Consider the following 230686-nt stretch of genomic DNA (forward strand, 5'->3'; position numbering starts at 1 on the left):
GGCACGTTCCCCTGGCAGACGTTGCCCGCGCCGCTCCAGGCCATCCACCACGTCGTCCCGATGACGTACGCGATCGACGGGCTCCGCCGGCTCATGTACGGCGCCGACCTCGGTCCGGTGCCGGGCAGCATCGCGGTGCTCGCGGCATACCTCGTCGGTGCCCTCGCCGTGTCGACGGTCGCTGCCCGGCGCTCGCGGATGTGGACGCCGTCGCGGATCAAGCCCGAGCTGAGCCTCTGAGCGGTCCGGGCTGACAACGCGGCCGGTCCGGAGCATGCTCGGAGTCATGAGCAGCGCCTCGAGAGAGAAGACCCTCATCCTCATGCGTCACGCCAAGGCCGAGGAGGGGCCCGGCAAGGTCGACCACGACCGCGAGCTGGCGGCCCGTGGTCGACGGGACGCCAAGGCGGCCGGGAAGTGGCTCCATGCCGAAGGCCTCGTGCCCGACCTCGTCATCTGCTCGACGGCGCAGCGCACGCGGCAGACGTGGGAGGAGGCGTGCCGCGGTGGCGCGCACACGGAGTTCGTCGAGTTCCGGCGCAGCGTCTACCTCGGCGGCTCCGAGCAGACGCTCGAGACCGTGCGCGAGGACGCCGGTGACACCTCGACCGTCCTCGTCGTCGGCCACAACCCGACGATGGCGCAGCTGACGAGTCTGCTCACCGACGGCGAGGGCTCGCGCGAGGCGCACGAGGCCCTCGGCGAGGGCTTCGTCACGAGCGGGCTCGCGGTCCTGCGCTACGCGGGGGACTGGGCCGACCTCGACCTCGGCACGTGCGAGCTGGCGCGCTTCCACGTCAGCCGCGGTCACGACGACTGACCGGCCGACGCCCGGTCGGCACGGGCTCAGGCTGTGAGATGCGGTGTCCACCCAGCGGACACGGTTCTATGCTGCTCGCATGACGCAGACGCCTGACATCAAGCCCCGCAGCCGCGACGTCACCGACGGTCTCGAGAAGACCGCCGCGCGGGGGATGCTCCGGGCCGTGGGCCTCGGCGACGACGACTGGGTCAAGCCGCAGATCGGCGTCGCGAGCTCGTGGAACGAGATCACGCCGTGCAACCTGTCGCTCGACCGGCTCGCCAAGGCGGTCAAGGACGGCGTGCACGCCGCTGGTGGCTACCCGCTCGAGTTCGGCACGATCTCCGTCTCCGACGGCATCTCGATGGGCCACGAGGGCATGCACTTCAGCCTCGTCTCCCGCGAGATCATCGCCGACTCCGTCGAGACGGTCATGAATGCCGAGCGCCTCGACGGGTCAGTGCTGCTCGCGGGTTGCGACAAGTCGCTCCCGGGCATGCTCATGGCTGCCGCCCGTCTCGACCTCGCGTCGGTCTTCCTCTACGCCGGCACGATCCTGCCGGGCATCGCCAAGCTCTCCGACGGCACCGAGAAGGAGGTCACGATCATCGACGCCTTCGAGGCCGTCGGTGCGTGCAACGCCGGGAAGATGTCGCTCGAGGACGTCGACGCGATCGAGCGCGCCATCTGCCCGGGGGAGGGCGCCTGCGGCGGCTTCTACACCGCCAACACGATGGCCGCCGTGGCCGAGGCCATCGGCATGTCGATCCCCGGCTCGGCCGCGCCGCCCGCCACCGACCGGCGCCGCGACATGTACGCCCGCAAGTCGGGCGAGGCCGTCGTCGAGCTGCTCCGCAAGGGCATCACCGCGCGCGACATCATGACGAAGCCGGCCTTCGAGAACGCCATCGCCGTCGTCATGGCCTTCGGCGGCTCGACCAACGCCGTGCTCCACCTGCTGGCCATCGCGCACGAGGCCGAGGTGGACCTGACGATCGAGGACTTCCGGCGCATCGGTGCGAAGGTGCCGCACCTGGCCGACGTCAAGCCGTTCGGCAGCTTCGTCATGAAGGACATCGACCACATCGGCGGCATCCCCGTCGTCATGAAGACGCTGCTCGAGGCCGGGCTGCTCGACGGCGACTGCCTCACGGTGACGGGCAAGACGATGGCCGAGAACCTCGACGACATCAACCCGCCGCACATCGACGGCCGGGTCATCCGCGAGATGGCGACGCCGATCCACAAGACCGGTGGCCTGACGATCCTCACCGGCTCGCTGGCGCCCGAGGGCGCCGTCGTGAAGTCGGCCGGCTTCGACGAGTCCGTCTTCGAGGGCACCGCCCGCGTCTTCGACGGCGAGCGCGCCGCGATGGACGCCGTCGAGCAGGGCTCGCTGCAGAAGAACGACGTCGTCGTCATCCGCTACGAGGGCCCCAAGGGTGGTCCCGGGATGCGCGAGATGCTCGCCGTCACGGGCGCCATCAAGGGCGCGGGCCTGGGCAAGGACGTCCTCCTGCTCACCGACGGTCGCTTCTCCGGCGGCACGACCGGCCTCTGCGTCGGCCACGTCGCCCCCGAGGCCGTCGACGACGGGCCCATCGCCTTCGTGCACGACGGCGACACGATCCGCCTCGACGTCGCCAACGGCACGCTCGACGTGCTCGTCGACGACGACGAGATGGAGCGTCGCCGAGCTGAAGGCGTCACGCACCCCGAGCCGAAGTACACCCGCGGTGTGCTCGCGAAGTACCGCAAGCTCGTCGGCAGCGCCAGCCGCGGCGCCGTCTGCGGCTGACCCTCGCTCGGGTTCGAGGTGATGGCGACGCCCGGCTCGGTGTCGCCATCACCTCGACCCAGGCTGGGCGGTCGATGGCGTATGCCGTGTGGCCGGTTCAGCGTTCCGTGTCGCGGAAGGCGCGGGGCGTCATCCCGGTGTGCTCGCGGAACCGGCGGATGAGGTGCCGCTCGTCGCTGAATCCGGTTGTCGCAGCGATGTCCCGGACGCCGAGCCCGGTGTGCACGAGCAGGTCGGTGGCAGCCTCGAGCCGTCGTGAGGCGCGGTGGGCGTAGGGGCTCGTGCCGGTCTCGGACCGGAACCGTCGGCGCCATGTCTCGTAGGCCATCCCGACCTCCGCGGCCACGGACGGCAGGTCCAGCGACTCGGCGAGGTCGCGGTCGAGCAGCTCGAGGGACCGATCGAGCCAGCCGAGCCCCGCGGGTCCGCGAGGATCCCTGCCCGCACCTGCGGTCGCGATCGCCTCGAGCAGGGCCGTGAGCAGGTCGAGGGCCTCGGCGTCCCGGCCCGCGACGGTCGTCGGGCGGGTCCGCTCGCCGAAGGCCGCGAACCGGTGGCGCCACCTGGCGACCGGCAGACCGTGCGCGAGGGGGTGGTCGGGCGTGAGCGCACCACGTCGCCGGGCCAGCTCGAACGCGACCCCGTCGAAGACGACGAAGACCTCGTCCCAGCCGTCGCGGTCGGCGCCGTACCAGTGCGGATGGCCGGGGTGCACGACGACGAGGGAGCCCGCGCCGAGGGACTCGTCGCGCCCCGCGTCGCGGTAGCGGCCCGTGCCCGCGGTGACGAAGGTCAGGCCCCACGTCGGGTGTCGCCGGGTCGTCCCCACCGGTAGGCCGCTGCCGCCGGTGAGGCGTCCGGCCACGAGCACCTCGCCGAGCCGGCCTGACGGCACGCGTCGAGCGCTCTCGCCGTGCGCCGCCCGCTCGTCCATGAGGTCATCGAACCAGATCGTTCCCCTGTGACCACGCCGTTCCGGGTCGGGTCCGAGCACGACTGGTGTGCTGGGACCTGCGACGACCGCTCGGGTCGTTCACGATCCACGGAGGACGAGCCACCACATGCCCACCGACCTGCTGCCCGCGCTCACCACGGCATACCCCGTGTCAGACGTCGACGTCGCGGCCTACCGCTCGAACGGCCACGTGCGCCTGGCCCAGGTGGCCACGCAGGAGGAGGTGGCGGCGTACCGCGTGCCCGTCGCGGCGGCCGTCGAGCGCCTCAGCACCGAGACCCGGCCCCTCGCCGAGCGCGACAGCTACGGCATGGCGTTCCTCCAGGTGATGAACCTCTGGCGGCACGACGAGGACGTGGCGCGCTTCGTCATGGCCTCCCGCTTCGCCGACGTGGCGGCCCACCTGCTCGGCGTCCCGCGGGTGCGGCTCTACCACGACCAGGCGCTCTTCAAAGAGCCCGGCGGGGGCTACACGCCGTGGCACCAGGACGCGATGTACTGGCCGCTGGACGGCTCCCGGTGCCTGACCATGTGGATGCCGCTCGTCGACATCACCCCCGCCCACGGCGGGCTCGCCTTCGCCTCCGGCAGCCACGTCGACGGGCCGCTCAGCGACATCGGCATCTCCGACGCGTCGGAGGAGCACTTCGACCGGCTGCTCACGGAGCGCGGCCTCGTCGTCGACGAACCGGTCGCGATGCGTGCCGGCGACGCGTCCTTCCACTCGGGCTGGACGGTGCACAAGGCCCTCGGCAACTCCTCGGACCGGATGCGCGAGGTCATGACCGTCATCTGGTTCGCCGACGGACTGACGGTGCTCGAACCGGCCAACTCGGCGCAGGCCAACGACCTCACCTCATGGCTGCCCGGGCTCGCACCGGGCGACGTCGCGGCCTCGGACGCGAACCCTGCGCTGCCCCGCTGACCCGGGACGCGTCGCCGCGAGGCTAGGAGCTCTCGCCGGGTGTCGGCGACTCCGTCCGCTCCGGCGACTCGGCGCGCGCCTTGAGACCTGCGGCCTCCATCACGAGGTAGCGGTCGGTGAGCGAACGGTAACCACGCCCGACGACCGAGCCGAGCAGGCCCGACTGGGTGATCGAGAGCGTCGCCCGGCACGTGCCGCGGCCCGTCCCCTCGACGCCGTGGCGACCCGTCGTCAACGTGCCGGGCCCGCTCGCCTCCCACGTGAAGTCGTGCCCCTCGGTGAGGCCGGTGACGGTCCAGACCGTCGTCGGGATCCGCGGCTGGTCGATGCGGGCCCGCGCCCCGACCCGCAGCCCGTCGTCGAGCAGCGTCACCGACCGCACCGACGCGGTCCACTCGGGCCAGCGCTCGACGTCGCGCATCACCGCCCAGACGCGGGCGACCGGCGCGTCGATGTCGATGCTCGTGTGCTGCTCCACGGCGTCTCCTCAGGCTGGTGCGGCCCCCGGGTCCGGTGCCACGTCGGCCGCCCAGTGGCGCCACACCGACGTGACCTGCATGCCGACCTTCTCATAGAGACCGAGGGCGCCGGTGCGGGAATCGGTCGACAGCTCGGACCGCTCGCCGCCGTGCGCGCGGGCGGCCTCGAAGGCGTCGACGAGCAGCGCCCTGGCCAGACCCCTGCCGCGCTCGTCGCGGCGCACCGCGAGCTTGTCGACGTAGGCGCAGCCGCTCGACACGACGACGAAGGCCATGCCGACGACGGTGTCGGACGCGTCGACCATGAGCCGCAGCTGCCACGGTTCGTAGCCCGGTCGTCGCGAGACGGTGGCCGTCCACTCCTCGAAGGTCGAGCGCTCGCGTTCGGACCACTCGAGGAAGGCGTCCTCGTTGACCGTCCACGTCGCGCGGAGGTCGTCCTCGTCGCGCGGCTCGCGGACGGCATACCCCTCCGGGACGGGCTGTGGCTCGATCGCCTGCCCGGCCGGCAGCTCGAGCACCCACGACGTCCACAGGGTGCGGTAGCCGAGAGCCGAGAGGAGGCGCTCACCGGCCGAGTCGCCGGGCACCGGCTGGCCGACGACGGTGCCGCCGTCACGCGCGCCGACGGCTCGCGTCCAGCGAGACAGGGCCGTCCCGAGGCCCAGACCGCGGTGGGTCGGTGCGACGGCCGCGTCGGCCCAGCGACCCTTGTAGACCTCCGCGTACGCGACGAGCCGGTCTCCGTCGAGCACGCCCACGGACTGCGTGGCGAGGTCGAAGGCGGGACGCTGCCAGTCGCCGACGATGTCGGCCTCCTCGATGAGCACCTCTCCGACGTCGTGCAGCTCGCAGGCCGCCATGAGGGCGGTGACGGCAGCCGCGTCGTCCCGCGACAGCGGTCGGTCGGCGAGGTGGGCCGCAGCAGGCGGCAGCTGGAGGGGCACGGCGCTCGTCATGCCGGTCAGTGTCCCGAGCCGGTCGCGCCGGCGACAACCGACTTTCGCGGACCGGGGACAGCGCCGGCGCCCCGACCGCCGGTGTGACAGTGGGTGAGATCACGAGGTCACATGTTGAGACGCCCGAGATGGTCGATTGACACCGCTGGGGCTTGGTAGGACGGTTGTCACGTGGCCCGACTCCTCGTACTTCCCTAGCGCGCCGACCAGCTCGAACGGTCAGCGCGCCCCCTTCCGTCCCACCGCGGGACCGAAGGGTTTTTTTGTGGCTGGAGTCAGCCCGAACCGGCATCACCACGCAGTGCTCGAGACAAGGAAGAGATCGTGAGCGACACGACGAAGCAGGCGCCCTCGCCCGCCGACGTGGCCTCCCTGGCCCGTCCCCGACCCGCGGCGGAGGCCAAGCCCGTCGAGCCCGTCGGGCCCGTCACGCCGGCCCGTGAGGTCACCGGGGCGCAGGCGCTCGTACTCTCCCTCGAGGCCATCGGCTGCGACACCGTCTTCGGCATCCCCGGCGGCGCGATCCTGCCCGCCTACGACCCGATGCTCGACTCCAAGAAGGTCCGTCACATCCTCGTGCGCCACGAGCAGGGTGCCGGCCACGCGGCCGAGGGGTATGCGTCGGCGACCGGCAAGGTCGGCGTCTGCATGGCGACGTCGGGCCCCGGCGCGACGAACCTCGTGACGCCGCTCGCCGACGCGCACATGGACTCCGTGCCCATCGTCGCGATCACCGGTCAGGTCGCGAGCGCCGCCATCGGTACGGACGCCTTCCAGGAGGCCGACATCCGCGGCATCACGATGCCGATCACGAAGCACAACTACCTCGTGACCGACCCGGCGAAGATCCCGCAGGCGATCGCTGAGGCGTTCCACGTCGCGAGCACGGGCCGGCCGGGTCCGGTCCTCGTCGACATCAGCAAGGACGCGCTCCAGGCGACGACGACCTTCAGCTGGCCGCCGCAGATCGACCTGCCGGGCTACCGCCCGGTGCTCCGTCCGCACGGCAAGCAGATCCGCGAGGCGTCGCGCCTCATGGCTGCGGCCAAGCGGCCCGTCCTCTACGTCGGGGGCGGTGTCGTGCGAGCCCGCGCGAGCGAGGCGCTGCGCCGGCTCGTCGAGCTGACCGGCATCCCCGTCGTCACGACCCTCATGGCGCGTGGCACGGTGCCCGACAGCGAGCCGCTCAACCTCGGCATGCCCGGCATGCACGGCACGGTCGCCGCGGTGACGGGCCTGCAGAAGTCCGACCTGCTCATCACGCTCGGCGCGCGTTTCGACGACCGGGTCACCGGCCAGCTCTCGACGTTCGCCCCGCACGCCAAGGTGATCCACGCCGACATCGACCCCGCCGAGATCTCCAAGAACCGCATCGCCGACGTGCCGATCGTCGGTGACGTGGGCGAGGTCATCAAGGACCTCATCGAGCAGATCACGCTCGACCGGGCGACGGCGGACGACGACACCGACGCCTGGGACTACGCCGAGTGGCGCGAGCGCGTCGCCGACTGGAAGCGGACCTTCCCCCTCGGCTGGACCGACAGCGAGGACGGCACGCTCTCGCCGCAGTACGTCATCGAGCGCATCGGGGCCCTCACCGGACCGGAGGCGACCTACGTCGCGGGTGTCGGCCAGCACCAGATGTGGGCCGCGCAGTTCGTCAAGTACGAACGCCCCAACGCGTGGATCAACTCCGGTGGCCTCGGCACGATGGGCTTCTCGGTCCCGGCAGCCATGGGCGCCAAGGTCGCCGAGCCCGAGCGCACGGTCTGGGCCATCGACGGTGACGGCTGTTTCCAGATGACGAACCAGGAGCTCGCCACCTGCGTCATCAACAACATCCCGATCAAGGTCGCGATCATCAACAACAGCTCGCTCGGCATGGTCCGCCAGTGGCAGACGCTCTTCTACAACGAGCGCTACTCCAACACCGACCTGCAGCCGACGACCCAGAGGGTGCCCGACTTCGTCAAGCTCGCCGACGCGTACGGCTGCCTCGGCCTGCGGGCCGAGACGCCCGAGGAGGTCGACGCCGTCATCAAGCTGGCGCTCGAGACCAACGACCGCCCGGTCGTCATCGACTTCATCGTGCACCGCGACGCCATGGTGTGGCCGATGGTGCCGGCCGGCGTCAGCAACGACATGATCCAGGCCGCGCGCCACGAGGCGCCGGTCTGGGAGCGGGAGGACTGAGCATGAGCAAGCACACCCTGTCGGTCCTCGTCGAGGACAAGCCCGGCGTCCTGACCCGCGTGGCGGCGCTCTTCTCCCGACGCGGCTTCAACATCAACTCCCTCGCCGTCGGCCCGACCGAGCTGCCCGACATCTCCCGCATCACGGTCGTCGTCGAGGTCGAGGGCGCGGCGCTCGAGCAGGTGACGAAGCAGCTCAACAAGCTCATCGAGGTGCTCAAGGTCGTCGAGCTCGACCCGCACGCCTCGGTGCAGCGCGAGATCCTGCTCGTCAAGGTCCGAGCCGACCCGGCGACCCGCAGCCAGGTCATCGACACGATCCAGCTCTTCAAGGCCAAGGTCGTCGACGTGACGACCGACGCGATCGTCATCGAGGCCACCGGCACCTCCGACAAGCTCCGAGCCCTGCTCGACGTCCTCGAGCCGTTCGGCATCAAGGAGCTCGTCCAGTCCGGCATGGTCGCCGTCGGTCGCGGCTCCCGATCGATCACCGACCGCAGCCTGCGTAGCGCCTGACCCCGGCTCCACCCGGCCGGGCTCCACCCACCGCACCACCAGACCCACTGCACACCGCAACCGAAGGAGAAGGCCACCATGGCCGAGATGTTCTACGACGACGACGCCGACCTGTCGATCATCCAGGGCAAGAAGGTCGCCGTCATCGGCTACGGCAGCCAGGGCCACGCCCACGCACTCAACCTTCGCGACTCCGGCGTCGACGTGCGCGTCGGCCTCGCCGAGGGCAGCAAGAGCAAGGCCAAGGCCGAGGCCGAGGGCCTGACGGTCACGTCGGTCGCCGACGCGGTCAAGGAGGCCGACCTCGTCGTCATCCTCACGCCCGACCAGGTGCAGCGGACGGTCTACGCCAACGACATCCAGCCCAACCTCAAGGACGGCGCTGCGCTCCTCTTCGGCCACGGCTTCAACATCCGCTTCGGCTACATCAAGCCCGAGGCCGACGCCGACGTGCTCATGGTCGCCCCCAAGGGACCGGGCCACATCGTGCGCCGCGAGTTCGCCGACGGCCGTGGGGTGCCCGTGCTCCTCGCCGTCGAGCAGGACGCGTCGGGCACCGCCTGGGACCTCGCCAAGGCCTACGGCAAGGCGATCGGCGGCCTGCGTGCCGGCGGCATCAAGACGACGTTCACCGAGGAGACCGAGACCGACCTGTTCGGCGAGCAGGCCGTCCTGTGCGGTGGCGCGAGCCAGCTCGTCATGTACGGCTTCGAGACCCTCGTCGAGGCCGGCTACCAGCCCGAGGTCGCCTACTTCGAGTGCCTCCACGAGCTCAAGCTCATCGTCGACCTCATGATCGAGGGCGGCATCGCCAAGCAGCGCTGGTCGGTCTCCGACACCGCCGAGTACGGCGACTACGTGTCGGGTCCGCGCGTCATCGACCCGAGCGTCAAGGAGAACATGAAGGCGGTGCTCGGCGACATCCAGAACGGCACCTTCGCCAAGCGCTTCATCGACGACCAGGACGCCGGCGCACCGGAGTTCAAGGCGCTGCGAGAGAAGGGTGCCCAGCACCCGATCGAGGGCACGGGCCGCGAGCTGCGCAAGCTCATGGCGTGGGTCAAGCAGACCGACTCCGACTACGTCGAGGGCAGCGCCGCGCGCTGACCCGTCCGCACGGCTCGGCGGCCGGTGTCCCGTTCGTGGGGATGCCGGCCGTTCGCGTGCCGCGACCTGTCAGCGGCCGCTGAGCCGCTGCGGCTGGAGGGCGAGCCAGTCGGCGAAGGCCTGGCCGCCGGTGTCCGCGTCGCCGGGGAACGGGACGTTGCGTCGCTCGGCGAACGCCTTGAGGAGCCCGCCGACGGGCGGTACGCGCACGACCTTCGGGGCGGAGGCGCCCCGGTGCGCACGCAGCAGGGTGGCGACCTCACCGACCGTGAGCACGTCGGGACCCGCGACGTCCGTCGCCCTGGCGTATGCCGTGGGGCGCGCTCCCAGCGCAAGGTCGGCCAGGCGCGTGGCCACGAAGTCCGTGTCGACGGGCTGGAGGGCCATGTCGCCGATGGTCACCGCGATCGGCCCTGCACTCAGCTTGCGGGCGAAGAATGCTGCGAGGGAATGGAACTGGGTGGCGCGCAACACCGAGGCGGCACCACCCGCAGCTTCGATGCCCTGCTCGGCGCGCAGCTTGCGGCGGTAGTAGGCCAAGGGGTGCTCGTCGATGCCGACGATCGAGATGTGCACGAGGTGCACGCCGTGCTCGGCAGCCGCATCGGCCAGCCGGCGCGTCCCGTAGACCGTGACGGTGTCACCGCGGGACGTGTCGTCGGCGCAGTGGACGACGGCGTCGGCGCCCGCCAGGACGGCCTCGAGACCCTCGCCGGTCGTCAGGTCCACGCCGGTCCTCCGACTGGCCGGCACCGCCTGGTGTCCGCGGGCCACGACCTCGCGGACGACCCGCGAGCCGAGGTCCCCGGCGCCACCTGTCACGACGATGCGCATGACCCCACCCTGTCGTGCCCGCCCGTGCCGGCGCAATGCCTCGCGCGTGGTGCGTGGTGTCGAAGCGTCCGGCATACGGGATCGGTGTTCCATGAACTGATACCCCGAACACCCCTCGGACCCGTGTTCACATTGTGGTTACATCCCGTGATTCTGCGCGAACGACGGCCTAGACTCGACGACGGCACATCGCGGTGCCGCCGACGGCCCGCGCCCCCTGTCGTGCGTAGGGTCCCGCCCGTCCGGAAGGGTTCCTCTGTGACCAAACCCGTTGTCCTCATCGCCGAAGAGCTGTCGCCCGCCACGATCGAGGCACTGGGACCGGACTTCGAGGTGCGTTCGGTCGACGGGGCCGACCGCGAGGCACTCCTCCCGGCGCTTGCCGACGTCGACGCGATCCTCATCCGCTCGGCCACGAGGATGGACGCCGAGGCCATCGCTGCCGCGAAGCAGCTCAAGGTCATCGCCCGAGCCGGTGTCGGCCTCGACAACGTCGACGTCCAGTCGGCGACGCAGGCCGGGGTCATGGTCGTCAACGCGCCGACGTCCAACATCACGTCCGCCGCCGAGCTCGCCGTGGCCCTGCTCCTTGCGACGGCCCGCAACATCGCGCCGGCCAACCAGGCTCTCAAGGCGGGGGCGTGGAAGCGCAGCAAGTACTCCGGTGTGGAGCTGCTCGACAAGACCGTCGGGGTCGTCGGCCTCGGCCGCATCGGCGCCCTCGTCGCCGAGCGCCTCAAGGGCTTCGGCATGAGGATCCTCGCCTACGACCCCTACGCGTCGCCGGCCAAGGCCGGACAGCTCGGGGCCCAGCTCGTGGGCCTCGACGAGCTGCTCGCCCAGTCCGACTTCATCACCATCCACCTGCCCAAGACGCCCGAGACGCTCGGCCTCATCGGGGAGGAGGCTCTTGCGAAGGTCAAGCCCTCGGTTCGCATCGTCAACGCTGCCCGTGGCGGCATCGTCGACGAGGCCGCCCTGGCACGCGCGATCGCCGAGGGCCGCGTCGCCGGCGCCGGCATCGACGTCTTCGCCACCGAACCGACCACCGAGTCACCGCTCTTCGAGCACGAGTCCGTCGTCGTCACGCCGCACCTCGGCGCCTCGACCGAGGAGGCCCAGGAGAAGGCCGGCATCGCCGTCGCCCGGTCGGTGCGTCTCGCGCTCGGGGGAGAGCTCGTCCCGGACGCCGTCAACGTCAGCAGCGGCTTCATCGCCGAGGAGGTCCGCCCGGGCATCCCGCTCGTCGAGAAGCTCGGCCGCATCTTCACCGCGGTGTCCGGCAGCGTGCCGGCCCAGCTCGACGTGGACGTCCGCGGCGAGATCACCGCCCACGACGTCAGCGTGTGGAAGCTGGTCGCCCTCAAGGGACTGTTCACCGACGTCGTCGAGGACGCCGTCACCTACGTCAACGCCCCTGTCCTCGCCGAGCAGCGCGGCTGCGTCGTGCGGCTCGTCACGGACCCCGACTCCGGTGACTTCCGCAACGTCACGACGCTGCGCGGGACCCTCGCCGACGGGTCGGTCGTCTCGGTCTCGGGCACGCTGACCGGCCCGAAGATGGTCGAGAAGCTCGTCGGCGTCAACGGCTACGACCTCGAGGTCCCGCTCTCGGACCACATGCTCGTCTTCGAGTACTCCGACCGTCCGGGTGTCATCGGCGCGGTCGGTCGGATCCTCGGCGACGCGGGCATCAACATCGGCGGCATGCAGGTCTCACGCCAGGACGACCGGGCCATCGGGGTGCTCAACGTCGACAGCGCCGTGCCCGCAGCCATGGCCGCCGAGCTCTCCGAGGTCATCGAGGCCAAGACCTTCTCGGTCATCGGCTTGCAGGACTGAGCCGCGGCCGGACAGGTCTGCCGGACACGTCGCCCGGTCAGCTCCGCCGGTCAGGTCCGCCGGCCGGCGTCCGTCTCGACGCGCTGGGGACTCTCGGCGTCCCGCTCGTCCTCGCTGTCCTCGTCCTCGCCGTCCTCGTCGTCCTTGTCGTCGGCCGGCTCGAGGCCGGCGAGCTCAGGGACGAGCTCGTGCCGCTTGCTGAACGTGTCGACGATCGCGAGGGCGACCGCCGCGATGGGGATGCCGATGAGGGCACCGATCGGGCCGAAGAGCGCGGCGCCGGCGATGACCGAACCGAGGGCGACGGCCGGGTGCACGTCCATGGTGCGGCGGCTGATGCGCGGCGTGAAGACGTAGTTCTCGAGCTGCTGGTAGACGGTCGCGAACACCGCGATCCACAGGGCGTTGATCGGCTTGTCGAGGAGGGCGAAGAGGGCTGGCAGGGCCACGCCGATGTACGTGCCGATCGTCGGGATGAACTGGCCGACGATGCCGGCGAAGATGCCGAGGGGCAGCCAGAACGGCACGTCGATGAACCAGAAGAAGGCGACGTGGAAGACGGCCGAGAGCGAGGCCAGGACGAGCTTGGACACGACGTAGCCGCCGGTCTTCTCGACCGAGATCGTCCAGACCGTGATGAAGACGCGCTGGTAGCGCTGGGGGAGCCACGAGCCGATCGTCTGGCGCAGCCGCGGGCTGTCTGCCGAGAAGTAGTAGGCGAAGACGAGGATCGTCAGGGCGTCGAAGAGGAAGGTGATGACGGAGCCGAAGACCCCGATGATGCCGCCGCCGTACTTGCCCGCGAGCTCACCGAGCTTGTCGGGCGTCAGGCTCAGGGCAGTCTGGATCTGCTCGATGTCGAACTGGGTGCCGAAGGTGGAGTTGACCCAGTCGATCGCCGAGGTGATCGCGCCGGGCAGCTGCGACCCGAGCTGTGAGAGCTGCGACACGAAGACCTGTCCGAAGAGCTCGGCGAGCCCGGCGAAGAGCAGGAGCATCCCGAGCATCGTCATCCCCGTGGCGAGGCCCCGCTTCATGCCGCGCTGGCTCAGCCACAGCACGACCGGCTCCATCGCGATCGACAGCAGCCACGCGAGCAGCAGCAGGAAGAGGAAGCTGCCCATCGCGTGGAAGGCCCACGTCGCCACGGAGAGCAGGACGACGGCGACGAACACCGTGACGATGATGCGACGGGCGTTGCCCGGCGTGATGGCGATCCATCGCGCCTCGTCGTCGAACGGCACGCCCGGGACGGCGTGGCTGGTGTGCCGGGTGCGAGTGGCAGCGGCCCGGTGGTCCGGGTGGTCGGCGTGGTGGCGAGCGGTGCCGGTGGAGGGGTCGGCAGGCGCGTCGGGGTGGTCGGCGCTCACGCGGCGAGCCTACGGCTCCGAGCAGGGGGAGCGGGGGATGCGCGGCACCGCGCCGCGGCCCCCAGCCCTGACGAATGGCGGACACCGCGTCTCATCCAGTGGAAACCCCCTTTACCCATGGGTAGCCCGGCGTACCGTGAAATGCATGACGCGGCAGGTCGTACTTATTCCCCGCCGCGGCGAGTCCAGGTAGTCAGCACCTCGCCGCGGAGATCCCGCGCACCCCTCTGCTGACCGGTTCGCCCACCCGGGCTGGAGCCACCTGAGACCACCACACCGCACGCAACTCGAAAGACGTGATCACCATGAGCGAAGACGCCAAGGCTGCCCGTCAGGCCCTGCAGGAGTCTATGGACCTGCGCGACCAGGGTCACACCGAAGACTGAGCCAGACCCGACGACGTCCGCGGCCGAGCCGCGACACCGTGACGACGGCCCCTGCCCTCCCGGGCGGGGGCCGTCGTCGGTTCAATAACTGAGACGCAGATTCCACATCACAAGACGGGTTCTAGGCTGACGACATGGCACAGACGCAGGTCAAGGACGCCTACTCCATCGCCGTGATCGGCGGTGACGGCATCGGGCCCGAGGTGGTCGCGGAGGGACTCAAGGTCCTCGACGCGGTCACCGGCGAGAGCGGTCCGAAGTTCGCGACGACCGAGTACGACCTCGGCGCCCGCCGCTGGCACGACACCGGCGAGACGCTGCCCGACTCCGTCCTCGAGGAGCTGCGCGGCCACGACGCGATCCTCCTCGGTGCGATCGGCGACCCGAGCGTCCCGAGCGGCGTCCTCGAGCGCGGCGTGCTGCTGCCGCTGCGCTTCGCCCTCGACCACTACGTCAACCTGCGCCCCGCCAAGCTCTTTCCCGGAGTGGCGAGCCCGCTCGACGTCGCGCGCGTCGCCCCCGACGGCATCGACTTCGTCGTCGTCCGCGAGGGCACCGAGGGGCCCTACACCGGCAACGGCGGCGCGCTGCGCGTCGGGACCCCGGCCGAGATCGCGACCGAGGTCAGCGTCAACACCCGCTTCGGGGTCGAGCGTGTCGTCCGCGACGCCTTCTCCCGCGCCCAGGCGCGCCCGCGTCGCCACCTGACCCTCGTGCACAAGCACAACGTCCTCACGTATGCCGGCCACCTCTGGCGCCGCACCGTCGAGGAGGTCGGAGCCGAGTTCCCCGACGTCGAGACCGCCTACCAGCACGTCGACGCCGCGACGATCTTCATGGCGACCGACCCCGGCCGCTTCGACGTCATCGTCACCGACAACCTCTTCGGCGACATCCTCACCGACATCGCCGCGGCGATCGCCGGCGGCATCGGGCTCGCCGCGTCGGGCAACATCAACCCCGCGCGCACGACCCCGAGCATGTTCGAGCCCGTCCACGGCTCGGCCCCCGACATCGCCGGTCAGTCCAAGGCCGACCCGACCGCCGCCATCCTCTCGGTCGGCATGCTCCTCGCGCACCTCGGCCTCGATGCCGAGGCGGGCCGGGTGGACGCGGCCGTCGCCGCCGACCTTGCTGAGCGTGGTGACGCCGTACGCAGCACGACGGCCGTGGGCGACGCCGTGGTCGCGCGCCTCTGACAGCGACGCCACACGGCATACGCCCGACTGGGCCTCGCCCGCGGGTGGCGGTGTCGGGCGCGTGGTGCGCCGCGCGGTCCGGACCGGAGCCCGTGGGCGGTGCCCGACTTCGTCGTCTCACGATGTGGGCGATAGCCTGACAACCGGATCACCGTTGATTTTGCTCCTGGAGGTTTGTCATGTCCCAGCTGTCCTTCGAGGTCAGGCGCCGCGACGACGTCACGTCGCCCGAGCGCATCGCCGAGGTCCTCGAGAACCCCGGCTTCGGCAAGACCTTCACCGACCACATGGTCGTCGCGACGTGGACCGCCGAGGGCGGCTGGGGCGACGCGCAGGTCAAGCCGTACGGTCCCTTCCAGCTCGACCCGGCGGCGGCGGTGCTGCACTACGCCCAGGAGATCTTCGAGGGCATGAAGGCCTACCGTCACGCCGACGGGTCGATCTGGACGTTCCGCCCCGAGGCCAACGCCGCCCGCTTCGCCCGCTCGGCCCGCCGCCTCGCGCTGCCGGAGCTGCCCGAGGCCGACTTCATCGAGTCGCTCCGCCAGCTCGTCGGCGTCGACCAGGCGTGGGTCCCCGCCGGAGACGCCGGAGAGAAGAGCCTCTACCTGCGCCCGTTCATGTTCGCCTCCGAGGCCTTCCTCGGCGTGCGTCCGGCCCAGCAGGTCACCTACTCCGTCATCGCCTCCCCGGCCGGCGCCTACTTCTCCGGCGGTCTCAAGCCCGTCACGCTGTGGATCTCCACCGACTACGCCCGTGCGGGCGAGGGCGGCACCGGCGCGGCGAAGTGCGGCGGCAACTACGCCAGCTCGCTCGCCGGCCAGCTCGAGGGCATCGAGCACGGCTGCGACCAGGCCGTCTTCCTCGACTCCTCGACGCACACGTACATCGAGGAGCTCGGGGGCATGAACCTCTTCCTCGTGACCCGGGACGGCCGCATCATCACGCCGGAGCTGACCGGCACGATCCTCGAGGGCGTGACCCGCAGCTCGATCCTCGAGATCGCCAAGGAGCTCGACCTCGAGCCCGAGGAGCGGCGCATCCCGATCGAGGAGTGGAAGGAGGGCGCGGCCAGCGGCGACATCGTCGAGATCTTCGCGTGCGGCACCGCGGCCGTCGTCACTCCCGTCGGCGAGCTGCGCTGGGACGGCGGCTCCGTCGACCACCGTCGTGAGGGCCACGAGGACCGCTACGCCGAGGCCATCCGCGCCAAGCTCCTCGACATCCAGTACGGCCGCGCGGAGGACTCGCACGGCTGGCTGACCCGGCTCGTCTGAGTCGGGGGAGTGGCGTCCGTGGTTGACGCGCCGTTGCGGCGGCCGCGCCTCGTCGCCACCGACCTCGACGGGACGCTGCTGCGCTCCGACGGGCTGATCTCCCCACGCACGAGCGCTGCGCTGCGCGCGGCCGAGTCCGCCGGCATCGGCGTCGTCTTCGTGACGGCGCGTCCGCCCCGGTGGCTCGACCCGCTCGCCGACGCCGTCGGCGGGGACGGCACGGTCATCAGCGCCAACGGCGCCTTCGACTACGACGTGCGCACGCGGACCGTCGTCGCGTCCTACCCGCTCGACCGTGCACTGCTGCTCGAGATCGTCGCGGACCTGCGGGCCGCGGTGCCGGGCATCGGCTTCAGCGCCGAGCTGAGCGGCGGTGTGCACACCGAGCCGAACTACCCCGAGCTGCACCCCCGCTGGGTGCCGAGGGACCTCGTGCCGGCCCCCATCGAGGATCTCCCGCCCGACGCCGTCGTGGGCAAGCTGCTCGCTCGCACCGAGCACCTGCCCGAGGACGAGGTCATCCCGCGCGTGGCCGAGGTGCTCGGCGACCGCGCCCTCGTGCAGCACTCGGGCACCGGGGGGCTCGCCGAGATCTCGGCCCCGGGCGTGACGAAGGCAGCGGGCCTCGTGCGGTGGTGCGCCCGCGCCGGCATCCACCCCGCTGACGTGTGGGCCTTCGGTGACATGCCCAACGACATCCCGATGCTCGAGTGGGCCGGAGTCGGGTGGGCCGTCGCGAACGCCCACCCGGATGCCCGCGCCGCTGCGACCCGCACGTGCGCGTCCAACGACGAGGACGGCGTCGCGCGCACCCTGGAGTGGGCGCTCGGGCTCTGACCCCGGCGGCACGCCGGCTTCGAATGCCCGGTGATGCTGTCCGAATGGTCTGTTGTGGCTCCATTGGCCCGGTAACCGCACCGAAACGCGTCGGAAAACGGCCTGTCCCAGCACAGAAGAGGTCCCTCCGAGGTCTGTTCGGCTGCGATGTGCGGCGCTAGCATCGGTCCAACTTCATACCGAAGATGGGAGTGCAGGGCATGGCTCAGGCAACTGGTCTCTCCGACGACGAACGCCGTCTGGCGGAACTCGGCTACAAGCAGGAGCTCGACCGCTCGTGGTCGGGTTTCTCGAACTTCGCGATCTCCTTCTCCATCATCTCGATCCTCGCCGGCTGCTTCACGACGTTCGGCCAGGGCTTCAACAACGGCGGCCCGATCGCGATCTCGTGGGGCTGGCCGATCGTGGCCGCCTTCATCCTCGTCATCGGTCTGACGATGTCCGAGCTCGTCTCGGCCTACCCCACGTCCGGCGGGATCTACTGGTGGGCCAACAAGATGGGCGGCGCCCGTGCCGGCTTCTTCACCGGCTGGCTCAACCTCATCGGCCTCGTCGCCGTCACCGCGTCCGTCGCCTACGGCTGCGCCACCTTCATCGACCTGGCCCTCAGCACGTGGTCCAAGGGCTACGCCGACGGCTACTCGCTGACGCGCGTCTTCTGGATCTTCCTCGTCGTGCTCGTCGCGGCCGCGGTGCTCAACATCTTCAGCGGCCACCTCATGGCCGTCATGAACAACGTCTCCGTGTGGTGGCACGTCGTCGGGGCCTCCGTCATCATCCTCATCCTCATCGTCGTGCCCGACAACCACCAGAGCTTCTCCTACGTCTTCACGGAGAGGTTCAACAACTCCGGCTACGCAGACGGCTCGACGAGCTCGCCCACCTACTGGCTCCTCATCGTCCCGTTCGGCCTGCTGCTGACGCAGTACACGATCACCGGCTTCGACGCCTCCGCGCACCTGTCGGAGGAGACCTCGGCCGCGTCCAAGGCTGCGGCACAAGGGATCTGGCGCTCGATCTTCTACTCCGCCATCGGCGGCTGGATCCTGCTCCTCTGCTTCCTCTTCGCGATCCCCAACGGTGCCGACGGCAAGCCGGACAACGCCGGCGTCGGCGGCGGCGGCGTGGCCTACATCTTCACGCACGCCATGGACTCGAAGTGGGCGGCCGCGATCCTCACGATCTCGGCGGTCGGGCAGTTCTTCTGCACGACCTCGTGCATGACGAGCGCCTCGCGCATGACGTTCGCCTTCAGCCGCGACGGTGCCGTGCCCGGCTCGCGCCTGTGGTCGACGCTGACGGGGGCGAAGGTGCCGGCCAACGCCGTCATGCTCGTCGGCGTCGTCAGCGCGATGATCACGCTGCCCGCCCTCGTCGAGGTCAACATCGGCACCGAGGAGGCGCCGCTCATCGTGCCGACCGCCTTCTACGCGGTCGTCTCGGTCGCCGTCATCGGCCTCTACCTGGCCTTCCTCATCCCGATCTGGCTCCGCTGGAAGATGGGCGACGCGTTCGTGCCCGGCTCGTGGACCAATGGGCCGAAGTACAAGTGGATGAACCTCGTGGCCGTCATCGAGATCGCGATCATCTCGATCTACTTCATCCTGCCGTTCGTGCCCGGCGGTGTGCCCTTCACCGACGGCTTCGAGTGGAAGTTCGTCAACTACGCCCCGATCCTCACGCTCGGTTCCCTGCTCGTGCTCGCCATCTGGTGGCGGGTCTCGGCACGTCACTGGTTCAAGGGCCCGAAGACCAACATCGACCCCGAGGTCGTCGACGCGTTCAGCGAGTGACCACGGAGCCGCGGGCCCGGCCGGACCCTGCTCCCGGTCCGGCCGACCAGCTCGCCACCGCCCTCGCTCGGCTGTCCCGCGCCGGACAGCCGAGCGAGGTGACGGAGCTCCCGGGTGGCCTGACGAACCACAACTACCGCGTGCGGACCGGCGACCTCGACGTCGTCGTGCGGGTGTCGTCGCCGACGAGCGCCCTGCTCGCCGTCGACCACGAGCACGAGTGGCTCAACTCGATCGCCGCGGCCGAGGCCGGGGTGGGTGCCCCGGTCGTCGACTACGTGCCCGGGGCCGGCATCCTCGTCGTCGAGTTTCTCCCGGGGCGCACGTATGCCGCCGCGGACGTGGGTGCCAACCTGCCCCGCATCGCAGCGTCCCTGCGCCGCCTGCACGCCGGGCCGCCGTTCGCCTCGCGGTTCGACATGTTCGACATCCAGAGGTCGTATGCCGCCATCGTCCGGGAGCGCGGCCTGCGGGTCCCCGAGGGCTACTGGCGGCTCGAGGCCGCAGCGGCCCGCGTCGAGCAGGCGCTGCGGGTCCACCCCGACCCGCTCGTGCCGTGCCACAACGACCTGCTCGCCGCGAACTTCCTCGACGACGGCGGGGAGGTGCGGATCATCGACTACGAGTACTCCGGCATCAACGAGGCGGCGTTCGAGCTCGGCAACCTCGTCAACGAGTCGCGGCTGGGCCACGACCTCCTCGTCGAGCTGGTCGACGCCTACCACGGCAGGGTCAGCGACCGACTGCTGGCGCGGGCCGAGCTCTGGGGACTGGCCGGGCAGTACGCGTGGACCCTCTGGGGCGCGATCCAGCACGGCGTCTCCGACCTCGACGCCGACTTCTGGGCCTTCACGACCGAGCGCTTCGAGCCGGCGGCGTCCCTGCTGACGAGTCTGCGTCTCGACACGCTCGTCGCCGCCGCCGTCGGTGACGATCCCGAAGGAGCCTCATGACCGAACTTCCCTCTCGCGCAGAGATCGTCGTCATCGGGGGCGGCGTCATCGGCGCCAGCGTGGCCTACCACCTGGCCCATCTCGGCCGCACCGACGTGCTCCTCGTCGAGCAGGGCAGCCTCTCGTGCGGGACGACGTGGCACGCCGCCGGACTCGTCGGGCAGCTGCGGGCGAGCGAGGCCGGGACCCGGCTCGTGCAGTACTCGACCGACCTCTACTCGCGCCTCGAGGCCGAGACCGGCCTCGGCACCGGCTACCGGGTCTGCGGCGGCCTGACCGTGGCCCGCACCCCGGAGCGTCTGGTCGCGCTGCGGCGCACGGCGGCCAGCGCGGCGGCATACGACCTCGACTGCGAGCTGCTGACGCCCGACCAGGCGCGCGAGCGCTACCCGCTCATCCGGGTCGACGACGTCGTCGGCGCCATCTGGCTCCCCGGTGACGGCAAGACCAACCCGACCGACCTCACCCAGGCCCTCGCCAAGGGGGCCCGGCAGCTCGGGGTGCGCATCGCCGAGCGGGTCCGCGTCACGGACGTGCTGACGCGTGACGGACGGGCCGCAGGGGTGCGCACCGACCACGGAGACGTCGAGGCCGACGTCGTCGTCAACTGCGCCGGTCAGTGGGCGCGGGCCGTCGGCGCGATGGCCGGGGTCAACGTCCCGCTCCACTCGGCCGAGCACTTCTATGTCGTGACCGAGCCGATCGAGGGCGTGCACCGGGACCTGCCCGTGCTGCGCGACCCCGACGGCTGGACCTACGTCAAGGAGGAGGTCGGGGGCCTCCTCGTCGGCGGCTTCGAGCCCGAGGCCAAGCCGTGGGTGTCGCCCGACCGGATCCCGTACCCCTTCGAGTTCGCGCTCCTCGACGAGGACTGGGAGCACTTCGAGGTGCTCATGGAGAGCGCGATCCACCGCCTGCCGGTGCTCGCCGAGACCGGGATCCGCAAGTTCTACAACGGCCCCGAGAGCTTCACGCCCGACAACCAGTTCATCGTCGGTGAGGCGCCCGAGCTGCCGGGCTTCTTCGTCGGGGCGGGTTTCAACTCGGTGGGGATCGCGAGCGCGGGTGGTGCCGGACGCGCGCTCGCCGAGTGGGTGGTCGAGGGCGGTCCGACACTCGACCTGGTGAGCGCCGACATCCGTCGCTTCTCGCCGCTCGCCGGCAACCATGCCTGGCTCCGTGAGCGCGTCGTCGAGGTGCTGGGCCTGCACTACGCCGTGCCGTGGCCCAACCGCGAGCCCGAGACGGGCCGCGCGCAGCGACTCTCGCCGGTGCACGACCGGCTCGTCGCCCAGGGGGCGGTGCTCGGGACGCGTAACCACTGGGAGCGCGCCAATGTCTTTGCGCCACAAAGCCAGTCGCCACGTCTCGACTACTCGTGGGATAGGCCGACCTGGGTCGACTGGTGCGTCGAGGAGCAGCGGGCGACGCGCGACGCCGTGGCCGTCTTCGACCAGACGTCCTTCTCGAAGTACCTCGTCGTCGGCGCGGACGCCGAGCGAGCGCTGCAGTGGATCTGCACCGCCGACGTCGCCGTCCCCTTGGGTCGCACCGTCTACACGGGCATCCTCAACGGTGCGGGCACCTACGAGTCCGACGTGACCGTGACCCGGACCTCCGACCGCGAGTTCCTCGTCGTCAGCAGCGCGGCCACCACCGTGCGCGACCTCGACTGGCTCAGGCGGCACCTGCCCGTCGGTGCCGACGCAAACGTCGTCGACGTCACGAGTGCGTATGCCGTCCTCGGCGTCATGGGACCGCGCTCGGCCGACCTGCTGTCGGCGCTGTCGGACGACTCCTTCGACGACGCCTCCTTCCCGTTCGGCACGAGCCGCGAGGTGCGTCTCGGGTCGGCCGTCGTGCGGGCGACGCGGATCACGTACGTCGGTGAGCTCGGGTGGGAGCTCTACGTGCCGACCGAGCTCGCCGTCGGCGTCTACGACGACCTCTTCCGTGCGGGCGCCGACGTCGGCGTGCGGCCTGCCGGCTACTACGCCATCGAGGCGCTGCGGCTCGAGAAGGGCTACCGCGCGTTCGGGCGCGAGCTGACGACCGAGACCGGGCCCGTGGCGGCGGGGTTGACCTTCGCCTGCAAGCTCGGCACGGACGTCGACTTCCTCGGGCGGCGGGCCGTCGAGGCCGCGAAGGCCGTGACCCCGCCGCGACGGGTCGTGTCGTTCGTCCTGGGGAACCCGGCGGCCTACCCGTGGGGCGGTGAGCTCGTCCTGAGGGACGGTCGACCCGTCGGTCAGGTGACGAGCGCGGCGTGGGGGGCGACCGTGGGGGCCGGCGTCGGCCTGGCGCTCGTGGGGGACCGTGGGACGGGCGGGGCCACGGCGGAATGGGTACGCACGGGGGAGTGGGTGATCGACCTGGCCGGCGAGCGGCACCCGCTCTCGGTCGGGCTGCGGGCGCCGCTCGACCCGCAGGGGTTGCGACTCCGGCAGGCTGGGTCCGACACGCCCTAATGGTTCTTTCTCAGACCATTGACGAGGTGGAGGTGACGGTATTGGATCGACACGTGAGCGCAGCCGAACGACAGCCGTCCCTGCCGGACGTCGTGCTGCGCCCCGCCACCGGCAACGTCTTCGAGGGCACCGTCGAACAGCTCGCGACGGCCATCCGGCTCGGCGTCTTCGCCCGCGGCGAGCAGCTCCCGCCCGAGCGCGAGCTCGCCGAACGGCTCGGTGTCAGCCGCAACACGCTGCGCGAGGCAATCGCCGCCCTGCGCGACTCGGGCCTCGTGACGACCCGACGCGGACGTGGCGGGGGCACCTGGGTCACCGAGTCGGCCGAGCTGCCCTCGAGCACCTCCGGCGCCTTCGTGCGCAGCGGCGCGGCCATGCGCGACGCCCTGACCTTCCGCCGCGTCGTCGAGCCCGGCGCCGCCTGGCTCGCAGCCACCCAGTCCCTCGCCGGCGACCAACGGGCGTGGCTCGCCGACAGCCTCGTCGAGGTCGACGACGCTCCCGACCCTGCCGCACACCGGGTTGCCGACTCGCGGCTGCACCTGGCCGTCGCGACCCTCTCCGGGTCGCCGATGCTCATCGACGCCGTGACGCGGTCGCAGGCGGCCCTGCACGACATGCTCATGGCGATCCCCGTGCTCCGGCGCAACATCGAGCACTCGAACGCCCAGCACCACCAGATCGTCGGGGCCATCCTCGGCGGGAACGCGGAACGAGCCCGGGCGGTCATGGAGGAGCACTGCGACGCCACCTCCGCGCTGCTCCGTGGCCTCATCGGCTGAGACGACAGGAAGGCACGACATGGCGCCCACACCCACGCTCACGCTCGACCGGCTCCGCGAGGAGATCGAGTCCGGAGACATCGACACCGTCGTCGTCGCCTTCACCGACATGCAGGGGCGGCTGCAGGGCAAGCGTCTGCACGGCCACTACTTCCTCGACCACGTGCTCGAGGACGGCACCGAGGGCTGCAACTACCTCCTGGCCGTCGATGTCGACATGAACACCGTCGACGGCTACGCCATCTCCTCGTGGGAGCGCGGCTACGGCGACATGTTCTTCGACCTCGACCTCGACACCCTGCGGCGCACGCCCGGCAGCCGTCACTCGGCAACCGTGCAGTGCGACCTGACGTGGCTCGACGGCAGCGGCGCAGTGGCGCAGTCGCCCCGGTCGGTGCTCAAGGCCCAGGTCGACCGGGCCGCCGGGCTCGGCATGGCCGCGCACTGCGGCACCGAGCTCGAGTTCATCGTCTTCCAGGAGTCCTACGAGCAGGCCTGGGACGCGAACTACACGGGCCTGACCCCGGCGAACCGCTACAACGTCGACTACTCGATCCTCGGCGGTGACCGCGTCGAGCCGCTGCTGCGCGAGATCCGCAACGAGATGTATGCCGCCGGCGCCGTCGTCGAGAGCGCCAAGGGCGAGTGCAACTACGGCCAGCACGAGATCGGCTTCCTCTTCGACGAAGCCGTGCGCACGTGCGACAACCACGTCGTCTACCGCAACGCCGCCAAGGAGATCGCGGCCCACCACGGCCAGTCGCTGACGTTCATGGCCAAGTTCGACCAGCGCGAGGGCAGCTCGTGCCACATCCACCTGTCGCTGCGCGGCCTCGACGGAGAGACCGTCTTCGTCGACGAGGAGCGCGAGCACGGGCACAGCGCGATGTTCGAGCACTTCCTCGCCGGCATCCTCGCGACCCAGCAGGAGCTGACCTACTTCTACGCACCGAACATCAACTCCTACAAGCGATTCGCGTCGGCAAGCTTCGCCCCGACGACGGTGGCGTGGGGCCGCGACAACCGCACGTGCGCACTGCGCGTCGTCGGCCACGGCGCCGGCCTCCGCGTCGAGAACCGCATCGGTGGCGGCGACCTCAACCCCTACCTCGCCGTCGCGGCCATGCTCGCCGGTGGTCTCCACGGCATCGAGCACGAGCTCGAGCTCGAGCCGGCGCTCGAGGGCAACGCCTACACGTCGGACAAGCCACGCGTGCCCTCGACGCTCCAGGAGGCCCGTGACCTGCTCGCCGGGTCGACCATGGCCCGAGCGGCCTTCGGGGACGAGGTCGTCGACCACTACGTCAACGCCGCCGACGTCGAGATCACGGCCTTCAACGCCGCCGTCACCGACTGGGAGCGCAGGAGAGGATTCGAGCGACTGTGACCACCACGCACGACGTCATCAACCCGGCCACCGAGGAGGTGGTCCGCACCGTCGAGCTCGCCTCGCTCGAGCAGACCGACGCCGCGATCGCCCGCGCCTCGGCCGCGAGCCCCGCGTGGCGCGCGGTGAGCCCCGCCGACCGGTCGCTGCTCCTGCGCCGCTTCTCGGACCTCGTCGGCGAGCACCAGGAGGAGCTCGCCCTGCTCGAGGTCGAGAACGCCGGCCACACCATCGGCAACGCACGCTGGGAGGCGGGCAACGTCCGCGACGTCCTCGCGTACTACTCGGGGGCGCCTGAGCGGCACTTCGGTCGGCAGATCCCCGTCGCCGGCGGCATCGACGTCACGTTCCGCGAGCCGCTCGGTGTCGTCGGCATCATCGTCCCGTGGAACTTCCCCATGCCGATCGCCGGCTGGGGCTTCGCACCGGCTCTCGCCGCCGGCAACACGGTCGTGCTCAAGCCCGCCGAGCTGACCCCGCTGACCGCCGTCCGCCTCGGTGAGCTGGCCCTCGAGGCCGGGATCCCCGAGGGGGTCTTCACCGTCGTCCCCGGCAAGGGCACGGTCGTGGGGGAGCGCTTCGTCACGCACCCCGACGTGCGCAAGGTCTGCTTCACCGGCTCCACGGTCGTGGGCCAGCGGATCATGCGCGGGGCCGCCGACCAGGTCAAGCGCGTGACCCTCGAGCTCGGCGGCAAGAGCGCCAACATCGTCTTCGCCGACTCCGACCTCGAGCTCGCCGCGGCGCGAGCCCCCTACGGCGTCTTCGACAACGCCGGCCAGGACTGCTGCGCGCGCAGCCGCATCCTCGTCGAGCGCAGCGCCTTCGACACCTTCATGGAGCACTTCGAGACGGCGGTGCGGGGCGTCGTCGTCACCGACCCTCGCGACGAGGCAGCGGAGATGGGCCCGCTCATCAGCTCCGGGCAGCGCGACACGGTGCGCTCCTACGTCGAGGAGGCCACCGAGGACGTCGACGTCGCCTTCCGCGGGGAGGCCCCCGAGGGCAGCGGCTACTGGTACCCCGCGACGGTCGTCCTGCCGCGCTCGACGACCGACCGGGTCTGGCAGGAGGAGGTCTTCGGGCCCGTCGTCGCGGTCATGCCGTTCGACGACGAGGCCGACGCGGTCGCCAAGGCCAACGACACGGCATACGGCCTCTCGGGGTCCATCTGGACCCGCGACATCGGTCGTGGCCTGCGGGTCGCGCGTGGCGTCGAGGCCGGCAACCTCTCCGTCAACTCGCACAGCAGCGTCCGCTACTCGACGCCGTTCGGCGGCTTCAAGCAGAGCGGGATCGGGCGTGAGCTCGGCCCCGACGCGCTTGACGCGTTCTCCGAGGTCAAGAACGTCTTCATCTCGACCGACTGACGGTCGACATACCAACACGCAGATCCACTGGGCTGGAAGGGAATCCACATGGCAGGCAGGCTCGACGGCAAGGTCGCGGTCATCACGGGCGGGTGCTCGGGCATCGGTCTCGCGACCGTGCGGCGGTTCGCCGAGGAGGGCGCGAAGGTCGTCATCGGCGACCTCGACGAGGCGAACGGCACCCGCATCGCCGAGGAGGTCGGCGGCACCTTCGTGCGGGTCGACGTCGTGAGCAAGGAGGACGTCGACGCGCTCTTCCGCACGGCCAAGGAGACGTACGGCTCGGTCGACATCGCGTTCAACAACGCCGGCATCAGCCCGCCCGAGGACGACTCCATCCTCGACACCGACCTCGACGCCTGGCGCAAGGTGCAGGAGGTCAACCTCACGTCGGTCTACCTCTGCTGCAAGGCAGCCCTGCCCTACATGCTCGAGCAGGGCAAGGGCTCGATCATCAACACGGCCTCTTTCGTCGCCGTCATGGGCGCGGCGACGTCGCAGATCTCCTACAGCGCGAGCAAGGGCGGCGTGCTCTCGATGTCCCGTGAGCTCGGCGTGCAGTTCGCCCGGGAAGGGGTCCGCGTCAACGCGCTGTGCCCCGGTCCGGTCAACACCCCCCTCCTCCAAGAGCTCTTCGCCAAGGACGAGGAGCGTGCCGCACGGCGGCTCGTCCACGTCCCGATGGGCCGTTTCGGCGAGCCGGAGGAGATGGCCAACGCCGTGCTCTTCCTCGCCTCCGACGAGTCCAGCTTCATCACGGCGTCGACCTTCCTCGTCGACGGCGGCATCTCGGGCGCATACGTCACGCCGCTCTGAGGCGAGTGGGAGGCTGGAGCAGGAGGTCGTCATGGGTCGTCCGGTCATCGGGATCACCGCCTACGTCGAACGCGCGTCGTGGGGTCGCTGGGTCGACGTGCCCGGAGCCCTCGTGCCGCACCGCTACGTCCGACAGGTCGAGGAGGCGGGCGGGATCGCGATCGTCATCCCGCCGCGCCCGGACTTCGACGACGGGACGGCGCTCGAGATCGTCGCGCGCCTCGACGGCGTCATCCTCGCCGGTGGGGTCGACGTGGCGCCCGAGCTCTACGCGGACGAACGGCACGCCTCCGTCCAGGCCTCACGTCCCGACCGTGACTCGACGGAGCTCGCCATCGCCCGGGCGACGGCAGGAACCGACGTGCCGCTCCTCGGCATCTGCCGGGGGATGCAGGTCATGGCGGTCGCGGCCGGTGGGCTGCTCGAGCAGCACGTGCCCGACCGCGTCGGCCACGACGAGCACTCACCGGCGCCGGCGACGTACGGCAACCACGCAGTGCGCACCGTCGCGGGGACCCGGCTGGCCGAGATCCTCGGCGAGGAGGCCGACGTGCCGAGCTACCACCACCAGTCCGTCCTGACCCATCCGGGCTACGAGGCCTCGGCGTGGGCCGACGACGGCACGCTGGAGGCGATGGAGGACCCGGACGCCTTCTTCCGGCTCGCGGTCCAGTGGCACCCGGAGGTCGGCACGGACCCGCGCCTCTTCCGGGCCCTCGTCGAGGCCGCCGCCACCAGCCGATGACGGATGCCGTCCCGCCCGGTCGAGGTGAGGTCGGACCCCGGGCGGGTGGCGGGATCACCTCGAACCGCGGAGTGGGACAGCGGTCCCACGATCCGGACGCGGTGTTTCGCGGATGTTTCGCGAGCCCTACCGTGAGCGTGTGATGAAGCGACCCGTGCCCACCGGCACCCTCATTATCGAATAGCGCGACGAGCACCCCTCGTCGCGCAGACCTCCCAACCCTGGGGGGTCTTTTTGTTTCCCGAACCACCCCGAGGGAGACACCGCGTAGGCCGCCACCCCGGCCGCCGCGACCACGAGAAGAGACCGGGACGCCTCCCACACCCGCGTCGCCCGCCCCTGGACAGGCGGTCGGCCGAACCCCCGAGATCGAGGACAATGAAGGCCATGGAAGCGCTGCACGTCTACGACACCACCCTGCGCGACGGCGCCCAGCAGGAGGGGCTCAACCTCTCGGTGTCGGACAAGCTGGCCATCGCCGGGCTGCTCGACGATCTCGGGGTCGACTTCATCGAGGGCGGCTGGCCCGGAGCCAACCCGAAGGACACGGAGTTCTTCGAGCGGGCCCGCACCGAGCTCGACCTGCGTCACGCGACCCTCGCCGCCTTCGGGGCCACCCGTCGCGCCGGCGGGGTCGCGGCGGAGGACCCCCTCGTGCGCGCCCTCGTCGACTCCGAGGCTTCGGTCGTGTGCCTCGTCGCCAAGTCCCACACCGGCCACGTCGAGCGGGCCCTGCGCACGACGCTCGAGGAGAACCTCGAGATGGTCCGCGACACGGTCGGCCACCTCGTCGGCCAGGGTCGCCGCGTCTTCCTCGACTGCGAGCACTTCTTCGACGGCTGGCACCTCGACCGCGACTACGCCCTCTCGGTCGTGCGCACCGCGCACGAGGCCGGCGCCGAGGTCGTCGTGCTCTGCGACACCAACGGGGGCATGCTCCCGCACCAGGTCGAGGAGGTCGTCGCCGACGTCATCGCCTCGACCGGCGCCCGCGTCGGCGCCCACTGCCACAACGACACCGGCTGCGCGGCCGCCAACTCCGTCGCGGCCGTCCGGGCCGGGGCGACCCACGTCCAGGGCACCGTCAACGGCTACGGCGAGCGCACCGGCAACGCCGACCTGCTCACGGTCGCCGCCAACCTCCAGTTCAAGCTGGGGCTCGACGCCATGGAGCCCGACGCGTTCCGCCGGGCCATGCACATCGCGCACGCCATCAGCGAGGTGACCAACGTCCCCGCCTACAGCCGCCAGCCCTACGTGGGCGCCAGCGCCTTCGCGCACAAGGCCGGTCTCCACGCGAGCGCGCTCAAGGTCGACCCCGACCTCTACCAGCACATGGACCCGTCGCTCGTCGGCAACGGCATGCGCACCCTCGTCTCCGACATGGCCGGGCGGGCGAGCATCGAGCTCAAGGCCCGTGAGGCCGGCCTCGACCTGTCCGACCGCCCCGACGTCGTCGCCGCCGTGCTCGCCGAGGTCAAGGACCTCGAGCTGCGCGGCTGGACCTTCGACGCCGCAGACGCGACCGTCGAGCTGATGCTCCGCGAGGCGCTCGAGCCGGGCTGCACCGACTACTTCGAGGTCGAGTCGTGGCGGGTCATCACCGACTCCTCGGGCGAGGGGGACGCGACGTCCGAGGCGACCGTCAAGCTGCGCGCCGACGGTGCCCGCCTCATCGCGACGGGCGAGGGCAACGGTCCCGTCAACGCGCTCGACCACGCCCTGCGGGAGGCCCTGGCTCGCGCCTACCCGGAGATCGAGAAGATCGAGCTCATCGACTTCAAGGTGCGCATCCTCGACGCCTCGCACGGCACCGACGCCGTGACGCGCGTGCTCATCGAGACCTCCGACGGAGAGACGTCGTGGGACACCATCGGTGTGGCCGGCTCGATCCTCGCCGCGTCGTGGCGTGCCCTCACCGACGGCATCGTGCACGGTCTGCTGCGTCAGGGTGTCCCGAGGCGCTGAGCAAGCCCCGGCAGCCAGCCGGGAGCGTCGGCGGCGAAGGTCGCCGCGTCGTGGCGCGGGGCACCGAGCGGCACGGCGCCGACCAGGCCCTCGGGGAGCGCGCCGAGGTAGTCGCGGTTCGTCGTCTCGATGAGGTCGGGGTGCTCGGGCCACGCGCCGATGACGATGCCGAGTGGCCGGACTCCTCTGTGGAACAAGGCTTCTCGCGTCAACATGGTGTGGTTGAGGGTGCCCAGCGCACTGCGGGCCACGACGAGCACGCCGCTGTCGGGCAGGACCTTCGCGAGGTCGGCCAACGTCTCCCCGGCGTCGGTGAGCTCGACGAGCAGACCGCCCGCGCCCTCGACGACGACGAGGTCGCGGCGTACGGCCAGGTCCGCGACGCGGGCCACGTGGTCGGCCAGGGTGGGCAGGTCGGCGCCCTCGAGCGCGGCCGCCGGCCTCGGCGCCATGGGCGCCCGAAGGCGTACGCCCTCGACGACCGCCACGCCCGTCAGGCGCTCCACCTCGGCCATGTCTCCCGGCTCGCCGGGTGCCACCCCGGTCTGCGTGGGTTTGTAGGCCGTGACGCTGAGCCCCGCGGCTCGTGCCGTGGCGACGACGGCCGCCGTGACGACGGTCTTGCCCACGTCGGTGTCGGTGCCCGTGACGAGGACGACGCGGGGAAGGTGCGCCTCAGTCATCGTCGCCGTGCGGTGGGATGGACCCGAGTGGCGAGGGTGGTGCCGGTGGTTGCACACCCTCGACGGCCGCGACCGACGGGAGGCCACGGACGGGGGAGGGAGCGTCCCCTGCCCGTGGCCCCTCGACGGTAGCGGGGTCGGGAGCCCCGCCGTGAATCGCGGCCGCCCGGGCCACGAGTCGGGCGGCCGCGTAGAGGTCGTCGCCGGACAGGTCGGCACGGGCCGTGACACGGAGGCGGGACACGCCGTCGGGCACGCTCGGTGGCCGGAAGCAGCCGACGAGGACACCCTGGGCGCGCAGGTCGAGGGCCGCGGCGACGGCGCTCTCGGGCGACGGCATCGGCAGCGACTGGACGGCTCCGGCCGCCTGATGGATGCCACAGATCGCCGCGATGGTGCCGGCGTTGGCGCGGACCGCGGCCGCCAGGCTCGGGTCGTCCGCGACGAGGCCCGCGGCGGCGCAGGCTGCGGCCGCCGACGCGGGCGCGAGCCCGGTGTCGAAGATGAAGCTGCGCGCGGTGTTGACGAGGTGGTGGCGCACCGTGGTCGGGCCGAGCACCGCACCGCCCTGGGATCCCAGCGCCTTCGAGAGGGTCAGGGTCACGACGACGTCGCGGGCCCCGTCGAGGCCGAGCTCGTGGACGAGGCCGCGGCCGTGACCGGCCACCCCGATGCCGTGCGCCTCGTCGACGACGAGCAGGGCGCCGTGACGGTGGCAGACCTCCACGAGCGCGCGCAGGGGCGCGGCATCGCCGAGGACGGAGTAGATCGACTCGACGGCGACGAGGACCCGCCGATCGGGCCGCGCTGCGAGCTCGCGGTCGAGGGCTGCGGCGTCGTTGTGGGCGAACGTGGCGTAGGGGACCCGGGACATCCGGGCGGCGTCGTGGAGGGAGGCGTGCGCGTGGGCGTCGAGAAGGATCTCGGCACCCCGCCCACTCAGCGCGGTCAGCACCCCGAGGTTGGCGGCATACCCCGTCGAGAAGGCGAGCGCGCTCGCCTGGCCCGTGAGGCGGCACAGGGCGGCCTCGAGATCACGGTGGACGGGAAGGGTGCCGCTGACGAGCCGGCTCGCCGTCGCCGAGGCTCCGTAGCGCTCCAGCGCCTCGTGGGCGGCCGCCACGACACGGTCGTCGCGGGACAGGCCGAGGTAGTCGTTGGAGGCGAGGTCGAGCGGGTCACGCGACCCGCGCCGCGGACCGCCCAGACGCAGGACGGGGTCGAAGCGCTCGGTGCTGCGCTCGGCCCGCAGGTCGGAGCGCTCCGCCAGCCACGCGTCCCAGGTGCTCATCCGTGGACCTCTGCAACGGCGCCGACGACCCCTTCGGCGATGACACGGACGTCGTCATCCGTGCAGACGTAGGGCGGCATCGTGTAGACGAGGTCCCGGAAGGGGCGCACCCAGACACCACGCCGCAGTGCTGCGCGGGTGACGCGGGCGACGTCGACGGGCGACGTCAGCTGAACGACGCCGACGGCTCCGAGGGTGCGCACGTCGGCGACGTGGGGGAGTGACGCCGCGGGAGAGAGGTGCTCGGCGAGAAGGCGTCCGACGCGGGGGACCTGGTCCTTCCACGTCGCCTCGACGAGCTCGACGGAGGCATTGGCCACGGCGCAGGCGAGCGGGTTGGCCATGAAGGTCGGGCCGTGTAGGAGGGCTCGGAACGCCGATCTGGTGATCGCGTCTCCGACCTCGCGCGTCATGAGCACCGCTGCGAGAGAGAGGTATCCACCGGTCAGAGCCTTGCCGACGCAGATCACGTCGGGGGCGACGTCGGCCCACTCCGAGGCGAAGAGGCGACCGGTGCGACCGAAGCCGGTCGCGATCTCGTCGACGACGAGGAGCAGACCGTGGTCGTCGGCGACCTCGCGCAGCACCCGCAGGCAGTCGGGGTGGTAGACGTGCATGCCGCCGGCGCCCTGGAGGACCGGTTCGACGACGACGGCGGCGAGCTCGTCGGTGTGGGTCTGCGCGAGGAGGCGCACCTCGGCCGTCCAGAGGTCGAGAGCGGAGCGGTCCGTCTCCCAACGGTCCTCGCCGGTGGGCGTGGTGACGAGGCGTGCGGCCGGGGGCCTCGGGGCGAAGACCTGCCGGGCCAGGGCGCCCGGGAAGGCCGAGTGCATGCCGTCGACGGGGTCGCACACGCTCATCGCGGCGAAGGTGTCACCGTGGTAGCCACCGCGCACGGTGAGGAAACGCTGGCGGTCGGGGCGTCCGCGCGCGGCCTGGTACTGCAGGGCCAGCTTGAGGGCGACCTCGACCGAGACCGAGCCGGAGTCGGCGAAGAAGACGTGGGCCATCGGGCCGGGGGCCATCGTCGTGAGGCGTTCGGCGAGCCGGACCGCGGGCTCGTGCGTCAGTCCGCCGAACATGACGTGGCTGAAACGGTCGACCTGCTCGTGGGCCGCGGCGTCCAGGACCGGGTTGCGGTACCCGTGGACGGCGCACCACCAGGAGGCCATCGCGTCGACGGCCTCGAACTGCTCGCCGTCGGGGGCCGTGAGGGACAGCCGCACGCCCGAGGCGCCCTCGACGGCATACGGCTCGGGTCCGTCGAGCGGGGCATAGGGGTGCCAGACGAGCCCGCGGTCACGGGCGGCGAGCGGCGATCCCGGGGCTTCAGGCATTGGCGGGAAGGTCCGTGCCGGCCCCCCGACGCCGCTTCGCCGGGTCGTGCGTGGCGATGGGGACGCCGCTCGGGACGGAGGTGTGCTCGTCGGCGCCGAGGACGACGAAGCCGTGGTCGCGGATCAGCTCGAGGTCGGCCTCGGCGGCCTGGCCCTCGGACGTCAGGTAGTCGCCGAGGAAGATCGAGTTGGCGACGTGGAGGGCCAGGCCCTGGAGTGAGCGGAGATGCATCTCGCGACCTCCGGCGATGCGGATCTCCTTGTCCGGGTTCACGATCCGCGCCATCGCGAGGATGCGCAGGCAGCGTCCGGGGGTGAGATCCCACGTGCCCTCGAGCGGCGTGCCGTCGAAGGGCATGAGGAAGTTGACGGGGATCGAGTCCGACCCGAGGTCGCGGAGGGCGAAGAGGGCCTCGACGAGCTGGTCGTCGGTCTCGCCGAGGCCGGCGATGAGGCCCGAGCACGGTGACAGACCGGCGTCCTTGGCCTTGGTCACCGTGTCGACGCGGTCCGCGTACGTGTGGCTCGTGACGATGTCGTCGTGGTGCGACTCGGCCGTGTTGATGTTGTGGTTGTAGGCGTCGACGCCGGCCTCTCGCAGCCGCTCGGCCTGCCCGTCCTTGAGCAGCCCGAGGCAGGCGCAGACCTCGACGTCAGGGTGCTCCTGCTTGAGCGCGCCGACCATCCCGGCCACGCGCTCGACGTCGCGGTCGGTGGGGCCGCGTCCGCTGGAGACCATGCAGATCCGGGTCGCGCCGCCGCGCAGTCCGGCGGCCGCCTGCTCGATGGCCTCGTCGGGCTTCAGCCAGGTGTACTTGAGGATGTCCGCCTGCGAGCCGAGTCGCTGGGAGCAGTAGTGGCAGTCCTCGGGGCAGAGGCCCGACTTGAGGTTGACGAGGTAGTTGACCTTGACGGTGTTGCCGAAGTGCTTGCGGCGCAGGCGTGCCGCGGCCGCGACGACGGCCAGCAGCTCCTCGTCGGTGGCGCGCAGGACGTCGAGGGCGTCGTCGGTGCTCGCGGGGGTGCCGGCGAGGACGGCATCGGCGAGATCGTCGAATCGGCGGGTCATGCGGGCTCCTTGCGCGCGGCGTTGAACGGTGTTCAACTTGAACGGTGTTCAGTATGCCGAGTCGCTAGGCTCGGCTGTCAACGCGGGTCCGCCGGACCCGCATGCCGAGGGCAGGGGAGCGTGTGGCACTCAGTCGGGAGCAGGTCGTGGCGACCGCCGTCGACCTGCTGCGGCGCTACGGGCTCGGTGACCTGTCGATGCGTCGTCTCGCCCGCGAGCTCGGCGTCGCGCCCGGCGCCCTCTACTGGCACGTGGCGAACAAGCAGGAGCTGCTCGTCGAGGTGGCCGACGTGCTCCTCGCCGAGATCCCACTGCCGACGGGCGACCGCCCGCCGGCCGAGGCGCTCGCGGGCCTGGCCGTCGACGTCCGCGACGCGCTCGTGCAGGTGCCGGATGCTGCCGACGTGGTCGGGCTCGCGTATGCCGTCGAGCCGGGTGCCGCGCGGGCGCTCCGCGAGCTCGCCCGGCTCGTCCACGACACCGGCGCACCGGCGTCCGAGCGCGACGAGGTGGCGGCACTCGTCGTGCACCACATCCTGGGATCCGTTGCGGGGCAGCAGGATCGAGCACTCGCGGCATCGGTCGATCCCGACCTGCCGGCGCCGGACGCGACGACCGAAGCCAAAGCCTTCGAGGTCGGACTCGCCGTCATCGTCCGGGGTCTCGCGGGCTCAGGCCAGGCGCTCGGGACATCGTAAGTGCTGGGCGGTCCAGGCCCCGCCCAGCACCACCCCCTGAAAGGGTGGAGATCGTCGACGCGCGTGCCTGGACCTTCGCCGACACCCTTCAGAGCACGCGGGGTAGCGCCTGATACGCCGCACATGACTTTTTCTCCACGCCCCTGCCCGACACCCGGTCTTGGCATGCTGGTGCGATGCCGCTACGTACGACGAAGCACTGGTTCGGCGTCGTGCTCGACGCTCCCGACGCGTCCGCCCTGGCGCACTTCTACGAGCGCCTGCTCGGCTGGACGCTCTACAAGGACACCCCGGGCTGGGCGACGCTCGCACCCTCGGAGACCCACGGCTACAACCTCTCGTTCCAGACCGAGCCGAACTACGTGCGACCGGTCTGGCCCAGTGAGCCGGGGAAGCCGATCATGATGCTCCACCTCGACCTCGAGGTGGACGATCTCGACGCGGCCGTGGCATACGCCGTCGAGGTCGGGGCGGAGCTCGCTGAGCTCCAGCCCCAGCAGGACGTGCGGGTGCTGCTCGACCCTGCCGGCCATCCGTTCTGCCTCTACGTCGACGACTCCGACTGACGCGGATTTCGCTCTGCGCGAGCCGAATCGGCTGTGGACAGGTCTAGTCGGGAACGTGCGACGCGGGTAGAATCGAACACGTGTTCTGCATATCTGCTTGGGTGAAGTAGGATCTGTGGATGACCGCGAATCCGGTTCGGGAAGTGGACTACCCGTCCACCTACCAGCAGCTGCTGGAGTGGTTCCCGGACGACCAGTCCTGCCTGGACTACCTGGCCGGACTGCGCTGGCCCGACGGATTCGTGTGCCCGAAGTGCGAAGCCACTGAGTTCTGGCGCACCGGTGCCGGGCTGTGGATGTGCCGGGCCTGCGGGCGGCGCACGTCGGTCACCGCGGGAACGATCTTCGACCGGACGCGGACGCCGTTGTCGACCTGGTTCGCGGCGATCTGGTTCCTGACCTCGCAGAAGAACGGGATGTCCGCACTCGGCCTGCAACGGCTCCTCGGGTTCGGCTCCTACGAGACGGCGTGGGCCTGGATGCACAAGCTGCGCCGGGCGATGGTCCGCCCGGAGCGGGACAAGCTGTCCGGGATCGTGGAGCTCGACGAGACGATGATCGGCGGCGTCACCCGCGGCCGGACGGGCGGCTACGGCGACAAGGTCGCGGTCATGATCGCCATAGAACACAACGAAACCCGCCGCCTGGGCCGAGTCCGGCTCGGCGTCGCCACCCAGCCCGGAACCACCGAGCTGGTCGACTTCGCCACCCGGGTCATCGAGCCCGGATCAACGATCCGCACCGACGGCGCCCGCACCCTGCGCCGGCTCGCCGACCTCGGCTACACCCACGAGTTCACCCTCGGCTACTCCGCGCCCGACAAGGCCAGCGTGCTGCCCGGAGTGCACCTGGTGGCCTCACTGCTCAAGCGCTGGCTGATCGGCACCCTGCACTTCCGCGTCGAGGAGGCACACCTGCCCTACTACCTCGACGAGTACACCTTCCGGTTCAACCGCCGCAACGCGAAGTCACGAGGACTGCTCTTCTATCGGCTGCTCGAGCAAGCCGTCGACACCGACCCGCACCCGCTGAAGGGCCTGCTCAAGCCAGAAACCGGCATACCGGACTTCACCTAAGCAGATATGCAGAACACGTGTTCGAAGGTGTGGCGATGGTGACGGCGGAGGGCCTGGAGGCTCTCGTGTCGGCGCTGTCGCGAGTCGGGTCCGACGGTGACTCGGACCAGGAGCGGGTCGACCAGCTCGCGGTCCTCGAGCGTGTCAAGTCCGCGGTGGGGGCGGCCCAGGTGCGGGTGACAGCGGCCCTCGTCGAGTCCCAGGCGCAGGTCGCACAGGCCTGGCTCGACCGGGCGCGGGAGTGCTCCGACGCCGGGCACTTCGACGGGTGGCGCGCCGCGCGGGGGCAGGCCCGCGCCGCGTCGGTCGACGACGAGGGTGCGGCGACCGGGCAGCCATCGACCCGGTCGCGCAGGCGAGGTTCGTCGGGTCTGACGGGGGTCGCGGCGCAGGTCGCCCTGGCCCGGCGCGAGTCACCCGTCCGCGACGCGCAGCACGTGCGGCTGGCGCTCGCCCTGACCACGGAGATGCCGCACACGCTGGCCGCGCTTGAGGCGGGTGAGGTCAGCGAGTGGCGCGCGCAGATCATCATCACCGAGACCGCGACCCTGACGAGCGAGCAGCGCACCCTCGTCGACGCCGAGGTCGTCGGGCCAGTGGGTGACGCCGGTGACGCCCGGGACGTCGGCGAGCAGGTCGGTGCCCTGGGCGACCGCGAGCTCGCCCGTCGGGTCCGCGCCGCCGCGTACCGCGTCGACGCTGCCTCGGTCGTGGCCCGGGCGGCGAAGGCGAAGGCCGAGCGGCGGGTCACGATCCGCCCCGCCCCTGACACGATGGCCTACGTCACCGCTCTGCTCCCCGTCGCGCAGGCCGTTGCCGCGCACGCCGCCCTCACTGCGGCCGCCGATACCGCCCGCGCCGGCGGCGACGAGCGGGGCAAGGGCCAGGTCATGGCCGACACGTTCGTCACCCGGCTCACCGGGCAGACTGCCGCCGACGCGGTCCCCGTCGAGGTCCAGCTCGTCATGACCGACCGGGCCCTGCTCGCCGGCGACACCACGCCCGCGCAGATCCCCGGCTACGGCACCGTCCCTGCCGTCTGGGCCCGCACGCTGCTCACCCGATCCAGTGACCCGGGGAACGAACGCTCGGCCCCCGCGACGGTGTGGCTGCGGCGGCTCTACACGCACCCGGCCACCGGCACCCTCGTCGCGATGGACTCCACCCGCCGCACCTTCGAGGGCGGACTGCGGCGCTACCTCCTGACCCGCGACACCGGCATCTGCCGCACCCCTTGGTGCGATGCCCCTGCCCGACACCTCGACCACATCCACGACCATGCGGACGGCGGACCCACCACGGACACCAACGGCCAGGGCCTCTGCGTGCGCTGCAACCACACCAAACAGCTCCCCGGCTTCACCGCCGCGACCATCCTCACCCGACAACCCGGCGCACCCCACACGGTGCGCATCACCACCCCGACCGGGCACACCTACACCTCCCACGCGCCACCCCTGCTCCCCGGTCAGGGCCGGCGCGCGGTCTCGGCTGAGGTGACGACGTCGATGGCGTCGACGAGGCGGGTGCGCAGCGCCTGACCGCGGACCGAGAAGCCGCGCTGCGCGGCGGCATACTCCGCCTTTCCCTCGGCGGTCTCGATCCGCACCGGCTCGTAGCCGTGCTCCCGCAGGTCGTACGGCGCCGCCCGCATGTCGAGGGTGCGGATGTCGCGGGCCAGCTCGAAGCAGTCCATCACGAGGTCGCTCGACACGGCCGGCACGAGCTTGTGGGCCCACGTGTAGGCGTCCATCTATGCGCGAGGATCGGATCAACAGCTGTGGGTAGGTCCCGTCCGCATGCCGAAGAGCGGACGTCCAAGCCGTGGACTCGCGGGTGCTCCGACATCTCTCATGATTGCCAAGCGAGAGGCTAGAGCGTTCGCGGCTAGCCCTTCGGCGAGGCCGCTACAGCGCTTGCGTGCGGAGCCGGAGGGCGTTGCTGATGACGCTGACGGAGGACAGGGCCATCGCCGCTGCGGCGATCATCGGGGAGAGAAGGAGCCCGAAGCTCGGGTAGAGGACGCCGGCGGCGAGGGGGATGCCGGCGGCGTTGTAGATGAAGGCGAACACGAGGTTCTGGCGGATGTTCGACATGGTGGCCTTGGACAACGCCCGGGAGCGGACGATGCCGGTGAGGTCGCCCTTGAGAAGGGTCACTCCGGCGCTCTCGATGGCGACGTCGGTGCCGGTGCTCATGGCGATGCCGACATCGGCCGCGGTCAGGGCGGGTGCGTCGTTGACGCCGTCACCAGCCATCGCGACGACGCGCCCTTCGGCGCGCAGTGCCTGGACGACGTCGCTCTTGTGGTCGGGTAGGACCTCGGCCTCGACGCGGTCGATGCCGAGGCTGCGGGCGACGGCGTTCGCGGTGACCTTGTTGTCGCCGGTGAGCATGACGACGTCAATGCCGTCCGCGCGTAGCTCCTTCAACGCAGCGGCGGTGGTGTCCTTGACCGGGTCGGCGATGGCGAGCACGCCAGCCACGCGACTGTCGATCGCGACGTAGACGGCGCTGGCGCCATCGGCGCGCAGCCGGTCCGCGTCGGCGTCCTTGGTGGCTGTGTCGACGTCATGCCCGGCGAGGAACCGTTGACTGCCCACGAGGACGCGTCTTCCGTCGACGGTGCCGGTGACGCCCTTGCCGACGGGCGCGTCGAAGTCGGCTACGTCAGGAATGCTCAGCCCGGCGTCGGTGGCGGCGCGGACGATGGCCATCCCGAGGGGGTGCTCGCTGGCGCGTTCGACGCCGGCGGCGAGCCGGAGGAGCTCGTCCTGGTCCGTGCCGTCGGCGGCGGCGACGCGGGTGACCGAGGGGCGGCCCTGGGTCAGGGTGCCGGTCTTGTCAACGACCAGGGTGTCGACCTTCTCCATCCGCTCGAGTGCTTCGGCGTTCTTGATGAGGACGCCGAGGGAGGCGCCGCGGCCGACGCCGACCATGATCGAGACTGGCGTCGCGAGCCCCAGGGCGCAGGGGCAGGCGATGATGAGCACGCTGACGGCGATGACGAGGGCGTGCGCCAGGCGGGGCTCAGGCCCGACGGTCGCCCACACGATGAACGCGACCAGTGCCGCGGCGATGACGACGGGCACGAACACGGCCGACACCCTGTCGGCGAGCCGCTGGATGGGGGCGCGGGAGCGTTGCGCGTCGGCGACCATCTGGACGATGCGGGCGAGCATCGTGTCCCGGCCGACGTTGTCGGCACGCATGACGATGGACCCGGTCTGGTTGACGGTGCCGCCGATGACGGAGTCACCGGCCCGCTTGGTGACGGGCATGGACTCGCCGGTGACCATGGACTCGTCCAGGGTCGAGCGGCCGTCCTGAACGGCTCCGTCGACGGGGACGGACTCGCCGGGCCGGACGCGCAGCAGGTCTCCGACCTGGACCTGCTCGAGGCTGACGTCGGCCTCGGTCCCGTCGGGGTCGATCCGGTGTGCGGTCTTGGGGGTGAGGTCGAGCAGGGCGCGGATGGCGCCGGAGGTGCTCTCTCGGGCGCGTAGCTCGAGGACCTGCCCGAGCAGGACGAGGGTGGTGATGACGGCGGCGGCCTCGAAGTAGACGGCGACCGTCCCGTCCATCCGGAAGGACTCGGGGAACAGCTGCGGTGCGACGGTGGCGACCACGCTGAACAGCCACGCGACGCCGGTGCCCATCGCGATGAGGGTGAACATGTTCAGCTTCATCGTCCGGACGGAGGTCCAGCCGCGCTCGAAGAACGGCCATCCGGCCCAGAGCACGACGGGTGTCGCAAGGACGAGCTGCCCCCAGGTGGCCACGGAAGCGGGGATGGCGTCGTGCAGGGCTGGGATGAGCTCGCGCCCCATCGAGAGGACGAGCACCGGGATGGTGAGGGCGACGGCGACCTTGAACCGGCGGGTCATGTCGGCGAGCTCGGGGTTGGGGCCGCTGTCCGCGGTCACGGTGACGGGCTCGAGGGCCATCCCGCAGATCGGGCAGGTGCCCGGGCCGGGCCGGCGGATCTCGGGGTGCATCGGGCAGGTCCACTCGGTGACGTCGCTGGGGGCCGCTGCGGTGCCGGCGGGGTCCTCACGGTCGTGATGGTCGTGCTCTCGATGGTCGTGACCGGAGCCTGCATGTCCTGCCGGGCCGGTCAGGTAGGCGTCCGGGCGCGCCTCGAACCTCGCGCGGCAGCCGGGGGAGCAGAAGTAGTAGTCGTGGCCGTCCCGCTCGAGGTGGTGCTCGCTGGTAGCGGGGTCGACGTCCATGCCGCAGACGGGGTCCTGCACCAACGAGCCCGTCGGGGAGATCGAGTGCTCGCTGTGCGTGTCCATGCCTCCATGATACCCCCATGGGGTATATGCGCAAGGGTGTGATGAGCCTTGGGGCGCCCAGCGGTCCCCTCGCCGGAGTCGAGACGGGCGGGCCCGACACCGGAGCGGGCGACGGCCGTACGAGCCACCGCCCCGATGGAGCGAACAGTTCTGGCCCCGACGAGGCGCCGAATCCGTTGTGACGCCCTGTTCGCCGATGGGCACGTACAACAAGACCTCGATGTGGACGCAGCACTCGACGGACGGCGCTACCCAGCCGACGCGTGGGCACTTGCCAAGCGGCCGGAGCTACACGTCCCGAAGTCGGCCGCGGCCAATGGGTGGAGTACGCCACGGGTCGAGTTCTCGAAGGCCGCCCGCGGACTGAATGAAACGTCCTGACTTGCCGCGCTTGCGGTCAGCTCGAGGTTCGGGAGATCTGAAGCGTGAGCTCGATGGCGTCGACGAGCCGGGCGCGCAGCGCCTGACCGCGGACCGAGAAGCCGCGCTGCGCGGCGGCATACTCCGCCTTTCCCTCGGCGGTCTCGATCCGCACCGGCTCGTAGCCGAGCTCCCGCAGGTCGTACGGCGCCGCCCGCATGTCGAGGGTGCGGATGTCGCGGGCCAGCTCGAAGCAGTCCATGACGAGGTCGCTCGACACGGCCGGCACGAGCTTGTGGGCCCACTTGTAGAGGTCCATCCCGGCGTGGAGGCACCCCGGCTGCTCGAGGGCCGTCTGGCTCTCACGGGTCGGCGTCAACACGTTGAGTGGAGCGGCCTCGGGGGTGAAGAAGCGGTACGCGTCGAAGTGCGAGCAGGCGACCTGGTGGCTCTCGACCACGGCGTCGGTCCCGGCGCCGCCGAGCCGCAGCGGCCATCCCGCGTGCCGCACGTCGGTCGGGTCGAGCCGGTAGACCATGGCCCACTCGTGCAGCCCGAAGCAGCCGAACCGCGCCGGTCGACCTGCCGTGCCCACAAGCAGCTCGCGGACGAAGCGCAGCGTGTCGCCGCGGGCGGCCGTGAAGGCCTCCACGTCCACCCCGACGACGTCGCCGTCGACCTCGTAGAAGCGCCAGTCGACCTGCGGCGCGCGCGCTGCCCCCACGAGGGACGTGCCGGCCCCGGGGTGCCAGCGGCGCAGCTGTGCTGGCTTGAACGCGTAGTAGGTGAAGAGGAAGTCCTCGACCGGGTGCTTGCGGTGGTCGCGTCGGCGAGCCAGGTGCGCTGAGGTCGCTGTGTCGACACGCGCCTCGTGCGCCGCCGTCCGCTCGCGCCACTCCGGCTCGCTCATCACCTGCACCCCACGAGGGTAGGCGAGTCGCGGCCCCGAACCCCACCGCGCACCCGCGACCCGAGGGCAGGATGGCCTCATGGCACCGGACGCGGAGCGACCCACCCACCTGCTGCACCGGCTGACCTCCTACACCCCGGAGCGGGAGTGGACCGAGGTCCCCGATGACGATCGGCTCGTGCAGGACCTCGTGCCCAACGACGTGACGCGGCGGCCCCGGTCCTACAAGCGTTACGACGACGACCTGCGACGAGTCCTCCTGCCGCCCGACCTCCCCGCGTCGTCGGCGGCGGCCACCGCTGTGCTCGCCGGCACGGCGACGGTTGCGCCGAGCCGTCTCGACCTCCCCGGCCTGGCCCGTCTGCTCTTCCTGTCGTCGGGCGTCACCCGGCGCACGACGCGCCCCGACGGCGGGGTCATGCTCTTCCGCGCGGCCGGCTCGGCCGGGGCGCGCTTCCCGCTCGAGCTCTACGTCGCCGTGCCGCGCGGGGCGGGCGTCGAGGGGCTCGAGCCGGGCCTGCACTGGTACGACCCCGAGGCCCACGCCCTCGTCGTCCTCGGCCCCGCGCCGTCGGGCGACGCCGTGACCGTCGTCGTGACGGGGGTGCCGTGGCGCACCGGCTGGCGCTACCGCGAGCGCGGCTTCCGCCACATCTACTGGGACGCCGGCACCATGCTGGCCCAGACGCTCGCCCTCGCCGACGCGGCAGGCCTGACAGCACGGCTCTTCACGACCTTCCCCGATGCCGAGGTGGCCGCCCTCGTCGGCGCCGACCGCGTGCACGAGTTCCCGGTCGCCCTCGTGGCCCTCGGTCCCGGCGACCCGGCCGTGCACCTGACGGGCGACCCGATGTCGGGCCACCACGACGCCGACGGTCTCGAGTTCCCGCTCGTGACGGCCGCCCAACGTGCGGGGGAGCAGCGCCGCCTCGGCGCCGAGCTCGAGCGCGGGGCTCCGGTCGCGCTCACCGCCGAGGGCGGACCCAGCACCGATGCCGTCGTCGTCAGCAAGGGGTCGATCCGCCGGCTCCACCCCGACCGGTCGCTTCCGCGCCACGTGCTCGTCGACGCCATGAGCGCCTCGCTGCGCGGCATCGACGTCCCGCACTGGCTCGGCGTCAGCGGCGTCGACGACGTGCCCACCGGCATCCACCGGTGGCCCGACCTCGCGTCGCCGGTGCGCCCTCTCGACGAGCGGTCCGTCCGCGACGAGCTCTTCGCGGCCGCCCTCGAGCAGGGCCTCGCCCGCGACGCCGCCTTCGTCGCCATGAGCGGCGCGCCACTGGACGACCTCGACGACCACGCCTATCGCGAGGCGCAGCTGCTTGCCGGCGTCGCCGAGGGCCGCCTGCACCTCATGGCGTACGCGTTGGGCGCGGCCGCGTCGGGCATGACCTTCCGCGACTCCGACCTCGCACACCTCCTCGGGACGGACGTGGCCGGTCTGCTCTGGACGTGCGTCGGCGTGCCGGAGTACCGGACCCGGCCCAGCGGGCAGCCCGGGTCGCCGGCGGACGTCACGATCGTCTGGCCGCGCTGACCGCCCTCCGCGGGGGAGTGCCACCCGTCGTAGGGTGGGCGCGTGCGCATCGCGAGGTTCACGACCGGGGACGACCCGGCATACGGCATCGTCCAGGGCGACCCCGGCAGCGAGGTGATCACGCCGCTGTCCGGCGACCCGCTCTACATCGGCCTCCAGCCGAGCGGACAGCCGCCCGTCATGCTCGACGACGTGCGCCTGCTCGCACCCGTCATCCCGCGCTCCAAGATCGTCGCGATCGGCAAGAACTACGCCGACCACGCCAAGGAGATGGGCGGCGAGGCGCCGGCCGAGCCGATGATGTTCTTCAAGCCCAACACCGCCGTCGTCGGTCCGTTCGACCCCGTCGTGCTCCCGGCCGGCAGCAGCGAGATCTCCTACGAGGGCGAGCTCGCGGTCGTCATCAAGACCATCACCAAGGGCGTCAAGGCAAAGGACGCGGCCGAGTGCATCTACGGCTACACCATCGCCAACGACGTCACGGCCCGGGACTGGCAGCGCAGCGACGGCCAGTGGGCCCGCGCCAAGGGCTTCGACACGAGCTGCCCCCTCGGCCCGTGGGTCGAGACCGAGCTCGACCCCGCCGACCTCTCGATCGTCACGACGCTCGACGGCGACGTGAAGCAGGACGGCACGACCGCCGACATGATCCACGACATCGCGACGATCATCGAGTACGCCTCGGCGGCCTTCACGCTGCTGCCCGGTGACGTCATCCTCACCGGCACGCCGGCCGGCGTCGGGCTCGTCGAGGCGGGTCAGCAGGTCACCGTCGAGATTGCGGGCATCGGGTCGCTGACCAACACCTTCGTGCGTCGCTGACCCTTTCGGGCTCCCACTAGGCTGGGTCGCACCATGAGCGACAACACCACCAGCACAGGTATGCCGTCTTCCCCCGCCAGCGACGCCGGCGAGCACGTCGAGATCCGCACCGAGGAGCGCGTCCGCGTCTCGACCTCGGACGGCTCCGGTCCGGTGCGCACTCGCGTCGCCCCGAGCCCGACCGGTGACCCGCACGTCGGCACGGCCTACATGTCGCTCTTCAACCTCGCCTTCACCCGGCAGCAGGGCGGCCAGTTCGTCCTGCGCGTCGAGGACACCGACCGCGCGCGCTTCCGTGAGGACTCCGAGGCCCAGCTCTACGACACCCTCGCGTGGCTCGGGCTGCACTGGGACGAGGGCCCCGACATCGGTGGGCCCTTCGCGCCGTACCGCCAGTCCGAGCGTCTCGAGACGTACCGGCCCTACGTCGAGCGCCTCCTCGAGGACGGCCACGCGTACTACTGCTGGTGCTCCAAGGAGCGTCTCGACCAGATGCGCGAGATCCAGCAGAAGACGAAGCAGCCGACCGGCTACGACCGTCTGTGTGTCGGCAAGACGCGTGAGGAGCGCGCCGCGCTGCCCGGCTTCAGCGAGACGCCGGTCGTGCGCATGCTCGTGCCCGACGACGTGCCGCTCGTCTTCGACGACGTCATCCGCGGCAAGGTGTCGGCGCCGCGCCCCGACGACCAGGTGATCCTCAAGGCCGACGGGTTCCCGACCTACCACCTCGCTGTCGTCGTCGACGACCATCTCATGGGCATCACCCACGTCGTGCGCGGCGAGGAGTGGATCAGCTCGACGCCGAAGCACGTCCTGCTCTACCGCTGGCTCGGGCTCGAGCCGCCGACGTTCGCGCACATGCCGTTGCTGCGCAACACCGACAAGTCCAAGATCTCCAAGCGCAAGAACCCCGCCGCCCGTCTCACGTGGTTCCGGGAGCAGGGCTACCTGCCCGAGGCGCTCGTGAACTTCCTTGCGCTGCTGGCCTACCCGCCGCAGCAGGACGCCGAGGGTGCCGACGTCGAGGTCTTCACCTTCGACGAGTTCAGCCGCACGTTCGACTGGGCCAAGGTCAACCCGATCGGCCCGATCTTCGACCTCAAGAAGCTCGACTGGCTCAACGGCGTCTACATCCGGTCGCTCGAGGTGGGCGAGTTCGCGAGCCGGCTGCTGCCCTACCTCGTCGCCGACGGCGTGCTCGGCGAGACGCAGTCGCTCGGTGAGCTGGCGCGCCTCAAGTCCGTCGCGGAGCTGATCCAGACCCGCATGGCCCTGCTCACCGAGGCGCCGGCGCTCGTGCGTCCGTTCTTCGTCGCCGACGACCAGCTCGTCATCGACGAGGACGCGCGTGCCCAGCTCAAGGACGACGCGCCGGCCGTGCTCGACGCGGCGCTCAAGGTGCTCGGCGACATCGACGACCACGGCATCGGCGTCCTCGGCACGGGCAGCCCGTGGAACGCCGCGGGCATCGAGGAGGCGCTGCGCGCCGCGATCGTCGACGGGCTCGGCATCAAGCCGCGCCTCGCCTTCGGCCCGCTGCGCACGGCCGTCTCGGGCGCCCGCATCTCGCCGCCGCTCTTCGAGTCGATGGAGATCCTCGGCAAGACCTCGACCCTGAGCCGCCTCCGGTCGCTGCGCGACTCGCTCTGAGGACATCGGGGTGGAGGGCGTGGGGGGCTGGTCCTGGCCGCTGCACGGCATCCGCCTGCACACGGCCGACCTCGACCTGACGGTCATGACCGAGGCGGACCTGCCGACGTTGTGGGCCCTGCTGCCCGACGACCTCGAGCTCAACCCGCACGCGACGACGTATGCCGGCCTCGACGTCCCGGCGAACCGTCGGGCCGTCCTCGCGCAGGGTTACTGGCGCGCCCTCGGGATGTGGTCGCCCGACGACTGGGCGCTGCCCTTCGTCGTCCGTTCGGCGGGCGCCGTCGTGGGCGCCCAGTGGCTCGAGGGGCCCGACTGGCGCTCCGACCGCACCGTCGACTCCTCGTCCTGGCTCGTCGCCGGAGCGCGGGGGAGGGGGCTCGGACGGCAGATGCGGGCCGCGGTGCTCGCTCTCGCCTTCGGCCCGTTGAGGGCCGAGGCGGCGATCAGCTCGGCCGTGGTCGACAACGCGCCGTCGCTCGGCGTCTCACGCTCCCTCGGCTACCACGACACCCACCGTTCGGTGCTCGAGCACTCGGGGCAGACGCTGCAGCACGTGCGCCTCGACCGGAAGACGTGGGACGCCTCGGGCCGGTCGCGGCACGTCGTCGTCGAGGGTGTCGACCCGGCCCTGCCCCTCTTCGGCCTCGACCCGTGACAGGAGTCCACTCGTGAACCCGCCCAGCCTCGCCGCCGTCCTCGACGGCGTGCGCGCCGTGCTGCTCGACGTCGACGACACCATCGTCGACACGGAGGAGGCGATGGTCGCCGCCGGGACCGAGGCGGCCGCCGCGATCTGGCCGCACCGCTCGGGCCTCGACCACCGTGCCATGGCGCAGCGCTACTACGACGACCCGGAGCGCTGGTTCCCGCGCTACGCCTCCGGCGACGTCCCGTTCGACACGATGCGGTCGGGTCGGCTCGCCGAGGTGGCCGTGGCGTTCGGCCTCGAGGTTCCCGACGGCGCCCACCGGTCCTTCGAGGACGCGTACGCCCCGGCCTTCCGCAGCGCCCAGCGGCTCTTCCCCGACGTGCCGGGACTGCTGTCCGCCGCCGAGCAGGAGGGACTTCCCGTCGCGCTGCTGACGAACTCCGCGCACGCGCCGACCCGCGTCAAGCTCGAGGCCCTCGACCTCGCCGAGCGCTTCGAGGTCGTCGTGACGACCGACACCCTCGGCTTCGGCAAGCCCGACCCGCGCGTCTACCTCGAGGCGTGCCGGCTCGTCGGTGCCGAGCCCCGCCGGGTGGTCTGCATCGGCGACAGCATCGAGTGGGACGTGCTCGGGGCCCAGGCTGCCGGCCTGCGTGCCGTCTGGCTCGATCGAGGGGGTCTCGGGACGACCGAGCTGGTCGCCACCGTGCGCGGTCTGGACGAGGTCGCGGCCGCGCTCGACCGCCGATTTGGGCCACCGCTCACGGACCGGTAGTATTCCCATTCGGTTCACCCCGTACCGGCCGCGAGGCAGGCTCGGAGTGAAACCCCTTGGGGTATGGTGTAATTGGCAACACTACGGTTTCTGGTTCCGTCATTCTAGGTTCGAGTCCTGGTACCCCAGCTCTGGTTCACGGCAACGTGAGCCGATTCGGAGAAATCCAGCCTTCACGGTAAGGTTTCTTCTCGTGCCGAGTCCGCTCGGCACCGCTCACGGCCCCGTTGTGTAGCGGCCTAGCACGCCGCCCTCTCAAGGCGGTAGCGCGGGTTCGAATCCCGTCGGGGCTACGTGATGCTCGAGAGGGCACAAGAAGACCCCGGTCCACATGGACCGGGGTCTTCTTGCATGTCAGGGTGGCCCACGGTCGAGGCACCCTATGCTGACGCTCGTCATAGGCACGCCGAGCAAGGAGCCGCCGCATGACCGCGACGACCGCCGTCGCCCCTCCGGAGGTCACCGCCCGCCGCCGTTCCTGGCGCCCGGCGCTGGGCACTCCCCGCCGGGTCTTCGACACGACGTTCTCCGGCGTCGGCCTCACCGTGGCGGCGTGGTTCTTTGCGCTGTCGCTGCTGCCCTCGCTCCTGCCTCGTGGCGCGATGGTGCAAGGCATCGCCTCGGGTGTCACCGTGATGATCGGCTACGGCATCGGTGCGGGCACCCATGCGCTCTGGCGCTACCTCGGGATCCCGAGCGTGCCTGGCCGGGCGCGACGCATCCTCGTGGCGATCTTCGTGGGCCTCGGCCTCTGGGCTGCGGTCTTCACCGGCTGGCGCCAGGTCGGCTGGCAGAACGAGATCCGCACGCTCTACGGGATGGAGCCGGCGTCGCCGACCCAGTGGCCCGTCGTCATCGGCCTCACGGTGCTCCTCGCCGTCCTCATCCTCGTCGTCGCCCGGAGCCTGCGCCTGCTCTTCCGCACCGTCTTCCGCTGGCTCGGGCGCCGCCTGCCCCGCCGTGTGGCGGTCGTCGTCGGCTCGGCGGTCCTGCTCGCCCTGATCTGGTCGCTGCTCACCGGCGTCCTCGTCAACGGCTTCTTCGCCGTGGCCAACAACACCTTCGCGCCACGTGACACGCTCATCGCCGAGGACATGAACCGTCCGCAGGTCCCCGAGCGCTCCGGCAGCCCGCAGTCGCTCTCCAGCTGGGACCTGCTCGGGCGCCAGGGACGCTACTTCGTCGGTGGTGGACCGACCGTCGCCGAGCTCGACGCCGCGAACGGCGGCGGCGCGAAGGAGCCGATCCGGGTCTATGCCGGTCTCCGCTCCGCCGAGACCGTGCAGGGGCGCGCCGACGTCGTCCTCGCCGAGCTGAAGCGAACCGGCGCCTTCGACCGCAAGATCCTCGTCGTCGCCACGACGACCGGCACCGGCTTCCTCGACCAGAACGGCACCGACCCCCTCGAGTTCCTCTGGAACGGTGACACCGCCATCGCGGGCGTCCAGTACTCCTACCTGCCGTCGTGGATCTCGCTCCTCGCCGACCAGGACGCCGTCCGCGAGACCTCCCGCGTCGTCTTCGACACCATCCACCAGTACTGGTCGACGCTGCCCGAGGCGAGCCGGCCGAAGCTCTACCTCTACGGGCTCTCCCTCGGCTCGTTCGGCGTCGAGAGCATCCTGTCCTCGATCAACGTCATCAACGAGCCGATCGACGGCGCCCTGATGTCGGGGCCGCCGTTCGTCAACGACCTCCACGCCCGGCTCACGGCCCAGCGTCAGCCCGACAGCCCGGCATACCTGCCGGTCTACGAGCAGGGCCGTACGGTGCGTTTCACCGCGGAGCAGAACGGCCTGGACCGCGGGGGCTCGACCTGGGGTCCGACGCGGCTCGTCTACCTCCAGCACGCGAGCGACCCCATCGTCTTCTTCTCGCCGAGCATGGCCTTCAGCTCGCCCGAGTGGCTCAAGGACGGCGAGCGTGGGCCGGACGTGTCGGCGCGGATGGGCTGGTTCCCCCTCGTGACGATGTGGCAGGTGCTGCTCGACCTGCCGGGCGCGGGCAGCATCCCGATGGGCTACGGGCACCTCTACTCGGCCACGTCCAACCTCGAGTCGTGGGTCGCCGTGACGAACCCGCCCGGCTGGACACCCGACAGGACGGCGGCGCTGGCGTCCGTCCTCGAGAAGCGGCCCTACAAGGACACCTGAGCCTCGTCCCTGCGTGACTGGAGCCCGGCGCGGGCGAGGTCACGCAGGGAGGCGCCGGGGAGGTACGCCGAGGTCAGGGCGAGTCCGATGCGCGGCAGGGCGGCCTCGTCGGCGAAGACGAGGTAGACCGGCTCGTGCCGGGGGCGGAACTTCTGCTTGAAGCTGTCGAGCGACCGGAAGCCGTACAGGGGTTCCATGGCCTCTCCGAGCTGGTCGAGCAGTCGCTCGAGCGCGGCCCGCTCGGCCGTCCCGTCGCCGGAGTGCGCGAGCGGCGCTCCTGAGAGCGACACGAACGACGCACCCTGCTCACGGAAGGACAGGCAGGCGCTCGCGATGAGGAACTCGGTCACCGGCCGGAAGCCGTCCGGGAGGCGCCGCATGACGTCGAGCGTCCACCCGCGGACCTCGCCGCCGGCGGAGTGGACGGGCAGCCACGAGGTCACGCCGTGGACCGTCAGGTCGGCGTCGACGGCCAGGCCTACGCGCGTGTCGGGGTCGAGGGCCTCGTCGACGCCCCCGAGCGTGAAGCCCATCTCGGGCAGCCCCTTGTCCGAGACCCAGAGCTCGGAGATGGCGCGCACCTGGGTCAGCAGGCCGCGGGGCATCTCGGCGAGCTGCCCCTCGCGGTAGGTGATCCCGTCCTTCGTCGCGCGGTTGAGGGCCGTGCGGACGCTCTGCCAGGACTTGCCCTTGAACTCGAGGTCGGGCAGGTCGATGATCGCCTCCTCGGCCACGAGCACGTCGCGCCGGCCGTGGGCACGCCCCCAGTCGGCCACCTCCTGTGTGACGGAGAAGAAGCACACCATGAGCCCGTGCGTCTCCTGCTCGTCGACGTAACCCTGGAGCACGTCAGCGCGCGTCGCGGCGTCCGCACCGACGGGGTCGCCGAGGGCGATGGCCGTGCCCCGGTGCACCTGGAAGGCGACGTAGCCGACCGGTGCACCCGACGGGTCGCGGTGGACGTACCAGTGGTTGTCGGGCCAGGTGCCCATCCACGCCATCGTCGACCCACCGTGCTCCTTGAGGAGTGCCACTGCGGTCTCCCGGTCGCTCGCCCCGGTCGCGAGCTCCCTGCGCCGCTTCCGTCGTGACCGCGCCTGGAAGGCCGACCGCCCGAGCACGAGGACGGCGAGCTGGAGCAGCGTGATGACCACGGTGACGACGAGCTCGGGGATGGAGGTCGCGACCTGTCCGTCGCCGTTGAGCTGGTCGGGCGCCACGACCTCGACGACGATGAGCAGGGACTGGGCCAGCAGGGAGAGGGTCGCGAGCCCGCCGGCGAGGAACCACACCCGACGCGAGCCGCGCCGCAGGCCGTCGGCGAGCAGGAGCGAGATGGCTGCGCTGATGAGGACGCTGAAGGCGTCCGTGTCGTCGGAGGTCGCCCCGAGCGGCCCGTCCGACGGCGTGAAGTAGAGCAGGATCTGGACCAGCGCGCTGACGAGGTAGAAGGCTGACGACACGACCCGCCACTCGTGCCGGCTGAAGCGAGGCAGCGCGAGCGACGGTCGGCGGCCGAGCAGGACCGGCCCGAGCGCGAGCCCGACCGAGATGCCGATGGCGTGCTCGAGGTCCCAGAGACGTCCGACGTAGAGGAGTGCGACGACGGCGTAGAGGGACAGGACCGCTCTGAGCCGCCCGCGCCACGGCGGGGTGAGGGTTGCGCTCGCCGCGGCCACCGCTCCGAGGGCACCGGCGCTGAACCCTGCGTCCAGCTCTGCCGCGAGCCGGGCGGCCCACTCCCAGCCGGTGCCGTCGACGACGAGCAGGAACAGCGAGGCCAGCAGGACGCCGGCCAGGTGCGTCGACGTCGCGGCGACCGCGACCCGACGGGTGCCCAGACGCCACTCCGACCAGCCGACCATGAGCAGGGCTCCGCCGGCCACGGGGAGGTACTGCGACGGGGTGAGGGCGAAGAAGGCGCCGGTGACCGGTGTCCACCAACGGCCGTCCTGGAGAGCCGGGAGACCGTACGCGACGTGGTTGACGAGGTCCCGGTCCTCGAGCGCGTTCCACAGCGTGCCGGTCGCCAGTGCCAGCACGAGCATGGTGCCGACGACCACGATCGTGAAGGGCAGGCGGCGGGCGAGGGCGGTCGCCCGGGCCGTCGGACCGGGGTCCGGTGCGTCGTCGGGGTCGTTCGAAGCTGTCGTCACGCGCGCGGCCCCTTCCCGGGTCTCCGGTCCGCGGTGGACCTGTTGCGATGCTAGTGCGCGGTGCTCGCGGACGGGGTGGCCGTCGTCCCGGGGCCGCCGAGCCGTCGGGCACTGACCGACTCCTGCCCCACACGTCTCAGGGCGAGCAGCACCGGGTCGGTCAGGACGGTGCCGACGATGGCGTAGCGCATGGCCTCCTCGGGCGGGGCGGTGGCCAGAGCAGGCGCGACGTCGGTCTCGGCGACCGAGAGCATGGCCCGGTGCCACGTGTCGAGCGTCGCGTCGTCGACGCTCCACCCTCCGGCAGCAGCGGCCGTGAGCGCCTGGGCGAGCTGGAGACCGGCCGGCGAGTGCTCACAGCCCGGCGGCCCGAGGGCGCGCACCCGCTCGAGCGACTCGGGCGTGACGTCCCCTGCGGCCCCCGGGGTGACGTGGGGGCGCAGGGCCTCGTGCGCGGCCCCGAGGAGCTCGTGCCGGCTTGCGGGTGGCTCGTCGAGGGCATGGACGACCTCGCGTACCCGGTCGATCGAGAGCCGGCCGACGTCGACGAGGGTGCGCACGAGGCGGACCCGCTCGACGTGGCTCTCGTCGTAGGAGGCGCGGGTGACGCCCTGGGCCACGCCGGCATGGAGCAGCCCTTCCCGCAGGTAGTACTTGAGCGTGGGGATGCTGACGCCGGTGGCTTCGGCCAGCTCGGAGATGCGCATGAAGTCCTCCCTTGACTTTGGATAGTATGACTGTCCAAACTTGGATAGCACCACTATCCGAGAGGCGTGTCATGAGCGGTTTCGTCCACACGAGCCACACCCACGACGGCGAGCTCGCCGTCTTCCTCATCGGCATGCGGGTCAACCACCCGTGGCGCCCCGATCTCTGGGGTCCGGTGTTCGCCGCGATGCCGGGCATGATCAGCGAGCTGTATGCCGCCAAGGCCGCCGCCGCACGCGGGGACGGGCCCGACCTCGGTTTCCTCGAGGCCCGCACGCTTCTCGGCGCGGGAGGGCCCACCCTCGTGCAGTACTGGCGGGACGTCGAGTCGGTGTATGCCTACGCCAACGACCCCGAGCGACGCCACCGTCCGGCCTGGACGGCCTTCTACCGTCGGAGCCGAAGGGCGACCGGCGCCGTCGGCATCTGGCACGAGACGTATGCCGTCCCGGCCGGTGGGCACGAGAGCCTCTACGTCGGGATGCCGCCGACCGGGCTCGGCAAGGCCTTCGGCCTGACCGAGGACCGCAGCCGTCGACGGCACGCCCGGATCGGCCGGAGCGAGGTCGCCGCCGGCAGCGCCGCCCCGGAGGGCGCCGTCAGCTGAGCTCGCGCAGGCCGGGCAGCACGTCGGCCGAGAACTGCTCGAGGAACCGGCCCTGGTCGTGGCCGGGCGCGTGGAAGACGACGTGGTTGAAACCCCAGTCGACGTACTGGCGCACCGCGTCGACGGCCTCGGCCGGGTCGCTCGTGACGATCCAGCGCTTGGCGATCTCCTCGTCGGACAGCTCGTCGGCCAGGCGTTCCATCTCGACCGGGTCGTCGACGCCGTGCTTCTGCTCGGCGCTGAGCGACAGGGGCGCCCAGAAGCGCACGTTGTGCAGCGCCTGGTCGGGGTCACGGTCGTAGGAGAGCTTGATCTCGATCATCCGGTCGATGTCGTGACGCGTGCGCCCGGACTTGGCCAGACCCTCGTCGACGGCGGGCAGCAGCTTGTCCTCGTAGAGCTCGCGGCCCTTCCCGGAGGTGCAGATGAACCCGTCACCCGACCGGCCGGCATACCTCGCGACGAGCGGACCGCCGGCCGCGACGTAGACGGGGATGGGCTGCTCGGGGCGGTCGTAGACCGTCGCCGCGTGCGTCCGGTAGTAGTCGCCCTCGAAGTCGACACGCTCCTCGGTCCACAGCTTGCGCATGAGCGTCACGGCCTCTCGCAGCCGCGCGAAGCGCTCCTTGAACTCCGGCCACGGCGAGCCCGCGGCGCCGACGGCCACCTCGTTGAGGGCTTCGCCGGTGCCGATGCCGAGGACGATGCGTCCGGGGTTGAGGGCTCCCAGCGTGCCGAAGGCCTGCGCCACGACGGCCGGGTTGTAGCGGAACGTCGGGGTCATGACCGACGTGCCGAGCTGGATCCGCTCGGTGCGCTCGCCCGCGGCCGCGAGCCAGCTCATCGCGAAGGGGGCGTGGCCCTGCTGGTGCCGCCAGGGCTGGAAGTGGTCGGAGATGAAGGCCGAGTCGAGCCCGACCTGCTCGGCCTGCGTGGCCAACGTGACGAGGCCGCGCGGACCGAACTGCTCCGCGGACGCCTTCCAACCAACCTTGAGCACACCGACTCCTTCGGGCCGTGGGGGAGTGACCTCCGTCAGCCTACGTCGGGGTGCACAGGGGCCGTCGGGCCGTCACCAGTGGACGACGACCTGGTCGCCGATCCGCACCTCTCCGTAGAGCTGGATGAGCAGCGGCTTGTTGCGGACGTTGACGCAGCCGTGCGAGGCGCCGGCGTAGCCGAGGCGAGCGAAGTTCGAGGAGTAGTGCACGGCCTGGCCGCCGGAGAAGAACATCGAGTACGGCATGGGCGTGTGGTAGAGGTTCGAGATGACGTCGACCTTCTTCTTGTAGACGGAGAAGACGCCCTCGCGGGTGGGCAGCTCGTCGCTGCCGAACCGCACGTCGAAGCCGTACTGCGGCACGCCGTCGACGACCCAGGTGAGGCGCTTCGTCGACTTGCTGACGCACATGACTCGACCGGTCATGCAGCGCTCGTCGACGTCCCACGAGACGGACGAGGGGCTGGGCTCGACGGGCTTCGGCTTGACGTTGGCGAGCTCGTCGGTCGTCGGTCGGTGCGTCATCGACACGAGGCGGTCCCACGTGCGCTCGTCGAGCGTGCCGGTCGCGTCGAAGCCGCGCTTGGCCTGGAATCCACGGACTGCGGCGGTCGTCTTGCTGCCGTAGCGGTCGCTGACGTCGCCGTCGAACCAGCTCAGCTGTCGCAGCCGGGCCTGCAGGGAGCGCACCTTCGGGCCGGTGTCGCCGGCGCGGAGCATGATGACCGGTGCCGGCTCGGGCTCGGCCGTCGCGGAGGGAGTGGGTTTCGAGGGCTGCGTCGGCCGCGCCGGCGTCTGCTGCGTGGGCGTCGGCAGAGCGCTGGTCGGCGGCGTGACCGTGGACGGGGCGGCCGGCGGCGTCTCGACGGCGGTGCGAGTGGGGGTCTCGGTCGTGGGTGCCGGTGTGCCGGACGATCCGGACGTCGCGGTCTGGCCGACGCGCGTGGCGGCAGCCCCGATCGTCTGGTCCGGGCTGCAGGCCGTCGTCGCGGAGACGAGGGCCGCGAGGCCGACGAGCACGAGCGTGCGGCGCAGGCCGCCCGTGGCCTGGAGCGGTGAGGTGGCTGTCTGCATCGTGACCCCTTGTCTGAACGCGACGTGCCGTGCGTCGGTGCACTGCACTGAGGGTGACGCGACGACGCCCGGAATGGTTGTCCGGGTCGGGGTGTCGATCCGGATCGTGACCGATCCGTTGTGCACGGCCTGCCGTCCCCGACGCCGTTGTCGGGAGGCGGCCGGGAGCCGATGGGGTCAGGCGTTGTGCTGCTGCTGTTGCTGCTGCTGCATGGCGTGGTGGCGCCGCAGCACCTCGGTCAGCTTGTTGGCCCCGGCGACAACCGTGGCAGCGTGCAGCCGACCGGGCTGGCGCGAGAGGCGCTCGATGGGCCCGGAGATGGACACCGCGGCGACGACGCGACCCGACGGCCCGCGTACCGGGGCCGAGACCGACGCGACGCCCGCCTCGCGCTCGGCGACGCTCTGGGCCCACCCGCGACGGCGCACGCCGGACAGCGCGGTGGCCGTGAAGGCTGCACCCTGCAGGCCGCGGTGGAGCCGGTCGGGCTCCTCCCAGGCGAGCAGGACCTGCGCGGCCGAGCCGGCGAGCATCGAGAGCGTCGCGCCGACCGGGATCGAGTCGCGCAGTCCGACGGGCCGCTCGGCCGCGGCGACGCAGATGCGCTGGTCGCCCTGGCGGCGGAAGAGCTGCGCGCTCTCGTTCGTGTGGTCGCGCAGGGCGCCGAGCACCGGACCGGCTGCCGCGAGCAGACGGTCCTCGCCCGCGGCCGAGGCGAGCTCGCCGAGCCGCGGACCGAGCACGAAGCGTCCCTGCATGTCCCGCGACACGAGACGGTGGTGCTCGAGCGCGACGGCCAGACGGTGGGCCGTCGGACGCGCGAGCCCGGTGGCTCCGACGAGCTGGGCGAGGGTGGCCGGACCTGCCTCGAGAGCGCCGAGCACCGTGGCGGCCTTGTCGAGAACACCGACCCCTGAAGAGTTGTCCATGCACTGATACTGACGTCTCAGGCACTGAGACGTCAATCCACCAGGCCCACAAAAGGTTCAGGCTGGCCGAAGAGCGATGTCGCGACCAGGTCCTCGATGGCGCACGCGCTCGAGCACCGGAACGCCGCCGCGGAGGGAAGTCAGAGGGAAGTCATGGCAGGGACACTGGCCGAGAAGGTCTGGGACGCACACGTCGTACGTCGCGCCGACGGGGAGCCCGACCTCCTCTACATCGACCTCCACCTCCTCCATGAGGTGACCAGCCCCCAGGCCTTCGACGGGCTGCGGCTCGCCGGCCGGCCCGTGCGCCGCCCCGACCTGACGCTCGCGACCGAGGACCACAACGTCCCCACGACGCCCGGCCCGATCACCGACCCGGTGTCGAAGATCCAGGTCGAGACCCTCCGCCGCAACTGCGAGGAGTTCGGTGTCCGCCTCTATCCGATGGGTGACGCCGACCAGGGCATCGTCCACGTCGTCGGCCCGCAGCTCGGCCTGACGCAGCCGGGCATGACCGTCGTCTGCGGCGACAGCCACACCTCGACGCACGGCGCCTTCGGTGCGCTCGCCTTCGGCATCGGCACCTCCGAGGTCGAGCACGTGCTCGCCACGCAGACGCTGCCCCTCAAGCCCTTCCGCACCCTTGCCGTGAACGTGCGCGGCGAGCTGCCCGACGGCGTCACCGCCAAGGACATCGTCCTGGCCGTCATCGCCAAGATCGGCACCGGCGGTGGCCAGGGCTACGTCATCGAGTACCGCGGCGAGGCCATCGAGGCCCTGTCGATGGAGGCCCGGATGACGGTCTGCAACATGTCCATCGAGGCCGGCGCGCGCGCCGGCATGATCGCGCCCGACCAGACGACGTTCGACTACCTCGAGGGTCGCCCGCACGCCCCGACCGGCGCGGACTGGGACGCCGCGGTCGCGGAGTGGACCTCGCTGCGCACCGACGACGATGCCGTCTTCGACGCCGAGGTCGACCTCGACGCCGCCGAGCTGACCCCCTTCGTCACGTGGGGCACCAACCCCGGCCAGGGTCTGCCGCTCTCGGCGTCGGTGCCCGACCCCGAGGAGTTCGCCGACGAGAGCGACCGCCTCGCGGCCGCCAACGCCCTCGCCTACATGGGCCTCGAGCCCGGCACGCCGCTGCGCGACATCAAGGTCGACACGGTCTTCGTCGGCTCGTGCACCAACGGTCGCATCGAGGACCTGCGCGCGGCGGCCGCCGTCGTCCAGGGTCACCGGGTCGCCGACGGCGTCCGCATGCTCGTCGTCCCCGGGTCGGCCAAGGTGCGCCTCCAGGCCGAGTCCGAGGGGCTCGACAAGGTCTTCACCGAGGCCGGTGCCGAGTGGCGCCTGCCCGGCTGCTCGATGTGCCTCGGCATGAACCCCGACACCCTCGCCCCCGGCGAGCGCAGCGCGTCGACGTCCAACCGCAACTTCGAGGGCCGGCAGGGCAAGGGTGGCCGCACCCACCTCGTCAGCCCGCTCGTGGCGGCGGCGACCGCCGTCCGGGGCACGCTGTCGAGCCCCTCCGACCTCGACAGTGCCAGCCGGGCGCACGGCCAGCTGGCGTCCGCGACGACCGGGGAGGCCTGAGCCATGGATGCGTTCACGACCCACACGGGTATCGGAGTCCCGCTGCGCCGCAGCAACGTCGACACCGACCAGATCATCCCGGCCGAGTACCTCAAGCGCGTGACGCGCACCGGCTTCGAGGACGGCCTCTTCGCCGCCTGGCGCAAGGACGAGTCGTTCGTCCTCAACAACCCGGTGTATGCCAACGGCTCGGTCCTCGTGGCCGGCCCCGACTTCGGCACGGGGTCGAGTCGCGAGCACGCCGTCTGGGCGCTGATGAACTGGGGTTTCCGGGTCGTCATCAGCTCCCGCTTCGCCGACATCTTCCGCGGGAACAGCGGCAAGCAGGGCCTGCTCACGGCGATCGTGTCCCAGGACGACGTCGAGCTGATCTGGAAGTACCTCGAGAACAACCCCGGTGCCGAGATCTCGGTCGACCTCGTGGGTCGCGCGGTCCACGCCGGGGAGATCGTCGCACCCTTCGAGATCGACGACTACACGCGCTGGCGCCTCCTCGAGGGCCTCGACGACATCGGGCTGACCCTGCGACACGAGGATTTCGTCGCAGATTTCGAGTCGCACCGGGCGAGCCACAAGCCGGTGACGACTCCCGGCTGACGGCACCTTCCTGCGGCGCCCAGATTGTGCCTGAGAGTGAACGGATCCCCTTGTCAGACAGGGGGATCCGTTCTCGTTTCAGGGCGAATCGGACACGGCTCAGACGTCCCCGTGCCGTCCGAGAAGCCGCTCAGAACCCGTCAAACTCCTTGCGACACAACGAAAAACCCACCGACCGGTGATGGACGTGCCTGCCGTGGCGGCCTAACGTCAGGAGGTAGCCGGACCGGTTCCGGACGCACATCGTCGGGTCGCCTGACACCGACAGTCCTCTGGAGGGGAAGACGTGAACAAGGCAGAACTGATCGACGCGCTCGAGGTCAAGCTCGGCAGCAAGAAGGTCGCATCCGACGCGCTGGAGGCGTTCCTCGACGTCGTCATCCGCGAGGTCGCCAAGGGTGGCAAGGTCGGCATCACCGGCTTCGGCACCTTCGAGCGGGCCGACCGGGCCGCACGCACCGGCCGCAACCCCAAGACGGGGGCGACCGTGAGGATCAAGAAGACCCGCGTCCCCAAGTTCCGTTCGGGCACGAACTTCAAGGAGGTCGTGTCGGGCGCCAAGAAGCTCTCCAAGACCGAGTCGGCCGCCTCGCGCGCCTCCGCCGGCACCTCGGTGGCCGCGGCCCCGGCCACGCGGACGACGGCGAAGAAGACCGCCACCAAGGCCGCCCCGGCCAAGGCCGCGGCAAAGAAGACGACGACGAAGGCCGCTGCGACGAAGGCTGCGCCGGCCAAGCGCGCCACGGCGACCAAGGCCGCCCCGGCGAAGGCCGCGGCGAAGAAGACGACGACGAAGGCCGCTGCGACGAAGGCTGCGCCGGCCAAGCGCGCCACGGCGACCAAGGCCGCCCCGGCCAGGGCGGCGGCGAAGAAGACGACGACGAAGGCCGCTGCGACGAAGGCTGCGCCGGCCAAGCGCGCCACGGCGACCAAGGCCGCCCCGGTCAGGGCGGCGGCGAAGAAGACGACCACGAAGGCCGCTGCCACGAAGACCACGGCGGCCAAGAAGACGACGACGGCGCGCAAGGCGACGGCCAGGAAGACCGCCTCGAGGTGATGCCACGCGGCGCCCGGCACGGGCGTCGCCGGACGTGACGTGGGCCCGACCGGCGACGGTCGGGCCCACGCGTGCGTCAGCGGATGGGCTGGCCCGGCCCGACGCCCACGATGTGCAGCGCGATGACGAGGTCGTCGACGACCTCGACCGTGAGGCGCTGGCCGAGGCGCAGCAGGCGCAGGCCGCTCGCCTCGAACGCCGGTGCCTCGAAGCGCAGCTCGACGCCGTCGTCGCGCAGCACGCTCCCGGTGTGGGTCTCGGGGTCGAAGCGGTGGACGGTGGCCTGCATGCTCCTGATCCAACCAGATGCCCGGTGCTCGAGGACGGTGCGTGTCGCGGGGCCGAGCCCGAGCCGGCGCGCCCGCGCGAGGCTCCGTGCGTCGTCGACGTCGGTGCGCAATCGGGGGAGCGGCAGGTCCAGGCGCACCGCCCCGTCGGCCTCGTGACGCGCGGCGCTGTCGGTGCCGAACCGCGGCGTGAAGCCGCGGCCGCAGCGCAGGACCGTGCCCGTGCCGTCGGCGTCGGGCACGAACGACTCCTCGACGGACGCAGCGGCCTCGAGAGCCGACCGCAGCGAGGCGGCGTCGAGCGAGGGCACGTCACCGAGCAGGGCGGCCACGCGGGCGCCCGGCCCGGCGTGCCGCATACCGGCGGAGACGGCCTCGTTGAGCCCGGTGCCCGGGTCGGCCACGACGTGCACCCCACGCGTACGCCACCTGGCCGCCAGGCCCGCGTCGCTCGTCACGAGCACGAGGTGGTCCGGCCCGACGGCCGCGGCGGCCGCGGCGAGCGTGTCGGTCGCGATCGCGGCACTGAGCTCGGTGCGGTCCGAGCCGACGGCGCGGGCGAGGCGCGACTTGCCGTGGCTCGTGTCCTTGACGGGGACGACGACGTGCCAGCCGGCGGACGGCTCTGCCGGGGGGTGCGCGTGCGAGGAGGTCGTCATGCTGGCGATATCGTCCCACTCGCCGCCCTGCTGCTCGACACCGCGCCGTGAGGTGGACAAGATGAAGCCCAGCCACGTCGACCGGCGTGCGCACGACGAGGAGGACGTGACACCGTGACTGCCGGCGCACCCAAGAGGCGGTTGCCGTGGGCCTACCGGCTCGTGGCCCTCCTGCTCCGGCCGCTGCTGATGCGGGTCACCAAGCGCGACTGGCGCGGGCTCGAGAACATCCCGGTCGAGGGCGGCTTCGTCGTCTCGACGAACCACATCTCCTACGCCGACCCGCTCGTCTTCGCGCACTTCATGTTCGACAGCGGGCGCGAGGCCTACTTCCTCGGCAAGGACAGCCTCTTCGCGATCCCGTTCGTCGGCTGGCTCCTCAAGAAGTGCGGACAGATCCCCGTCTACCGCAACTCCGCCGCAGCGACCGACTCCTACCGGGCCGCGGTCGAGGGCGTGCGCGCCGGCAAGGCGCTCGGGATCTTCCCCGAGGGCACCATCACGCGCGACCCCGACCTGTGGCCGATGCGGGGCAAGACGGGCGCCGCCAGGGTCGCCCTCGAGACGCGCTGTCCCCTGATCCCGGTGGCGCAGTGGGGTGCTCAGGAGATCCTGTCCCCCTACGGCCACAAGCCCTCGCTCTTCCCGCGCAAGACGATGATGATGTACGCCGGTCCGCCGGTCGACCTGACCGACCTCTACGACCGCCCGATCGACACCAAGGTGCTGCGCGAGGCCACCGACCGGCTCATGGACCGCATCACCGGGCTGCTCGAGGTGCTCCGGGACGAGAAGCGTCCGACCGAGCGCTTCGACCCGCGCAGCCACGGCGTCCCCGAGATCGGTGACCCCCTCAAGCATCACGAGATCGGGCGCGCCAAGCGTCACCGCGGTCGGGACGGGAGTCCGTCGTGACGGCTCGCGTCGCCGTCATGGGCAGTGGCAACTGGGGCACGGCCTTCGGGATGATCCTGGCCGACGCCGGGTGCGACGTGACGATGTGGGCCCGTCGACCAGAGGTCGCCGACGCGATCAACGCCGGGCGCAACGACGCCTACCTGCCCGAGCTCGAGCTGCCGTCGGCCGTCCGCGCCACCGTCGACCCGGCCGAGGCCCTCCACCGGGCCGACGTCGTCGTGCTCGCCGTGCCCTCGCAGACGTTGCGCGACAACCTGACCCGCTGGGGCGCCTCGATCCCCACCGACGCCCCGGTCGTGTCGCTCATGAAGGGCGTCGAGCTCGGCACGACGATGCGGATGAGCGAGGTCATCGCCGAGGCCGCCGACATCGCGACCAACCGCATCGTCGTCGTGTCCGGCCCCAACCTCGCGCCCGAGATCGCCCGTCGCCAGCCGGCCGCGGGCGTCGTCGCGTGCCGTGACATGGCGACCGCCGAGCGCGTCGCCAGCGCCTGCGCGACCCCGTGGTTCCGGCCCTACACCGACACCGACGTCATCGGCGCCGAGGTGTGCGGGGCCACGAAGAACGTCGTCGCGCTCGCGTCCGGCATGGCCGAGGGGATGGGGTTCGGCGACAACACGAAGGCCACGATCATCACCCGTGGTCTCGCGGAGACGACGCGCCTGGGCCTGGCTCTCGGCGCGCACCCGCAGACCTTCATGGGCCTCGCCGGCGTCGGAGACCTCATCGCGACGTGCATGTCGCCGCTCTCGCGCAACCACAGCTTCGGCGTGCGGCTCGGGCGTGGCCGCACCGTCGAGGAGGCGACCGCCGAGCTGCGCACGACGACGGAGGGCGTCAAGTCGTGCGAGTCGATCCTCACGCTCGCCGGGCAGCACGACGTCGACATGCCGATCTGCGAGCAGGTCGTCGCCGTCATCCGTGACGGTCACTCGGCGAGCGAGGTCGGCCCGCGCCTCATGTCACGTGACCTCAAGGCCGAGAAGCACTGAGGGCGTATGCCGCCCGCCCGGCTCGCGTCAGGCGTGGTCGAGCGCCTGGGCGAGGTCGGCCCACAGGTCGTCGACGTGCTCGATGCCGACCGACAGCCGGACGAGGTTGACCGGCACCTGCTCGGACTCCGAGGGGTGACGCCGGCGGCGCTCGAGCTGTGACTCGACGCCGCCGAGGCTCGTCGCGTGCAGCCAGAGACGCGTCGAGGCGCAGACCCGCTCGGCGGCGTCCGCGTCACCGGCCACGTCGATCGAGACCATGGCGCCCGAGCCGGGGTAGCGCACGCGCTCCACGGCCGGATGGCCCTCGAGGCGGCGGGCCAGCTCGGCCGCGCTGGCGCTGGCCCGCTCGAACCGCACCGACAGCGTTCGCAGTCCGCGCAGCGCGAGGAAGACCTCCATCGGTCCGGCGATCGCCCCGTGCAGGGTGCGGTGGCGACGCAGCCGATCGCCGATCGCGCGCCCGCGCTCGGTGTCGGCGACGACGGTCGCGCCGAGCACGACGTCGCTGTGACCCGAGAGGTACTTGGTGACGGAGTGCACGACGACGTCGGCGCCGAGGGAGAGGGGCCGGCACAGCAGCGGGGTCGAGAGGGTGTTGTCGACGACGCTCGTCACGCCGAGCTCGCGTGACCGGGCGAGGACGACGTCGAGCTCGGTGACGTCCATGAGCGGGTTCGTCGGCGACTCGAGCCAGAGCAGGTCGGCCGACTCGAGGGCGGCGACGAAGCCGCCCGTGTCGGTGGCGTGCACGCGGACGACCGTGCCGCCGGCCTTCTCGTGGGCCACGAGCAGGTCGCCGGTGCCGTTGTACGTCGTGTCGGGGGCGACGACCGTGCCGCCGGCCGGGACGAGCGCGAGTGCCGCCGAGATGGCTCCCATGCCCGACGCGTGCACGAGCGCGTGACCGCCCTCGAGGCCGCCGAGCGCCTCCTCGAACGCGTTCCACGTCGGGTTGCCCGAGCGGGCGTAGTTGACGGGCCCGTCCGCGGCATACGTCGACGTCAGCTCGACGGCGACGTTCGCGGGCGAGCCGGGGGAGCGCTCGGGGCGTCCCGACGCCACGAGGAAGGTGTCGACGTGCAGGTGCTGCGAATCCGCTTCGGTGCCCACGCCCTCAGGGTACGAGGGGCCCCCACGGTCTTCGATAGAGTCTCGTCTGATGACCACGGACCAGCCCCAGCCCGACCTGCCGAGCCGCCCCCGCGTCGCCATCGTCTTCGGAGGGCGCTCCTCGGAGCACGCAGTCTCCTGCGCCACCGCTGCCGGGGTACTGCGCGCCATCGACCGCAGCAAGTACGACATCATCCCGATCGGCATCTCCCGCGACGGGCAGTGGGTCCTCGCGGCCGACGAGCCGAGCCGCTTCGAGCTGACGGCCGGGCGCACACCCGAGGTCGAGCCGAGCGCCGCCCACGTGGTGCTGCCGCTCTCGACGCGCGAGAGCTCGCTCACCTCGCTCGAGGCCGGCCGGCCGCCGCAGGAGCTCGGTCAGGTCGACGTCGTCTTCCCCCTGCTGCACGGGCCGTTCGGCGAGGACGGCACGCTCCAGGGCTTCCTCGAGCTCTCCGACGTCCGCTACGTCGGCTCCGGCGTCTTCGCCTCCGCCGCGGGCATGGACAAGCACTACATGAAGGTCGTCTTCGCCGGCCACGGGCTGCCCGTCGGGCCGTATGCCGTCATCACCGACCGCGCGTGGCGCACCGACCCGGCCGCCGCCATGGACGCCTGCGCCGGTCTCGCCTACCCGCTCTTCGTCAAGCCCGCCCGGGCCGGCTCGTCGATGGGGATCACCCGGGTCGACGACCCCGCCGAGCTCCAGGCCGCCATCGAGGTGGCCCGCGAGCACGACCCCAAGGTCCTCGTCGAGGCCGGGATCGCGGGCCGTGAGATCGAGTGCGCCGTGCTCGAGGGCCACGGCACGTCCGGGCCGCGCACGTCCGAGGTGGGCGAGGTCGCGGTCCACGACAACCACGGCTTCTACGACTTCGAGGCGAAGTACCTCGCCGAGGCCGACGTCGACCTCACCTGTCCCGCCGACGTGCCCGAGGAGATCTCCAAGGAGGTCCGACGGCTCGCCGCCGAGGCGTTCGAGTCGCTCGGCTGCGAGGGGCTCGCGCGCGTCGACTGCTTCTACACCGACGACGGCCGGGTGCTCATCAACGAGATCAACACGATGCCGGGCTTCACGCCGCACTCGATGTACCCGCGGATGTGGGCGGCCTCGGGCGTCGCCTACCCCGACCTCATCGACGAGCTGATCTCGCTCGCCCTCGAGCGGCGCACCGGCCTGCGCTGAACCGGGCCGACCGGGCACGTTCCGGGGACTGCCGGGTCGGCCACACGGCATACGCCCTCAGGAGCAGTGGCGACCGGTGGCCGGGAGGGACTTCGCGACGTCGGTGAAGGCCGGCAGCAGCAGCGGCACCGCGCCGTAGGCACCGGGGGCCAGCACCTCGATGGCCGGGTCGCGGCCGTAGGTCGTCGCCACCGACCCGTCGCTGAGGGGGCGCACCACCCAGTCGACGCCGTCGACGGTCACGCAGTCGTCGGTGGTCGGGCCGAGGGGGTCGAGCCCGCAGCGGGCGATGAGCGCCGGGTCGCCCCACGCCGCGACCGACCCGTCGTCGGGCTGCGTCGTCACCCTCGTGTGGCCGCTGACGTCACCGGGCCACCGGGCCGAGGCGCAGACCGGCGCCGACGCCTGGGGCGCGAGCGCCACCTCGGGGGCGCGGCTGCACGCGGACAGCACGACGGCGACGCCGATGAGCGCCGCCGTCGTGAGGTACGGGCGTCCGGTCAGGGGGCTGGCCTCAGACGTGGACGACCGTGCAGGTCAGGGTCCGGGTGATGCCGGGGACGTCCTGGAGCTTGGCGATGACGAGACGGCCGAGGTCGTCGACGTTGGAGGCCTCGACGCGGGCGATGACGTCGTAGGGACCCGTGACGTCCTCGGCGAGAGTCACGCCCGAGATGCCCGCGATCGCCTCCGCCACGCTCGCGGCCTTGCCGACTTCGGTCTGGATCAGGATGTAGGCCTGGACCACGTGTCACCTCACTGTGTGTCGATCGTTGGACGGTCGTGCACGGGCGCGATGCACTGGCCCGACCGCTCGGAACGGCAGGTCCCAGTGTGACTGCGACCGTGCCCTGACGCTACCTTGCCATGGGGCCTCACGTCCCATGGAAACCGGGGGCCTGAGACGGCCGTCCACCGAAAGGGTGTGTGATCCGTGCCGAACGGGCAGCGGCTCCAGCGTGGGCCGATGATGACGGGCGGGACGCCCTTGCGCGACCTCGACGAGGACGAGCTGCTCGGGCGCATCCTCCCGGCCTTCCCGGGCACCGACGAGCTGCTCGTGGCCCCGGGTGACGACGCCGCGGTGCTGCGCACGTCCGAGCGCACGATCGCCACGACCGACACCGTCGTCCTCGGCCGTGACTGGCTCGACGCGTGGTCCTCCGGCGCGGACATCGGGCACAAGGTCGTGGCCCAGAACCTCGCCGACGTCGCGGCGATGGGCGGCCGGCCCACGGGGATCCTCGTCACGCTCGTCGCCGACCCCGACCTGTCGCTGGAGTGGGTGCTCGACCACGTGGGCGGCCTGGCGCAGGCGTGTGCCGCCGCGGGCGTGGCCGTGCTCGGCGGAGACCTCTCGTCCGCGCCGCCCGGGGTCGTCATGGTGTCGGTCACGGCGCTCGGCCGCCTCGACGGCGAGCCGGTGCTCCGCTCGGGGGCGAGGCCCGGGGACGTCCTCGCCGTCCACGGGTCGCTCGGCCTCGCCGACGCGGGCCTGCGCCTGCTCCGGGCCGACGCCGTCGAGCGGCACCCGGTCGCGGTCGCCCGTCAGCGACGTCCCGACCCCCCGCTCGCCGCGGGGCCCGAGGCGGCGGCCGCCGGGGCCACGGCGATGCTCGACCTCAGCGACGGCCTGCTGCGCGACGGGGGGCGGATCGCCCGGGCCAGCCGCGTCGTCATCGACCTCGACCCGCGGGCGCTCGCCCCGGACGTCGACGCCCTGACCGAGGCCCTCGGGGCCGAGGCCGCGCTCGACTGCGTGCTGGCCGGCGGCGAGGAGCACTCGCTGCTCGCGACCTTCCCGCGGGGGTCTCTGCCCGTCGGCTGGCGGGCCATCGGGTCCGTCCGGGCTCCCGGGGCCGGTGAGGGTGCGGGCATCCTCGTCGGCGGCCGCGTCGTCACGCACACCGGCTGGGACCACTTCCGCGGCGCCTGACCGGAGCGGCAGGCGCGCGGCTCGAGGTGGGGCGCGAGATCGCGCAGCCCGTGCGCCCGGGCGACAGCGGGTGCGCGATCACCCGCACGACGAGGTATGCCGTCGCGTCCGGACGCGGCGGTCACCTCGACCCGCACCCGGCGGGCACGACGAAGGCCGGCCCCCTCGGGGGACCGGCCTTCAGCGTTGTGGTGAGGGACGTTCAGCGAACGACCTTGCCCGCCTTGAGGCAGGAGGTGCAGACGTTGAGTCGCTTCGGCGTCACACCGTCCACCAGCGTCCGAACGCGCTGGATGTTGGGGTTCCAGCGGCGCTTGGTGCGGCGGTGCGAGTGCGAGATGTTGTGACCGAAGCTCGGTCCCTTGCCGCAGACGTCGCAGTTGGCAGCCACGGGTATCTCCTGAAATTCGATGTTGACGAAGTGCTGAGCTCCACCACTGGATCGGGGCAGACGCACGAGGGCGCGCGTCACCCCGCAGTCACGGGGGGAACCGGTAAAGCGTAGCCGACGAGATGGTCGGACGACAAAACGGCGTGAGCACCCCACTGACCCCGCCTCACACGAAGGTCCGGGCCGTCTCGACGAGCTGGGCGGCATACGCAGGTCCGTGCGACGCCGCGTGCACGGCGAGCGGGTGCAGCTGGTGCAGGCCCACGAGCTCGCGCCACCCCGGGCGGAGTCCGGCGGCCTCCTCGTAGGCGGCGAGGACGCGACCCAGGCCCGGGCAGCCGAAGAGGGCCAGCATCGCGAGGTCGGTGAGGCCGTGGCCGCCGTGCGCGGCCGGGTCGATGAGGACGGCGCCGTCGGCCGTGAACACGACGTTGCCTGCCCACAGGTCGCCGTGGATGCGCGCCGGGGGTCGGTCGTCGTCGAGGTCGCCGGACGCCAGCCGGTCGCAGACGCGGTCGACGGTGCGGGCCCCGGCGGCGTCGAGGTGACCGCGGTCGAGGGCCCGGCGCACGAAAGGGCGCACCCGCTGCTCGGCGTAGAACAGGCCCCACGTCGGCGTCGGGTCGTTGCTCTGCGTCTGGCGCCCGATCCAGGCGGCACCGGTCCAGCCCGCCGGGGGAGACCCGAAGGCCGGCGCACCCGCAGCATGGGTCACGGCAAGACCCCGCCCGAGGGCCTCGGCCGCCTCCTCCGTCGGAGGAGAGGGGTGCAGCCGTGCGAGGTCGATGTGCCCGGCACCGACGCCGCGGACTTCGACGACGCGGGCGCCGCCGCGCTCCTGCGCCTCCCCGAGCCAGCGCAGGCCGGCCGCCTCGACCTCGAAGAAGCCGGCGGGGGCTGCGGGCCACGACTTCCGGTGGGTGGGGGCGGCGCTCGACACCGCGCCCACGCTAGTGGCCCGTCGTCCTCGGCGGTCCCTACCGTCCTGGGCGCGCCCACGACGCCGGTGCGGCACCGGACTGGTGCATGCGACCGTCCGGACGAGGCGCTAGCCTGCCGAGCATCGGCGAGCCGATCCCCAGGCCGATGGACACGCACGACGAGCAGGAGGTCCGATGCCCGGCGCAGCGCCGCCGCCCGACGGGCCGCTCAGCCTGCTCGACCTCGTCGCGGTCCGCCGGTGGGCCGTGCTGACACGGTCGCTCTTCGCGGCCCGCCGCGCCGAGATCGACGCCCTCAACGTCTTCCCCGTCCCCGACGGCGACACGGGCACGAACCTCTACCTCACCTTCGACGGCGCGGTCGAGCGCACCCTGGCCACCGCGGACGTCACGACGGCCGACGCGCTGCTCGCCGTCTTCGCCCGCCACCTGCTGTGGACCGCCCGGGGCAACTCCGGCGTCATCCTCAGCCAGCTGGCCCGCGGACTCGCCGAGGGCTGCGCCGGGGCAGCCGAGATCGACGGCCGCGTCCTCGCCGAGGGTCTGCAGCACGCAGAGCAGCGCGCCCGCCAGGCCGTGACGGACCCCAAGGAGGGGACCATCCTCACGGTGGCCCGCGCCATGGCCGAGGCCGCCGCCCGGGCCGCCGGGTCCACCGCCCCGGGGTCGTATGCCGTCACCGACGGCGCCGGCGACCCCGACCCGGGTGCCCCCGCAACAGGCGATGGACCCGTCGGCGTCCACGCCGTCGCGCTCGCAGCTCTCGACGCCTCCCGGGAGGCCCTCGAGCACACGCCCGAGCAGCTCGAGGTGCTGGCCCGCGCCGGCGTCGTGGACGCCGGGGGAGCCGGGCTCGTCGTGCTCCTCGAGTGCCTCGAGCGGGTCTGCGCCGGCCAGCGCGCTCGCTCCGGGTCCGACGCCTCCGACCGACGGGCCCGGCGCCGGCCCGACCCCCGGAGCGCGGCGCTCAGCGCGGCTCGACCGGCCGACGGCGCCGAGGCCCCCGGCATCCCGGAGTTCGAGGTGATGTACCTCCTGCGCGACTCCGACGACACGGCGGTGGACGCCCTGCGCGCCCGCCTCGTCGAGCTCGGCGACTCGGTGCTCGTCGTCGGCGGCGACGGGGAGTGGAACGTCCACGCCCACGTCGACGACGCAGGCGCCGCCGTCGAGGCCGGCATCGAGGCCGGCCGCCCGCACCGGGTGCGCATCACGCGCCTCACCGACGAGCACGGCCACGGCACTCGAGGTCCGCGGGTCGACAATGCCGGCACCTCGGCGGTCCGTGGTGCCGCGATCGTCGCGTGCGCCGCCGGCGTCGGTCTCGAGGGGCTCTTCGAGGACGCCGGCGCGGTCGTGGTCCGCTCCGGACCCGGTCGGCGCGCCTCGACCGGGGGTCTCATCGACGCCATCCGCCAGCAGCACGCACGCGGGGCCTCGGGCGTCGTCGTCCTGCCCAACGACGGCGACACGCTCCTGGCCGCTGCCGCCGCCGTGCGTGCGGTGGCCGATGACGGCATCGAGGCGCACCTCGTCCACGTCCGCACGGCCGTGCAGGGCATCGCCGCCCTCGCCGTCTTCGAGCCGACCGCCGCGGCGTCCGCCAACGTGCTCGCCATGCAGGCGGCTGCGTCGGCGACCCGACACGGCGCGGTCACCGTGGCCAACCGGGCGGCGCTCACGAGCGGCGGTCCGTGCGAGGCGGGTGACGTGCTCGGCGTCGTCGACGGTGACGTCGTCATCGTCGGCTCCGACCAGCTCGACGTCTCCCGGCAGGTCGTGCAGCGGCTGCTCGCGAGCGGCGGTGAGCTCCTGACGGTCGTGGCGGGTGTCGACGCGCCCGACGGCCTGCTCGAGGCCGTGACCGCCGAGGCCCGCGTCGCCCACCACGGCATCGAGGTCTCGCTCCTCGACGGTGGGCAGGCGGTCTACCCCGTGCTGCTGGGGGTGGAGTGAGGTGCCGGTGCTCACCGAGGACTCGCCGCTCACCAAGCTGCTCACCAAGCCCGACGCCGCCCAGCTGGCCCGCACCAAGGGCCTGCAGAGTGTCGGCGACCTGTTCGAGTTCGTGCCCCGGCGCTACGTGCGCCCCGGCCAGCTCACCGACCTGTCCTCGCTCCACGTCGGCGAGGAGGTCCTCGTGGTGGCCGAGGTCCGCACGGCGACCTCGCGGGCCATGCGCAACCGTCGAGGCAAGATGCTCACCGTCGTCATCGGCGACGACCACGGCAACGAGCTCGACGTGACCTTTTTCAGCGCCTTTGGCCACGAGAAGAAGCTGCTGCCCGGCGTGCGCGGGCTCTTCGTCGGGCAGATCGGCGCCTACGGCCGGCGGCTCCAGCTCACCCACCCGGAGTACGAGCTCTTCGACGACGACGAGCAGGGTGAGGCGACCGTCGAGTGGTACCGCACCCACCGCGTGCCGGTCTACTCGACGACGGGCAAGCTCAACTCCCTCAAGCTGCGCCGGCTCGTCCACCAGGCGCTCGACTCCGTCGACCGCGTCCGCGAGCCGGTTCCCGACGGCGTACGCGCCGCGCGGGGTCTCGTCGACCGCGCCGTCGCGCTGGAGCTCGTCCACCGACCCTCGCTCGACGACCAGCCGTCCCGTGGGCTCGACCGGCTCAAGTACGACGAGGCGTTCGTCCTCCAGGCGATCCTCGCCCAGCGCCGCAAGGCCGCCGAGTCCGAGCTCGCGACGCCGCGGCCTCCGCGTCCCGGCGGCCTGCTGGCCGCCTTCGACGCCCGGCTGCCCTTCGAGCTCACGGCGGGGCAGCGCGAGATCGGCGAGGTGCTCACGACCGAGCTCGCGTCCGACCGGCCGATGCACCGGCTCCTCCAGGGCGAGGTCGGCTCGGGCAAGACGGTGGTTGCGCTGCGGGCCATGCTCGCCGCCATCGACGCTGGCGGCCAGGCCGCCCTGCTCGCCCCCACCGAGGTCCTGGCGGCTCAGCACCACCGCTCGATCACCGCGATGCTCGGCGACCTCGCGCAGGGCGGCATGCTCGGCGGTTCGGAGTTCGGGACCACCGTGGCGCTGCTCACCGGGAGCCAGAACACCGCGACCCGCCGTCGCTCCCTGCTCGACGCGGCCTCCGGCGAGGCCGGCATCGTCGTCGGCACCCACGCGCTCATCCAGAAGCACGTCCAGTTCGCGGACCTCGCCCTCGTCGTCGTCGACGAGCAGCACCGCTTCGGCGTCGAGCAGCGGGACGCCTTGCGCGAGAAGGGCATCCGGCCACCTCACGTGCTCGTCATGACGGCCACCCCGATCCCGCGCACCGTCGCGATGACGGTCTTCGGCGACATGGAGACCTCGACGCTGCGTGAGCTGCCGCGCGGTCGTTCGCCCATCACGACGCACGTCGTCGACGCAGACCGGCCCGGCTGGGTCGACCGCACGTGGCAGCGCGTCGCCGAGGAGGTCGCCAAGGGCCACCAGGCCTACGTCGTCTGCCCGCGCATCGGTGACGTCGACGACGAGGCCGCTGCCGCCCCGGGCAGCGGCGCCACCTCCCGCGACACGTCCGACGAGGACGCCGGCTGGGAGACCCACTGGGAGGGGGACGAGGGCGAGGTCGAGGGCGACGCCCCCGAGCGGGAGCTGACCGGCGTCTACGCGATGCTCAGCACGCTGCGCGCCAACCCGGCCCTCGACGGCACGCGTATCGGCGTGCTCCACGGCCGGCTCGACCCCGACGCCAAGGACGCCACGATGCGTGCCTTCGGGGACGGCGAGATCGACGTCCTCGTCGCCACGACGGTCATCGAGGTCGGCGTCGACGTGCCGAACGCTTCGGTCATGGTCGTCGTCGACGCCGACCGGTTCGGCATCTCCCAGCTGCACCAGCTGCGGGGTCGTGTCGGCCGTGGTGCGGTGCCCGGGCTCTGCCTGCTCATGACCCAGGGTGCGGGGGAGCGTGCCGCCGAGCGCCTCGACCAGGTCGCCGCGACGACCGACGGCTTCGAGCTGGCCCGCGCCGACCTGCTCCTGCGCCGCGAGGGCGACGTGCTCGGGGCGCGCCAGAGCGGCCGGGGCAACTCCGTGCGTCACCTGCGCCTCGGCAGGCTCGAGGACGAACAGATCATCGCCGACGCCCGCGAGGACGCCTTCGCGCTCGTCGACGCCGACCCCGGGCTGCGCGAGCACCCGGCGCTCGCCGCCGCGGTCGCGATGCGGCTCGACGAGGAGCAGGCCGTATGGCTCGAGCGGGGCTGACATGACACGGATCATCAGCGGCACGGCAGGCGGTCGTCGCCTCCAGACGCCGCCCGGGTCCTCGACCCGACCCACGTCTGACCGGGTCCGCGAGGCGCTCTTCAGTCGGCTGGAGCACCGGGGGCTGCTCGAGGGCGCGTGCGTGCTCGACCTCTACGCCGGGTCCGGTGCGCTCGGCCTCGAGGCCGCGAGCCGCGGCGCCGCGCAGGTCCTGCTCGTCGAGTCGCGCCAGGCTGCCGCGAAGGTCATCCGCGCCAACGTCGGCGTCATCGGGCACCCGGCCGTCCGCGTCGTCGCCGACACCGTCGAGCGCGCCCTCGCCGCCGGCCCACCCGCCGGCGTACGGATGGACCTCGTGCTCATCGACCCGCCCTACGACGTGCCCGAGGACGCCCTGGCGGCCGTGCTCGCCGCGCTCGTCGGGTACCAGTGGCTCGCGCGTGACGCGTTCGTCGTCGTCGAGCGCTCGAGCCGCTCACCGCAACCGACGTGGCCCGAGGGGCTCGAGCTCTCCGGCGAGAAGCGCTACGGCGAGACCGCGATGTGGTTCGCCGAGCCGCCGCCGAGCGACGTCGTCGCGTGACCCCGTGGAGCGAGGTTCACGCGACGTCGGGGACCCGGAAGGTAGGTTGGGCCGCGTGACGAGCGAAGCGCGCCGCTGTGTCTGCCCCGGCTCCTACGACCCGATCACCAACGGTCACGTCGACGTGGTGACCCGGGCCAGCAGGTTGTTCGACGAGGTCGTCGTCGCGATCCTGCACAACCCGAGCAAGCACGGCACGTTCGACATCGAGGAGCGCACCGCCCTCATCGAGCAGTCCGTCGGCCACCTGCCCAACGTCCGGATCGGCGCCTGGGCCGGCACCCTGGTCGTCGACGTGTGTCGCGAGGTCGGAGCGGCGACGATGGTCAAGGGGCTGCGGGGCGGCACGGACTTCGCCTACGAGCTGCCCATGGCGCACATGAACCACCACCTCACCGGCGTCGAGACGCTCTTCATCGCTGCCGACCCCACGCTCCAGCACGTCTCGAGCTCGCTCATCAAGGAGGTCGCGCGCTACGGCGGCGACGTCAGCGGCCTCGTGCCGGACCCGGTCCTGGCGGCGCTGATCGAGCGGCTGGGGGAGCGTTCGGGCTGATTTGGGCGCACGGCGCGCCTCTAGTAGCCTTGGAGGTCGGTCCACGTCCGTCTTGGCGCGGGCCGAATCCTCAACTGTGCGCAGGAGTCATGGACCGTCCCGATCCCCGTTCTCCTCTGGTGCTCGACACCAGAGAGCTTGTTCGGCGACCGGGCACGATGCACGAGATCTCGCGCACGGTGACGTTGCCCGACGACCTCGGAACCGACGTCATCTCGATCCAGACCGGTCAACCGGTCCAGGTCGAGGTGCGCCTCGAGTCCGTCGTCGAAGGTGTCCTCGTCACGGGTTCGGCCAGTGGCACGGCGACCGGCGCCTGCGTGCGGTGCCTGGATCCTCTCGAGCTCGATGTCGAGGGGACCTTCCAGGAGCTGTTCGCCTACGCCGACCGGGCGGCGCACCACCACGAGGTGGGAGCCGACTCGGACGAGGACGAGGTGCACGAGCTGGTCGGTGACCTCATCGACCTCGAGCCCGTGCTCCGGGACGCTGTCGTGCCGACGCTGCCGTTCCAACCGGTGTGTCGGCCTGACTGCCCGGGGTTGTGTTCCGAGTGTGGGATGCACCTCGCGGAGGACCCGGACCATCATCATGAAGTGATCGACCCGAGGTGGTCGTCCCTCAGCGGACTGCTGGGGAACGACCCGCAAGAGAAGAGGAACTGACGTGGCTGTCCCGAAGCGGAAGATGTCGCGCTCCAACACCCGTTCGCGTCGCGCGAACTGGAAGGCAACGCCGACGACGCTCACCACGTGCCCCCAGTGCGGTGCGGCGACCCAGCCGCACATCGCGTGCCCCTCGTGTGGCACGTACAAGGGCCGTCACTACGCCGCTGCCGAGCGCACCGAGCACCAGGCCTGATCACCCCGTGAGCAGCCCCGTGAGCAGCCTTGGTGCTGGGGGTGTTCCGGCGGTGCCGCAGCGGCCCGTCGATGCTCTGATCGCCCACCTCCGTGAGGTGGTCGGCCAGGACATCGACGAGCCGCTGCTCCTGCGTGCCCTGACGCACCGGTCGTACGCCTACGAGAACGGTGGCCTGCCCAACAACGAGCGCCTCGAGTTCCTCGGGGACTCCGTGCTGGGCCTCGTCGTCACCGAGTCGCTCTATCGTGAGCACCCCGACCTCGCGGAGGGGCAGCTCGCCAAGCTGCGCGCCGCCGTCGTCAACATGCGGGCGCTTGCCGACGTCGCCCGGGTCTTCGACCTCGGGCAGTACGTCATGCTCGGCAAGGGTGAGGAGGCCACCGGTGGCCGCGACAAGGCCTCGATCCTGGCCGACACGCTCGAGGCCCTCATCGGCACCGTGTTCCTGTCGACCGACATCGACTTCGCCGCGCGCTTCGTGCACCACCACTTCGATCCCCTGATCGAGGAGGCCGCCACGCTCGGCGCCGGTCTCGACTGGAAGACGAGCCTGCAGGAGATGGCGGCCGGCTCGGCCCTCGGCTCGCCCGAGTACCGCGTCAGCGAGCAGGGGCCCGACCACGAGAAGGAGTTCCACGCCCGCGTCGTCGTCGGCGAGGAGGTCCTCGGCGAAGGTCGCGGCCGCTCGAAGAAGGAGGCCGAGCAGAAGGCCGCCAAGGAGGCCTGGCACGCGCTCGACGGTCGTCGCAGCGCCTCCGTGTCGTCGGCGGCCACGGGCCAGACGCAGGCCTGAGCCGCGCGTGCCGGAGCTGCCCGAGGTCGAGGTCGTCCGCCGCGGCCTCGCCGACCACGTCGTGGGTCGCCACGTCACGCGTGCCCGGGTCACGGGCGTCCGCGTCGCGCGTCGTCACGACGCTGGGCCGGAGGACCTCGCGGCGCGACTGCACGACGTGACCGTCACCGCGGCCTCGCGTCGCGGCAAGTACCTCTGGCTCGCCCTCGACGGCGAGGACGCGCTCATCGTGCACCTCGGGATGAGCGGGCAGATGCTCGTCGAGCCCGCTGACGCTCCGCTCGAGAAGCACTGCCACGCCCGCTTCGACTTCGCCGACGGCGGGCCGCAGCTGCGCTTCGTCGACCAACGCACCTTCGGCGGCCTCGCCCTGTCGCCGCTGCGTCCCGACGGCATCCCCGAGTCCGTCGCCCACATCGCTCCCGACCCCTTCGAGCCGGTCTACGACCAGGCGGCCGTCGTGCGGCGGATGAAGCAGCGCGACAGTGCGGTCAAGCGGGCCCTGCTCGACCAGTCGCTCGTGTCCGGCATCGGCAACATCTACGCCGACGAGGCGCTCTGGCGCGCCAAGGTGCACGGCGAGCGGCTGTGCTCGTCGCTGACCAAGCCGACGCTCTCCGCCGTCCTCGACCGAGCACGCGAGGTCATGGCGGAGGCGCTCGGTCAGGGCGGCACGAGCTTCGACTCGCTCTACGTCAACGTCAACGGGGCGAGCGGCTACTTCGACCGGTCGCTCCATGCGTACGGCCGCGCGGGCACGCCCTGCGACCGCTGCGGCACGATCATGCGGCGCGAGCAGTTCATGAACCGCTCGTCCTTCTCGTGCCCCGTCTGTCAGCCTCGCCCGAGACGCCGGGGCCCGTCCTGACCGTCGGGGACGGTGGACGGGCCGCGGCGTTCTCGTCAGGTCGGTCCGTCGGCGAACCGTGCCGTTCGTTCAGCTCCCGGTCGGGCGACGCTTCGGCGCGGGACGCACCGGGTCGTCGTCGACGGGCTCGACGTGCTCGGGCACGACGATCGGCTTGATCCGCGCCCAGACGAAGAAGAACGCGCTCATGAGGAGCAGCACGATGCCGGCCCACAGGTTGGCGTTGACGCCGCCGGTCTTCTGCAGCGCCTGGTCCCCGAAGATCCCCATGACGAGGAGGATCAGGCCGTAGAGGCCCAGCAGGGCGCCGATGAAGTTGCGGATGTCGAAGGCGCCCGCGGTGTGCTTCTCGCCCCGCTTCCCGTCCGGGTCAGGTGCGTCGAGCCGGTGTTGGTCACTCATGTCGAGACTCCTGTCAGAACAAGAAGTTGAGGATGATGACGAGGCCGAGGGAGATGCCGGCCAGGGGAAGGGTGCGGCGGAACCACGGCATCGTGCGCTCCTGGGGGTCGACGAGCTCCTCTCTCGGCGTCTCGGAGTAGACGAGACCGCGCAGCTCGGAAGACGGCTTGGGCTCGGTCACGAGCGACACGCCGACGCTGAGCACGATGTCGACGACGAACGCCGCGGACGCCGCGACGAACGCGGCGCCCTGGCCGCTCAGGGGGATGACCCCGAGGCTCGCCGACCCGAAGCCGTCCTCGCTGAGGAACGCGACGAGCACGGCCGAGAGCGTGCCGGCCGTCAGGCCGACCCACCCGGCGGTTGCCGTCATGCGCTTCCAGAACATGCCGAGGATGAAGGTCGCGAACAGTGGTGCGTTGAAGAACCCGAACAGCGACTGGAGGTAGTCCATGACGTTGCTGAAGGAGCTGGCGATGGTGGCCGTGAAGATCGCGATGACCGTCGCTCCCACGGTGGCCAGACGGCCGATGCGCAGGTAGTAGTCGTCGCTGTGGTCCTTGCGGATGTAGCGCTGCCACAGGTCGTAGCTGAAGACGGTGTTGAACGCCGAGATGTTGGCCGCCATGCCGGCCATGAAGGCGGCGAGCAGTCCGGCTATCGCGACGCCGAGCAGCCCGTTGGGCAGGATGTCGCGCATGAGCAGGAGGAGTGAGTCGTTGTACTTCACGCCCTCGCCCGATGCGCCGCCCGGCGGGGTGCCGCCCGCCTTGAGCTCGCCGATCTCCTTGACGAGCACGGCGGCGACCATGCCGGGGATGATGACGAGGAAGGGCACGAACATCTTGGCGAACGACCCGATGATGGGTGTCTTGCGAGCCGCCGACATCGAGTTGGAGGCCATGGCCCGCTGCACCTCGACGAAGTTCGTCGTCCAGTAGCCGAAGGACAGGACGAAGCCCAGGCCGAAGACGATGCCGACGACCGACCAGAACGGCGAGTCGAAGCCCGAGAGCGCCTGGCCCGGCCACGAGTGGAGCTGCTGCTCGGCCGACGGGACGCCCGCCGACGCCGGAGCCGACGTGGCGAACTCCGTGACCTTGTCCTTGAGGCCCTGGTAGCCGCCGACGCGGTGCAGGCCGATCAGGGTCAGCGGCAGCAGGGCGGCCACGATGACGAAGAACTGGAGCACCTCGTTGTAGATCGCGGCCGACAGGCCACCGAGCGTGATGTACGACAGGACGATCGCGGCGGCGACGAGCAGCGCCACCCAGAGCGGCCAGCCGAGCAGCGCGTGCACGATCGAGCCGAGCAGGTAGAGGTTGACGCCGGCGATGAGCAGCTGCGCGACGGCGAAGCTGATCGAGTTGACGAGGTGGGCACCGGTGCCGAAGCGGCGGAACATGAACTCGGGGACCGAGCGCACCTTGGAGCCGTAGTAGAAGGGCATCATCACGACGCCGAGGAAGAGCATGGCGGGGATGGCCCCGACCCAGAAGTAGTGCACGGTCGAGATGCCGAGCTCGGCACCGTTGGCCGACATGCCCATGATCTCGACGGCACCGAGGTTCGCCGAGATGAAGGCGAGGCCGGTGACCCAGGCCGGCAGCGACCGGCCGGAGAGGAAGAAGTCGATGGAGTCGGACACCGCGCGCCTCGCCATGACCCCGATGCCGAGGACGAAGACGAAGTACAGGGCGATGATGACGTAGTCGACCGGTTTGGCGCTGATGAGGGCGTCCGCCGTGGGCAGACCCGCCAGTGCGTGCATGCGTTCAGTCCCTTCGTTGAGCGACGACCGACGCTAGCGCAGCCTCTCAAGCCGGGCGAGTCAGGATGTGCGAGTGCCGCGTGCCCTCGTGATGAGCCGTTTGAGCGGGACGGAGGTGTCCGCCGCGCTGTCGGCTTCGATCGTCATACCCTTCTCGAGCGCTCGTTTCACGGCGAGGTAGTCGGTCGGGACGCCGACCGACTCGACGGCGATGAGCAGCCCGTCGCGGTAGCTGAGCAGCGAGAAGCGTTCGGCTGCGACGTCGCCCCGCACGATGGTCCGGTCGGCGCCGTGCGGGAGCCCCGCCATCTGGAGCCGCAGGTCGCCCTGGTCGCTCCAGAACCACGGCACGCGGTCGTATGCCGTCGGGTGGCCGACGAGGGTCGCCGCTGCCGCCCGCGCCTGGTCGGTCGCGTGCGGCACGCTCTCCAGCCGCATCGCGCCCGGCTCGCCGCGGTCGAACGGGTTGGGTCCGACGGCGCAGTCGCCGGCCGCGACGGTGACCCCGTCGGAGGTGAGGGCGTACTCGTCGACGACGATGCCCCGAGGTTCCACGAGCAGGCCGAGCTGCGCGGCGAGGGCGGTGCTGGGGACGGCCCCGATCCCGACGACCAGCAGGTCGGCGGGTACCACGGTGCCGTCGCCGAGCTCGACACCCGTGGCACGTCCGCCCTCGCCCGTCACGCGGACGGCGTCGGAGCGCAGGAGGATCCGCGTGCCGCGGCGCTCGTGCGCGCGTCGCACGGCCTCCGACAGCATCGGGGTGACGGCGCGGCCGAGGAGCCGGTCCGTGGCCTCGACGACGGTGACAGCGGACCCGAGTGCCCGAGCTCCGGCGGCGATCTCGAGCCCGATGAAACCACCGCCGACGACGACGACCTCTCGAGCCGCGTGGAGCCGAGGCGCCAGCCGGTCGGCGTCGGCGAGGGTGCGCACCGAGTGGACCCCGTCGAGGTCGGCGCCCTCGACCCCCAGGCCGCGGTTGACCGCACCCGTCGTCAGGGCGAGGCGCTCGAAGGTGAGGGTCCGGCCCGAGGCCGTCGTGGCGCTCCCTCCGGAGGCGTCCCGGCCGATCGTCACGACGGGCTCACCGGTGACGAGCTCGACCCCGAGGTCGGCGAACCAGGCGGCGTCGTGGAAGACGAGGGAGCCGCGGTCGTGCTCGCCGCGCAGGTAGCTCTTCGACAGGGGTGGGCGCTCGTAGGGCGGCTCGGGCTCGGCGCCGACGAGCACGACGGGCCCTGTGTCACCGAGCTCGCGCAGGGCCGTGACGAGCGAGATGCCGGCCTGCCCGGCGCCGACGACGAGGGTGCTGACGGTCGCGGCGGTGGCCATGCGTCCACCCTAGGGTGGGCCCATGACGTGGTCTCCCGCGAACCCCGAGTCCGTCTTCACCTACGGCGCTCCGCAGCTGAAGTTCGGCGCGGGCGCGGCCGACGAGATCGGGCACGACCTCCTGGTGCTCGGTGCGTCGCGGGTGCTCGTCGTCACCGATGCCGGCGTGCTCGCGACCGGCTGGCCGGACCGCGTCGCCGACGGCATCCGCGGGTTCGGGGTCGAGGTCGTCGTCCACGACTCGGCGCACGTCGAGCCGACCGATGCGAGCCTCCTCGCCGCGGTCGATCGGGCCCGAGCGGACGGACCGTTCGACGGCTACGTCGCCGTCGGCGGTGGCTCGGCCATCGACACCGCGAAGGCGGTGGACCTGCTCCTCAGCGACGGCGGGGAGCTCATGGACTACGTCAACGCGCCGGTCGGTGCCGGTCGCGCACCGACCCGCCCGCTCGCGCCCCTCGTCGCGGTGCCCACGACGACCGGGACCGGAGCCGAGAGCACGACGATCTGCGTCCTCGACGTGCTCTCGCTCAAGGTCAAGACGGGCATCTCCCACGTGCGGCTCCGGCCGAGCCTCGCCGTCGTCGACCCTCGACTCACGGCCACCCAGCCCGCGGGGGTGACGGCGAGCGCCGGCATGGACATCCTCTGCCACGCCCTCGAGAGCTGGACGGCCCGGCCGTTCACGAGCTACGAGCGCAAGCAGCCCGGCGAGCGCGTGCCCTACTGCGGCAGCAACCCGATCGCCGACATGTGGTCGGAGCGGTCGATGTCCTTGCTGGCCAAGGCGTTCCGGACGGCGGTTCGCGACGGCTCCGACGAGGCCGCCCGCGGCGAGATGGCGCTCGCGGCGACGTTCGCCGGCCTCGGGTTCGGCAACGCGGGCGTCCACGTGCCGCACGCCAACGCGTACCCCATCGCCGGCCGGGTGCGCGACTTCCACCCGCACGGCTACCCGAGCGACGAGCCGATGGTGCCGCACGGCATGGCGGTCGCGCTGACGGCGCCCGAGGCGTTCCGGTGGACCTTCGGGTCCGACCCCGAGCGGCACCTCGCCGCGGCCCGGCTCCTCGACCCGGCGCACGGCAGCCGCTGGGAGTCCGAGCCACGTGACGTGCTTCCCGGCGTCCTCGTCGACCTCATGCGCGACATCGACATGCCGAACGGCCTCCGGGCCGTCGGCTACGACGAGCGCGACGTCGACGCCTTGGTGGAGGGCTCGCTCAAGCAGCAGCGGCTGCTCGCGACGAGTCCCCGCGAGGTCGGACCCGACGACCTGGCCGGCATCATGACCCGCTCGCTGCAGCTCTGGGAATAGTGGTCGACGCGAGGGGCGGGTGGCGGCATACAGTGCCGTCTGTGACCACGGAGCCCACGCACCTGCCCCTGCCCCTCGACAGCGACTGGCTCGACTGGGTCGGCGCCCGCGGCGAGCAGCAGCTCGCGCTGGCGCGGTCCCTCGTCGAGGGCCTGCGCAGCGACCCGCCGAAGCAGCCGCTCGAGGTGCTCCGGGTCTGGAACGACGCACAGACGGCGCTGTCCAACGCCGCGTCCGTCGGGTCGCTCTTCTCCGAGGTGCACCCGGACGCGGCCGTGCGCGAGCGCGCCGAGTCGGTGGCCCAGCAGGTGCAGAAGCTCGACACGGACCTCGGTCTCGACACCGAGCTGTATGCCGTCCTCGCCGGGCTCGACGCGAGCACCCTCGACGCCGACGCGACGAGGGTGCTCGAGAGGACGTTGCGCGACTTCCGTCGCTCGGGCGTCGACCGCGACGAGGAGACCCGCGACCGCCTCCGTGCGCTGAGCGAGCGCGCGATCCTGCTCAGCCAAGAGTTCAGCAAGAACATCCGCGAGAACGTCCGCAGCATCCGGGTGACGCCCGACCGGCTCGCGGGGCTGCCGCAGGACTGGGTCGAGGCGCACCCGGTCGACGACGACGGCCTCGTCACCGTGACGACGGACTACCCCGACGTCGTGCCCTTCCGGACCTTCGCGCACGACGCGCAGGCCCGCCGTGACCTCGTCACCGAGTTCCTCACCATCGCGTGGCCGGCCAACGACCGCGTCCTGCAGGAGATCTTCTCGGTCCGGCGGGAGCACGCCTCTCTCCTCGGCTACGCCTCCTGGGCCGACTACGACGCCGAGGTCAAGATGATCGGCAGCGGGGACGCCATCGGCGAGTTCGTCGACCGCATCACCGAGCTGTCGGCCACGAGCGCCGAGCGCGACAAGGCGGTGCTGCTCGAGCGGCTGCGCCAGGACCGTCCCGACGCCACCGACATCGACGGGGCCGACGTCTCCTACTACGCCGAGCTCGTCCGCAAGGAGGACCTCGCCGTCGACGCGCAGCGCGTGCGCACGTACTTCCCGTTCGAGTCGGTGCGCCAGGGGCTGCTCGACGTGACGGGCCGGCTCTTCGGGCTCGAGTGGTCGCCGGTGCCGCGCGAGGACGCCCGCACGTGGCACGAGGAGGTCGCGACCTACGACGTCTCCTTCCACGGCGAGCGCATCGGCCGCATCCACCTCGACCTGCACCCGCGCGACGGGAAGTACAAGCACGCGGCCCAGTTCGACCTCGCGCGCGGTGTCGACGGCACACAGCTCGCCGAGGGCGTGCTCGTCTGCAACTTCAACCGCGGCCTCATGGAGCACGACGAGGTCGTCACCCTCTTCCACGAGTTCGGCCACCTCGTGCACCACGTGCTCGCCGGCCGCACCGAGTGGGTGCGCTTCTCGGGCGTCGCGACCGAGTGGGACTTCGTCGAGGCCCCGAGCCAGATGCTCGAGGAATGGGCTTGGGACGCCGACGTGCTCGCCACCTTCGCCCGAAACGCCGACGGCGAGACCATCCCCGCCGACCTCGTCGAGGCGATGCGCCGGGCCGACGACTTCGGCAAGGGCTACGACGCCCGGACGCAGATGTTCTACGCCGCGCTCTCCTACGACTTCCACGTCAACGAGACCGACGACCTCACGGCCCGCCTGCGCGAGCTCATGGAGCGCTACTCGGTGTTCCCGTACCTCGACGGCACGCACATGCAGTGCCACTTCGGTCACCTCGACGGCTACAGCTCGGCGTACTACACGTACATGTGGTCGCTCGTGATCGCCAAGGACATGTTCTCGGCCTTCGACAAGGGCGACCTCTTCGACCCCGAGGTCGCCGGCGCCTACCGGGACAAGGTCCTCGCGCAGGGCGGGCGACGCGACGCGGCCGACCTCGTCGAGGACTTCCTCGGCCGTCCCTACACGTTCGACGCGTATGCCGCGTGGCTCGCGGAGTGACCGCGGCGCGGCCTGACGGCCTGCTCGTCACGGCGCTGACCGTCTACCCCGTCAAGTCGCTCGCCGGGGTCCCGGTCGACGAGGCGGTCGTCGAGGCCCGCGGGCTGCACGGCGACCGGCGCTGGGCGGTCGTCGATCCGGAGGGCACCAAGGTCACGGCGCGCGAGGAGCACGTGCTCCTCGGCCTGAGGGCCGAGCCGCTCGACGGCGGGGGAGTGCGCCTCGTCGCACCCGGCGCGGACGCGCTCGAGCTCGGCCCGCCACGGGGAGCTGCGCCGGTTCCCGTCGCGTTCTCCGGGCAGGACCACGCGCTCCCCGCCGGCGCCGACGCCGATGCGTGGCTGACCGCCCGGGTCGGACGCCCGCTCCGGCTCGTGTGGCAGGACGACGAGACGCACCGGCCCATCCGTCCGGACATGGGTGGCGCCGATGGCGACCGCAACTCGCTCTCCGACGCCGCACCCCTCCACGTCACGTCGGAGTCGTCCCTCGCGCGCCTCAACGACTGGCTGCTCGAGACGGCGGCCGAGCGTGGCGAGGGGCCGCGAGATCCCTTGGGGCACGACCGGTTTCGGCCCAACGTCGTCGTCTCCGGGAGCGACCCGTTCGCCGAGGACGCCTGGACGACGGTCCGCGTCGGGGACGTGCCGTTCCGGGCGACGATGGTGTGCGACCGCTGCGTCATGACGACGGTCGACCGCGGCGACCTGCGCACCGGCAAGGAGCCGATCCGCACCCTCGCCCGACACCGGAAGTGGGACGGTGCCACGTGGTTCGGCATCCGACTCACGCCGGAGCTGCCCCTTGCCGACGGTGCCGTGCTGCGGGTCGGCGACCCCGTCGAGCCGGCCTGACCGAGCTGGGCCGAGCCGAGCCGAGGGGCGTGGCGAGAGATCGGCTGCGAGATCGCGCGGCTGGGGCACGTCAGCCACCCGACCTGCGCGATCTCACGCACGACGAGCCGGGGCGCGAGGCGTCAGGTGAGTCGGGACAGGACCTCGCGCAGGTCGGTGAGGCCGCGTGCCTCCTCAGGGCTGAGGGCCGCCAGCGGCGTGGACGACAGCCGGCGATAGACCGCGGCCATCCCCTCGAAGAGCTCGGGCGAGACGCCGGCCGAGCGCTGGGTGGCCGCGATGCTCTCCATCTCGTCGACGAAGCGCCCGCTCTTGGCCGCAGCCACGGCGACCCGTCGGGCGGCGCCCTCGACCTGGGCGGGGAGCTCCTCGGCGAGGTCGTCGAGGACCGGCGCGAGCACCCCGAGCGCCTCGGCCGTCTGGAGGGCCTGCGCCCAGACGGCCGTCGTGCCCTTGTAGACGGACGCCGTGCACATCTTCACGGCCGAGGCCTGGCCGACGCGGTCGCCGACGATGCGCCGTCGCAGCCCGACGGCCGGGACCCGAGCCACCTCGGCCGCGCGGGCGCCGGAGAGGTAGAGCATCGTGTCGCCGTCCGGCTCCGGCGGACCGCCGCTGACGGACCCGTCGACGAGGTCGAGGCCCTCGGCGGCCGCCCGGCCCGCGAGGCCGGAGACCCGGTCGGGCGACACGGCGTTGGCGTCGAGGATCAGCGGTGTCGAACCGGTCGCCCCGGCCGCGTCGATGACCGATCGGAGCACTGCGTCGGCAGCTCCGGGAGGGCAGATGCTGACGACGAGGTCGACAGCGGCCACGACGGCCTCGAGGTCGGGCAGCAGCTCGAGCCCGCGGGCCAGGGCGGCCGTGCGGTCGCTGCGTCCCCGCACGGTCGCGACGACCCGGGTGCCGCCGGCCGCCCACGCGCGCCCCAGGGCCGCCCCCATGGCTCCCGGGGAGACGATGGCGATGGTCCGGACGGCGCGGGCTCCCGGCTGGAGCTCGGCCGTCGGGGAGGGTGCGCGCGCCGGCCCGACGCTCACGGGATCGGGAGCTCCTTGAGCACGACCGCCTTGCCGGTGCTGCGCTGCGACAGGTCGGCCATGGCCTGGCGCACCGTCTTGGAGAAGAGGTGCGCACCCTTGATCGTCGGGTGGATGCGGTCGGACTGGACCTGCTCGGGGTGGGCCCGGATGGCGTCGGCCCAGTCGGCCACGATGACGTTGGGCCGCCCGCGGGCGATGAGGTCGAGCGTCGCGTTGTCGGTGTCGACGCGGGCGAACGGTCCCATGATGTTGACGAGCACGACCATGCGGCCCGGGCCGAGCACGTCGAGCACCTGCTTGACGCGGTCCTCGTCGACGCCGGCGTTGGTGCCGAAGGCGAGGATGATCGCGCGCCGGTTGCCGTCACCGCGCGCGGAGACCTCGGCGAGACCGTCGGACCAGCGACGGTTGGACTTCGCGTCGATGCGGATGCCCGGGAAGTAGTAGCGCAGCGCCTGGAGGCTGCCGACCATGATCGAGTCGCCGTACGCGTCGATCTCGGGCCCGGAGGGCATCGTGAACGAAGCCTGGGCCGCGGACGCCGCTCCCGACGAGGACGGGCTCGCACCGGTCGTCGCGACGGGATGCGACACCGCCGAACCGGGCGCCGTGGTCGCGGGGGAGTGGCTCGCCATGCCGTCGGCGGCCGCCTCGTTGGCGGCGAGCATGCGCGCGGTCTCGCTCTGGTCGGGGGCGGTGAGCACGATGACCGCCGTCACGACGGCCAGGGCGGCGACGCCCGCGCCGACGACCTGCTTGGTGCGTCGGGTCAGGCCCGAGACGTGCCCGCGCAGCCGCGTCGCCACGCCCCGGAAGCCGAGGGTGCGGAACGGCGTCTCGACGAAGCGGAACGTGAGGTCGGCGAGTGCGAACGTCACGAGCACGCACCACAGCCGCGTCAGCAGGTGCGACGTGGTGCCGGGCGCAGACGGGTTGTCGAGCGCCACGAGCAGGATGACGGGCCAGTGCCAGAGGTAGATGGAGTAGGACCGGGCGCCCACCCAGCCCGCGACCGGGTGCCGCATGACCCGCTGCACGCCGGTGACCCGGTCGGGGCGTCGCTCGATGACACCCATGACGAGGACCGCCGTCGCGAGCGACGCGAGCACGATCCCGCCGCGGAAGGTCACCGTGGACTGCTCGTCGAGGAGGACCATCTCGGCGAGCAGGACCACGAGGGCCAGCGGGACGGCATACGACCCGAAGCGACCCCACCGCGATGGCGCCACCCACAGCGCGAGCTGCGGGCTGGCCCAGGCGAAGGCGAGGGCGGCGCCGGCCATCAGCCCCACGACGTGGGTGTCGGTGCCGTAGTAGACGCGCGTGGCGTCGGTGCCCGGCGTGAAGAGCAGCGCCATGAGCAGTGACGAGCCCACCCCGACGGCCACCGCCACCCCGACGCGAACCCGGCTCGACACCGCGAGCAGGGCGAGGGTCACGAGCGGCCAGAGCAGGTAGAACTGCTCCTCGACCGCGAGCGACCAGAAGTTCATGAACAGCTGCGGCGCGGTCTGGTCGAAGTAGCTCGTGCCGGCCGTGATCTCGGTCCAGTTCGTCGAGAAGGTCAGGGCCCCGACGATCTGCCGGGCGATGTCGACGAGGAGGTCCTGGCTGACGGCCCGTGCAATGAGCACGCTCGTCACGACGCAGAGGACCAGGGCGGGCACGAGCCGGCGCGCTCGCCGCACCCAGAACTGCGAGAGCGCGATCCGGCCGGTGCGGTGGTGCTCGCGGACGAGCAGCGTCGTGATGAGGAAGCCCGAGACGACGAAGAAGACGTCGACGCCGAGGAAGCCGCCGGGCAGCCACGAGGCGTTGAGGTGGTAGACGAGGACCCCGACGATGGCGAGGGCCCGCAGCCCGTCCAGGCCCTCGATCCGAGCCGGGCGTCCCGACGGCGCACGCCCCGATCGGGGGGTGGCCCCCGTGGCCGTGTCGGCGGTCTGACCCGTGTCAGCCGCCCGTGAAATCGCCGACGTCGTCACGTCGCTCCTTCCGTGGGCCGCGGTGAGTGGAGTCACCGCCGTGCCTGATGTGAGCATAGGTACGCGTGGGGCTCCCGTTGCGGCGCCACGCGGCATACCGTGTCGGGGTGGGTGTCGAGCAGGAGGCCGAGGTGACCGGCGCGCCGGTCCGCGTGACGCTGTTCGTGCGCGGGGAGGTGCAGGGCGTCGGCTTCCGCTGGTGGACGCGCGCCCGCGCGCTCGAGCTCGGTCTGGCAGGGCACGCCCGCAACACCGCCGACGGTCGGGTCGAGATCGTCGCCCAGGGGCGACGCGCGGCCGTCGACGCGCTCGAGGCGCTGCTGCGCGAGACCCCGTCGACGACCCGGCGCCCGGGACACGTCGAGAGCGTCGTCGTGCAGCAGGGCGTTCCGAGGGACGGAATCTCCGGGTTCGTCGAGCGCTGACCCGCCTAGGCTGACCGGGTGAGCGACGTGCCCGAGGTCCCCGCCGAGCTCGCTCGGCTGCGCAGCAGCATCGACAACATCGACGCCGCGCTCGTCCACCTGCTCGCGGAGCGCTTCAAGTGCACCCAGCAGGTCGGCCGGCTCAAGGCCGAGGAGCACCTACCCGCGGCAGACCCGCAGCGCGAGGAGCGCCAGATCGCGCGGCTGCGGGCGCTCGCCGACAGCGCCGGCCTCGACCCGGTGTTCGCCGAGGCGTTCCTGGGCTTCATCATCGCCGAGGTCATCCACCACCACGAGCGCATCGCCAACGGCGACTCGTAGCCGTCGTGCCGGAGGGCGCCGCGCCGGGCCGGTGCCCTCAGTAGAGGGTCGCGTCCTGGCGCTTGTCGAGGGCCGCGTCATAGGCCGCGGCCTCGTCGTCGGAGGCGAACCCGCCGGCCTCACGCGTCATCGCCCCCGCCGTCGGCAGGGTCTTCGGGTCCACCCGTGACGCGCTGTCCCACAGGCGGCTTCGCTTGATCGCACGCGCGCACTGGAAGTAGACGCGCTCGACGGCCACGACGAGCACCGAGGCCGGCAGCACGCCCTTGACCTCGTGGCGGGCCAGCTCGTCCGGGTCCGTCGAGACGACGGCGGTGCCGCGCACACGAAGCTCCTCGCCGAGGCCCGGCACGAGGAAGATCAGGCCCACCCGCGGGTCGGCGAGGACGTTGCGCAGGGTGTCGAGGCGGTGGTTGCCGCGGCGGTCGGGGATGACGAGCGTGCGCTCGTCGCGCACGACGACGAAGCCGGGACGGTCGCCCCGCGGCGACTGGTCGAGGCCGCCGTCGCCGACCGTGGCCACGACGACGAAGGGTGCCGCGTCGATGATCCGCGCCTGGCTCGGCGTGATGGTCGCCGACTCCTTGGCGAGGCTGTTGGCCGCCGGCGCCGCGGGGTAGACCTCGAGCAGCCGTTCGAGGGTCGTGACCGTGTGTTCGTCGTGCGCTGCGCGCTCCTCGGCATCCACCCGACCACGGTATGCCGTCCGTCCCAGCACGCGCAGGCGCTCACCTCCCCGGAGCACGGCCCCACGACTAGTACGCTGACCGGGATCGCTGGCTGGCTGGACAAAGGATTTCTCGGGTCGTGTACGTCAAGAGCCTCACCCTGAAGGGCTTCAAGTCCTTCGCCTCGGCGACCCACCTGCGTCTCGAGCCCGGCATCACCTGCATCGTCGGCCCCAACGGCTCCGGCAAGAGCAACGTCGTCGACGCGCTCGCCTGGGTCATGGGAGAGCAGGGCGCCAAGTCGCTGCGCGGCGGCAAGATGGAGGACGTCATCTTCGCCGGCACGTCCGGCCGGGCGCCGCTCGGTCGCGCCGAGGTGGCCCTCACCATCGACAACACCGACGGCGCGCTCCCGATCGACTACACCGAGGTGACGATCGCCCGCACGATGTTCCGCAACGGTGGCTCGGAGTACGCCATCAACGGCACCCCGTGCCGCCTGCTCGACGTGCAGGAGCTGCTCTCCGACAGCGGCATCGGCCGCGAGATGCACGTCATCGTCGGCCAGGGCCAGCTCGACACCGTGCTGCGCGCGACCCCCGAGGAGCGCCGCGGGTTCATCGAGGAGGCCGCGGGCGTCCTCAAGCACCGCAAGCGCAAGGAGCGCGCGCTCCGCAAGCTCGACTCGATGGAGGCCAACCTCACCCGGGTCCAGGACCTCACCGGTGAGATCCGCCGGCAGCTCGGTCCGCTCGGGCGCCAGGCCGAGACCGCGCGCAGGGCGGCCGTCATCCAGACGGACGCCCGCGACGCGCGCCTGCGCCTCGTCGCCGACGACCTCGTCCAGCTGACGTCGACCCTCGAGCAGGAGGTCGCCGACGAGTCCGCCCTCATCGAGCGTCGCTCCGAGGTCGAGGCGTCCATCGGCGACCTCGGCCACCGGCTCTCCACCCTCGAGGAGGCCGCCGAGGCCGCTCGTCCGGCCCTGACCCGGGCCCAGGACGAGTACGTCTCGCTCGGCCGGCTCGTCGAGCGGATGGCCTCGACCCGGTCCCTCGCCGCCGAGCGCGTGCGCCTGCTGAGCGAGGACGACGGGCCAGAGGCCCCCGGCCAGAGCCGCGACCCCGAGCAGCTGCGCGCCCAGGCCGCCGACGTCCGCGAGCAGGAGGCGTTCCTCCTCGAGGAGATCGCCGAGGCCAAGGCCGCCCTCGAGAACGCCGTCCTGACCCGCACCGAGGCCGAGCACGGTCACGCCGAGGAGACCACCCGCCTGCAGCGCGAGGCCCGAGCCGCGGCGGACCGTCGCGAGGGCCTGGCCAAGCTCGGCGGCCAGGTCGGCGCCAAGGCCTCGCGCATCGAGGCCCGCGAGGCCGAGGTTGGACGCCTGCGCGGCACCATCGAGGCCGCCCAGGCCCGCGCCGCCGAGGCCGAGCACGAGTTCTCCCGTCTCGAGTCCAGCGTCGCCCAGGACGAGGAGGGTGAGGAGGGGCTCGACACGGCCTACGAGGAGGCTGCCGCGCGCCTCGACGCCGCCGAGGCCGAGCTCGCCCGCTGGAAGGAGGCCGAGGCGACCGCCGAGCGTGCCCGCACCACGGCCGCCGCCCGGGTCGAGGCCCTCGGTCTCAGCCTGAGCCGCAAGGACGGCGCCGCGGCGCTCCTCGCCGCCGCCGACGAGGGCCATCGCATCCTCGGCTCGGTCGCCTCCCTCGTCACCGTCGAGCCGGGCCTCGAGAACGCCGTCGCCGCCGCCCTCGGGACGGCCGCCGAGGCCTTGGCCGTCGGGTCGCTCGACGCCGCCGCCGCGGCCCTCGACGCGCTGCGCGACGGCGACAACGGCCGGGCCAGCCTTCTCGTCGCGGAGTCCGCGACCCGCGTCGACCCCGCGTCATGGCCGGCTCTGACGGGCGATGCCCGCTGGGTCCGCGACGTCGTCGAGTGCCCCGACTCCGTGCGTCCGGCCGTGGAGCAGGTGCTCGAGCGCGTCGCCCTCGTGCCCGACGGCGCGGCCGCCCGCACGCTCGTCCGCAGCCACCCCGGAGTCACGGCCGTGACCCGCGGCGGCGACGTCTACGCCCCCGGTGCGGTCCGCGGTGGCAGCACGACGGCGCCCAGCCTGCTCGAGCTGCAGGCCGCGTTCGACGACGCCCAGGACGCGATGGCGCGGGCCACCCGGGAGGGCGAGGAGGCCCGCTTCCGCGTCTCGGGCGCCGACGCCACGCGCGCCGAGCTCGCCGACGCCGTCGAGGCCGCGCTCGAGCGCCTCAACGAGAGCGACGCCCGGATGGCGGCGATCGCCGAGAAGCTCGGCTCGCTCGGCCAGACCCTGCGGGCTGCGCGCTCCGAGGTGGAGCGCACCGAGAAGGCGATCGCGGACGCCACCGCGGCCCTCGAGGCCGACCAGACCGAGCACGCCGCCCTTCTCGAGCGGCTCGAGGCGGCGAGCGGTGAGGGCGACTTCGCCGACGAGCCGTCGACCGAGGAGCGCGACCGCCTCGAGGCCGTGGCCCGCGAGGCCCGTGCCGCCGAGACCGAGCTGCGTCTGGCGCTGCGCACCCGCGAGGAGCGTGCGCGCGCCCTCAAGGACCGCGCCGACGCGCTCGAGCGCGGCGCCCGCCACGAGGAGGAGGCCCGTCAGCGCCTCGCCGAGAAGCGGGCCCGACGCCAGCGCGAGGCCGCCGTGGCCGGGGCCGTCCGCACGGCCGCGGCCTGGGCGCACGAGCTGCTCGCCGAGTCGGCCGAGCAGGCGGGTCGCGCCCGCGCTGCCGGGGAGGCCGAGCGCACCGAGCGGGACGCCGAGCTCGCCGTCGTGCGCCGTGACATCGCGACCCTGCAGGCCGAGCTGCGCGAGCTCACCGACACGGTCCACCGCGACGAGGTCGCCCGCACCCAGCAGCGGCTGCGCATCGAGCAGCTCGAGACGAAGGCCGTCGAGGAGCTCGGCATCTCGCCGTCCGACCTCGTGGAGGAGTACGGCCCGCACCAGCTCGTCCCGGCCGTGCCCGACCCCGACGCCGATCCGGACGCGCCCCAGCCCGATCCGGTCCCGTTCGTCCGCGAGGCGCAGGAGAAGCGGCTGCGCCAGGCCGAGCGCAAGCTGAACGCCCTGGGTCGCATCAACCCGCTCGCGCTCGAGGAGTTCACGGCGCTCGAGGAGCGGCACAAGTTCCTCACCGAGCAGCTCGAGGACCTCAAGAACTCCAAGCGTGACCTGCTCGACATCGTCAAGGAGGTCGACGAGCGCGTCGAGCGCGTCTTCGCCGAGGCCTTCGAGGACACCGCGGTCCAGTTCGAGCGCGTCTTCCAGCGACTCTTCCCGGGTGGCGAAGGGCGTCTCGTCCTCACCGACCCGTCCAACATGCTGACGACGGGTCTCGAGGTCGAGGCTCGCCCGCCCGGCAAGAAGATCAAGCGGCTCTCGCTGCTCTCCGGTGGCGAGCGCTCGCTCGTGGCCGTGGCGCTGCTCGTCGCCATCTTCAAGGCCCGGCCCTCGCCCTTCTACATCATGGACGAGGTCGAGGCCGCCCTCGACGACGCCAACCTCGGCCGCCTCATCACCCTCTTCGAGGAGCTGCGCGACAGCTCGCAGCTCATCGTCATCACCCACCAGAAGAAGACGATGGAGATCGCCGACGCCCTGTACGGCGTCAGCATGCGCGGCGACGGCGTCACGACCGTCGTGTCGCAGCGACTGCGCGACGTGGCCGACCGAACCGCCTGACGACACGGCATACGCCCTCCGTCCGCGCGCCCTCCGGGCCGCGGGGCGGGGGAGTGCGCGTCGGCGCCTCGGGTTGCGAAATCGTCACTCCGTGCTATTTGCATCACACGGGTCACATGCGTCACTCTTGTCACATGGTTTACCTGGTCATCTCGATGCTCGTCGTCACCGTGCTCGCTGTGGCGGTCGTCGGCGTCGTCGCGGTGCCTGCGCACCGCGGCGGCCGGGACCTGCTCACCGCCAAGGGGGAAGGGGTCGCACGCTCGGCACGTCGCCGTGCAGGCACCCTCGGTCGTCCGCGCGCCCGCACGCACTAGCCGCGCCCGACCGCCTGCCCACCCTCCTCGGCCACCGGCCACTGCCGGTGGCCGAGCCGCGTCCCGGGCTGCCCGGGGCCGTGATCGAGGTCGTGATCGCGGCGTCCGGGACCTCCACCCCAGCGTGGTTGGATGGCTGACGTGGACACTGTCTGGACATACGTCATCATCGGCGTCGCCATCCTCGTCGGCGCGGTCGCCTACGGCGTCAGCCTCGTGCGCGGCCGCGGCCGCACCGTCGAGCGCGAGGCCCCGCCGACCCGTCCGGGGCTGCCCGGCGAGGACCTCGACCGCCGGCCACCGAGCGGCACCACCGACACCGTCGCTCCGCCTGCGGGGCCGCCCGCGTCCACGACGCTCGAGCCCGAGGCGCCCACGGCACCGGAGCCGACGCCGGCCCCCGAGCCGACCCTCGAGCGACCGGAGTCCGCACGGGGTCGCCTCCAGCGCCTGCGGGCCCGTCTGGCCAGGTCCAACTCCTCCATCGGCCAGGGACTGCTCGCACTGCTCTCCCGTGGCAAGCTCGACGAGGAGGCCTGGGAAGAGGTCGAGGACACCCTCATCTCCTCCGACCTCGGCGTCGAGGCCGCGACCGAGCTCGTCGACTCGCTGCGCACCCGCGTCAAGATCGACGGCACCACCGACGAGGCAACGGTGCGGGGCTGGCTCCGCGACGACCTGCTCGCCCTCGTCCAGCCCGACATGGACCGCCGCATCGCGAGCAGCCGCATCGGCGACCGCCCCGCCGTCATCCTCGTCGTGGGCGTCAACGGCACCGGCAAGACGACGACCGTCGGCAAGCTGGCGCGCGTCCTCGTCGCCGAGGACCGTGAGGTCCTGCTCGGTGCTGCCGACACCTTCCGCGCCGCAGCCGCCGACCAGCTCGAGACGTGGGGATCCCGCGTCGGGGTCGCCACCGTGCGCTCCGACAAGGACGGCGCCGACCCTGCGGCCGTCGCCTTCGACGCCGTCAAGGCCGGTATCGAGGAGGAGGTCGACGTCGTCATCATCGACACCGCCGGCCGCCTCCACAACAAGGTCGGCCTCATGGACGAGCTCGGCAAGGTCAAGCGCGTCATCGAGAAGCAGAGCCCCATCGACGAGGTGCTCCTCGTCCTCGACGCGACGACCGGGCAGAACGGTCTCCAGCAGGCCAAGGTCTTCTCCGAGGCGGTCGACGTCACGGGCATCGTCCTGACCAAGCTCGACGGCACCGCCAAGGGCGGCATCGTCGTCGCGGTCCAGCGCCAGCTCGGTGTGCCGGTCAAGCTCGTCGGCCTCGGCGAGGGCCCCGACGACCTCGCCCCCTTCGACCCCGAGGCCTTCGTCGACGCCATCGTCATGTGACGACGCGCGCTCCCGGGCCACGACGACGAGCACGTGTGCCGGACGGCATACGTGCTCGTGGCGTCCGGTGGACGAACGGGGGAGTCCACGATCTGGACGCCCACGGTGCGGGAAACCATCCGCTAACAACCCCCACCGGTTGTTGACACGGCTGTAACAAACGACGCGGTCGCCCGAAATTCGGCCCGTCCATCGTTCTCGCCATGAGCGCACTTACCTTCGTGACGGCAGACGCGCCGTTCACCGACAGCGGGAACACCGCGTGGGTCCTGGCAGCGGCCGCACTGGTCCTGTTCATGACCCCCGGTCTCGCCCTCTTCTACGGCGGCATGGTTCGCACCAAGAGCGTCCTCAACATGATGATGATGTCGTTCATCACGATGGGCACGGTCGGCACGGTGTGGATCCTCTGGGGCTACAGCCAGACGTTCGGCCCCGACATCGGCGGTGGCCTCATGGGCAACCCCTTCACGCACTTCGGCCTGAGTGGCGTCATCGACCAGATCTACGGCTACGTCCCGGCTGACGCCGCGGCGGGCACGGCAGCGGCCGGCGGCATCCCCGCGACCGCCTTCGTCGCCTTCCAGGTCGTCTTCGCGATCATCGCCGTGGCCCTCGTCTCGGGTGCCATCGCCGACCGTGCGAAGTTCAGCACGTGGACGATCTTCACGGTCGTCTGGGCCACCCTCGTCTACTTCCCCGCGGCCCACTGGGTGTTCGCCTTCAGCGGCTACGCGGCCGAGACGGGCGGCTGGATCGCCAACAAGGCCGACGGCCTCTTCCTCGGCGGCGCAGGCGCCTACGACTTCGCCGGCGGCACGGCCATCCACATCAACGCCGGTGCGGCGGGCCTCGCCCTCGCGCTCGTCCTCGGCAAGCGCATCGGTTTCAAGCGTGACCCGATGCGTCCCCACAACCTGACGCTCGTCATGATCGGCGCGGGCATCCTCTGGTTCGGCTGGTTCGGCTTCAACGCCGGCTCGGCGCTCGGCGCCGGTGTCCAGGCTGCCGGCGTCTGGGTCAACACCCTCGCCGCGACCGCGACCGCCATGCTCGGCTGGCTCCTCACGGAGAAGCTGCGCGACGGTCACGCGACCTCGCTCGGCGCGGCCTCCGGTGTCGTCGCAGGCCTGGTCGCCATCACCCCGGCCTGCGCCACGGTCTCGCCCATCGGTGCCCTCATCGTGGGTCTCGTCGCCGGTGTCGGCTGTGCGCTGGCGGTCGGCCTGAAGTTCAAGCTCGGCTTCGACGACAGCCTCGACGTCGTCGGCGTCCACCTCGTCGGTGGTCTCATCGGCACCCTGCTCATCGGCTTCCTCGCCACCAAGGGCAGCCCCACCGGTGCTGCCGGGCTCGACGTCAACGAGGGACTCTTCTACGGCGGTGGCGGCTCCCAGCTCGTCGCCCAGCTCGAGGGTGCGCTGGCCGTCCTGGTGTTCTCCTTCGTGGTCACCTACCTCATCGGTCTCGCCCTCCACAAGACGATCGGCTTCCGCGTGACGCCGGAGGAGGAGACCAGCGGTATCGACCTCGCCCAGCACGCCGAGACCGGGTACGACTTCGGTTCCTTCGGTGGATCCCGGACCGGTGTCGTCGCCGGCCACACCGCCACCGCACCCGCCCCGTCCGCCGAGAAGGCGCCCAAGGAAGAGGCCTCCGCATGAAGCTCATCACCGCCATCATCAAGCCCCACCAGCTCGACGAGGTGAAGGAGGCCCTGGAGGCCTTCGGGGTGGCCGGCATGACCATCAGCGAGGCCAGCGGCTACGGCCGCCAGCGCGGCCACAGCGAGGTCTACCGCGGCGCCGAGTACACCGTCGACTTCGTGCCGAAGGTGCGCCTGGAGGTCCTCGTCGACGACGTCGACTCCGCAGACGTCCTCGAGGTCATCCTCAAGGCGGCCCAGACCGGTCGCATCGGTGACGGCAAGATCTGGTCCGTCCCGGTCGAGGAGGTCGTGCGGGTCCGCACCGGCGAGCGGGGCGTCGACGCTCTCTGAGCGTCGACGGTCCACTCGCAGTACCGAAGAAGCACCACACGCAACTCAAGGGGACGGCGAGACCTGACATGACGGATGTGACCTCACGACGTCTGGACCTCGCCGGCACCCGAACCTTCGCGACGCCCGGCGCGGGCCAGACCCGCCGCCGGGCGCTCGCGGAGTTCGGGTTCGGGTGGCTCCAGGAGCTCTGGCGCGAGGCGTGCGCGGGACGTCGCCACGAAGGTGTCGCCCTCGCCGCGGTCGGCTCGCTCGCCCGCGGCGACGGCGGACCGCTCAGCGACTACGACCTCGTCCTCGTCCACCACCCACGAGGCCTGTCGGGCAAGGAGGTCGGCGCCTTCGCCGACAAGCTCTGGTACCCGATCTGGGACGCCGGGGTGCGGCTCGACCACAGTGTCCGCACCGTGGCCGACTGCCGGGCCGTCGCGTCCGACGACCTCTCCGCGGCGGTCGGGCTGCTCGACCTCACCCACGTGGCCGGGGACGCCGACGTCGTCAACGCGGCGCGGTCCACCGTGGCGCACGACTGGCGGGCCAACGCCCGCACCCGGCTCGGTGAGATGCAGGAGTCGGTGATCCAGCGCCACGCCCGCCAGGGCGACCTCGCCCACCTCATCGAGCCGGACCTCAAGGAGGCCCACGGCGGCCTCCGCGACATGTCGGTGCTGCGGGCCCTCACGGCCGCCTGGCTGACCGACCGGCCGCACGGCGAGGTCGACGAGGCCTACGAGCGCATCCTCGACGTGCGTGACGCCATCCACGTCGTCACGGGGCGCGGGAGGGACCGGCTGACCCGCGACGACCAGGACGCGTGCGCTGCCCTGCTCGGCTACACCGACGCCGACGACCTCCTCACCGACCTCTCGACGTCGGCACGCACCATCGCGTATGCCGTCGACGGCACCCTGCGCCGCGCCATGCAGTCCCAGCGCGCCCGCACCCTGCGGGTCGGTCCCCGCCGTCCGCAGCTGGCACCCCTCGGCTACGGCCTCTACCGGCACGACGGCGAGGCCGTCCTCGGGCCGTCCGCCGACCTGTCGTCCGACCCGATCACCCCGCTGCGCGCGGCCGTCGTGGCTGCACGCGGCGGCATACCGCTCTCGCCGACGACGCTGAAAAACCTCGCCGCCACCGCTCCGGTCCTGCCGGAGCCCTGGCCCGAGGTCGCCCGCAACCTCTTCGCCGACCTGCTCGCGTCGGGCCCCGGGCTCGTCACCGTGTGGGAGGGCCTCGACCTCGCGGGCGTCGTCGAGCGGTGGATCCCGGAGTGGAAGGCCGTGCGCAGCCGCCCACAGCGCAACGCCGTGCACCGGCACACGGTCGACCGCCACCTCATCGAGACCGTCGTGGCGGCGAGCGGCATGGTCCGCGACGTCGCCCGGCCCGACCTGCTCATGCTCGCCGCGGTGCTCCACGACATCGGCAAGGTGCCGGGGTCGCAGGACCACAGCGTCACCGGGGCCGAGCTCGCCGACACGGTGCTGCAGCGGATGGGCGTCACCGACGCCGATCGCCGGACCATCGTGCGGCTCGTGCGCGAGCACCTCACCCTCGTCGACCTCGCCACCCGCCGCGACCCCGAGGACCCGGCCACCATCGCCGCCCTCTCGGAGGCCGTCGACGGGTCGGCCATGACCCTCGACCTCCTGCGCGCCCTCACCGAGGCGGACGCGTCGGCCGCCGGCCCCAAGCCCTGGAGCGACTGGCGCGCCGGTCTCGTCCAGCGCCTGTACCAGGCCTGCCGCACCGCCCTGACCAACCAGACCCAAGGAGAGGGGCCTCTCGTCGTGGAACCGATCGAGACCCTGCCGCTCGGGGGCGACGCGCTCGACCGCATCGCGTCCGGAGAGCCCTACGTCACCGTGTCATCCCTCGGTGGCGCCCACCGCATCGACATCATCGACCGCGACCGCGCCGGCCTCTTCGCCGACACGGCCGGGCTGCTCGCCGCGCACGGCTTCGTCGTGCGCTCGGCCATCGTCCGCACCATCGACGGCCTTGCCGTCAACGAGTGGTGGGTCGACTCACCGGGCAGCGAGACCCCACTGCCCGAGGTCATCTCGCGCGACCTCGTCCGCGTCGCCAAGGGGGACCGATCACCCCTCGGCAAGCTCCAGCGGCGCAAGTCGAGCGGGGTGCGCAGCCCCGGCTCGGGCTCCGTCGACTCGACGCGCGCCATGGTCATCAGCAGCGCGTCCGACAGCGCGACCGTGGTCGAGGTCCGCGCGACCGACCGTCCCGGACTGCTCCAGGACATCGGCATCACGCTCGCCCGGGCGTCGCTGTCGGTGCGCTCTGCACACATCGCGACGTATGCCGGCCAGACGCTCGACACGTTCTACGTGACCGAGTTCGGCGGGGGCCAGCTCGCGCCCGCTCGGGCCGCCCAGGCCGTCGCGATGATCATCGACACCTGCGACGCCGACTGACCCGTCGGGTCAACCAACCGGCACGACGGCGTCTCCGGCGGCCGACCGAGCGCGGCCGCGGGCGAGCGTCCTGTTGGTTGACCCGTCAGTCGAGCAGGCCGGCGTCGTGGAGGTGGTCGAGGACGAGCCGGTCGACGGCCGACACCCGGTCGCCGTCGCCGGCCGTCAGCCAGGCGATCTCGTCGATCTCCCGCGACGGCACGAGCTCGCCCGTGTGCGTCGCCGTGTAGCAGGTGAGGCGCACGACGAGCCCGTCCGTGCGGGCGTCGGCGAGCGCCTCGAACGTGCCGACGTGGGCCGCGGTCGACGGGTCGACGGACACCGCGAGCTCCTCGTCGAGCTCGCGGACCAGCGTCTCGAGGTCGCTCTCGCCCGGCTCTCGCTTGCCACCCGGCAGGTAGAAGCGGTCCCGGCCGGCGTTGCGGGCCGTGAGGAGCCGGCGCTCCTCGAGGTGGATCCACGCGATCTTGTCGATGAACGGCGGGGTCGTGGACGGCAGGGCACGGGGGTCACTCACCTGCGCGACCCTACGCGGCGGCCCCCGCCCTCGCCCCGGGAGGCCACCGAGTCGGAAGTGGTCGGCGGAGCGGATAACCTTGCCGGGTGTTTGCATCCCTGTCTGACCGCCTGACCGCGACGTTCAAGAACCTCCGCGGCAAGGGCCGACTCACGGAGTCCGACGTCAACGCGACGATCCGCGACATCCGCCTCGCCCTGCTCGACGCCGACGTCGCCCTGCCCGTCGTCAAGCGGTTCACCGGGTCGGTGCGCGAGCGCGCCCTCGGTGCCGAGGTCAGCCAGGCGCTCAACCCGGCCCAGCAGGTCGTCAAGATCGTGCAGGAGGAGCTCGTCGCCATCCTCGGCGGGCAGACGCGCACGATCCGCTTCGCCAAGCAGCCGCCGACGGTCATCATGCTCGCCGGCCTCCAGGGCTCGGGCAAGACGACCTTCGCCGGCAAGCTCGGCAAGTGGCTCAAGGACCAGGGCCACACGCCCCTCCTCGTCGCCGCCGACCTCCAGCGCCCCAACGCCGTGACCCAGCTCGAGGTCGTCGGCGAGCGCGCCGGTGTCCCCGTCTTCGCGCCCGAGCGCGGCAACATGGGCGGACACGACGCCGTCCTCGACTCCGGCGAGGGCACCCGGTCGTTCGGCGACCCGGTCACCGTGTCGCGGATGGGCATCGAGCAGGCCCGCGCCAAGCAGTACGACGTCGTCATCGTCGACACGGCCGGCCGTCTCGCGGTCGACGCCAACCTCATGCAGCAGGCGTCCGACATCCGCTCGGCGATCTCGCCCGACGAGGTCCTCTTCGTCATCGACGCGATGATCGGCCAGGCCGCCGTCGAGACGGCCCAGGCCTTCCACGAGGGCGTCGCCTTCACCGGTGTCGTCCTGTCCAAGCTCGACGGTGACGCCCGTGGTGGCGCCGCCCTGTCGGTCGCCGAGATCACCGGCGAGCCGATCATGTTCGCCTCGACCGGTGAGAAGGTCACCGACGTCGAGGTGTTCCATCCCGACCGCATGGCGAGCCGCATCCTCGACATGGGCGACGTGCTGACGCTCATCGAGCAGGCCGAGCGCGCGTTCGACAAGCGCGAGGCCGACGAGATGGCCCGCAAGTTCCTCGCGGAGGAGGACTTCACCTTCGAGGACTTCCTCTCGCAGATGAACGCCATCAAGAAGATGGGCTCGCTCAAGTCGATGCTCAAGATGATGCCGGGCATGCAGGGGATGCGTGACCAGCTCGACGCCTTCGACGACCGCGAGTTCGACCGCGTCGAGGCGATGGTCCGCTCGATGACGCCCTTCGAGCGCACCCACCCCAAGCAGATCAACGGCTCGCGCCGCGCCCGCATCGCCAAGGGCTCCGGCGTCACCGTCACCGAGGTCAACCAGCTCCTCGAGCGCTTCGGCCAGGCCCAGAAGATGATGAAGTCGATGGCCCGCGGCGGCGGGGGCGGCCTGCCGGGCATGCCCGGCATCCCCGGCACGGGCAAGCGCGGCAAGCAGCAGCAGCCGCAGCGCAAGAAGAGCAAGAGCGGCAACCCCGCCAAGCGCGCCGCCGAGGAGCGGGCCGCCGCGGAGAAGGCCGCCTCCGGGCGCGCCGCGTCGGCGGCCGGCGCCTTCGGGGCTCCCGGCGCCAACGGTGCGGACGGCGCCGGTGCGGCCGACGAGGACCCGCTGGCCGGCTTCGACCCGTCGAACCTGCCCAAGGGCTTCGAGAAGTTCCTCGGCGGTCGCTGACCGGTCGCGAACGGCCCGACGAGGCCGCGGTGACCGCGGGCGTCGGTCGGCTGGCCGACCCCGCAAGATTCGGGCTGACCGAGGGATCCGACGACGCCCGCGGGGCGTCGGAGGCGCGTCCTGACGAGTCGTCACGACGACCCCATGGCCGAGCTCGTGACGCAGCGCGACTTCCACCCGGCCTCGATCGTGGCCGCGGCCGTGCAGCTCGCGGTGTCGCTCATCGTCGTCGCCTCGATCGCGTGAGCGGTCCCCGTCCGGAGCGCGACCCGACGCCCGTGACGGTGCCCGCCGGGCGGCATACGCTCGATGCGTGGTCACCACCGACGGACGTTCGCGGGTGCGGCTGCCCGACGGGCGGCGTCTCGACGTGTGGCTCGGAGGTGACCCGCGGGGCACCCCGCTCGTCTTCTTCCACGGCACCCCGGGCGGGCGGCTGCAGGCCGCGCTCGGCGACGGCGCGGCCTCCCGCGCCGGCGTCCGGCTGGTCGCGTTCTCCCGTCCGGGCTACGGCGGTTCCACGGACGGACCCACGACGCTGACCTCCGTCGGGACGGACGCCGGCTCGGTCGCGGACGCGCTCGGGATCGACGCCTTCGCCGTGCTCGGCGTCTCCGGAGGAGGGCCGTATGCCGTCGCGGCCGCAGCCGTCCTGCCCCAGCGCGTGCGCGTGGTCGGGGTCGTCGCCGGGATCGGGCCTCTGCTCGAGCTCGACCCGTCCGCGGCGGCCGACCCCGCGGTCCGCGCGGCGCTCGCCGGGGACCTCGACGAGGCGGTCGCCCTCCAGGACGGCGCGATGACCGACCGCGGGCGGGGGAGCGGACCGGGTGCTCGGGCGAAGGTCCGCGTGGGCGGCTTCGTCTCGCCCGAGATCCTCGAGCCGTGGACCGGCAGCGGTCGCCCCGGCGTGCCGTCCTACCGCGGGGTGTCGCGGGACGCGCTCGCCTTCACGGCCGGCTGGGACGTCGACCTCGGAGACGTCCGCGCCCCGGTCCACCTCTGGTACGGCGACCGTGACCGGACGGTCGGGCTCGAGCACGGGCAGTGGCTGCACGCCCACCTGCCGACGTCCCGGCTCATCGTCCGGGAGGGCGCCGGACACCTCGCGACGCTCCTGGCGCACTGGGCGGACGTCCTCACGGATCTGGCGCGCGACGGAGGTTAGGGTCGGTGCCATGAGTGCACCGGTGCTCCACGTCCGCGGTCGGGTGCTCGTCGGTCCCGACGACGTCGTCGACGAGCTGTGGGTCATCGGAGGGCGTGTCTCGTTCACGCCGCCGAGCGACGGAAGCGACGTGCAGACGCTCGAGGGCTGGGTGCTGCCCGGTCTCGTCGACGCCCACTGCCACGTCGGTCTGGGGCCGCACGGTGGGGTGCCGCGCGAGGAGGCCGAGCTGCAGGCGATCACCGACCGTGACCGCGGCACGCTGCTCATCCGCGACGCGGGGCAGCCCGGCGACACGCACTGGGTCGACGAGCGCGACGACCTGCCCAAGATCATCCGCGCCGGCCGCCACATCGCCCGCACCCGGCGCTACATCCGCAACTACGCCCACGAGGTCGAGGAGGACGAGCTCGTCCGCCACGTCCGGCTCGAGGCGCACCGCGGCGACGGGTGGGTCAAGCTCGTCGGCGACTGGATCGACCGCGACGTCGGCGACCTCGCGCCGAGCTGGTCGCGGCAGGCCGTCGCCGACGCCATCGCGGCCGCGCACGAGGAGGGGGTCCGGGTCACGGCGCACTGCTTCGGCGAGGAGTCCCTGCGCGACCTCGCCGCCGCCGGCATCGACTGCACCGAGCACGCGACCGGTCTGCGCGAGGACTCGATCGACACCTTCGCCGCCCAGGGCATCGCCATCGTGCCGACCCTCGTCAACATCGCGCAGTTCCCCGACCTCGCCGAGCCGGCGAAGGAGAAGTTCCCCGAGTACCACCGCCACATGCTCGACCTGCACGAGCGGCGCTACGCCACGGTCGGCGCGGCGCACGAGGCCGGCGTGCCGATCTACGTCGGCACCGACGCCGGTGGCAGCCTCCCGCACGGTCTCGTCGCGCAGGAGATGGTCGAGCTGACCAAGGCCGGCCTGACGAACGCCGAGGTCGTCGCGGCCGCGACGTGGGGCGCGCGCGAGTGGCTCGGACGCCCCGGCATCGTCGAGGGAGAGGACGCCGACCTCGTCGTCTACGCCGCCGACCCGATCGCCGACGTCACCGTCGTCGGCGAACCGCGAGGTGTCGTGCTGCGAGGTCGCGTTGTCGTCTGAGCACCTGCCCGGGCCCGCCGCCGACGAGGCGCCGCTCACCGCCGTGGGCGAGCGTGTCGAGGTGCGTCCCCCGTCGACGGCCGACATCGAGTCGTATGCCGCAGCCGTGACCCTCTCGGAGCGGCGCCTCGCGGACTTCGCCATGCCCAACCCGCACAACCTGCCGGTCGTCCTCGACCACCAGTCGCCGACCTACCGCACCTTCATGGTGCACGCGCTCGACCCCGAGGCCTCACACGGCCTCGTCGGGCGCATCAACGTCGCGAACGTCGTCGAGGGAGCCTTCCGCAGCGCGACCGTCGGCTACGACTCCTACGACCCGTATGCCGGCCGCGGACTCTTCGTCGAGGGGCTGCGCCTCACGCTCGACCTCGTCTTCGCCGACCAGCCGCACGGGATGGGCCTGCACCGCGTCGAGGCGAACATCCAGCCGGCCAACCACCGCTCCGCCGGGCTCGTGCGCTCGCTCGGCTTCGTCCACGAGGGCTTCTCGCGCGACTTCCTGCACCTGCCCGGCATCGACGGGCGCCGGGACTGGCGCGACCACGACCGTTTCACCCTGCTGTCCACCGACTGGCCGGCCGTGCCCTACCGGCCGCACGGCCACCGCCGCATCGCCTGCGTCGTGAACGGTTCGGGGTCCACGGCCTTCGGCGCCTACGGCGGCACGAGCCTGGCCTCGGCCCTGGCAGCCGAGCTCGGCATCCCGCTCTACACCGCGTCCATCGTCGAGAGCCCGGCCACGCTCTTCGAGCTGCTCCGCGTCTCACCCGTCGGCGGCGTCGTCGAGTGCCGGCTCGGCGGGCCGCAGCTGCGGATGGGCCTGGCCCGCGCGGGCTTCGAGCCCTCCGGGGTGCCGGTCCTCGAGGGCGCCACCGACGTGTCCCGGCGCGAGGTCGTGCGCCACGCCCTCGCGGTCCGCGCAGCCCACGCCTGAGGGCGCGGACGGCATACGCCATCGGGGTGGACGAGTCGCGCGCGCTCGCCCACTCGCGGGTGCGTGTCCGGAGCACCCCTTCGGGTCTGGCAGAATGGAGGGCTGTACCCGTCCGGCCGCTTCCGGCTGGACCGGACGCCTACACACCGAGCGTCGGCACCCCGGCTGAACCCAGCCGGTCTCGCCGCGCTCACTACTGGTTGAGGAGACCGCCACCATGGCAGTCAAGATCCGTCTGAAGCGCATGGGCAAGATCCGTGCACCGTTCTACCGCGTCGTCGTCATGGACTCGCGCACCAAGCGTGACGGCCGTGCCATCGAGGAGATCGGCAAGTACCACCCCACCGAGCAGCCGTCGCTCATCGACATCGACATCGAGCGCGCGCACTACTGGCTGGGCCAGGGCGCGCAGCCGACCGAGGCCGTCGCGGCGCTCATCAAGATCGTCGACGAGGGCAAGCTCCAGACCAAGGAGCCGAAGACCCCGAAGAAGGACCTCTACGAGGCTGCGATCGCCGCTGCCGGCGGCAAGACCGACGCCGGCACCGACGGCCCGACGCCGCGCAAGAAGGCCGCCAAGAAGGCCGAGCCCAAGGCTGAGGCCAAGGCCGACGAGCCCAAGGCCGACGAGCCCAAGGCCGCCGAGACGACCGAGGCTCCGGCCGAGGCTGCCGGCGACGACGCCGCGAAGGCCGAGGCCTGAGCATGCTCGAGGAGGCGCTCGAGCACCTCGTCAAGGGCATCGTCGACCACGACGAGGACGTCGTCGTGGTCCGCAAGGAGCTGCGCCGCGGTGAGCTGCTCGAGGTCCGGGTCCACCCCGACGACCTCGGCCGCGTCATCGGCCGCTCCGGCCGCACGGCGAGCGCGCTGCGCACCGTCGTCGGCGCCCTCGCGGGCAACAACAACGTGCGCGTCGACATCGTCGACACCGACCGCGTGCGCTGAGCGCCGACTCTGACAGAGTCACCGAGAGGGGCGTCCCGGACCACCGGGGCGCCCCTCTCGCGTGCCAGCGCCCGACCTTCGCGCACCGGTCTCCGACCGCCCCCAAACCTGAGAGGATTCGGCCCATGAACGTCGTCCTCGCCCGCATCGGCAAGCCCCACGGTCTGCGTGGAGAGGTGACCGTCCAGCTGCACACGGACGACCCCGAGACCCGCTTCGCGGTCGGCACCGTCATCGAGACCGAGGCCGAACCGGGGTCCGGAGTGCCCACCACGCTGACCATCGCGTCGACGCGCGTGCACCGCGGCATCTGGCTCATCACCTTCGAGGAGATCCCCGACCGCGTCGGCGCCGAGAGCCTGCGCGGGACGCGCCTCGTCCTGCCGGAGTCCAACCCCCAGGTCGAGGACGACGCCTTCTACGAGGAGGACCTCGTCGGGCTCGAGGCGCGCGACCCGAGCGGCGAGAAGGTCGGCACCGTGAGCGGCCTCGAGATCGGTCCCGCCCAGGACCGGCTCGTCCTCACCCTGACCGACGGCGTCACGGCCTACGTCCCGTTCGTCAAGCGCATCGTGCCCGTCGTCGCGGAAGACCACGTCGTCGTCGACCCGCCGCCCGGCCTCTTCGACCTCTACCGCGAGGGCACCGAGTGACCGTGCCCGACCCGCGTCGCGACCCGCGTCCGCCCAGGCGTCCGGCCATGCGCGTCGACGTCGTCTCGATCTTCCCCGACTACCTCGCCCCGCTCGACCTGTCCCTCATCGGCAAGGCGCGCGAGGACGGCCTCCTCGACGTCCGTGTCCACGACCTGCGCGACTTCACGCACGACCGGCACCGCACCGTCGACGACACCCCGTACGGCGGGGGAGCCGGCATGGTCATGAAGGCCCAGCCGTGGTCCGAGGCGCTCGACCACGTTCTCGCACAGGACAACCCGTCGCAGGCGAAGCCCCGGCTGATCGTCCCCGGGCCCGGTGGGCAGCCGTTCACGCAGGCGCTCGCGCGCGAGCTCGTCGACGAGCCGTGGCTCGCGTTCGCGTGCGGACGCTACGAGGGCATCGACGAGCGCGTCTACGACCACGCCCGCGAGGACCTCGGGCTCGAGGTGTCGGTCGTGAGCCTGGGGGACTACGTCCTCAACGGCGGCGAGGTGGCTGTCCTCGCCATGGTCGAGGCCGTCGGCCGGCTGGTGCCCGGCGTCATCGGCAACGCCGAGTCGCTCGTCGAGGAGTCGCACGAGGACGGCCTGCTCGAGTACCCCATCTACACCAAGCCCGCCTCGTGGAGCGGCCGCGACGTCCCGCCGGTCCTCCTCTCGGGCAACCACGGCGCCATCGCGGCCTGGCGGCACGAGCAGCGGCTCGCACGCACGGCGGAGCGGCGGCCCGACCTGCTCCACGCCTCGCACGCCGCCCCCGACGGCGGTGACGTCGTCATCAGTGCTGCGACGCCGGGCGACGTGCCCGAGCTCGCCGTGCTCATGCGCGCGTGCTGGGTCCAGGAGGCCGTCGCCAACGACACCCTCGACATCCCGGCCCTGCACGAGAGCCTCGACGACGTCCGGGCGAGCCTCGACACGACGCAGACGTGGGTCGCACGCAGCGGCGGCCGCCTCGTCGGAGCCGTCCGCACGAGCGCGGGCGCGTCCGACGACGACTGGTTCGTCGGGCGCCTCTGCGTCGCCCCGGACCTCCAGGGTCGTGGACTCGGCAAACGCCTCCTCGAGCACGCCGAGTCGACGGCGCCGGACGGCATACGCACGTTGACGCTGCACACGGGCGCGCGGAGCACCGACAACCTGCGGATGTACAAGAAGGCCGGCTACCGCCTCGTCGACACGGCCGCGCCGATCCCGGGCGCGGTCACCCTCGTCAAGCGCCGCCGCCGCTGAGGGCGGGGCCTGCCTCAGGACGGGGCCTGCCTCAGGACGGGGCCTGCCTCAGGACTGGGGGCCTGCCTCAGGAGACGAGGGCCACGCCGAGGTCGGCGGGCAGCAGGAGGCGCCGGCGGATCAGCGCCGCCTGCACGCCGGCCGTGATCGACTGCGTCGCCATGATGGCGAAGAGGACGAGCACCTGTGCCGTGGCCGCCTGCACGGCGCTGCCACCACCGAGCATGACGCCGATGAAGGCGCCGGGCAGCGTGACGATGCCCGAGGTGCGCACCTGGTCCAGGCTCGGCAGGATCCCCTCGGGCACCCGTCGGGCGATGATCTCGTCGATGGCCTGGCTCGACGTGAGTCCCAGGGACAACGACGCCTCGTACTGCCCGTGCTCCTCGCGCAGCGCTGCGAAGGTGCGCCGCCCGACGAGCGTGTGCACCGTCATCGTGTTGCCGATGACGATGCCGGCGACCGGGATCACGGCGATCCCTGTCAGCGGGACCGCGCCGGTGGCGAGCACGATGGCGACGACGGGCACGACGCCACAGGCCATCGCGGCCGCGGCCCACGGCCACGTGCGTGGCGCACCGACCCGTTTGGACGTCGTCGCCACCGCCGTCGCGAACATGGCGCCCACGGCGAGGAACGACAGCCCCAGCGACCCGACCACCGCCGTGATGACGAGCGCCACGAGGGAGAGCTGGACGACCGCCCGGGCGCCGGCGATCGCCGACTGGCGTCCCAGACCCACGCCGCTCAGCCGGTTGGCGAGCAGCGTCACGACGAGCAGGACGGCGAGACAGAGGTACACGGGCCAGCCGGGGGAGACGTCCACGGGCACACGCTAGGGCACCGAGGGTCGGCGTCCACCGCTGCCGATTTCTGGTATGCCGTGTGCTCTGGCAGACTTGCTCCTTGCGTCCGGCACACGACGGCCCCTGCCACAGGGGGAGTCGGGTCACCACCAGCTCGACCAGATCCACCGGTGACTCGACGCGGCCCGACGGACGCGACCCACACCTTTGTGACGAGGTGGCCTGTGGCACCCAGGAAAGCGAAGCATCATGCACACGTTTGACGACATCAACGCGGCATCGCTGCGCTCGGACGTTCCCGACTTCCGCGCCGGCGACACCCTCAAGGTCCACGTCAAGGTCATCGAGGGCACGCGCTCGCGTGTCCAGGTGTTCCAGGGCATCGTCATCCGTCGCCACGGCGGCGGCATCGGCGAGACCTTCACGGTCCGCAAGATCTCCTTCGGTGTCGGCGTCGAGCGCACCTTCCCGGTGCACACCCCGGTCATCGACAAGATCGAGGTCATGACCCGCGGTGACGTCCGCCGCGCGAAGCTGTACTACCTGCGCGGTCTGCGCGGCAAGGCTGCCAAGATCCGCGAGAAGCGCGACAGCATCCCGGCCAAGACCGGCGCCAAGAGCTGACGACCTGCTGACGCAGACGTCCGTCCAGTAACGCGAGGCGCGGTGGACCCCGAGCGGGCCGTTCCGGAACGATCCGGTACGTCCCAGCAGGCGGGGTCCGCCGCGCCTTCGTCGCGTCCGGGGGACGTCGCGATGTCGCCGTCGACGTCGCCGTCAGGGCGCGGCGGTGGCCGGGCCACCCACGCGGCGTATGCCGCCGCGCGACGTCACCGGTGGCTGCTCGGACCCGCGCTGCTCCTCCTCGCGATCGTCGTCGTCCGGGCCTTCCTCGTCACGCCCTTCGGCATCCCGAGCGAGTCGATGCAGGACACGCTCCTGATCGGCGACCGGATCCTCGTCAGCCGCACCACGGCGCCGACCGACCTCCAGCGCGGCGACATCATCGTCTTCGACGCCTCCCAGGCGTTCAACCTGCGGGTGCCCGAGCGCGGCATCGTGCAGACCCTCGTCGAGGCCGTCGAGAGCCTGGCCGGCAAGGGCCAGCCCACCGACTACGTCAAGCGGATCATCGGTCTGCCGGGCGACCGCGTCAGGTGCTGTTCGGCCGACGGACGGCTCGAGGTCAACGGCGTCGCCGTCAGCGAGCCCTACGTCGCACCGGGCCAGAAACCGAGCGCCCTGACCTTCGACGTGACGGTGCCCGCCGACCGGTTCTGGGTCATGGGCGACAACCGCGGCTCGTCGTCCGACTCCCGTGCGCACCTCGGCGATCCGGGGGGCGGCATGGTGCCGGGGGACGACATCATCGGCAAGGTTTGGGTGCGATACTGGCCGCTCGGTCGGCTCGGATCGGTCGACCAAGGACAAATTGCCTCCGTCCCACGAAATGGTGAGTGATGTCGCAGTACACCGGACGCCCCGAAGACCCGACGCGCGGGCGCAGTGCTGACGACATCGACGGTGACCTCGACGACGACAACCTCGACGACGACTACGACGACGAGCCCCGCGGTTTCGGCGCGACCCTTTTCGCCGGCGTCAAGGAGCTCGTCATCGTCGTCGTCCTCGCGATGGCGCTCTCCTTCGTCGTCAAGACGTGGCTCTTCCAGGCCTTCTACATCCCGTCCGGGTCGATGGAGAACACCCTCGTCAAGGACGACCGCGTCATCGTCAGCAAGCTGACACCCGGACCGCTCGACCTCAAGCGCGGCGACGTCGTCGTCTTCGAGGACCCGGGCGTGCCCAGCCCGTGGCTCGGCGACCTCGGTGAGCAGCACAGCACCGTCGGTGGCCCCTTCCACGACGCCCTGGTCTTCGTCGGCCTGCTGCCCGAGGACTCCGAGAACCACCTCATCAAGCGCGTGATCGGCCTGCCGGGCGACCACGTCCAGGCCGACGGCGACACCGGCAAGCTCAAGGTCAACGGCGTCGAGATCACCGAGCCCTATGTCAAGCCCGGCGACTACCCGAGTGAGGGCAAGAAGTTCGACATCACGGTCCCCGCCGGGCGCGTCTGGGTCATGGGCGACCACCGGAGCGACTCCTCCGACAGCCGCTGGCACGACGACGGCACCGGGGCCACCGGCTCCGTGCCGATGGACAAGATCGTCGGTCGCGCCCTCTTCGTCGTCTGGCCGATCGACCACGTGACGTGGCTCGGCGTCCCCGAGCGCACCTTCTCGCAGGTCCCGACGCCCACGACGCCGTCGACGACCCCGACGAAGAAGGCCACGGTCAACCCCAGCCAGAGCGGCAAGCCGAGCGCCACGACGACGAAGGCCGCGGCGGGCTGATCCGCTCGAGCTACGCCATGGCACGCCCTGCTCCCTCCAAGAAGCCCTCGCTGCGCGTCGAGCGCGCCCTGCAGCGATCCGGTCACCGACTCCTCGCCGGCATGGACGAGGTGGGCCGCGGCGCGCTCGCCGGGCCGGTCAGCGTCGGTATCGTCGTCATCGACGAGACGGTGCGCTCGGCGCCCATCGGCGTCAAGGACTCCAAGCTCTTGACCGAGCGTGCTCGAACGGTGCTCGTGCCGCGCATCCAGCGCTGGGCCGTGGCCCACGCCGTCGGGCACGCGAGCCCTGACGAGATCGACGAGATCGGCATCATGGGTGCTTTGCGCCTTGCCGGGATGCGGGCCCTGGCGGGACTCGGGGTCGTGCCGGACCTCGTCATCCTCGACGGCAACCACGACTGGCTGACGGCCCCGACCGAGGTGGGGCTCTTCGCCTTCGCCGACGAGTCCGCACCGACCACGCCGCCGGTGACGACGATGATCAAGGCCGACATGAAGTGTTCCTCGGTCGCGGCCGCGAGCGTGCTGGCCAAGGTCGAGCGCGACGACATGATGGTGGCCCTCTCGGCCGACCACCCGGCATACGGCTGGTCGCTCAACAAGGGCTACTCCGCGCCCGAGCACATGGACGCGCTGGCGCGTCTGGGCCCCTGCGAGCTGCACCGCCGCTCGTGGCGCCTGCCCGGCGTGTACGTGGGCGAGCCGGTCGAGGTGTTGAATGAGGGGACGGAGTCGTTCGCTCCGGCGCCCATCACGGCAGAGCAGACAGGGACGGCGATCAGGTGAGTTCGGAAGATCTCGAGAAGTACGAGACCGAGATGGAGCTCCAGCTCTACAAGGAGTACCGCGACGTCGTCGGCCTCTTCACCCACGTCGTCGAGACCGAGCGCCGCTTCTACCTCGCCAACTCGGTCGACGTGAAGGTGCGCTCCGACGGTGGTGAGGTCTTCTTCGACGTCACGATGGCCGACGCGTGGGTCTGGGACATCTACCGGCCGGCGCGGTTCGTCAAGAACGTGCGCGTCGTGACGTTCAAGGACGTCAACGTCGAGGAGCTGCCCAAGCCCGACATCAAACTGCCGGAGAACGGCGACTTCAGCTGAGCCGTCGGGCTTCGTCCACACCCCCTCGCCGATCGCGTATGCCGTCCACAGCCGCGCGCTGACGGGTGTCCTCGCCGGGTCGGCGCCGGGAGGGTGGTCGTCATGGACCTCTCCACCCGCGCCCTCGGTGACTACGGCGAACGCCTCGCGTGCCGCTACCTGCTCGCTGAGGGCCTGACGATCATCGACCGCAACTGGCGCTGCGCGCGCGGCGAGATCGACGTCGTCGCCGTCGACGGCCGCGAGCTCGTCGTCTGCGAGGTCAAGACCCGCACGAGCGAGGCCTTCGGCGCGCCGTTCGAGGCCGTGACGTGGCGCAAGCAGCGTCGGCTGCGGCGACTGGCCGGGCTCTGGCGCGACGACCACGACGAGCTCGCGCGGGGACTTGCCCTGCGCATCGACGTCATCTCGATCCTGCGGCCGCGCTCGGGACGGGCCAGCCTCCAGCACCTGCGCGGGGTGTGCTGATGGGCACCGGCCTCGGCCGCACCCGGTCGGTCGGGCTGCGTGGTGTGCACGGGTTCGTCGTCGACGTCGAGGCGCACGTGACGCCCGGCCTGCCCGGCTTCGCGATCAGCGGGCTCGGGGACTCGGCGGTCAAGCAGTCGTCCGACCGGATCAAGGCCGCCGCCGCCCGCATCGACGACATGCCGGTCAGCCAACGTCGCGTCACGGTCAACCTCTCGCCCGCGGGGGAGCGCAAGATCGGCACCGGCTTCGACCTCGGAAAGCACAGTTTCCGACATACCAAACGACCGCTTGCTTTTGAGACGCGAATTCCATTGTGCTGCAGGGGAATTCGATGCCACATTTCCGCTCGCGACCACTCCGTGTCGGTGCACGGTGCCATGATGCGCTGCATGACCGAGCCTTTATGGACAGACAAGCTGTCAGCGTGGTCCACCTTCGCCACAGCGGCATTGACGTTCCTGCTCTTCATTGCCGCGGTCGTGGCTGGAATCGCTGCTCTCCACACGTTAAGGGTCTCAAGGCAGGCAAGCGTCGCTGCCATGGCCGCCGCCGAGGCTGCTCGGGCCGCGAACGAACAGGCTCGCCTTGACAGCATCGAGCAGACTCGCCCGTACGTGTATGCCGAGATTGTCCCCAGCCTGACCGGCATCCACCACTACGACCTGAAACTTCGCAACAGCGGCAAGAGCGCTGCGCGTAATCTCACGCTCGACTTCTCTGACTGGCCCGACCCGCTCGATGAAGTGGCGACCTCAGTCCGCACTCTCTTCCAGACGCCTAGAACCCTCCCGCCCGAATGCAGCATCCGCGCCATCTGGCGACTCCAGGGCCAGTTCACGGATGGGAGCACAGAAGCCGGAATGCCGAAGGCGGGCCAGATCAGCGTCCTCTACACCAGTGACGACCCCTCGTGCCCCCAGTATCGAGAGCACTTCGACGTCCAGATCAGCACGTCGGGCATGTGGCCGGTGGGCGAGGAAGGGCCGACGCCTCAGGGGATGAACGGCGACGTCAAGGCCTTCTACGTCTTGGGCCAGAGGCTGCTCCGTCGAGTCGCCGAACTCGGACGCTGACCACCCGGGGCCGAGAGGCACGTCACCCCCGACCCCGGGTGGCGTTCAGAGGCCCCTGAGGGCTTGGGCGAGATGCGCCCACGGCGCGGTGCTCAGAGGTGGTCGAGTCCGACGTGCTCCCACGGCGTGCGGCTGCCGGCCAGGGGTTTCTCGCCGCGGCGGTGGGCGCGGTGAGAGAGTGCACCCCAGCCGATCAGACCCTGCACGTCTCCGAGGCTGAGGCGGTCGGCCTCCTCGCCGCGCCCGGTCGCGCGCAGGTGCTCGGTGAGCGCTCGCTCCATCGCGCTGGGGCCCATCGCCCCGACGTGCTCGACGGCGGCCGCGCAGGGGGCGCAGAGGTGCCCCACGAGGTAGTCCGGGGAGGCGCGCCCACCGAGGGAGCCGACCGAGGCGCGCTTGGGCTCCCACACCCGCGAGGCGGCGGCTTTGTGACCGCCGAGGCGGCTGACCTCCTGGGCTGGCAGCGTCTGGGCCTCGACCCCGCACATGAGGCACCCGTGGATCGCGAACACCTCTCCGGCTCTCTGCGGGAACGGCGGGAACGGCGGGGCGAGCCGCACGTCTGGCGCGGTGGCGGCGACCATCTCGGCCAGCATCGCGCCGTAGGCCTGACGCAGCTGTGCCCTCGCCCCGAGGCGGACGTGCGCCCACCGGTACGGCGAGCAGGTCGCCGGGCTGGCCCCCGCCTCGATCAGCGGCACGAACCGGGCGACCCAGCGCACTTGGGCGCCGGGCACGGACAGGTGCCGCAGCATCAGGTCGACCCTCGGCGGGGCGGGCTTGCCGATGACCTCGAGCGCGAGCAGCGCGCACTCGACCCGGTGCCTCGCGGTGTCGGGGCCGAGCCGAGCGGCGAGCCCGGGGTTGGCGTCGACGATCTGCTCGGCCTCGGAGGCGATGCGGGCGCACGAGGCGCAGCGGACGAAGGACAGCGGCCCACCGCGCGGCGTCCCGCCCGGCGCGGCCGGCGGCTGGTCGGCGCGACCGAGGGTCTCCACGGTGACGACCTTCGGGCCCTCGGCCACGGCCACGCCGCAGGCGAGGCAGGCGAGGTGTCCCTCAGGCAGCCGGACGGGGCTGTCGGGCACCTGCAGGTGCACCGGGTCGAGGTCGGCGGTGACCGCTGTGGTCCGGGTCATCGCCGGGCCTGCCGTACCGGCTTCGGCTCTCCGTGAGCCCGGCGGATGCGGCCCCCGCAGAGGGCGACGGTGTCCTGCGGGGTGGCTGTCTCGATCGTCCAGCACGGCTCCTGCCGCCGGGCGTCGTGCTTCGCGCACGGGACGGCGAGCACGGCGAGGAACGCGCGCCGCTGGGTCGCCCTGACGGCCAGGTCGTCGAGCAGTGGTCGGGGTCTGGGCATGGGGCTGCCTCGCTTTTCGCGACTCAGCCGAGGCCCTGCTGCCATCCCGGCGGTGGTGGGTTGTGTGCCCGCTCCGCGCTCGGCCCGTGAAAGGAAGATCGTCGCGGAGCGGACGCCTCAACGGTAACCCCGAGGACCGACGGCGAAGGGGCATTCGCGCCGGGCCGTGCGAGCCGCGCAGCGTACTACGCGCCGGATGTCTCAGGGTGACCGAATGACATGACTGAGGCCGTAGGGACGCTTCGGTCTTGAGCAGAGCGGGGCGCTCTACTCCGTCTGGCCGTCCTCACATGCCGATGTGCGGACGTTGTGAATCCGCTGTCGTCTACGCTGCTGAACGTGGCAAATGAGGTGCGGTGCTTTCACTCACACCCGCCCAAGCGTGAGACACGGCTGTCGGACGGGACTGAACATCGCGGGGTCGTCGTGTGCCTGCACCCGTTCGGGCTGGGTGTGTTTCTTCCGGACCAGGAGACCTTTGGGCATGTCGATACCCCGATGATGGGCCGGTCCGCGACCTCGGGGCTTGACGACTATCCCCCGGTTGGCAGCGTCGTGTTGTTGACGGTGCTGGGCTACTCGGGCTTGGAGCAACTGCGCCTATCGGTCAACACCTGATCGTCCGCTCGTGCCGCGATGCGTGCGGTCGCGCCAATGACAGACGCAGCCGGGGTCCGTCTAGACCGTGCGGGTCGCCGGGCCGTGCGGGCTGCGTAGCGTACTACGCCCCCGATACCCCTCCGGGCATACTTGGAGCCGGAGAAGGAGGTCACCATGACGACCGCAACGGAGACGACCGCTCGACCGGAACACCGGCCACACCGGCAGCCCTCTCAAAGGGCTCTCGCCACACGCTCGCTCACGGCCGCCCTGCGCCTGACCGGGGACGACAGGCGTGAGGCCCTGCGGGCGCACTTCGACGAGTTCGTGCCCCCGCGCCGGGCGACGTGCCCGCTCCGGTGAGGGCTTCAGTTCTTCGGTCTTCAGTCTTCAGTCCTTGAGACAAGTCTCAAGGGGACTGAAGACTGAAGGAGACCGAAGCGGCTGTGCGCACCACTCATCCGGGGGCGTCGGCGGGCCAGTAGTGCAGGCGTCGGTAGTACGGCTTGTCGCAGAGGTTGCAGTCGGTCAGGCACTTCTCCTCGCGGACCAAACCGCGGTCGAGTGCCAACGCCCTGCCCTCCAGGTTCAACGCCTTCGAGCCAGCCTCGATGTTGTCGGTGAGCTCCTGACCGTGCGCGCCGGGATGCTCCGCCACGTAGGCGGCGGTGCGCAGGGCAACGGCCTCGACCTCCTCAGCTCGGGTCTTCTTCGGGGCGCCGCCTCTGGCGGCGGCACCCGTGGGCTCGGCCACCAACCGGCCCTCGACAAGGTCCACTCTCATCGGCGGGATCGCGACTCCACCGAGGCGTGGGACGACGCCGAACCGGCGCGTCGAGGTGGGGTTGTCGGGGTTGTCCGACGAGTACGTCCAGAGCCCGTCCGCGCCGGCCTGAGCCTCGACACCTCCCATCAGGTGGCCACCGGCCAGGGTGTTGTGACCGGTCACGAGGGCGCTGGGCACGTCGACCTCGCGCATCAGCCGACGGAAGGCGGCGTACCACTTGCCGTACCAGTCGGTTCCCTTCCCCGCCGTGTTGAGGATCGCGGTGAGCCCGTCCACCATCACGATGAACGGCGTGGTGTCGTCCCTCCCCTCACACTCCTGGCAGAACGCCAGCCGGTGCGCCCACCAGTCGTAGATGTCCGGGTCGGTCAGATCGAGGATCTGCGGGCCACCGAGGGTCTCGAGGTGGTCCACGACGACATGGGCCCCGACGACCACGCCCTGCGCTTCGAGCTCCGCCTCGAAGTCGGCAGCAAGCGTCTCCACGTTGATCAGATAGATATCAGCCTCCGCCTCGGCGAGGTCTGGCACCTCGAAGCGGTCGAGGAAGCGCCGCCCGGGCGTGATTAAAGCCGCCGTCAGGTCGATGATGAGGGTCGTCTTCCCGGCCTTGGGGTTGCCGCCGACCATCGGCATCGTGCCGAAGGCCCAGACGTCCTGCACCAGCCACCTCTTCGGCTCGCCGTTGCGACCACCGTGGCCGAGCGGCAGCGGCTCCGGCATCGCGGCGTAGGTCCCCAGCAGCCGGTCGCGGACGCGCTGCAGCATCCGCCCGGTCAGCACCACGCCGTCGTCGTCGCTGATGAGGCCTTCGCTTGCCCGTATGCGCATCGCTGCCTGCTTCTCGGATGACGCTCCCGCCCACGCGGCCGCCCACTCGCTCATCGAGAAGGTCTCGGTGACTCCACCGTGGATGATCCTCATCGGCCGGCCTCCCGGTCGTCGTTGTTCTGCTTGTCGTTCACGTGCTCTCCTTGTGCATGGTGGGTAGGAGCCCCGGTTCTCCGGGGCTCCTGCTTTGTGTGGGGTCAGGCGCTCTGCCGGGCGACAACCGCGCGCAGGTTCTCCAGCGCGGCAAGGCACTCGGCGGCGATCTCCGCGAGCGTGGGTGGCACGGGCCGAAGGTGCGCGGCCTGCCACCGAGGGTCAGCCGTCCCCAGCGCGAAGCCGGTCCGGTGCCAGCGCATGTAGTGCATCGGGCACAGGCCGCGGGTCTTCGAGCGTGTGTGGCAGCCGTCGACGGCGCACGAGCGGGCCTCCCGCTCCCGGCGCGCCGCCACGGCGGCGATGAGGCGCTGGTTGTCGAGGTAGCGCCCGTAGCCGCCGGGCAGCCGGTGCACGGGGTAGACCTCGGCCAGCATCTCGTCCATCGAGCGGGCGGCGCTCATCGCTCCCCGCCTCCCTCGGCCGCCTCGTCCGGCACGAACGGCCTCAGCAGCTCAACGACCTTCGCCACCTGCTCGTCGCTCAGCGGCGGCAGGGTCGGCTGGGTGCTCACTCCTGCTCACCGCCCTCGACGATGCTCCCGGCGTTGACGGCGGAGGACAGGTCGACGATGCGGGACTTGGGGCCGTAGGCGTACCGGCCGGACCGGACCTTGGTCGACGGCATGGTGCGCAGCATCCGGTCCACCTCATCGAGGTCGACCACGACCTGGCGGGCGCCGATGCGGTAGCCGGTGATGTAGCCGTTGCCGATCCAGTTGCGGATCGTTCGCTCGGTGACCTGCGCGTGCTTCCCGGCCTGTGCCAGGGTGACGAGACGACGGCGCGTCTCGCGGTTCTGTGGCTGGGCCGGCTGGGCGGACCGGGTGAGGTCGGCATTGGACTGGGACATGACAGGGCTCCTCCGTGGAGCCACGCTGTTTCACCGAGCGCGTGGCCGCTGGGGGAGCCTTACGTCGTGCTGGCCCTCGCCAATATGGGGCCTGTCCCTTTCGCACGGAGCACCGTCTGGATGTCGAGGCGCGGTGCTCATTTCCTCAAGCCCAAGTCTACCCGACCCGCACAGGGTCACCTAGGGCCACCAGAGGCGCTGTGCGCCCTCCTACCGGCCTCTCAGCCCTGCCGGGTATCCCTGCCGCACCCATGACGCGGGAGCCCGCACAGGGCGAATTTCCGCTGGCAGCAAGGGGATTCGTTGGGGCTCAGTCGGACTCGGGCAGCCGCAGCTTCTCGAGCACGTCCTCGTCGAAGTCGGTCTGCGGCCCGTAGGTCTTCTCGGTCGTCGCGAGGTTGATCAGGGTCGGGTCCCAGTCGTCCCGAGGCGGGCTGGACCACATGCACCAGAACTTGAGCGTGCGCGGCCCGAGGCGCCCGTCGGCGAACAGGTAGAGGTTCGTCGTGCCGTAGAACTTGCCGGGCTCGCCGAACGTGCGGATCACGCGGCCGGCTCGCACGTAGTCCTCGTGGGTCATGCCCTCGGTCCGGTCCTGAACGACGTACCAGTGCGGCGCCGAGTCGGCGTAGGTCTTGGCCCAGGTCCACGACAGCGTCGGCGCGAGGTCCAGCCACCACGCCAAGTCCCCGCGGTCACTCACGCCGTGGCCTCGACCTCGACCTCGACGGGCCGGCCGAGCAGGTCGGTCAGCCGCAGGCGGTCCTTCGTCCACGGCACGCCCTTCCTGGTGGCGCGTAGCACCTCCACCCGGAGCACGGCGGCGGTCACGGCGCGCTGGACCTCGACCGGAGCCGCCTTGAACGCCGCGCCGGGGTCGACCGCGCCGAGGATCGGGTTCGTCGTGCTCCGGGCCACGGCATCGGCCAGCCGGGTCTCAACCTGCTCCATCTCGGCCTCGACCGTTGCCGTCGCCTTCGCCAGCTGACTGCCGGTGATCTTGCCGAGCGCGTAGTCCGTCTCGAACTGGTCGAGGCGGGTGGTCAGCACGGCCCGGCGCTCCCGGTCGGCGCTGATGAGGTCGCTGGTGTCGCTCGGCGTCAGTCCGGCGATGACCCGAGGGTCGCGGATGAGCGCGGCGACGACCTCACGGACGTACTTGTCGGTGTCCTTCGAGCCGATCGTCACGTGGGTCGCGACCGCGCACCGGTAGTAGTTGAACTGCGTCGGCTCCTTGGTCTTGTTCGGGCGCGTGCTGCTGCTGGGTCGCATGACGGCACCGCACTCGCCGCAGGTGTAGAGGTTCGTCCCGATCCACCGCGAGCGGCTCGTGTGGTTCGCGGCCTTGCGGCTCGGTTCGGTGAGCAGGGTGTGAACGGCGTGCCAGGTGTCCTCGTCGATGATCGCTGGCCACTTGGCCTTGGCGATGATCTGCGGGTCGCGGGTCCGCACCCGGCCGGTGCTGACCTTCCCTGCGTTGCGGGGTCGGAGCAGCATCTCCCGCAGTGCAATCGGGCTCCACTCGTTGCCTGAGGTGGTGACGATCTTCCGGTCGTTGAGGACGGCGGCGAGGGAGCGCAGCGAGCGACCGTTGAGGATGGCAGTGGTCATCTCGCGGATGACCTCGGCCTCCTTCTGGTTGACGGTCACGCCGTCCTTGGCGTAGCCGAAGGGCCGCCGGCCTCCGCGCCAGAGCCCGGCCTCCGCCGCCTGCGCCTTCTGGGATCGCAGCCGATCACGGGTGTTGTCGACCTCGGCTCGAGCGGCTGCACCGAGCATCCGGGCCACCATCCGGCCACTCGAGGTGGAGAGGTTGAGGTCACCGGACTTGACCGTCTGGACCTGGAGCTCACGAGCCTCCGCCAGCGAGATGAACTCCTCCAGTTCGGTCGGGCGTCGGTGCAGCCGGTCGGTGTGCCACGCGACGATGGCCTTGACTTCACCCCGCCGTACCGCGTCGAGCATGGTGCGGTAGCCAGGTCGCCACTTGCCGCTGGCGGCGCTGATGTCGTTGTCGACGTATACCCCGACGACGTCCCACCCGAGGCGCTCGGCGAGGGCTCGGCAGTCGGCCTCCTGCCGCTCGACGCCGAGGCCGGCACCCTCCCTGTCTCGGCTGATTCGTGCGTAGATCGCGGCTTGGACGGGGGCTCTCGGCGGGTGTTTTTCCATATGTCCATACTAGTGCTTTGCCCTGGCCATCTTCGTCGCGGTCGCCGCCGCGATGCGGCTGGTGCCACCCACGGTGGTGCGCGACCTCGTGCACATCGGAGAGGTGGGTCTCGACGGGACGGTGCGACCCGTCCCCGGCGTGCTGCCCCTGGTCCGGGCGGCCGCGATGACCGGGGTGCGTCATGTCGTCGTCCCCGTCGCCAACGCCGGCGAGGCCCGTCTCGTCTCGGGCACCCGCGTCCACCCCGTGGCCGACGTGACCGAGCTCGTCCGGCGCTATGACGCGCTGGGCAAGGGCCGGGGCGTCGACGAGGTTCCGGTGCCGCTCGTCGTGCCGCCTCCTCCCGAGGCGGTGCGCGACCTCAGCGAGGTCGTCGGGCAGGCCGACGCGAAGCTCGCCCTCGAGATCGCGGCGGCCGGCGGTCACCACCTGCTGCTCGCCGGTCCACCCGGTGCAGGCAAGACGATGCTCGCCGAACGGCTGCCGGGACTGCTGCCGGCCCTCGACGAGGCCGAGTCGATGGAGGTCACGGCGATCCACTCCGTCCTGGGTGCCCTCGGCGCCGGTGAGGACGTGCGACTCATCTCGAGACCACCGTTCGTCGCGCCGCACCACGGCGCGTCACAGGCCGCGGTCATCGGTGGCGGCAGCGGACACATCCGGCCCGGCGCCATCACCCAGGCCCACCGAGGAGTCTTGTTCCTCGACGAGACCCCCGAGTTCGACAAGGGGGTCCTGCAGTCGCTGCGCACGCCGCTCGAGCGCGGGTCCGTCTCCATCGCCCGCGCCCAGGAGACCGTGACGTTCCCGTCGCGCTTCCAGCTCGTCCTCGCCGCCAACCCGTGTCCGTGCGGCAACGGGTGGGGCAAGGGTCTCGACTGCACGTGCACGCCGCTCATGCGCCGCTCCTACTTCGGCAAGCTGAGCGGGCCGCTCCTCGACCGGGTCGACCTGCAGGTCCATGTCCAGCCTCCGGGCCTCTCGATGGCGGGGGCACCCGCGGGCGAGTCGACGACGTCGGTGGCCGCGCGGGTGGCGGGGGCGCGCGAGGCACAGGGTGAGCGCTGGTGCGAGGTGCTCGAACGCCGTCGCGGGGTCAACGCCGACGTCCCCGGCTCGGTCCTGCGCGGTCGGCCGTGGCGGCTCCCGACCTCGGCGACGACCACCCTCGACCGCGCCCTCGAGAGCGGCTCGCTCAGCCTCCGCGGCTATGACCGCACCCTGCGCTGCGCCTGGACCATCGCCGACGTCATGGGGCTGCAACGCCCCGGGCGCGAGGAGGTCGACCTCGCACTGTCGCTGCGCCACCGGGCCGGGGTGGCCGCATGAACGTGCGAGGCCGGCGCCGTTGGGCGGCTCACGGTCGCGTGGGCTCGATGGTGGGGGTGCGCCGTGGACGCTGACCGGTTCGCCCGAGCGGCGCTGTCGCGTCTCGCGGAGCCGTGCGACAAGGAGGTGCCCGGTCTCGTCGACGAGCTCGGAGCCGTCGAGACGTTCGAGCGCATCCGCGCCGGCCGGGGCACCTTGACCCGGTTCCGGGCCCGGCTGGCCACTCTCGACACCGAGCGCGACCTCGACATCGCCGCGAGGGTCGGCGCGCGGGTCGTCGTGCCCGGCGACGACGAGTGGCCGGAGCGGCTCGCGCAGATCCCCGTACCGCCCTACTGCCTCTGGGTCCGCGGGCCGCTCGACCTTGCCGAGACGGTGGAGCGCTCCGTCGCGATCGTCGGCTCCCGGACCGCCACCGGCTACGGCGAGCAGGTCGCCTCTGACATCGCAGCCGGCGTCGCGCGGAGGGGATGGAGCGTCGTGTCCGGCGCCGCGTTCGGCATCGACGGCAGTGCCCACCGCGGTGCCCTGGCCGTCGACGGAGCGACCATCGCCGTCCTGGCCGGAGGGGTCGAGCGGCCCTACCCCTCGGCGCATGCCACCCTCATCTCACGGATCGCCCGCGACGGACTCGTCGTGTCGGAGGTGGCCCCCGGGTCGGCGCCGATGAAGTCACGGTTCCTCGCCCGCAACCGGCTCATCGCCGGGATGACGCGCGGCACGATCGTCGTCGAGGCCGACCTGCGCTCCGGCTCGCGCAACACCGTCAAGCACGCGATCGAGGCCGGCCGCCACGTCGGCGCCGTGCCCGGTCCGACGACGTCGATGACGTCGGCCGGCTGTCACCAGGAGATCCGCGACGGCCGGGCGGTCCTCGTCACGAGTGCCGACGAGGTCATCGACCTCGTGGGCGACCTCGGCGACGACGCGTGCGAGCCGGCCCGCGGGCCGGTCCGGCCGGAGGACGACCTGCCACCTCTCGATGCCTCGGTCCTCGAGGTCGTGCCCTTCCGTTCCGGCCTGACCCTCGACGCCGTCGTCCGCCAGGTCGCCCTCGCGCCGCTCATGGTCCGGGCGGCGCTCGGACGCCTCGAGCGGAAGGGCCTCGTGACCGAGTCCGCCGGCACCTGGCGCAAACGCCCCCAGCCCCGCCAAGCCAAGCCCGACTGAGCGCCAGGTCCCCGTCGAGTGAGCGCGCAATCGCACTCGAGTGGCCGCTCCGCCACACGGGTCCCAAGGGGGTGAGTGACGGATGGGGTCACGCGGCCACTCGAGGACGGCGCGCCTCAGGCTCGAGCCCGGGACGTCGCTCCCGACGCGGTGCGGTACTTGCCTAACCACCGGCGCTTTGCGATGGTGCGGGAGTGACGGATGTGGTCAGGGCGGTGCCGGACGTGCTCGAGCAGCACTCCGAGCTGCTCCACGCATACGCCCGTCACCTCGGCGCCGAGCGGGGTCGCTCGGTCCACACCCGGCGTGCCTACCTCGGCGACGTCCGGCACCTGCTGACGTTCGCGGCGACGCGCGGGATCGACGAGATCGGTGACCTGCGCATCGGGGACCTGCGAGCGTGGCTGGGGGTCCAGGCCGACGCTGGCGCTGCCCGAGCGACGATCGCGCGCCGCGCTGCGTCCGCGCGCACCTTCCTCCGGTGGGCCGAACACACCGGTCGCATCCCCACCGACCCGTCCCTGCGCCTCGTCGCACCCAAGCGGTACGCCACGCTCCCCGGCGTCCTTCGTCAGGGCGAGGCCAGCGAGATGCTCGACCTCGCCGCCACCCGAGCCGACGACGAGGATCCGATCCACGTGCGTGACCGCGCGGTGCTCGAGCTGTTGTACGCCAGCGGCATTCGGGTGGGGGAGCTCGCAGCGCTCGACATCGACGACCTCGACCTGGCGCAGGGCGTCGTGCGCGTCATGGGCAAGGGCGCCAAGGAGCGGATCGTGCCGTTCGGTGCCCCCGCAGCGCGTGCCATAGAGGCGTGGCTGGCGGTCAGGTCCAGGCTCGTCGGTGAGCACTCCGGACCTGCGCTCTTCCTCGGCCGCCGGGGCCGGCGCGTCGACGCACGGCAGGTCCGATCCGCCGTGCACGAGCTGCTCTCGCACCTTCCCGATGCGCCGGACCTCGGTCCGCACGGTCTGCGTCACAGCGCCGCCACCCACCTGCTGGAGGGCGGCGCGGACCTCCGGATGGTCCAGGAGATCCTCGGCCACGCGAGCCTCGCGACGACGCAGATCTACACGCACGTCTCCGTCGACCGGCTCCGCCGCAGCTACGAGCAGGCCCATCCTCGAGCGTGACCGGGGCCGGTGGCTCCTACGTGAGCGGGAGCAGGACGACCGGCACCCGGCCGACGAACGACAGCGGGTCGAGGTAGGTCTCGCCCCGGAGGACGCCCCAGTGCAGACAGGTGCGAGGGGCGCAGTGACCCGGGGTCGCCGTCAGGACGCCGACGGTGTCGCCGCGGCCCACCGCGGTGCCGACGGGTGCGGCCGCGGCGACCGGCTCGAAGGTGCTCCTCAGGCCGCTGTCGTGCGCGACGACGACGACGGCACGTCCGGCGATGACGCCGCTCCAGGAGACGCGCCCCGCGGCCTGAGCCCGGACGGACTGACTCACGGTGGCGGCGAGGTCGACGCCGCGGTGGCCGGGCAGCCACGGCTGGTCGGGCGGGTCGAAGCGCCGCACCACCTCGGGCTCGGGGTCGAGCGGCCAACCCCACCGAGCAGCCGAGGGGCTCGACGCGACCTGAGTGGCCGGCCGGGCTCCCGCCATGCCCACGGGGGCGAACGGCGCCGCACTCGCCCCGGACACAGACGCAACGGCAAGGACGGTGCTGAGCAGTGCTGACCCGATGGACATCCCGTCATGCTCGTCCTGCAACCGCGGCCGTGCGACGTGTCCTCGTCTGCCTGTGGATGACCAGCCCATTCGCCCGGTGGCTGTGGAAGGCCGTCACGTGACGGCCAGGTGTGGCGTCGCGGCCACTCGAGTGGGGTAGGACCGGCCGCTGACTCCACTGGGTCAGGTGTGACGGCGGGGCCACTCGAGTGTGATTGCGCGCTCACTCGTGTGGGACGGGGCGCTCACTCGACTGGGCGGGCGTTGGGGCGGTCAGGCGGTTCGGGTGCCGGCGGCGGCGAGGCGGCGGCTGGCCTCGAGCAGCACCTCGTCCTTTTTGCAGAAGGCGAACCGCACCAACGTGCGCGCCGCCTCCTGGTCGTCGTGGAAGACGGACACCGGCACCCCGACGACCCCGGCGAGGTCCGGCAGCCGGCGGGCGAACTGCAGCCCGTCGACCGCACCCAGCGGCGCGGCGTCCGCGATGACGAAGTACGTGCCCGACGGCCGGGCGACCTGCAGGCCCGACGCCTCGAGCGCCGAGCACAGCAGGTCGCGCTTGGCCTGGAGCGAGTCCCGCAGGCCGGCATACACCTCGTCGCCGAGCCCGAGGGCGAGGGCCACGGCCGGCTGGAACGGTCCGGACGCGACGTACGTGAGGAACTGCTTGACGGTGCGCGCCGCCGCGACCGCCTCGGCGGGACCCGAGAGCCAGCCGACCTTCCAGCCGGTGGCCGAGAACGTCTTGCCGCCCGAGCTGATCGTGATGGTGCGGTCGGCCATGCCCGGCAGGGTCGCCATCGGCACGTGCTCGGCGTCGTCGAAGACGAGGTGCTCGTAGACCTCGTCGGTGACGACCCAGGCGTCGTGCTCGCGCGCGAGCGACGCGATGAGATCGAGCTCGGCCCGCGTGAAGACCTTGCCGGTCGGGTTGTGCGGCGTGTTGAGCAGCACGAGACGGGTCCGCGAGGAGAAGGCTGCCCGCAGCGACACCTCGTCGACCGCGAAGTCGGGGAAGCGGAGCACCGACGTGCGGCGGGTCGCTCCCGCGAGAGCGATCGTGGCGGCATACGAGTCGTAGTAGGGCTCGAAGGTGACGACCTCGTCGCCTGGCTCGCAGAGGGCGAGGACGACCGACGCGATCGCCTCGGTCGCACCGGCAGTGACGAGCACCTGCGACGCGGGGTCGAGCGAGATCCCGTAGAAGCGCTGCTGGTGCGCGGCGACGGCCTCGAGCAGCTCCGGGACCCCCGGCCCCGGCGGGTACTGGTTGCGGCCGCCGTCGATCGCGGCCTTGGCCGCCTCGAGCATCTCGTGGGGCCCGTCCGTGTCGGGGAAGCCCTGCCCGAGGTTGATGGCGCCGGTCCGGGTCGCGAGCGCCGACATCTCGGCGAAGATCGTCGTCCCGAAGGGCTGCATGCGCGAGATCAGCGGCGAGCTCATGGCTCGAGCGTAGCCACGACCGACCCGAGGACGGGGGAGAGCCCCCGCCTGGGCACCGGGCGGGGGCTCTGCGCCCTGCGGCGGCTGTGGAGGGGTCCTTTGCCGCGGACGTGAGTGGAGATCCCACCCGGTCAGGGGGTCCGTGTGGGATCTCCACCCCCACCATCGCGGTCGGGCCGAGAGTGTTACGCGCCGTCCACGAGTCGGCTCGGCAGACCCCAGGGCGTATGCCGTCCGGCCGGCTCAGGAGGCCGCCGCGGCGCCCAGCCCGCACCCGGTGACGCGGTAGAGCGTGTAGTCGCCGTCGGTCTGCACGGGCTCGACGCCGTCCACGTTTGCGAGGTCCTTGAGCCCGGACGAGCGCTCCGGGCGGTCGAGCCAGTAGACGTGCGTCGAGTCGATGGCCCAGCGGATGTCGTGGCGCGCCATGGCGGCGCAGACGTCCGGCCGATTCGCCATGTCGTCGAAGCCGGTGCCGATGACGATCTCGTCGCCGGTCGTGGGGATCGGGATCGAGCGGTAGAGGGTGTTGGTGCCGAAGAGCGGCCACATGAGCGGCGAGCCGTTCTCGGGGCGCCCGACGACGCCCTGGCCGGGCGGGATGAGGGCGTTGAGCCGGCGCAGCGAGTCCTGCGCCTCGAACGACAGGATGACCTTCTTCGGGTCGTCCGGCTGGAAGAAGCCGGTGAGCATCCGTTCGCGGGTGGCGCCGTTGAGCCCGAGCGTGAGGACCGGGATGACGAGCACCGCGACGAGCCCGACGACGACGGGCCGCGACCCGAGGCCGGGCACCTTGCGCAGCAGCTCGCGCAGGGCCGGGGCGGCCGCGGCGACGAGGACGACGCCGGGGACGGCGGCGAGCGAGGCGAGCCGGACCTTGTCGTTGTACCAGTAGCCCGTGATGAGGGAGGTCCACGACATCGTCGACGACGCGGCCATGACGTAGAGGACGACGACGGCTCCCCACATGGCCACGACCGGCAGGGCGGCCCTGGCGCGCAGCGCGATCCAGCCGATCCCGAGGGCGATGAGCAGGACGAGGCCCCAGAGCACGTCGGGGATCTGCAGCCGGCCGCCGACGACCTCGACGAGGGCGGTCCAGGCCGAGACCCGGTCCTTCCACTCGTAGGACTGGGTCGAGGCCAGCTGGGCCGACACGACGGGAGCCGCCACGAGCCCGGCCACACCGACGACGGCGACGATCGCGAGGTCGCGCGCGACGACCCACCACGAGACGTGGTGCAGCAGTCCGGCCCGCACCCTCGCGGTGACGAACCAGACGAGCGCGAAGAGCACGAGGGCCACGAGCGCGTTGGGCTGGATCAGGGCGAGGCCCGGCAGGGCGGCGCCGAAGGCGAGCCACTGCCCGATGCGCCCGGACCGCGCGGCCTGGAGCATGAGGGCGAGCGCGCCGGGGGTCAGCGCGGTCGCCATGAGGTTGGGCCAGAGGACGCCCCAGCCGAGGAGGATCGTCGGGAAGGCGATGAAGGCTGCGGAGGCGAACCCGGCGGCATACGTCACGAGGCGGGAGGTGCCGAGCGCGTGGCGCACGAGGGCCACGCAGCCGACCGGCCACACGAGGGCCGCCAGCACGATCGTCGCGACGTTGGTGCCGGGCAGCACGTCGGCGACCCCGGGCAGGAGGCTGGTCGCGATCCAGGAGTGGAAGCCGTTGGGGTAGAAGGTCGGGTTGGCGATCGAGAAGTTGCCGGTCTCGAGGAAGGTCTTGATGCGCCCGAGGTGGTAGACGGCGTCGGGGGAGTCGACGAGCTCGTCGGGTCGCCCGATCGCCGGGAGGATCGTGGCGAGCGCGAGGACGGCACCGATGGCGATGGCGACGACCGCGTCGGGCCGCGGCCGGCCGAGGAGACGGCGGGCCGCGCCGAGCTCCGGGTCCTGGCGCCCGAAGAGCCGCATCCCGAGCCAGGCGACGGCCACGGCGACCGCCGTGACGACGACGAGCGGCAGCAGCCCCCAGCGCACCCCGACCCGCTGCGCGAGCGTCGCGCAGACGGCGATGATGCCGACGGAGACCGCCGGGGAGACGGCCAGAGCCTCGAGGCCCCGCGCGCCCAAGGCGCGCACGACGAGCCAGCCGGGCAGGAAGAGCACCAGCGAGAGGACGACGAAGGCCGGGATCGTCTCCACCCAGTGCGCCATGCGGGACATTCTGTCGGGTCGCCACGATTTCTCCACAACCCGGGTCAGGACGTACGATGGTCGGCGGTCCCGTGTGCTCGTCGCACGGACCGTAATTCGCGCGTCTTCTGCCGGTCCGCCGGACCGGGTCACACCACGGCAGTCCCCACCGTTCGCGGCGGGGCGGGGTGCGTCAGGCGCCAGGAGTGAGGTCGTATGCCGCCCGCCGGGCCACGTCTGTGACGTGACCGCCGGGCGTCGGCGCCCACGCACAACTGACAACATCGAACCAAGGGAGAACACGGCATGGCCGTCGTCACCATGCGCCAGCTCCTCGAGAGCGGCGTCCACTTCGGGCACCAGACCCGTCGCTGGAACCCCAAGATGAAGCGCTTCATCATGACCGAGCGCAACGGCATCTACATCATCGACCTGCAGCAGTCGCTGACGTACATCAACAACGCGTACGACTTCGTCAAGGAGACGGTCGCCCACGGTGGCACCATCCTCTTCGTCGGCACGAAGAAGCAGGCCCAGGAGCCCATCGCCGAGCAGGCGACGCGCGTCGGCATGCCGTACGTCAACCACCGCTGGCTCGGTGGCATGCTCACCAACTTCCAGACGATCTCCAAGCGCCTCACGCGCCTCAAGGAGCTCGAGGAGCTGAACTTCGACGACGTGGCCGGCTCGGGCTACACGAAGAAGGAGCTGCTCATCCTCAAGCGCGAGATGATCAAGCTCGAGCGCACCCTGGGCGGCATCCGCACCATGGCCAAGGTCCCCTCGGCCGTGTGGATCGTCGACACCAAGAAGGAGCACCTCGCCGTCGACGAGGCGCGCAAGCTCGGCCTCCCGGTCATCGCGATCCTCGACACGAACTGCGACCCCGACGAGGTCGACTACAAGATCCCCGGCAACGATGACGCGATCCGCTCCGTCACGCTGCTGACGCGGGTCATCGCCGACGCCGTCGCCGACGGTCTCGTCCAGCGCTCGTCCGGCAAGTCCGGTGGCGACGCGCAGGCCGAGGAGCCGCTGGCCGAGTGGGAGCGCGAGCTCTACGCCGACGCCGCTGCCGGCACGGAGACCACCGAGGCCCCCGCCGCCGAGGCGACCGAGGCTCCGGCCGCTGACGCCACGGAGGCTCCGGCCGCTGAGGCTCCGGCTGCTGAGGCTCCGGCTGCTGAGGCTCCGGCCGCTGAGGCCAGCGAGGCCCCCGCCGAGGCGACGGCCGGTGCCGAGAAGGCCTGACGGTCTTCCGCACCAGCCGCACCACACGAGTCAATCTCCACTGACGAAAAGAGCGATACAGAGCATGGCGAACTACACCGCCGCTGACATCAAGGCGCTGCGCGAGCAGACGGGCGCCGGCATGATGGACGTCAAGAAGGCCCTCGACGAGGCCGAGGGCGACCGCGCCAAGGCCATCGAGATCCTTCGCGTCAAGGGCCTCAAGGGCGTCACGAAGCGTGAGGGCCGCTCGGCCTCCAACGGCCTCGTGGCGGCCTCGGCCACCGACGGCGTCGGCACCCTGGTCGAGGTCAACTGCGAGACCGACTTCGTCGCGAAGGGCGAGAAGTTCATCGCCCTGGCCGACCAGGTCCTCACGCAGGCCGTCGCCGCCGGCGCCACCGACGCCGACTCGCTCCTCGCCAGCACGTTCGAGGACGGCAAGACCGTCCAGGAGCTGCTCGACGAGGCCAACGCCACCATCGGCGAGAAGATCGAGGTCCGCCGCGTGGCGCGCCTCGAGGGCGACAAGGTCGTGTCCTACCTCCACAAGACGAGCCCCGACCTGCCCGCGCAGATCGGTGTCCTCGTCGCGCTCGAGGGTGGCGACGAGACCGTCGGTCGCGACGTCGCGATGCACATCGCCGCGTTCAGCCCCACGGTGCTGACGCGCGAGGAGGTCCCGGCCGAGACGGTCGAGAACGAGCGTCGCGTCGCCGAGGCCACGGCCAAGGAGGAGGGCAAGCCCGAGGCTGCCCTTCCCCGCATCATCGAGGGTCGCGTCAACGGCTTCTTCAAGGAGAACGTCCTGCTCGAGCAGGCCTTCGCCAAGGACGCCAAGAAGACCGTCGGCAAGGTGCTCGAGGAGGGCGGCGCCACGGCGAAGTCCTTTGCGCGCTTCCGCGTCGGCCAGTGAGGTCCTGACCCCACTCGTGCCCTCGCAGCACGCGTAGCGCAGAACCCGCGCATCACGACGACGTATGCCGGTCGCCCCCTCCGGGGCGGCCGGCATCGTCGCGTTCCGGGGCCGTCACCGGCCGCTCCGGACCCACCCCAGGAGGAGTCCCATGAGCACGAGCACCGACACGCCGGCCGATGCCGAGGTCGACGGCCCACTGACCGTCTCGATCACCCGTCGCGTGGCCCCCGAGGACGAGCTGCTCATGCAGGCCTGGGTCCACGCCGGGACCTCGATGGCCGAGCACTTCGAGGGCTTCCTCGGCGCCGGATGGGTGCGGTCCGGCACCGAGGACTGGCACATGCTCTACCGCTTCGACTCGCGCGCCCACCTCGACACGTGGGAGCGGTCGCCCGAGCGGCTGCGGTGGCTGCGCTCGGCGGCCGACCTCGTCGAGCACCGTCGCACGGAGTACCGCACCGGCATCGAGGGTTGGTTCGACGAGCCGGCGTCGTCGTCGGTGCACGAGGTCGGGGCGACCGGACCGGCGGGACCGCCTGCGCCGCCGCGCTGGAAGCAGGCGAGCGTCATCTGGATCGCCTTCTTCCCGACCAGTCTGGCGCTGTCCTACCTCCTCTCGCCGTGGAGCGGGGACTGGCCGGTCGTCCTGCGCGTTTTCGTGACGACCTTGCTCGCGACGCCGTGGATGACCTACGTCTTCCTCCCGTTCGTGACCCGGCTCTTCGGTCGGTGGCTCAAGGCCGACTGACGACTGGCGTCCGGCCGACAGCGACGTCGGCGAAATCGCTTGTGAGGCAAGCCTTTGTCTCGCACCTCACAGTCCTTCTGTCTGGTGGCTCACAGCGCTCCTGATACCCACGGGGGTACTTTTGGAGCATGACCACCACCATGAGAACCCTCGTGGTCCTGGGAGCGGGCACGGCCGGCACCATGGTCGTGAACAAGCTGAGGCACCGCCTCCCCACCAGCGAGTGGCGCATCACCGTCGTCGACAAGGACGACCTGCACGACTACCAGCCGGGCTACCTCTTCCTGCCCTTCGGGCTCATCGAGCCGGAGCAGGTCAGAAGGACCCGTCACGGTCTCATCACCGAGGGTGTCGAGCTCGTGCTCGGCGACATCGACCGCGTCGACCCGCAGGCCTGTGAGGTGTCGCTCCTCGACGGACGCACCCTCGTCTACGACGAGCTCGTCATCGCCTCCGGCACGAGCCCGCGTCCCGACCAGACGCCGGGGATGCTCGGGGCCGAGTGGCACCGCAGCGTCGGCGAGTTCTACACCTACGACGGCGCCCTGGCGCTCCGCGAGTCGCTCGCCGGCTTCTCGGGCGGCCGGCTCGTCGTGCACGTCACCGAGATGCCGATCAAGTGCCCGGTGGCGCCCCTCGAGTTCGCGTTCCTCGCCGACGACTTCCTGCGCCGCCGTGGTCTGCGCGACCGCTCCGAGATCGTCTACGTGACCCCGCTCGACGGCGCCTTCACCAAGCCGGTCGCGAGCCGCGAGCTGGGCCACCTGCTCGCCGACAAGGGGATCACCCTCGAGACCGACTTCATGGTCGAGCACGTGGACCAGGAGCGGCGCGTCCTCGTGTCCTACGACGAGCGCGAGGTCGCCTACGACCAGCTCGTGACGATCCCGCTCAACATGGGCGCCGACTTCGTCGCCCGGTCGGGACTCGGCGACGAGCTCAACTACGTCCCGGTCGACAAGCACACGATGCGCTCGACCGAGCACCCGGCGATCTGGGTCCTCGGCGACGCGAGCACCATCCCGACCTCCAAGGCCGGCTCCGTCGCGCACTTCTCCGTCGAGGTGTTCGTCGACAACTTCGTCGAGCACGCTCGCGGGCAGGCCATGACGCACTCCTTCGACGGGCACGCCAACTGCTTCGTCGAGTCCGGTGGCGGCAAGGCGATGCTCCTCGACTTCAACTACGACACCGAGCCGCTGACCGGCACGTTCCCGCTGCCACACCTGGGTCCGATGACCCTGCTCAAGGAGTCGCGGGCCAACCACGTCGGCAAGCTCGCGTTCCGCCACATCTACTGGAACCTCCTGCTCCCCGGACGACCTCTCGGCCTGCCCGCGCAGATGTCGATGGCGGGGAAGGTCCCCGCCGCCTGAGCTCGACCAGACACAGACAAGGAGCGTCACCATGCCCACCACGACGATCGCCGGCCAAGCCGTCGAGGTCAACGACGAGGGCTTCCTCACCCGTCCCGACCAGTGGTCCGACGACCTCGGCACCGAGCTCGCCCGGCTCATCGGGATCGAGCTGACGGCCGACCACTGGAAGCTCCTCCACTTCCTCCGCGACGACTTCGCCCACCAGGGCGAGACCGCGACCCTCCGCCGCGTCAGCACGCAGACCGGCACCCCGATCAAGTCCCTCTTCGACCTCTTCCCCGGCAAGCCGGCCAAGAAGATGGCCTACGTCGCGGGGCTGCCCAAGCCGAAGGGATGTGTGTGATGACTACGCACGCCGACCAGACCACCCCGTTCGTGCCGAGGTTCGACGCGCCCGAGTCGCAGGGCCGCAAACTGGCGATCATCTGCAGCAAGGGCAACCTCGACATGGCCTACCCGGGCCTCATCCTCGCCAACGCGGCCCTCGGTGAGGGCGTCGAGACCCACCTCTTCTTCACCTTCTGGGGCTTCGACATGATCAACAAGAAGACCTCGGGCGACCTGAAGTTCACGATGCTCGGCAATACCGCGACGCACCTGCCGCAGGGCCTCGGCGGCATCCCCGGGATGACGCACCTCGCCACGTCGCAGATGAAGAAGGCCATCGCCGACCTCGACGTGCCCGAGGTCCCGGAGTTCCTCGACCAGATCGTCGGCTCGGGCGGGCACCTGTGGGCCTGCCGGATGTCGGCGGACATGCAGCACCTGACCGAGGTCGACCTCCGGGACGACGTCGAGGGGATCATCTCGGCCTCGGACTTCATCGAGCTGACGGAGGGCGCGCAGCTGCTCTTCATCTGAGCCACCGTGGTGGGTGCGGCCGGTCGGGCCGGTGTGGGCCCGGCCGGCCTTCACACGATCTCCACACGTCGCACCCTCGCCCCCCGTGCGCCCGCTCCTAGGCTCAGGGGCATGAACCAGGGGTATGCCGCACCGTCCTCGAGCGCCAGCGCTCCCGTGCTGCTCGTCGTCGAGGACGACCCGACGATCAACCAGGCCGTCACGGATCGACTTGTGGCAGAAGGCTTCCGGGTGGTCCAGGCCTTTGACGGGCCCGGAGCCGTCGCCGCCCACGCGGAGCACGCCCCCGACCTCGTCGTCCTCGACCTCATGCTGCCCGGCTTCGACGGGCTCGAGGTGTGCCGACGCATCCAGGGGGAGCGCCCGGTGCCGGTCCTCATGCTCACGGCGCGCGCGGACGAGACCGACCTGCTCGTCGGTCTCGGCGTCGGCGCCGACGACTACGTGACCAAGCCGTTCCGCATGCGTGAGGTCGTCGCCCGCATCCGCGCCCTGCTGCGTCGCGTCGAGCGGGCGCGCGAGCTGGCCGCCGAGCAGCCGCCCGTGCTGACCGTCGGCGACCTGACCGTCGACCGCGGGTCGCGCCGCGTCTCGGCACGGGGGAGCGAGGTGCACCTGACGCCGCTCGAGTTCGACCTCCTGCTGGCCCTCGCGGCCGAGCCGGGGGCGGTGCGCGAGCGCGACGGGCTGATGCGCGAGGTCTGGGGCTGGGCGGACGCCGGCGGCACCCGCACCCTCGACAGCCACGTCAAGTCCCTCCGCGCCAAGATCGGGGCCGACCGCGTCCGCACCGTCCACGGCGTCGGCTACGCGCTCGAGGCCGGCGAGCCCCTCGTGGCCGCCGACCACGACGACACCCCCGAGGCGCCCGACGAGCCGCGGCCGTGAACGCCGACCGGCCCCTCGACGGCATCCGCTCGATCAAGGCCAAGCTCGGTCTGCTCGTCGCGGCCAGCATCGTGGCCGCGTCGCTCGTGTCCGTCATCGGTGACCGGGCCGGTGTGCCCGGCTGGCTCACCCTCCCGGTGACGGTCGCCGCCGCCCTCGGGGTCACCCAGTGGCTGGCTCGCGGGATGACCTCACCGCTGCGCGAGATGACGACGGCGGCGTCGCGGATGGCGACGGGGGACTACTCGCAGCGCGTCACGGCGACGTCCGCCGACGAGGTGGGGGTGCTCGCCGACGCCTTCAACACCATGGCGGCCGACCTCGCCGGCGCCGACCAGCAGCGACGCCAGCTCGTCGCCACCGTCTCCCACGAGCTGCGCACACCGCTCGCCGCCCAGCAGGCCCTGCTCGAGAACCTCGTCGACGGTGTCGTGCGCCCCGACGACGCCGTCCTGCGCACCGCGCTGGCCCAGGCCGAGCGGCTCGGCACGCTCGTCGGCGACCTGCTCGACCTCAGCCGCGTCGACGGCGGTCGCGCTCCGCTCGCGCTCGCGGACGTCGACGTCCGCGAGCTCGTCGAGGGCGCCGTGGCCGAGGCCGGCGTCTCCCGGCGCGGCACCGTCCACGTCGTCGACGTCCCCGCCGACCTTCGCGTCACCGGGGACGCGGCCCGCCTCGCGCAGCTGCTCGCCAACCTGCTCGACAACGCCGACCGGCACAGCCCGGCCGGTGGCCGGGTCACCGTGAGCGCGGGTCCCGACGGCCCGGACCGGTGGTGGCTCATGGTCGCCGACGAGGGACCGGGCATCCCGCCCGAGCACGTGCACCGGATCTTCGACCGTTTCGGGTCGGGCGACGACGCCGGGGGAGGCACGGGCATCGGGCTCGCCATCGCGAGCTGGGTGTGCGAGCTGCACGGCGGGTCGATCTCCGCGGTCTCGCCGCCCGAGGGGGAGCACGGCGCCCGGCTCCGGGCCGTCCTGCCCCGCACCCCTGCCCGCACGTCGCCGTCTGCCACCGAGGGCCTCGTGGAGGTCCCCTCCGGTCCCCCGATCCCCAGGATCCCCTCGATCACCACCGACGCGACCGCGCCCGCCGCGGCGCCCGACACCGAGGAGCCCACCGTGCCCGCACCCATCCCCGCCGCGGCGGGACCCACCCCGTCCGGAGCGCCGGGCGCCCCGGGCTCCGAGGGCCGCCCGACGGCATACGCCGGCGTTCCGGTGGGGGCGCCCAGGCCCGTCGTCGACTCGCTCTTCGGCGACCTCTGGCCGGAGGCCGGCCTCGGGCCGCAGGTGCGCCTGCTGCTGCTCTGCCTCGGCGTCGGCGTCCTGTCCGCCGTCCTGCTGCCCTACCGCGACATCGGGGTCGCCCTCTTCGGGGTGCTCCTGCTCGGCGGCGTCGTGCTGTGGCGCTCGACGCGCCATCGTGCCGGCCGCTGGACCACGGCGAGCAGCGTGCTCTGCGTCGTACTCGCCTCCTTCTCGGTGCTGCGAGCCGCCGAGTGGCTCACGGTCATCTCCGTCATGCTCGGGGTCGTCGTCCTGACCACGGCCCTCACCGACGCCAGGGGATTCCTCTCCGTCGTCGCCGGCCTCGCCTCCTGGCCCCTCGCCGCCGTGCGCGGACTGCCGCTGCTCGGGCGCACCGTCGCCGCGACGAGCCGCATCAACGTCGTGTGGCCGGTCGTGCGCACGGCCGCCATCTCGCTCGTCGCGCTCGTCGTCTTCGGGGGCCTCTTCGCCTCCGGCGACGCGGTCTTCGGGTCGTGGGCGCAGGCGGTCGTGCCGCACTTCGCGTGGGACGGGCTGACCTTCCGCTTCTTCGTCGGCTTCGTCATGGGTGGTGCCCTGCTCGCCGCCGGCTACGTCGCCCTCAACCCTCCGCGCGTCGACCGGGTCGCGCTCCCGGAGGGACGCCCGGTGGCCCGGCTCTGGGAGTGGGTCGTGCCCGTCGGCCTGGTCGTCGCCCTCTTCGCCGCGTTCGTCGTCGCCCAGGCCGCGGCGCTGTTCGGCGGTCACGACTACGTCCAGCGCACGACCGGGCTGACGTATGCCGAGTACGTCCACCAGGGCTTCGGCCAGCTCACGGCCGCCACGGTGCTCACCCTGGCGACCGTGGCGCTCGCGGTCCGCAAGGCGCCACGCTCCACGTCCCGGGAGCGTCTCGTGCTGCGGGTCGCGCTCGGAGCGCTGTGCGCCCTGACGCTCGTCGTCGTCGCCTCGGCCCTGCACCGGATGGACCTCTACCAGCAGGCCTACGGCTTCACGCTGCTCCGGGTGCTCGTCGACGGTTTCGAGCTCTGGCTCGGCCTGCTAGTCGTGCTCGTCCTCGTCGCCGGGGTGCGTCTCTCGGGCTGGTGGCTGCCGCGGGCCGCACTCGTCTCTGCTGTTGTCATCGTGCTCGTCGGGGGCCTGGCCAACCCCGAGGCGTGGGTCGCACAGCGCAACATCGACCGCTACCAGGCGACGGGCAAGCTCGACGCGGCCTACCTCCGGACGCTGGGAGCGGACGCCACCCCGGCGATCGTCGCCGGCCTGCCGCGCGACGTCTCGGCCTGCATCGTGCTCCCGTCGACGATCTCGGCACGCGCCTCCCGCGAGGACGCCCTGTCGTGGAACCTCGGCCGCTCCCGGGAGGCCTCCGTGGACGTCGCGCCGATGACCCCCGCCGAGGCGGCCCGGTGCCCGGGCCTGATGTCGGGCGGTCTCAACCCCTGAGGCAGGATGTCCGGGTGCGCCGCGACATCGCCGACCTGTTCGAGCTCGACCCGGCCCTGACCCACCTCAACCACGGTGCGTTCGGGGCGGTGCCCCGATCGGTCCGCGAGGCGCAGGACCGCGCCCGGGCCCGCATCGAGGGGGCGCCGATGCGGGCCTTCCGCGACGAGCTCCCCGCGACGCTCTCGGGTGCCCGCGAGGCGGCCGCGACCTTCCTCGGCGTGCCGGCAGGGTCGACCGCCCTCGTGCGCAACGTCACCGAGGCGGTCGGGGTCGTGCTCCAGGGTCTCGGCATCGGCCCCGGTGACGACGTCGTCGTCGGCAACCACGGCTACCTCACGGCCGGCTGGTCCGCCGAGGCGCGCGGTGCGACGCTGCGGACGGCGGTCTTCGGCGTCGACAGCGACCCGGACGACGTCGTGGCGGCCTTCGCGGCCGCCGTGACCGACCGCACCCGCCTCGTCGTCATCGACCAGATCACCTCCCCGACGGCCCTCGTCCTCCCGGTCGCCGAGGTGGCAGCCGCCGTCGCACCCGTCCCGGTTCTCGTCGACGCCGCCCACGTGCCCGGAGCCCTGCCGGACCTCGACGTCGAGGCTCTCGGGGTGGCGTTCTGGGCGGGCAACCTGCACAAGTGGGCCTACACGCCGCGCGCCGCCGCCACGCTCTGGGTGGCTCCCGAGCACCGCGACGGGATGCGTCCGCTCGTCACCTCGTGGAGCCACGGGCTGCCCTTCCCCGAGCGCTTCGACCTCCAGGGCACCGTCGACCACTCGTCGTGGGTGGCCGTGCCCGACGGCCTGGCCGCCTGGGCCGCCCTCGGTGGCTGGGAGCAGGTCCGGTGCAACGCCGACCTGCTCCTGCGCGGGGCCGAGCTCGTGCGGGACGCACTCGGCACGGACGGCCCGCACGGCGGCATACCCTCCGCCCCGTGCCTGCGCCTCGTCGCGCTGCCCGACGGGGTGGCGACGACGACCGAGGACGCCGAGGCCCTGTGGCAGCGGTTGTATGCCGTCGGGCTCGTCGTGCCGCCCGTGGCCTTCGAGGGGCGCGGCTACGTGCGGCTGGCCGCCGCGCCGTACAACGACGAGGACGACTACGCCCGCCTCGCGGCCGTGCTGCCGGGCCTGCTGTCCGACGTCCGAACCGCCTGAACCCGATGCGGCCGATGTCCGCCGGATGTGGAAAGATCGACCGACCGCCGGAACGCTGCCCACGAGGAGGCCCTGCGCCATGACCGACGCCCAGACAACCCCCTTCCACCGGGTCCTTCTCAAGCTCTCCGGTGAGGTGTTCGGGGGCGGGAGCATCGGCCTCGACCCGGCCGTCGTCTCCGGCATCGCCAAGCAGATCGCCGACGCCGTGCGCGGGGGCGTCGAGGTCGCCGTCGTCATCGGCGGCGGCAACTTCTTCCGCGGCGCCGAGCTCCAGCAGCGCGGCATGGACCGCACGCGTGCCGACTACATGGGCATGCTCGGCACCGTCATGAACTGCCTCGCCCTGCAGGACTTCCTCGAGAAGGAGGGCATCGAGACGCGGGTGCAGTCCGCGATCGCCATGCAGCAGGTCGCCGAGCCGTACATCCCGCGCCGGGCCATCCGCCACCTCGAGAAGCACCGCGTCGTCATCTTCGGCGCCGGCGCCGGCATGCCGTTCTTCTCCACCGACACGGTCAGCGCCCAGCGCGCCCTCGAGATCAAGTGCGACGCCGTGCTCATCGCCAAGAACGGCGTCGACGGTGTCTACGACGCCGACCCGCGTACCAACCCCGACGCCAAGAAGCTCGAGACAGTCACGTTCCAGGACGCCATCGTCGAGGGGCTCAAGGTCGTCGACGCGGCGGCCTTCAGCCTCTGCATGGAGAACAAGCTGCCCATGGTCGTCTTCGGCATGGAAGGCGCGGGCAACATCACGCGCGCCCTGCTCGGTGAGAAGATCGGCACGCTGGTCACCAACGCCTGAGCGCCACGGCACCTGCCGCGCGCGAGCACGACCACCGCGAAGCACCCGAACCACCTGTCACCCTGCACCACCCCTGCAGCACCCCCGCAGCACCCCACGAACGAGGGACGAGGAAGCCAGAGCCATGATCGAAGAGACGATGTTCGAGGCCGAGGAGAAGATGGACAAGGCCGTCGAGGTCCTCAAGGAGGACTTCGCGGGCATCCGCACCGGGCGCGCCAACCCGGGCCTGTTCAACAAGCTCACGGTCGAGTACTACGGCGCGCCGACCCCGCTGCAGCAGCTCGCCTCGTTCCAGAACCCCGAGCCCCGCACGATCCTCGTCATCCCGTTCGACAAGTCGGCGATGCACGAGATCGAGCGCGCCATCCGCGACTCCGACCTCGGCGTCAACCCGAGCAGCGACGGCAACCAGATCCGCTGCGTCATGCCGGAGCTGACCGAGGAGCGCCGCCGCGAGTACATCAAGCTCGCCAACCACAAGGCCGAAGAGGCACGGGTCTCGGTGCGCAACATCCGTCGCAAGGCCAAGACCGACCTCGACAAGCTCGTCAAGGACGGCGAGGTGGGCGAGGACGACGGGTCGCGTGCCGAGAAGGAGCTCGACGGCCTGACCAAGAAGCACACCGACCTCGTCGAAGGACTCGTCAAGGCCAAGGAGGCCGAGCTGCTCGAGGTGTGACCTCGATGCTCGACCGATGATGACGACTGACTCCCCGTCGGACCCCGTGGACCCCGCACCCGCGGCCCAGGCCGGCGACGGCGGGGCCGGGCCGCTCGAGCCCGTCCCCTACGACCCTGCGCTCGACGAGCTCGCCGGCCTCCCCGCCGAGGAGGTCATCGAGCAGAAGCAGAGCCGCGCGGGACGCAACCTGCCCGCGGCCATCGGGGTGGGTGTCGGCCTCGGAGCGCTCATCGTCGCGACCCTGCTCATCCGCAAGGAGTCGTTCATCGTCCTCGTCGCGCTCGCCGTGGCCGTGGGCATCTGGGAGCTGCGGGCGGCCCTGCGGCACGCAGCGGTCCGGGCTCCGCTCGTCCCACCGGTCGTGGGCATGGTCGTCATGCTGTGGGCGGCCTTCGTCCACGGGCCTGCCGGTCTCGTCGTGGCCTGGTCGCTGACGTGCCTCGCCGTCGTGCTCTGGCGCGGCACCGGCCGCCTCGACGGAGCCGGGCGCGACGTCCTCGGCGGCATCTTCATCGCCACCTATCCGACCTTCCTCGTCGGCTTCGCCATCCTCCTGCTCGCACCCGAGGACGGCGTCGCTCGTCTCTTCGTCTTCCTCATCACGACCGTGTGCAGCGACGTCGGCGGGTACGCCGCGGGCGTCCTCTTCGGCAAGCACCCCATGGCGCCCACCATCAGCCCCAAGAAGTCGTGGGAGGGCTTCGCGGGCTCGGTGCTGCTGTGCGTCGTCGCCGGCTCGCTCACCGTCCACTTCCTGCTCGACCACTCGTGGGTCATCGGGATCGCGCTGGGTGTCGGGGTGGCCGTCGCTGCGACGGTCGGCGACCTCATGGAGTCGCTCATCAAGCGGGACCTCGGCATCAAGGACATGTCCAACGTCCTTCCCGGTCACGGCGGTGTCATGGACCGGCTCGACTCGCTCGTCGTCGTGGCCCCCATCGTCTGGGCCGTGCTGACGCTCCTCGCCGCCAAGCCGGGCTGACCGGGTGGTCGCGGAGCGGGTGGCCGCGGACCGGGCGTCCGGCTCCGAGGCCGTGCCTTTCGACCAGACCGGCCGGGTCGTGCTCGTGACGGGTGCCGGAAGCGCGAGCGGCATCGGCTTCGCCACCGCACGGATGCTCGGTCGGCTCGGTGCCGCCGTCGTCGTCGCGGCCACGACCGACCGGGTGCACGAGCGCGTCGCCGAGCTCCGTCGCGACGGCGTGACGGCCAGTGGCCACGTCGGCGACCTGACCCGGGAGCTCGAGGCCGGAGCGCTCGTGGCCGCCTGCCTCGCGGAGCACGCTCGCCTCGACGTCGTCGTCAACAACGCCGGCATGACGAGCGCTGCCGACCCCGACCCGCTCGGCGGAGACCTGGGGTCCACCGACCCGTCGCGCTGGCGAGGCTCGCTCGCCCGCAACCTCGACACCGCCTATCTCGTGAGCCGGGCGGCCCTGCCGCACCTTCGGGTGTCCGGGGCAGGCCGGCTCGTGCTCGTGAGCAGCGTCACCGGCGGCGTCATGGCGATGCGGGGCGAGGTCGCCTACGCCACGGCCAAGGCCGCGCTCGTCGGGCTCGCCCGGGCCCTCGCGGTCGACGAGGGCCCGCACGGCACCACGGTCAACGCCGTCGCCCCGGGCTGGGTCGCCACCGGCTCCCAGACCGACGAGGAGGCGCGCGACGGGCGGGCCACACCGCTCGGTCGCTCAGGCAGCGCCGACGAGGTGGCCGCGGCCATCGCCTTCCTCGCCAGCCGTGAGGCGTCCTACGTCACGGGCCAGGTACTCGTCGTCGACGGCGGCAACGCGGTCAGCGAGCAGCGCGCGCAGGCGTGACCCTTCGAGACCGCGGACGTGACCCAGGCGTGACCCTGGGCGTGGGCACCGGCGGCGGGAGGGCGGCATACGCCCTCGGTGCCGGCCACGGCGCCCGGCCGACCCGTTTTGACTCCACCTGAGAGACTGGAGGGGAGATGATCGACACCCCAGCCCCCGCCTCCGAGTCCGCCTCCGAGTCCGCTACTGAGCCCGCGTCCGTGCCGGCGCCCGTCGTGCTGCCCGAGCCGACGACCGCCCGCCCCGTGCCGGGGCAGCTGACCTTCCAGGCGCCCCGTCGCGGCAAACCGCCGCGGCACCTCGCCGACTTCACGCCGGCCGAGCGCAAAGAGGCCGTGGAGTCGTTGGGGCACAAGGGTTTCCGGGCCAAGCAGCTCTCGACCCACTATTTCGAGCGGCTCGAGGACGACCCCGAGCAGATGACCGACCTGCCGAAGGCCGTGCGGTCCGAGCTCGTCGCAGGCCTGCTCCCGACGCTGCTGACGCCGATCGTCCAGCGCGTCGCCGACGACGGCCAGACGATGAAGTACGCGTGGCGGCTGCACGACGGCGCGATCGTCGAGTCCGTGCTGATGCGCTACCCCAAGCGCGTCACCATCTGCATCTCGAGCCAGGCCGGCTGCGGCATGAACTGCCCGTTCTGCGCGACCGGCCAGGCCGGCCTGACCCGCAACATGTCCGCCGGCGAGATCGTCGAGCAGGTCGTCTGGGCGGCCCGGGCGCTGCGACGGGGTGAGCTCGCCGGGGGCGGTGACGACGACCGCGAGGCGCCGCTGCGCGTCAGCAACGTCGTCTTCATGGGCATGGGCGAGGCCCTCGCCAACTACAAGGCGTCCATCGGTGCGATCCGCCGGCTCACCGACCCCGCGCCCGACGGCCTCGGCATGTCGGCCCGCGGCATCACGATGTCGACGGTCGGGCTCGTCCCCGGCATCGACAAGCTGACGGCCGAGGGCATCCCGGTGACCCTCGCCCTCTCCCTGCACGCCCCGGACGACGAGCTGCGCAACGAGCTCGTGCCGATCAACACCCGGTGGTCCGTCGACGAGGCGCTCGACGCCGCCTACCGCTACTTCGAGGCGACCGGCCGTCGCGTGTCCATCGAGTACGCCCTGATCCGCGACATCAACGACCAGGGCTGGCGCGCCGACCTGCTCGGCGAGAAGCTCAACCGGCGGGGCCGGGGGTGGGTGCACGTCAACCCGATCCCGCTCAACCCGACGCCCGGCTCGAAGTGGACCGCGAGCCGGCCCGGCGTCGAGCAGAACTTCGTCGAGCGCCTGCGTGCCCACGGCATCCCGACGACGATCCGCGACACCCGTGGCCAGGACATCGACGGGGCCTGCGGCCAGCTCGCCGCGTCGACCGCCTGACCCGTCGACTCGACGACGTGACGGGGCCTGCGGCCGGCTCGGCGCGTCAACCGGCTCACCCGCGTACGCTGGCGGGGTCGTGCCCGGCTCGGGCACTGGTGACGAGTCGCCGGGCAGAGCACGGGGCGGCCCACCAGGAGGTCCTCGCATGGTCCAGCTCAGCCTCGGCGTCATGGCCCGGTCCCTCAAGGAGAACGAGCACCGGCTGCCACTGCACCCCAAGCACGTCGACCGCATCCCCGAGGAGCTGCGCGAGCGGATCTTCCTCGAGACCGGCTACGGCGATCGACACGGCGTGTCCGACGACCAGCTCGAGCGCTACGTCGGCGGGTTCCTCAGCCGCGAGGAGCTCGTCGCGCAGTGCGACGTCATCCTCGCGCCGAAGCCCCTGCTCAGTGACATCTCGGCCCTGCGGGTCGGGCAGGTGCTCTGGGGCTGGCCGCACTGCGTGCAGGACGCCGAGCTGACGCAGGTCGCCATCGACCGGAAGCTGACGCTCATCGCCTTCGAGGCGATGAACCACTGGAACAAGGACGGCTCGTTCAGCCTCCACGTCTTCCACAAGAACAACGAGCTCGCCGGCTACTGCTCGGTGCTCCACGCCCTCCAGATCGCGGGGATCACCGGTGACTACGGTCCCCAGCGCCGTGCGGTCGTCATCGGGTTCGGCGCCACGGCCCGCGGGGCGGTCACCGCGCTCAACGCGCTCGGGATCGGCGACGTCGACGTGCTGACCCACCGCCAGAAGGCGGCTGTCGCCTCGCCGATCCACTCGGCCCGGATCGTGCACTTCGACACCGACGACACGACGGCGCGCGTCAGCCACGCGGTCACCGAGGACGGCCCGGTGGCCCTCGGGGAGTTCCTCGCCGAGCACGACATCGTCGTCAACTGCGTGCTCCAGGACACCGACGCCCCGATCACGTTCATGACGGACGACGACCTCAAGCGGATGACGCCGGGCAGCATCGTCATCGACGTGTCGTGCGACGAGGGCATGGGTTTCAGCTGGGCGAAGCCGACGACCTTCACCGACCCCACCTTCCTCGTCGGCGACCACGTGCTCTACTACGCCGTCGACCACAGCCCGTCCTACCTCTGGGACGCCGCCACGTGGGAGATCAGCGAGGCGCTGCTGCCCTTCCTGCCGACGGTCATGGGCGGGCCCGAGGCCTGGGACGCCAACTCGACCGTCCGGCGGGCGATCGAGATCCGGGACGGCGAGATCCAGAACCCGGCGATCCTGTCGTTCCAGGGCCGCTCGCCGAAGCACCCGCACCTGCCCCTCGCGACGTGACGAGGGGTCGTATGCCGGGTGCTGCGGCCCGCTCGGGCCCGGCCGGCGCGGGCGTGGCCGTTCAGGCCGGCTCCGCCCGGTAGGTGCGACGGTAGGCGAGGGGCGAGAGTCCCACGGCGGCCGCGAGGTGCTGGCGCAGCGAGGCGCTCGTGCCGAAGCCGGCCGCGGCGGCCACACGGTCGACGGGCAGGTCGGTCGTCTCGAGCAGGTGTCGGGCTCGGTCGACGCGAGCCCGCGCGAGCCACGTGCCCGCCGTCTCGCCCGTCTCCTCCCGGAAGCGGCGGGTGAACGTGCGCACGCTCGTCCCGGCGTGCCGGGCCAGGTCGGCCAGGCCGATCGGCTCGTCGAGGTGCTCGAGGGCCCACGTCCGTGTCGACCCGGTGCCCGCGTCGGACGCGTCGGGCACGGGTCGCTCGATGAACTGGGCCTGCCCGCCCGCCCGCCAGGGCGCGACGACGGCGCCACGCGCGACCCGGTTCGCGGCCTCGGTGCCGAGGTCGCTGCGCAGCACGTGGAGCAGCAGGTCGATGCCCGCGGCGTTGCCGGCGGAGGTGAGGACGTCGCCGTGGTCGACGTAGAGCACGTCGGGGTCGAGGTGGACGGTGGGGAAGTGGCGGCGGAAGAGGTCCTCGTAGACCCAGTGCGTCGTCGCCTCGCGGCCGTCGAGCTTGCCGAGGCCCGCGAGGACGAAGGCGCCCGTGCAGATCGAGAGCCACCGCGCGTCGGGGCGGGCCCTGCCGGCGAGCGCGACGAGGTCGGCGGGCAGCTCGCCCCGCGTGACGATGGGGGTGTTCGTGATGCCCGGAACGACGACCGTGTCAGCTTGCGCGACAATGGAGTTCGGGTGCGTCGGCAAAGCGGCATAGCCGGCCGACGTCATGACGGGTCCGTCGTCGAGCGTGCACATCGAGACCTCGTAGGGCGGGGGAGCGCCGGTGAGGCGGCCGGGCCAACCGGGGTCGAGGGCGCTCGCGCTGAAGAAGCGGTGTGGCAGCCCGAGCTCGAACGCCACGACGCCGTCGAGGGCGAGGACGGCCACGCGGTGCGGTCGCGGGAGAGCTGCGGTCATGGCCAGATCTTTGCACATCATGTCCTTCTGGCCACTCGTCGTGACGGACTCCGATCCCGCACAGTGGGTCCGTGAGCCTGACCGACCGCCGCGCCGACGTCCCCGACGACGCCACACCCGACCCTGCCGTCACTCCGGGCCGATCCGGCCACCGGATCCACCCGGCCTGGTGGGTCGCCGCCGTCACCTTCCTGACGATCATCGGCGCGGCCGGCTTCCGTTCGACGCCGGGCGTGCTCATGACGCCGCTCCACGAGGAGTTCGGCTGGCCGATGGGCGTCATCGGTGGCGCCGTGTCGGTCAACCTCGTCCTCTTCGGGCTCGCGGCACCGTTCTCGGCGGCCCTGATGGAGCGCCTCGGCATCCAGCGGGTCGTCGCCGTCGCCCTCGTGCTCGTCAGCGTCGGTTCCCTCCTGCCGATCTGGATGACGGCCTCGTGGCAGCTCGTCCTGTGCTGGGGGATCGTCGTCGGCCTCGGCACCGGCGCCATGGCGATGAGCCTCGTCGCGACCGTCACGGGGCGCTGGTTCGTCGAGCGACGCGGCCTCGTCACCGGCGTGCTCACGGCTGCGGGTGCCACGGGCCAGCTCATCTTCCTGCCCGTCCTCGCGTGGCTCGCCGAGAACCACGGCTGGCGCACCGCGGCGATCGTCACCTCGGCCGCCGCCCTGACCGTCGTCCCGCTCGTGCTCTGGAAGCTGCACGACCACCCGAGCGTCCTCGGCATCACGGCCTACGGCGCCCCGGCCGGCACCCCGGTCGGTCGTCCGCCTCGGCCGACGGGCCACCCGGCGCACCTGGCCCTCGCGACCCTGCGTGACGCGGCGCGCACCAAGGTGTTCTGGCTGCTCGCCGGCAGCTTCGCCGTCTGCGGTGCCTCGACGAACGGCCTCGTCGGCACGCACTTCATCCCGGCCGCCCACGACCACGGCATGCCGACGACGACCGCCGCAGGCCTCCTCGCCCTCGTCGGCGTCTTCGACATCGTCGGCACCGTCTTCTCCGGCTGGCTCACCGACCGGGTCGACCCACGGATCCTGCTCGCGGCCTACTACACGCTGCGCGGCGGCTCGCTCTTCCTGCTGCCGGCGCTCTTCAGCGACTCGATGCACGTCAACATGCTCGCGTTCGTCCTCTTCTACGGCCTCGACTGGGTCGCGACGGTGCCCCCGACGATCGCCCTGTGTCGCAGTGCGTACGGCGAGCGCGCGCCGATCGTCTTCGGCTGGGTCTTCGCCTCGCACCAGATCGGGGCCGCCGCAGCGGCCCTCGGGGCGGGTCTCGTCCGCGACCAGGTCGGCACCTACGACCTCGCCTGGTACGTCGCCGGCGCGCTGTGCCTCGTCGCCGCCGTGATGTGCGTCGCGATCACGACCGCTCGTCTGTCAGATGCGTCACCTCGGCGCACCGACTCTGGCGCGGCGGCGCCACCGGCGGCACAGTGAGGCCATGAGCGACGGCGCTTCGACGGCATACCACCGCATCCACGACGACAGCCTGCGCGACCCGGAAGGGTTCTGGCGTGCGGCCGCGGAAGGCATCGACTGGGTGACGCCGCCGACGCGCATCCTCGACGACTCGAGACCGCCGTTCTACCGGTGGTATCCCGACGCCGAGCTCAACGTCTGCTTCAACGCCGTCGACCGCCACGTGGTCGCGGGGCGCGGCGAGCAGCCCGCGATCCACTACGACTCGCCGGTGACGGGCACGAAGAGCACGCTGACGTATGCCGTCCTGCTCGAGCGGGTGCGCGCGGTGGCCGGTGGGCTGCGTGGGCTCGGCGTCGGCAAGGGCGACCGGGTCGTCATCTACATGCCGATGGTCCCCGAGGCCGTCATCGCGATGCTCGCGTGCGCCCGCATCGGTGCCATCCACTCCGTCGTCTTCGGCGGCTTCGCCCCGCAGGAGCTCGCCGCGCGCATCGACGACGCCGCGCCGAAGGTCGTGCTGTCGGCGTCGTGCGGCGTCGAGCCGAGCCGCGTCGTGCCCTACAAGCCGTTCCTCGACGAGGCCATCCGCCGCTCTGCGCACCAGCCCGAGCGCTGCGTCGTGCTCCAGCGCGAGCAGCTCGTCGCCGAGCTCGGCGAGCGCGACATCGACTGGGCCGACTTCGAGTCCGGCGACGCGGCCAGCGAGGGCAGCGAGTGCGTCACGGTCGCAGCCACCGACCCGCTCTACATCCTCTACACGTCCGGGACGACGGGGAAGCCGAAGGGCATCTACCGCGACTGCGGTGGCTATGCGGTGGCCCTGCGGTGGTCGATGGCCAACCTCTACGACGTCGCCCCGGGCGAGACGATGTTCACCGCGAGCGACGTCGGTTGGGTCGTCGGGCACTCCTACATCGTCTACGCGCCCCTGCTGACGGGCGCCACGACGGTGCTCTACGAGGGCAAGCCCGTGGGGACCCCCGACGCCGGTGCGTTCTGGCGGGTCATCGCGGAGTACGGCGCCGTCTGCATGTTCACCGCGCCGACGGCCTTCCGCGCCATCAAGAAGGACGACTCGACGGCGTCCAAGGTCGCCGAGCACGACCTCTCCCGCTTCCGCGCCCTCTTCCTCGCCGGAGAGCGGCTCGACCCCGACACGTACGAGTGGGCCTCCGCCGCGCTCGGCAAGCCGGTCATCGACAACTGGTGGCAGACCGAGACTGGGTGGCCGATCGCCAGCAACCCCGTGGGGATCGGGCTGCTGCCGGTCAAGGCCGGCTCGCCCACGGTCGCCGTGCCGGGCTACGACGTGCGGGTGCTCGACGCGACGGGCGAGCAGGTCGAGGCCGGCACCGAGGGTGCCATCTGCATCAAGCTGCCCATGCCGCCCGGCACGCTGCCGACGCTGTGGGGCGACGACGACCGCTACGTCAGCTCCTACCTGTCGGCCTATCCCGGCTACTACCTCACCGGAGACGGCGGCTACCTCGACGAGGACGGCTACCTCTACGTCATGGGTCGGACCGACGACGTCCTCAACGTCGCCGGCCACCGCCTCTCGACCGGGTCGCTCGAGGCGGCCCTCGCCGGCCACGAGGCGGTCGCCGAGTGTGCCGTGATCGGCGTCCACGACGACCTCAAGGGACAGGTGCCGCGCGCGCTCGTCGTCCTGAAGTCGGGCGTCGACGCCGAGGCCGACGGTGACCGGATCAAGCGCGAGCTCGTCGCCCGGGTGCGGTCGGAGGTCGGGGCCGTGGCAGCCCTGCACCAGGTCGACATCGTCGCCGGCCTGCCCAAGACGCGGTCGGGCAAGATCCTGCGCAAGACGATGCGTGAGCTGGCCGACGGCAGGGCGCCGGCCGTGCCCGCGACGATCGAGGACGCCTCGGTCCTCGAGACCCTGACCCCCGTCCTGCGCGGCCCATCGTCCTGAGGCCCCTCCTGCACCGAACGCAGCGTTCGGTCTCGAGCTCACTGTTCCAACAGCGCGTTCGGCACCGAACGCTGCGTTCGGTCAGGGAGCCGAGGCTAGGGAGTCAGGGAGCTGGGGTTTCCAGGAGGGGGAGGACCTCGTCGACGGAGTCGACGAGGTGGACCGCCGCCTCCATCGGGCGACCGGCGGCGATGGCGTGCAGGGCCGGCCAGACGGGCACGCGCTCGGTCCAGTGCTCGCGCCCGACGAGGACGAGGGGAGGCAGGGGAGCGCCCTCGGGGGCGTAGTAGAGCGGCGTCACGGCCTGGAAGATCTCCTGCACCGTGCCGGCCGCACCGTCGAGCACGACGATGCCGCCGTTCGACCGGGCGAGCAGCCCCTCCTCGCGGATCGCGTTGGAGAAGTACTTCGCGATGACGTCGCAGAAGACGTTGGGCGGCTCGTGACCGTAGAACCACGTCGGGATGCCGAGCGACCGGGCCGACGGGCCCAGCGTCTCCGACGGCGCCTGGAGCTCGTCCCCGACGATGTCGTGCCGTGCGGCGAGCGCTGTCGTGGCCCACGCCGTCACGTCGGGCCGGAAGCCCGGGACGCTCGCAATGAGACCGACGGCCTCCTCGACGGCGGCTGCGCTCCGGCACAGCGCGCCGAGGTTGGCGGCCTCCATCGCTCCCGGACCGCCACCGGTCGCGACGAGGTGTCCCTCCTCGGCGAGCGCGTGCCCCAGCCCTGCAGCGCCGGCGTATGCCGCTGAGTCCCGTTGCAGCGCATGGCCGCCCATGATCCCGACGACCGATCGCCCCTGGACGAACTCGTCGAGCTCGTCCGTCACCGAGTCGTCGTGGATCGCGCGGACGAGGGTGGCGTACGCGTCGGTGCGCAGCCGCGCGTCGACGAACCACGCGTACGCCTTCGCGTCGGGCGTCGCCGCGTAGCCGTGCTCGAGACCGGCGTAGAGGTCGGTCGGGAAGTAGAGGCCGCGCCACGGGTCGACCGGGGCGTCGGCGATGCCGGGGAAGAGGATCGCGCCCCGGGTCAGCAGCATCTCGGCCACCCGGACCGGCACCGTGCCCCCGAGCACGACGAGGCCGGTCAGGTCTCCGCGGGCCGCCAGCCGGTCGCCGTAGCCGGTGAGGTCGAGGTCCTGGAGCCGCAGTCCGCGCAGCGGTCCGTCGGAGGCGAGGTGGTCGTCCAGCTCGTCGAGCGTCTCGATCTCCATGCGCCCCATCCTGCCCCGGCCGGGTGGCCGAGGAGCGGACCCGGGCGACGTCGCGTCGGCCGCGGCTGACAGGATCGGCGGCATGGTCGGCGTGCTCGAGGGATTCGCGACGATCGCGATCATCGTCGCGGTCGGCTGGCTCCTCGCCGACCGTCGGGTGCTCGACGACTCCGCCCAGGTCAACCTCTCGCGCCTCGCCTTCCACGTCGCCTCGCCGGCGCTGCTGCTCACGGTCATGCAGCGCACCTCGCTCGACGCCGTCCTGTCGGCCAACCTCGTCACGTCGCTCATCAGCTTTGCGATCGTCGTCGGGCTCTACCTGCTCATCGCCCGGTTCCGTTGGGCGGGAGGGACGCTCGGGTCACGGCTCATCGGCAGCCTCTCGGCGGCATACGTCAACGCGGGCAACCTCGGCATCCCGATCGCGCTCTACGTCCTCGGCGACGTCGCGTGGGTGGCGCCGACGCTGCTCATGCAGCTGCTCATCATCACACCGGTCTACATGGCGCTGTTCGACAGCGACGCCCGTGGCGAGCGCCCGACCCTCGGCCGCAGCCTGCGCCGGATGTTCAGCAACCCGATCACCCTCGGTGCGGTGGCGGGCCTGCTCATCGCCGTCTTCGACATCCACCTCCCACGCGTCATCGCGGCGCCCATCGACCTGCTCGGCGCGATGGCCGTGCCGTCGATGCTCGTCGCCTTCGGCATCTCGCTGCGGCGCGGACCGCGCCCGGCGACCGGGCGCACCGCCGAGCACGTGTGGACGATCGTCGTCCTCAAGACCCTCCTCATGCCGGCCATCGCGCTCGGCGTCGGCCTGGCGCTGGGGCTACGGGGCGAGGCGCTCTTCGCCGTCGTCGTGACGGCGGCCCTCCCGACGGCGCAGAACATCTTCACGTATGCCGTCCGCTACCGACGCGAGGTCAACCTCGCCCGTGACGTCATCTTCGTCAGCACCTTCGCATCGGTCCCGGTGATCCTCGGGATCGCCGCCCTCTTCCACTGGCTCGTCGGCGTCTGACCGCCCCCGGTCCCCGTCCAGCGAGCGCTCCGTCCCACCGGTGTCGGACGGAGCGCTCACTCGAGTGATGGTTGGGGGCGTCAGCCCCAGTTGGCGGCCTGGGTGAGGCAGAAGGGGTGACCGCTCGGGTCGAGCAGCACGCGCCACGTCTCGCCCGGCTGCTCGTCGGGCAGCGTCGCGCCGGCCGCCACGCACTCTGCGGCCGCCGCGTCGAGGTCGTCGACGGCGAGGTCGAGGTGGAACTGCTTGGTGCCGCGCTCGTTCGGCCACGCCGGCGGTTCGTGGTCGTCGACGAGTCCGAGGCCCAGGGCGACGCCACCGGGGCCGGTGAGCATGGCGTACTCGTCCTGCGCGTGCGCGACCTCCCAGCCGAGCACGGTCGACCAGAACGTGGCGTCGCGGCGCGCGTCCGAGCTGTCGAGGGTGAGCATCTTGAGGGCGGCGATGGCCATCGGGATCCTTTTCGTCGGTGACGGTGAGAGGTCAGCATCGCTCGTGCCGACCGTCTCCGTCTTGGACGAACCCGACACCGGGGCGTGTCGGCGCACAGACGCGCGGCGCCCGGTTCCGTTGCCACGAACGCGTCGTGGACCACGGGAACCGAACGCCGCGCGGCGATCCTGGCTACGGAGTGGGTCAGAACCCCCCGAAGTCCCCACCGCCGCCGAAGTCGCCACCACCGAAGTCGCCCCCGCCACCGAAGTCGCCGAAGTCCGAGCCGCCGCCGTCGCCGCCCGTGTCACCGCCGACATCGCCAGTGTCGCCTCCCGCGTCTCCTGCATCGCCGCTGTCGCCCGCGTCGGCGTTCGCGTCGCCGGCCTCCTGGGCCTCGGGCGAGGAGTCGTAGCCCCCGAGCATCATGTCGGCGAGCGCTGATCCGACGACGACACCCGCGATGGTGCCGAGCATCGAGCCCGCGATCATGCCGCCCATGCCCATGCCACCGCCCATGCCGCCTCGGCCCCCGCCGAAGGCGCCCTGGAGGTAGCCGGGACGGCTCATCTCGGCGCGGGTCGCGCTGCGGGCGAGGTCAGCCGGCTGGTCGCTGCGCGGGCGCTCACCCTCGGGGAGGTCCTCGTTGAGGCGCTGGAGGACCATCTGGCGCTGCTCGGGGGAGAGCTTGGCGAAGGCCTCGGTGTGCACCCTCTCGATGTCCTCCGGCGGCGCGGTGCGCAGCAGGTACTTGTAGCGGGCGATGGCCCGCTCGTCCTCGGACGACGCGCCTCCGCGCGGCGGCGGGACGGCATACGGCGCTCCCGTGGGCGGCTGCTGGGCCCGCTGCTGCTGCTGGAGGGGCTCACGGCCCAGGAGCTTGTCGAGGAATCCCATGTCTTCTCCTTCGTCGGCGGTGCGTCGGCGTCGCGCTCGTCGGATACCTACCCCAACGAACGGCACGGACCAGCGTTCCGGACGGTCCGAGTCCACACACGCACGAAGCCACCCGCGAACGGGTGGCTTCGTGGCCGGCGACACCCCCACGGCATACGCACGGAGTCGGGAAGGCTGGGGTCAGAGGTGGTTCTCGGCCTCCGTGAGCACCGAGCGCAGCCGCGACTCGATGTCGTCGAACTGCTCGGGGCCCATGATGAGCGGCGGCGCGAGCTGGATGACGGGGTCGCCGCGGTCGTCGGCGCGGCAGTAGAGGCCGGCGTCGAAGAGCGCCTTGGAGAGGAAGCCGCGCAGCAGCCGCTCGGACTCGGCGTCGTTGAACGTCTCCCGGGTGGCCTTGTCCTTGACGAGCTCGATGCCGTAGAAGTAGCCGGCGCCGCGGACGTCACCGACGAGGGGCAGGTCGAGCAGCTTGTCGAGCGTCGCCTTGAAGATCGGGGCGTTCTGCTTGACCCGGTCGTTGAGGCCCTCGCGCTCGAAGATGTCGAGGTTGGCCATCGCGACCGCGGCGGAGACCGGGTGGCCACCGAAGGTGTAGCCGTGCGGGAAGTAGGTCGTGCCCGTCTTGAACGGCTCGAAGAGCCGGTCGCTCGCGATCATCGCGCCGATGGGGGAGTAGCCGCTCGTCATGCCCTTGGCGCACGTGATGATGTCGGGCACGTAGCCGAAGTCGTCGCACGCGAACATCGAGCCGATGCGGCCGAAGCTGCAGATGACCTCGTCGGAGACGAGGAGCACGTCGTACTCGTCGCAGATCTCGCGGACCCGCTCGAAGTAGCCGGCGGGCGGCGGGAAGCAGCCACCGGAGTTCTGCACCGGCTCGAGGAAGACGGCTGCCACGGTGTCGGGGCCCTCGAACTCGATGGCCTCGGCGATGCGGTCGGCGGCCCAGCGGCCGAAGGCCTTCTCGTCACCCTGCAGGTGCTCGGGGGCGCGGTAGAGGTTGGTGTTCGGGACCTTGTGCGCACCGGGCACGAGCGGCTCGAACATCTCCTTGGCCGCGGGGATGCCGGTGATCGACAGGGCGCCCTGGGGGGTGCCGTGGTAGGCGACGGCGCGGGAGATGACCTTGTGCTTCGTCGGCTTGCCGGTCAGCTTGAAGTACTGCTTCGCGAGCTTCCAGGCGGTCTCGACGGCCTCGCCGCCACCCGTCGTGAAGAAGACCCGGTTGAGGTCGCCGGGGGCGTGGCTCGCGAGCCGCTCGGCGAGTTCGATCGCCTTGGGGTGCGCGTAGCTCCACAGCGGGAAGAACGCGAGCTCCTTGGCCTGCTTGGCGGCCGCCTCGGCGAGCTCCTCACGGCCGTGGCCGGCCTGGACGACGAAGAGGCCGGCGAGTCCGTCGATGTACTCGTTGCCGCGGTCGTCCCAGATCTTCCAGCCCTGGCCCTTGGTGATGATCGGCACGGTGTGGCCGAGGCCGCCCTCGGTGCGGTCCTCGAACACCGAGTGGCGCGTGAAGTGCATCCACAGGTGGTCGCGGGCGGCCTCGGAGTGGAGGGTGCCCATCGGCGTGCGGTGGTCCGAGGTGGGTTCCCAGACCTCGTTCGGGTTGATGCTCATCGTGTACCCCAGTTGTAGAGCTGTTTGTTGAGTTTCAGGTAGACGAACGTCTCGGTCGCCGTGACGCCCGGGAGCGGGCGGATGCGGGTCGTGAGCAGCTCGAGCAGGTGGGTGTCGTTCTCGCAGACGACCTCGGCCAGGACGTCGAAGCTCCCCGCCGTCGTGACGACGTAGGAGACCTCTTCCATGTCGGTCAGCGCGTCGGCGACCGACGTCATGTCTCCCGACACCCGCAGCCCGACCATCGCCTGGCGCTGGAAGCCGACCTGTAGCGGGTCCGTCACGGCGACGATCTGCATGACGTCGGCGTCGAGGAGTCGCTGCACACGCTGGCGCACCGCGGCCTCGGAGAGCCCGACCTCCTGGGCGATGGATGCGTAGGACTTGCGCCCGTCGTGCTGGAGGAGCTCGATGATGGTCTTGCTCACGTCGTCGAGATTGACCGAGGGTTTCTTGGCCCCGTTTCCCCCGGTGTTGGCCACACCTCGGATCGTCGTCATGGGGCGATACTGACCTGTGGAACGCGCTGTTGGCAAGTCCCCGCGCAACTGATTCCGAAGATTTATCTCGACAAGTCTTCACGATTGCGAAGGTATGTGTTTAGCATTCCCGCATGACTTCGCAGCCGCGCCAGCTCCGCAACTTCATCGGTGGCCAGTACGTCGACCCCGACGCCGACGCGACGACCGACGTCGTCGACCCGTCCACCGCACAGGTCGTGGCCACGGCCCCCGTCAGCTCCCAGGCGGACGTCGACCGGGCGTACGCCGCGGCGGCCACCGCGTTCGAGACGTGGGGCGACACGACCCCCGGCGAGCGGCAGGCCGCCCTGCTGAAGTTCGCCGACGCCATCGAGGCCCGGGCCGACGACTTCATCCGCCTCGAGGGTGAGAACACCGGCAAGCCGCACGCGCTGACGCAGAGCGAGGAGATCCCTCCGATGCTCGACCAGCTGCGCTTCTTCGCCGGCGCCGCGCGGGTGCTCGAGGGCAAGTCGGCGGGGGAGTACATGAAGGGCCACACGTCCTTCGTCCGCCGCGAGCCGATCGGCGTCGTCGGCCAGGTGACGCCGTGGAACTACCCGATGATGATGGCGATGTGGAAGATCGCCCCGGCGCTCGCCGCTGGCAACACCATCGTCCTCAAGCCCTCCGACACGACCCCCGAGACGACCCTGCTCCTCGCCGAGCTCGCCTCGGAGTTCCTGCCCGAGGGCACCTTCAACGTCATCACCGGCGACCGCGAGACCGGCCGCATGCTCGTCGAGCACCGCACGCCTGCCCTCGTCGCCATCACCGGCTCGGTGCGTGCCGGCATGCAGGTCGCCGAGAGCGCGTCGCGCGATCTCAAGCGCGTCCACCTCGAGCTCGGCGGCAAGGCGCCGGTCATCGTCTTCGACGACGCCGACATCGAGGCCGCCGTGGAGGGCATCGCCATCGGTGGCTACTTCAACGCCGGGCAGGACTGCACCGCCGCGACGCGTGTCCTCGCCGGCCCCCGCATCCACGACGACTTCGTCGCCGCGCTCGCCGAGTACGCCAAGGGCTCGGCCAAGGTCGGCATGCCCGACGACCCCGACGCCCTCTTCGGCCCCGTCAACAACCCGAACCAGGTCGCCCACGTCGGCGGCATGATCGACCGCCTGCCCGACCATGCCCGCATCGAGGCCGGCGGCCGCCGCGCCGAGGGCCTCGGCGAGGGCTACTTCTTCGAGCCCACCGTGCTCGCCGGCCTGCGCCAGGACGACGAGCAGATCCAGAACGAGATCTTCGGACCCGTCATCACGGTGCAGCAGTTCAGCGACGAGGCCGAGGCGCTCGCGTGGGCCAACGGCGTGCAGTACGGCCTCGCGTCGTCGGTGTGGACGCGCGACTTCGGCAAGGCCATGCGCATGAGCAAGCGGCTCGACTTCGGGTGCGTCTGGATCAACACCCACATCCCGGTCGTCGCCGAGATGCCGCACGGGGGTTTCAAGCACAGCGGCTACGGCAAGGACCTGTCCATGTACGGGCTCGAGGACTACACCCGCATCAAGCACGTCATGGCCAACATCGACTCATGAGCTCACGCGCCGTCCGTTCCGGACGGCGCGTACTCGTCTGTCGCACAAGGTATCCGACAGCAGCACTGTCTCGGGTCAGCGTTGATCCCCTCCACCACCCGACCCCCACGAAACCCCTGGAGATGAACCCATGAACGAGAGCTCCTTCGACAAGGACAACCCGATCCTGCGCGCCGCCCTCATGCGCGGTCTCGTCAGCCGGCGATCGGCCATGATGGGCGCGGCCGGCGTCAGCGCGGCGGCCTTCCTTGCCGCCTGCGGCTCAGCGGGGAAGAACCCGACATCGGGTGCTGCCGGCACGGGCGCGGCGAAGAAGACCGCGGCAGCCGCCACCGACATGTCCGACAGCGAGAAGATCATCAACTGGTCGAACTGGACCGAGTACATCGACGTCAACGACAAGACCAAGTCCCGGCCGACGCTCGAGGCGTTCACGAAGCAGACCGGCATCAAGGTCAACTACTCCGAGGACTACCTCGACAACGACGAGTTCTACGCCAAGGTGCGTCCGCTCCTCGACGGCGGCAAGGACACCGGCCGTGACGTCTGGTGCAGCACCGACTGGATGGTCGCCCGCCTCATCCGCCAGGGCTACGTCCAGAAGCTCGACCTCGCCAACATCCCGAACGCCAAGAATCTCGATGCCTCCCTCCAGGAGGTCGAGTTCGACCCCGGCCGGCTCTACTCGCTGCCCTGGCAGAGCGGCTTCGCCGGCATCGGCTACAACCTCAAGGCCACCGGCGGCAAGAAGATCGAGACGATCACCCAGCTGCTCACCGACCCGTCGCTCAAGGGCAAGGTGACGTTGCTGACCGAGATGCGCGACACCGTCGGCCTCGTGATGATGGAGCAGGGCAAGGACATCTCGAAGTTCACCGACGCCGACTTCCAGGCCGCTATCGACGTCATCCAGCAGGCCAAGGACGCCGGCCAGATCAAGGGCTTCACCGGCAACGAGTACACCGACGGGCTCGCCAAGGGCGACATCGCCGCCTGCGTGGCCTGGACCGGCGACGTCGTCCAGCTCCAGTTCGCCGACCCCAACATCCAGTACACGCTGCCCCAGAAGGGCTTCACGCTCTGGTCCGACAACTTCGTCATCCCGGCGCTGGCCAAGCACAAGAAGAACGCCGAGAAGCTCATCGACTACTACTACGACCCCGCCGTCATGGCCCAGGTCGAGGCCTACGTCAACTACATCGCGCCCGTCGCGGGGACCAAGGAGGAGCTGGTGAAGATCGACGAGTCACTGGCCTCCAACCCGCTCATCGTCCCGCCGGCGGACGTGCTGGCCCGGGCCCAGGTGTTCCGCGGCCTCAGCCCCGCCGAGGAGACGAAGTACTCCAAGATGTACGCGTCGATCACGGCCGGCTGACGGTGGACACGAGCAAGGGCGACCTCTCGCTGGTCGCGCTCACGAAGTCGTACGGGTCGTTCACGGCGGTGCAGCCGCTCGACCTCACCATCGAGGCGGGATCGTTCTTCGCCCTGCTCGGCCCGTCGGGCTGTGGCAAGACGACGACGCTGCGGATGATCGCGGGGCTCGACGCGCCGACGAGCGGGCGGATCCGCATCGGTGAGAAGGACATCACCGACACCAAGGCCTACCAGCGCAACGTCAACACCGTGTTCCAGTCCTACGCGCTCTTCCCGCACATGACGGTCATCGACAACGTCATGTTCGGCCTGAAGCGCCGGGGCGACAAGGACGCCAAGCGCAAGGCGCAGGAGACGCTCGAGCTGGTGCAGCTGGCCCAGGTCGGCGACAAGCGTCCGACCCAGCTCTCCGGTGGCATGCAGCAGCGCGTCGCGCTCGCGCGTGCCCTCGTCAACCGCCCGGACGTGCTCCTGCTCGACGAGCCGCTCGGGGCGCTCGACCTCAAGCTGCGACGCCAGATGCAGATCGAGCTGAAGCGGATCCAGCAGGAGGTCGGGCTGACGTTCATCCACGTCACGCACGACCAGGAGGAGGCCATGACGATGGCCGACCGGATCGCCGTGATGAACGCCGGGCGGCTGGAGCAGCTCGGTGACCCGGCGACGCTCTACGAGATGCCGCGGTCGACCTTCGTCGCGAACTTCCTGGGCCAGTCCAACCTGCTGAGGGCCCAGGTGCTCGGGGGGCCGTCCGACGACGGCGTGGTCCGCGTGCGCAGCCACGACACCGAGCTCGAGGTGTCCCGTGAGCACCTGCCCGACGGCGTGACCGACGTGTGGCTCGGCGTGCGCCCGGAGAAGCTGCGTCTCGGCGAGGCCGGTGGTCCCAACCGGCTGCGCGGCATCGTGCGCGATGTCTCCTTCACCGGCGTGGCCACGCAGTACATCGTCGAGATGCCCTGGCGCCAGGAGCTGACCGTCGTCCAGCAGAACGACGGCACAGCGCGGGCCACGCTCGGGGAGACCGTCACCGTGTCGTGGGCCGCGGCGCACGGGTTCGCCCTCGACGCGTCGCAGGACGCCGAGGCCGGTGCGGAGCTGGTGGACGAGCATGGCTGAGTCCGGGGTCCTGCCGACCGCGCCCACGAGCGCGTCGCCGAGCACGCCACGGGCGGCCGGACCCCTGGCCGAGCCGCGCAAGCGGCGCAACTGGGTGCCGTACGCCCTGCTCCTGCCCGGGATGCTGTGGCTCGTCGTGTTCTTCGTCCTGCCGATGATCACCCTCGGGTCGCAGTCCCTGCAGGAGGGGAACGTCGACGACGGCTACGTGTTCACGGGCAACGTCGGCATCTACGTCGACGCCTTCCAGCAGTACTGGCCGCAGATGGTCCGGTCGCTGCTCTACGCGGGGTCCGCGACGGTGCTCGCGCTGCTGCTCGGCTACCCGTTGGCGTACTTCATCGCGCAGAAGGCCGGACGCTGGAAGAACGTCGTCCTCGTGCTCGTCGTCGCCCCGTTCTTCACGAGCTTCCTCATCCGCACGCTGGCCTGGCGCACGATCCTGTCCGACGACTGGTTCATCACGCAGTGGGCGCGCAAGCTGCACATCACCGACCTGCTGCAGGCCGTGGGCCTGACGAGCAACGACTCGCTGCTGTTCTCGCAGTTCGCGGTGATCATGGGCCTGACCTACAACTTCCTGCCCTTCATGATCCTGCCGCTCTACACCTCGCTCGAGCGGCTCGACCCTCGGCTGCTCGAGGCGGCCGGAGACCTCTACGCGTCACCGTGGCAGACGTTCCGCAAGGTCACCTGGCCGCTGTCACTGCCGGGCGTCGTCGCCGGCACGCTGCTGACCTTCATCCCTGCGGCCGGTGACTTCATCAACGCTCGCCTGCTCGGCAACACGCAGACGACGATGCTCGGGTCGGTCATCGACGCGCAGTTCCTCCGGGTGCTCGACTACCCGCTGGCCGCCGCCCTGTCGTTCATCATGCTCCTGACCATCGTGACGATGGTGACCATCTACGTCCGCAAGGCCGGAACGGAGGAACTGCTGTGATGGCCTGGATCAAGAGGCACCTCATCGCCTTCGCCGCGCTCGCGGTCCTCGTCTACATGCTCGTGCCCAACATCGTCGTGGCGGTCTTCTCGTTCAACGAGCCGAAGGGCAAGTTCAACTACAGCTTCAACGAGTTCTCGACTGCGGCGTGGACCAACCCGTGCGGCACCCAGGGCATCTGCGAGTCGCTCGGGCTGAGCCTGCAGATCGGGCTCATCGCGTCGATCACGGCGGCGATCCTCGGCTCCATGATCGCCTTCGCGCTCGGGCGCTACCGGTTCCGGGGCCGCTCGGCGACCAACCTGCTCATCTTCATGCCGATGGCCACGCCCGAGGTCGTCATGGGCTCTAGCCTGCTGACCCTCTTCCTCGCACTGGGCGTGCCCTCCGGCGAGGGCGCGATCCTCATCGCGCACATCATGTTCTGCGTGTCGTTCGTCGTCGTGGCGGTCAAGGCCCGCGTCGCCACGCTCGACCCGAAGCTCGAGGAGGCGGCCGCCGACCTCGGTGCCAACCCGACCCAGACGTTCCTGCGCGTCACCCTGCCGCTCGCGGCCCCGGGCATCGCCGCGGGCACCCTGCTCGCGTTCTCGCTCAGCTTCGACGACTACATCATCACCAACTTCAACGCGAGCCCGAGCTCCATCACGTTCCCCATGTTCGTCTGGGGTGCGACGGCCCGCGGCGTCCCCGTGCAGGTATACGTCATCGGCACCGTCATGTTCCTCCTCGCCCTGTTGTTCGTCGTGACCGGCCAGGTCATCGGCAAGCGGCGCAACCGTCAGGTGGCCTGAACGCCCATGCGTGTCCTCATGATCGGCTCCGGCGGGGTCGGTGACGCCGCCGCGCGCATCGCCGCCGAGCGTGGCTTCTTCGAGCGCTGGGTCGTCGCCGACTACGACGTGACGCGTGCCGAGCGCACCGTCGCGGCCGTGGCCGGCCGTCATCCCGGGGAGGCTCGTTTCGTCTCGGCCCAGGTCGACGCCTCGTCGGCCGAGGCGGTGACGGCGCTCGCACGCGAGCACGGGGCGACCCATGTCTTCAACGCCGTCGACCCGAAGTTCAACATGCCGATCTTCACGGGCGCCAAGGCCGCCGGGGCCGACTACCTCGACATGGCGATGAGCCTGTCGCAGCGGCATCCCGAGCAGCCCTACGAGAAGGTCGGCGTCATGCTCGGCGACGAGCAGTTCGCCGTGGCAGGGGAGTGGGAGGCCGACGGTCGCCTCGCGCTCGTCGGCATCGGCGTCGAGCCGGGGCTCTCCGACGTCTTCGCCCGCTACGCCGCCGACCACCTCTTCAGCGAGATCGACGAGCTCGGCACGCGCGACGGCGCCAACCTCGTCGTGCACGACGACGACGGCAACGAGGTCTTCGCCCCGAGCTTCTCGATGTGGACGACGATCGAGGAGTGCCTCAACCCGCCCGTGGTCTGGGAGAGGGATCGCGGATGGTTCACGACCGCGCCCTTCAGCGAGCCCGAGGTCTTCGACTTCCCGGAGGGCATCGGGCCGGTCGAGTGCGTCAACGTCGAGCACGAGGAGGTGCTCCTCATGCCGCGCTGGGTCGACGCCGGGCGGGTCACCTTCAAGTACGGCCTCGGCGACGAGTTCATCACCATCCTCAAGGTCCTGAACACCCTCGGCCTCGACCGCACCGAACCGATCACCGTCAAGGGCGTGCAGGTCTCGCCCCGCGACGTCGTCGCGGCGGCACTACCCGACCCCGCGACCATCGGGCCCCGGATGACGGGCAAGACGTGCGCCGGCCTCTTCGTGACCGGCACCGGCAAGGACGGTCAACCCAGGCGCACGTACCTCTACCACGTCGTCGACAACGCCGAGACGATGGCGGCCTACGATGCGCAGTGCGTCGTCTGGCAGACGGCGGTCAACCCCGTCGTCGCCCTCGAGCTGCTGGCCCGGGGCACGTGGAAGGGGGCCGGCGTCCTCGGTCCCGAGGCGTTCGACGCCGTCCCGTTCCTCGACCTGCTCGCGGCACCCAAGCCCGAGGGCTACGGCTCCCCGTGGGGCATCGACGAACGCTGAGCAGCACTCGCAGGGACAGGGGGCCGACGGTGGACACGACGACAGGAATAGGGTTCCAGGCATGGCAGCGGTGACGCAGAAGTCAGTGATCGACTCGGTGCCCAAGGGCCTGCTCATCGGCGGGCAGTGGCGCGACGGCAGCGACGGGCAGACCATCGCGGTCGACGACCCGTCGAGCGGCCGGGTGCTGACCCACGTCGCGGCGGCGTCGGTCGCCGACGGCCGGGCCGCCCTCGACGCCGCCGTGGCGGCGCAGGCCGACTGGGCCCGTACGGCGCCGCGCGACCGCGGCGAGCTGCTGCGGTCGGCCTACGAGAAGATCACCGAGCGCGCGGAGGAGTTCGCGATGCTCATGACGCTCGAGATGGGCAAGACGCTCGCCGAGAGCCGTGGTGAGGTCACCTACGGTGCGGAGTTCTTCCGCTGGTTCTCCGAGGAGGCCGTGCGCATCTCGGGGCGTTGGTCGACGGCTCCCAACGGGGCGACCCGGCTCATGACGATGAAGCAGCCCGTCGGCCCGACGCTGATGATCACGCCGTGGAACTTCCCGCTCGCGATGGGCACCCGCAAGATAGGCCCGGCCATCGCGGCCGGCTGCACGATGGTCGTCAAGCCGGCCAGCCAGACGCCGCTGACGATGCTCGCGCTGGCCGAGCTGCTCCGCGAGTGCGGGCTGCCCGACGGCGTGCTCAACGTCGTCATGACGACGCACGCGACGACGGGCGACGTCATGGAGCCGCTCATCCGCGACCCGCGCCTGCGCAAGCTGACCTTCACCGGCTCGACGCCCGTGGGCCGCTCGCTCATGGAGCAGGCCTCGCAGGGCATCCTGCGGGTCTCGATGGAGCTCGGCGGCAACGCCCCGTTCCTCGTCTTCGAGGACGCCGACGTCGACCGGGCCGTCGACGGCGCGATGCTCGCCAAGATGCGCAACATGGGCGAGGCGTGCACCGCCGCCAACCGCTTCTACGTCCACGAGTCGCTCGCCGACGAGTTCAGCGCCAAGCTGGCCCGCCGGATGGGTGCGCTGACGCTCGGCAAGGGCACGAAGAAGGGCGTCGACGTCGGCCCCCTCGTCGACGAGAAGGCCCGCGACAAGGTGTCGGCCCTCGTCGACGACGCCGTCGCCAAGGGCGCGAAGGTCCTCGTCGGCGGCTCGGCCCCGAAGGGTGCCGGCTGGTTCTACGAGCCGACCGTGCTCGCGGACGTGCCGACCGACGCCGACATGGCCCGCGAGGAGATCTTCGGACCGGTCGCGCCCGTCACGACCTTCCGCACCGACGCCGAGGCCATCCGCCTGGCCAACGACACCGAGTACGGCCTCGTCGCCTACCTCTTCACCCAGGACCTCTCGCGGGCCATCACGATGAGCGAGGCGCTCGAGTACGGCATGGTCGGCGTCAACCAGGGCATCGTCTCCAACCCGGCCGCCCCCTTCGGCGGCGTCAAGGCGTCCGGCGTCGGGCGTGAGGGCGGCTTCGAGGGCATCGACGAGTACCTCGAGACGAAGTACGTCGGCATCGCCCTCTGACGACGGCTGGGCCGGCAGCCCACGCGCTTTCGGGACATTCACGGAACCCGCCCGGCACGCTGCCGCCCTGTGGTGCAATCTGCGCATGGTGACACCAGCCGGCTCCCGCGACGCGGGGTCCCTGCGCCCGCTCGGCGCCCTGCTCAGCGAGACCGACGACGTGCTGCGACGCGGGTCGCCGGCCGGTGCGCGCGTGTGGTCGACCGGCTTCCCGGCGCTCGACGCCGTCCTGACCGGTGGCCTGCGCTCCGGTGAGCTCGTCCTGCTCGGCGGGCCGGCCGGCCACGGCAAGACGACGATCGGCCTCCAGCTCGCCCGCAACGTCGTCGCCGCGGGCGCCACCGCCCTCGTCCTGTCCTACGAGCACGAGAGTCACACGCTGCTCGAACGGCTCATCTCGATGGAGGCCGCCGAAGGCGACCCCGGCGAGGTGGCCGGGGTCATCGACGTGCGGCGCGCGCTCGAGACGGCCGACCACGGCGGCTCGCTCGACACCGTGCTGGGCAGCCTGCCCGGCGGCCGACGCGCCCTCGCGGCGCTCGGCAGCTACGGCGACCGGCTCCAGATCCACGAGTCGTCCGGCGCGACGACGACCCTCGACACGATCCGCGCGACCGTCGACCGCGTCACGGAGGCGACGGGCCAGGCGCCCTTCGTGCTGCTCGACTACATCCAGAAGGTGCCCGCCGACCGGGGCGAGGAGGACGATCGCATCACCGCCGTCGCCGAGGGGCTCAAGGACCTGGCCCTCTCCGCCCGCGTGCCCGTCGTCGCCATCTCGGCCGCCGACAAGGAGGCGCTCGCCGCGGGACACCGGATGCGCACGCACGACCTGCGCGGCTCCTCGGCGCTCGCCTTCGAGGCCGACGTCGTGCTCATCGTCAACGACAAGGTCGATGTCGTCTCGCGAGAGCACCTCGTCTACAACCTCGGCAACATCCAGCGTTTCCGCGGCTGGTCGGTCGTCAGCGTCGAGAAGAACCGCCACGGCAAGGCCCACGTCGAGCTCGAGTTCGCCAAGGACTTCGAGCACGGCCGCTTCCACACGGAGGGCCAGGAGGTCACCGAGCGGCTCATCGACGACCGGGTCTTCGTCTCCTGAGCCGTCCCACCCGATCGCGTATGCCGTCCCGTGGCGTGTGCCGTCCCGTCGCGTCCGCGCGCCCGCGCCGTCGCACGCGGGTGCCGTGACGGCATACGCGGTCCCGGCCGTCTCGCCGGCTAGCGGGTGATGACGGTGACGTGGAGGTCGTCGCGCTCGTCGGCGACCTGCTCGAGGATCTCGAGGACGGTGTCGTAGGCGCCGCGGTCGTGCTCGCGCAGGGTGGCGGCGTGGTCCCAGACGAGCTCGAGGGGCACGCCCCGGGCGCCGTCGAGGTCGCGCAGCGCGTCGAGCAGGGCGTCCCAGTTGTGCCCGAACCAGTCGGGCAGCTCGAGTCCGGATGCGAACGCGTCGAGCACGCCGGCCTTGTCGTTCCCGCCCGAGACGACGCGCACGTCGTGGCCGAGCCAGGCGAGCTGGGCGATGTGGTCGTCGGCCTCGCTGTGCCGGCCCAGGAACGTCGTCACGTGCCCTCCCTGATCCGGCTGAACGATGCGTAGTGGTCGTCCGTCCAGTATCGCTCGCCGCTGCTGCCGGTGATGATGCGCCGGGCCCCACGGTCGGCGGATCCCGGTGTCACGACGGTGAACTCGCGGTAGTAGCCGCTCGTGTGCGGCGGCAGGATGCGCTCGCGGTTGTCGAAGGTGCGGTTGTCGCTGCGGGGGTAGGGGAACGGGCCGCCGGCGCGGATCAGGGCCATCGTCTCGCGGGCCTGCGCGGGCAGGGCCGACTCGGCGACCCAGGGCAGGCCCGAGACGGGGTCGGTGTCGCCGGTCGCAGGGGTGCCGCTGGCGGCCGGACCACTGGCCGAGGTGCCGCGGGCCGAGGACGCGGCCGGGGACGACGGACCCTGTGCGGCGCGCACGACGACCCAGGCCAGCACGACGAGGGCCACGGCGAGCACGCCGAGGAGGACCTGGCGCGAGCCGAGCGTCTTCACGTCGTCATCATGCCCGAGGAGGCAATGGTCCGAATCCTCTGACGGCGCCGCGCCGCTGGGGGAGACTGCGGCACGTGAGCCTTCTACGCGGCCTCTTCGGGGAGCGGGGCGGCCGGCGTGACGAGCCGGCACCCGCGGTCGTGGCGCGCGACGTCGGTCACCGGGTCTTCGTCGAGCGCCCTTCCGAGCAGGTCTGGCCACACCTCGTCGCCCCCGGGCCGGGGGCCGAGCTCGGTGTCGACTGCGTGCGGGTGCTCGCCCTGCCGGCTGCGGGCCCGGCGGGACTGCCTGAGTTCGCCGGGGTCTGGCGGCGGTCGAACGGTCGGCTCTGGGTCGGGCTCAGCACCGTCGTCGCGGTCGAGCACGGGGTCCAGGTCGTGTCCCGGTCGGCCGACGGTGCGACGGCGCTCACCCTGACGACGACGGTGGAGCCGCTCGACGGCGGCTGCGTCGTCGCCCAGCGGCTCGACGGCCTCGCACCCTCAGACCCCGTGGCGGAGTTCGCCCGGGCCTGGATGGCGCGGGCGCTGCTCGGGCTCAAGGCGGACGTCGAGGGGAACCCGCGCAGCCGGACGGCGGACCAGACGGCCGACGGACCGGTCGAGGAGGCGATGGCGAGCGGCTTCGTCGGACACGGTGTCGCCACGGCCGGCGGCCCCGGGGTCCTGCCCGTGCACGAGACGGCCTCGATCGAGGTCGCCGTCGCCCCCGACCGGCTCCGCGAGCTGCTCGAGCAGCCGTCGTCCGAGCAGCTGCTCAAGCCGTCTCTCGAGCAGCTCGTGCGCCTCGAGCTCGCCGACGAGCCCGGACGCGAGCACGTGCTCGCGGTGCACCGCCACGACGACGGGCGCCGGGCCGCCTCGGTCTCGCTCCTCACCCCGGCGTCGGAGCCCGGGCGGACCGTCGAGCGGGACCTCACCTCCTCCCACGAGGCCGACGTCGTCACGACGGTCGAGCCGTGCGCGGTCGGCGCCCGCCTCACCGAGACCTTCACCGGCTGGCTCCCCGCCGGGCCCGGTCGCGTCGTCGACGGCTCCGGGATCGCCGCGCTCATGGCCACCCGTCTCGCCGTCGTCAAGAACGTCGCCGAGGCCGGTGTCGTCCCGCAACGTGACCCGAGCACCGGCTTCCTGCCGCCCGGCCAGGTGCCGGACCTGCCGCCCCCGTCGCGCCCGCCGACGAGCGGGGCGCCACTGCCGCCGGTGGCCTCCGGTCCGTCCGCACCGGGCGCCGCCCACGCCGTCGGCGCCCGCCCGTCCGTCCCGTCGAGCGTCCTGCTCCCGCCGCCGCACGTCGCGGCACCTGCGGCCGGCTACGACGTCGGGCCGTGGCGGATGTGGACCGACGACGGCTTCTATGCCGCGAGCGAGGCCATGTGGTGGTGAGGGCCCGCCCAGGTCAGCAAGGACGATCAGGTCCGTCGTCGGTGCTCGGCGCTAGCGTCGGAGGATGCTCGAGACACCTGACGAGACAGCCGCCCTCCAGGCCCTGCTCGACGCCTCGCACGCCAAGGCGTCGGGCCACCTGCGGAGCATCATCGACGACGACCGCACCCTGACCGCCGAGCAGCTCGTCGCGCTGCTCACCGGCATGAAGGTGCTCTCCGTGGCCACCGTCACCGCGGCGGGCGAGCCGCGCATCAGCGCCCTCGACGGCCACTTCCTCCACGGCACGTGGACGTTCAGCACCGCCGGCACGTCGGCCAAGGCCAAGCACCTCGAGACGCGGCCCGCGGTGAGCGTCGCGCACGTCGACGGCGAGGACCTCGCCCTGTTCAGCCACGGGTACGCCGACCTCATGCCCCCGGGACCGGAGCGCGACGAGGTCGAGGCCCACTGGACCGCCCACTACGGCAGCAGCCCGTGGTCCTGGGCCGACGACATCCGGATGTACCGCCTGCGCATGACCTGGGCCGTCGCCTACGCCTTCAAACGCGACGAGCTGCTCCGGTCGAGGGGAGTGACCGCCTGACCGCAGTGCCGTGGCCTGCGGGAGAATGCCGGGGTGACTGACACCTCGGCGCGCCCCCGCCGCATCCTCCTGCTCGGCTCGACCGGCTCGATCGGCACGCAGGCCATCGACCTCGTCCAGCGCAACCGCGACCGCTTCGAGGTCGTCGGGCTCTCCGCCGGCTCCAACCTCGACCTCGTCGCCGAACAGGCCGTCGCGCTCCGCACCCCCGTCGTGGCCGTCGCGAGCGGGACGCCGGACGACCTCGCCGCAGCGCTCGCGCGCGCGTCCGACGCGGCCGGCGTGACGGCATACGACCCCGAGCTGCTCGTCGGCCCCGAGGCGAGCACGACGATCGCCGCGCGGGAGGCTGACGTCGTCGTCAACGGCATCACCGGGGCCATCGGCCTCGAGCCCACCCTCGCCGCGCTGCGCGCCGGCACGACGCTCGCGCTCGCCAACAAGGAGTCGCTCATCATCGGCGGCCCGCTCGTCAAGGCGCTCGCGGCCCCCGGCCAGATCGTGCCCGTCGACAGCGAGCACTCGGCGATCGCCCAGTGCCTGCGCGGCGGCCGCGCCGAGGAGGTGCGCCGGCTCGTCGTCACGGCGAGTGGTGGCCCGTTCCGCGGTCGGTCGCGTGACGAGCTCGCCGACGTCACCCCCGAGCAGGCCCTCGCGCACCCCAACTTCGCGATGGGCCGCGTCATCACGACGAACTCAGCGACCCTCGTCAACAAGGGCCTCGAGGTCATCGAGGCGCACCTGCTCTTCGACATCCCGTTCGAGCGCATCGATGTCGTCGTGCACCCGCAGCAGATGATCCACTCGATGGTCGAGTTCGTCGACGGCTCGACGATCGCACAGGCGGGGCCGCCGCGGATGCTCGTGCCGATCGCTCTCGGGATGTCCTGGCCCGAGCGCATCGCCGACGCCGACGTGCCCGTCGACTGGACCCGGGCGCAGTCGTGGGACTTCGAGCCGCTCGACGACGACGCCTTCCCGGCGGTCTCTCTCGCCCGTCGGGTGGGGGAGGCCGGTGGCACGTGGCCGGCCGTCTACAACGCCGCCAACGAGGTCGCCGTCGACGCCTTCCACGAGGGCCGCATCGGCTTCGTCGACATCGTCGACACCGTCGCGCACGTCGTCGACGCGTATGCCGCCGAGCCGGCCTCAGGGGTCAGCGACCTCACGCTCGACGACGTCCTCGCTGCCGACGCCTGGGCCCGCCAAACCGCCCGGAGCACCATCGCCGGGTAGGCCACGGTTCGAGGTGTTCCACGGTCACCGGTGGCCGTGGAACACATCGACGCGGGAATCACAGGAAGTCGATGTGACAATGGAGGGGTGCTGTTCTTCCTAGGGGTCCTGGTCGTCGTCGTCGGTGTGGCGCTCAGCATCGCGCTGCACGAGATCGGCCACCTCGTGCCGGCCAAGAAGTTCGGGGTCAAGGTGACCCAGTACATGGTCGGCTTCGGCCCGACGGTCTGGTCGCGCAAGCGTGGCGAGACCGAGTACGGCATCAAGGCGATCCCGCTCGGCGGCTACGTCCGGATGATCGGGATGCTCCCGCCCCGCCCCGGTGACAAGCCCGGCGAGCTGCGCACCCTCTCGACCGGCCGCTTCAGCCAGATGGTCGACCAGGCCCGGGCCGACTCGATGGAGGAGGTCAAGCCCGGCGACGAGGACCGCGTCTTCTACAAGCTGAGTCCCGGCAAGAAGATCGTCATCATGCTCGGCGGGCCGGTCATGAACCTCATCATCGCGTTCGTCCTCATCACGGGCGTCATCACGCTCTACGGCCTGCCGCAGGTGGCCCCCAAGGTCGGACTCCTCTCGGCGTGCGTGCCGACGACGGCCCCGACGCTGCAGGTGCCGCAGCCCGCCTGCAAGCCCGGCGATCCCGTCGCGCCGGCCAAGGCCGCGGGCCTGCAGGAGCGCGACCGCATCCTCTCCGTCGACGGCAAGCCGGTCAGCACGTGGGACCAGGTCACCGCGGCCATCCGCGACAGCAAGGGCGCCACGATGGCGTGGGTCGTCGAGCGCGGCGGTCAGCAGGTCACGATCGCGATCACGCCCGCCGTCCTCGAGCGCGCCACGTACGACGACCAGGGCAACCCCGTCGCCAAGGACGGCAAGCCCGTCCTCGCCTCGATGGGCTTCGCGGGCATCACGCCCGGCCAGGAGCTCGTCCGCACCCCCATCGCGCAGGCGCCCGGCTTCGTCTGGGACCGGATCGTCGACACCGCCTCGATCATCGTCAAGATCCCCGAGAAGATGACCGGCGTCGTCCAGGCCGCGTTCGGGTCCGAGGCCCGAGACCCCAACGGCCCCATCTCCGTCGTCGGCGTCGGTCGCATCGGCGGCGAGGTCGCGGCGCTCGACATCCCGGCCGACGAGGGTGGCAACTGGGTCAAGCTCGCCCAGCTCATCCTGCTCATCGCCTCCCTCAACCTGGCCCTCTTCGTCTTCAACCTCATCCCGCTGCTCCCGCTCGACGGCGGTCACGTCGCAGGAGCCCTCTGGGAGGCCGTCAAGCGGGGCTGGGCGCGACTGCGGCACCGTCCCGACCCCGGCTTCGTCGACGTCGCCAAGGGGCTGCCCATCGCGTACGGCATGAGCCTCGTCCTCATCACCATGTCGGTGCTGCTCATCTACGCCGACATCGTCAAGCCGATCAAGCTCTTCGGCTGAGCAGGCTGAGACGGCCATCCCACCTCCCCGGCTCCCGCTTCGGCGGGGCGCGACATAATGGCGGCATGAGCGTCTCCCTCGGTATGCCGCCCCTGCCCCCGCCGGTCCTCGCCCCGCGGCGACAGACCCGCCAGATCCAGGTCGGCAAGGTCGGTGTCGGGAGCGACTTCCCGGTCTCGGTGCAGTCGATGACGACGACGCCCACGACCGACATCAACGCGACGCTCCAGCAGATCGCCGAGCTGACGGCCTCCGGCTGCGACATCGTGCGCGTGGCCTGCCCGAGCCAGGACGACGCCGACGCCCTGCCGGCGATCGCGCGCAAGAGCCAGATCCCGGTCATCGCCGACATCCACTTCCAGCCGAAGTACGTCTATGCGGCCATCGACGCCGGCTGCGCAGCCGTGCGCGTCAACCCGGGCAACATCCGCCAGTTCGACGACCAGGTCAAGGAGATCGCCAAGGCGGCCAAGGACGCCGGCGTCTCCATCCGCATCGGCGTCAACGCCGGCAGCCTCGACAAGCGGATCATGGAGAAGTACGGCAAGGCGACGCCCGAGGCGCTCGTCGAGTCGGCGGTCTGGGAGGCGGGCCTCTTCGAGGAGCACGACTTCCACGACTTCAAGATCTCGGTCAAGCACAACGACCCGGTCATCATGGTGCGCGCCTACGAGCTGCTCGCCGAGCGCGGCGACTGGCCACTCCACCTCGGTGTCACCGAGGCCGGCCCCGCCTTCCAGGGCACCATCAAGTCGGCGACGGCCTTCGGCGCCCTCCTCTCGCGCGGCATCGGCGACACGATCCGCGTCTCCCTCTCGGCCCCGCCGGTCGAGGAGGTCAAGGTCGGCATCCAGATCCTCCAGAGCCTCAACCTGCGCCCGCGCAAGCTCGAGATCGTCTCGTGCCCCTCGTGCGGCCGCGCCCAGGTCGACGTCTACACGCTCGCCGACCAGGTCACCGCCGGCCTCGAGGGCATGACGGTCCCGTTGCGCGTCGCCGTCATGGGCTGCGTCGTCAACGGCCCGGGGGAGGCCCGCGAGGCCGACCTCGGGGTCGCGTCCGGCAACGGCAAGGGCCAGATCTTCGTCAAGGGCGAGGTCATCAAGACCGTCCCCGAGGCGCAGATCGTCGAGACGCTCATCGAGGAGGCGATGCGTCTCGCCGAGGAGATGGGCGAGCCGGTCGACGAGGAGTCGGCCGGGGCCCCGAGCGTCTCCGTCAGCTGAGGTGCGTGCCCCCGTCCGCTCGACCGAGCGGTATGCCGTCCTGCGCGACCTCGCCGAGCGTGTCGTCGCGCTCCGGCCGGGTGAGCGCGTGGCCGTGGCGGTCGACGGGTTCGACGGCGCCGGCAAGACGGTCCTCGCCGACCAGCTGGCCGAGGTGATCGGCGGTCTCGACGCCGCGCGTGACGTGCTGCGCGTCACCATCGACGGCTTCCACCGGCCCAGGGCCCAGCGCATCGCGCGGGGTCGCGGGCCGGAGACCTTCTACGAGGACTCCTACGACTACGACGCGTTCCGGCGCGCCGTCGTCGAGCCCTTCCGTCGGGGCGAGCCGGTCACCCCCGCCGTCAACGACGTCGAGGCCGACGAGCCGGTGCGGCCCGCCCCCGTCGCCGTCGGGCCCGACACGGTGCTGCTCGTCGACGGGATCTTCCTCCAGCGTCCCGAGCTCACCGAGGCCTGGGACGCCGCCGTCTGGGTCGACGTCCCCTTCAGCGTCTCGGTGCCCCGGGGCAACGCCCGCTTCGGGGACGGCCACGACCCCGACCCGGCGGCGGAGGCGAACCGCCGCTACGTCGAGGGCCAGCGGCTCTACCTCGCGGCCGCCGACCCGCGGGCCCGTGCGACGTGGGTGCTCGACAACACCGACCTCGAGCGGCCCGTCCTCGTCGCGCCACGCTGAGACCCACCCCGACAGCTGCCCGGCGGCTTTCCGGCAGCTGCCTGCACGGTGGTCGTGACGGGTTCGTGAGGCGCGCCGGGGTGACACCCGGCCCGCGGGCAGGCACTCTTGGGTGGTGCTCCGCCAACGCCTCCCCGTGCGACCGCTGTCGGTGGTCGACCACGACGCCGCGCTCGAGGTGTGCGCGCGTGACCGGGTGGCCAACGCCTTCGTCGCCGCCCGCATCGTCGAGGGATCGCTGCGCACGTCCCCGGGCGCGCTCCTCGGGCACTGGGGGGACGGTGAGCTGCGCGGCCTCGCCTGGGTCAGCGCCAACGTCGTGCCGGTGGAGCTCGACGACGACGGCGTCGCGGCCGTCGCGTCGCGGATCAGCAGGATGCGCCGTCAGTGCGCCTCGATCTTCGGCCCGAGCGGGCAGGTCGGCGGTCTGTGGGACCGGCTCGGCCCGACGTGGGGCCCTGTTCGCGCGATCCGCACCCAGCAGCCGCTGCTGACGACGCGCACGCGCCCGTCGGCTCTCGGCCTGAGCCTCGACGCCGGTGTGCGCCCGGCGCGGATGGACGAGGTCGATCTCGTGCTGCCCGCTGCGGCACACATGTTCACCGAGGAGATCGGCTACCCGCCCTACTTCGGCTCCGACCGCGGCTACCGGGCGAGCATCGCCGCGCTGATCCGCGCCGGCCACACCTTCGTCAAGATCGAGGACGGCGAGGTCGTCTTCAAGGCCGACGTCGGCTCGCTCGCCCTCGGCTGCGCCCAGGTCCAGGGGGTCTGGCTGCACCCTCGGCTGCGCGGACAGGGTCTCTCGGTGCCGGCCATGGCGAGCGTCGTCGAGCAGGTGCTGTCAGGCCTGGCCGACGAGGTGTCGCTCTACGTCAACGACTTCAACGTCGCGGCCCGGGCGACCTACGAGCGGTGCGGTTTCCGCGAGGTCGGCTCGTTCACGACGGTGCTGCTCTAGAGTCCTCGGGAGCCCGGCCTAGGGTGGGCTCATGAAGACCGCGACGAATGCCCCGCTCGGCAAGGACGCCATCGCCCTGGCCGGCCTCTTCCTCACCTCGGGCACGATGCACTTCGTCAAGCCCGAGCCCTTCGAGGCGATGGTGCCGAAGCAGCTGCCGTCTCGTCGCGCACTCGTGTATGCCTCCGGCGCGCTCGAGATCGCCTGCGCCGTGGGGCTGTTCGTCCCTCGCACGCGTCGCGTGGCCGGTCTCGCGTCGGCGGCCCTTCTCGTCGCGGTCTTCCCGGCGAACGTCAGGATGACGGGCCACGCCAAGCGTCGCCTCGACCGGAAGCCGGACGACGCGAAGCGGCAGGGCTACCTCGCCGCGACCGTCGCGCGGCTGCCGCTCCAGTGGCCGATGATCCGCACGGCGCTGCGCGCCGGGGGAGTGATGCGCTGAGGCGTCAGGCCTGCTCGCCGAACGCGATGCTGATGCTGTCACCGACACGGCGGTAGCCCATCGCCGTGTAGATGGCGTTCGACGTCGGGTTGGCGAGGTCGGTGTAGAGCATGCAGGCCTCGCCCGCGTCGAGGCGGGCGCTGCTGAGGGCGGCGACGACACCGCTCGCGTAGCCGTGTCCGCGCAGCTCCGGTGGGGTCCACACCCCTGAGATGCGGGTGACGCCGCCGCTGGCGGGGGAGGCGTAGGCCATCGACACGGTGCGCCCGGCGTCCTCCCAGAGGCCCACCCGTCCGTCGGTGACGTGCCGGTCGAGCGACGGGACGACCCGGCCCTCGCCCTCGATCGCGTCGACGAACTGCTGGTGCCAGCCGTCGACGAGCGCCGTGTCGGCGTCCGTCGCGAGCCGGAAGGAGCCGCTCACCTCGAAGGGCACGTGCGGCGGGGTCGGGAGGTCGAAGCGGCCCACCTCCATGGCGACCCTCGACGTCGCTCCCGTGCGCGCGACCCACTCCGTGGCGAAGGCCTCGGCCGGTCTGCGCTGGCCGCCGACGCCGGGCAGCACGTCGCACTGGTCCGCGAGCAGGGCCGCGAGGTCGCGGGCCTCGTCGGCGCTGGCGAGCGCGATGTGCAGCGGATGGGGCGGCGTGTGCATGAACGCGCCGACGACCTCACCCGACGCGTCGGTGGCGGCCCACCACCGGGCCCCGACGTAGCGGCTGCGGTCGACGACGAGACCGTGCGTCACGCTCGCGACGACGCTCAGTGCCTCCGGCTCGCGCGCCACGAGGCCCGCGAACCGAGCCTGTGCCTCGGCGGCGTCGGTGACGAGCGTGAACGTGCTGGAGGAGCGCGACATACGGCAACTCTCGCAAAGGACGCGGACGCGTCGCGAGCCGTTTGACGGGCAGCCGACCGGTGACCGGGTCAGACGTGGGCGACGACCTCGGCGTGGGTCATCGCGAACCACGCGTCGGGGTGCCTCGACCAGTCCTGCCACGCGGCGCTGATCTCCGCGAGCTCGTCGGCCGTGACGAGACCGCGCTCGAGCGCCTGCGTCGCGAAGGTCGACTCGAGCGTGCGCCGCGCCCACGTGCCGCCCCACCACGCGCACTGCTCGGGCGTCGCGTACGTCCACAGCGAGGCCGACGGCGTGAGCCGGGAGAGACCGGCCGCGTGCGCCCAGGCGACGAGGTGGCGGCCGGCGTCCGGCTCGGCGTGGTTGAGGCGCGCGAGGCGGTGGTAGAGCTCGAGCCAGCGGGTCATCTCCTGCGACGCCGGGTGCCACACCATCGAGGCGTAGTCGACGTCGCGCACCGCGACGATGCCGCCCGGGCGCGTGACCCGCGTCATCTCGCGCAGGGCTCCCACGGGGTCGGTGAGGTGCTGGAGCACCTGGTGGGCGTGGACGACGTCGAAGGACCCGGCGGCATACGGAAGGGCCATGACGTCGGCGCGCTCGAAGCGGGTGCGCTCGTCACCTCGCGCGGCGGCGTGGCTGCGGGCCTGCTCGAGGGGGCCGTCGACGTTCTCGACCCCGACCACGACGCCCGAGGGGCCGACGGCCGCGGCGAGGTCGAGGGTGATCGTGCCGGGCCCGCAGCCGACGTCGAGGACCTGCAGGCCGTCGTGCAGGTGGGGGAGCAGGTAGGCCGCCGAGTCTGCGGCGGTCCGCGCGCCGTGCGACGCGAGGACGCTCGGGTGGTGCCCGTGGAGGTAGACGTCCGCCATGGCGCGACGCTACGCCTCGTCCGCGGCACGCGGTGGGGCCGTCCACGCACGACGAAGGCCCGCCCCTGGAACGGGGCGGGCCTCCACCGAGTGCGGAAACCGGGTGGTGGTCTCAGCTCACTTGGTGAGCGGGGCCAGCGTCGGGTCGTTCGCGTAGGCCTCGGCTGCGTTCTCCTTGGTCACGATGACCGGGGGGAGCAGGTTGGCCGGGACGACCTTGACACCGTTGTTGTAGGACTTGGTGTCGTTGACCGTCGGGGCCTGGCCCTTCTGGAGGGCGGTGACCATGGCGATGGTCTCCTTGACGAGGTTGCGGGTGTCCTTGTTGATCGTGGAGTACTGCTCACCCGCCATGATCGACTTGACCGACTCGACCTCGGAGTCCTGGCCGGTCACGATCGGCACGGGCTTGCCGGCCGCCTTGACCGACGTGATGATCGCGCGGGCCAGCGTGTCGTTGGGCGACAGGACGCCGTCGAGCGCCGCGCTCGTGTAGTTCGCCGCGAGGAGCGTGTCCATGCGCTTCTGGGCGTTCTCGGCCTTCCAGCCCTGGGTGACGACCTGGTTGAAGTCCTTCTGGCCGGACGTGACCTTGAGGGTGCCGTCGTCGATCTTCGGCTGGAGCACCTTCATGGCGCCGTCGAAGAAGACCTGGGCGTTCGCGTCGTCGGGCGAGCCGGCGAAGAGCTCGATGTTGTACGGGCCGTTCGGCTTCTTCTTGGCCATGCCGTCGAGCAGGGCCTGACCCTGCAGCTCGCCGACCTTGAAGTTGTCGTAGGCCACGTAGTAGTCAACGGCCGCGGTGTTCTTCACGAGACGGTCGTAGGCGATGACGGTCGCGCCGGCGTCCTTGGCGGCCTTGAGCTGGGTGCCCAGCTGCGAGCCGTCGATGGCGCCGACGACGATGACCTTGGCGCCCTTGGTGACCATGGCCGAAATCTGGTTCTGCTGCTCCGAGACGCCGCCGTTGGCGAACTGGACGTCGCCCTGGAAGCCGGCTGCCGACAGGCCGTCCTTGAACAGCTGCTCGGCGAGCACCCAGTTCTCCGACGTCTTCTGGGGCAGGGCGATGCCGATGACGGCGTTGGCGGGGAAGCCCGCCGCGGCGGATCCGCCGTTCGATGCGCCCGGCGTCGTGCCGGTGTCGCTGCTCCGACCGCAACCGGTCAGAACAAGGGCGGCCACAGCCGTGACGCCCAGCACCTTGGTAAAGGTACGCATGTGCTCTCTTTCCTCTCATCGCGTCCGGGCGGAGCGCGGATCCCTCTCGGTCGCGGGCGGGCGCCCTGACCGGGTCTCTGGTGGTTCTTGGGTGGGTTTGGGGGGCTTTCGTCGGGCCGAGCCGGGGCTCAGCTGGACTGGCGGATGGTCTCGGAGACGGGAGTCGTCTCGGTGGCCGCGGACGGCGACGGTGGGGCGGACGAGTCGTCGTCGCTGCCGCCGCGTCGGAAGTTGCGGGTCAGCATGCCGAGGAGCGACACGCGGCCCTGCGACTTGTTGTAGACATCGAAGGCGACGGCGACGAGGAGCACGAGGCCCTTGATCATCTGCGTCGCGTCGGCGCCGATCCCCTTGAGCTGCAGGCCGTTGTTGAGCACGGCCATGACGAGGCCTCCGACGATGGAGCCGACGACGGTGCCGACACCGCCGGTGACGGCGGCGCCACCGATGAAGACGGCCGCGATGGCGTCGAGCTCCCAGCCGACACCGTCGGACGGGCCGGAGGCGGTCGAGCGCGCCACGAAGATCATGCCGGCGAGGGCCGCCAGGATCGACATGTTCATCATGACGAGGAAGTTGACCTTCTTGCTCTTCACACCGGACAGCTCGGCCGCGTGGCGGTTGCCACCGACGGCGTAGATGTGGCGGCCGATGACGGTGCGGTTGGAGATGAAGCCGTAGAGCAGGACGAGCACGGCCAGGATGATCCCGGAGATGGGGAAGGACGTGCCGGGGCGGCCGGAGCCGAAGAGCAGCGTCGCACCGATGATGGCGGCGCAGATGAGGCCGAGCCGCACCCACATGACCCACGCCTCCTCGACGTCGGCACCGAGCTTGACGAGGGCGCGACGGCTGCGGAGGCTGCCGACGACGATCCCGACGGCGAGCAGCAGCCCGATGAGGACGGTGAGGTTGTTGTAGCCGGTGTCGGGCCCGACCTCGGGGAGGTAGCCGCCGCCGATGACCTGGAAGTCCTCGGAGACCGGCACCGAGTTGGACTTGCCGACGTACTGGTTCGCGCCGCGGAAGAGGAGCATGCCCGAGAGCGTCACGATGAACGCCGGGATGCCGACGTACGCGGTCCACATCCCCTGCCACGCCCCGACGAGGGCGCCGATCGCGAGGCCGAGGAGGATGCCCATCCACCAGCTGAGGTTCCAGTCACGCATCGCGATGGCCACGCAGATGCCGACGAACGCCGCGACGGAGCCGACGGAGAGGTCGATGTGGCCGGCGATGATGACGAGCACCATGCCGATGGCGAGCACGAGGATGTAGGAGTTCTGCTGGAAGATGTTGATGACGTTGTCCGGCGTGAGCGTCAGCCCGCCGGTCCAGATCTGGAAGAAGATGATCAGCGCCACGAGGGCGAAGATCATGCCGAGCTGACGGGTGTCGCCACCGAAGATCTTCTTGACCTTGTCCATGGGTGCAGTCCTGGCTGTGTCGGGTGTGGATGGGGGAGGTGTCGGGTCCGGCGTCTCGGCGCCGGTCACGCGCTCTCGCGCGTGGTCGCCTGGGAGCCGCCGTGGGTGCGCCGGGTCATGAGTCGCATCAGGGACTCCTGGTCGGCCTCCTCACGGGACAGCACGCCGGTGACCGCGCCCTCGGCGATCGTGTAGATGCGGTCGGACAGGCCGATCAGCTCGGGGAGCTCGGACGAGACGAGGATGACGCCCTTGCCCTCCGAGGCCATCCTCTGGATGATCCCGTAGATCTCGAACTTGGCGCCGACGTCGATGCCGCGCGTGGGCTCGTCGAGGATGAGCAGGTCCGGCTCGGTGAAGAGCCACTTCGCGAGGACGACCTTCTGCTGGTTGCCGCCGGAGAGCTTCGAGACCCCCTCGTCGACGTTGGGAGCCTTGGTGCGCAGGGACTTTCGATAGGACTCGGCGAAGTTGTACTCCTCGCGCTCGTCGACGACGAAGCCGTGGGTGATGCGCGAGAGCCGCGCCGACACCGTGGTGCGCTTGATGTCGTCGAGGAGGTTGAGACCCAACGTCTTGCGGTCCTCGGTGACGTAGGCGAGGCCGGCGTCGATGGCATCGGAGACGGACCGCAGCCGCACCTCCTTGCCGTCCTTGAGGATGGTGCCCTCGACGTAGGTGCCGTAGGAGCGGCCGAAGAGGCTGCGCATGAGCTCGGTGCGCCCGGCGCCCATGAGGCCGGCGAAGCCGACGATCTCGCCGCGGCGGACGAAGAAGTCGCTGTGCTTGGCCACGAGCCGGTCGGCGACGCTCGGGTGACGCACCGTCCAGTTGCGCACCTCGAAGAAGACCTCGCCGATGTCGGGGGTGTGGTCGGGGAAGCGCGACTCGAGGTCACGACCGACCATGCCGCGGATGATGCGGTTCTCGTCGACGCCGTCCTCCTTGACGCGGAGGGTCTCGATCGACTTGCCGTCGCGGATGATGGTGATGGAGTCGGCGATCTGCTCGATCTCGTTGAGCTTGTGACTGATCATGATGCAGGTGACGCCCTTGGAGCGCAGCCCCGCGATGAGGTCGAGCAGGTGCTGGGAGTCGCCCTCGTTGAGCGCGGCGGTCGGCTCGTCGAGGATGAGCAGCTTGACGTCCTTGGAGAGCGCCTTGGCGATCTCGACGAGCTGCTGCTTGCCGACGCCGATGTCACGGATCTTGGTGTCGGGCTCCTCCTCGAGGCCGACGCGGGCGAGCAGCTCGCGCGCCTTGACGCGGGTCGAGAGCCAGTTGATGACGCCGCTCTTGGCCGTCTCGTTGCCGAGGAAGATGTTCTCGGCGATCGACATCTCCGGGATGAGCGCGAGCTCCTGGTGGATGATGACGATGCCGGCGTGCTCGCTGTCGCGGATGTTGTTGAACTCGCACAGCTGGCCCTCGAAGTGGATCTCGCCGTCGTAGGTGCCCGCGGGGTGCACCCCGGAGAGCACCTTCATGAGGGTGGACTTGCCGGCGCCGTTCTCCCCGCAGATCGCGTGGACCTCTCCGCGGCGCACGGCCATGGAGACGTTCGAGAGCGCCTTGACGCCGGGGAACTCCTTGGTGATGTCCCGCATCTCGAGGATGACGCTGCCGGGCGGGTTCGCGGCAGGGGCCGCGGCGCCGGTGCTGTCCGCACCCGAGGATCCAGGAGCCGGGATGGAGGGGTCGCTCATCTGGTCGTCAACACTCCTTTGTGGTGTTTCGTGAGGCGCGAACGCCCTCCCCGATTGTTGCTCACCGTTCACCCGTGCGTGGCCGAACACCCCGTCGTGTTGTCACAAGGACGTCACGATGTCTGGACGAGTTCGACCGCACCTGCCGATCCGGCAGGCTCACTGAACACGCGGGGCTACTCGCCGGTCAAGCCCGTGACCGGTTCCTGTCCGGTCAGGACGGGAAGTGGACAGGACACGGGCCAACGGGGCATCCCGGGCGGCCGATATCCTGCCGGGGTTCCGCACCCGCGCGCACGAGTCACGCCGCGCCGTGCACCCTGCACCACTCGAGGAGTCCCGGTGGCCCTGCACATGTCGTCCCTGTTCCTGCGCACCCTTCGCGAGGACCCGGCGGACGCAGAGGTCCCGAGCCACCGGCTGCTCGTCCGCGCCGGCTACGTGCGCCGGGTCAGCCCCGGTGTCTACACGTGGCTTCCCCTCGGCCTGCGCGTCCTGCGCAACGTCGAGAAGATCGTCCGCGAGGAGATGGACGCCATCGGCGCCCAGGAGCTGCTCTTCCCGGCGCTGCTGCCCAAGGAGCCCTTCGAGGCCACCGGTCGCTGGACCGAGTACGGCGACAACATCTTCCGACTCCAGGACCGCAAGGGCGCCGACCACCTCCTCGGCCCGACCCACGAGGAGATGTTCACCCTCACGGTCAAGGACCTCTACAGCTCCTACAAGGACCTGCCGCTCTCGATCTACCAGATCCAGACGAAGTACCGCGACGAGGCACGTCCGCGGGCCGGCGTGCTGCGCGGCCGCGAGTTCGTCATGAAGGACAGCTACTCCTTCGACGTCGACGTCGCCGGTCTCGACAAGAGCTACCAGCTGCACCGCGAGGCCTACGTCCGCATCTTCGACCGCCTCGGCTTCCACTACGTCATCGTCGAGGCGATGGCGGGCGCCATGGGTGGCAGCAAGAGCGAGGAGTTCCTCGCGACGGCCGAGGTCGGCGAGGACACCTACGTGCGGTGCACGAGCTGCGGGTATGCCGCCAACGTCGAGGCCGTGCGCGTGCCCACCCCCGACCCCGTCGGCTGGGACGGCGTGCCCGCCGCGCACGCCGAGGACACCCCCGACACCCCGACCATCGACACGCTCGTCGCACACCTCAACGAGCGCTTCCCGCGCGAGGACCGCCCGTGGGCCGCCGGCGACACGTTGAAGAACGTCGTCGTGACGCTCGTGCAGCCCGACGGCACCCGCGAGCCGCTCGCCATCGGCGTCCCCGGTGACCGCGAGGTCGACGAGAAGCGCCTCGGCGCGCAGGTCGAGCCGGCGGAGGTGGAGGCCTTCACCGAGGCCGACTTCGCGGCCAACCCGGCGCTCGTCAAGGGCTACATCGGTCCGGGTGCGCTCGGGCTCGAGGGCACGACCGGCATCCGCTACCTCCTCGACCCCCGGATCGCCGAGGGCAGCCGCTGGGTCACCGGCGCCAACGTCGCCGGCCAGCACGTCATCGACCTCGTCGCCGGTCGCGACTTTGCGGCCGACGGCACCATCGAGGCCGCCGAGGTCCGCGCCGGTGACGCCTGCCCGAACTGCGACCACACGCTCTCGACGGCCCGCGGCATCGAGATGGGCCACGTCTTCCAGCTCGGCACGAAGTACGCCGAGGCGCTCGACCTCAAGGTGCTCGACCAGAACGGCAAGCTCGTCACGGTCGTCATGGGCTCCTACGGCGTCGGTGTCTCGCGCGCCGTGGCGTGCGTCGTCGAGGGCAACCACGACGAGTCGGGGATCATCTGGCCGCGCGAGCTCGCACCCGCCGACGTCCACGTCGTCGTGGCCGGCAAGGACGAGGCCCTCTTCGTCAAGGCCGAGGAGATGGCCCGCGAGCTCGAGATCCAGGGCCTCACCGTCCTCGTCGACGACCGCAAGGGCGTCAGCCCCGGCGTGAAGTTCAAGGACTCCGAGCTCGGCGGCATCCCGACGATCCTCGTCATCGGCCGCGGCCTCGCCGACGGGACGGTCGAGATCAAGGACCGTCGCACGGGCGAGCGCCGGGAGGTCGCCGTCGACGACGCCGTCGCCGCCCTGACCGCCGAGGTCACCGCGGAGGTCGAGCGCTCGTGACGGCGGCCGTCCCGCCCGTGCGGGCCGTCCTCTTCGACTGGGGCGGCACCATCACGCCCTGGCACGAGGTGGACTTCCACGCGACGTGGGGGGCGTATGCCGCCGGGCTCGGTCACACGGGCGACGCGCACGCCGCGTTCGTCGCGGCCATCTGCGCCGCCGAGGACGCCGCGTGGCGCCGCGGGCGCAGCGGCGGCGGCAGCGCACGCCTGCACGAGCTGCTCGAGTCGGTCGGCGTCACAAACGGCCACCCGGGCGCCGAGGAGGCGCTCACGGCATACCGCGCCTTGTGGGAGCCGCACACGATCACGGCGCCGGAGATCCGCCCCCTGTGGGAAAGCCTGCGCGAGAAGGGGATCCGTGTCGGCGTGCTGTCCAACACGCTGTGGGACCGCGACTACCACCGGTCGCTCTTCGAGCGCGACGGCGTGCTCGACCTCGTCGACGTCGACGTCTACTCCAGCGAGACCCCGTGGGTGAAGCCGCAGCCCGAGATCTTCGCCCACGCCGCCCGTGCGGCCGGTGTCGAGCCCGCCGAGTGCGCCTACGTCGGTGACCGGTCCTACGAGGACGTGCACGGTCCGCAGCAGGTCGGCATGCGCGCCATCTGGGTGCCGCACTCGAGCATCCCGCTCGACCAGCAGGTCTCGCACGACGCGACGCCCGACGCCGTGGCGCACGAGATCACCGACGTGCTGACGATCGTCGAGTCCTGGAACGCCCGCGCCGACGGTGCGGACGCGTGAGCGACCCGACCCTCACGACCCTCGCGTTCCTCGCTGCCGCGGCGTTCGTCGCGGGCTGGATCGACGCCGTCGTCGGTGGCGGCGGCCTCGTGCAGCTGCCGGCGCTGCTCATCGGCCTCCCCGGCGCGTCGCCGGCGCAGCTGCTCGCGACGAACAAGTTCGGGTCGATCTTCGGCACGGCGACGAGCTCGGTCACCTTCTACCGTCGCGTGCGCCCCGACCTGCGCACGGCGCTGCCGATGGCGGCCGTCGCCTACGTCGGGTCGATCGGCGGGGCGCTCATCGGGCTGCACATCCCCAAGTCGGCCTTCAACCCGATCATCCTCGTGCTCCTCGTCCTCGTCGGCGCGTACACGCTCTTCAAGCCGGACCTCGGCTCGGAGTCGATCCGCCGCTACCACGGCGCCAAGCACACCGTGCTCGCGATGCTGACCGGCTTCAGCATCGGGGTCTACGACGGCGCGCTGGGTCCGGGCACCGGCAGCTTCCTCGTCTTCGCCCTCGTGGGCCTGCTCGGCTACAACTTCCTCGAGGCGAGCGCCAAGGCCAAGATCGCGAACTTCGCGACGAACCTCGGTGCGCTCACCGTCTTCCTGCCGATGGGTCTCGTGATCTTCAAGGTCGGGGTCGTCATCGCCGGGGCCAACCTGCTCGGCGGCTACGTCGGGGCGCGCACGGCCGTGGCGAAGGGGAGCGGCTTCGTGCGCGTCGTCTTCGTCCTCGTCGTCAGCGCCTTCATCGTCAAGATCGGCGGGAGCCTGCTCGGCTGGTGGCCCTGACGGGTCGGACCGGTCGAGTCGGACCGGTCGGGTCGGGTCTCAGGCCCGGTCACGACGAGGCGGCGGTAGGTGGGGACGAGCACCCGACGAGCCGGCTCGCGGTCGGAGCCGACGCCCCGGGCCTGAGTACGTCGGCTCTGCGCGGGTGGCATGCGCTCACCGTAAACTGCCCGCACGGCTCCGGAGGGGGCCACGACGCCGAGTCAGGGAGGGCCGCGTTCGCATGTCCAGTCGCCCGTCCAGCCGCATCGTCGGGGTCAGCGCGCACGTTGCCGAGCACGTCCTCACCATCGAGGAGGTCGAGGCCCGCGTCGTCGGCGCGAGCGACGGGTTCGTGCCTCCGACCGGGGTCCTCGGACGCCTCACCGGAGTGCGGCGCATCCACCACGCCGGTCCCGACACGCAGGCGTCCGACCTGGCCGCACAGGCGGCGCGCACGTCGCTGGCGTCGCTGGGCCTCGCCGTCGCCGACGTCGACCTCCTCGTCTTCGCCTCGGCGTCGCAGGACCTCGTCGAGCCCGCCACCGCGCACATCGTGGCCGACCTGCTCGGTGCCCGGTGCCCCGTCATGGACGTCAAGAACGCGTGCAACTCCTGGCTGAACGGCGTCCAGGTCGCCGAGGCCCTCATCGCCATGGGGCAGTACGAACGCGTCCTCGTCGTCACCGGTGAGATGCCGTCGCGCGCCGCGCGCTGGAGCGTGCGCGACGCCCGGCAGTTCGTCGAGTCGGTGCCCGGCTACACGATGAGTGACGCGGGGGCCGCAGCGCTCGTCGAGCGAGCCTCTCCCGGCGCGCGCGGAGAGATCCTGCACCGCTGGTTCACTGCAGAGTCGCGGCACTGGTCCGTGGGCCAACTCCCCGCCGGCGGCACCCGCCATCCCCGCGACGTCGACAAGGGCTACTTCGTCATGGACGGCGCGCGCCTGCGCCAGGCCTTCGACAGCGTCGACGTGGAGGAGATCCACCGAGCCCTCAAGGCCGACGGTCTCGGGGCCGAGGACTTCGCGGCGGTCGCCGTCCACCAGGTCGCGATGCCCTACCTCGACGTCTTCGCCGCACGCCTCGGCCTGCGTCGCGACCTCGTCGTCGAGACGCTGCCCGACCACGGCAACTGCGCCTCCGCCACCCTGCCCCTCCAGTGGCAGCAGATCGAGCGGCTCGATCTGGCCGGCCGGGGTGAGCCCGTCCTGCTCGTGGGCCTGGCCGGAGGCATCAGCGTGGGCACGATGGCGGTGCGGTGGTGAACGCTCCGGCGCCCCTGGGTGCCGGGGGAGTCCGCCTCTGGGTCATCGTGCCGGCCTTCAACGAGCAGGAGGGCATCGGGCGGACCATCGCCGCGATCGCAGCGCAGCGTGACCGCGACTTCACGCTCGTCGTCGTCGACAACGCCAGCACGGACGGGACCGCGGACGAGGTCGAAAGGGTCTGTGCGGCCTACGATCTCGGAGTCTCGATCGTCACCGAGCCGCGCAAGGGCACGGGCGCTGCCTCCGACACGGGTGTACGCCACGCCATCGCGCACGGAGCAACGCACGTGCTGCGCACCGACGCCGACACGTTGCCGGTCCGCGAGTGGACCGCCGTCGGTCGGCGTGCCTTCGCCGGCGGCGCCGACCTCGTGACCGGGCCGATGCGGGCACGCACCGACGAGGTGCGCCTGCAGCCGTGGGAGCGGGTCGTGCTGCCCGGGGTCATCGGCCTGTGCCAGACGTTCGGCCGCTTCCGTCCGAGCAACAGGTCTCCCGAGCTGCACGGTCCCTACCGGATGAGCCCCGGTTGCAACATCGGCATCAGCGCCGCGGCCTACGAGGCGAGCGGTGGCTTCCCGCGCACCGCCATCGAGGAGGTCCACGAGGACCGGGAGCTCGTCAACCGGGTGCGCCGGGTCAGCTCCCGGATCGAGTACCACCGTGGCCTCGTCGTGCACGCGTCGGTGCGACGCCTCCGGGCCTACGGCCTGCGCAACACCCTCCGGTGGTACCTCGACCACGGCCACCGCCCCGACGTCGTCGACGTCCGAGGCGTCGCGTGAGGGCGCTCGCGCGCACCGACCCGGGGAGCCGCTGGGAGTCACGGCTGATCCGCTCGGCACACCCCGTCGTGGCCCGCGTCGTCGACGCGGCCGTGTCGCGACGCGGAGTCGTACGCGTGCCCGGCGTCGGCGTGCTCGTGGCAGACCCGCGGTCGGCACGACGGGTGCTCACCGACACCGAGGCCTTCGCCAAGAACGGCCCGGGGTCGTCCGGAGCACTCTGGACCCCGGTGCTCGGCGACCGGGTGCTGCTCAACATGGAGGGCGACGACCACCGCGGCCTGAGGCACACCCTCGCCGACCTCTTCTCGCCCCGGGTCGTGCGCGAGGTCTGCGACGCGGCGGCCCGTCCCATCGTCGCGGGGGCCGCGGCGCGGCTGCGGGAGGGGGAGGAGGTCGACGTCGTCCGGCTCGCCCGTGAGGTGTCCGCTGCCGTGATCGGGGCGGTCGTCGGGCTCGACCCCGAGACCCCGCCGTCGGTGCTCCTCGAGGCCAGCGACGCCATCGAGTCGATGGTCACGTGGCGCACCCGCACCTTCGACGACGCTGCGGCACAGCGGGCGCGCGCGGCGCTCGCCGTGGTGCAGGACGCCGCCGAGTCCGCCCATGCTGCGGGCTCGTCGGACACGGTCATGGGTCGGCTGGCGCAGCAGGACGCATCGCTCGACGACGCGCGGTCCCTGGCCGCCGCGCTCTTCCTCACCGGCACGGGCACGGTCAGCAGTGCGTTGCCGCGGATCGTCGGCCAGCTGGCCGATGCGGGCCTGCTCGAGCCGCACGCGGCGAAGGGGTGCCGGCTCGACGACGTGGTCGCCGAGGGTCTGCGCATGACGACGCCGAGCCTCGCGACCGTGCGACGGGTCGTTCGCCCGACCGAGATCGACGGGGTCCGGCTTCGCGCCGACGAGCGCGTCGTCGTGCTCCTGTGGTGGGCGACGCGACGCGACGGGGGCTTCGAGCCGGGACGACCCGCCACGGGCGACCTGCGCCACCTGTGGTTCGGAGCCGGCTCGCACTTCTGCCTCGGCGCCCCCCTCGCGCTCGCCGAGCTGCAGGCCATGACCGGCATGCTCCTGGAGGTCGCGGGAGAGCGCGGGCTCGTCGTGACGTCGCGTCGGGCCGCCCGACGCGTTCTCGTGCCGAGATACGCCGAGCTCACGGTCCGCTGCCCGGACGCCAACCGTGCGAGGGCGAGGGCGAGGGCGAGGGCGAGCTCGGGGGCGGGCGCGACCGGCGCCAGGAGCGCGGGCCGAGCGGCATGACCGGCGGGGCCGACATCGTCACGGCGCTCCTCGCCCGGGCGGCCACCGAGCCGCAACGGGTGGCGATCCGGGACCACCGGGCCCGGTCGGTCGCCTACGGCGAGCTCGGCAGCGACGTCCGTGCCGTGGCGGCCCACCTCACCGCCCACGGGGTCGTCCCGGGTGACGGGGTGCTGCTCGCCGTCCGGCCCTCGCCGCGCGCCGTGGCGGCTGCGCTCGGTGTCGTGCTGGCCGGGGGTGTCGTCGTCGTGGCCGACCCCGGCGCGGGGCAGGCGCTGCTCGACGTGCGGCGTCGCGTCGTGCCCGTGCACGCGGCGGTCGCGGACACCCTCGTGCACGCCGCCGGTCACCGGCCGCTCTCGTCACTGCTCGCGCGGCTGCCGGCCACCTCGGGCCTGCAGCTGCCCGACCTGTCGGCGGCCGGGCTCGTCCACGTCGTCACCGGTCCACGGCTCCCCGGGGTGCCGCGCACCGCGACCCGGTGGGAACGCCTGCCGGCGCCGCTGTCGGCGCCCGTCGTCGGGGATCCCTCGCGCGAGGCACTCGTCGTCTTCACGTCGGGCTCGACCGCCGCGCCCCGGGCGGTCGTGCACACCCTCGCGTCGCTCTCGGCGGGGGTCGGCGCCGCCGTCTCGGCACTCGGCCTCGACACCGACGACACCATGCACACCGACCAGCTGATGATCGGCCTGCCGACCCTCGTGGCCGGTGCGGTCTGGTCGCTGCCGCCGGTCACGGCGTCACCGGACGCGTGGCTGCGTCAGGCGGCACGCGAGTCAGCGACCCACGCGTACGCCGTCCCGGCCAAGGTGCTCGCAGCGGCCACCCGAGGACTGCCACCGACCGTGCGGCACGTCGCCATGGGCGGGGCTCCCGTGCTGCCGGCCACGGTGCGACGTCTCGAGGTGCTGGCCCCCGGCGTGGATGTGCGCGCCGTCTACGGACTCACCGAAGCGCTGCCGGTCGCCGTCGCCACCGGGGCCGACGTGCTGGCGTCACCCTCCGGGCGCACGAGCCTCGGGCGGCCACTACCCGGCGTCGCGGTGCGCATCGACGAGCCGGGGCCCGACGGGGTGGGCGAGGTCGTCGTGCGGGCGGCGCAGGCGCGGCACCGTCTCGCGGGGGAGCCGCCGAGTCAGGAGGTGCGCACCGGCGACCTCGGCGAGCTGGCCGCCGACGGCACGCTCCTGCTCGCCGGTCGAGCCAAGAACATGATCATCCGCGGACAGGCCAACATCTACCCGGAGCTCGTCGAGCCGCTCCTCCTCGACCGGCTCGGCGACGTCGTCCGGGACTGCGCCCTCGTCGGGCTGCCCGACGCGGTCACGGGCGACGAGCACGTCATCCTCGCCGTCGTCCCGGTCGGCGAACTCGGCAGGGTCCGCCCGGCGACGGCGTCACGGGTGAGCCGTCTCGTCCACGGCGCCTGGGCGGCGCTCGCCGACGAGACCTGGCGACCCGACGACGTCGTCCTCGTCGACGCGCTGCCGCGGCGGGGCCGCTCCGGCGTGGTCGACCTCGATGCGCTGCGGGCCGTCGTCTCGCACGACCGGTCGGGGGCGGTCTGATGAGGGTCGCCGTGACCGGAGCCAGCGGCTTCGTCGGCGCCGCCGTCGTCGACCGGCTGCTCGAGCGTGGCCACGAGGTGCTCGCCCTGTCCCGGCGACCGGTTCGGGCGCGCCCCGGGCTCGTGCACCGTCCGTGGGACCTCACGACCGGTGTCCTGCCCGACCCGTCGCCCGTCGACGTCGTCGTCCATGCCGCCGCGCGCGTCGACGAGTGGGCACCCCGGGCCGTCCACGACGCCGTCACCGTGGGCGGCACGCGTGCGGTCCTCGCGACGTGGCCGCGGGCCCGGGTCGTCCTCGTCTCGTCGTGCAGCGTCTACCCCCTTCGGCCCCCCGCCGGCTCTGGGCACGTCTTCACCGAGGACGTGCCGGTGACGACGCACCACCTGTCCTCCTACTCGCGCGCCAAGGCCGACCAGGAGCGGCTCGTCCTCGGGCGCGCGGGCAGCGTCGTGCTGCGACCCCACGCCGTCCACGGTCCCGGCGACCCGACCCTGCTCCCGCGGCTCGAGCGCGCCCGACGCCGCGGCCGGCTGCTGTGCCCCGGCAGCGCTGACACGCTCGTCCACCTCACGGACGTGCGTCTGGTGGCAGATGCCGCCGTCGCCGCCAGCGAATCCGCTTGCGGCACAGCGGTGCTCAACGTCGCCGATGATCACGCTCTGCCGCTCGCCGTGGTCGCGGCCGGTGTCGCCAAGGCCAACGGATGGCCCGAGCGCCCACTTCTCACCGGAGCGGGCGTCGCCTGGGCCGCGGCGCTGGCCCTGGAGGCCACCGCCCGGCTGACCCGGGCGTCCACGCCTCCGCTGCTCACGGCATACGCCGTCTCGCACCTCGCGGTCACCCGCGTCTTCGACACGACCAGGCTGCGCGAGCAGCTCGGCGTCCTGCCCGCTGCGACAGACCTGTCCCGATGGCGCCACGAGCGCACGGGCCACGGGGACGGCGACTCATACGACTGACACCCCGGCGACACAGCGCACGCACAGGGTCCGCCACAAATGTGTGTGACATGACCTCACTCGCCCTCCCCGAGAGCCGCGACCTCTCGGTGCCGGCCGCGTCACGACGCCAGGCCCTTGCCCCGACGCCCCGCTGGTGGCGCGACGCCTCCGCCGTCTTCGCCTGGGGGGTCACGCTCTTCGTCGTGGCCCTCTGGGTCGCGGGCGGAGGGCTGATCGCTTTCGGCTCGCTCGGTGAGAGCCTCACCAACATCGGCCGCCTCGCCGGGCTCATCGCCTCGGTGCTGATGCTCCTGCAGGTGCTGCTCATGGCGCGCATCCCGCTCGTCGAGCAGGCCTGGGGACAGGACGAGCTCGCCCGCGTGCACCGGCTCGTCGGCTTCACCTCGTTCAACCTCATGATCGCCCACATCGCCCTCGTCACCGTCGGCTACAGCGCCGGCACCGACCTCGGCGTCGTCGCCACCTTCGTCGACCAGGTCCTGCACTCCCCGGGCATGCTGCTCGCCCTCGCCGGCACGATCGCGCTCGTCATGGTCGTCGTGACCTCCGTGAAGAAGGCTCGGGCCAGGCTGCGCTACGAGTCGTGGCACCTGCTGCACCTCTACGCCTACCTCGGGGCCGGCCTCGCACTGCCGCACCAGCTCTGGACGGGGGCGGACTTCAACGCGAACGTCACCGCGACGGTGTTCTGGTGGGGTCTGTACGCCTTCGCACTGGTCGCCGTCCTCGTCTACCGGGTGGGGCTGCCGCTCATCCGCTCGCGCCGCCACCGTCTGGTCGTCTCCGCGGTCGTCGCCGAGTCCCCGACCGTGACCTCGGTCGTCATGACGGGCCGCCGCCTCGACCGTCTGCCCGTCCGTGCCGGCCAGTTCTTCCAGTGGCGCTTCCTCGACGGCGCGGGCTGGACCCGGGGCAACCCCTACTCGCTGTCCGCCGCGCCCGACGGCCGCTCGCTCCGGATCACGGCCGAGGCCGTCGGTGGCTCGAGCGCACGCCTCGCGACCCTCCGCCCGGGCACCAAGGTCCTCGTCGAGGGTCCGTACGGCCGCCTGCACGCCGGGGTCCGCACGAGCGAGAAGGCCGTGCTCATCGGAGCCGGCATCGGCATCACGCCGCTGCGCGCCATCCTCGAGGAGCTGCCCGCGTCGCCGGACGGTGTCGTCGTCATCTATCGCGTCGGAAGCCAGTCCGACATCGTCCTCGGCGACGAGCTGCTCGACCTCGCCCGCGCCAAGGGCGGCCGCGTCGTCGCCGTCGTGGGCCACCGCAACCGCGAGCGCGACAGCTGGCTCCCCGTCGACTCACGTCACCTCAGCGACGTCGAGGCCCTGACCCGGATCGTCCCCGACATCGCCGAACGCGACGTCTACGTGTGCGGCAACCCCGCCTGGATGGACACGGTCATCACCGCCGCCCACGAAGCCGGCGTACCCCAGGACGCCGTCCACCACGAGCGCTTCGCCTACTGAGACCTCGCAGCCGTCGCACCGACTCCGTGACCTGCACCGACCCGAACCGAACCGAATCGAGCCCCCCAATGCGTCGCATCGTCCTCTGGGCCATGAGCACCCTGACCGTGCTCGTCCTCCTCTTCAGCTACAGCACGTCCCGCAGCTCGTCCGCCGTCGTGGCCGCCGAGACCCGGCCGGTGACGGCGAGCAGCAAGACGTCCGACAGCACCGGCTCCACGTCCGGGTCGTCGTCCGCGTCCTCGACCGACTCCTCCGGCCAGGAGCCGGCCGACGACACCGCCACCGACGACACGACCACCTCGGGCACGACCTCGTCCGGCTCGGGCTCGAGCTCGTCGGGCTCGTCCTCGGGCTCGTCCGGCTCGACGAGCACCTCGTCCGCGGCCAAGACGTATGCCGGTGACGCCGTCATGACCCGCTACGGCAACGTCCAGGTCCAGATCACCGTCAAGAGCGGCAAGATCACGGCCGCCGAGGTGCTCCAGGTCCCCTGGAACGACCGGCACGACCAGATGATCAACTCGGCCGCCGTCCCGGTCTACAACCAGGAGGCCGTCAGCGCCCAGTCGGCGCAGATCGACGTCGTGTCCGGTGCCACGTACACGTGGGACGGCTACACGCAGTCCCTGCAGTCCGCCATCGACCAGGCCAACCTCTGAGGCACTCTTGAGACAGGCGACCAAGGAGCGAACCATGAGCCGACCCGTCACCCGACCGCGCCAGCCCGGCGTCCCCGACCCCGCCCCGGCCCCGGCACGGCGCGCGTGGGTCGAGCAGATCATGGGCATGCCGATCTCCATCCACCTGCGGGGCGCCGACGTCGACGGTCTCGCCGCCCACGAGGCGGTGGCGTCGGCCTTCCGGATCCTGCGCGAGATGGACTCGATCTTCTCGACCTACCGCGAGGACTCCGACCTCATGCGACTTCGCCGCGAGGAGGTCCAGGTCTCGCAGTGCAGTCCCCTCGTGGAGGAGGCGCTGCGCATCGGGCAGGAGGCCGAGGTGCTCACCCGGGGGGCGTTCACGACCTTGCTGCCCACGGGCGACGGTGACCTCGCGTTCGACCCGACCGGCCTCGTCAAGGGGTGGGCCGTCGACCGTGCGTCCGTGCCCCTGTCCGGCCTGGAACGGATCTCCTTCTGCATCAACGCCGGTGGCGACATCCTGATCGGCGCCCACGCCGACATGCCCGCCGACGGACCCGAGTCCATCGCCTGGCGGATCGGCGTGGAGGACCCTCTCGACCGGCAGCGGATCGCGAACACCCTGACGCTGACGCGCGGGGCCGTGGCGACCTCGGGGACCGCCGCCCGGGGTGCCCACCTCTACGACCCCGCGTCCGGTGAGCTCGTCGGACGTCCCGGATCGGTGACGGTGACCGGACCGACCCTGCTCTGGGCCGACATCTGGGCCACGGCACTCTTCGTCGGCTCGGAGCGCACGAGCGAGGCCTTCGCCGCGAACGCGACGGACTACCTCTCGACGGCCCTCTGACCCGACCTGGCGCGCCCGGGCGCCGGCCGCTCGGCCGCCCGGCGGGATGCTCCGCAAGGACAAAAGGCGCACGGCTGCCCGAACCGGGAAGGCCTTGAGGCTTTCTTGCGGAAACCATGCGTGCCCCGGGGTTCGCACCTTGCAGTTGGCGCGGAAGAGTCGTCTTCATCAGCAGCAACGGTCGGGGGACCGGCTCGCTGACTCAGAGACCTTCGGGCGAGTGCCCGCCGATCCGGGGAGGAGAGCGCCATGACCATCAGCACCGACACTGACCCTGCAGTGACGGTGCGCGGTCGCGGCGCCCTCCCCGGTCGGCGGGCCCACTCGGAGCTTTCGGTGGGGGGAGTGGACCGGAGCGGGACGGGCCAGCCGGTGGGAGGCCGGCCCGTCCCGACCCGGGACATCGCCCGACGTCCGCGGCGCCCCGGGACGGCTCTGGCCCGGGACGCCTTCGGCGCCGGCCGTGGCCGCTGAGCAGGTCGTGAGCCCGGCCTGTCCCGGACTCACGGTCGACGAGCTCGACCCGAGGGCCCTGACCCGTCTCGCATCGGAGCTCGAGAGCGACGACCTCGCCCGCTCCATCGCCCAGACCTACCTGCGGATGCTCGATGCCCGGCTGGCCCGCGCCGCGTCCGCGCTCGACCGCCGCGACGAGGTCGCGGCGATGGACGTCCTGCTCAGCCTGCGCGTCTCGTCGGCCACCGTCGGACTCGTCCGGCTCGAGTCGGCCGTGCTCTGCGTCATCGACGCGGTCAGTCGCGGTGAGACCGAGCTGGCCCGCGAACGCGGGACGTCGATGCTCGGCGTGGCCCCGGGTGCGCGCGTCGCGCTGCGGTCGCACCTCGACCGCTCGGCACCGCCCGTCGTCGCCTGACCTCCGAACGCGTCGACACGTGCGGGCGGCCCAGCGGCCCCAGCCACAGCGCCGTCGGCGTCAGAACGCGTCGGGCTCCTCCATGCGGTAGCCGACGCCCCGCACGGTCCGGATCGGGGCACGCGTGCCGTCGGGGCCGAGACGGCTCAGCTTGCGGCGGAGGTTGCCCACGTGCACCTCGACGAGGTGCTCCTCGGACCAACCGGGGCCCCACAGGCTGTCGAGGAGGACGGCGCGCGACCACACGCGGCGCGGTGCGCTGATCAGGGTCGAGAGCAGGTCGAACTCGGTGCGGGTCAGGTCGACCTCGTGGTCGTCGACCGTGGCGACGCGGCCTTCCGGGTCGACGGCGATGCGGCCGTGACGCACGAGCTCGGGTGCCGGCTCGTCCGGTGTCGCGCCGTCGGCGGGCGGCCCGCCCGCCGAGACGGCCGAGACGGTGCCGGCCGGACCCGTCGCGTCGTCGGAGCCGTTGGGTCCGCCGGTGCGCGGCCGCCGGAACATCGCGTTGACGCGGGCCTGCAGCTCGCGAGGGCTGAACGGCTTGGTGAGGTAGTCGTCGGCGCCGATCTCGAGGCCCATGAGGCGGTCGATCTCGTCGGTGCGCGCGCTGATCATGACGACGTAGGCCTGGCTCACGTCGCGCACCCGGCGGCACACCTCGATCCCGTCGAGGTCGGGCAGGCCCAGGTCGAGGGTGACGAGGTCGGGGTCGGTCGCGACGACGAGCTCGAGGCCCGCCTGTCCCGAGGACGCCGCCGAGACCTCGAAGCCCTGCATGGTCAGGCTGTGCGTGATGAGCTCACGGATGTCGTCGTCGTCCTCGACGACGACCGCGGTGCGCGCTGAGCCCATCATGCGGTGATTGTTGCAGAATGCGGGGGTTTGGCCCGCCAGATGCGAATGTCGGGCGGTTCGTCGCCTCAGCCGACCACTCCACCGAGCCCCTCGCCAGCCACCGCACCGAGCTGCGCAGCCAGCTGCTCGGGGTCGGTCGTCGGCAGCTCGCAGACCATCCCGCGGCAGACGTAGGCCGCAGCGCGTCCGCCGACGAGCGGGCGGTCGGCCAGCAGCGGGACGCCGGGCGCGTCCGGCTCGCCGCGCACGACGACGAGTCCGGGGCTCGGGGACCGGCGCGCCACCACCTCGAGCGCGTCGGCGTCGCGACCGGACCCGACGACGGCGACCTGCAGCGGTCCGCTGACGAGGGACTCGGCGACCGCGAGCGACCACCCGCCGAACCGCGGCTCGCGGACGGCGAGCCCCATCCCCGCAGCGGTGGAGGTGGCGCCCGCCGCGAGGGCGGCCGGGTCACCGGTCACCGCGCCGAGGGTGACGAGCGCTCCCGCCAGAGCGGACTGCCCCGCCGGCTCGGCGTTGTCCGCGGCGCTGCGAGGGCGCAGGTAGAGCGGCTCGGCGTCCGAGGCGGTGTCGTGGAACCCGCCGTCGTCGGCCGCGAAGTCGCTCGCGGCGTCCAGGACCTGTCGGGCGGCCTCCAGCCAGCGTGGCTCACCCGACACCTGGTGCAGCACGAGCAGGCCGTCCGCGAGGTTGCCGTGGTCGTCCGCGACGGCACGAGCCGTCCCGACGGTGCCGACTCGTGACGCACGCCGCAGCTCCCCGTCGACGACGTGGACGTCGAGGACGTGCGCGGCGCACCGGGTCGCGGCGGCCACCCAGTCCGGCCGCTCGAGCGCGGCGCCGGCATCCGCGAGCGCGGCGATCGCGAGCCCGTTCCACGACGTCACGACCTTGTCGTCACGACCGGGCTGAGGTCGCCCGGCGCGGGCTGCCAGCAGTCGTGCTCTCACGTCGTCGAACCAGTCGCGGTCACCCGGCTCTGACGGCAGCTGCAACGTCGAGGCGCCGTGCTCGAACGTGCCCTCGGTCGTCACGCCGAGCAGCTCGGCCGCGACGGGGCCGTCGTCGTCCCCGAGGACCTCTCGCAGCTGCTCCGGTGTCCACGCGTACGTCAGCCCCTCGACGCCGGCAGCGTCGGCGTCGAGCGACGACGCGAAACCTCCCGTCTCGGTGCCGAGGTCGCGCACGACGAAGTCGGCCGTCTCACGGACGATGCGCTCTGCCAGCGGGTCGCGGGTCACCTTCCACCACGTCGTGTAGGCGCGCAGCAGCAGGGCGTTGTCGTAGAGCATCTTCTCGAAGTGCGGCACGACCCAGCCGGCGTCGACGGCGTAGCGCGCGAAGCCACCGGCGAGCTGGTCGTAGAGGCCGCTGCGCGCCATCGCCTCGAGCGTGCGGGACGCCATCGCGAGGGCGTCCCGGTCCCCGGTCCGGGCGTGGTGGCGCAGCAGGAACTCGAGCACCATCGACGGCGGGAACTTCGGTGCGCCGCCGAAACCGCCTGCCACGTGGTCGAACTGGCGGGCCAGCAGCCCGACCGCGGACGACAGCGCTGCCGGCTCGACGGCATACGGCGTCGGCGGCTGGAGGGCCTCGGCGAGGCTGGTGGCGATGTGCGAGCCCGACGCGCGCACCTCGTCCTCGCGGGTGCGCCAGGCCTCGTCGAGGGCCGCCAGGACGCGGAGGAAGTGGTCGCGCGGGAAGTAGGTGCCGCAGAAGAACGGCTCGCCCTCGGGGGTGAGGAAGACCGTCATCGGCCAGCCACCGTGGCCGGTCGTCGCCGTGACCGCCGACATGTAGACGGCGTCGATGTCGGGTCGCTCCTCGCGGTCGACCTTGACCGGGACGAAGCGGGCGTTGAGCGCGGCGGCGACGGCCTCGTCCTCGAACGACTCGTGGGCCATGACGTGGCACCAGTGGCAGGCCGCGTAGCCGACCGACAGGAGCACCGGGACGTTCCGCTCGCGCGCCTCGGCGAACGCGGCCTCGCCCCACTCCTGCCAGTGCACCGGGTTGTCGCGGTGCTGGAGCAGGTAGGGGCTCGTCGCTCGGTCGAGGCGGTTGGGCATGGCTCCACTCTCGCGCACGCCGGGCGCCGGCCGGGGACTGGTGCGTCACACACCCGGCCCACGCATACCCCCCGGGGTTAGTGTCGAGGCATGGCCAGAGGCTGGAGCATCCGTCGCTCGTGGACGGGCGGGGCTGCGTTCGCAGCTGCCGCCCTGGTGCTCACGGGCTGTTCGGCAGCGCCCGCGGCGACGAACCCGATGGGCGGCGCCATGGGTGGCGTGCGCGCCGGGTCGAGCAGCGGCGTCCCGATGGCGGCGCCGCTGGCGTGTGCGGCCCCGACCGACCTTCCCGGGTCGCGGGTGACCGTCAGCCTCGTCGACATGGGCATGTCGCGGATGATGGGCGGCGTCGCCCCGATGGGGGCCCGGATGCTGCTCGTCGCGCGGCCCGCGACCGTCCACTCCGGACCGGTGAGCGTCGTCGTGGAGAACTCCGGGTGGCGCACCCACGAGCTCGTCGTCCTGCCGCTCGTCGCCGACGCCGTCGCCGGACAGCGCGTGCCGGGCCGGGACGGCACGGTCGACGAGTCGGGCAGCCTCGGGGAGGCTTCGGCGTCCTGCGCCGCGGGCCACGGTGACGGCATCGTCTCCGGCGCCGTCGGCTGGGTGACGGTGACCCTGGCGCCGGGCCACTACGAGCTCGTCTGCAACCTCGAGAACCACTACGCCGACGGGATGCGCCAGGGGCTCGTCGTCACCGGCTGAGGCCGGGGGCGACCGGCCGGGCCGTCAGGCGGCGACGGCCTCGCGCGGCGCGACGAGGCGCTCCCAGCGGATCCGACGCGCACGCCACGTGAAGATGGCGAGCTTGGCGAGCTCCTCGAGGATGCGGGCCACGAAGATGCCGACGTAGCCGAGCGGCGTGTGCAGGCCGAGGAGGACGGCGAGCGGCAGCCCGATCAGGAAGGCACCGGCGACGTCGCCCATGATGACCCCGCGCACGTCGTTGGCGCTGGGCAGCACGCCCGCTCCGACGATCATGTTGCGCACCTTGACCACCTGGAACGCCGCGTTGATGAGGATGCCGACGCCGGCCATGGTGCGCACGTCTCGACCGGCCTCCCCGAAGAGGACGTCGAGCAGCAGCACCGAGGCGGCGAAGAGGACCCCGAAGACGGCGGCGGTCCCGACGCCCGCGCGGGTCAGCCGCCGCACCCAGGCCATCGCGTCGTGGACGTCCCCGCGACCGACGGAGCGGCCCACGAGGGTGGTCGTGGCGCTCATCAGCCCGATGCTGCCGACGACGAAGACGCCCTCCAGCGTCGTGACGATCTGCGCGGCGGCCAGCGCCTCGTCGCCGAGCTGCTGGAACACGACGTTGTAGAGGAAGGTCCCGACGGTCCAGAAGAGCTCGGTGACGCCGAGGGGGAGCGCGAGGACGAAGAGGGGCACGATGACGGCACGCCACTGCCGGACGCTGTCGGGCAGGCTCCAGCCGACGACGGCGCGCCGGCCGTAGGCCATCCACAGCAGGATGAGCGTCTTGACGACGGCGGTCACGAGCGTGGCCCAGCCGGCGCCGGCGACGCCGAGCGAGGGCAGCGGGCCGAGCCCGACGACGAGGGAGTACGCGATTGCCGAGTTCGCGAAGACGGTGACCATCGTCGCGATCATCGGGCTCGTCGGTCGGCCGGCCGAGCGGAGGACACCCGAGAGGATCGCGCTGAGCATGACCGGCAGCGTCGCGAGGACGGTGAGGCGGAAGTAGTCGGTGCCCGCCGCCGCCACCGACGGGGAGGCCCCGACGAGCGACATGAGGTGGTCGGCGAAGAACCACGGCACGAGCGAGACGACGACGCCGAGCCCGACGGCGACGAGAAGCGCCGCCGTGACCGTGTGGTCGAGGGCGTCCCGGCGACCGGCGCCGTGCGCCCGCGCCACGAGGATGCTCACCGACGTGCCGAGACAGCCGAGCGTCACCGCGAGGATGAAGGTGAGGCTGTTGGAGAAGCCCACCGCGGCGATCGCCGTGGCCCCGAGGCTCCCGACGACGATCTGGTTGACGAAGTTGAGCACGAGCATGAGGACGAACTCCATGCTCACCGGCACGGCGATGCGCGCGATCTCGCGAGCAGGGGTCGGCGTGGCCGAGCGCTGGTCGCGGGAGGTGGGCATGGCAAGGCGAGGCATGCGAGTGCCTTTCGACAACGAAGGTGGGGGAGCGCGACAAGGTTAAGGCTTCAAGCACCCCGGAGTCGAAACGATTTGATCGACGACGTCGAGCGCGTGTCGTCGACGGTGCTGAGGCTGTCACGAGCGTGTCGAGTCAGCGCTCGAGAGCCCGCCGGCTCAGTCGTTCATCGCCTTGATGATCGTCACCGCGAGGCTGATCCGGTCGTGTGCCCAGGCGTCGTCGGCGGGGCCCTTCGCCAGCGCCTCGGCGGCGTCGAGGGCGTTGTCGGCCTCCCGGACGATCGTCCACGCACGGGCCCGCCCCTCGTCGAGGCCGGCGCGCTCGCAGATGATCTCGAGCCGCCGGCGCAGCGACCACCGGACCTCGGACCCGGTCCCGAGCTCGTCGGCCCGGTTCCACAGGGCGGGGGCCACCTCGAACGCCGGGTCGCCGGCCATCGGCTTGGGGTCGATGGCGAGCCACGGGGAGCGGTAGGCGGCGAGCACGTTGGTGTAGTGCAGGTCGGTGTGCAGCAGCCGGTCCTCGGCGGGGGCCCGCTCGACGAGCTCGCGGGCCAGCGTCGACGCCTGGTCGAGGTAGCGCCGCGGCAGCACCGCGGGTGCGGCCGCCAGCTCCTCGGCCTGACGGAGGGCGTATGCCGTGAGGCTGGGCACGCGCGGGTGCGGGGGCCGTCGCAGCACCCGGAGCAGGTCGCCGATGACGCCGCACGCCTCGTCGATGTCGACGCGGGTCAGGTCGCGGGTGTGCAGCCGCTCGAGGAGCAGGGCGAAGCGCGCGGGGTCGGCCCGCACGAGGCGCGCCGCACCGTGCCCGTTCCACGTCTGGAGCGCGAGGTGCTCGGTCGCGGCCTCAGGGTGCGGCCAGGTGATCTTGAGGATGCCCTCGCCGCTCACCCCGACGACGTCGCGGCCCGAGCCCAGCAGGCGCACCGGGATGGCCACCGCGCACACGCCGTTGGTGGCTCGCCCGATGGGCTCGAGCTCCCAGTCGGCGAGCAGGTCGGTGATGAGCCCCGGCAGTGCGTCGATCCAGTCCTCGCCGGAGACGTAGCCGTCGGGCTCGTAGCCGCTCACCTCGTGGGCGAACAGGGCGGGGATGAGGTCGTACATCGGGTCGTAGCTCACGCGGTGGCTCCCGGGAAGGCGGTCAGGGGCACGTCCCAGTCGACGGCGAGTGCCTGGAGGTCGGCGCTCCAGCGCGCGACGTCCTCGAGGGAGGCGGCGCTCGGGCTCGGGCCGGCCACCTCGGTGCCGGCGTCCACGGCGGACGACAGGGTCTCGGTCGCGAGGCGTCCGGCCGCCTCGGGTGTCGTGACGGGGTAGGGCAGCGCCCACCCGGCAGGCGTCGTCGAGCTCGCGCCGGACACGGCGATGTCGAGGCGCACCAGGGCGGCGAGCGTGTCCTCGGCCCGCGACCGCTGGTCGCCAGAGCTCTGGGCCGCGACGACCTCGAAGGCGTACACGAGGGGGGAGGTCCGGGACACGATCTCGGGTCGCACGGGGCTGGGCGGCGACGTGGCGACGTCCCGTCCGAGGAGCACCGCGCCGGCGAGGCGTTGTCCGTAGGCGGCCGCGAGCAGCTCGCGGGTGTCGACGGTCGCCGTCGTGAGCGCGGACCAGTCCTCGGGCCCGAGCGAGTCGAGCAGGGCGGCGAGCTCCCGGCGGGTGCGGACGGGCCGCTGGCTCGTCGCCGGGGCGGCCGAGGGTGTGGGGGTGCCCGTGGAGCCGGGCCGCGACGACGGCGCCGGCCCGGCGGCCACGGCGGCGTCGATCACGGCCGTCGGCACGCCGGCGTTCGTGAGCCGGCCGCGCAGGACGCGCAGCTGCTCCCGGTTGACGGTGCGGAGCCGACGGACCAGGCCGCCACCCTCGTCGCCCGCGAGGACCGACGTCTCGGCCGCCACGATGTGTTCGAGGTCGGCCACGGCCGAGAGCAGGAGGGCCTCGTCCGGGGCCGGACGGCGGGTGGGCACCGGCGGGGGAGGCGGCGGCACGTCGAGGCGCAGGCCGCGGTCGACGAGCAGCGCGAGGGCGGCGGCACCGCCGCCGAGCACGAGAAGGCGGCGCGGGGGACGGCCGAGACCGTCCATCACCCGTGACCCGAGCCCACGGGTGTCGCCGTCCATGCCGAGATCTTCGCACGCGGGCGGCGGTCTGCGACGACCCCCCGGCGCCGATAGAGTGGTGGGCACGCGGTGCCCGTCGCGTCCTTCGGGGCGTCGGCGCCGGACATTCGAGAAGAGCAGGAGGCGTCGACTGATGAGCACGGCCCAGGAGATCAGAGCGACGCTCGAGCCGGTGCTCGCGCCCCTCGGGCTCGTCGTCGAGGACGTCTCCGTGTCTCCCGCCGGCAAGCGGCGGCTGGTTCGCGTGCTCGTCGACGCCGACATCGCCGGTCTCGACGCAGCCGACACGACGAGTGCCGTCCCGCCGCTCTCGCTCGACGCCGTCGCCGAGGCGACTCGGGCCGTGAGCGACGAGCTGGACGCGAGCGACGTGATGGGTCAGGCCCCCTACGTCCTCGAGGTGTCCTCACCCGGGGTCGGCCGGCCGCTCGCCTCCCGCGACCAGCTCCGGCGTCAGGTGGGGCGGCTCGTCGAGGTCGTCCACCAGGACGGCACCGACACCGGGCGGCTCACCGAGGTCGGCACGGACTCGCTCACCCTCGAGGTCCAGGCCACGAAGAAGACTCCGGCGCGCCACCTGACCCTCGACCTCGACACCGTCCAGCGCGGCACCGTGCAGGTCGAGTTCACGCGCGCCGAGACCACGAACGACGCCGCCGTCGACGACGCGGGGGACGACGCCTCCGACGACGCGCACGACGACACCCACGACCCGGACGAGACGTCCGCCCTGGAAGGGGACCACTGATGGACATCGACCTCGCAGCCCTGCGCGCCTTGGAACGGGAGCGCGACATCAGCCTCGACGTGCTCATCCCCGCCATCGAGCAGGCGCTCCTCGTCGCCTACCACCGCACCGACGGCAGCCAGCGCATCGCGCGGGTCGAGCTGGACCGCAAGACCGGCCACGTCATCGTCTGGGCCCGTGAGGAGGGTGACCTGCTCCCGGTCACCGAGGAGGGCGAGCGTCCGCAGCGCGGCGAGCCCGGACCCGAGTTCGACGACACCCCGGTCGGCTTCGGCCGCATCGCCGCCTCGACGGCGCGGCAGGTCATCGTCCAGCGCCTGCGCGACCTCGAGGACGAGGCGATCCTCGGCGACTTCAAGGGCCGCGAGGGTGACGTCATCTCCGGCATCATCCAGCAGAGCCAGGACCCCCGGAACGTCCTCGTCGACTTCGGCACGGTCGAGGGCATCCTGCCGCTGGCCGAGCAGGTGCCGGGCGAGCGCTACGTCCACGGCGAGCGCCTGCGCTGCTTCGTCGTCAGCGTCAAGCGTGGGCCCAAGGGCCCCCAGGTGGGCCTGAGCCGCACCCACCCCAACCTCGTGCGCACGCTCTTCAAGTTCGAGGTGCCCGAGATCGCCGACGGCACCGTCGAGATCGCCGCGCTGGCCCGCGAGGCCGGACACCGCACGAAGATCGCGGTCCACAGCCGGGTCGCCGGCGTCAACGCCAAGGGCGCGTGCATCGGCCCGATGGGCGCCCGCGTCCGTGCCGTCATGACCGAGCTGCGCGGCGAGAAGATCGACATCGTCGACTATGCCGACGACCCCGCCACCTTCGTCGCGGCCGCCCTGTCGCCCGCCCGGGTGCAGTCCGTCGAGATCGTCGACGCCGCGGCCCGCGCCGCGCGGGTCGTCGTGCCCGACTACCAGCTGAGCCTCGCGATCGGCAAGGAGGGCCAGAACGCCCGCCTCGCCGCCAAGCTCACCGGATGGCGCATCGACATCCGTCCCGACACCGAGGCCGCCGACGCGGCAGCGGAGCGCGGGACGACCGACGGCTCCTGAGGTCGGCTCGCGCCGACGGGCTCAGGAGTCCTTGAGGACGAGGACCGGCTGGCCGGAGCGGCAGGTCACGAGGAGGCGGTCCTCGCGCGAGTCGCTCTTGAACGTCGCCCGTATGCCGCCGTCCTCGCGCTCCACCTCGTAGCGGTAGCCGTTGCTCGGGGTGACCGAGCGCAGCTGCACCTGACCGTCCCCGCAACGGGCCGTCAGGGAGCCGCCCGTCGTCGAGAAGCTTGCGGTGGGACTCGTGGAAGCCCTCCCGTCAGGCTGGGCGGTGGTGCGGGACCCGGCGGGTGCGTCCGAGGTGGACGACGGACCCTCGGGTCCCGGCGCCGCGGCGGAGGTGTCCCCGTCGACGGGTGGACTGTCGGTCCGGCCGGCGACGACCGGGCCGATCGGCGCGACGGTGTCCGCGCTGCGGGTGGACGCCTCGTGGGGTGCCTGGGTCTGGGTGCCTCCCGGCTCCGCAGGCGGGAGCAGGGCGGGGTCCGGCGACGGCCCCGTGGTCGTGGGGCCCGGCACGAGCGTGCCGCCGGCCGTGGACGGGACGGTGGTGCTCGGCAGGGTCGCCGTCGCTGAGGGGAGTGGCTGCTCGAGCTCGCCCGCGACGTCCTGACCCACGCGCGTCACGACGGTCGTCGTCACCGTGGCGGTGACCGCCACGACGGTCAGCCAGCCGAGCGCGAGGCGCAGCGGACCCGCGCGTCCCGACGTCATCGCGGACCCCCGTCCCGCGGGCCCGGCGGATGCGTCACGACCGGGTCTGCGCAGGTCGGCCCGGGCGTACCGTGAGGCGTGTGACCCACGTGCTCGTCATCGAGGACGACCCCGCGATCCGGGGATCGCTCGTACGGGCCCTGACCGGCCGCGGGCACGCCGTGTCGAGCGCCGCCAGCGGGCTCGGCGGGCTCGAGCAGGTGCTCAACGAGCACCCGGACGTCGTCCTGCTCGACCTGGGCCTGCCCGACGTCGACGGCCACACGGTGCTGACCATGCTGCGCTCGGTCACCGCGACCCCGGTCATCGTCGTCACGGCGCGTGACGACGACGGCTCGATCGTCCGCGCCCTCGACTCGGGGGCCGACGACTACGTGCCGAAACCCTTCACCCTCGACCAGCTCGAGGCCCGGATGCGGGCGGTGCTGCGGCGCAGCGAACCGGCCCACGCCGACGAGCGGATCACCGTCGGTGGTCTCGTCATCGACCCGTCCCGCAGGGGCGTGACCCTCGACGACGTGCCCGTGGACCTCTCGCGACGTGAGTTCGACCTCCTCCTCATGCTCGCCGGTCGCGTCGGTGAGGTCGTGACCAAGCGCGAGATCATCGTGGAGGTGTGGCAGCAGGTCTACGGAGGCGGCGAGCGCACCGTGGACGTGCACCTGTCGTGGCTGCGTCGCAAGCTCGGCGAGTCGGCGGCTCATCCGCGGTACCTCCACAGCGTCCGAGGGGTGGGGGTTCGGCTGGCGGCCCCGGAGGACGTGCCCTGATGCGTCGTCAGATCACGTGGCTCGTGGCCGCGACGACGTCTGCGGTCGTCGTCGCCTTCATCATCCCCCTCTGCCTGCTCGTGTCGAACGTCGCCGAGGACCGTGCCGTGAACCGGGCCCGTCAACAGGCGCACAGTGTCGCCACCGTCGTCGCCAGCGTCGACAGCGAGCAGGTGCTCTCCGAGGCCGTCGGGCTCTTCACGGCGCAGGGCATGGTCGTTGCCGTGCACCCGCCGTCCGGCCGGGTCATCGGTCGTGACACGTCGGTGGGAGACGACGACGCCGAGGTCGCCCAGGCGAAGTCGACCCGCACGGCGTTCACCCATCGCACCGACACGGGTCTCGACGTCATCATCCCGGTGCAGACCGAGAGCGGGGTCACGGTCGTCGAGTCCACCGTGAGCAACGACGAGCTGCGTCAGGGGGTCGCGGCCGCCTGGGCCACGATCATCGGTCTCGGGCTGCTCCTCGTCGGGGTGGCGGCCGTGATCGCCCTCCGTCTGGGCCGCCGCGTGAGCGTGCCCGTGACCCGGCTGGCGGCGGTCGCCCACCGGATCCGCGAGGGCGAGCTCGGCACCCGTGCCGTCCCCGAAGGGCCACCCGAGACGGTCGAGCTCGCGGGGGCGCTCAACCAGCTCGCCGACCGCATCGACGTGCTCGTGACGTCCGAGCGTGCGGCCGTCGCCGACCTCGGTCACCGACTGCGCACACCGGTCACCGCCCTGCGGCTCGACAGCGACCTCGTGACGGACCCGGAGGTCTCCAGGCGGCTGCGCCACCATGTCGACGAGCTCCAGCGCAGCGTCGACGCCATCGTCCACGAGGCCCGCCGCCCGTTGCGCCGTGCGATGCCGAGCGGGTGTGACCTCGGGGTCGTCGTCCGCCGACGAGCCGCCTTCTGGGAGCCCCTCGCGCAGGACCAGGAACGGGCCTTCGCCGTGACGGGCCCCGACGGTCCGTGTGCCGTCGACGTCCCGGAGGAGGACGTGAGCGACGTCGTGGACGTGCTGCTCGACAACGTCTTCGCGCACACGCCCGAAGGGGCGGGCGTCGAGGTCGCCGTGCGCGTCGACGAGGGCCGGGCCCACCTCACCGTGGCCGACGGCGGGCCGGGCGCCGCCGAGTCCGCCCTCGACCGGGGCCGCAGCGGCAGTGGGTCGACGGGTCTCGGGCTCGACATCACCCGTCGGGTCGCGGAGGCCGCCGGTGGCTCGGTCGCCCTGGCCCGCTCCGACCTGGGCGGCCTTCTGGTGGAGGTCTCCCTACCCCTGCGACCAGGGAGCGGTACGCGCCCAGGCTGAGAGCGACCCGGGCGGAGTCGCGCGACGACGGACGAGCACGGATCGTGCGCCACGTCCGCACCCCACGCATACGATGGCAGGGCAGCACGGGTTCGGCCCCTCTTCCAGGCGGGGGAGGATGCCCGATGCGCGGTCTCGCCCCGTGGCGCGGTAGACTTACCTGTGGCCGACCGGACTGGACTCCGTGCTGAGCCGTCCCGCACCTGTGTGGGATGTCGAGGAATGGATAGCTGGTCGGCTCTGCTGCGAGTGGTCGCGGCGACGGACAGAGATGCCGGGGACACCTCCCCGGTCACGCTTCGTCCCGACCCGAGACACCGGATGCCGGGACGTGGTGCATGGCTGCACCCGACGCCCGACTGTTTCGAGCTGGCAGTGCGCCGCAAGGCGTTCGGACGTGCCCTGCGCCTGCAGGTCGCCCTCGACGTCAGCGCGGTGGAACGACATCTCGGAGTCCAGGACGCGCAGCAACGCTCCGGTGCCCCACACGGGTCGCACCGATCAGTCAGAGATCAGTCAACGAACCAAGGCGGGTTGAAAACGCTATGAGCACCCGATGAGTACTCAGCGATGAGCAAGCCCCAGCAATAACCCACGGTTCGGCCACTTCCTGTTCAGGCCGGACCAGGAACAGGAGAGATGTGGCTAAGGTCCGGGTCTACGAGCTCGCAAAGGAGCTCGGAGTCGAGAGCAAGACACTGCTCGCACACTTGAAGAGCCAGGGAGAGTTCGTCCGGTCGGCATCGTCGACCATCGAGCCCCCCGTCGTCCGCAAGATCATCGAGACCTTCCCCCGGGAAGGCTCGTCCAGCGGCGACAAGAAGCCGGCGGCCCCCAAGGCCGCCCCCACGAGCGCGGCCCCCGCCGCGCCCCAGAAGGCTGCTCCGGCGCCGTCGGCCCCCGCGCCGGCCGCTCCCGCAGCCGCAGCACCGGCGGCTCCCGCCCCGGCTGCTCCCGCAGCACCTGCTGCCCGCGAGGCCGCTCCGGCCCCCGCCAAGGCAGCTCCCGCACCCGCCGCCCCGGCACCGAAGGCTCCGGCCCCGGCTGCTCCGGCCCCCGCCGCTCCTGCGGCGTCGGCTCCGGCTCGGGTGCAGTCCAGCCGTGACGGTGGTCAGCAGACCTCCGGCGTCCCGGCCTCCCCGCGTCCGGCTCCCCGTCCGGGTCAGCCGCGTCCGGGCAACAACCCGTTCGCCCCGAGCCAGGGCATGGGCCAGTCCCGCGCCCCGCGTCCCGGTGGCGACACCGCGCCGCGTCCGGGCAACAACCCGTTCAGCCCGAGCCAGGGCATGCCGCGTCCGCAGCAGCGCCAGGGCGGTCAGGGAGGTCAGGGTGGCCAGCGTCCGGGTGCTCCCGGTGGCGCCCCGCGTCCCGGTGCCCCCGCCGCAGGCGGTCGTCCGGGTGCTCCCGGCGGCGCCCCGCGTCCGGGTGGTCCGCGTCCCAGCCCGGGCATGATGCCCGAGCGCAGCACCGTCGGCCGTCCCGGCCAGCGCCCGGCCGGCGGCCCCGGCCGTGGCGGCCCGGGTGGCGCCGGTGGCCGTGGTGGCTTCGGTGGTGGCCCCGGCGGCGCCCCCGGTGGCGGTCGCCCCGGTGGCTTCGGCGGTCCCCGCGGTGGCGGTGGCGGTCGTGGCTCGACGGCTGGTGCCTTCGGTCGCGGCGGCGGTCGTCCGGTCCGAGGCCGCAAGTCCAAGCGCGCGAAGCGCCAGGAGTTCGAGCAGATGCAGGCGCCGAGCCTGGGTGGCGTCAGCGTCCCCCGTGGCGACGGCAAGACGACCATCCGCGTTCGTCGTGGTGCCTCGCTGACCGACTTCGCCGACAAGATCAACGCCAACCCGGCGTCGCTCGTCACCGTGCTGTTCCACCTCGGCGAGATGGCCACGGCCACGCAGTCCCTCGACGAGGAGACCTTCAAGGTGCTCGGCGCCGAGCTCGGCTACGAGATCGAGGTCGTGTCGCCCGAGGACGAGGAGCGCGAGCTGCTCGGCTCGTTCAACATCGACCTCGACGCCGAGCTCGAGGCCGAGGAGGACGAGGACCTCGAGGCGCGTCCGCCGGTCGTGACCGTCATGGGCCACGTCGACCACGGAAAGACGAAGCTCCTCGACGCGATCCGCTCCGAGGAGGTCGCCGAGGGCGAGGCCGGTGGCATCACCCAGCACATCGGTGCCTACCAGGTCGCCACGACGCACGAGGGCGAGAAGCGCGCCATCACGTTCATCGACACCCCCGGTCACGAGGCCTTCACGGCCATGCGTGCCCGTGGTGCGTCGGTGACGGACATCGCGATCCTCGTCGTCGCCGCCGACGACGGCGTCATGCCGCAGACCATCGAGGCGCTCAACCACGCCCAGGCGGCCAACGTGCCGATCGTCGTGGCCGTCAACAAGGTCGACAAGCCGGACGCCAACCCGGCCAAGATCCGCCAGCAGCTGACCGAGTACAACCTCATCGCTGAGGAGTACGGCGGCGACACGATGTTCGTCGACGTCTCGGCCAAGAACGGCACGAACATCGACGGGCTCCTCGAGGCCGTCCTGCTCACCGCCGACGCGGCTCTCGACCTGCGGGCCAACCCCGACAAGGACGCCCGTGGTGTCGCCATCGAGGCGCACCTCGACAAGGGCCGCGGCCCGGTCGCGACCGTCCTCGTCCAGTCGGGAACCCTCAGCGTGGGCGACTCGATCGTGGCCGGCAGCGGTCATGGCCGTGTGCGTGCCATGCTCGACGAGCACGGCAACAACGTCGAGCAGGCCGGTCCCTCGCGTCCGGTCATGGTGCTCGGTCTGACGTCGGTGCCGGGCGCCGGTGACACGTTCCTCGTGGCACCCGACGACCGCACCGCGCGCCAGATCGCCGAGCGTCGTGAGGCCGCGTCGCGTGCGGCGAGCCTCGCCAAGCGCCGCAAGCGCATCTCGCTCGAGGACCTCAACGAGGCCCTCGCCGCGGGCAAGGTCGACACCCTCAACCTCATCCTCAAGGGTGACGTGTCGGGTTCGGTCGAGGCGCTCGAGGACGCGCTGCTCAAGATCGACGTGGGCGACGAGGTCGACCTGCGGATCATCCACCGCGGTGTCGGTGCGATCACGCAGAACGACGTCAACCTCGCGACGGTCGACAACGCGATCATCATCGGCTTCAACGTCCGCCCTGCGGAGCGTGTCGCCGAGCTGGCCGACCGGGAGGGCGTCGACATGCGCTTCTACTCGGTCATCTACCAGGCGATCGACGACGTCGAGGCAGCGCTCAAGGGCATGCTCAAGCCGGAGTACGAAGAGGTCCAGCTGGGCACGGCCGAGGTCCGCGAGGTCTTCAAGTCGAGCAAGTTCGGCAACGTCGCGGGTTCGCTCGTGCGCTCCGGCGAGATCAAGCGCGGGACCCGTGCGCGGATCATCCGCGACGGCACCGTCATCGGCGAGGGCATCGAGATCACCGGTCTGCGTCGCTTCAAGGACGACGTCACCGAGGTCCGCGAGGGCTTCGAGTGCGGTATCAACCTCGGCAACTTCAACAACATCGAGATCGACGACGTCATCGAGACGTTCGAGATGCGCGAGAAGCCGCGCGCCTGAGCTCGACCGGTCCGACGGCGCCGGCCCCCACGGGGGTCGGCGCCGTCGCCGTCCGCGGCGGTCCCCACCCGCCCCGCGGACGCCCGAGTGGGAATGCGCGGGGCCCCCGGCCCGCTACTAGGGTGAACACCACGTCGGCCCGGCTGTCACGGCCCGACCGCACAGCACACGAAAGAGGTAGCCATGGCTGACCCCGCCCGCGCCCGCAAGATCGCCGACCGGATCAAGGTCATCGTCGCCGAGTACCTCGAGTTCCGGCTCAAGGACGAGCGCCTCGGTTTCGTCACCATCACCGACGCCCGCGTCACCGGTGACCTCCAGCAGGCCTCCGTCTTCTACACCGTCTTCGGCAGCAACGAGGACCGCCAGGCCACGGCCGAGGTGCTCGAGGCCAACAAGGGCCGCATCCGCTCGGCCGTCGGCAAGGGCATCGGCATCCGTCTGACGCCGTCGATCGAGTTCATCGCCGACGCGCTGCCCGAGGGCGCCGCCCACCTCGAGGACCTCGTGGCCCAGACGCGGGCGAGGGACGAGGAGCTGGCCCGCGCCGCGGCCAACGCCAAGCCCGCCGGCGACCCCGACCCCTACCGCAAGCCGGTCGACCGGTCGGCGGACGACGAGGACAGCGACGACGTGGACGCCGAGGTGGACGCGGACGTCGACGCCCGATGACCGACCGCTCGGGTGGCCTGCTCGTCGTCGACAAGCCGGCCGGATGGACGAGCCATGACGTCGTCGCGCGCGCCCGTCGTCTCTGTGGCACGCGCCGGGTCGGCCACGCCGGCACGCTCGACCCGATGGCGACCGGCGTCCTCGTGCTCGGCGTCGAGCGCGGCACGAAGCTGCTGACCTTCCTCGTCGGCTGCGACAAGTCGTATGCCGCCACGATCCGTCTCGGGATGGCCACCCTCACCGACGACGCCGAGGGTGAGACGACCCAGGCGCTCGGGGTCGACGACGTGCCCGCGCTCGAGGCGGCCCTGCCCGCGGCCGTCGCGGCCCTGACGGGCGACATCCAGCAGGTGCCGAGCTCGGTCAGCGCCATCAAGGTCAAGGGTGTGCGCAGCTACACGCGCGTCCGGCAGGGCGACTCGGTCGACCTGCCGGCCCGGCCGGTCACGGTGAGCCGTTTCGACGTGCTCTCGGTGCGCCCCGGCACCGCGACGGTAGAGGTGGGGCCCCCGATCGACGTCGTCGACGTCGAGGTCGAGGTCGACGTGTCGTCCGGCACCTACGTCCGCGCGCTCGCCCGCGACCTCGGCGAGGCGCTCGGCGTCGGCGGCCACCTGAAGGCGCTCCGGCGTACGCGGGTCGGCCGCTTCGGGCTCGACGCCGCGGTCTCGCTCGACGACCTCACGGCCACGTCGGAGACCGACGGGCCGGACGGCATACCCCTGCTCCCGATCGCCGACGCGGCCCGGGCGCAGCTGCCCGTCCACGAGGTGACGGCCGAGGAGGCCGTCGCCCTCGGCTACGGCCAGCGCATCCAGAGCGCGGTGGACGGTTCCGACGCGGTGGCCGCCATCGACCCCGACGGGCGTCTCGTCGCCGTGCTCGACGAGACGCGTCCGACCGCCCGGGCCAAGGTGGTCTTCGCCGCGTCCGGGGCGGGGGCCTGAGCCTCGTGCCCGAGCCCTCGGACGTCCGCTCCGACGGGGCCACTACAGTGGTCGCCGTGCAGCGCTGGTACGGACTCGACGACATCCCGGCCGACCTCGGGCCCACCGTCGTCACCCTCGGCAACTTCGACGGGGTGCACCGCGGGCACCGCGAGGTCCTGACGCGCGTCGTGCGCGAGGCCGCCGACCGCGGGGCCCTTCCCGTGGCCGTCACCTTCGAGCCGCACCCGATCGCCGTGCTCTACCCCGACCGCGCCCCGGCTGCCGTCATGTCGCTCGAGCAGCGACTGGACGCGCTCGCGTCGGTGGGCGTCGGCGCGGTGCTCGTCATCGAGTTCACGCGTGACTTCGCCCAGCAGACCCCCGAGGAGTTCGTCCGCGGCACGTTCGTGGACGCCCTCGGTGCCTGCGCCGTCGTCGTCGGCAAGGACACCCGCTTCGGCGTGCGCAACTCCGGCGACGTCGGCACGCTGCGCGAGCTCGGCGCCGCGCACGGCTTCGAGGTCATCGCCCTCGACGACATCGGCGAGGGGGCCGACGAGGGCGCGCGCTGGAGCTCGACGCAGCTGCGCGCCGAGCTGCTCGCCGGCAACGTCGACCACGCCGCCCAGATCATCGGCCGTCCGCACCGGGTCACCGGCACCGTCGTGCACGGCGACCACAGGGGCCGCGAGCTCGGCTACCCGACGGCCAACCTCTCGCAGGACCACGAGGGCCTCGTGCCGGCCGACGGGGTGTATGCCGGGTGGCTCGTCCGTCTCGGCCTCGACGAGGGTGCCCCCGACCGCACCCTCCCGGCGGCCGTCTCCGTGGGCACCAACCCGACGTTCGACGGTCATCAGCGCAGGGTCGAGGCCTACGTCCTCGATCGCACCGACCTCGACCTCTACGGCGAGCGCGTCGCGGTGGAGTTCGTCTCGCACCTGCGTCCCACCCTGAAGTTCGAGTCGATCGACACCCTCGTCGAGCAGATGGCCCAGGACGTGGTCCGGTGTCGCGAGATCCTCTCGGCGATCGTCCCGTCGTAGCCGGGCCGCTCCTGCCGCCGACGCGGCCTTCCGCGGGCGGCCGTCGGGCGGTACGGGGCCCCGCCGGGCCGTCGTGGCTGCGGGTCGACCTCGGACTGCTCATCGGCGCCCTCGGCCTGTCGGTCGTCGGCGTCGTCCTCGTCTGGTCGGCCACCCGCGCGTCGGTCGGCGGGACCGCGGCGCTCAAGCAGCTCGTCGCGCTGGGCGTCGGCATCGCGTGCGCCGCCGTGGTGACGCGGCTCGACGTGCGCGTGGTGCGGGCGGTCGCTCCCGTCGTCTACGTCCTTGCCGTCCTCGGGCTCGCGGCCGTCGTCTCGCCGCTCGGGTCGACCGTCAACGGCTCGCGCTCCTGGATCCGGCTGCCGGGCGGCATGAGCCTGCAGCCGTCGGAGCTGATGAAGGTGGCCCTGGCGATCGGGCTCGCGATGCTCCTCGCGGAGCGGGCCGAGCGCGGGCTGCGCCAGCGCCACCGGGACGTCGCGCTCGCGTGGGTCGTGGCCGGCATACCCGTGGTTCTCGTGCTCGCCCAGCCCGACCTCGGCTCTGCGCTCGTGCTCGTCGCCATGGCGGTCGTCATCATCGCGGCGGCCGGCGCCCCGGCCCTGTGGACGCTCGGCGTCCTCGTGGCCGGCGCGGCGGCCGTGGCTGCTGCCTTCCTGACGCCGGTCCTGTCGGCCTACCAGCGCAACCGGCTGCGCGCCTTCCTCGATCCCTCGCTCGACCCGCAGGGTATCGGCTACCAGACCCGGCAGGTGCGCATCGCCATCGGCTCGGGCGGGCTCGGCGGCCAGGGGCTCTTCGAGGGTCGCCAGACCCAGGGCGGGTTCATCCCCTTCCAGGAGACGGACTTCGTCTTCTCCGTCGCGGGGGAGGAGCTCGGCTTCCTCGGCGCGGCAGGGCTCGTCGTGCTCATCGGGTTCATCGTCGTGCGGTGCGTCGTCGTGGCGCGCCGCGCCGACGCGTTCGGGCGCCTGGTCGCGATCGGTGTCGCCGTCTGGCTGGGGGTGCAGGCCTTCGAGAACATCGGGATGAACCTCGGGCTCATGCCCGTCACGGGGCTGCCGCTGCCGTTCGTGTCGAGCGGTGGCTCCTCGCTCATCGCCTCGTGGATCGCCGTCGGCCTCGTCGGCAACGTCGCCGCGGCGTCGCAGCGGCGAGGCGGACGACCCGTCGCGGGTCGCCTCCGGCGGGGTTGAGCCCCGCCTCCGGTTACCGAGGGGTCACATTTCGACGTGGACGACGACGGATGCGTGACTGGCACGACGATTGTTGACATCATCCCGGCATGGCGGTCGCCCGCAGACGCCGATGACGCGCAACCGCAGTGACAAAGGAGTCCACATGCCCCTCCAGGCCCTTGCCGACCGGGACGTCGACCAGAACGTCCTCGACGGACGCGCTCCCAGCGTGGGTGCGCTCTTCCGCAGCCGGGTCCGGGCCACGCCCGACGCGCCGGCCTACCTCTACTTCGCGGAGGGGTCGAGCGAGCTCACCACGCTGACGTGGCGGCAGACGCACGAGGTCGTGGAGCAGTGGGCCGCCGGGCTCGTCAGCCTCGGGGTGGCGCTGGAGGACCGCGTCGCCATCGCGTCGACGACCCGCGTGGAGTGGATCCTCGCCGACCTCGCCGTCATCTGCGCCGGCGGTGCGACGACGACCGTCTACCCGACGACGATCGCCGAGGACGTCGCCTACATCCTCACCGACTCCGGCAGCGGCATCGTCTTCGCCGAGAACGCCGAGCAGGTCGCCAAGCTCCAGCACGTGCGCTCGGAGGTGCCGGGCGTCCGGCAGGTCATCGCCCTGACCGGACCGGGCAGCGACGACGGCTGGGTCATCACCACCGACGAGCTCGCCGAGCGCGGCCGCGAGTGGCTGGCCGCGACGCCCGACCTCGTCGACTCGCGCATCGACCAGCTCACCCCCGAGTCCCTCGCCGTCGTCATCTACACGTCCGGCACGACCGGGCGGCCCAAGGGCGTGCGCCTCGTCCAGGACAGCGTCGTCTACGAGGGCGCCGTCATCGACGCCATCGGCACCTTCACCAAGGACGACCTCCAGTTCCTCTGGCTGCCGCTGTCGCACGTGTTCGGCAAGATGCTCGTCGCGACCGGGCTCCAGATCGGCTTCCCGACCGCCGTCGACGGCCGGGTCGACAAGATCGTCGAGAACATGGCCGTCATCAAGCCGACCTTCATGGCCGGCCCGCCGCGCATCTTCGAGAAGGCGCACGGACGCATCGCCCTGATGTTCGCCGGCGAGAAGGGCGTCAAGAAGAAGCTCATCGACTGGGCGCTCAAGGTGGGCGGTGAGCTTCGCGACGTGCAGGCCCGCGGTGAGCAGCCCTCGTCGGGCCTCCAGCGCCGGCACGCGCTCGCGACGAAGCTCGTGCTGCACAAGGTGCAGGAGCGATTCGGCGGGCGGGTCCGCTTCATGATCAGCGGTTCCGCGCCGCTCAACGCGGACGTCGCGCGCTGGTTCGGGTCGGTCGGCCTGCTCGTCCAGGAGGGCTACGGCCTGACCGAGACGTCATCGGGCACGACGGTGAACGCCCCCGAGCACGGCTCGTACCAGTACGGCTCCGTGGGCTGGCCGCTGCCGGGCACGGAGGTCCGCATCGCCGACGAGGACGGTGAGATCCTCGTCAAGGGCCCCGGCGTCATGCGCGGCTACCACAACAACCCCGAGGCGACCGCCGAGGTGCTGACCGAGGACGGCTGGTTCCACACCGGCGACATCGGGCGCATCGACGAGCGCGGCTTCCTCTACGTCACCGACCGCAAGAAGGACGTCTTCAAGACCTCGGGCGGCAAGTACATCGCCCCGGCCGAGATCGAGGCCCGCTTCAAGGGCCTGTGCCCCTTCGTCAGCCAGTTCCTCGTGCACGGGGCTGGCCACAACTACGCGACGGCGCTCGTGACGCTCGACCCCGACGCGGTGGCCGGATGGGCCCCGACCGTCGGGCTCGACGGCAAGACGTACGCCGAGGTGGTGGCCTCGCCGCAGGCGCACGCCCTCGTCCAGCGCTACGTCGACCAGCTCAACGACGGGCTCAACCGCTGGGAGACGATCAAGAAGTTCACCATCCTCGACAAGGACCTCACCGTCGAGGAGGGCGACCTCACCCCGAGCATGAAGCTGCGCCGCAAGGCCGTCACCGAGAAGCACCGCGCCGAGCTCGACGCGATGTACGACGGCTCCTGACGCCGAGGCTCAGCGCCGCGCCGGGAGGTCGATGACGGCCCCGGCGTCGGCGCGCCCCGGGTCGGGGAACGCGACGTGGTGCCCGTGGCTCGCGACGAGTCGCGGGTCGGCCCAGCGCTCGGTGCGTGGGGTGCGGTAGTTGAACCACAGGGTCGGTCCGGCCGGGGCACCGAGCACGACCCGGGCCACGGCCGCGTCGTCGGGGTGGTGGAAGACGTCGCCGTTCGTCGAGACGAGGTAGTGCCGGGCCGGTGCCGCCCGGAGCAGGGCTGCGACGACGTTGGCCTCGCTGCCGTGGTGGGGCAGCTTGAACGCGTCGACGCTGAGGGTCTCGTCCCCACGGGCCCGGGCCACGCCCTGCAGGGCCGCCGCGAGCACGCCGCCGTAGGCGTCGGCGCCGAGCACGACGCTCGCCCCGCGATGCTCGACGAGCAGGGCGATGCTGCTGCCGTTGGGCACCGAGGAGTCCTGGGGCGTCCGTGTGTCGGCGAGGTGCTCCAGGTCGTCGAGGGGCCCGAGCACGTCGAGACCCACGTCGCGGTCGGGTGCGCCGAGGGCAGCACGGAGGCTCTTCGACCACGTGTCGGCCAGCCGGGTGAGCCGCTTCGTCGTCGGGGAGAGCACGGTCACCGTCGGCCCACCCGGCACCGCGACCTCGACGAAGCCGCCCGCGGCGCCGGTGTCGACCGGCCCGCCACCGAACGCGGCGTTCCACGGCAGGGCGCGGGTGTGGGACGCCAGCGCGGCGGGCCCGCCGGCCAGGGGGTCTCCATCGGAGCCGCGGAGCGCCGCGACGAGGCTCTCGCCCTGGTCGACGCTGCGGGGCCGGTCGGGCCCTGTGACCGGGAGGTGCGGGCGCCCGTTGAACCAGAAGTCCCCGACGTCGGCGGCCAGGTCGCTGGCGAGGAACGGCAGCATGCCGCCGATGTGGTCGTTGTCGATGTGCGTGATGACGGCGACGTCGATGTGCCGGTCACCCGGGTCGAGGCGGCGCAGCCGCGCCTCGAGGAGGGGCCACGTGTCCGGAGGGCCGCCGTCCACGAGCATCCGCCACGTCGTGCCGTCGGGGCGCTGACACTCGACGAGGAGGCAGTCGCCCAGTCGCGCGGGCAGCACCTCCACGTGGATCGCCGTCGGCACCGTCGCCACCTCTCCACCTCCGCCCACCCAGACTAGGTCCGGGTCCCCGGCGTGTCCGGGCCTTGGCCGAGGGTGGGCGGTTCGCCGTGTTTTCGGTGCAGCGGCAGACCCACGTACCATGGCGGGATGCCCGGAGAGTCCCTGTTCAACGCCCTCGAGCCCCTGCTGGAGCGGGTCAACAAGCCCATCCAGTACGTCGGCGGCGAGCTCAACTCCACGGTCAAGGACTGGCACGTCGGCGGTCACGGCCCCGACGGCGAGGAGCTGACCACGCGGTGGGCGCTGATGTACCCCGACGCGTACGAGGTCGGCGTCCCCAACCAGGGCGTCATGATCCTCTACGAGGTCCTCAACGAGCGCGCTGACGCCCTCGCCGAGCGCACGTATGCCGTGTGGCCCGACATGGAGGCGCAGCTGCGGGAGGCGGGCCTGCCGCAGTTCACCGTCGACGGGCACCGTTCGGTGCGTGACTTCGACCTCTTCGGCCTCAGCTTCTCGACGGAGCTCGGCTACACCAACATGCTGACGGCGCTCGACCTCGCCGGCATCCCGCTGCACGCGATCGACCGCGACGTCGACGACCCGATCGTCATCGCGGGCGGTCACGCGGCCTTCAACCCCGAGCCGGTCGCCTCGTTCATCGACGCCGCCATCGTCGGCGACGGCGAGCAGGCCGTCCTCACCGTCACCGACATCGTGGGGGAGTGGAAGGCCCAGGGCCGGCCCGGCGGTCGCCGCGAGGTGCTGCTGCGCCTCGCCCGCACCGGTGGCGTCTACGTCCCCGCCTTCTACGACGTCTCCTACCTGCCCGACGGGCGGATCCAGCGGGTCGCGCCGGCTGCCGACGCCACGGGCGTGCCGTGGCGCGTGTCCAAGCACACCGTCATGGACCTCGACGCGTGGCCGTACCCCAAGCAGCCTCTCGTGCCGCTCGCCGAGTCGGTCCACGAGCGCATGTCCGTCGAGATCTTCCGCGGGTGCACGCGCGGCTGCCGCTTCTGCCAGGCCGGCATGATCACGCGCCCGGTGCGCGAGCGGTCGATCACCGGCATCGGCGAGATGGTCGAGCGTGGCCTGGCCGCCACGGGATTCGAGGAGGTGGGCCTGCTCTCGCTGAGCTCGGCCGACCACTCGGAGATCGCCGACCTCACCAAGGGGCTCGCCGACCGCTACGAGGGCACCCAGACCGGCCTGTCGCTCCCGTCGACCCGCGTCGACGCCTTCAACATCGACCTCGCCAACGAGCTGACCCGCAACGGTCGCCGCTCGGGCCTGACGTTCGCACCCGAGGGCGGGTCCGAGCGCATCCGCAAGGTGATCAACAAGATGGTGTCCGAGGAGGACCTCATCAACACGGTCGCCGCGGCCTACGGCGCCGGCTGGCGGCAGGTCAAGCTCTACTTCATGTGCGGCCTGCCCACCGAGACCGATGAGGACGTGCTCCAGATCGCCGAGCTCGCCAAGAAGGTCATCGAGACCGGCCGACAGGTCTCGGGTCGCCGCGACATCCGCTGCACCGTCTCGATCGGCGGCTTCGTGCCCAAGCCGCACACGCCGTTCCAGTGGGCCTCGCAGCTCGGCGTCGAGGAGACCGACGCGCGCCTGGCCAAGCTCCGCGAGGCGATCCGCGCCGACAAGCGCTACGGAGCGTCCATCGGGTTCCGCTACCACGACGGCCAGCCCGGCATCGTCGAGGGGCTGCTCTCCCGCGGTGACCGCCGCGTCGGCAAGGTCATCGAGGCCGTGTGGCGCGACGGCGGCCGCTTCGACGGGTGGAGCGAGCACTTCTCCTACGAGCGCTGGATGCGCTGCGCCGACGAGGCCTTCGCCGACGTGCCGGTCGATCTCGCCTGGTACACCACGCGCGAGCGCGGCGAGTCCGAGGTGCTGCCCTGGGACCACCTCGACTCCGGTCTCGACAAGGACTGGCTCTGGGAGGACTGGCAGGACTCGCTCGACGAGACCGAGGTCGACGACTGCCGCTGGACCCCGTGCTTCGACTGTGGCGTCTGCCCGCAGATGGGTACCGAGATCGAGATCGGGCCCACCGGCAAGACCCTGCTGCCGCTCACGGTCCTCGGCTCCGGCCGGGAGGACCTCCTCGAGCACCAGCACTGAGCCCCCCGGCCGGTCATGGCGGGCGTCCCCCAGGGGGCCGTATGCCGCGTGCCGGGGGAGGGTGGCGGAGCGGCATACGGCTGCTCGGGTCCCCTGTTGCCCGGAGCACACGACCCGGCGAGCGCGCGCTCGTCGGGACGTGCCCGTCCGAAGTGCCTCAGACGGCGACGAAGATCCGCGACGCCTGTGACGACGGCGGCCTGGTCGGCCCCCGGGAACGGTGAGACCGGTCCGGGGACTGGCCCGAACCGGTCTCACCTCGTGGACTCGAATGCGGTTGTGACGGGCCCGTCGTGGTCCGGCCTCCCCCTCGGCCGGGCCACGATCAGGTGGAGGGCCTCACCTCACGGGCTGGAGACGGAGCCACCGTTGGCGATGGTGAGCGTGAAGTTCTCCGCGCCGCACGAACCGCTGATCGGCAGGTGGTTCCCGTCACCGGCGTAGGTGACGAGCCACTTGTAGTTCGACGCGCTCGCCGTGGCGATCTCGAAGGACGAGTTGGCCGTGACGGCCGTCCCCGCGCCGCTCAGCGCCTTCGTCTCGGTGTACGCCGGGGTTCCGGTGCACGTCGAGCCGGCGTAGAGCGAGAACGTCACGTTGCCGCTGGGCGTCCCGCCCACGCTGGCGATGACGGCGACCGAGTCCTGCGGCCGGAGCGTCTGCGCCGTGGTGAGGGAGGCGGGTGCCCTCGTGACCACGCTGGCCTCGTTGGCATCGCCACACGTCCCGGCGGCGGGGTCGTTCTGGCTGTTGCCCGCGTAGCTGGCCACCCAGGCGTACTTGCCGGGAGCCGTCGGCGTGAAGGCCGTGGCCGTGGCGGTGGCGGTCGTGCCCGTCGACCGTGTCGCCGCGACCGTGCTCGTGGCGCCCGCGATGAGGTTGGCACCGGTGCCCGTGTCGACGCAGGACGTCGAGGTGATCGTGTCGCCGGCGGCGAACGGACCGTAGAGCTTGAACGTCACGTTCCCCGGAGCGATGCCGCCCGAGGGGAAGTAGCCGTTCGAGATCGTCGCCACGTCACTGATCGAGGTGCCGAGGACGACCGTGGCGGTCGCCTGGGTCGTCACGGACGGGTGCGCCGGTGCGGCGACGACGTCCTCGTTGGCGTCGGTGCAGCCGGTGTTGTGGCTGGCCGCGTTGTTGTTCGGAGCGTTGCCGCTGTAGGAGGCGAACCAGTGGTACGTCCCGGGTGCTGCAGCGAGGAACTGCGGACTCGGGGTGTTGTAGGTGCCGTTCCCACTGACGGTGACGGCGCTCGAGGTGTAGGCGACGGTCGTGCAGTCGTCCGGACCGTAGAGCGTGAACGTGATCGTGCCACCCGCGGCCGCACCGGCCGTGTTGGTGGTGTTGATCACCGGGCTGGCGGGCTGGCTCGCCAGGCCGCTGATGCTCGCCTGGTCGGTGATCGCCTCGCCGATGTTGACGTCCGCGCCCGCCGTGGTGCCGAGCGTCGGGGTGACCGGGTCGACGGTGAAGCACTCAGTGCTGCTGGAGTCGCTCGAGCTGGGGATGCCGTTGGCCGAGTCGCCGCTGAAGGTGGCGCGCCAGCAGTAGCGTCCTGCCGAAGTGACGTAAGCCGTCGGGGAGAGGACCGTCACGGGGTAGGCCGCTCCGGTGAGGTTCGTCGAACCCACCGAGGTGCCGCTCGAGGTGCACAGCCCGGGTGAGTCCACCTTGCACAGCGAGAAGGCGACGGAGCCGGCCGGGGTGGCCGTGCCTCCGGTGAGGCTGACCACGGCAGAGTCCTTCACGGGGACGATGCCGGTCCCGATGGAGAGGTTGCCCACGATCGGGTTGCCGGCGCCCGTCTTGGGCGTCGTCACGGTCGTCGAGGAGCAGTTGGTGATCGGCGGCGCGTTCTTGAGGATCGTGTCCTTGTAGTCGGCGGTGTCGGAGTTACCGGTCACGGTGCTCGGGATGGTGTTGGCGAACGACTTGCAGGCCGTCCCACCGCCGAAGATCGTGGCGGTCAGGTCGACTGCCGCCTCGCCCTTGAACCCGTCCGTGCTGAAGGCGGCCTGCGAGACGCTGGCGTCGAGCGTCGTGCCGGCGCTCAGGGTGAGGTTCGGCTTGGTGCCGGACCACGTGCGCAGGACCAGGTCGCGACTGCCACCCTGCTGGTCCCAGAGGATCATGAAGTCGCCGGCCCTGCGGTTGGCCCACGGGTTGCAGCTCGCGGTGAGCTGCGCGTCCGTCGCGCTGTCGTACGCGCACGCGGCCGGTGGCGGGTCCTGCATGAACTCATAGGCGATGAAGCCGCTGCCGCTGTTGGCGTCACGCTCCCACGCGAAGTAGAGCCAGTCATGACCGGTGCTCGTGTCACGCGCGGTGTCGAGCCACGCGTTGCGCAGGTCGACCTGGGCATTGGGGTTGGTGAGCCCCAGCATCGGTGGTGTGGCGTTGTGGATGACGCCGATCTTCGTCGTGTTCGAGTTGATCGGCCCGAGCTCCTTGACGCTGCCCGACAGGTCGGTGAGCTGCGTCGAGCCCGCGTCGGGAACGACGCCGTCGATGGTGAACGGGCCGTCCGCGGCCCGAGCGATGAGCGGGTTCATCAGAACGCCCGCCGTGACCAGCGCGGTCGCCGCGAGCATGCCCGTGGCCTTGCGCCTGAAGCTGCGATGTGTCCGTCCTGCCGATGAGCTGGACTTCCCCCGAGACACGATCCATGAATGATTCATGCTCGTCTCCAATGTGTGCCGGTTGTCCGGCCCCCGATCCGGGTGGAGAGCATCCGTCGGCGGTGGGCCTGCGTCTCGGGTGGCAGAAACCACCACGAGAGCTCCGCCCCCACGGAGTCGCCGCGCAGGGCCGACCAGTGCTCAACTGTCGACGTTAAGCACGTGACCCAGGTCGCACAGCCGTTCCCCGGATCTCGTCCCTTTTGCGGGTGAAGTCCGGGACGAAGTCGCGAACTGTCCTGCCTTTCAAGCTATTCCGCGAAATGCACGCCTTTAGACCGGGAAACCCACGTGCGCCAGTGCTTGGCGCACGAGGACGCCGTGCGAGCCGGGCATCTCACCGCGCACGGCGAGAGACGCGGCCTCCTCCGGTGTGACCCAGGAGAGGTCGAGGGCGTCCTGCTGAGGCCGGCAGTCACCCATGACGGCGACGACGAACGCGAGTGAGACGGCGTGCTGCCGCGGGTCGTGGAAGGGCGTGACGCCGGGCGTCGGGAAGAACTCGGCGACCGTGAACGGCTGCGGCGACAGGGGGATGCGCGGGAGCGCCATCGGACCGAGGTCGCTCTCGACGTGCCGGGTCAGGGCGTCGCGGATGCGCTCGTGGTAGAGCACGCGACCGCCGACGACCTCCTGGCCGATGCCGCCGTCGCTGTCGGCGCGGAGCAGCAGCCCGACGTGGGTGACGACGCCGCGGTCGTCGACGCGGACCGGGATGGCGTGGACGTAGAGGATCGGCAGTCGGTCACGGGCGTTGTCGAGGTCCTCGCGGCTCAGCCACGCACCCGTCGTGTCCACTTCGGTCATGACGTCATCCTGCCAAACGCGTGCGCCGAGCCCAGGCGCGGTCCATCCGCGGCGCGTCGGGGGTCACCGGAGAGACCGGATCCACGCCCAGAGGACGGCCCCCGAGCGGGCGAGCTGCCGCCGGTCCACGACGGTGGGCACGTCGGTGGCCGAGTGGTATGCCGCATACGGCACGCTGCCGAGCCGGACGGCGGGGATGCCGGCCCTCTCGAACGACACGTGGTCGCTCGCCCTGTTGACGCACGCCCTGGTCGCGGCGACGGGGACCGCCGCGCGACGGATCGCGTCCGCGAGGGAGGTGTCGGCGCCGCCGACGTGGCACACCGGCACCGCAGCGGCTCGCACGCCGACCCGGTCGAGCGCGACCATGCCGCGGACCGCACGACGTTCGGACGCGCCCAGTCCGGCGACGAAGTGCCGCGAGCCGAACGCGTACAGCGTGCCGTTGCCGCCCCGCGCCTCCTCGGCACCGAACGCGACGAACCGCACGGGGAGCGCGCCGGGCTGCTGGAGCGTCATCCGGGCCACCTCGGCCATGACCATGAGCCCGGACGCGTTGTCCTCGGCCCCGGGCGACTGCGGCACCGTGTCGAGGTGCGCGCCCACGACGACGTGCGGCTGCGTCGGGTCGAAGCCGGGCGGGTCGGCGACGACGTCCACCGTCGTGCCGGCGGGGACCCGCACGCCCCACGACACACCGGCGGGCACGGCGACGGGCTGGAGGGTGACGCGGTAGCCGGCTGCACGCAGCTGCCCCGCGACGTAGGCCGCAGCCCGGTCGCTCGCCGGGCTCGCCGCGTCACGCGGACCGATCCCCGCCAGAGCACGGATGCCGCCGAGCACCGTGTCGACGTCGAAGGGGTCCGCGCGGGGCGGGGGCACAGGCGAGGCCGAGCGCGAGGGTGAGTCGGAGGGGGAGGTCGACAGAGGCGTCTGGGCGGCGTCCTCCGTCGACGTCGAGGGCAGCGAGGAGGTCGGCGCGGACACGGGGGACGCGCCCTCGGACCCGGGAGCCGGGGCTCCGCCGGTGCACGCGGTCGCAGCCGCGAGGAGGGCGACGACGGCCAGCGCGGTGCGCGACCGGCGCCGGCGACGGGTCGAGGCGGCCATCCGGCACGCTAACCCGGTCACCTGTGGGTGGCCGCCGAGCCGCAGGGTCGTGGAGATCCACCGGCGCCTGGTGCCGACACGACTCCACGAAACCCGCGCCGCGGGCCTCAGGCGCCGGGAACCGCGAAGACCTTGCCCGGGTTCATGATGCCGAGCGGGTCGAAGACGGCCTTGAGGCGACGCTGCCGGTCGAGCTCGGCGTCCCCGAGCTCGAGGCCGAGCCACGGCACCTTGACCGACCCGATGCCGTGCTCGCCGGTGATGGTGCCGTCGAGCGACAGCCCGAGCCGGATGAGGTCGTCGAAGGCCTCCCACGCGCGCGCCAGGCTGTCGGGGTCGTCGTGGGCGAAGACGATCGAGGGGTGCAGGTTGCCGTCGCCGCCGTGGCCGCTCACCGGGATGAGCACCGACCGGCGCTCGGCGATGGCCTCGATGCCGCGCACGAACTCGGCGAGCCGGCCGATCGGCACGCACATGTCCTCGGCGAGGCGACCGCCCATCGCCTCGAACGCGGTGCTCATGACGCGGCGCCCCGCGAGCAGCGCCTCCGACTCCTGCGCGTCGTCGGCCACCGCGACGTCGGTCGCCCCCGCGGACTCCAGCAGGGCGGCATACCTCGCGACGTCGTCGGCGACGTGACCCGGGCGGTCGGACTGCACGAGCAGCACGGCGGCGCAGTCGTCGGGGAACCCGAAGTCGCCGAACGCCTGGATGGCCCGGACGCTCGTGCGGTCGATGATCTCGAGCAGGCACGGGCGGTGCGGGTCGCGGCGCAGCGCGACGATGCCGGCGACGGCGGCGTCGAGCGAGTCGAAGACGGCCAGGGCCGTCAGGGCCGGGTCGGGCGCCGGCTCGAGCCGCACGACGGCCTCGGTGACGACGCCGAGCGTGCCCTCGGACCCGACGAAGAGGCCGGTCAGGTCGTAGCCGGCGACGCCCTTGGCGGTGCGGTGACCCGTGCGCATGACCTCGCCGCCCGGGAGCACGACCTGCAGGGCCTTGACCCAGTCGGACGTGACGCCGTACTTGACGCAGCACAGGCCGCCGGCGTTCGTCGCGATGTTGCCGCCGATGGTGCACGTCTCCCACGACGCGGGGTCGGGCCCGTAGAAGAGGCCTGCCGACGCCGCCGCACGCTTGAGGTCCGCGTTGACGACGCCGGGGCCGACGACGGCATACCCCTCGAGCTCGTTCACCTCGTGGATGGTGTCGAGCGCCTCGACGTTGAGCACGATGCAGTCCTCGGTGGCGACGGCACCGCCCGACCGGGACGTGCGCGCTCCCTGCGGGACGACCGCGGTGCCGGTGGCCTGGGCGTGCTCGAGCACGGCCACGACATCGCTGACGTCGCGCGCCCGGATGACGGCGAAGTCGTCGGGTGGGGGAGCGAGGGCGACGGTCGCGTCGAGCGCGTACGACCGGCGCACGTCCGCGTCGGTGACCTCACGATGGGCGATCTGCTCGGGCAGGCTGGGCATGCTGACAGGCTAGACTGGACGGCACAGGCGTCGGAGCCGTGTATCAGCGGCGAGCCTCCGGAAGAACAGGGTCACCCTCCGCGGCGGGTGACCCCCACTAGAACCGGACGGGTGGGCCCGTCACAGCCTTCGACAAGAGCGGCCGTATGCCGTCTGCCCGAGCGGGCGGGCACGTGCGGCAAGCGGGGTGGTACCGCGGCAGCCTCCGGCAGGAGACGTCGTCCTCGTGGCAGAGACGAGCGACCAACAGACGCGAACGCAGGAGACCACGAGCATGACCTATCCCAAGGTCACCACGAACGACGCCGACCAGTCCACGACGGGCGGGGTCCCGTCCAACCCGCGCTTCCCCGAGATCGAGCAGCGGGTCCTGAAGTACTGGGACGAGGACGGCACGTTCATCGCCTCGGTCGAGGGCCGCGACGCGGGCACCGACGGCTCCAACGAGTTCGTCTTCTACGACGGACCGCCCTTCGCCAACGGCCTGCCGCACTACGGCCACCTGCTCACCGGCTACGTCAAGGACATCGTCCCGCGCTACCAGACGATGCGCGGAAAGCGCGTCGAGCGCCGCTTCGGCTGGGACACCCACGGCCTCCCCGCCGAGCTCGAGGCGCAGCGCCAGCTCGGTCTCAAGACGAAGCAGGACATCGTCGAGCTCGGCATCGACACGTTCAACGACGCCTGCCGCAGCTCGGTGCTCAAGTACACCGGCGAGTGGCGCGACTACGTGACGCGCCAGGCGCGCTGGGTCGACTTCGACCACGACTACAAGACGCTCGAGCCCTCCTACATGGAGTCGGTCATCTGGGCCTTCAAGCAGCTGCACGACAAGGGCCTCGTCTACGAGGGCTTCCGCGTCCTGCCCTACTGCTGGAACGACCAGACGCCGTTGTCCAACCACGAGCTGCGCATGGACGACGACGTCTACAAGATGCGTCAGGACCCCGCCGTCACCATCGGGCTGCGGCTCGAGACCGGCGAGCTCGCGCTCGTCTGGACGACGACGCCGTGGACGCTGCCGGCCAACCTCGGCATCATGGTCGGCCCCGACATCGACTACGTCGTCGTCGAGTCCGACGTCACCGGCACGGCCGAGCGCTACGTCATCGGTGCGGCCCGGCTATCGGCCTACGCCAAGGACCTCTTCGGGGCCGACGTCGACCTGTCCACGCTCGACGAGCGCGTCGTCGAGCGGCTCACGGGCCGTGACCTGCTCGGCCGCTCCTTCACGCCGCCCTTCTCGTACTACCAGGGACACGAGCGCGCGCACCAGGTCTTCCCCGCTGACTTCGTCACCACCGAGGACGGCACCGGGCTCGTCCACACCGCCGGCGCCTTCGGTGAGGAGGACAAGATCGTCACCGACGCGGCCGGCATCGAGCCCGTCGTCCCCGTGGGCGCCGACGGCCGGTTCCTCTGGCCCGTCACCGACTACGAGGGCATGCACGTCTTCGACGCCAACGCCCACATCATCGACCACCTCAAGGCGGCGACGCGGGGCGAGGGAGAGACCGGCTCGGTCACGGCCGGCACGGTGCTGCTGCGCCGCGAGACCTACGACCACAGCTACCCGCACTGCTGGCGCTGCCGCGAGCCCCTCATCTACATGGCGGTCTCGTCGTGGTTCGTCGAGGTCACGAAGATCAAGGAGCGGATGCTCGAGCTCAACCAGGAGATCGAGTGGACGCCCTCGCACATCAAGGACGGCCAGTTCGGCAAGTGGCTCGCCAACGCCCGCGACTGGTCCATCTCGCGAAACCGCTTCTGGGGCAGCCCGATCCCGGTGTGGAAGTCCGACAACCCGGAGTTCCCGCGCCTCGACGTCTACGGCTCCTTCGAGGAGCTCGAGCGTGACTTCGGCGTCGAGATCACCGACCTGCACCGCCCCTTCATCGACAGCCTGACGCGTCCGAACCCCGACGACCCGTCGGGGCGGTCGACGATGCGCCGCGTCGAGGACGTCCTCGACGTCTGGTTCGACTCCGGCTCGATGAGCTTCGCCCAGGTGCACTACCCGTTCGAGAACGCCGACTGGTTCGAGCACCACTTCCCGGGCGACTTCATCGTCGAGTACATCGGCCAGACGCGCGGCTGGTTCTACACCCTGCACATCCTCGCGACGGCCCTCTTCGACCGGCCCGCCTTCAAGACGTGCGTCAGCCACGGCATCGTGCTCGGCTCCGACGGCCAGAAGATGAGCAAGTCGCTGCGCAACTACCCCGACGTCCGCGAGGTCTTCGACCGCGACGGCGCCGACGCGATGCGCTGGTTCCTCATGAGCAGCCCGATCCTGCGCGGCGGCAACCTCGTCGTCACCGAGCAGGGCATCCGTGACGGCGTGCGCCAGGTGATGATCCCGCTCTGGAACGCGTGGTCGTTCTTCTCGCTCTACGCCAACACGGCGCGCGGCGGGGAGGGCTACGAGGCCAAGCGCTCGACGAGCTCGACGGACGTCCTCGACCGCTACCTGCTCGCCAAGCTGCGCGAGTTCGTCGGCGACATGACCGAGCAGCTCGACACGTACGAGATCGCGGCGGCGTGCGACACGATGCGCGGCTTCCTCGACGTCCTGACCAACTGGTACATCCGCCGCTCCCGCGACCGCTTCTGGGGCGGCGAGACCGACGAGTCGCTCGCGGCCTTCGACACCCTGTGGACCGCGCTCGAGACGGTCACGCGTGCCACGGCGCCCCTGCTGCCGCTCGTGACCGAGGAGATCTGGCGCGGCCTGACGGGCGAGCGCTCGGTGCACCTCGCCGACTACCCGACGGTCGACGACCTGCCGGCCGACCACGAGCTCGTCGTCGCGATGGACCGGGCGCGGGAGATCTGCTCGACGGGCTCGAGCCTGCGCAAGGCCCGAGGCCTGCGCGCGCGGCTTCCGCTCGCCGAGCTGACCGTCGTCGCGGCCGAGCCCGCGAGCCTCGAGCCGTTCCGGGCGATCATCCAGGACGAGCTCAACGTCAAGGCGCTGACCCTCGTCGACGTCGCGACGGCGAGCGAGGCCGACTTCGGTGTCAGCCAGCGCCTGACCGTCAACGCCCGCGCCGCGGGTCCTCGCCTGGGCAAGGACGTCCAGCGCGCCATCAAGGGCAGCAAGTCGGGCGACTGGACCGTCGACGCCGACGGCACGGTGACGTCCGGGGGTCTCGCGCTCGTCGAGGGCGAGTACGCCCTCGAGACCGTCGTCGCCGGTGACGCCGACGCGGGGGCCACGGCGATGCTGCCGTCGGGTGGCTTCGTCGTGCTCGACACGACCGTGACGTCCGAGCTGGCCTCCGAGGGCCTGGCCCGTGACCTCGTCCGCGCGGTGCAGCAGGCCCGGCGCGACACCGGCCTGCACGTCAGCGACCGCATCAGCCTGACCGTCCAGGGCGGTGCCGAGGTGTTCGAGGCCACGGTGACGCACCGCGACCTCATCGTCGGCGAGACGCTCGCGACGCAGTTCGCCGCGGCCGGACCCGACCACGCTCTGCCCGACGGGCTGCCGGGCACGCCGACCGACGTCCTCGTCGGCGACAACCACCCGGCGACGATCCTCGTGGTCAAGCGATGATCGCCGCGAACCGCGAGGACGAGCTGGAGGCTGCCGACGTGAGCACGACCCCCGACCCCGACCCGACCGACTCCAACCTGGCCGACTCCGGGGCTCGCACCGACACGCAGCCGACCGACGGGGTGATCGTGCGCGGCGCCGTCGGCGACGACCTGGCGGGCGTCCTGTCCGTCGGGCACCGGACCTGGCTCGCGACCTACGAGCCGATCGCCGGACCCGAGTACGTCGCCATGGGTCTCGCGAAGTGGTGGACGAGCGACGTCGTCACCGACTCCATCCGCAAGGGCCGCACCCTCGTGGCCGTCGAGGACGACGAGGTCGTCGGGGTCGCGACGTTCGGGCCCCAGGACGAGTCGTTCGTGCTGTGGAAGCTCTACGTGCTGCCCGGCCACCACGGGCACGGGATCGGCTCGCGCCTCATGGACGCCGTCGTGGAGCGGGCCCGCGAGAACGAGCACCCGCGGATCACGCTCTCCTACCTCGAGGGCAACCAGCAGGCGGCGCGCTTCTACGCGCGACACGGCTTCGTCGAGACGCACCGAGAGGCCCCGGGATCGGGCCTGCCCGAGAGCGTGTGGATGGTCCGCGAGCTGGGCACGGGGGAGTCCGCATGAACGGCCGCCCGGACGCCGCCGCGGTGGAGGCCGCGCGCAACCTCGAGGAGATGAAGCGGATGCGCGAGATCGAGGAGGAGATCCTCGCCCGGGCGCCCGAGAACGACATCGGTCCGTCGCTCGACCGCATCCGCGCGGTCATGGAGCTCGCCGGCGACCCGCAGCGCACCTACCCCTCGATCCACCTGACCGGCACGAACGGCAAGACGTCGACGAGCCGCATGATCGACTCGATCCTGCGCGAGACCGGGCTGTCCACCGGCCGCTTCACGTCGCCCCACCTGCACGACATCCGTGAGCGGATCACCCTGTCGGGCAAGCCGATCCCGCGTGAGAAGTTCATCGCGGCCTACGAAGAGGTCGCGCCCCTCATCGAGCTCGTCGACGCCCGGTCAGTCGAGTCGGGCGGTCGCCGGATGAACTTCTTCGAGGTGCTCGTCGCCCTCGCCTACGCCGCGTTCGCCGACGCCCCCGTCGACGTCGCGATCATCGAGGTGGGTCTCGGCGGCTCGTGGGACGCCACCAACGTCATCGACGCCCAGGTCGCCGTCGTGACGCCCGTCGACCTCGACCACACCCACCTCCTCGGTGACGACGTCGTCTCCATCGCGGAGGAGAAGAGCGGCATCATCAAGGCCGACTCCGTCACCGTCTCGGGCGTGCAGGACGAGGACGTCGCGCGCGTCCTCCTCGACCGTGTCGAGGAGGTCGGCGGGGCCCGGATCGTCTTCGAGGGCAACGACTTCGGTGTTCTCGCCCGCGAGGTCGCCATCGGTGGCCAGCAGGTGTCGATCCGAGGTCTCGCGGGGGAGTACGCCGACCTCTTCCTCCCGCTCCACGGCGCGCACCAGGCGAGCAACCTCGCCACCGCCGTCGCGGCGGTCGAGTCCTTCCTCGGTGGCGGCGAGCAGCGCATCGAGCCGGAGGTGCTGACCGCGGCCGTCGCGGGGATGACCTCGCCGGGGCGCCTCGAGATCGTCCGGCGGTCACCGACCGTCCTCGTCGACGCGGCCCACAACCCGCACGGTGCCCGGTCCCTCGTGGCTGCGCTCGGGGAGGCGTTCTCCTTCACCCGTCTCGTCGGGCTCGTCGGCATCGTCGCCGACAAGGACGCCGCCGGGATGCTCGAGGTGCTCGAGCCGGCCCTCGACCACATCGTCGTGACGCGCAGCTCGTCCCCGCGCGCGATGCGGCCCGAGGCCCTCGGCGCCCTCGCCGTCGAGCTCTTCGGCGAGTCCCGGGTGACGGTCGTCCGCGACCTGCCCGATGCGCTCGAGCAGGCCGTGACCATCGCCGAGGCCGATGGCATGGGTGGCGGCGTCGTCGCCACGGGGTCGGTCATCACCGCGGGCGAGGTCCGGATGCTCCTCGGCCACACGGACCTCTGACCCCCGCCCCTCCTCGACCCCGACTTAGGCTGGCCCCATGCATCCCCTGGTGAAGCTCGTCCTCATCGTCGTCATCGTCGTCGTCGCAGTCGTCGTGTGGGGACGGGTCATGGGACGCAAGGACCCCGACCGCGAGCTCGTCGGCCTGACGGACACCGTGCGCGCCAGGGTGAGCCGCGAGATCAGCGCCGGTCACAAGATCAACGCCATCAAGATCTACCGCGAGGCGACCGGGGCTCCGCTCGCCGACGCCAAGCGGGCCGTCGACAGCTGGTTCGTCCCGGGCCAGGGGCCGGGCGTGCGCGACGCGGCGGCGTCCTACACCGACGGCCGGCTCACCGACGAGGCCCGGTCGCGCATCAGCGAGCTCATCGTCGCCGGTCGGCGCGAGGACGCGATGAGCCTCTACGCCGAGGCGACGGGGGCGAGCGGGGCCGAGGCCCAGGCCATCATCCGCACCTGGGACACCACCCAGAACTACTGAGCCCACCGGCCACGAGACCCACACCGAGGCAGACACACACCGATGCGTTCGATCATCTTCTACGGCCAGACCGGCAAGTTCACCTTCCGCATGCTCGCGACGGTGCTCGGCGGCCAGGCCATCTGCATCCTGCTCGGTGCCCTCGTGGCCCGGGCCGTCGCGGCCACCGACGAGGGGAGCGGGCCGAGCACGGCATACCTCGTCGTCGGCCTCGGGCTCGGCGCGCTGAGCATCGTGGCCGCCGGGCTCATGCGCCGCCCGTGGGGCGTCACGCTCGGCTGGGTCGTCCAGGTGCTGACCCTGCTCAGCGCTCTCGTCGTGCCGATGATGCTCATCGTCGGTCTCTTCTTCCTCGCGCTGTGGGTCACCTGTCTCGTCAAGGGCACCCAGGTCGACGCCGTCGTGGCCCGTCGTGAAGCGGCCGCGGCCGACGGCGAGGCAGCCGACGGCGAGGCGGCCGATAGGGTGGACGGGTGACCACCGAACGTTCCCTCGTCCTCGTCAAGCCCGACGGTTTCCAGCGCGGCCTCACCGGTGAGGTGCTGCGTCGCATCGAGGGGAAGGGCTACCGACTGGTCGCCCTCTCCGTGCTGACGCCCACCCGTGAGCAGCTCGCCGCGCACTACGCCGAGCACGAGGGCAAGCCCTTCTACGAGCCGCTCGTCGAGTTCATGAGCTCCGGTGCCGTCACGGCGGTCGTCGTCGAGGGCCAGGACTGCGTCAAGGGCTTCCGCAGCCTCGCCGGCGCCACCAACCCGACGGACGCCGCACCCGGCACGATCCGCGGCGACCTCGGCCGCGACTGGGGCACCAAGGTCCAGCAGAACATCGTGCACGGATCCGACTCCCACGAGTCCGCCACACGCGAGATCGGCATCTGGTTCCCCGATCTCGAGGGCTGATCGGGGCACAATCGCGGCATGACCTCCCGACCGTGGCTGCGCCCCCTGGGGCGTGACCTCGCGATCGACCTCGGCACCGCCAACACCCTGATCCACGTCCGGGGTCGCGGGGTCGTCGTCGAGGAGCCGTCGGTCGTGGCCGTCGAGGTGGGCACCGGTCGGCTCGTCGCCGCGGGCACCCGGGCCAAGGAGATGCTCGGCCGCGCGCCGGGCACCATCCGGGCGGTCCGGCCCCTGCGTGACGGCGTCGTCTCCGACGCCGACGAGACCGAGCGGATGCTGCGGTGGTTCATCGACCAGGTGCGCACCTCGCGACTCGTCCGCCCCCGCATGGTGCTCTGCGTGCCGAGCGAGGTGACCGGTGTCGAGCGCCGGGCCCTCGAGGACGCCGCGACCCGGTGCGGTGCGCGACGCGTCTACATGATCGAGGAGCCGATGGCGGCGGCCATCGGTGCCGGCCTGCCCGTCTACGAGACGGCGGCGAGCATGGTCGTCGACATCGGCGGCGGCACGACCGACGTCGCGGTCATCAGCCTCGGCGGCATCGTCACGTCGAACTCGCTGCGGATCGCCGGCGACGAGATCGACGAGGCCCTCATCGGCTACGTCAAGAGCGAGTACTCCCTCCTGCTCGGCGAGCGCAGCGCGGAGGACATCAAGGTCGCCGTCGGGTCGGTCTTCCCGCTGCGCGAGGAGCTGACGACCCGGCTGCGCGGACGTGACCTCGTGACCGGCCTGCCCAAGACCGTCCAGGTGAGCTCGGTCGAGGTGCGCCGAGCCATCGAGACGCCGGTCCTGCAGATCATCGAGCTCGTCCGCGCGACGCTCGACGTGTGCCCACCCGAGCTCGCCGGCGACATCCTCGACCGCGGCATCACGCTGACCGGGGGAGGTGCCCTGCTGCGCGGCCTCGACGAGCGGATGCGCCACGAGCTCGGCGTGCCGGTCCAGGTCGCCGACGACCCGCTCCGAGCCGTGGCCCGCGGCGCCGGCCGGTGCGTCGACGAGTTCGCCAGCCTCGAGCGCGTCCTCGTCGGGGACCACCGCCTCTAGTCGCATGCAGCCGACCGTCCGCCGCCGTCTCCTCGTCGTCCTCGCCTCGCTCACCGTCGCCCTGCTCGTCGCCGACCTCGCCCACCTCGCGGTCGCCGACGGGGTGCGCCGGGCCGGCGGGCTCGTGCTGGGGCCGGTCCAACGGGCCCTCGCCGGGGCGCCGCGTGACGACCTCGCCGCCCTCGAGAGCGAGAACGTCCGCCTGCGTGCCACTGCCGCCGAACAGCAGCACCACCTCGACGATCTCGGACGGCTCGACGAGCTGTTCGGATCGAGCGCCACGACGGGGCGCACGCTCCTGCCCGCCCGCGTCGTCGCCACCGACGTCAGCGCGCTCGGCGGCCGGAGCGTGACGATCGACGTCGGCTCCCGGGACGGGGTCCGGGTCGACTCGACGGTCGTGGCGGCCGACGGTCTCGTCGGTCGCGTCGTGTCCGTGTCGCCGTGGACGAGCGACGTGCAGGTGCTCGGCAGCGCCGCCTCGGTCGTGGCAGTGCGCGTCGGCCCCGCCGGCACGCTCGGCACGGTGTCGCCGTCGGCACCGGGGGACTCGGAGTCCCGCCCCCGCGGCTCGCTCCGGCTCGTCGGCATCGCGCCGTCCACCCCCGTCGTCGGCGATGTCGTGCGCACGCTCGGCAGCGTCGACGAGACGCCGTATGCCGCCGGGATCGTCGTCGGCACCGTGACCGCCGTCGACCCCGACCGGGGCCAGCTGACGCGTGGTGCCACGGTGCGGCCGAGCGTCGACCCCGACGCGATCGACGTCGTCGCCGTCCTCGTCCCGACCCCGCGCACGACCCCGCGTCCGACGGTGGGCGCCCGACGATGAGGCCGACGCTTCTGGGAGTGCTGCGGACGGCATACGTCCTCGTGGCGGCCCTCGTCGTGGCGACGCTGCTGCCGCGTCTCGGTGCGGAGCCCCGGTGGGTGCCCGACCTCGTGCTCGTCGGGGTCGTGGCGACCGCCGTGCTCCGGGGTCCCGTGCACGGTGCCCTCGTGGGGCTGCTGGCCGGGTGGGTCGTCGAGCTCGTCCCACCCATCGGCAGCCCGCTCGGGCTGGCCCCGCTCGTCATGATGCTCGCGGGGCTCGTCGCGGGCTTCTTCCGCAGGGCGTCGTCGCGCTCGTCGCTGCGCGCCCCGGCGGCGCTGCTGGCCGCCGCTGCCGTCGTCCTCGTCGGACGCCTCGGCTCGGCCGTGCTCGCCGAGGGCAGCGTGGACCTGACCGACGGGCTGTGGCGGCTGCTCGTGACGGTGCTCGTCGGCGGTCTGCTGCTGCCGGCCTTCCTCGCCCTCGACCGGGCCCTCGTGCGGCGGAGGCTCGGGTGAGGCGCGGCCCGCGCCGTCGGGTCGGCGTCGCCGGTGTCGTGCTCGTCCTGCTCGTCACACTCTTCGGGCTGCTGCTCGGTCGTCTCGGACAGCTCCAGCTCGTCGACGGGCCCGAGCTGGCCCGCGCCGCGGTCACGGTCAACACGCGCACCGTCACCGAGCACGCGCTGCGCGGCCGGATCCTCGACCGCAGCGGAACGCCCTTCGTCGCCAACACCTTCGACACCGTCGTCACGGTGCAGCGCTCGGTGCTGGTCGGGGCGGACGACGGCGGACGCGACCTCGTGACCCGTCTCGCGACCGCGGTCGGGCAGCCGTTCGAGCATCTGTGGGGCAAGACGATGCTCTGCGGCACGGCTGGGGCGCCGCCGGCCCCGGCATGCTTCAACGGGTCGCCCTACGTGCCGATCCCCGTCGCGACGGGCGTCGACGCGCGCCGGGCGCTGACGCTGCTCGAGCAGCCCGAGAAGTACCCCGGCGTCGGCGTCACGACCGAGCCCGCGCGGGCCTACCCCCGGCCCGACGGAGCCCTCGCCGCCCACCTGCTCGGCTGGGTCGCCCGGGCCGGTGCCGACGACGTGACCGGGAGCGGGGGGCGCATCGACGCGGAGGACGTCGTCGGGCGCTCCGGACTCGAGGCGCAGTACGACGAGGTGCTGCGCGGCACGAACGGACGCACCGTCGTCG

Annotated in this window: 211 protein-coding genes, 2 tRNA genes and 1 pseudogene (2 of these 214 cut by a window edge); 149 read left to right on the forward strand and 65 right to left on the reverse strand. The window is 71.8% G+C overall.

Annotated features, from left to right (window positions below; translation table 11 throughout):
* From ASE25_RS07595 to ilvD, 3 genes are all read left to right on the forward strand, one after another.
* Positions 1-240, forward strand: partial view of a YhgE/Pip domain-containing protein gene (locus ASE25_RS07595; RefSeq protein WP_056824444.1) — the 3' portion only. The gene continues 1824 nt to the left of window position 1, outside the view; the window shows 240 of its 2064 coding nt (coding positions 1825-2064); its start codon lies off the left edge, out of view; it ends in the stop codon at positions 238-240.
* 46 nt (positions 241-286) lie between these two features.
* The gene (locus ASE25_RS07600) at positions 287-820 is read left to right on the forward strand and encodes a histidine phosphatase family protein (protein WP_235508595.1); all 534 of its coding nucleotides are present in this window, start codon (positions 287-289) and stop codon (positions 818-820) included.
* A 79-nt stretch (positions 821-899) separates the two neighbouring features.
* Entirely contained in the window at positions 900-2600 is a 1701-nt protein-coding gene (gene ilvD, locus ASE25_RS07605; RefSeq protein WP_056824451.1) for a dihydroxy-acid dehydratase, read from the forward strand.
* A 97-nt stretch (positions 2601-2697) separates the two neighbouring features.
* Here ilvD and ASE25_RS07610 read toward each other — a convergent pair whose 3' ends face one another.
* A complete protein-coding gene (locus tag ASE25_RS07610; protein ID WP_056824454.1) occupies positions 2698-3534 on the reverse strand; it encodes an AraC family transcriptional regulator in 837 nt (278 codons plus the stop codon).
* Positions 3535-3661: 127 nt separating this feature from the next.
* On the opposite strand from ASE25_RS07610, the gene ASE25_RS07615 reads away from it, so the two are divergent.
* Positions 3662-4480 carry a phytanoyl-CoA dioxygenase family protein gene (locus tag ASE25_RS07615; protein ID WP_056824457.1) on the forward strand — a complete coding sequence of 273 codons (819 nt, stop codon included), beginning with the start codon at positions 3662-3664 and terminating at the stop codon, positions 4478-4480.
* Between the two features lie 22 nt (positions 4481-4502).
* On the opposite strand, the gene ASE25_RS07620 is transcribed toward ASE25_RS07615, so the two are convergent.
* Together ASE25_RS07620 and ASE25_RS07625 are read right to left on the reverse strand one after the other, a co-directional pair.
* Entirely contained in the window at positions 4503-4958 is a 456-nt protein-coding gene (locus ASE25_RS07620; RefSeq protein WP_082622756.1) for an SRPBCC family protein, read from the reverse strand.
* A 9-nt stretch (positions 4959-4967) separates the two neighbouring features.
* Complete coding sequence (locus ASE25_RS07625) at positions 4968-5918, reverse strand: GNAT family N-acetyltransferase (RefSeq protein ID WP_056824460.1); 951 nt, start codon at positions 5916-5918, stop codon at positions 4968-4970.
* 324 nt (positions 5919-6242) lie between these two features.
* Between ASE25_RS07625 and ASE25_RS07630 the strand changes: the two genes are divergently transcribed.
* The 3 genes from ASE25_RS07630 (at position 6243) to ilvC (ending at position 9733) form a co-directional block, all read left to right on the forward strand.
* Positions 6243-8111 carry an acetolactate synthase large subunit gene (locus ASE25_RS07630; protein ID WP_056824464.1) on the forward strand — a complete coding sequence of 623 codons (1869 nt, stop codon included), beginning with the start codon at positions 6243-6245 and terminating at the stop codon, positions 8109-8111.
* A gap of 2 nt (positions 8112-8113) precedes the next feature.
* Entirely contained in the window at positions 8114-8626 is a 513-nt protein-coding gene (ilvN, locus tag ASE25_RS07635; RefSeq protein WP_056753659.1) for an acetolactate synthase small subunit, read from the forward strand.
* Between the two features lie 78 nt (positions 8627-8704).
* Positions 8705-9733: a ketol-acid reductoisomerase gene (gene ilvC, locus ASE25_RS07640; RefSeq protein ID WP_056770258.1), complete on the forward strand. Its 1029-nt coding sequence runs from the start codon at positions 8705-8707 to the stop codon at positions 9731-9733.
* Positions 9734-9802: 69 nt separating this feature from the next.
* On the opposite strand, the gene ASE25_RS07645 is transcribed toward ilvC, so the two are convergent.
* Positions 9803-10567, reverse strand: coding sequence for an SDR family oxidoreductase (locus tag ASE25_RS07645; RefSeq protein WP_056824466.1), 765 nt, complete (start codon positions 10565-10567; stop codon positions 9803-9805).
* A gap of 258 nt (positions 10568-10825) precedes the next feature.
* On the opposite strand from ASE25_RS07645, the gene serA reads away from it, so the two are divergent.
* Entirely contained in the window at positions 10826-12409 is a 1584-nt protein-coding gene (gene serA, locus ASE25_RS07650; RefSeq protein WP_056824469.1) for a phosphoglycerate dehydrogenase, read from the forward strand.
* A 50-nt stretch (positions 12410-12459) separates the two neighbouring features.
* Here serA and ASE25_RS07655 read toward each other — a convergent pair whose 3' ends face one another.
* Positions 12460-13779, reverse strand: coding sequence for an AI-2E family transporter (locus tag ASE25_RS07655; protein WP_056824472.1), 1320 nt, complete (start codon positions 13777-13779; stop codon positions 12460-12462).
* A gap of 520 nt (positions 13780-14299) precedes the next feature.
* Here ASE25_RS07655 and ASE25_RS07665 point away from each other — a divergent pair.
* From ASE25_RS07665 to cimA, 12 genes are all read left to right on the forward strand, one after another.
* Positions 14300-15364, forward strand: coding sequence for a 3-isopropylmalate dehydrogenase (locus tag ASE25_RS07665; protein WP_056770247.1), 1065 nt, complete (start codon positions 14300-14302; stop codon positions 15362-15364).
* 179 nt (positions 15365-15543) lie between these two features.
* Positions 15544-16641 carry a branched-chain amino acid aminotransferase gene (locus ASE25_RS07670; RefSeq protein ID WP_056824475.1) on the forward strand — a complete coding sequence of 366 codons (1098 nt, stop codon included), beginning with the start codon at positions 15544-15546 and terminating at the stop codon, positions 16639-16641.
* A gap of 18 nt (positions 16642-16659) precedes the next feature.
* Complete coding sequence (locus tag ASE25_RS07675) at positions 16660-17478, forward strand: Cof-type HAD-IIB family hydrolase (protein ID WP_235508596.1); 819 nt, start codon at positions 16660-16662, stop codon at positions 17476-17478.
* A 200-nt stretch (positions 17479-17678) separates the two neighbouring features.
* Positions 17679-19271: an amino acid permease gene (locus ASE25_RS07680; protein ID WP_056772476.1), complete on the forward strand. Its 1593-nt coding sequence runs from the start codon at positions 17679-17681 to the stop codon at positions 19269-19271.
* Positions 19268-20224 carry a choline/ethanolamine kinase family protein gene (locus ASE25_RS07685; RefSeq protein WP_056824481.1) on the forward strand — a complete coding sequence of 319 codons (957 nt, stop codon included), beginning with the start codon at positions 19268-19270 and terminating at the stop codon, positions 20222-20224. The genes ASE25_RS07680 and ASE25_RS07685 overlap by 4 nt, the downstream gene beginning before the upstream one ends.
* Positions 20221-22692, forward strand: coding sequence for an FAD-dependent oxidoreductase (locus ASE25_RS07690; RefSeq protein WP_056824484.1), 2472 nt, complete (start codon positions 20221-20223; stop codon positions 22690-22692). The genes ASE25_RS07685 and ASE25_RS07690 overlap by 4 nt, the downstream gene beginning before the upstream one ends.
* Positions 22693-22745: 53 nt before the next feature.
* The gene (locus ASE25_RS07695) at positions 22746-23474 is read left to right on the forward strand and encodes a FadR/GntR family transcriptional regulator (protein WP_255358388.1); all 729 of its coding nucleotides are present in this window, start codon (positions 22746-22748) and stop codon (positions 23472-23474) included.
* Between the two features lie 19 nt (positions 23475-23493).
* Positions 23494-24861, forward strand: coding sequence for a glutamine synthetase family protein (locus ASE25_RS07700; protein WP_056770237.1), 1368 nt, complete (start codon positions 23494-23496; stop codon positions 24859-24861).
* Positions 24858-26231 (forward strand): aldehyde dehydrogenase, encoded by a 1374-nt coding sequence (locus ASE25_RS07705; protein ID WP_056770234.1) that lies wholly within the window; start codon positions 24858-24860, stop codon positions 26229-26231. The genes ASE25_RS07700 and ASE25_RS07705 overlap by 4 nt, the downstream gene beginning before the upstream one ends.
* A 48-nt stretch (positions 26232-26279) precedes the next feature.
* On the forward strand, positions 26280-27047 hold the full coding sequence (locus tag ASE25_RS07710) for a 3-oxoacyl-ACP reductase (RefSeq protein WP_056770230.1): 768 nt from the start codon (positions 26280-26282) through the stop codon (positions 27045-27047).
* A 31-nt stretch (positions 27048-27078) separates the two neighbouring features.
* Positions 27079-27792 (forward strand): gamma-glutamyl-gamma-aminobutyrate hydrolase family protein, encoded by a 714-nt coding sequence (locus tag ASE25_RS07715; RefSeq protein WP_056824487.1) that lies wholly within the window; start codon positions 27079-27081, stop codon positions 27790-27792.
* 387 nt (positions 27793-28179) lie between these two features.
* Positions 28180-29760, forward strand: a complete 1581-nt coding sequence (cimA, locus tag ASE25_RS07720; protein WP_056824490.1) for a citramalate synthase — start codon at positions 28180-28182, stop codon at positions 29758-29760.
* Here cimA and bioD read toward each other — a convergent pair.
* Genes bioD through bioB form a run of 4 tightly spaced genes read right to left on the reverse strand, consistent with a single transcriptional unit; the run spans position 29739 to position 34140 of the window.
* Positions 29739-30443, reverse strand: a complete 705-nt coding sequence (gene bioD / locus ASE25_RS07725) for a dethiobiotin synthase (RefSeq protein WP_056824491.1) — start codon at positions 30441-30443, stop codon at positions 29739-29741. The two genes, cimA and bioD, sit on opposite strands and share 22 nt — an antisense overlap.
* Positions 30436-31734: an 8-amino-7-oxononanoate synthase gene (locus ASE25_RS07730; protein ID WP_056824495.1), complete on the reverse strand. Its 1299-nt coding sequence runs from the start codon at positions 31732-31734 to the stop codon at positions 30436-30438. The genes bioD and ASE25_RS07730 overlap by 8 nt, the downstream gene beginning before the upstream one ends.
* Positions 31731-33071 (reverse strand): adenosylmethionine--8-amino-7-oxononanoate transaminase, encoded by a 1341-nt coding sequence (gene bioA, locus ASE25_RS07735; RefSeq protein ID WP_056824498.1) that lies wholly within the window; start codon positions 33069-33071, stop codon positions 31731-31733. The genes ASE25_RS07730 and bioA overlap by 4 nt, the downstream gene beginning before the upstream one ends.
* Positions 33064-34140 carry a biotin synthase BioB gene (bioB, locus tag ASE25_RS07740; protein ID WP_056824501.1) on the reverse strand — a complete coding sequence of 359 codons (1077 nt, stop codon included), beginning with the start codon at positions 34138-34140 and terminating at the stop codon, positions 33064-33066. The genes bioA and bioB overlap by 8 nt, the downstream gene beginning before the upstream one ends.
* Positions 34141-34286: 146 nt before the next feature.
* On the opposite strand from bioB, the gene ASE25_RS07745 reads away from it, so the two are divergent.
* From ASE25_RS07745 to ASE25_RS07760, 4 genes are all read left to right on the forward strand, one after another.
* Positions 34287-34838 (forward strand): TetR/AcrR family transcriptional regulator, encoded by a 552-nt coding sequence (locus ASE25_RS07745; protein WP_235508597.1) that lies wholly within the window; start codon positions 34287-34289, stop codon positions 34836-34838.
* Between the two features lie 176 nt (positions 34839-35014).
* Positions 35015-35404, forward strand: coding sequence for a VOC family protein (locus ASE25_RS07750; protein ID WP_056770203.1), 390 nt, complete (start codon positions 35015-35017; stop codon positions 35402-35404).
* Between the two features lie 119 nt (positions 35405-35523).
* A complete protein-coding gene (locus ASE25_RS07755; protein WP_056770199.1) occupies positions 35524-36480 on the forward strand; it encodes an IS1595 family transposase in 957 nt (318 codons plus the stop codon).
* A 35-nt stretch (positions 36481-36515) separates the two neighbouring features.
* Entirely contained in the window at positions 36516-38021 is a 1506-nt protein-coding gene (locus tag ASE25_RS07760) for an HNH endonuclease (protein ID WP_056824507.1), read from the forward strand.
* Here the strand turns inward: ASE25_RS07760 and ASE25_RS07765 are convergent.
* The 3 genes and pseudogenes from ASE25_RS07765 to ASE25_RS07775 form a co-directional block, all read right to left on the reverse strand.
* Positions 37949-38233: pseudogene (locus tag ASE25_RS07765) on the reverse strand (3-methyladenine DNA glycosylase); the annotation flags it as partial. The gene ASE25_RS07760 and the pseudogene ASE25_RS07765 overlap by 73 nt on opposite strands.
* Positions 38234-38387: 154 nt before the next feature.
* Positions 38388-40712 (reverse strand): heavy metal translocating P-type ATPase, encoded by a 2325-nt coding sequence (locus tag ASE25_RS07770; RefSeq protein WP_235508655.1) that lies wholly within the window; start codon positions 40710-40712, stop codon positions 38388-38390.
* Positions 40713-41175: 463 nt separating this feature from the next.
* Positions 41176-42048 carry a hypothetical protein gene (locus ASE25_RS07775; RefSeq protein ID WP_056825643.1) on the reverse strand — a complete coding sequence of 291 codons (873 nt, stop codon included), beginning with the start codon at positions 42046-42048 and terminating at the stop codon, positions 41176-41178.
* Positions 42049-42127: 79 nt separating this feature from the next.
* Here ASE25_RS07775 and ASE25_RS07780 point away from each other — a divergent pair, with 79 nt between their 5' ends.
* From ASE25_RS07780 to ASE25_RS07815, 8 genes are all read left to right on the forward strand, one after another.
* Entirely contained in the window at positions 42128-43588 is a 1461-nt protein-coding gene (locus ASE25_RS07780) for a hypothetical protein (RefSeq protein ID WP_056770187.1), read from the forward strand.
* Positions 43589-43630: 42 nt separating this feature from the next.
* The gene (locus ASE25_RS07785) at positions 43631-44410 is read left to right on the forward strand and encodes a fumarylacetoacetate hydrolase family protein (RefSeq protein ID WP_056824516.1); all 780 of its coding nucleotides are present in this window, start codon (positions 43631-43633) and stop codon (positions 44408-44410) included.
* A 210-nt stretch (positions 44411-44620) separates the two neighbouring features.
* The gene (gene gltX / locus ASE25_RS07790) at positions 44621-46060 is read left to right on the forward strand and encodes a glutamate--tRNA ligase (protein ID WP_056825645.1); all 1440 of its coding nucleotides are present in this window, start codon (positions 44621-44623) and stop codon (positions 46058-46060) included.
* A gap of 19 nt (positions 46061-46079) precedes the next feature.
* Positions 46080-46718 (forward strand): GNAT family N-acetyltransferase, encoded by a 639-nt coding sequence (locus ASE25_RS07795; protein WP_235508598.1) that lies wholly within the window; start codon positions 46080-46082, stop codon positions 46716-46718.
* Positions 46719-46731: 13 nt separating this feature from the next.
* Positions 46732-47487 carry an HAD family hydrolase gene (locus ASE25_RS07800; protein ID WP_056824522.1) on the forward strand — a complete coding sequence of 252 codons (756 nt, stop codon included), beginning with the start codon at positions 46732-46734 and terminating at the stop codon, positions 47485-47487.
* Positions 47488-47544: 57 nt separating this feature from the next.
* A tRNA-Gln gene (locus tag ASE25_RS07805) sits at positions 47545-47616 on the forward strand.
* Positions 47617-47707: 91 nt separating this feature from the next.
* Positions 47708-47780 (forward strand) — tRNA-Glu (locus ASE25_RS07810).
* A gap of 132 nt (positions 47781-47912) precedes the next feature.
* The gene (locus ASE25_RS07815; protein WP_056824525.1) at positions 47913-49640 is read left to right on the forward strand and encodes an alpha/beta-hydrolase family protein; all 1728 of its coding nucleotides are present in this window, start codon (positions 47913-47915) and stop codon (positions 49638-49640) included.
* Here the strand turns inward: ASE25_RS07815 and ASE25_RS07820 are convergent.
* Together ASE25_RS07820 and ASE25_RS07825 are read right to left on the reverse strand one after the other, a co-directional pair.
* Complete coding sequence (locus ASE25_RS07820) at positions 49625-51796, reverse strand: bifunctional lysylphosphatidylglycerol flippase/synthetase MprF (protein WP_200959019.1); 2172 nt, start codon at positions 51794-51796, stop codon at positions 49625-49627. The genes ASE25_RS07815 and ASE25_RS07820 overlap by 16 nt on opposite strands.
* 50 nt (positions 51797-51846) lie before the next feature.
* A complete protein-coding gene (locus ASE25_RS07825; protein WP_056824528.1) occupies positions 51847-52503 on the reverse strand; it encodes a MerR family transcriptional regulator in 657 nt (218 codons plus the stop codon).
* Positions 52504-52574: 71 nt separating this feature from the next.
* On the opposite strand from ASE25_RS07825, the gene ASE25_RS07830 reads away from it, so the two are divergent.
* Complete coding sequence (locus tag ASE25_RS07830) at positions 52575-53111, forward strand: DUF4188 domain-containing protein (protein WP_056824531.1); 537 nt, start codon at positions 52575-52577, stop codon at positions 53109-53111.
* On the opposite strand, the gene fgd is transcribed toward ASE25_RS07830, so the two are convergent.
* From fgd to ASE25_RS07845, 3 genes are all read right to left on the reverse strand, one after another.
* Positions 53104-54111, reverse strand: coding sequence for a glucose-6-phosphate dehydrogenase (coenzyme-F420) (fgd, locus tag ASE25_RS07835; protein WP_056824534.1), 1008 nt, complete (start codon positions 54109-54111; stop codon positions 53104-53106). The genes ASE25_RS07830 and fgd overlap by 8 nt on opposite strands.
* Positions 54112-54183: 72 nt before the next feature.
* Entirely contained in the window at positions 54184-55185 is a 1002-nt protein-coding gene (locus tag ASE25_RS23445) for a peptidoglycan-binding protein (RefSeq protein WP_082622759.1), read from the reverse strand.
* A gap of 177 nt (positions 55186-55362) precedes the next feature.
* The gene (locus tag ASE25_RS07845) at positions 55363-56115 is read right to left on the reverse strand and encodes an IclR family transcriptional regulator (RefSeq protein ID WP_020142814.1); all 753 of its coding nucleotides are present in this window, start codon (positions 56113-56115) and stop codon (positions 55363-55365) included.
* 153 nt (positions 56116-56268) lie between these two features.
* Here ASE25_RS07845 and leuC point away from each other — a divergent pair, with 153 nt between their 5' ends.
* From leuC to ASE25_RS07860, 3 genes are all read left to right on the forward strand, one after another.
* A complete protein-coding gene (gene leuC, locus ASE25_RS07850; RefSeq protein ID WP_056770159.1) occupies positions 56269-57714 on the forward strand; it encodes a 3-isopropylmalate dehydratase large subunit in 1446 nt (481 codons plus the stop codon).
* Positions 57715-57717: 3 nt separating this feature from the next.
* Positions 57718-58311 (forward strand): 3-isopropylmalate dehydratase small subunit, encoded by a 594-nt coding sequence (gene leuD / locus ASE25_RS07855; RefSeq protein ID WP_056824537.1) that lies wholly within the window; start codon positions 57718-57720, stop codon positions 58309-58311.
* A gap of 286 nt (positions 58312-58597) precedes the next feature.
* Entirely contained in the window at positions 58598-59368 is a 771-nt protein-coding gene (locus ASE25_RS07860; RefSeq protein ID WP_056824540.1) for an HU family DNA-binding protein, read from the forward strand.
* 76 nt (positions 59369-59444) lie between these two features.
* On the opposite strand, the gene cofC is transcribed toward ASE25_RS07860, so the two are convergent.
* The gene (gene cofC / locus ASE25_RS07865) at positions 59445-60314 is read right to left on the reverse strand and encodes a 2-phospho-L-lactate guanylyltransferase (RefSeq protein WP_056824542.1); all 870 of its coding nucleotides are present in this window, start codon (positions 60312-60314) and stop codon (positions 59445-59447) included.
* A gap of 114 nt (positions 60315-60428) precedes the next feature.
* On the opposite strand from cofC, the gene ASE25_RS07870 reads away from it, so the two are divergent.
* Together ASE25_RS07870 and ASE25_RS07875 are read left to right on the forward strand one after the other, a co-directional pair.
* Positions 60429-61229 (forward strand): 1-acyl-sn-glycerol-3-phosphate acyltransferase, encoded by an 801-nt coding sequence (locus ASE25_RS07870; RefSeq protein ID WP_056770146.1) that lies wholly within the window; start codon positions 60429-60431, stop codon positions 61227-61229.
* Positions 61226-62227 (forward strand): NAD(P)H-dependent glycerol-3-phosphate dehydrogenase, encoded by a 1002-nt coding sequence (locus tag ASE25_RS07875; protein WP_255358392.1) that lies wholly within the window; start codon positions 61226-61228, stop codon positions 62225-62227. The genes ASE25_RS07870 and ASE25_RS07875 overlap by 4 nt, the downstream gene beginning before the upstream one ends.
* Positions 62228-62254: 27 nt before the next feature.
* Here ASE25_RS07875 and ASE25_RS07880 read toward each other — a convergent pair whose 3' ends face one another.
* On the reverse strand, positions 62255-63340 hold the full coding sequence (locus ASE25_RS07880; RefSeq protein ID WP_056824545.1) for a PLP-dependent aspartate aminotransferase family protein: 1086 nt from the start codon (positions 63338-63340) through the stop codon (positions 62255-62257).
* Positions 63341-63389: 49 nt separating this feature from the next.
* On the opposite strand from ASE25_RS07880, the gene ASE25_RS07885 reads away from it, so the two are divergent.
* Positions 63390-64526: a D-alanine--D-alanine ligase family protein gene (locus ASE25_RS07885; protein ID WP_056824548.1), complete on the forward strand. Its 1137-nt coding sequence runs from the start codon at positions 63390-63392 to the stop codon at positions 64524-64526.
* Positions 64527-64583: 57 nt separating this feature from the next.
* On the opposite strand, the gene ASE25_RS07890 is transcribed toward ASE25_RS07885, so the two are convergent.
* Both ASE25_RS07890 and ASE25_RS07895 read right to left on the reverse strand, forming a co-directional pair.
* Entirely contained in the window at positions 64584-64979 is a 396-nt protein-coding gene (locus ASE25_RS07890) for a DUF3515 family protein (RefSeq protein WP_056824550.1), read from the reverse strand.
* A 61-nt stretch (positions 64980-65040) separates the two neighbouring features.
* Positions 65041-65274: an Lrp/AsnC family transcriptional regulator gene (locus ASE25_RS07895; RefSeq protein ID WP_020142803.1), complete on the reverse strand. Its 234-nt coding sequence runs from the start codon at positions 65272-65274 to the stop codon at positions 65041-65043.
* A gap of 219 nt (positions 65275-65493) precedes the next feature.
* Here ASE25_RS07895 and thiL point away from each other — a divergent pair, with 219 nt between their 5' ends.
* A complete protein-coding gene (gene thiL / locus ASE25_RS07900; protein WP_082622760.1) occupies positions 65494-66462 on the forward strand; it encodes a thiamine-phosphate kinase in 969 nt (322 codons plus the stop codon).
* A gap of 202 nt (positions 66463-66664) precedes the next feature.
* On the opposite strand, the gene rpmB is transcribed toward thiL, so the two are convergent.
* Positions 66665-66853, reverse strand: coding sequence for a 50S ribosomal protein L28 (rpmB, locus tag ASE25_RS22295; protein ID WP_020142801.1), 189 nt, complete (start codon positions 66851-66853; stop codon positions 66665-66667).
* A 166-nt stretch (positions 66854-67019) separates the two neighbouring features.
* Positions 67020-67802, reverse strand: a complete 783-nt coding sequence (locus ASE25_RS07910; protein ID WP_082619322.1) for a fructosamine kinase family protein — start codon at positions 67800-67802, stop codon at positions 67020-67022.
* 166 nt (positions 67803-67968) lie between these two features.
* On the opposite strand from ASE25_RS07910, the gene ASE25_RS07915 reads away from it, so the two are divergent.
* The 8 genes from ASE25_RS07915 to mutM all read left to right on the forward strand — a co-directional run bounded on the left by ASE25_RS07915 (position 67969) and on the right by mutM (position 75677).
* Entirely contained in the window at positions 67969-69750 is a 1782-nt protein-coding gene (locus tag ASE25_RS07915; RefSeq protein ID WP_056824553.1) for a DAK2 domain-containing protein, read from the forward strand.
* A 1-nt stretch (position 69751) separates the two neighbouring features.
* A complete protein-coding gene (locus ASE25_RS07920) occupies positions 69752-72013 on the forward strand; it encodes an ATP-dependent DNA helicase RecG (RefSeq protein WP_082619321.1) in 2262 nt (753 codons plus the stop codon).
* Position 72014: 1 nt separating this feature from the next.
* On the forward strand, positions 72015-72596 hold the full coding sequence (gene rsmD, locus ASE25_RS07925; RefSeq protein ID WP_056824556.1) for a 16S rRNA (guanine(966)-N(2))-methyltransferase RsmD: 582 nt from the start codon (positions 72015-72017) through the stop codon (positions 72594-72596).
* A 55-nt stretch (positions 72597-72651) separates the two neighbouring features.
* Positions 72652-73152: a pantetheine-phosphate adenylyltransferase gene (gene coaD, locus ASE25_RS07930; RefSeq protein ID WP_056770128.1), complete on the forward strand. Its 501-nt coding sequence runs from the start codon at positions 72652-72654 to the stop codon at positions 73150-73152.
* 89 nt (positions 73153-73241) lie between these two features.
* A complete protein-coding gene (locus tag ASE25_RS07935; protein ID WP_056770124.1) occupies positions 73242-73817 on the forward strand; it encodes a DUF177 domain-containing protein in 576 nt (191 codons plus the stop codon).
* 1 nt (position 73818) lies between these two features.
* Positions 73819-74013 carry a 50S ribosomal protein L32 gene (rpmF, locus tag ASE25_RS07940; RefSeq protein ID WP_020142793.1) on the forward strand — a complete coding sequence of 65 codons (195 nt, stop codon included), beginning with the start codon at positions 73819-73821 and terminating at the stop codon, positions 74011-74013.
* Positions 74014-74065: 52 nt separating this feature from the next.
* On the forward strand, positions 74066-74809 hold the full coding sequence (gene rnc / locus ASE25_RS07945) for a ribonuclease III (RefSeq protein WP_056770120.1): 744 nt from the start codon (positions 74066-74068) through the stop codon (positions 74807-74809).
* 7 nt (positions 74810-74816) lie between these two features.
* Positions 74817-75677, forward strand: a complete 861-nt coding sequence (gene mutM, locus ASE25_RS07950) for a bifunctional DNA-formamidopyrimidine glycosylase/DNA-(apurinic or apyrimidinic site) lyase (RefSeq protein WP_056770117.1) — start codon at positions 74817-74819, stop codon at positions 75675-75677.
* 69 nt (positions 75678-75746) lie between these two features.
* Here the strand turns inward: mutM and ASE25_RS07955 are convergent, their stop codons facing one another.
* Genes ASE25_RS07955 through ASE25_RS07965 form a run of 3 tightly spaced genes read right to left on the reverse strand, consistent with a single transcriptional unit; the run spans position 75747 to position 79185 of the window.
* On the reverse strand, positions 75747-76079 hold the full coding sequence (locus ASE25_RS07955) for a hypothetical protein (RefSeq protein ID WP_056824558.1): 333 nt from the start codon (positions 76077-76079) through the stop codon (positions 75747-75749).
* Positions 76080-76092: 13 nt separating this feature from the next.
* On the reverse strand, positions 76093-77850 hold the full coding sequence (locus ASE25_RS07960) for a sodium:solute symporter family protein (protein WP_056824561.1): 1758 nt from the start codon (positions 77848-77850) through the stop codon (positions 76093-76095).
* 60 nt (positions 77851-77910) lie between these two features.
* Positions 77911-79185 (reverse strand): NAD(P)/FAD-dependent oxidoreductase, encoded by a 1275-nt coding sequence (locus tag ASE25_RS07965; RefSeq protein WP_056824564.1) that lies wholly within the window; start codon positions 79183-79185, stop codon positions 77911-77913.
* A gap of 22 nt (positions 79186-79207) precedes the next feature.
* Here ASE25_RS07965 and ASE25_RS07970 point away from each other — a divergent pair, with 22 nt between their 5' ends.
* The 3 genes from ASE25_RS07970 to ASE25_RS07980 are packed head-to-tail and all read left to right on the forward strand — an operon-like array spanning position 79208 to position 83324.
* Positions 79208-80503 carry a hydroxyacid-oxoacid transhydrogenase gene (locus ASE25_RS07970; protein WP_056824566.1) on the forward strand — a complete coding sequence of 432 codons (1296 nt, stop codon included), beginning with the start codon at positions 79208-79210 and terminating at the stop codon, positions 80501-80503.
* A 41-nt stretch (positions 80504-80544) separates the two neighbouring features.
* Positions 80545-82470, forward strand: coding sequence for a M3 family metallopeptidase (locus ASE25_RS07975; protein ID WP_056770102.1), 1926 nt, complete (start codon positions 80545-80547; stop codon positions 82468-82470).
* Positions 82455-83324: an MOSC domain-containing protein gene (locus tag ASE25_RS07980; RefSeq protein WP_235508599.1), complete on the forward strand. Its 870-nt coding sequence runs from the start codon at positions 82455-82457 to the stop codon at positions 83322-83324. The genes ASE25_RS07975 and ASE25_RS07980 overlap by 16 nt, the downstream gene beginning before the upstream one ends.
* Positions 83325-83446: 122 nt before the next feature.
* Here the strand turns inward: ASE25_RS07980 and ASE25_RS07985 are convergent, their stop codons facing one another.
* Both ASE25_RS07985 and ASE25_RS07990 read right to left on the reverse strand, forming a co-directional pair.
* Positions 83447-84364, reverse strand: coding sequence for an NAD(P)-dependent oxidoreductase (locus ASE25_RS07985; RefSeq protein WP_200959020.1), 918 nt, complete (start codon positions 84362-84364; stop codon positions 83447-83449).
* Entirely contained in the window at positions 84361-86352 is a 1992-nt protein-coding gene (locus ASE25_RS07990) for an acyltransferase family protein (RefSeq protein WP_056824569.1), read from the reverse strand. Before ASE25_RS07990 ends, ASE25_RS07985 begins: the two co-directional genes overlap by 4 nt.
* 107 nt (positions 86353-86459) lie before the next feature.
* Here ASE25_RS07990 and ASE25_RS07995 point away from each other — a divergent pair, with 107 nt between their 5' ends.
* Positions 86460-86777, forward strand: coding sequence for an acylphosphatase (locus ASE25_RS07995; protein WP_056824571.1), 318 nt, complete (start codon positions 86460-86462; stop codon positions 86775-86777).
* An 18-nt stretch (positions 86778-86795) separates the two neighbouring features.
* On the forward strand, positions 86796-87098 hold the full coding sequence (locus tag ASE25_RS08000; RefSeq protein ID WP_056770093.1) for a chorismate mutase: 303 nt from the start codon (positions 86796-86798) through the stop codon (positions 87096-87098).
* Between the two features lie 37 nt (positions 87099-87135).
* On the opposite strand, the gene ASE25_RS08005 is transcribed toward ASE25_RS08000, so the two are convergent.
* Positions 87136-87786 (reverse strand): MSMEG_1061 family FMN-dependent PPOX-type flavoprotein, encoded by a 651-nt coding sequence (locus tag ASE25_RS08005; RefSeq protein ID WP_056824574.1) that lies wholly within the window; start codon positions 87784-87786, stop codon positions 87136-87138.
* 119 nt (positions 87787-87905) lie between these two features.
* Between ASE25_RS08005 and smc the strand changes: the two genes are divergently transcribed.
* From smc to ASE25_RS08035, 6 genes are all read left to right on the forward strand, one after another.
* Positions 87906-91484, forward strand: a complete 3579-nt coding sequence (gene smc / locus ASE25_RS08010; RefSeq protein ID WP_056824577.1) for a chromosome segregation protein SMC — start codon at positions 87906-87908, stop codon at positions 91482-91484.
* Between the two features lie 134 nt (positions 91485-91618).
* Positions 91619-91801, forward strand: coding sequence for a hypothetical protein (locus tag ASE25_RS08015; protein ID WP_020142778.1), 183 nt, complete (start codon positions 91619-91621; stop codon positions 91799-91801).
* 132 nt (positions 91802-91933) lie between these two features.
* Positions 91934-93148: a signal recognition particle-docking protein FtsY gene (gene ftsY, locus ASE25_RS08020; RefSeq protein WP_056770085.1), complete on the forward strand. Its 1215-nt coding sequence runs from the start codon at positions 91934-91936 to the stop codon at positions 93146-93148.
* Between the two features lie 203 nt (positions 93149-93351).
* A complete protein-coding gene (locus ASE25_RS08025; RefSeq protein ID WP_056824579.1) occupies positions 93352-94812 on the forward strand; it encodes an ammonium transporter in 1461 nt (486 codons plus the stop codon).
* A complete protein-coding gene (locus tag ASE25_RS08030; protein WP_020142775.1) occupies positions 94809-95147 on the forward strand; it encodes a P-II family nitrogen regulator in 339 nt (112 codons plus the stop codon). The genes ASE25_RS08025 and ASE25_RS08030 overlap by 4 nt, the downstream gene beginning before the upstream one ends.
* A 68-nt stretch (positions 95148-95215) precedes the next feature.
* A complete protein-coding gene (locus ASE25_RS08035; protein ID WP_056824581.1) occupies positions 95216-97579 on the forward strand; it encodes a [protein-PII] uridylyltransferase in 2364 nt (787 codons plus the stop codon).
* An 85-nt stretch (positions 97580-97664) separates the two neighbouring features.
* Here ASE25_RS08035 and ASE25_RS08040 read toward each other — a convergent pair whose 3' ends face one another.
* Positions 97665-98096, reverse strand: a complete 432-nt coding sequence (locus tag ASE25_RS08040) for an NUDIX domain-containing protein (RefSeq protein WP_056824584.1) — start codon at positions 98094-98096, stop codon at positions 97665-97667.
* Between the two features lie 86 nt (positions 98097-98182).
* Between ASE25_RS08040 and ffh the strand changes: the two genes are divergently transcribed.
* The 9 genes from ffh (at position 98183) to trmD (ending at position 105863) form a co-directional block, all read left to right on the forward strand.
* Positions 98183-99823, forward strand: a complete 1641-nt coding sequence (ffh, locus tag ASE25_RS08045; RefSeq protein WP_056770076.1) for a signal recognition particle protein — start codon at positions 98183-98185, stop codon at positions 99821-99823.
* 144 nt (positions 99824-99967) lie between these two features.
* On the forward strand, positions 99968-100069 hold the full coding sequence (locus ASE25_RS22710; protein ID WP_157623363.1) for a DUF350 domain-containing protein: 102 nt from the start codon (positions 99968-99970) through the stop codon (positions 100067-100069).
* Between the two features lie 67 nt (positions 100070-100136).
* Positions 100137-100988: an alpha/beta fold hydrolase gene (locus ASE25_RS08050; protein WP_056824588.1), complete on the forward strand. Its 852-nt coding sequence runs from the start codon at positions 100137-100139 to the stop codon at positions 100986-100988.
* Between the two features lie 10 nt (positions 100989-100998).
* Entirely contained in the window at positions 100999-102087 is a 1089-nt protein-coding gene (locus tag ASE25_RS08055; RefSeq protein WP_056824592.1) for an amidohydrolase family protein, read from the forward strand.
* Positions 102077-103024, forward strand: coding sequence for a GNAT family N-acetyltransferase (locus ASE25_RS08060; RefSeq protein WP_235508600.1), 948 nt, complete (start codon positions 102077-102079; stop codon positions 103022-103024). The genes ASE25_RS08055 and ASE25_RS08060 overlap by 11 nt, the downstream gene beginning before the upstream one ends.
* A gap of 217 nt (positions 103025-103241) precedes the next feature.
* On the forward strand, positions 103242-103727 hold the full coding sequence (gene rpsP, locus ASE25_RS08065) for a 30S ribosomal protein S16 (RefSeq protein ID WP_056770065.1): 486 nt from the start codon (positions 103242-103244) through the stop codon (positions 103725-103727).
* A 2-nt stretch (positions 103728-103729) separates the two neighbouring features.
* A complete protein-coding gene (locus ASE25_RS08070; protein ID WP_020142764.1) occupies positions 103730-103972 on the forward strand; it encodes an RNA-binding protein in 243 nt (80 codons plus the stop codon).
* A gap of 125 nt (positions 103973-104097) precedes the next feature.
* On the forward strand, positions 104098-104625 hold the full coding sequence (rimM, locus tag ASE25_RS08075) for a ribosome maturation factor RimM (RefSeq protein ID WP_056770063.1): 528 nt from the start codon (positions 104098-104100) through the stop codon (positions 104623-104625).
* A gap of 47 nt (positions 104626-104672) precedes the next feature.
* The gene (gene trmD, locus ASE25_RS08080; protein ID WP_056825655.1) at positions 104673-105863 is read left to right on the forward strand and encodes a tRNA (guanosine(37)-N1)-methyltransferase TrmD; all 1191 of its coding nucleotides are present in this window, start codon (positions 104673-104675) and stop codon (positions 105861-105863) included.
* Positions 105864-105930: 67 nt separating this feature from the next.
* On the opposite strand, the gene ASE25_RS08085 is transcribed toward trmD, so the two are convergent.
* The gene (locus ASE25_RS08085) at positions 105931-106689 is read right to left on the reverse strand and encodes an ABC transporter permease (protein WP_056770060.1); all 759 of its coding nucleotides are present in this window, start codon (positions 106687-106689) and stop codon (positions 105931-105933) included.
* 229 nt (positions 106690-106918) lie between these two features.
* On the opposite strand from ASE25_RS08085, the gene rplS reads away from it, so the two are divergent.
* The 7 genes from rplS (at position 106919) to ASE25_RS23450 (ending at position 111675) form a co-directional block, all read left to right on the forward strand.
* Entirely contained in the window at positions 106919-107293 is a 375-nt protein-coding gene (gene rplS / locus ASE25_RS08090) for a 50S ribosomal protein L19 (RefSeq protein WP_056770056.1), read from the forward strand.
* A 132-nt stretch (positions 107294-107425) separates the two neighbouring features.
* On the forward strand, positions 107426-108130 hold the full coding sequence (lepB, locus tag ASE25_RS08095) for a signal peptidase I (protein WP_235508601.1): 705 nt from the start codon (positions 107426-107428) through the stop codon (positions 108128-108130).
* Positions 108130-109026, forward strand: coding sequence for a signal peptidase I (lepB, locus tag ASE25_RS08100; protein ID WP_056770050.1), 897 nt, complete (start codon positions 108130-108132; stop codon positions 109024-109026). Before lepB (ASE25_RS08095) ends, lepB (ASE25_RS08100) begins: the two co-directional genes overlap by 1 nt.
* 17 nt (positions 109027-109043) lie before the next feature.
* Positions 109044-109814, forward strand: a complete 771-nt coding sequence (locus tag ASE25_RS08105) for a ribonuclease HII (protein ID WP_056824600.1) — start codon at positions 109044-109046, stop codon at positions 109812-109814.
* Positions 109811-110131: a DUF2469 domain-containing protein gene (locus ASE25_RS08110; RefSeq protein WP_028785386.1), complete on the forward strand. Its 321-nt coding sequence runs from the start codon at positions 109811-109813 to the stop codon at positions 110129-110131. The genes ASE25_RS08105 and ASE25_RS08110 overlap by 4 nt, the downstream gene beginning before the upstream one ends.
* A gap of 102 nt (positions 110132-110233) precedes the next feature.
* Positions 110234-110599, forward strand: coding sequence for a YraN family protein (locus ASE25_RS08115; protein ID WP_056772429.1), 366 nt, complete (start codon positions 110234-110236; stop codon positions 110597-110599).
* Entirely contained in the window at positions 110599-111675 is a 1077-nt protein-coding gene (locus tag ASE25_RS23450; protein WP_235508602.1) for a magnesium chelatase domain-containing protein, read from the forward strand. Before ASE25_RS08115 ends, ASE25_RS23450 begins: the two co-directional genes overlap by 1 nt.
* A gap of 92 nt (positions 111676-111767) precedes the next feature.
* Here the strand turns inward: ASE25_RS23450 and ASE25_RS08125 are convergent, their stop codons facing one another.
* Both ASE25_RS08125 and ASE25_RS08130 read right to left on the reverse strand, forming a co-directional pair.
* Positions 111768-112814: a hypothetical protein gene (locus tag ASE25_RS08125; RefSeq protein ID WP_056824603.1), complete on the reverse strand. Its 1047-nt coding sequence runs from the start codon at positions 112812-112814 to the stop codon at positions 111768-111770.
* Positions 112811-113035 (reverse strand): hypothetical protein, encoded by a 225-nt coding sequence (locus ASE25_RS08130; RefSeq protein ID WP_056824605.1) that lies wholly within the window; start codon positions 113033-113035, stop codon positions 112811-112813. The genes ASE25_RS08125 and ASE25_RS08130 overlap by 4 nt, the downstream gene beginning before the upstream one ends.
* A gap of 339 nt (positions 113036-113374) precedes the next feature.
* Between ASE25_RS08130 and ASE25_RS08135 the strand changes: the two genes are divergently transcribed.
* Both ASE25_RS08135 and ASE25_RS22715 read left to right on the forward strand, forming a co-directional pair.
* A complete protein-coding gene (locus ASE25_RS08135) occupies positions 113375-113653 on the forward strand; it encodes a hypothetical protein (RefSeq protein ID WP_157622976.1) in 279 nt (92 codons plus the stop codon).
* A 156-nt stretch (positions 113654-113809) separates the two neighbouring features.
* Entirely contained in the window at positions 113810-113998 is a 189-nt protein-coding gene (locus ASE25_RS22715; protein ID WP_157623364.1) for a hypothetical protein, read from the forward strand.
* A 94-nt stretch (positions 113999-114092) separates the two neighbouring features.
* Here the strand turns inward: ASE25_RS22715 and ASE25_RS08140 are convergent, their stop codons facing one another.
* From ASE25_RS08140 to ASE25_RS08160, 5 genes are all read right to left on the reverse strand, one after another.
* Complete coding sequence (locus ASE25_RS08140) at positions 114093-115346, reverse strand: AAA family ATPase (protein WP_056824608.1); 1254 nt, start codon at positions 115344-115346, stop codon at positions 114093-114095.
* Between the two features lie 104 nt (positions 115347-115450).
* Positions 115451-115810 (reverse strand): hypothetical protein, encoded by a 360-nt coding sequence (locus tag ASE25_RS08145; RefSeq protein WP_056824611.1) that lies wholly within the window; start codon positions 115808-115810, stop codon positions 115451-115453.
* Positions 115811-115916: 106 nt separating this feature from the next.
* The gene (locus ASE25_RS23190; protein WP_200959021.1) at positions 115917-116258 is read right to left on the reverse strand and encodes an AlpA family transcriptional regulator; all 342 of its coding nucleotides are present in this window, start codon (positions 116256-116258) and stop codon (positions 115917-115919) included.
* A gap of 310 nt (positions 116259-116568) precedes the next feature.
* Positions 116569-116961: a hypothetical protein gene (locus ASE25_RS08155; protein WP_157623365.1), complete on the reverse strand. Its 393-nt coding sequence runs from the start codon at positions 116959-116961 to the stop codon at positions 116569-116571.
* On the reverse strand, positions 116958-118430 hold the full coding sequence (locus tag ASE25_RS08160) for a recombinase family protein (RefSeq protein WP_056824617.1): 1473 nt from the start codon (positions 118428-118430) through the stop codon (positions 116958-116960). Before ASE25_RS08160 ends, ASE25_RS08155 begins: the two co-directional genes overlap by 4 nt.
* Positions 118431-118458: 28 nt before the next feature.
* Between ASE25_RS08160 and ASE25_RS08165 the strand changes: the two genes are divergently transcribed.
* The 3 genes from ASE25_RS08165 (at position 118459) to ASE25_RS08175 (ending at position 122063) form a co-directional block, all read left to right on the forward strand.
* Entirely contained in the window at positions 118459-119760 is a 1302-nt protein-coding gene (locus tag ASE25_RS08165) for a YifB family Mg chelatase-like AAA ATPase (protein ID WP_255358401.1), read from the forward strand.
* Positions 119761-119823: 63 nt separating this feature from the next.
* Positions 119824-120930: a DNA-processing protein DprA gene (dprA, locus tag ASE25_RS08170; protein WP_056770042.1), complete on the forward strand. Its 1107-nt coding sequence runs from the start codon at positions 119824-119826 to the stop codon at positions 120928-120930.
* Positions 120931-121133: 203 nt separating this feature from the next.
* Positions 121134-122063 carry a tyrosine recombinase XerC gene (locus ASE25_RS08175; protein ID WP_056770040.1) on the forward strand — a complete coding sequence of 310 codons (930 nt, stop codon included), beginning with the start codon at positions 121134-121136 and terminating at the stop codon, positions 122061-122063.
* Positions 122064-122079: 16 nt separating this feature from the next.
* Here ASE25_RS08175 and ASE25_RS08180 read toward each other — a convergent pair whose 3' ends face one another.
* From ASE25_RS08180 to ASE25_RS08190, 3 genes are all read right to left on the reverse strand, one after another.
* Positions 122080-122625: a peptidoglycan DD-metalloendopeptidase family protein gene (locus tag ASE25_RS08180; protein ID WP_082622762.1), complete on the reverse strand. Its 546-nt coding sequence runs from the start codon at positions 122623-122625 to the stop codon at positions 122080-122082.
* A 252-nt stretch (positions 122626-122877) separates the two neighbouring features.
* Positions 122878-124047 carry a pyridoxal phosphate-dependent aminotransferase gene (locus ASE25_RS08185; protein WP_056770033.1) on the reverse strand — a complete coding sequence of 390 codons (1170 nt, stop codon included), beginning with the start codon at positions 124045-124047 and terminating at the stop codon, positions 122878-122880.
* Between the two features lie 243 nt (positions 124048-124290).
* On the reverse strand, positions 124291-126207 hold the full coding sequence (locus tag ASE25_RS08190; RefSeq protein ID WP_056824626.1) for a DUF6541 family protein: 1917 nt from the start codon (positions 126205-126207) through the stop codon (positions 124291-124293).
* A gap of 285 nt (positions 126208-126492) precedes the next feature.
* Between ASE25_RS08190 and rpsB the strand changes: the two genes are divergently transcribed.
* The 15 genes from rpsB to ASE25_RS08265 all read left to right on the forward strand — a co-directional run bounded on the left by rpsB (position 126493) and on the right by ASE25_RS08265 (position 142065).
* Positions 126493-127437 carry a 30S ribosomal protein S2 gene (gene rpsB / locus ASE25_RS08195; protein ID WP_056824629.1) on the forward strand — a complete coding sequence of 315 codons (945 nt, stop codon included), beginning with the start codon at positions 126493-126495 and terminating at the stop codon, positions 127435-127437.
* A 64-nt stretch (positions 127438-127501) separates the two neighbouring features.
* A complete protein-coding gene (tsf, locus tag ASE25_RS08200) occupies positions 127502-128332 on the forward strand; it encodes a translation elongation factor Ts (protein ID WP_056770026.1) in 831 nt (276 codons plus the stop codon).
* 151 nt (positions 128333-128483) lie between these two features.
* On the forward strand, positions 128484-129083 hold the full coding sequence (locus ASE25_RS08205; protein WP_056770024.1) for an antibiotic biosynthesis monooxygenase: 600 nt from the start codon (positions 128484-128486) through the stop codon (positions 129081-129083).
* A gap of 128 nt (positions 129084-129211) precedes the next feature.
* Positions 129212-130459 (forward strand): NAD(P)/FAD-dependent oxidoreductase, encoded by a 1248-nt coding sequence (locus ASE25_RS08210; protein ID WP_200959022.1) that lies wholly within the window; start codon positions 129212-129214, stop codon positions 130457-130459.
* Positions 130460-130490: 31 nt separating this feature from the next.
* On the forward strand, positions 130491-130805 hold the full coding sequence (locus ASE25_RS08215; RefSeq protein WP_056824636.1) for a TusE/DsrC/DsvC family sulfur relay protein: 315 nt from the start codon (positions 130491-130493) through the stop codon (positions 130803-130805).
* Positions 130805-131323 (forward strand): DsrE/DsrF/DrsH-like family protein, encoded by a 519-nt coding sequence (locus ASE25_RS08220; protein ID WP_056824639.1) that lies wholly within the window; start codon positions 130805-130807, stop codon positions 131321-131323. The genes ASE25_RS08215 and ASE25_RS08220 overlap by 1 nt, the downstream gene beginning before the upstream one ends.
* Positions 131324-131434: 111 nt before the next feature.
* On the forward strand, positions 131435-132211 hold the full coding sequence (locus tag ASE25_RS08225; RefSeq protein ID WP_056824642.1) for a response regulator transcription factor: 777 nt from the start codon (positions 131435-131437) through the stop codon (positions 132209-132211).
* Complete coding sequence (locus ASE25_RS08230; RefSeq protein ID WP_056824644.1) at positions 132208-134931, forward strand: DUF4153 domain-containing protein; 2724 nt, start codon at positions 132208-132210, stop codon at positions 134929-134931. The genes ASE25_RS08225 and ASE25_RS08230 overlap by 4 nt, the downstream gene beginning before the upstream one ends.
* A 14-nt stretch (positions 134932-134945) precedes the next feature.
* Positions 134946-136085, forward strand: coding sequence for an aminotransferase class V-fold PLP-dependent enzyme (locus ASE25_RS08235; protein ID WP_056824646.1), 1140 nt, complete (start codon positions 134946-134948; stop codon positions 136083-136085).
* 79 nt (positions 136086-136164) lie between these two features.
* On the forward strand, positions 136165-136893 hold the full coding sequence (gene pyrH / locus ASE25_RS08240) for a UMP kinase (RefSeq protein ID WP_056770006.1): 729 nt from the start codon (positions 136165-136167) through the stop codon (positions 136891-136893).
* 124 nt (positions 136894-137017) lie between these two features.
* Entirely contained in the window at positions 137018-137575 is a 558-nt protein-coding gene (gene frr / locus ASE25_RS08245; RefSeq protein WP_056753911.1) for a ribosome recycling factor, read from the forward strand.
* Positions 137576-137591: 16 nt separating this feature from the next.
* Complete coding sequence (locus ASE25_RS08250) at positions 137592-138560, forward strand: phosphatidate cytidylyltransferase (protein WP_056770004.1); 969 nt, start codon at positions 137592-137594, stop codon at positions 138558-138560.
* A 4-nt stretch (positions 138561-138564) separates the two neighbouring features.
* A complete protein-coding gene (locus ASE25_RS08255; RefSeq protein WP_235508604.1) occupies positions 138565-139395 on the forward strand; it encodes an SDR family NAD(P)-dependent oxidoreductase in 831 nt (276 codons plus the stop codon).
* A 137-nt stretch (positions 139396-139532) separates the two neighbouring features.
* Positions 139533-140768 (forward strand): 23S rRNA (adenine(2503)-C(2))-methyltransferase RlmN, encoded by a 1236-nt coding sequence (gene rlmN, locus ASE25_RS08260; protein WP_082622763.1) that lies wholly within the window; start codon positions 139533-139535, stop codon positions 140766-140768.
* 148 nt (positions 140769-140916) lie between these two features.
* The gene (locus ASE25_RS08265) at positions 140917-142065 is read left to right on the forward strand and encodes a N(5)-(carboxyethyl)ornithine synthase (protein ID WP_056770001.1); all 1149 of its coding nucleotides are present in this window, start codon (positions 140917-140919) and stop codon (positions 142063-142065) included.
* A 61-nt stretch (positions 142066-142126) separates the two neighbouring features.
* Here the strand turns inward: ASE25_RS08265 and ASE25_RS08270 are convergent, their stop codons facing one another.
* Positions 142127-143134 carry a GlxA family transcriptional regulator gene (locus ASE25_RS08270; protein WP_056824649.1) on the reverse strand — a complete coding sequence of 336 codons (1008 nt, stop codon included), beginning with the start codon at positions 143132-143134 and terminating at the stop codon, positions 142127-142129.
* Between the two features lie 71 nt (positions 143135-143205).
* Between ASE25_RS08270 and ASE25_RS08275 the strand changes: the two genes are divergently transcribed.
* Together ASE25_RS08275 and ASE25_RS08280 are read left to right on the forward strand one after the other, a co-directional pair.
* Positions 143206-144579, forward strand: a complete 1374-nt coding sequence (locus tag ASE25_RS08275; RefSeq protein WP_056824650.1) for an MFS transporter — start codon at positions 143206-143208, stop codon at positions 144577-144579.
* A 4-nt stretch (positions 144580-144583) separates the two neighbouring features.
* The gene (locus ASE25_RS08280) at positions 144584-146497 is read left to right on the forward strand and encodes a propionyl-CoA synthetase (protein ID WP_056825661.1); all 1914 of its coding nucleotides are present in this window, start codon (positions 144584-144586) and stop codon (positions 146495-146497) included.
* A gap of 103 nt (positions 146498-146600) precedes the next feature.
* Here ASE25_RS08280 and ASE25_RS08285 read toward each other — a convergent pair whose 3' ends face one another.
* Positions 146601-147716 carry an LOG family protein gene (locus tag ASE25_RS08285; protein WP_056824655.1) on the reverse strand — a complete coding sequence of 372 codons (1116 nt, stop codon included), beginning with the start codon at positions 147714-147716 and terminating at the stop codon, positions 146601-146603.
* 82 nt (positions 147717-147798) lie between these two features.
* Here ASE25_RS08285 and ASE25_RS08290 point away from each other — a divergent pair, with 82 nt between their 5' ends.
* Complete coding sequence (locus tag ASE25_RS08290; protein WP_056825663.1) at positions 147799-148737, forward strand: AEC family transporter; 939 nt, start codon at positions 147799-147801, stop codon at positions 148735-148737.
* A gap of 80 nt (positions 148738-148817) precedes the next feature.
* Here the strand turns inward: ASE25_RS08290 and ASE25_RS08295 are convergent, their stop codons facing one another.
* From ASE25_RS08295 to ASE25_RS08310, 4 genes are all read right to left on the reverse strand, one after another.
* Positions 148818-149189 carry a VOC family protein gene (locus ASE25_RS08295; protein WP_056824658.1) on the reverse strand — a complete coding sequence of 124 codons (372 nt, stop codon included), beginning with the start codon at positions 149187-149189 and terminating at the stop codon, positions 148818-148820.
* A gap of 184 nt (positions 149190-149373) precedes the next feature.
* On the reverse strand, positions 149374-150066 hold the full coding sequence (locus tag ASE25_RS08300) for a hypothetical protein (RefSeq protein WP_056824661.1): 693 nt from the start codon (positions 150064-150066) through the stop codon (positions 149374-149376).
* 180 nt (positions 150067-150246) lie between these two features.
* Positions 150247-151686, reverse strand: a complete 1440-nt coding sequence (locus ASE25_RS08305; protein WP_200959024.1) for an aspartate aminotransferase family protein — start codon at positions 151684-151686, stop codon at positions 150247-150249.
* On the reverse strand, positions 151683-152186 hold the full coding sequence (locus ASE25_RS08310) for an Lrp/AsnC family transcriptional regulator (protein WP_020142725.1): 504 nt from the start codon (positions 152184-152186) through the stop codon (positions 151683-151685). The genes ASE25_RS08305 and ASE25_RS08310 overlap by 4 nt, the downstream gene beginning before the upstream one ends.
* A gap of 113 nt (positions 152187-152299) precedes the next feature.
* Between ASE25_RS08310 and ASE25_RS08315 the strand changes: the two genes are divergently transcribed.
* The 8 genes from ASE25_RS08315 to ASE25_RS08350 all read left to right on the forward strand — a co-directional run bounded on the left by ASE25_RS08315 (position 152300) and on the right by ASE25_RS08350 (position 161868).
* On the forward strand, positions 152300-153748 hold the full coding sequence (locus ASE25_RS08315) for a gamma-aminobutyraldehyde dehydrogenase (protein WP_056824664.1): 1449 nt from the start codon (positions 152300-152302) through the stop codon (positions 153746-153748).
* A gap of 130 nt (positions 153749-153878) precedes the next feature.
* Entirely contained in the window at positions 153879-155123 is a 1245-nt protein-coding gene (locus ASE25_RS08320; protein ID WP_056824667.1) for a spermidine/putrescine ABC transporter substrate-binding protein, read from the forward strand.
* The gene (locus tag ASE25_RS08325; protein WP_056772413.1) at positions 155120-156244 is read left to right on the forward strand and encodes an ABC transporter ATP-binding protein; all 1125 of its coding nucleotides are present in this window, start codon (positions 155120-155122) and stop codon (positions 156242-156244) included. The genes ASE25_RS08320 and ASE25_RS08325 overlap by 4 nt, the downstream gene beginning before the upstream one ends.
* Entirely contained in the window at positions 156237-157187 is a 951-nt protein-coding gene (locus ASE25_RS08330; RefSeq protein WP_200959028.1) for an ABC transporter permease, read from the forward strand. The genes ASE25_RS08325 and ASE25_RS08330 overlap by 8 nt, the downstream gene beginning before the upstream one ends.
* A complete protein-coding gene (locus ASE25_RS08335) occupies positions 157187-157981 on the forward strand; it encodes an ABC transporter permease (protein WP_020142720.1) in 795 nt (264 codons plus the stop codon). The genes ASE25_RS08330 and ASE25_RS08335 overlap by 1 nt, the downstream gene beginning before the upstream one ends.
* Before the next feature lie 6 nt (positions 157982-157987).
* A complete protein-coding gene (locus tag ASE25_RS08340; RefSeq protein WP_056824670.1) occupies positions 157988-159235 on the forward strand; it encodes a saccharopine dehydrogenase family protein in 1248 nt (415 codons plus the stop codon).
* A 61-nt stretch (positions 159236-159296) separates the two neighbouring features.
* Positions 159297-160766 (forward strand): NAD-dependent succinate-semialdehyde dehydrogenase, encoded by a 1470-nt coding sequence (locus ASE25_RS08345; protein WP_056824673.1) that lies wholly within the window; start codon positions 159297-159299, stop codon positions 160764-160766.
* A gap of 85 nt (positions 160767-160851) precedes the next feature.
* Entirely contained in the window at positions 160852-161868 is a 1017-nt protein-coding gene (locus ASE25_RS08350; protein WP_056824676.1) for a DnaB-like helicase C-terminal domain-containing protein, read from the forward strand.
* A gap of 119 nt (positions 161869-161987) precedes the next feature.
* On the opposite strand, the gene ASE25_RS08355 is transcribed toward ASE25_RS08350, so the two are convergent.
* Together ASE25_RS08355 and ASE25_RS08360 are read right to left on the reverse strand one after the other, a co-directional pair.
* Positions 161988-162335 carry a barstar family protein gene (locus ASE25_RS08355; RefSeq protein WP_056824679.1) on the reverse strand — a complete coding sequence of 116 codons (348 nt, stop codon included), beginning with the start codon at positions 162333-162335 and terminating at the stop codon, positions 161988-161990.
* Positions 162332-162808: a ribonuclease domain-containing protein gene (locus ASE25_RS08360; RefSeq protein ID WP_056769965.1), complete on the reverse strand. Its 477-nt coding sequence runs from the start codon at positions 162806-162808 to the stop codon at positions 162332-162334. The genes ASE25_RS08355 and ASE25_RS08360 overlap by 4 nt, the downstream gene beginning before the upstream one ends.
* Before the next feature lie 74 nt (positions 162809-162882).
* Between ASE25_RS08360 and ASE25_RS08365 the strand changes: the two genes are divergently transcribed.
* From ASE25_RS08365 to ASE25_RS08400, 8 genes are all read left to right on the forward strand, one after another.
* Positions 162883-164193: a hypothetical protein gene (locus ASE25_RS08365; RefSeq protein WP_157623366.1), complete on the forward strand. Its 1311-nt coding sequence runs from the start codon at positions 162883-162885 to the stop codon at positions 164191-164193.
* 64 nt (positions 164194-164257) lie between these two features.
* Positions 164258-164779 carry a pyridoxamine 5'-phosphate oxidase family protein gene (locus tag ASE25_RS08370; RefSeq protein ID WP_056769959.1) on the forward strand — a complete coding sequence of 174 codons (522 nt, stop codon included), beginning with the start codon at positions 164258-164260 and terminating at the stop codon, positions 164777-164779.
* Between the two features lie 33 nt (positions 164780-164812).
* A complete protein-coding gene (gene dxr, locus ASE25_RS08375) occupies positions 164813-166015 on the forward strand; it encodes a 1-deoxy-D-xylulose-5-phosphate reductoisomerase (protein ID WP_056824685.1) in 1203 nt (400 codons plus the stop codon).
* 87 nt (positions 166016-166102) lie between these two features.
* Positions 166103-167449, forward strand: a complete 1347-nt coding sequence (locus tag ASE25_RS08380) for an RIP metalloprotease (RefSeq protein WP_056824688.1) — start codon at positions 166103-166105, stop codon at positions 167447-167449.
* A gap of 65 nt (positions 167450-167514) precedes the next feature.
* On the forward strand, positions 167515-168675 hold the full coding sequence (gene ispG / locus ASE25_RS08385; protein ID WP_056769951.1) for a flavodoxin-dependent (E)-4-hydroxy-3-methylbut-2-enyl-diphosphate synthase: 1161 nt from the start codon (positions 167515-167517) through the stop codon (positions 168673-168675).
* A gap of 1 nt (position 168676) precedes the next feature.
* Entirely contained in the window at positions 168677-169354 is a 678-nt protein-coding gene (locus tag ASE25_RS08390; protein WP_056824689.1) for a hypothetical protein, read from the forward strand.
* A 115-nt stretch (positions 169355-169469) separates the two neighbouring features.
* Positions 169470-170315 (forward strand): GNAT family N-acetyltransferase, encoded by an 846-nt coding sequence (locus ASE25_RS08395; protein ID WP_235508605.1) that lies wholly within the window; start codon positions 169470-169472, stop codon positions 170313-170315.
* Positions 170316-170346: 31 nt separating this feature from the next.
* Entirely contained in the window at positions 170347-170757 is a 411-nt protein-coding gene (locus ASE25_RS08400; RefSeq protein ID WP_056824692.1) for a MauE/DoxX family redox-associated membrane protein, read from the forward strand.
* Positions 170758-170761: 4 nt separating this feature from the next.
* Here ASE25_RS08400 and ASE25_RS08405 read toward each other — a convergent pair whose 3' ends face one another.
* The 5 genes from ASE25_RS08405 to mmsA all read right to left on the reverse strand — a co-directional run bounded on the left by ASE25_RS08405 (position 170762) and on the right by mmsA (position 176743).
* Positions 170762-171616 (reverse strand): GNAT family N-acetyltransferase, encoded by an 855-nt coding sequence (locus ASE25_RS08405; RefSeq protein ID WP_056824695.1) that lies wholly within the window; start codon positions 171614-171616, stop codon positions 170762-170764.
* A gap of 68 nt (positions 171617-171684) precedes the next feature.
* Positions 171685-172488, reverse strand: coding sequence for a methyltransferase domain-containing protein (locus ASE25_RS08410; RefSeq protein WP_056824698.1), 804 nt, complete (start codon positions 172486-172488; stop codon positions 171685-171687).
* A gap of 117 nt (positions 172489-172605) precedes the next feature.
* Entirely contained in the window at positions 172606-173709 is a 1104-nt protein-coding gene (locus ASE25_RS08415; RefSeq protein ID WP_056769931.1) for a sugar-binding protein, read from the reverse strand.
* Positions 173710-173837: 128 nt separating this feature from the next.
* Positions 173838-175136 carry a multiple monosaccharide ABC transporter permease gene (gene mmsB / locus ASE25_RS08420; RefSeq protein ID WP_056769927.1) on the reverse strand — a complete coding sequence of 433 codons (1299 nt, stop codon included), beginning with the start codon at positions 175134-175136 and terminating at the stop codon, positions 173838-173840.
* Positions 175137-175201: 65 nt separating this feature from the next.
* On the reverse strand, positions 175202-176743 hold the full coding sequence (mmsA, locus tag ASE25_RS08425) for a multiple monosaccharide ABC transporter ATP-binding protein (RefSeq protein ID WP_056772404.1): 1542 nt from the start codon (positions 176741-176743) through the stop codon (positions 175202-175204).
* A gap of 441 nt (positions 176744-177184) precedes the next feature.
* Here mmsA and ASE25_RS08430 point away from each other — a divergent pair, with 441 nt between their 5' ends.
* The 12 genes from ASE25_RS08430 (at position 177185) to ASE25_RS08485 (ending at position 190157) form a co-directional block, all read left to right on the forward strand.
* Entirely contained in the window at positions 177185-178963 is a 1779-nt protein-coding gene (locus ASE25_RS08430) for a proline--tRNA ligase (protein WP_056824700.1), read from the forward strand.
* Positions 178960-179709, forward strand: a complete 750-nt coding sequence (locus tag ASE25_RS08435) for an HAD family hydrolase (protein WP_056824703.1) — start codon at positions 178960-178962, stop codon at positions 179707-179709. Before ASE25_RS08430 ends, ASE25_RS08435 begins: the two co-directional genes overlap by 4 nt.
* The gene (locus tag ASE25_RS08440) at positions 179706-180488 is read left to right on the forward strand and encodes a TSUP family transporter (protein ID WP_056769918.1); all 783 of its coding nucleotides are present in this window, start codon (positions 179706-179708) and stop codon (positions 180486-180488) included. Before ASE25_RS08435 ends, ASE25_RS08440 begins: the two co-directional genes overlap by 4 nt.
* 223 nt (positions 180489-180711) lie before the next feature.
* A complete protein-coding gene (locus ASE25_RS08445; RefSeq protein WP_056824706.1) occupies positions 180712-181734 on the forward strand; it encodes a 3-oxoacyl-ACP synthase III family protein in 1023 nt (340 codons plus the stop codon).
* The gene (locus tag ASE25_RS08450; RefSeq protein ID WP_056772402.1) at positions 181731-182522 is read left to right on the forward strand and encodes a glycosyltransferase; all 792 of its coding nucleotides are present in this window, start codon (positions 181731-181733) and stop codon (positions 182520-182522) included. The genes ASE25_RS08445 and ASE25_RS08450 overlap by 4 nt, the downstream gene beginning before the upstream one ends.
* The gene (locus tag ASE25_RS08455; protein ID WP_056824710.1) at positions 182519-183784 is read left to right on the forward strand and encodes a cytochrome P450; all 1266 of its coding nucleotides are present in this window, start codon (positions 182519-182521) and stop codon (positions 183782-183784) included. Before ASE25_RS08450 ends, ASE25_RS08455 begins: the two co-directional genes overlap by 4 nt.
* Positions 183781-185352 carry a class I adenylate-forming enzyme family protein gene (locus ASE25_RS08460; protein ID WP_056824714.1) on the forward strand — a complete coding sequence of 524 codons (1572 nt, stop codon included), beginning with the start codon at positions 183781-183783 and terminating at the stop codon, positions 185350-185352. The genes ASE25_RS08455 and ASE25_RS08460 overlap by 4 nt, the downstream gene beginning before the upstream one ends.
* Positions 185353-185363: 11 nt before the next feature.
* Positions 185364-186314 carry an NAD(P)-dependent oxidoreductase gene (locus ASE25_RS08465; RefSeq protein WP_162260595.1) on the forward strand — a complete coding sequence of 317 codons (951 nt, stop codon included), beginning with the start codon at positions 185364-185366 and terminating at the stop codon, positions 186312-186314.
* Positions 186315-186364: 50 nt separating this feature from the next.
* The gene (locus tag ASE25_RS08470; protein ID WP_082622764.1) at positions 186365-187786 is read left to right on the forward strand and encodes a ferric reductase-like transmembrane domain-containing protein; all 1422 of its coding nucleotides are present in this window, start codon (positions 186365-186367) and stop codon (positions 187784-187786) included.
* A 68-nt stretch (positions 187787-187854) separates the two neighbouring features.
* Positions 187855-188448 (forward strand): FMN-binding protein, encoded by a 594-nt coding sequence (locus ASE25_RS08475; protein WP_056769900.1) that lies wholly within the window; start codon positions 187855-187857, stop codon positions 188446-188448.
* Positions 188449-188482: 34 nt separating this feature from the next.
* Positions 188483-189283: an FAD:protein FMN transferase gene (locus tag ASE25_RS08480; RefSeq protein ID WP_056769896.1), complete on the forward strand. Its 801-nt coding sequence runs from the start codon at positions 188483-188485 to the stop codon at positions 189281-189283.
* Positions 189284-189746: 463 nt separating this feature from the next.
* Entirely contained in the window at positions 189747-190157 is a 411-nt protein-coding gene (locus ASE25_RS08485) for a hypothetical protein (RefSeq protein ID WP_056769892.1), read from the forward strand.
* A gap of 60 nt (positions 190158-190217) precedes the next feature.
* On the opposite strand, the gene ASE25_RS08490 is transcribed toward ASE25_RS08485, so the two are convergent.
* Together ASE25_RS08490 and ASE25_RS08495 are read right to left on the reverse strand one after the other, a co-directional pair.
* The gene (locus ASE25_RS08490; RefSeq protein ID WP_056769890.1) at positions 190218-191015 is read right to left on the reverse strand and encodes a response regulator transcription factor; all 798 of its coding nucleotides are present in this window, start codon (positions 191013-191015) and stop codon (positions 190218-190220) included.
* A 65-nt stretch (positions 191016-191080) separates the two neighbouring features.
* The gene (locus ASE25_RS08495) at positions 191081-193087 is read right to left on the reverse strand and encodes a thioredoxin domain-containing protein (protein WP_056824720.1); all 2007 of its coding nucleotides are present in this window, start codon (positions 193085-193087) and stop codon (positions 191081-191083) included.
* Between the two features lie 90 nt (positions 193088-193177).
* Between ASE25_RS08495 and ASE25_RS08500 the strand changes: the two genes are divergently transcribed.
* On the forward strand, positions 193178-193792 hold the full coding sequence (locus ASE25_RS08500) for a hypothetical protein (RefSeq protein ID WP_156415350.1): 615 nt from the start codon (positions 193178-193180) through the stop codon (positions 193790-193792).
* A gap of 24 nt (positions 193793-193816) precedes the next feature.
* On the opposite strand, the gene ASE25_RS08505 is transcribed toward ASE25_RS08500, so the two are convergent.
* From ASE25_RS08505 to ASE25_RS08515, 3 genes are all read right to left on the reverse strand, one after another.
* Positions 193817-195217 (reverse strand): MATE family efflux transporter, encoded by a 1401-nt coding sequence (locus tag ASE25_RS08505; RefSeq protein WP_235508606.1) that lies wholly within the window; start codon positions 195215-195217, stop codon positions 193817-193819.
* Between the two features lie 159 nt (positions 195218-195376).
* Positions 195377-196345: an aminoglycoside phosphotransferase family protein gene (locus ASE25_RS08510; RefSeq protein ID WP_082619314.1), complete on the reverse strand. Its 969-nt coding sequence runs from the start codon at positions 196343-196345 to the stop codon at positions 195377-195379.
* Positions 196342-197346: a hypothetical protein gene (locus tag ASE25_RS08515; protein WP_056824723.1), complete on the reverse strand. Its 1005-nt coding sequence runs from the start codon at positions 197344-197346 to the stop codon at positions 196342-196344. Before ASE25_RS08515 ends, ASE25_RS08510 begins: the two co-directional genes overlap by 4 nt.
* A 133-nt stretch (positions 197347-197479) precedes the next feature.
* Between ASE25_RS08515 and rimP the strand changes: the two genes are divergently transcribed.
* Positions 197480-198094: a ribosome maturation factor RimP gene (gene rimP / locus ASE25_RS08520; RefSeq protein WP_056824726.1), complete on the forward strand. Its 615-nt coding sequence runs from the start codon at positions 197480-197482 to the stop codon at positions 198092-198094.
* Entirely contained in the window at positions 198094-199137 is a 1044-nt protein-coding gene (gene nusA, locus ASE25_RS08525) for a transcription termination factor NusA (RefSeq protein ID WP_056824729.1), read from the forward strand. The genes rimP and nusA overlap by 1 nt, the downstream gene beginning before the upstream one ends.
* 21 nt (positions 199138-199158) lie before the next feature.
* On the opposite strand, the gene ASE25_RS08530 is transcribed toward nusA, so the two are convergent.
* A complete protein-coding gene (locus tag ASE25_RS08530; protein ID WP_056824732.1) occupies positions 199159-199851 on the reverse strand; it encodes a hypothetical protein in 693 nt (230 codons plus the stop codon).
* A gap of 80 nt (positions 199852-199931) precedes the next feature.
* On the opposite strand from ASE25_RS08530, the gene ASE25_RS08535 reads away from it, so the two are divergent.
* The 9 genes from ASE25_RS08535 (at position 199932) to ASE25_RS08570 (ending at position 211339) form a co-directional block, all read left to right on the forward strand.
* Positions 199932-200621, forward strand: a complete 690-nt coding sequence (locus tag ASE25_RS08535; protein WP_056824735.1) for a response regulator transcription factor — start codon at positions 199932-199934, stop codon at positions 200619-200621.
* Positions 200621-201922, forward strand: coding sequence for a HAMP domain-containing sensor histidine kinase (locus ASE25_RS08540; RefSeq protein ID WP_056824738.1), 1302 nt, complete (start codon positions 200621-200623; stop codon positions 201920-201922). Before ASE25_RS08535 ends, ASE25_RS08540 begins: the two co-directional genes overlap by 1 nt.
* A 207-nt stretch (positions 201923-202129) precedes the next feature.
* Entirely contained in the window at positions 202130-202471 is a 342-nt protein-coding gene (locus ASE25_RS22305; protein ID WP_255358402.1) for a YlxR family protein, read from the forward strand.
* A gap of 92 nt (positions 202472-202563) precedes the next feature.
* Positions 202564-205488 (forward strand): translation initiation factor IF-2, encoded by a 2925-nt coding sequence (gene infB / locus ASE25_RS08545; RefSeq protein WP_056824740.1) that lies wholly within the window; start codon positions 202564-202566, stop codon positions 205486-205488.
* A 183-nt stretch (positions 205489-205671) separates the two neighbouring features.
* Positions 205672-206160 (forward strand): 30S ribosome-binding factor RbfA, encoded by a 489-nt coding sequence (gene rbfA / locus ASE25_RS08550; RefSeq protein ID WP_056769847.1) that lies wholly within the window; start codon positions 205672-205674, stop codon positions 206158-206160.
* The gene (gene truB / locus ASE25_RS08555; protein ID WP_056824743.1) at positions 206157-207107 is read left to right on the forward strand and encodes a tRNA pseudouridine(55) synthase TruB; all 951 of its coding nucleotides are present in this window, start codon (positions 206157-206159) and stop codon (positions 207105-207107) included. Before rbfA ends, truB begins: the two co-directional genes overlap by 4 nt.
* 56 nt (positions 207108-207163) lie before the next feature.
* Positions 207164-208135, forward strand: a complete 972-nt coding sequence (locus ASE25_RS08560; RefSeq protein ID WP_056772393.1) for a bifunctional riboflavin kinase/FAD synthetase — start codon at positions 207164-207166, stop codon at positions 208133-208135.
* Positions 208099-209331 (forward strand): rod shape-determining protein RodA, encoded by a 1233-nt coding sequence (rodA, locus tag ASE25_RS08565; RefSeq protein ID WP_056824745.1) that lies wholly within the window; start codon positions 208099-208101, stop codon positions 209329-209331. The genes ASE25_RS08560 and rodA overlap by 37 nt, the downstream gene beginning before the upstream one ends.
* Before the next feature lie 145 nt (positions 209332-209476).
* Positions 209477-211339, forward strand: coding sequence for a long-chain fatty acid--CoA ligase (locus ASE25_RS08570; RefSeq protein WP_056824749.1), 1863 nt, complete (start codon positions 209477-209479; stop codon positions 211337-211339).
* Positions 211340-211348: 9 nt separating this feature from the next.
* On the opposite strand, the gene ASE25_RS08575 is transcribed toward ASE25_RS08570, so the two are convergent.
* Entirely contained in the window at positions 211349-212488 is a 1140-nt protein-coding gene (locus ASE25_RS08575; RefSeq protein ID WP_056824752.1) for an MBL fold metallo-hydrolase, read from the reverse strand.
* Positions 212489-212605: 117 nt separating this feature from the next.
* On the opposite strand from ASE25_RS08575, the gene ASE25_RS08580 reads away from it, so the two are divergent.
* Positions 212606-214597: a TIGR03960 family B12-binding radical SAM protein gene (locus ASE25_RS08580; RefSeq protein WP_056824755.1), complete on the forward strand. Its 1992-nt coding sequence runs from the start codon at positions 212606-212608 to the stop codon at positions 214595-214597.
* A 344-nt stretch (positions 214598-214941) separates the two neighbouring features.
* Here ASE25_RS08580 and ASE25_RS08585 read toward each other — a convergent pair whose 3' ends face one another.
* From ASE25_RS08585 to ASE25_RS08600, 4 genes are all read right to left on the reverse strand, one after another.
* Positions 214942-217191: a hypothetical protein gene (locus tag ASE25_RS08585; RefSeq protein WP_056824760.1), complete on the reverse strand. Its 2250-nt coding sequence runs from the start codon at positions 217189-217191 to the stop codon at positions 214942-214944.
* 360 nt (positions 217192-217551) lie between these two features.
* A complete protein-coding gene (locus tag ASE25_RS08590) occupies positions 217552-218085 on the reverse strand; it encodes an NUDIX hydrolase family protein (RefSeq protein ID WP_028785370.1) in 534 nt (177 codons plus the stop codon).
* A 63-nt stretch (positions 218086-218148) separates the two neighbouring features.
* On the reverse strand, positions 218149-219195 hold the full coding sequence (locus tag ASE25_RS08595; RefSeq protein ID WP_235508608.1) for a M28 family metallopeptidase: 1047 nt from the start codon (positions 219193-219195) through the stop codon (positions 218149-218151).
* A 107-nt stretch (positions 219196-219302) separates the two neighbouring features.
* Positions 219303-220673, reverse strand: coding sequence for an FAD-binding oxidoreductase (locus ASE25_RS08600; RefSeq protein ID WP_056769820.1), 1371 nt, complete (start codon positions 220671-220673; stop codon positions 219303-219305).
* 274 nt (positions 220674-220947) lie between these two features.
* Here ASE25_RS08600 and ileS point away from each other — a divergent pair, with 274 nt between their 5' ends.
* The 10 genes in view from ileS to ASE25_RS08650 are tightly spaced (at most 42 nt apart) and all read left to right on the forward strand, a layout consistent with a single transcriptional unit that may run on beyond the window.
* Positions 220948-224232: an isoleucine--tRNA ligase gene (gene ileS / locus ASE25_RS08605; protein WP_056825675.1), complete on the forward strand. Its 3285-nt coding sequence runs from the start codon at positions 220948-220950 to the stop codon at positions 224230-224232.
* Complete coding sequence (locus ASE25_RS08610; protein ID WP_056769817.1) at positions 224229-224846, forward strand: GNAT family N-acetyltransferase; 618 nt, start codon at positions 224229-224231, stop codon at positions 224844-224846. The genes ileS and ASE25_RS08610 overlap by 4 nt, the downstream gene beginning before the upstream one ends.
* Entirely contained in the window at positions 224843-226234 is a 1392-nt protein-coding gene (locus ASE25_RS08615) for a folylpolyglutamate synthase/dihydrofolate synthase family protein (protein ID WP_056824763.1), read from the forward strand. Before ASE25_RS08610 ends, ASE25_RS08615 begins: the two co-directional genes overlap by 4 nt.
* A gap of 37 nt (positions 226235-226271) precedes the next feature.
* Positions 226272-226718 carry a hypothetical protein gene (locus tag ASE25_RS08620; RefSeq protein WP_056769811.1) on the forward strand — a complete coding sequence of 149 codons (447 nt, stop codon included), beginning with the start codon at positions 226272-226274 and terminating at the stop codon, positions 226716-226718.
* A 42-nt stretch (positions 226719-226760) separates the two neighbouring features.
* Complete coding sequence (locus ASE25_RS08625; protein ID WP_056769809.1) at positions 226761-227195, forward strand: DUF4233 domain-containing protein; 435 nt, start codon at positions 226761-226763, stop codon at positions 227193-227195.
* Positions 227192-227620 carry a nucleoside-diphosphate kinase gene (gene ndk, locus ASE25_RS08630; protein WP_056769807.1) on the forward strand — a complete coding sequence of 143 codons (429 nt, stop codon included), beginning with the start codon at positions 227192-227194 and terminating at the stop codon, positions 227618-227620. The genes ASE25_RS08625 and ndk overlap by 4 nt, the downstream gene beginning before the upstream one ends.
* Before the next feature lie 18 nt (positions 227621-227638).
* Entirely contained in the window at positions 227639-228673 is a 1035-nt protein-coding gene (locus ASE25_RS08635) for a rod shape-determining protein (RefSeq protein ID WP_056824766.1), read from the forward strand.
* Positions 228674-228677: 4 nt separating this feature from the next.
* On the forward strand, positions 228678-229502 hold the full coding sequence (mreC, locus tag ASE25_RS08640; RefSeq protein ID WP_056824768.1) for a rod shape-determining protein MreC: 825 nt from the start codon (positions 228678-228680) through the stop codon (positions 229500-229502).
* On the forward strand, positions 229499-229999 hold the full coding sequence (locus ASE25_RS08645; RefSeq protein ID WP_056824771.1) for a hypothetical protein: 501 nt from the start codon (positions 229499-229501) through the stop codon (positions 229997-229999). Before mreC ends, ASE25_RS08645 begins: the two co-directional genes overlap by 4 nt.
* A protein-coding gene (locus tag ASE25_RS08650) for a penicillin-binding protein 2 (RefSeq protein ID WP_056824774.1) crosses the window boundary here: on the forward strand, positions 229996-230686 show its 5' end (the start). 1316 nt of this gene lie beyond the right edge of the window; 691 of the gene's 2007 nt are visible here — the first part of the coding sequence; its start codon is at positions 229996-229998; its stop codon lies off the right edge, out of view. The genes ASE25_RS08645 and ASE25_RS08650 overlap by 4 nt, the downstream gene beginning before the upstream one ends.

It is taken from the genome of Terrabacter sp. Root85 (assembly GCF_001429185.1).
Classification (GTDB): domain Bacteria; phylum Actinomycetota; class Actinomycetes; order Actinomycetales; family Dermatophilaceae; genus Terrabacter.

Coding starts and splice junctions, on each gene's coding strand:
- ASE25_RS07600 (WP_235508595.1), top strand. CDS start 287: ATGAGCAGCGCCTCGAGAGAGAAGACCCTCATCCTCATGCGTCACGCC.
- ilvD (WP_056824451.1), top strand. CDS start 900: ATGACGCAGACGCCTGACATCAAGCCCCGCAGCCGCGACGTCACCGAC.
- ASE25_RS07610 (WP_056824454.1), bottom strand. CDS start 3,534: ATGGACGAGCGGGCGGCGCACGGCGAGAGCGCTCGACGCGTGCCGTCA.
- ASE25_RS07615 (WP_056824457.1), top strand. CDS start 3,662: ATGCCCACCGACCTGCTGCCCGCGCTCACCACGGCATACCCCGTGTCA.
- ASE25_RS07625 (WP_056824460.1), bottom strand. CDS start 5,918: ATGACGAGCGCCGTGCCCCTCCAGCTGCCGCCTGCTGCGGCCCACCTC.
- ilvN (WP_056753659.1), top strand. CDS start 8,114: ATGAGCAAGCACACCCTGTCGGTCCTCGTCGAGGACAAGCCCGGCGTC.
- ilvC (WP_056770258.1), top strand. CDS start 8,705: ATGGCCGAGATGTTCTACGACGACGACGCCGACCTGTCGATCATCCAG.
- ASE25_RS07645 (WP_056824466.1), bottom strand. CDS start 10,567: ATGCGCATCGTCGTGACAGGTGGCGCCGGGGACCTCGGCTCGCGGGTC.
- ASE25_RS07665 (WP_056770247.1), top strand. CDS start 14,300: ATGGCACAGACGCAGGTCAAGGACGCCTACTCCATCGCCGTGATCGGC.
- ASE25_RS07670 (WP_056824475.1), top strand. CDS start 15,544: ATGTCCCAGCTGTCCTTCGAGGTCAGGCGCCGCGACGACGTCACGTCG.
- ASE25_RS07680 (WP_056772476.1), top strand. CDS start 17,679: ATGGCTCAGGCAACTGGTCTCTCCGACGACGAACGCCGTCTGGCGGAA.
- ASE25_RS07690 (WP_056824484.1), top strand. CDS start 20,221: ATGACCGAACTTCCCTCTCGCGCAGAGATCGTCGTCATCGGGGGCGGC.
- ASE25_RS07700 (WP_056770237.1), top strand. CDS start 23,494: ATGGCGCCCACACCCACGCTCACGCTCGACCGGCTCCGCGAGGAGATC.
- ASE25_RS07710 (WP_056770230.1), top strand. CDS start 26,280: ATGGCAGGCAGGCTCGACGGCAAGGTCGCGGTCATCACGGGCGGGTGC.
- ASE25_RS07715 (WP_056824487.1), top strand. CDS start 27,079: ATGGGTCGTCCGGTCATCGGGATCACCGCCTACGTCGAACGCGCGTCG.
- cimA (WP_056824490.1), top strand. CDS start 28,180: ATGGAAGCGCTGCACGTCTACGACACCACCCTGCGCGACGGCGCCCAG.
- bioD (WP_056824491.1), bottom strand. CDS start 30,443: ATGACTGAGGCGCACCTTCCCCGCGTCGTCCTCGTCACGGGCACCGAC.
- ASE25_RS07730 (WP_056824495.1), bottom strand. CDS start 31,734: ATGAGCACCTGGGACGCGTGGCTGGCGGAGCGCTCCGACCTGCGGGCC.
- bioA (WP_056824498.1), bottom strand. CDS start 33,071: ATGCCTGAAGCCCCGGGATCGCCGCTCGCCGCCCGTGACCGCGGGCTC.
- bioB (WP_056824501.1), bottom strand. CDS start 34,140: ATGACCCGCCGATTCGACGATCTCGCCGATGCCGTCCTCGCCGGCACC.
- ASE25_RS07750 (WP_056770203.1), top strand. CDS start 35,015: ATGCCGCTACGTACGACGAAGCACTGGTTCGGCGTCGTGCTCGACGCT.
- ASE25_RS07755 (WP_056770199.1), top strand. CDS start 35,524: ATGACCGCGAATCCGGTTCGGGAAGTGGACTACCCGTCCACCTACCAG.
- ASE25_RS07760 (WP_056824507.1), top strand. CDS start 36,516: ATGGTGACGGCGGAGGGCCTGGAGGCTCTCGTGTCGGCGCTGTCGCGA.
- ASE25_RS07770 (WP_235508655.1), bottom strand. CDS start 40,712: ATGGACGTCGACCCCGCTACCAGCGAGCACCACCTCGAGCGGGACGGC.
- ASE25_RS07775 (WP_056825643.1), bottom strand. CDS start 42,048: ATGAGCGAGCCGGAGTGGCGCGAGCGGACGGCGGCGCACGAGGCGCGT.
- ASE25_RS07780 (WP_056770187.1), top strand. CDS start 42,128: ATGGCACCGGACGCGGAGCGACCCACCCACCTGCTGCACCGGCTGACC.
- gltX (WP_056825645.1), top strand. CDS start 44,621: ATGTCGCTCTTCAACCTCGCCTTCACCCGGCAGCAGGGCGGCCAGTTC.
- ASE25_RS07815 (WP_056824525.1), top strand. CDS start 47,913: ATGACCGCGACGACCGCCGTCGCCCCTCCGGAGGTCACCGCCCGCCGC.
- ASE25_RS07825 (WP_056824528.1), bottom strand. CDS start 52,503: ATGCGCATCTCCGAGCTGGCCGAAGCCACCGGCGTCAGCATCCCCACG.
- ASE25_RS07830 (WP_056824531.1), top strand. CDS start 52,575: ATGAGCGGTTTCGTCCACACGAGCCACACCCACGACGGCGAGCTCGCC.
- ASE25_RS23445 (WP_082622759.1), bottom strand. CDS start 55,185: ATGCAGACAGCCACCTCACCGCTCCAGGCCACGGGCGGCCTGCGCCGC.
- ASE25_RS07845 (WP_020142814.1), bottom strand. CDS start 56,115: ATGGACAACTCTTCAGGGGTCGGTGTTCTCGACAAGGCCGCCACGGTG.
- leuC (WP_056770159.1), top strand. CDS start 56,269: ATGGCAGGGACACTGGCCGAGAAGGTCTGGGACGCACACGTCGTACGT.
- leuD (WP_056824537.1), top strand. CDS start 57,718: ATGGATGCGTTCACGACCCACACGGGTATCGGAGTCCCGCTGCGCCGC.
- cofC (WP_056824542.1), bottom strand. CDS start 60,314: ATGACGACCTCCTCGCACGCGCACCCCCCGGCAGAGCCGTCCGCCGGC.
- ASE25_RS07885 (WP_056824548.1), top strand. CDS start 63,390: ATGACCACGGACCAGCCCCAGCCCGACCTGCCGAGCCGCCCCCGCGTC.
- thiL (WP_082622760.1), top strand. CDS start 65,494: ATGATGACGGGCGGGACGCCCTTGCGCGACCTCGACGAGGACGAGCTG.
- ASE25_RS07915 (WP_056824553.1), top strand. CDS start 67,969: ATGCCCGGCGCAGCGCCGCCGCCCGACGGGCCGCTCAGCCTGCTCGAC.
- rsmD (WP_056824556.1), top strand. CDS start 72,015: ATGACACGGATCATCAGCGGCACGGCAGGCGGTCGTCGCCTCCAGACG.
- ASE25_RS07935 (WP_056770124.1), top strand. CDS start 73,242: ATGGACCGTCCCGATCCCCGTTCTCCTCTGGTGCTCGACACCAGAGAG.
- ASE25_RS07955 (WP_056824558.1), bottom strand. CDS start 76,079: ATGAGTGACCAACACCGGCTCGACGCACCTGACCCGGACGGGAAGCGG.
- ASE25_RS07960 (WP_056824561.1), bottom strand. CDS start 77,850: ATGCACGCACTGGCGGGTCTGCCCACGGCGGACGCCCTCATCAGCGCC.
- ASE25_RS07965 (WP_056824564.1), bottom strand. CDS start 79,185: ATGGCCACCGCCGCGACCGTCAGCACCCTCGTCGTCGGCGCCGGGCAG.
- ASE25_RS07970 (WP_056824566.1), top strand. CDS start 79,208: ATGACGTGGTCTCCCGCGAACCCCGAGTCCGTCTTCACCTACGGCGCT.
- ASE25_RS08015 (WP_020142778.1), top strand. CDS start 91,619: ATGGTTTACCTGGTCATCTCGATGCTCGTCGTCACCGTGCTCGCTGTG.
- ftsY (WP_056770085.1), top strand. CDS start 91,934: ATGGCTGACGTGGACACTGTCTGGACATACGTCATCATCGGCGTCGCC.
- ASE25_RS08025 (WP_056824579.1), top strand. CDS start 93,352: ATGAGCGCACTTACCTTCGTGACGGCAGACGCGCCGTTCACCGACAGC.
- ASE25_RS08030 (WP_020142775.1), top strand. CDS start 94,809: ATGAAGCTCATCACCGCCATCATCAAGCCCCACCAGCTCGACGAGGTG.
- ASE25_RS08035 (WP_056824581.1), top strand. CDS start 95,216: ATGACGGATGTGACCTCACGACGTCTGGACCTCGCCGGCACCCGAACC.
- ASE25_RS22710 (WP_157623363.1), top strand. CDS start 99,968: ATGGCCGAGCTCGTGACGCAGCGCGACTTCCACCCGGCCTCGATCGTG.
- ASE25_RS08055 (WP_056824592.1), top strand. CDS start 100,999: ATGAGTGCACCGGTGCTCCACGTCCGCGGTCGGGTGCTCGTCGGTCCC.
- rpsP (WP_056770065.1), top strand. CDS start 103,242: ATGGCAGTCAAGATCCGTCTGAAGCGCATGGGCAAGATCCGTGCACCG.
- ASE25_RS08070 (WP_020142764.1), top strand. CDS start 103,730: ATGCTCGAGGAGGCGCTCGAGCACCTCGTCAAGGGCATCGTCGACCAC.
- rimM (WP_056770063.1), top strand. CDS start 104,098: ATGAACGTCGTCCTCGCCCGCATCGGCAAGCCCCACGGTCTGCGTGGA.
- trmD (WP_056825655.1), top strand. CDS start 104,673: ATGCGCGTCGACGTCGTCTCGATCTTCCCCGACTACCTCGCCCCGCTC.
- rplS (WP_056770056.1), top strand. CDS start 106,919: ATGCACACGTTTGACGACATCAACGCGGCATCGCTGCGCTCGGACGTT.
- lepB (WP_235508601.1), top strand. CDS start 107,426: ATGTCGCCGTCGACGTCGCCGTCAGGGCGCGGCGGTGGCCGGGCCACC.
- lepB (WP_056770050.1), top strand. CDS start 108,130: ATGTCGCAGTACACCGGACGCCCCGAAGACCCGACGCGCGGGCGCAGT.
- ASE25_RS08105 (WP_056824600.1), top strand. CDS start 109,044: ATGGCACGCCCTGCTCCCTCCAAGAAGCCCTCGCTGCGCGTCGAGCGC.
- ASE25_RS08115 (WP_056772429.1), top strand. CDS start 110,234: ATGGACCTCTCCACCCGCGCCCTCGGTGACTACGGCGAACGCCTCGCG.
- ASE25_RS23450 (WP_235508602.1), top strand. CDS start 110,599: ATGGGCACCGGCCTCGGCCGCACCCGGTCGGTCGGGCTGCGTGGTGTG.
- ASE25_RS08125 (WP_056824603.1), bottom strand. CDS start 112,814: ATGACCCGGACCACAGCGGTCACCGCCGACCTCGACCCGGTGCACCTG.
- ASE25_RS08130 (WP_056824605.1), bottom strand. CDS start 113,035: ATGCCCAGACCCCGACCACTGCTCGACGACCTGGCCGTCAGGGCGACC.
- ASE25_RS22715 (WP_157623364.1), top strand. CDS start 113,810: ATGACGACCGCAACGGAGACGACCGCTCGACCGGAACACCGGCCACAC.
- ASE25_RS08140 (WP_056824608.1), bottom strand. CDS start 115,346: ATGAGGATCATCCACGGTGGAGTCACCGAGACCTTCTCGATGAGCGAG.
- ASE25_RS08145 (WP_056824611.1), bottom strand. CDS start 115,810: ATGAGCGCCGCCCGCTCGATGGACGAGATGCTGGCCGAGGTCTACCCC.
- ASE25_RS23190 (WP_200959021.1), bottom strand. CDS start 116,258: ATGTCCCAGTCCAATGCCGACCTCACCCGGTCCGCCCAGCCGGCCCAG.
- ASE25_RS08160 (WP_056824617.1), bottom strand. CDS start 118,430: ATGGAAAAACACCCGCCGAGAGCCCCCGTCCAAGCCGCGATCTACGCA.
- ASE25_RS08180 (WP_082622762.1), bottom strand. CDS start 122,625: ATGTCCATCGGGTCAGCACTGCTCAGCACCGTCCTTGCCGTTGCGTCT.
- ASE25_RS08185 (WP_056770033.1), bottom strand. CDS start 124,047: ATGAGCTCGCCGCTGATCTCGCGCATGCAGCCCTTCGGGACGACGATC.
- ASE25_RS08190 (WP_056824626.1), bottom strand. CDS start 126,207: ATGGCGCACTGGGTGGAGACGATCCCGGCCTTCGTCGTCCTCTCGCTG.
- rpsB (WP_056824629.1), top strand. CDS start 126,493: ATGGCCGTCGTCACCATGCGCCAGCTCCTCGAGAGCGGCGTCCACTTC.
- tsf (WP_056770026.1), top strand. CDS start 127,502: ATGGCGAACTACACCGCCGCTGACATCAAGGCGCTGCGCGAGCAGACG.
- ASE25_RS08205 (WP_056770024.1), top strand. CDS start 128,484: ATGAGCACGAGCACCGACACGCCGGCCGATGCCGAGGTCGACGGCCCA.
- ASE25_RS08210 (WP_200959022.1), top strand. CDS start 129,212: ATGACCACCACCATGAGAACCCTCGTGGTCCTGGGAGCGGGCACGGCC.
- ASE25_RS08215 (WP_056824636.1), top strand. CDS start 130,491: ATGCCCACCACGACGATCGCCGGCCAAGCCGTCGAGGTCAACGACGAG.
- ASE25_RS08220 (WP_056824639.1), top strand. CDS start 130,805: ATGACTACGCACGCCGACCAGACCACCCCGTTCGTGCCGAGGTTCGAC.
- ASE25_RS08225 (WP_056824642.1), top strand. CDS start 131,435: ATGAACCAGGGGTATGCCGCACCGTCCTCGAGCGCCAGCGCTCCCGTG.
- pyrH (WP_056770006.1), top strand. CDS start 136,165: ATGACCGACGCCCAGACAACCCCCTTCCACCGGGTCCTTCTCAAGCTC.
- frr (WP_056753911.1), top strand. CDS start 137,018: ATGATCGAAGAGACGATGTTCGAGGCCGAGGAGAAGATGGACAAGGCC.
- ASE25_RS08250 (WP_056770004.1), top strand. CDS start 137,592: ATGATGACGACTGACTCCCCGTCGGACCCCGTGGACCCCGCACCCGCG.
- rlmN (WP_082622763.1), top strand. CDS start 139,533: ATGATCGACACCCCAGCCCCCGCCTCCGAGTCCGCCTCCGAGTCCGCT.
- ASE25_RS08265 (WP_056770001.1), top strand. CDS start 140,917: ATGGTCCAGCTCAGCCTCGGCGTCATGGCCCGGTCCCTCAAGGAGAAC.
- ASE25_RS08270 (WP_056824649.1), bottom strand. CDS start 143,134: ATGACCGCAGCTCTCCCGCGACCGCACCGCGTGGCCGTCCTCGCCCTC.
- ASE25_RS08280 (WP_056825661.1), top strand. CDS start 144,584: ATGAGCGACGGCGCTTCGACGGCATACCACCGCATCCACGACGACAGC.
- ASE25_RS08285 (WP_056824655.1), bottom strand. CDS start 147,716: ATGGAGATCGAGACGCTCGACGAGCTGGACGACCACCTCGCCTCCGAC.
- ASE25_RS08290 (WP_056825663.1), top strand. CDS start 147,799: ATGGTCGGCGTGCTCGAGGGATTCGCGACGATCGCGATCATCGTCGCG.
- ASE25_RS08295 (WP_056824658.1), bottom strand. CDS start 149,189: ATGGCCATCGCCGCCCTCAAGATGCTCACCCTCGACAGCTCGGACGCG.
- ASE25_RS08300 (WP_056824661.1), bottom strand. CDS start 150,066: ATGGGATTCCTCGACAAGCTCCTGGGCCGTGAGCCCCTCCAGCAGCAG.
- ASE25_RS08305 (WP_200959024.1), bottom strand. CDS start 151,686: ATGAGCATCAACCCGAACGAGGTCTGGGAACCCACCTCGGACCACCGC.
- ASE25_RS08310 (WP_020142725.1), bottom strand. CDS start 152,186: ATGACGACGATCCGAGGTGTGGCCAACACCGGGGGAAACGGGGCCAAG.
- ASE25_RS08315 (WP_056824664.1), top strand. CDS start 152,300: ATGACTTCGCAGCCGCGCCAGCTCCGCAACTTCATCGGTGGCCAGTAC.
- ASE25_RS08320 (WP_056824667.1), top strand. CDS start 153,879: ATGAACGAGAGCTCCTTCGACAAGGACAACCCGATCCTGCGCGCCGCC.
- ASE25_RS08330 (WP_200959028.1), top strand. CDS start 156,237: ATGGCTGAGTCCGGGGTCCTGCCGACCGCGCCCACGAGCGCGTCGCCG.
- ASE25_RS08335 (WP_020142720.1), top strand. CDS start 157,187: ATGGCCTGGATCAAGAGGCACCTCATCGCCTTCGCCGCGCTCGCGGTC.
- ASE25_RS08340 (WP_056824670.1), top strand. CDS start 157,988: ATGCGTGTCCTCATGATCGGCTCCGGCGGGGTCGGTGACGCCGCCGCG.
- ASE25_RS08345 (WP_056824673.1), top strand. CDS start 159,297: ATGGCAGCGGTGACGCAGAAGTCAGTGATCGACTCGGTGCCCAAGGGC.
- ASE25_RS08350 (WP_056824676.1), top strand. CDS start 160,852: ATGGTGACACCAGCCGGCTCCCGCGACGCGGGGTCCCTGCGCCCGCTC.
- ASE25_RS08370 (WP_056769959.1), top strand. CDS start 164,258: ATGCTCGAGACACCTGACGAGACAGCCGCCCTCCAGGCCCTGCTCGAC.
- ispG (WP_056769951.1), top strand. CDS start 167,515: ATGAGCGTCTCCCTCGGTATGCCGCCCCTGCCCCCGCCGGTCCTCGCC.
- ASE25_RS08400 (WP_056824692.1), top strand. CDS start 170,347: ATGAAGACCGCGACGAATGCCCCGCTCGGCAAGGACGCCATCGCCCTG.
- ASE25_RS08405 (WP_056824695.1), bottom strand. CDS start 171,616: ATGTCGCGCTCCTCCAGCACGTTCACGCTCGTCACCGACGCCGCCGAG.
- ASE25_RS08410 (WP_056824698.1), bottom strand. CDS start 172,488: ATGGCGGACGTCTACCTCCACGGGCACCACCCGAGCGTCCTCGCGTCG.
- ASE25_RS08415 (WP_056769931.1), bottom strand. CDS start 173,709: ATGCGTACCTTTACCAAGGTGCTGGGCGTCACGGCTGTGGCCGCCCTT.
- mmsB (WP_056769927.1), bottom strand. CDS start 175,136: ATGGACAAGGTCAAGAAGATCTTCGGTGGCGACACCCGTCAGCTCGGC.
- mmsA (WP_056772404.1), bottom strand. CDS start 176,743: ATGCGGGACATCACCAAGGAGTTCCCCGGCGTCAAGGCGCTCTCGAAC.
- ASE25_RS08445 (WP_056824706.1), top strand. CDS start 180,712: ATGTCCAGTCGCCCGTCCAGCCGCATCGTCGGGGTCAGCGCGCACGTT.
- ASE25_RS08460 (WP_056824714.1), top strand. CDS start 183,781: ATGACCGGCGGGGCCGACATCGTCACGGCGCTCCTCGCCCGGGCGGCC.
- ASE25_RS08470 (WP_082622764.1), top strand. CDS start 186,365: ATGACCTCACTCGCCCTCCCCGAGAGCCGCGACCTCTCGGTGCCGGCC.
- ASE25_RS08475 (WP_056769900.1), top strand. CDS start 187,855: ATGCGTCGCATCGTCCTCTGGGCCATGAGCACCCTGACCGTGCTCGTC.
- ASE25_RS08480 (WP_056769896.1), top strand. CDS start 188,483: ATGAGCCGACCCGTCACCCGACCGCGCCAGCCCGGCGTCCCCGACCCC.
- ASE25_RS08490 (WP_056769890.1), bottom strand. CDS start 191,015: ATGATGGGCTCAGCGCGCACCGCGGTCGTCGTCGAGGACGACGACGAC.
- ASE25_RS08495 (WP_056824720.1), bottom strand. CDS start 193,087: ATGCCCAACCGCCTCGACCGAGCGACGAGCCCCTACCTGCTCCAGCAC.
- ASE25_RS08500 (WP_156415350.1), top strand. CDS start 193,178: ATGGCCAGAGGCTGGAGCATCCGTCGCTCGTGGACGGGCGGGGCTGCG.
- ASE25_RS08505 (WP_235508606.1), bottom strand. CDS start 195,217: ATGCCTCGCCTTGCCATGCCCACCTCCCGCGACCAGCGCTCGGCCACG.
- ASE25_RS08515 (WP_056824723.1), bottom strand. CDS start 197,346: ATGGACGGCGACACCCGTGGGCTCGGGTCACGGGTGATGGACGGTCTC.
- rimP (WP_056824726.1), top strand. CDS start 197,480: ATGAGCACGGCCCAGGAGATCAGAGCGACGCTCGAGCCGGTGCTCGCG.
- nusA (WP_056824729.1), top strand. CDS start 198,094: ATGGACATCGACCTCGCAGCCCTGCGCGCCTTGGAACGGGAGCGCGAC.
- ASE25_RS08530 (WP_056824732.1), bottom strand. CDS start 199,851: ATGACGTCGGGACGCGCGGGTCCGCTGCGCCTCGCGCTCGGCTGGCTG.
- ASE25_RS08540 (WP_056824738.1), top strand. CDS start 200,621: ATGCGTCGTCAGATCACGTGGCTCGTGGCCGCGACGACGTCTGCGGTC.
- rbfA (WP_056769847.1), top strand. CDS start 205,672: ATGGCTGACCCCGCCCGCGCCCGCAAGATCGCCGACCGGATCAAGGTC.
- truB (WP_056824743.1), top strand. CDS start 206,157: ATGACCGACCGCTCGGGTGGCCTGCTCGTCGTCGACAAGCCGGCCGGA.
- ASE25_RS08570 (WP_056824749.1), top strand. CDS start 209,477: ATGCCCCTCCAGGCCCTTGCCGACCGGGACGTCGACCAGAACGTCCTC.
- ASE25_RS08580 (WP_056824755.1), top strand. CDS start 212,606: ATGCCCGGAGAGTCCCTGTTCAACGCCCTCGAGCCCCTGCTGGAGCGG.
- ASE25_RS08585 (WP_056824760.1), bottom strand. CDS start 217,191: ATGCTCGCGGCGACCGCGCTGGTCACGGCGGGCGTTCTGATGAACCCG.
- ASE25_RS08590 (WP_028785370.1), bottom strand. CDS start 218,085: ATGACCGAAGTGGACACGACGGGTGCGTGGCTGAGCCGCGAGGACCTC.
- ASE25_RS08595 (WP_235508608.1), bottom strand. CDS start 219,195: ATGGCCGCCTCGACCCGTCGCCGGCGCCGGTCGCGCACCGCGCTGGCC.
- ASE25_RS08600 (WP_056769820.1), bottom strand. CDS start 220,673: ATGCCCAGCCTGCCCGAGCAGATCGCCCATCGTGAGGTCACCGACGCG.
- ileS (WP_056825675.1), top strand. CDS start 220,948: ATGACCTATCCCAAGGTCACCACGAACGACGCCGACCAGTCCACGACG.
- ASE25_RS08610 (WP_056769817.1), top strand. CDS start 224,229: ATGATCGCCGCGAACCGCGAGGACGAGCTGGAGGCTGCCGACGTGAGC.
- ASE25_RS08615 (WP_056824763.1), top strand. CDS start 224,843: ATGAACGGCCGCCCGGACGCCGCCGCGGTGGAGGCCGCGCGCAACCTC.
- ASE25_RS08620 (WP_056769811.1), top strand. CDS start 226,272: ATGCATCCCCTGGTGAAGCTCGTCCTCATCGTCGTCATCGTCGTCGTC.
- ASE25_RS08625 (WP_056769809.1), top strand. CDS start 226,761: ATGCGTTCGATCATCTTCTACGGCCAGACCGGCAAGTTCACCTTCCGC.
- ASE25_RS08635 (WP_056824766.1), top strand. CDS start 227,639: ATGACCTCCCGACCGTGGCTGCGCCCCCTGGGGCGTGACCTCGCGATC.
- mreC (WP_056824768.1), top strand. CDS start 228,678: ATGCAGCCGACCGTCCGCCGCCGTCTCCTCGTCGTCCTCGCCTCGCTC.
- ASE25_RS08645 (WP_056824771.1), top strand. CDS start 229,499: ATGAGGCCGACGCTTCTGGGAGTGCTGCGGACGGCATACGTCCTCGTG.